The sequence below is a fragment of the Streptomyces sp. NPDC008125 genome, from assembly GCF_042957125.1.
Taxonomy (GTDB): Bacteria; Actinomycetota; Actinomycetes; order Streptomycetales; family Streptomycetaceae; genus Streptomyces.
In genome coordinates this window covers 99,864-330,549 of the sequence record NZ_JBIBHR010000004.1, presented here as the reverse complement: position 1 = coordinate 330,549, position 230,686 = coordinate 99,864, and the positions used below count along the sequence as shown (strand labels likewise).

The 230,686-nt window shown below is 72.4% G+C and carries 184 protein-coding genes, 3 tRNA genes, 2 pseudogenes, 2 CRISPR repeat arrays and 1 riboswitch; of the genes and pseudogenes, 77 read left to right on the top strand and 112 right to left on the bottom strand.

Features of this window, described 5'->3' with window-relative positions:
- Positions 1-263 precede the first annotated feature (263 nt).
- The 4 genes from ACFZAX_RS09215 (at position 264) to ACFZAX_RS09200 (ending at position 5,853) form a co-directional block, all read left to right on the top strand.
- Entirely contained in the window at positions 264-497 is a 234-nt protein-coding gene (locus tag ACFZAX_RS09215) for a hypothetical protein (RefSeq protein ID WP_390960342.1), read from the top strand.
- A gap of 297 nt (positions 498-794) precedes the next feature.
- A complete protein-coding gene (locus tag ACFZAX_RS09210; RefSeq protein WP_390960341.1) occupies positions 795-1,724 on the top strand; it encodes a RimK family alpha-L-glutamate ligase in 930 nt (309 codons plus the stop codon).
- Between the two features lie 238 nt (positions 1,725-1,962).
- Positions 1,963-4,950: a hypothetical protein gene (locus ACFZAX_RS09205; RefSeq protein WP_390960340.1), complete on the top strand. Its 2,988-nt coding sequence runs from the start codon at positions 1,963-1,965 to the stop codon at positions 4,948-4,950.
- Positions 4,951-5,139: 189 nt separating this feature from the next.
- A complete protein-coding gene (locus ACFZAX_RS09200; RefSeq protein ID WP_390960339.1) occupies positions 5,140-5,853 on the top strand; it encodes a GNAT family N-acetyltransferase in 714 nt (237 codons plus the stop codon).
- Positions 5,854-5,959: 106 nt separating this feature from the next.
- Here the strand turns inward: ACFZAX_RS09200 and ACFZAX_RS09195 are convergent, their stop codons facing one another.
- Positions 5,960-6,337, bottom strand: a complete 378-nt coding sequence (locus tag ACFZAX_RS09195; RefSeq protein WP_390960338.1) for a VOC family protein — start codon at positions 6,335-6,337, stop codon at positions 5,960-5,962.
- Positions 6,338-6,611: 274 nt separating this feature from the next.
- Between ACFZAX_RS09195 and ACFZAX_RS09190 the strand changes: the two genes are divergently transcribed.
- Positions 6,612-7,436: an alpha/beta fold hydrolase gene (locus tag ACFZAX_RS09190; RefSeq protein ID WP_390960337.1), complete on the top strand. Its 825-nt coding sequence runs from the start codon at positions 6,612-6,614 to the stop codon at positions 7,434-7,436.
- A 391-nt stretch (positions 7,437-7,827) separates the two neighbouring features.
- On the opposite strand, the gene ACFZAX_RS09185 is transcribed toward ACFZAX_RS09190, so the two are convergent.
- The 4 genes from ACFZAX_RS09185 to ACFZAX_RS09170 form a co-directional block, all read right to left on the bottom strand.
- Positions 7,828-8,037 carry a DUF397 domain-containing protein gene (locus tag ACFZAX_RS09185; protein WP_390960336.1) on the bottom strand — a complete coding sequence of 70 codons (210 nt, stop codon included), beginning with the start codon at positions 8,035-8,037 and terminating at the stop codon, positions 7,828-7,830.
- On the bottom strand, positions 8,037-8,894 hold the full coding sequence (locus tag ACFZAX_RS09180; RefSeq protein ID WP_390960335.1) for a Scr1 family TA system antitoxin-like transcriptional regulator: 858 nt from the start codon (positions 8,892-8,894) through the stop codon (positions 8,037-8,039). Before ACFZAX_RS09180 ends, ACFZAX_RS09185 begins: the two co-directional genes overlap by 1 nt.
- On the bottom strand, positions 8,891-9,442 hold the full coding sequence (locus ACFZAX_RS09175) for a hypothetical protein (RefSeq protein WP_390960334.1): 552 nt from the start codon (positions 9,440-9,442) through the stop codon (positions 8,891-8,893). Before ACFZAX_RS09175 ends, ACFZAX_RS09180 begins: the two co-directional genes overlap by 4 nt.
- A 116-nt stretch (positions 9,443-9,558) precedes the next feature.
- Complete coding sequence (locus ACFZAX_RS09170; RefSeq protein WP_390960333.1) at positions 9,559-10,959, bottom strand: aminotransferase class I/II-fold pyridoxal phosphate-dependent enzyme; 1,401 nt, start codon at positions 10,957-10,959, stop codon at positions 9,559-9,561.
- A gap of 47 nt (positions 10,960-11,006) precedes the next feature.
- Here ACFZAX_RS09170 and ACFZAX_RS09165 point away from each other — a divergent pair, with 47 nt between their 5' ends.
- Positions 11,007-11,513 (top strand): carboxymuconolactone decarboxylase family protein, encoded by a 507-nt coding sequence (locus ACFZAX_RS09165; RefSeq protein WP_390960332.1) that lies wholly within the window; start codon positions 11,007-11,009, stop codon positions 11,511-11,513.
- Positions 11,514-11,619: 106 nt separating this feature from the next.
- On the opposite strand, the gene ACFZAX_RS09160 is transcribed toward ACFZAX_RS09165, so the two are convergent.
- From ACFZAX_RS09160 to ACFZAX_RS09135, 6 genes are all read right to left on the bottom strand, one after another.
- On the bottom strand, positions 11,620-12,708 hold the full coding sequence (locus ACFZAX_RS09160) for a serine/arginine repetitive matrix protein 2 (protein ID WP_390960331.1): 1,089 nt from the start codon (positions 12,706-12,708) through the stop codon (positions 11,620-11,622).
- A gap of 3 nt (positions 12,709-12,711) precedes the next feature.
- Positions 12,712-13,092 carry a hypothetical protein gene (locus ACFZAX_RS09155; protein ID WP_390960330.1) on the bottom strand — a complete coding sequence of 127 codons (381 nt, stop codon included), beginning with the start codon at positions 13,090-13,092 and terminating at the stop codon, positions 12,712-12,714.
- A 26-nt stretch (positions 13,093-13,118) separates the two neighbouring features.
- A complete protein-coding gene (locus ACFZAX_RS09150) occupies positions 13,119-15,035 on the bottom strand; it encodes a hypothetical protein (protein WP_390960329.1) in 1,917 nt (638 codons plus the stop codon).
- A 265-nt stretch (positions 15,036-15,300) separates the two neighbouring features.
- On the bottom strand, positions 15,301-16,290 hold the full coding sequence (locus tag ACFZAX_RS09145) for a malate dehydrogenase (protein ID WP_390960328.1): 990 nt from the start codon (positions 16,288-16,290) through the stop codon (positions 15,301-15,303).
- A gap of 524 nt (positions 16,291-16,814) precedes the next feature.
- Positions 16,815-17,468: a DUF3017 domain-containing protein gene (locus ACFZAX_RS09140; RefSeq protein ID WP_390960327.1), complete on the bottom strand. Its 654-nt coding sequence runs from the start codon at positions 17,466-17,468 to the stop codon at positions 16,815-16,817.
- A gap of 36 nt (positions 17,469-17,504) precedes the next feature.
- The gene (locus tag ACFZAX_RS09135) at positions 17,505-18,383 is read right to left on the bottom strand and encodes a bifunctional methylenetetrahydrofolate dehydrogenase/methenyltetrahydrofolate cyclohydrolase (protein WP_390960326.1); all 879 of its coding nucleotides are present in this window, start codon (positions 18,381-18,383) and stop codon (positions 17,505-17,507) included.
- Between the two features lie 229 nt (positions 18,384-18,612).
- On the opposite strand from ACFZAX_RS09135, the gene ACFZAX_RS09130 reads away from it, so the two are divergent.
- Positions 18,613-19,263: an RDD family protein gene (locus ACFZAX_RS09130; RefSeq protein ID WP_390960325.1), complete on the top strand. Its 651-nt coding sequence runs from the start codon at positions 18,613-18,615 to the stop codon at positions 19,261-19,263.
- Positions 19,264-19,399: 136 nt separating this feature from the next.
- Here the strand turns inward: ACFZAX_RS09130 and ACFZAX_RS09125 are convergent, their stop codons facing one another.
- The 3 genes from ACFZAX_RS09125 to purN form a co-directional block, all read right to left on the bottom strand.
- Positions 19,400-21,070: a DUF2079 domain-containing protein gene (locus tag ACFZAX_RS09125; RefSeq protein ID WP_390960324.1), complete on the bottom strand. Its 1,671-nt coding sequence runs from the start codon at positions 21,068-21,070 to the stop codon at positions 19,400-19,402.
- A 245-nt stretch (positions 21,071-21,315) separates the two neighbouring features.
- Positions 21,316-22,869, bottom strand: a complete 1,554-nt coding sequence (purH, locus tag ACFZAX_RS09120) for a bifunctional phosphoribosylaminoimidazolecarboxamide formyltransferase/IMP cyclohydrolase (protein WP_390960323.1) — start codon at positions 22,867-22,869, stop codon at positions 21,316-21,318.
- Positions 22,856-23,527, bottom strand: a complete 672-nt coding sequence (gene purN, locus ACFZAX_RS09115) for a phosphoribosylglycinamide formyltransferase (protein WP_390960322.1) — start codon at positions 23,525-23,527, stop codon at positions 22,856-22,858. The genes purH and purN overlap by 14 nt, the downstream gene beginning before the upstream one ends.
- Positions 23,528-23,783: 256 nt before the next feature.
- Here purN and ACFZAX_RS09110 point away from each other — a divergent pair, with 256 nt between their 5' ends.
- Positions 23,784-24,932, top strand: coding sequence for a hypothetical protein (locus tag ACFZAX_RS09110; RefSeq protein WP_390960321.1), 1,149 nt, complete (start codon positions 23,784-23,786; stop codon positions 24,930-24,932).
- A 668-nt stretch (positions 24,933-25,600) separates the two neighbouring features.
- Positions 25,601-26,617 carry a glycoside hydrolase family 11 protein gene (locus ACFZAX_RS09105; protein ID WP_390960320.1) on the top strand — a complete coding sequence of 339 codons (1,017 nt, stop codon included), beginning with the start codon at positions 25,601-25,603 and terminating at the stop codon, positions 26,615-26,617.
- A gap of 172 nt (positions 26,618-26,789) precedes the next feature.
- Here the strand turns inward: ACFZAX_RS09105 and ACFZAX_RS09100 are convergent, their stop codons facing one another.
- Positions 26,790-28,775 (bottom strand): DUF6350 family protein, encoded by a 1,986-nt coding sequence (locus ACFZAX_RS09100; RefSeq protein ID WP_390960319.1) that lies wholly within the window; start codon positions 28,773-28,775, stop codon positions 26,790-26,792.
- A gap of 108 nt (positions 28,776-28,883) precedes the next feature.
- Here ACFZAX_RS09100 and ACFZAX_RS09095 point away from each other — a divergent pair, with 108 nt between their 5' ends.
- Complete coding sequence (locus ACFZAX_RS09095) at positions 28,884-30,242, top strand: helix-turn-helix domain-containing protein (protein ID WP_390960318.1); 1,359 nt, start codon at positions 28,884-28,886, stop codon at positions 30,240-30,242.
- 136 nt (positions 30,243-30,378) lie between these two features.
- Here ACFZAX_RS09095 and sucD read toward each other — a convergent pair whose 3' ends face one another.
- The 5 genes from sucD to ACFZAX_RS09070 form a co-directional block, all read right to left on the bottom strand.
- Positions 30,379-31,263: a succinate--CoA ligase subunit alpha gene (sucD, locus tag ACFZAX_RS09090; protein ID WP_266708217.1), complete on the bottom strand. Its 885-nt coding sequence runs from the start codon at positions 31,261-31,263 to the stop codon at positions 30,379-30,381.
- A 19-nt stretch (positions 31,264-31,282) separates the two neighbouring features.
- Complete coding sequence (gene sucC, locus ACFZAX_RS09085) at positions 31,283-32,464, bottom strand: ADP-forming succinate--CoA ligase subunit beta (RefSeq protein WP_390960317.1); 1,182 nt, start codon at positions 32,462-32,464, stop codon at positions 31,283-31,285.
- 418 nt (positions 32,465-32,882) lie between these two features.
- A complete protein-coding gene (locus tag ACFZAX_RS09080) occupies positions 32,883-34,217 on the bottom strand; it encodes a VWA domain-containing protein (protein ID WP_390960316.1) in 1,335 nt (444 codons plus the stop codon).
- Positions 34,214-36,724, bottom strand: coding sequence for a DUF5682 family protein (locus ACFZAX_RS09075; RefSeq protein ID WP_390960315.1), 2,511 nt, complete (start codon positions 36,722-36,724; stop codon positions 34,214-34,216). The genes ACFZAX_RS09080 and ACFZAX_RS09075 overlap by 4 nt, the downstream gene beginning before the upstream one ends.
- Positions 36,721-37,983, bottom strand: a complete 1,263-nt coding sequence (locus ACFZAX_RS09070) for an AAA family ATPase (protein ID WP_390960314.1) — start codon at positions 37,981-37,983, stop codon at positions 36,721-36,723. The genes ACFZAX_RS09075 and ACFZAX_RS09070 overlap by 4 nt, the downstream gene beginning before the upstream one ends.
- Before the next feature lie 129 nt (positions 37,984-38,112).
- On the opposite strand from ACFZAX_RS09070, the gene ACFZAX_RS09065 reads away from it, so the two are divergent.
- Together ACFZAX_RS09065 and ACFZAX_RS09060 are read left to right on the top strand one after the other, a co-directional pair.
- Positions 38,113-39,219 carry an SWIM zinc finger family protein gene (locus ACFZAX_RS09065; RefSeq protein ID WP_390960313.1) on the top strand — a complete coding sequence of 369 codons (1,107 nt, stop codon included), beginning with the start codon at positions 38,113-38,115 and terminating at the stop codon, positions 39,217-39,219.
- 103 nt (positions 39,220-39,322) lie between these two features.
- A complete protein-coding gene (locus ACFZAX_RS09060) occupies positions 39,323-41,152 on the top strand; it encodes a DUF5691 domain-containing protein (protein ID WP_390960312.1) in 1,830 nt (609 codons plus the stop codon).
- Between the two features lie 250 nt (positions 41,153-41,402).
- Here ACFZAX_RS09060 and ACFZAX_RS09055 read toward each other — a convergent pair whose 3' ends face one another.
- Entirely contained in the window at positions 41,403-41,816 is a 414-nt protein-coding gene (locus ACFZAX_RS09055) for a cobalamin-dependent protein (protein ID WP_390960311.1), read from the bottom strand.
- Positions 41,817-42,446: 630 nt separating this feature from the next.
- On the opposite strand from ACFZAX_RS09055, the gene ACFZAX_RS09050 reads away from it, so the two are divergent.
- On the top strand, positions 42,447-43,397 hold the full coding sequence (locus ACFZAX_RS09050) for an alpha/beta fold hydrolase (protein WP_390960310.1): 951 nt from the start codon (positions 42,447-42,449) through the stop codon (positions 43,395-43,397).
- A gap of 42 nt (positions 43,398-43,439) precedes the next feature.
- Here ACFZAX_RS09050 and ACFZAX_RS09045 read toward each other — a convergent pair whose 3' ends face one another.
- Complete coding sequence (locus tag ACFZAX_RS09045) at positions 43,440-44,309, bottom strand: barstar family protein (RefSeq protein ID WP_390960309.1); 870 nt, start codon at positions 44,307-44,309, stop codon at positions 43,440-43,442.
- Between the two features lie 302 nt (positions 44,310-44,611).
- On the opposite strand from ACFZAX_RS09045, the gene ACFZAX_RS09040 reads away from it, so the two are divergent.
- Entirely contained in the window at positions 44,612-46,507 is a 1,896-nt protein-coding gene (locus tag ACFZAX_RS09040; protein ID WP_390960308.1) for a peptidoglycan DD-metalloendopeptidase family protein, read from the top strand.
- A 66-nt stretch (positions 46,508-46,573) separates the two neighbouring features.
- Here ACFZAX_RS09040 and pcrA read toward each other — a convergent pair whose 3' ends face one another.
- A complete protein-coding gene (pcrA, locus tag ACFZAX_RS09035) occupies positions 46,574-49,075 on the bottom strand; it encodes a DNA helicase PcrA (RefSeq protein ID WP_390960307.1) in 2,502 nt (833 codons plus the stop codon).
- A 309-nt stretch (positions 49,076-49,384) separates the two neighbouring features.
- Between pcrA and ACFZAX_RS09030 the strand changes: the two genes are divergently transcribed.
- Entirely contained in the window at positions 49,385-50,548 is a 1,164-nt protein-coding gene (locus ACFZAX_RS09030; RefSeq protein WP_390960306.1) for an NlpC/P60 family protein, read from the top strand.
- Between the two features lie 66 nt (positions 50,549-50,614).
- Here ACFZAX_RS09030 and ACFZAX_RS09025 read toward each other — a convergent pair whose 3' ends face one another.
- A complete protein-coding gene (locus ACFZAX_RS09025; RefSeq protein WP_390960305.1) occupies positions 50,615-50,968 on the bottom strand; it encodes a hypothetical protein in 354 nt (117 codons plus the stop codon).
- Positions 50,969-51,430: 462 nt separating this feature from the next.
- Between ACFZAX_RS09025 and ACFZAX_RS09020 the strand changes: the two genes are divergently transcribed.
- Positions 51,431-52,558 carry an NlpC/P60 family protein gene (locus ACFZAX_RS09020; RefSeq protein WP_390960304.1) on the top strand — a complete coding sequence of 376 codons (1,128 nt, stop codon included), beginning with the start codon at positions 51,431-51,433 and terminating at the stop codon, positions 52,556-52,558.
- 78 nt (positions 52,559-52,636) lie between these two features.
- On the opposite strand, the gene ACFZAX_RS09015 is transcribed toward ACFZAX_RS09020, so the two are convergent.
- Positions 52,637-53,335, bottom strand: coding sequence for a LuxR C-terminal-related transcriptional regulator (locus tag ACFZAX_RS09015; RefSeq protein ID WP_390960303.1), 699 nt, complete (start codon positions 53,333-53,335; stop codon positions 52,637-52,639).
- The gene (locus ACFZAX_RS09010; RefSeq protein ID WP_390960302.1) at positions 53,332-54,618 is read right to left on the bottom strand and encodes a PspC domain-containing protein; all 1,287 of its coding nucleotides are present in this window, start codon (positions 54,616-54,618) and stop codon (positions 53,332-53,334) included. The genes ACFZAX_RS09015 and ACFZAX_RS09010 overlap by 4 nt, the downstream gene beginning before the upstream one ends.
- A gap of 121 nt (positions 54,619-54,739) precedes the next feature.
- On the opposite strand from ACFZAX_RS09010, the gene ACFZAX_RS09005 reads away from it, so the two are divergent.
- A complete protein-coding gene (locus ACFZAX_RS09005) occupies positions 54,740-56,194 on the top strand; it encodes a PspC domain-containing protein (protein ID WP_390960301.1) in 1,455 nt (484 codons plus the stop codon).
- A gap of 156 nt (positions 56,195-56,350) precedes the next feature.
- Here ACFZAX_RS09005 and ACFZAX_RS09000 read toward each other — a convergent pair whose 3' ends face one another.
- Complete coding sequence (locus ACFZAX_RS09000; RefSeq protein ID WP_390960300.1) at positions 56,351-56,869, bottom strand: DoxX family membrane protein; 519 nt, start codon at positions 56,867-56,869, stop codon at positions 56,351-56,353.
- A gap of 218 nt (positions 56,870-57,087) precedes the next feature.
- Between ACFZAX_RS09000 and ACFZAX_RS08995 the strand changes: the two genes are divergently transcribed.
- Positions 57,088-57,561: a hypothetical protein gene (locus tag ACFZAX_RS08995; RefSeq protein ID WP_390960299.1), complete on the top strand. Its 474-nt coding sequence runs from the start codon at positions 57,088-57,090 to the stop codon at positions 57,559-57,561.
- Between the two features lie 34 nt (positions 57,562-57,595).
- Here ACFZAX_RS08995 and ACFZAX_RS08990 read toward each other — a convergent pair whose 3' ends face one another.
- Positions 57,596-58,864, bottom strand: coding sequence for a hypothetical protein (locus ACFZAX_RS08990; protein WP_390960298.1), 1,269 nt, complete (start codon positions 58,862-58,864; stop codon positions 57,596-57,598).
- Between the two features lie 214 nt (positions 58,865-59,078).
- Complete coding sequence (guaA, locus tag ACFZAX_RS08985) at positions 59,079-60,674, bottom strand: glutamine-hydrolyzing GMP synthase (protein WP_390960297.1); 1,596 nt, start codon at positions 60,672-60,674, stop codon at positions 59,079-59,081.
- Positions 60,675-60,996: 322 nt separating this feature from the next.
- Here guaA and ACFZAX_RS08980 point away from each other — a divergent pair, with 322 nt between their 5' ends.
- Positions 60,997-61,323, top strand: coding sequence for a chorismate mutase (locus ACFZAX_RS08980; protein WP_390960296.1), 327 nt, complete (start codon positions 60,997-60,999; stop codon positions 61,321-61,323).
- 365 nt (positions 61,324-61,688) lie between these two features.
- Here ACFZAX_RS08980 and ACFZAX_RS08975 read toward each other — a convergent pair whose 3' ends face one another.
- From ACFZAX_RS08975 to ACFZAX_RS08950, 6 genes are all read right to left on the bottom strand, one after another.
- A complete protein-coding gene (locus tag ACFZAX_RS08975) occupies positions 61,689-63,518 on the bottom strand; it encodes a GMC oxidoreductase (protein ID WP_390960295.1) in 1,830 nt (609 codons plus the stop codon).
- Positions 63,519-63,599: 81 nt separating this feature from the next.
- Positions 63,600-65,360, bottom strand: a complete 1,761-nt coding sequence (locus tag ACFZAX_RS08970) for a succinic semialdehyde dehydrogenase (RefSeq protein ID WP_390960294.1) — start codon at positions 65,358-65,360, stop codon at positions 63,600-63,602.
- A gap of 181 nt (positions 65,361-65,541) precedes the next feature.
- The gene (locus ACFZAX_RS08965; protein WP_390960293.1) at positions 65,542-67,551 is read right to left on the bottom strand and encodes a protein kinase; all 2,010 of its coding nucleotides are present in this window, start codon (positions 67,549-67,551) and stop codon (positions 65,542-65,544) included.
- 127 nt (positions 67,552-67,678) lie between these two features.
- Positions 67,679-70,750, bottom strand: a complete 3,072-nt coding sequence (locus tag ACFZAX_RS08960; RefSeq protein ID WP_390960292.1) for a protein kinase — start codon at positions 70,748-70,750, stop codon at positions 67,679-67,681.
- A 312-nt stretch (positions 70,751-71,062) separates the two neighbouring features.
- Complete coding sequence (locus ACFZAX_RS08955; protein ID WP_390960291.1) at positions 71,063-73,111, bottom strand: protein kinase; 2,049 nt, start codon at positions 73,109-73,111, stop codon at positions 71,063-71,065.
- A 321-nt stretch (positions 73,112-73,432) separates the two neighbouring features.
- Positions 73,433-75,139 carry an FAD-dependent oxidoreductase gene (locus tag ACFZAX_RS08950; RefSeq protein WP_390960290.1) on the bottom strand — a complete coding sequence of 569 codons (1,707 nt, stop codon included), beginning with the start codon at positions 75,137-75,139 and terminating at the stop codon, positions 73,433-73,435.
- A gap of 277 nt (positions 75,140-75,416) precedes the next feature.
- On the opposite strand from ACFZAX_RS08950, the gene ACFZAX_RS08945 reads away from it, so the two are divergent.
- Both ACFZAX_RS08945 and ACFZAX_RS08940 read left to right on the top strand, forming a co-directional pair.
- Positions 75,417-76,679 (top strand): nucleotide sugar dehydrogenase, encoded by a 1,263-nt coding sequence (locus ACFZAX_RS08945; RefSeq protein WP_390960289.1) that lies wholly within the window; start codon positions 75,417-75,419, stop codon positions 76,677-76,679.
- Positions 76,680-76,826: 147 nt separating this feature from the next.
- On the top strand, positions 76,827-77,558 hold the full coding sequence (locus ACFZAX_RS08940; protein WP_390960287.1) for a hypothetical protein: 732 nt from the start codon (positions 76,827-76,829) through the stop codon (positions 77,556-77,558).
- Positions 77,559-77,681: 123 nt separating this feature from the next.
- On the opposite strand, the gene ACFZAX_RS08935 is transcribed toward ACFZAX_RS08940, so the two are convergent.
- The 4 genes from ACFZAX_RS08935 to ACFZAX_RS08920 form a co-directional block, all read right to left on the bottom strand.
- Complete coding sequence (locus ACFZAX_RS08935; RefSeq protein WP_328719853.1) at positions 77,682-78,806, bottom strand: GuaB3 family IMP dehydrogenase-related protein; 1,125 nt, start codon at positions 78,804-78,806, stop codon at positions 77,682-77,684.
- 106 nt (positions 78,807-78,912) lie between these two features.
- Positions 78,913-80,415 carry an IMP dehydrogenase gene (guaB, locus tag ACFZAX_RS08930; RefSeq protein ID WP_390960286.1) on the bottom strand — a complete coding sequence of 501 codons (1,503 nt, stop codon included), beginning with the start codon at positions 80,413-80,415 and terminating at the stop codon, positions 78,913-78,915.
- Positions 80,416-80,587: 172 nt separating this feature from the next.
- On the bottom strand, positions 80,588-81,163 hold the full coding sequence (locus ACFZAX_RS08925) for a sigma-70 family RNA polymerase sigma factor (protein ID WP_266708156.1): 576 nt from the start codon (positions 81,161-81,163) through the stop codon (positions 80,588-80,590).
- A gap of 303 nt (positions 81,164-81,466) precedes the next feature.
- The gene (locus ACFZAX_RS08920) at positions 81,467-82,078 is read right to left on the bottom strand and encodes a response regulator transcription factor (RefSeq protein ID WP_003948568.1); all 612 of its coding nucleotides are present in this window, start codon (positions 82,076-82,078) and stop codon (positions 81,467-81,469) included.
- A gap of 469 nt (positions 82,079-82,547) precedes the next feature.
- Between ACFZAX_RS08920 and ACFZAX_RS08915 the strand changes: the two genes are divergently transcribed.
- Complete coding sequence (locus ACFZAX_RS08915) at positions 82,548-82,934, top strand: WhiB family transcriptional regulator (protein ID WP_390960285.1); 387 nt, start codon at positions 82,548-82,550, stop codon at positions 82,932-82,934.
- Between the two features lie 115 nt (positions 82,935-83,049).
- On the opposite strand, the gene ACFZAX_RS08910 is transcribed toward ACFZAX_RS08915, so the two are convergent.
- Positions 83,050-83,967 (bottom strand): LysR substrate-binding domain-containing protein, encoded by a 918-nt coding sequence (locus ACFZAX_RS08910; RefSeq protein ID WP_390960284.1) that lies wholly within the window; start codon positions 83,965-83,967, stop codon positions 83,050-83,052.
- 80 nt (positions 83,968-84,047) lie between these two features.
- Here ACFZAX_RS08910 and ACFZAX_RS08905 point away from each other — a divergent pair, with 80 nt between their 5' ends.
- Together ACFZAX_RS08905 and ACFZAX_RS08900 are read left to right on the top strand one after the other, a co-directional pair.
- Positions 84,048-84,713, top strand: a complete 666-nt coding sequence (locus ACFZAX_RS08905; protein ID WP_390960283.1) for an MOSC domain-containing protein — start codon at positions 84,048-84,050, stop codon at positions 84,711-84,713.
- 98 nt (positions 84,714-84,811) lie between these two features.
- A complete protein-coding gene (locus ACFZAX_RS08900) occupies positions 84,812-85,285 on the top strand; it encodes a DUF5959 family protein (protein WP_390960282.1) in 474 nt (157 codons plus the stop codon).
- A gap of 93 nt (positions 85,286-85,378) precedes the next feature.
- Here ACFZAX_RS08900 and ACFZAX_RS08895 read toward each other — a convergent pair whose 3' ends face one another.
- Positions 85,379-86,836 (bottom strand): MFS transporter, encoded by a 1,458-nt coding sequence (locus ACFZAX_RS08895; RefSeq protein WP_390960281.1) that lies wholly within the window; start codon positions 86,834-86,836, stop codon positions 85,379-85,381.
- Between the two features lie 205 nt (positions 86,837-87,041).
- On the opposite strand from ACFZAX_RS08895, the gene ACFZAX_RS08890 reads away from it, so the two are divergent.
- Positions 87,042-87,497: a MarR family transcriptional regulator gene (locus ACFZAX_RS08890; RefSeq protein ID WP_390960280.1), complete on the top strand. Its 456-nt coding sequence runs from the start codon at positions 87,042-87,044 to the stop codon at positions 87,495-87,497.
- Positions 87,498-87,681: 184 nt separating this feature from the next.
- Here the strand turns inward: ACFZAX_RS08890 and ACFZAX_RS08885 are convergent, their stop codons facing one another.
- The 8 genes from ACFZAX_RS08885 to ACFZAX_RS08850 form a co-directional block, all read right to left on the bottom strand.
- A complete protein-coding gene (locus tag ACFZAX_RS08885; protein ID WP_390960279.1) occupies positions 87,682-87,882 on the bottom strand; it encodes a hypothetical protein in 201 nt (66 codons plus the stop codon).
- Positions 87,883-88,406: 524 nt separating this feature from the next.
- Positions 88,407-88,489, bottom strand: a tRNA-Leu gene (locus tag ACFZAX_RS08880).
- A gap of 291 nt (positions 88,490-88,780) precedes the next feature.
- Complete coding sequence (locus ACFZAX_RS08875; RefSeq protein ID WP_390960278.1) at positions 88,781-91,237, bottom strand: glycoside hydrolase family 2 TIM barrel-domain containing protein; 2,457 nt, start codon at positions 91,235-91,237, stop codon at positions 88,781-88,783.
- Complete coding sequence (locus ACFZAX_RS08870; protein ID WP_390960277.1) at positions 91,234-92,151, bottom strand: ATP-binding cassette domain-containing protein; 918 nt, start codon at positions 92,149-92,151, stop codon at positions 91,234-91,236. The genes ACFZAX_RS08875 and ACFZAX_RS08870 overlap by 4 nt, the downstream gene beginning before the upstream one ends.
- Complete coding sequence (locus ACFZAX_RS08865; protein WP_390960276.1) at positions 92,136-93,077, bottom strand: oligopeptide/dipeptide ABC transporter ATP-binding protein; 942 nt, start codon at positions 93,075-93,077, stop codon at positions 92,136-92,138. The genes ACFZAX_RS08870 and ACFZAX_RS08865 overlap by 16 nt, the downstream gene beginning before the upstream one ends.
- 4 nt (positions 93,078-93,081) lie before the next feature.
- Positions 93,082-94,002, bottom strand: a complete 921-nt coding sequence (locus tag ACFZAX_RS08860; RefSeq protein WP_390960275.1) for an ABC transporter permease subunit — start codon at positions 94,000-94,002, stop codon at positions 93,082-93,084.
- On the bottom strand, positions 93,999-94,994 hold the full coding sequence (locus ACFZAX_RS08855) for an ABC transporter permease subunit (protein ID WP_390960274.1): 996 nt from the start codon (positions 94,992-94,994) through the stop codon (positions 93,999-94,001). Before ACFZAX_RS08855 ends, ACFZAX_RS08860 begins: the two co-directional genes overlap by 4 nt.
- Positions 94,995-95,300: 306 nt before the next feature.
- Positions 95,301-97,031: an ABC transporter substrate-binding protein gene (locus ACFZAX_RS08850; protein ID WP_390960273.1), complete on the bottom strand. Its 1,731-nt coding sequence runs from the start codon at positions 97,029-97,031 to the stop codon at positions 95,301-95,303.
- A gap of 255 nt (positions 97,032-97,286) precedes the next feature.
- Between ACFZAX_RS08850 and ACFZAX_RS08845 the strand changes: the two genes are divergently transcribed.
- The 3 genes from ACFZAX_RS08845 (at position 97,287) to ACFZAX_RS08835 (ending at position 101,996) form a co-directional block, all read left to right on the top strand.
- Entirely contained in the window at positions 97,287-98,321 is a 1,035-nt protein-coding gene (locus tag ACFZAX_RS08845; RefSeq protein ID WP_390960512.1) for a substrate-binding domain-containing protein, read from the top strand.
- 221 nt (positions 98,322-98,542) lie between these two features.
- Complete coding sequence (locus ACFZAX_RS08840) at positions 98,543-99,313, top strand: ABC transporter ATP-binding protein (RefSeq protein ID WP_327177514.1); 771 nt, start codon at positions 98,543-98,545, stop codon at positions 99,311-99,313.
- 151 nt (positions 99,314-99,464) lie between these two features.
- Positions 99,465-101,996, top strand: a complete 2,532-nt coding sequence (locus ACFZAX_RS08835) for an FtsX-like permease family protein (RefSeq protein ID WP_390960272.1) — start codon at positions 99,465-99,467, stop codon at positions 101,994-101,996.
- Positions 101,997-102,089: 93 nt separating this feature from the next.
- Here the strand turns inward: ACFZAX_RS08835 and ACFZAX_RS08830 are convergent, their stop codons facing one another.
- Together ACFZAX_RS08830 and ACFZAX_RS08825 are read right to left on the bottom strand one after the other, a co-directional pair.
- Positions 102,090-103,397 (bottom strand): class I SAM-dependent methyltransferase, encoded by a 1,308-nt coding sequence (locus ACFZAX_RS08830; RefSeq protein ID WP_390960271.1) that lies wholly within the window; start codon positions 103,395-103,397, stop codon positions 102,090-102,092.
- A 388-nt stretch (positions 103,398-103,785) separates the two neighbouring features.
- Positions 103,786-105,171 carry an NAD(P)/FAD-dependent oxidoreductase gene (locus tag ACFZAX_RS08825; protein WP_266708118.1) on the bottom strand — a complete coding sequence of 462 codons (1,386 nt, stop codon included), beginning with the start codon at positions 105,169-105,171 and terminating at the stop codon, positions 103,786-103,788.
- A 563-nt stretch (positions 105,172-105,734) separates the two neighbouring features.
- Here ACFZAX_RS08825 and ACFZAX_RS08820 point away from each other — a divergent pair.
- Positions 105,735-106,049 (top strand): type II toxin-antitoxin system prevent-host-death family antitoxin, encoded by a 315-nt coding sequence (locus tag ACFZAX_RS08820; protein WP_390960270.1) that lies wholly within the window; start codon positions 105,735-105,737, stop codon positions 106,047-106,049.
- Positions 106,050-106,092: 43 nt separating this feature from the next.
- Here the strand turns inward: ACFZAX_RS08820 and ACFZAX_RS08815 are convergent, their stop codons facing one another.
- On the bottom strand, positions 106,093-107,469 hold the full coding sequence (locus ACFZAX_RS08815; protein ID WP_390960269.1) for a family 43 glycosylhydrolase: 1,377 nt from the start codon (positions 107,467-107,469) through the stop codon (positions 106,093-106,095).
- A gap of 632 nt (positions 107,470-108,101) precedes the next feature.
- Between ACFZAX_RS08815 and cutA the strand changes: the two genes are divergently transcribed.
- The 4 genes from cutA (at position 108,102) to ACFZAX_RS08795 (ending at position 109,812) form a co-directional block, all read left to right on the top strand.
- Positions 108,102-108,422, top strand: a complete 321-nt coding sequence (gene cutA, locus ACFZAX_RS08810; protein WP_390960268.1) for a divalent cation tolerance protein CutA — start codon at positions 108,102-108,104, stop codon at positions 108,420-108,422.
- A gap of 210 nt (positions 108,423-108,632) precedes the next feature.
- On the top strand, positions 108,633-109,103 hold the full coding sequence (locus ACFZAX_RS08805) for a hypothetical protein (RefSeq protein WP_390960267.1): 471 nt from the start codon (positions 108,633-108,635) through the stop codon (positions 109,101-109,103).
- Positions 109,104-109,273: 170 nt separating this feature from the next.
- On the top strand, positions 109,274-109,546 hold the full coding sequence (locus ACFZAX_RS08800) for a type II toxin-antitoxin system prevent-host-death family antitoxin (protein WP_390960266.1): 273 nt from the start codon (positions 109,274-109,276) through the stop codon (positions 109,544-109,546).
- Positions 109,543-109,812 carry a type II toxin-antitoxin system RelE/ParE family toxin gene (locus ACFZAX_RS08795; protein ID WP_390960265.1) on the top strand — a complete coding sequence of 90 codons (270 nt, stop codon included), beginning with the start codon at positions 109,543-109,545 and terminating at the stop codon, positions 109,810-109,812. The genes ACFZAX_RS08800 and ACFZAX_RS08795 overlap by 4 nt, the downstream gene beginning before the upstream one ends.
- 55 nt (positions 109,813-109,867) lie before the next feature.
- On the opposite strand, the gene ACFZAX_RS08790 is transcribed toward ACFZAX_RS08795, so the two are convergent.
- The 12 genes from ACFZAX_RS08790 to ACFZAX_RS08735 all read right to left on the bottom strand — a co-directional run bounded on the left by ACFZAX_RS08790 (position 109,868) and on the right by ACFZAX_RS08735 (position 124,314).
- Positions 109,868-110,836, bottom strand: coding sequence for an exopolyphosphatase (locus tag ACFZAX_RS08790; RefSeq protein WP_390960264.1), 969 nt, complete (start codon positions 110,834-110,836; stop codon positions 109,868-109,870).
- Complete coding sequence (locus ACFZAX_RS08785; protein ID WP_390960263.1) at positions 110,833-111,378, bottom strand: DUF501 domain-containing protein; 546 nt, start codon at positions 111,376-111,378, stop codon at positions 110,833-110,835. The genes ACFZAX_RS08790 and ACFZAX_RS08785 overlap by 4 nt, the downstream gene beginning before the upstream one ends.
- A 129-nt stretch (positions 111,379-111,507) precedes the next feature.
- On the bottom strand, positions 111,508-112,023 hold the full coding sequence (locus tag ACFZAX_RS08780; RefSeq protein ID WP_390960510.1) for a septum formation initiator family protein: 516 nt from the start codon (positions 112,021-112,023) through the stop codon (positions 111,508-111,510).
- 94 nt (positions 112,024-112,117) lie between these two features.
- On the bottom strand, positions 112,118-113,404 hold the full coding sequence (eno, locus tag ACFZAX_RS08775) for a phosphopyruvate hydratase (RefSeq protein WP_390960262.1): 1,287 nt from the start codon (positions 113,402-113,404) through the stop codon (positions 112,118-112,120).
- Between the two features lie 338 nt (positions 113,405-113,742).
- The gene (locus tag ACFZAX_RS08770) at positions 113,743-114,501 is read right to left on the bottom strand and encodes a transglycosylase family protein (protein WP_390960261.1); all 759 of its coding nucleotides are present in this window, start codon (positions 114,499-114,501) and stop codon (positions 113,743-113,745) included.
- 3 nt (positions 114,502-114,504) lie between these two features.
- A riboswitch (cyclic di-AMP (ydaO/yuaA leader) is annotated at positions 114,505-114,687 on the bottom strand.
- Positions 114,688-114,976: 289 nt separating this feature from the next.
- Positions 114,977-116,074: a transglycosylase family protein gene (locus ACFZAX_RS08765; protein WP_390960260.1), complete on the bottom strand. Its 1,098-nt coding sequence runs from the start codon at positions 116,072-116,074 to the stop codon at positions 114,977-114,979.
- Between the two features lie 106 nt (positions 116,075-116,180).
- Positions 116,181-117,695, bottom strand: a complete 1,515-nt coding sequence (locus ACFZAX_RS08760) for a cytochrome P450 (RefSeq protein WP_390960259.1) — start codon at positions 117,693-117,695, stop codon at positions 116,181-116,183.
- Complete coding sequence (locus tag ACFZAX_RS08755; protein ID WP_390960258.1) at positions 117,688-118,671, bottom strand: nucleoside triphosphate pyrophosphohydrolase; 984 nt, start codon at positions 118,669-118,671, stop codon at positions 117,688-117,690. Before ACFZAX_RS08755 ends, ACFZAX_RS08760 begins: the two co-directional genes overlap by 8 nt.
- 25 nt (positions 118,672-118,696) lie before the next feature.
- On the bottom strand, positions 118,697-119,398 hold the full coding sequence (locus ACFZAX_RS08750; protein WP_390960257.1) for a SurA N-terminal domain-containing protein: 702 nt from the start codon (positions 119,396-119,398) through the stop codon (positions 118,697-118,699).
- Between the two features lie 155 nt (positions 119,399-119,553).
- Entirely contained in the window at positions 119,554-121,116 is a 1,563-nt protein-coding gene (locus ACFZAX_RS08745; RefSeq protein WP_390960256.1) for a protein kinase, read from the bottom strand.
- Positions 121,113-121,826, bottom strand: coding sequence for a hypothetical protein (locus ACFZAX_RS08740; RefSeq protein WP_390960508.1), 714 nt, complete (start codon positions 121,824-121,826; stop codon positions 121,113-121,115). The genes ACFZAX_RS08745 and ACFZAX_RS08740 overlap by 4 nt, the downstream gene beginning before the upstream one ends.
- A gap of 97 nt (positions 121,827-121,923) precedes the next feature.
- Complete coding sequence (locus ACFZAX_RS08735) at positions 121,924-124,314, bottom strand: N-6 DNA methylase (protein ID WP_390960254.1); 2,391 nt, start codon at positions 124,312-124,314, stop codon at positions 121,924-121,926.
- A gap of 321 nt (positions 124,315-124,635) precedes the next feature.
- Between ACFZAX_RS08735 and ACFZAX_RS08730 the strand changes: the two genes are divergently transcribed.
- A complete protein-coding gene (locus ACFZAX_RS08730; protein ID WP_390960253.1) occupies positions 124,636-125,394 on the top strand; it encodes a hypothetical protein in 759 nt (252 codons plus the stop codon).
- 477 nt (positions 125,395-125,871) lie between these two features.
- A CRISPR array of direct repeats spans positions 125,872-126,755; the repeat unit is 29 nt; unit sequence GTGCTCCCCGCGCGCGCGGGGATGGTCCC.
- 371 nt (positions 126,756-127,126) lie between these two features.
- A complete protein-coding gene (locus tag ACFZAX_RS08725) occupies positions 127,127-127,771 on the top strand; it encodes a LysE family transporter (protein WP_390960252.1) in 645 nt (214 codons plus the stop codon).
- A 39-nt stretch (positions 127,772-127,810) separates the two neighbouring features.
- Here the strand turns inward: ACFZAX_RS08725 and ACFZAX_RS08720 are convergent, their stop codons facing one another.
- From ACFZAX_RS08720 to ACFZAX_RS08710, 3 genes are all read right to left on the bottom strand, one after another.
- Entirely contained in the window at positions 127,811-128,593 is a 783-nt protein-coding gene (locus ACFZAX_RS08720) for a DUF1524 domain-containing protein (RefSeq protein WP_390960251.1), read from the bottom strand.
- A 175-nt stretch (positions 128,594-128,768) separates the two neighbouring features.
- A complete protein-coding gene (locus ACFZAX_RS08715) occupies positions 128,769-129,113 on the bottom strand; it encodes a TraR/DksA C4-type zinc finger protein (protein WP_390960507.1) in 345 nt (114 codons plus the stop codon).
- Between the two features lie 261 nt (positions 129,114-129,374).
- Positions 129,375-130,373 carry a hypothetical protein gene (locus ACFZAX_RS08710; protein WP_390960250.1) on the bottom strand — a complete coding sequence of 333 codons (999 nt, stop codon included), beginning with the start codon at positions 130,371-130,373 and terminating at the stop codon, positions 129,375-129,377.
- Between the two features lie 172 nt (positions 130,374-130,545).
- On the opposite strand from ACFZAX_RS08710, the gene ACFZAX_RS08705 reads away from it, so the two are divergent.
- A complete protein-coding gene (locus tag ACFZAX_RS08705) occupies positions 130,546-131,190 on the top strand; it encodes a WHG domain-containing protein (RefSeq protein WP_390960249.1) in 645 nt (214 codons plus the stop codon).
- Between the two features lie 356 nt (positions 131,191-131,546).
- Here ACFZAX_RS08705 and ACFZAX_RS08700 read toward each other — a convergent pair whose 3' ends face one another.
- Together ACFZAX_RS08700 and ACFZAX_RS08695 are read right to left on the bottom strand one after the other, a co-directional pair.
- Positions 131,547-131,726 carry a hypothetical protein gene (locus tag ACFZAX_RS08700; RefSeq protein ID WP_390960248.1) on the bottom strand — a complete coding sequence of 60 codons (180 nt, stop codon included), beginning with the start codon at positions 131,724-131,726 and terminating at the stop codon, positions 131,547-131,549.
- On the bottom strand, positions 131,726-133,315 hold the full coding sequence (locus tag ACFZAX_RS08695; RefSeq protein WP_390960247.1) for an amidase family protein: 1,590 nt from the start codon (positions 133,313-133,315) through the stop codon (positions 131,726-131,728). The genes ACFZAX_RS08700 and ACFZAX_RS08695 overlap by 1 nt, the downstream gene beginning before the upstream one ends.
- Before the next feature lie 43 nt (positions 133,316-133,358).
- Here ACFZAX_RS08695 and ACFZAX_RS08690 point away from each other — a divergent pair, with 43 nt between their 5' ends.
- Complete coding sequence (locus ACFZAX_RS08690; protein WP_390960246.1) at positions 133,359-133,670, top strand: hypothetical protein; 312 nt, start codon at positions 133,359-133,361, stop codon at positions 133,668-133,670.
- A 169-nt stretch (positions 133,671-133,839) separates the two neighbouring features.
- Here the strand turns inward: ACFZAX_RS08690 and ACFZAX_RS08685 are convergent, their stop codons facing one another.
- On the bottom strand, positions 133,840-134,922 hold the full coding sequence (locus ACFZAX_RS08685) for a Rieske 2Fe-2S domain-containing protein (RefSeq protein WP_390960245.1): 1,083 nt from the start codon (positions 134,920-134,922) through the stop codon (positions 133,840-133,842).
- A gap of 357 nt (positions 134,923-135,279) precedes the next feature.
- Positions 135,280-138,810, bottom strand: a complete 3,531-nt coding sequence (gene mfd / locus ACFZAX_RS08680; RefSeq protein ID WP_390960244.1) for a transcription-repair coupling factor — start codon at positions 138,808-138,810, stop codon at positions 135,280-135,282.
- Between the two features lie 379 nt (positions 138,811-139,189).
- Here mfd and ACFZAX_RS08675 point away from each other — a divergent pair, with 379 nt between their 5' ends.
- On the top strand, positions 139,190-139,783 hold the full coding sequence (locus tag ACFZAX_RS08675; protein ID WP_390960243.1) for a DUF664 domain-containing protein: 594 nt from the start codon (positions 139,190-139,192) through the stop codon (positions 139,781-139,783).
- A 151-nt stretch (positions 139,784-139,934) separates the two neighbouring features.
- Here the strand turns inward: ACFZAX_RS08675 and ACFZAX_RS08670 are convergent, their stop codons facing one another.
- Complete coding sequence (locus ACFZAX_RS08670) at positions 139,935-142,517, bottom strand: FtsX-like permease family protein (RefSeq protein WP_390960242.1); 2,583 nt, start codon at positions 142,515-142,517, stop codon at positions 139,935-139,937.
- Complete coding sequence (locus ACFZAX_RS08665; RefSeq protein ID WP_390960241.1) at positions 142,514-143,302, bottom strand: ATP-binding cassette domain-containing protein; 789 nt, start codon at positions 143,300-143,302, stop codon at positions 142,514-142,516. The genes ACFZAX_RS08670 and ACFZAX_RS08665 overlap by 4 nt, the downstream gene beginning before the upstream one ends.
- Positions 143,303-143,682: 380 nt before the next feature.
- On the opposite strand from ACFZAX_RS08665, the gene ACFZAX_RS08660 reads away from it, so the two are divergent.
- From ACFZAX_RS08660 to ACFZAX_RS08650, 3 genes are all read left to right on the top strand, one after another.
- Entirely contained in the window at positions 143,683-145,302 is a 1,620-nt protein-coding gene (locus ACFZAX_RS08660; RefSeq protein WP_390960240.1) for an MFS transporter, read from the top strand.
- Positions 145,303-145,524: 222 nt separating this feature from the next.
- Entirely contained in the window at positions 145,525-146,007 is a 483-nt protein-coding gene (locus ACFZAX_RS08655; protein WP_390960239.1) for a DUF485 domain-containing protein, read from the top strand.
- Positions 146,004-147,614 (top strand): cation acetate symporter, encoded by a 1,611-nt coding sequence (locus tag ACFZAX_RS08650; protein WP_390960238.1) that lies wholly within the window; start codon positions 146,004-146,006, stop codon positions 147,612-147,614. The genes ACFZAX_RS08655 and ACFZAX_RS08650 overlap by 4 nt, the downstream gene beginning before the upstream one ends.
- A 163-nt stretch (positions 147,615-147,777) precedes the next feature.
- On the opposite strand, the gene ACFZAX_RS08645 is transcribed toward ACFZAX_RS08650, so the two are convergent.
- The 3 genes from ACFZAX_RS08645 to ACFZAX_RS08635 form a co-directional block, all read right to left on the bottom strand.
- A complete protein-coding gene (locus ACFZAX_RS08645) occupies positions 147,778-148,212 on the bottom strand; it encodes a VOC family protein (protein ID WP_390960237.1) in 435 nt (144 codons plus the stop codon).
- A gap of 89 nt (positions 148,213-148,301) precedes the next feature.
- Positions 148,302-149,381 (bottom strand): ATP-binding protein, encoded by a 1,080-nt coding sequence (locus ACFZAX_RS08640; protein WP_390960236.1) that lies wholly within the window; start codon positions 149,379-149,381, stop codon positions 148,302-148,304.
- Positions 149,374-150,261: a response regulator gene (locus ACFZAX_RS08635; protein WP_390960235.1), complete on the bottom strand. Its 888-nt coding sequence runs from the start codon at positions 150,259-150,261 to the stop codon at positions 149,374-149,376. The genes ACFZAX_RS08640 and ACFZAX_RS08635 overlap by 8 nt, the downstream gene beginning before the upstream one ends.
- 229 nt (positions 150,262-150,490) lie before the next feature.
- Between ACFZAX_RS08635 and ACFZAX_RS08630 the strand changes: the two genes are divergently transcribed.
- The gene (locus ACFZAX_RS08630) at positions 150,491-151,825 is read left to right on the top strand and encodes an MFS transporter (RefSeq protein ID WP_390960234.1); all 1,335 of its coding nucleotides are present in this window, start codon (positions 150,491-150,493) and stop codon (positions 151,823-151,825) included.
- A gap of 13 nt (positions 151,826-151,838) precedes the next feature.
- On the opposite strand, the gene ACFZAX_RS08625 is transcribed toward ACFZAX_RS08630, so the two are convergent.
- The 6 genes from ACFZAX_RS08625 to ACFZAX_RS08600 form a co-directional block, all read right to left on the bottom strand.
- The gene (locus tag ACFZAX_RS08625; protein WP_390960233.1) at positions 151,839-152,621 is read right to left on the bottom strand and encodes a VanZ family protein; all 783 of its coding nucleotides are present in this window, start codon (positions 152,619-152,621) and stop codon (positions 151,839-151,841) included.
- A 126-nt stretch (positions 152,622-152,747) separates the two neighbouring features.
- On the bottom strand, positions 152,748-153,614 hold the full coding sequence (locus ACFZAX_RS08620) for a GyrI-like domain-containing protein (RefSeq protein WP_390960232.1): 867 nt from the start codon (positions 153,612-153,614) through the stop codon (positions 152,748-152,750).
- Between the two features lie 128 nt (positions 153,615-153,742).
- A complete protein-coding gene (locus ACFZAX_RS08615; RefSeq protein WP_390960231.1) occupies positions 153,743-154,471 on the bottom strand; it encodes an SMI1/KNR4 family protein in 729 nt (242 codons plus the stop codon).
- 202 nt (positions 154,472-154,673) lie between these two features.
- Positions 154,674-154,835, bottom strand: coding sequence for a hypothetical protein (locus ACFZAX_RS08610; protein WP_390960230.1), 162 nt, complete (start codon positions 154,833-154,835; stop codon positions 154,674-154,676).
- A 316-nt stretch (positions 154,836-155,151) separates the two neighbouring features.
- A CRISPR array of direct repeats spans positions 155,152-155,851; the repeat unit is 29 nt; unit sequence GTGCTCCCCGCGCGTGCGGGGATGGTCCC.
- A gap of 1 nt (position 155,852) precedes the next feature.
- Positions 155,853-156,083, bottom strand: a complete 231-nt coding sequence (locus ACFZAX_RS08605) for a hypothetical protein (protein WP_390960229.1) — start codon at positions 156,081-156,083, stop codon at positions 155,853-155,855.
- Between the two features lie 327 nt (positions 156,084-156,410).
- Positions 156,411-157,652 (bottom strand): helix-turn-helix domain-containing protein, encoded by a 1,242-nt coding sequence (locus tag ACFZAX_RS08600; RefSeq protein ID WP_390960228.1) that lies wholly within the window; start codon positions 157,650-157,652, stop codon positions 156,411-156,413.
- A 109-nt stretch (positions 157,653-157,761) separates the two neighbouring features.
- Here ACFZAX_RS08600 and ACFZAX_RS08595 point away from each other — a divergent pair, with 109 nt between their 5' ends.
- The 3 genes from ACFZAX_RS08595 to ACFZAX_RS08585 all read left to right on the top strand — a co-directional run bounded on the left by ACFZAX_RS08595 (position 157,762) and on the right by ACFZAX_RS08585 (position 161,306).
- Positions 157,762-159,021 carry an MFS transporter gene (locus ACFZAX_RS08595; RefSeq protein WP_390960227.1) on the top strand — a complete coding sequence of 420 codons (1,260 nt, stop codon included), beginning with the start codon at positions 157,762-157,764 and terminating at the stop codon, positions 159,019-159,021.
- Positions 159,022-159,251: 230 nt separating this feature from the next.
- Complete coding sequence (locus ACFZAX_RS08590) at positions 159,252-159,575, top strand: hypothetical protein (RefSeq protein ID WP_390960226.1); 324 nt, start codon at positions 159,252-159,254, stop codon at positions 159,573-159,575.
- 390 nt (positions 159,576-159,965) lie between these two features.
- Positions 159,966-161,306 (top strand): translation initiation factor IF-2, encoded by a 1,341-nt coding sequence (locus tag ACFZAX_RS08585; RefSeq protein ID WP_390960225.1) that lies wholly within the window; start codon positions 159,966-159,968, stop codon positions 161,304-161,306.
- 233 nt (positions 161,307-161,539) lie between these two features.
- Here the strand turns inward: ACFZAX_RS08585 and ACFZAX_RS08580 are convergent, their stop codons facing one another.
- The 4 genes from ACFZAX_RS08580 to ACFZAX_RS08565 form a co-directional block, all read right to left on the bottom strand.
- The gene (locus ACFZAX_RS08580) at positions 161,540-164,170 is read right to left on the bottom strand and encodes a valine--tRNA ligase (RefSeq protein ID WP_390960224.1); all 2,631 of its coding nucleotides are present in this window, start codon (positions 164,168-164,170) and stop codon (positions 161,540-161,542) included.
- A 131-nt stretch (positions 164,171-164,301) separates the two neighbouring features.
- The gene (locus ACFZAX_RS08575; RefSeq protein WP_390960223.1) at positions 164,302-165,201 is read right to left on the bottom strand and encodes a cellulose-binding protein; all 900 of its coding nucleotides are present in this window, start codon (positions 165,199-165,201) and stop codon (positions 164,302-164,304) included.
- A gap of 301 nt (positions 165,202-165,502) precedes the next feature.
- Positions 165,503-167,809, bottom strand: coding sequence for an SUKH-4 family immunity protein (locus ACFZAX_RS08570; protein WP_390960222.1), 2,307 nt, complete (start codon positions 167,807-167,809; stop codon positions 165,503-165,505).
- Positions 167,810-167,814: 5 nt separating this feature from the next.
- Positions 167,815-168,792, bottom strand: a complete 978-nt coding sequence (locus tag ACFZAX_RS08565; protein WP_390960221.1) for an SMI1/KNR4 family protein — start codon at positions 168,790-168,792, stop codon at positions 167,815-167,817.
- Between the two features lie 236 nt (positions 168,793-169,028).
- Here ACFZAX_RS08565 and ACFZAX_RS08560 point away from each other — a divergent pair, with 236 nt between their 5' ends.
- Positions 169,029-169,553, top strand: a complete 525-nt coding sequence (locus ACFZAX_RS08560) for a YwqJ-related putative deaminase (protein ID WP_390960220.1) — start codon at positions 169,029-169,031, stop codon at positions 169,551-169,553.
- Positions 169,554-169,563: 10 nt separating this feature from the next.
- Positions 169,564-170,121 carry an SUKH-3 domain-containing protein gene (locus ACFZAX_RS08555; protein WP_390960219.1) on the top strand — a complete coding sequence of 186 codons (558 nt, stop codon included), beginning with the start codon at positions 169,564-169,566 and terminating at the stop codon, positions 170,119-170,121.
- Positions 170,122-170,442: 321 nt separating this feature from the next.
- On the opposite strand, the pseudogene ACFZAX_RS08550 reads toward ACFZAX_RS08555, so the two are convergent.
- A pseudogene (locus tag ACFZAX_RS08550) lies at positions 170,443-171,789 on the bottom strand (sensor histidine kinase); the annotation flags it as partial.
- A 323-nt stretch (positions 171,790-172,112) separates the two neighbouring features.
- On the opposite strand from ACFZAX_RS08550, the gene ACFZAX_RS08545 reads away from it, so the two are divergent.
- The 5 genes from ACFZAX_RS08545 (at position 172,113) to pth (ending at position 176,455) form a co-directional block, all read left to right on the top strand.
- Positions 172,113-172,183, top strand: a tRNA-Gln gene (locus ACFZAX_RS08545).
- Between the two features lie 109 nt (positions 172,184-172,292).
- Entirely contained in the window at positions 172,293-173,738 is a 1,446-nt protein-coding gene (gene glmU / locus ACFZAX_RS08540) for a bifunctional UDP-N-acetylglucosamine diphosphorylase/glucosamine-1-phosphate N-acetyltransferase GlmU (RefSeq protein WP_390960218.1), read from the top strand.
- 120 nt (positions 173,739-173,858) lie between these two features.
- On the top strand, positions 173,859-174,839 hold the full coding sequence (locus ACFZAX_RS08535) for a ribose-phosphate diphosphokinase (protein WP_327177466.1): 981 nt from the start codon (positions 173,859-173,861) through the stop codon (positions 174,837-174,839).
- 265 nt (positions 174,840-175,104) lie between these two features.
- A complete protein-coding gene (locus ACFZAX_RS08530) occupies positions 175,105-175,695 on the top strand; it encodes a 50S ribosomal protein L25/general stress protein Ctc (protein ID WP_390960217.1) in 591 nt (196 codons plus the stop codon).
- Positions 175,696-175,861: 166 nt separating this feature from the next.
- Positions 175,862-176,455, top strand: coding sequence for an aminoacyl-tRNA hydrolase (pth, locus tag ACFZAX_RS08525; RefSeq protein ID WP_390960216.1), 594 nt, complete (start codon positions 175,862-175,864; stop codon positions 176,453-176,455).
- A gap of 277 nt (positions 176,456-176,732) precedes the next feature.
- On the opposite strand, the gene ACFZAX_RS08520 is transcribed toward pth, so the two are convergent.
- From ACFZAX_RS08520 to ACFZAX_RS08500, 5 genes are all read right to left on the bottom strand, one after another.
- Positions 176,733-177,650, bottom strand: a complete 918-nt coding sequence (locus ACFZAX_RS08520) for a Gfo/Idh/MocA family oxidoreductase (RefSeq protein ID WP_390960215.1) — start codon at positions 177,648-177,650, stop codon at positions 176,733-176,735.
- A 55-nt stretch (positions 177,651-177,705) separates the two neighbouring features.
- Positions 177,706-178,944, bottom strand: coding sequence for an ROK family protein (locus ACFZAX_RS08515; RefSeq protein ID WP_390960214.1), 1,239 nt, complete (start codon positions 178,942-178,944; stop codon positions 177,706-177,708).
- 116 nt (positions 178,945-179,060) lie between these two features.
- Positions 179,061-179,927: an ABC transporter permease subunit gene (locus tag ACFZAX_RS08510; protein WP_390960506.1), complete on the bottom strand. Its 867-nt coding sequence runs from the start codon at positions 179,925-179,927 to the stop codon at positions 179,061-179,063.
- Positions 179,928-180,004: 77 nt separating this feature from the next.
- A complete protein-coding gene (locus ACFZAX_RS08505) occupies positions 180,005-180,985 on the bottom strand; it encodes a sugar ABC transporter permease (protein WP_327177461.1) in 981 nt (326 codons plus the stop codon).
- Positions 180,986-181,020: 35 nt separating this feature from the next.
- Entirely contained in the window at positions 181,021-182,424 is a 1,404-nt protein-coding gene (locus ACFZAX_RS08500) for an extracellular solute-binding protein (protein ID WP_390960213.1), read from the bottom strand.
- A gap of 135 nt (positions 182,425-182,559) precedes the next feature.
- On the opposite strand from ACFZAX_RS08500, the gene ACFZAX_RS08495 reads away from it, so the two are divergent.
- The 4 genes from ACFZAX_RS08495 (at position 182,560) to ACFZAX_RS08480 (ending at position 187,968) form a co-directional block, all read left to right on the top strand.
- Positions 182,560-183,606 (top strand): zinc-binding dehydrogenase, encoded by a 1,047-nt coding sequence (locus tag ACFZAX_RS08495; RefSeq protein WP_390960212.1) that lies wholly within the window; start codon positions 182,560-182,562, stop codon positions 183,604-183,606.
- Positions 183,607-183,791: 185 nt separating this feature from the next.
- Positions 183,792-184,604 carry a TIM barrel protein gene (locus ACFZAX_RS08490; protein WP_390960211.1) on the top strand — a complete coding sequence of 271 codons (813 nt, stop codon included), beginning with the start codon at positions 183,792-183,794 and terminating at the stop codon, positions 184,602-184,604.
- Positions 184,601-185,998, top strand: a complete 1,398-nt coding sequence (locus ACFZAX_RS08485; protein ID WP_390960210.1) for a trehalase family glycosidase — start codon at positions 184,601-184,603, stop codon at positions 185,996-185,998. The genes ACFZAX_RS08490 and ACFZAX_RS08485 overlap by 4 nt, the downstream gene beginning before the upstream one ends.
- The gene (locus tag ACFZAX_RS08480; RefSeq protein WP_390960209.1) at positions 185,995-187,968 is read left to right on the top strand and encodes a glycogen debranching N-terminal domain-containing protein; all 1,974 of its coding nucleotides are present in this window, start codon (positions 185,995-185,997) and stop codon (positions 187,966-187,968) included. Before ACFZAX_RS08485 ends, ACFZAX_RS08480 begins: the two co-directional genes overlap by 4 nt.
- 50 nt (positions 187,969-188,018) lie before the next feature.
- Here the strand turns inward: ACFZAX_RS08480 and ACFZAX_RS08475 are convergent, their stop codons facing one another.
- A complete protein-coding gene (locus ACFZAX_RS08475; RefSeq protein ID WP_390960208.1) occupies positions 188,019-188,387 on the bottom strand; it encodes a hypothetical protein in 369 nt (122 codons plus the stop codon).
- 34 nt (positions 188,388-188,421) lie between these two features.
- Positions 188,422-188,495 (bottom strand) — tRNA-Ala (locus tag ACFZAX_RS08470).
- Positions 188,496-188,774: 279 nt separating this feature from the next.
- Between ACFZAX_RS08470 and ACFZAX_RS08465 the strand changes: the two genes are divergently transcribed.
- A complete protein-coding gene (locus tag ACFZAX_RS08465; protein WP_390960207.1) occupies positions 188,775-189,293 on the top strand; it encodes a hypothetical protein in 519 nt (172 codons plus the stop codon).
- A 171-nt stretch (positions 189,294-189,464) separates the two neighbouring features.
- Here the strand turns inward: ACFZAX_RS08465 and ACFZAX_RS08460 are convergent, their stop codons facing one another.
- The gene (locus ACFZAX_RS08460) at positions 189,465-189,929 is read right to left on the bottom strand and encodes a winged helix-turn-helix transcriptional regulator (protein ID WP_390960206.1); all 465 of its coding nucleotides are present in this window, start codon (positions 189,927-189,929) and stop codon (positions 189,465-189,467) included.
- Positions 189,930-190,126: 197 nt separating this feature from the next.
- Between ACFZAX_RS08460 and ACFZAX_RS08455 the strand changes: the two genes are divergently transcribed.
- The 7 genes and pseudogenes from ACFZAX_RS08455 to ACFZAX_RS08425 all read left to right on the top strand — a co-directional run bounded on the left by ACFZAX_RS08455 (position 190,127) and on the right by ACFZAX_RS08425 (position 195,070).
- Entirely contained in the window at positions 190,127-191,311 is a 1,185-nt protein-coding gene (locus ACFZAX_RS08455; protein WP_390960504.1) for an MFS transporter, read from the top strand.
- Between the two features lie 131 nt (positions 191,312-191,442).
- A complete protein-coding gene (locus ACFZAX_RS08450) occupies positions 191,443-191,913 on the top strand; it encodes a hypothetical protein (protein WP_390960205.1) in 471 nt (156 codons plus the stop codon).
- Positions 191,914-191,991: 78 nt separating this feature from the next.
- A pseudogene (locus ACFZAX_RS08445) lies at positions 191,992-192,723 on the top strand (radical SAM protein); the annotation flags it as partial.
- Positions 192,724-192,844: 121 nt separating this feature from the next.
- The gene (locus ACFZAX_RS08440) at positions 192,845-193,366 is read left to right on the top strand and encodes a hypothetical protein (RefSeq protein WP_390960529.1); all 522 of its coding nucleotides are present in this window, start codon (positions 192,845-192,847) and stop codon (positions 193,364-193,366) included.
- Entirely contained in the window at positions 193,344-193,607 is a 264-nt protein-coding gene (amcA, locus tag ACFZAX_RS08435; protein ID WP_390960204.1) for a multiple cyclophane-containing RiPP AmcA, read from the top strand. The genes ACFZAX_RS08440 and amcA overlap by 23 nt, the downstream gene beginning before the upstream one ends.
- A gap of 58 nt (positions 193,608-193,665) precedes the next feature.
- Positions 193,666-194,340: a pentapeptide repeat-containing protein gene (locus ACFZAX_RS08430; protein ID WP_390960203.1), complete on the top strand. Its 675-nt coding sequence runs from the start codon at positions 193,666-193,668 to the stop codon at positions 194,338-194,340.
- A gap of 13 nt (positions 194,341-194,353) precedes the next feature.
- Positions 194,354-195,070: a hypothetical protein gene (locus ACFZAX_RS08425; RefSeq protein WP_390960202.1), complete on the top strand. Its 717-nt coding sequence runs from the start codon at positions 194,354-194,356 to the stop codon at positions 195,068-195,070.
- Positions 195,071-195,204: 134 nt separating this feature from the next.
- On the opposite strand, the gene ppc is transcribed toward ACFZAX_RS08425, so the two are convergent.
- A complete protein-coding gene (gene ppc / locus ACFZAX_RS08420; protein ID WP_390960201.1) occupies positions 195,205-197,937 on the bottom strand; it encodes a phosphoenolpyruvate carboxylase in 2,733 nt (910 codons plus the stop codon).
- Between the two features lie 355 nt (positions 197,938-198,292).
- On the opposite strand from ppc, the gene ACFZAX_RS08415 reads away from it, so the two are divergent.
- Both ACFZAX_RS08415 and ACFZAX_RS08410 read left to right on the top strand, forming a co-directional pair.
- A complete protein-coding gene (locus ACFZAX_RS08415) occupies positions 198,293-199,297 on the top strand; it encodes a fatty acid desaturase (RefSeq protein WP_390960200.1) in 1,005 nt (334 codons plus the stop codon).
- Complete coding sequence (locus ACFZAX_RS08410) at positions 199,294-199,980, top strand: TetR family transcriptional regulator (RefSeq protein WP_390960199.1); 687 nt, start codon at positions 199,294-199,296, stop codon at positions 199,978-199,980. Before ACFZAX_RS08415 ends, ACFZAX_RS08410 begins: the two co-directional genes overlap by 4 nt.
- Positions 199,981-200,178: 198 nt before the next feature.
- Here the strand turns inward: ACFZAX_RS08410 and ACFZAX_RS08405 are convergent, their stop codons facing one another.
- The 3 genes from ACFZAX_RS08405 to ACFZAX_RS08395 all read right to left on the bottom strand — a co-directional run bounded on the left by ACFZAX_RS08405 (position 200,179) and on the right by ACFZAX_RS08395 (position 202,284).
- Positions 200,179-200,913: a hypothetical protein gene (locus ACFZAX_RS08405; RefSeq protein ID WP_390960503.1), complete on the bottom strand. Its 735-nt coding sequence runs from the start codon at positions 200,911-200,913 to the stop codon at positions 200,179-200,181.
- 175 nt (positions 200,914-201,088) lie between these two features.
- Positions 201,089-201,466 carry a glyoxalase gene (locus tag ACFZAX_RS08400; protein ID WP_390960198.1) on the bottom strand — a complete coding sequence of 126 codons (378 nt, stop codon included), beginning with the start codon at positions 201,464-201,466 and terminating at the stop codon, positions 201,089-201,091.
- Positions 201,463-202,284 carry a trans-aconitate 2-methyltransferase gene (locus tag ACFZAX_RS08395; RefSeq protein WP_390960197.1) on the bottom strand — a complete coding sequence of 274 codons (822 nt, stop codon included), beginning with the start codon at positions 202,282-202,284 and terminating at the stop codon, positions 201,463-201,465. Before ACFZAX_RS08395 ends, ACFZAX_RS08400 begins: the two co-directional genes overlap by 4 nt.
- A gap of 87 nt (positions 202,285-202,371) precedes the next feature.
- Between ACFZAX_RS08395 and ACFZAX_RS08390 the strand changes: the two genes are divergently transcribed.
- Complete coding sequence (locus tag ACFZAX_RS08390) at positions 202,372-202,869, top strand: MarR family transcriptional regulator (protein ID WP_390960196.1); 498 nt, start codon at positions 202,372-202,374, stop codon at positions 202,867-202,869.
- On the opposite strand, the gene ACFZAX_RS08385 is transcribed toward ACFZAX_RS08390, so the two are convergent.
- The 4 genes from ACFZAX_RS08385 to galT form a co-directional block, all read right to left on the bottom strand.
- Positions 202,828-203,598, bottom strand: coding sequence for a LuxR C-terminal-related transcriptional regulator (locus ACFZAX_RS08385; RefSeq protein ID WP_390960195.1), 771 nt, complete (start codon positions 203,596-203,598; stop codon positions 202,828-202,830). The genes ACFZAX_RS08390 and ACFZAX_RS08385 overlap by 42 nt on opposite strands.
- Before the next feature lie 474 nt (positions 203,599-204,072).
- On the bottom strand, positions 204,073-205,290 hold the full coding sequence (gene galK / locus ACFZAX_RS08380) for a galactokinase (protein WP_390960194.1): 1,218 nt from the start codon (positions 205,288-205,290) through the stop codon (positions 204,073-204,075).
- Positions 205,287-206,270, bottom strand: a complete 984-nt coding sequence (galE, locus tag ACFZAX_RS08375; RefSeq protein WP_390960193.1) for a UDP-glucose 4-epimerase GalE — start codon at positions 206,268-206,270, stop codon at positions 205,287-205,289. Before galE ends, galK begins: the two co-directional genes overlap by 4 nt.
- A complete protein-coding gene (galT, locus tag ACFZAX_RS08370; RefSeq protein WP_390960192.1) occupies positions 206,267-207,310 on the bottom strand; it encodes a galactose-1-phosphate uridylyltransferase in 1,044 nt (347 codons plus the stop codon). Before galT ends, galE begins: the two co-directional genes overlap by 4 nt.
- Positions 207,311-207,555: 245 nt before the next feature.
- On the opposite strand from galT, the gene ACFZAX_RS08365 reads away from it, so the two are divergent.
- Positions 207,556-209,226, top strand: a complete 1,671-nt coding sequence (locus tag ACFZAX_RS08365) for a sodium/solute symporter (RefSeq protein ID WP_390960191.1) — start codon at positions 207,556-207,558, stop codon at positions 209,224-209,226.
- Between the two features lie 14 nt (positions 209,227-209,240).
- Positions 209,241-209,537: a hypothetical protein gene (locus ACFZAX_RS08360; RefSeq protein ID WP_390960190.1), complete on the top strand. Its 297-nt coding sequence runs from the start codon at positions 209,241-209,243 to the stop codon at positions 209,535-209,537.
- Positions 209,538-209,591: 54 nt separating this feature from the next.
- On the opposite strand, the gene ACFZAX_RS08355 is transcribed toward ACFZAX_RS08360, so the two are convergent.
- The 4 genes from ACFZAX_RS08355 to ACFZAX_RS08340 form a co-directional block, all read right to left on the bottom strand.
- Entirely contained in the window at positions 209,592-210,320 is a 729-nt protein-coding gene (locus ACFZAX_RS08355) for a LuxR C-terminal-related transcriptional regulator (protein ID WP_390960189.1), read from the bottom strand.
- Positions 210,321-210,596: 276 nt separating this feature from the next.
- Positions 210,597-212,570 carry a PQQ-binding-like beta-propeller repeat protein gene (locus tag ACFZAX_RS08350; RefSeq protein ID WP_390960188.1) on the bottom strand — a complete coding sequence of 658 codons (1,974 nt, stop codon included), beginning with the start codon at positions 212,568-212,570 and terminating at the stop codon, positions 210,597-210,599.
- A gap of 94 nt (positions 212,571-212,664) precedes the next feature.
- Positions 212,665-214,683, bottom strand: coding sequence for a PQQ-binding-like beta-propeller repeat protein (locus ACFZAX_RS08345; protein WP_390960187.1), 2,019 nt, complete (start codon positions 214,681-214,683; stop codon positions 212,665-212,667).
- A 478-nt stretch (positions 214,684-215,161) separates the two neighbouring features.
- Positions 215,162-216,982 (bottom strand): ATP-binding cassette domain-containing protein, encoded by a 1,821-nt coding sequence (locus tag ACFZAX_RS08340; protein ID WP_390960186.1) that lies wholly within the window; start codon positions 216,980-216,982, stop codon positions 215,162-215,164.
- Positions 216,983-217,101: 119 nt separating this feature from the next.
- Here ACFZAX_RS08340 and ACFZAX_RS08335 point away from each other — a divergent pair, with 119 nt between their 5' ends.
- Positions 217,102-217,773, top strand: a complete 672-nt coding sequence (locus ACFZAX_RS08335; RefSeq protein WP_390960185.1) for a lipoprotein — start codon at positions 217,102-217,104, stop codon at positions 217,771-217,773.
- Positions 217,774-218,000: 227 nt separating this feature from the next.
- Here the strand turns inward: ACFZAX_RS08335 and ACFZAX_RS08330 are convergent, their stop codons facing one another.
- The 4 genes from ACFZAX_RS08330 to ACFZAX_RS08315 all read right to left on the bottom strand — a co-directional run bounded on the left by ACFZAX_RS08330 (position 218,001) and on the right by ACFZAX_RS08315 (position 221,216).
- A complete protein-coding gene (locus ACFZAX_RS08330; protein ID WP_390960184.1) occupies positions 218,001-218,936 on the bottom strand; it encodes a 4-(cytidine 5'-diphospho)-2-C-methyl-D-erythritol kinase in 936 nt (311 codons plus the stop codon).
- Positions 218,933-219,805: a 16S rRNA (adenine(1518)-N(6)/adenine(1519)-N(6))-dimethyltransferase RsmA gene (rsmA, locus tag ACFZAX_RS08325; protein ID WP_390960183.1), complete on the bottom strand. Its 873-nt coding sequence runs from the start codon at positions 219,803-219,805 to the stop codon at positions 218,933-218,935. Before rsmA ends, ACFZAX_RS08330 begins: the two co-directional genes overlap by 4 nt.
- A 57-nt stretch (positions 219,806-219,862) precedes the next feature.
- Positions 219,863-220,729 (bottom strand): TatD family hydrolase, encoded by an 867-nt coding sequence (locus tag ACFZAX_RS08320; protein WP_390960182.1) that lies wholly within the window; start codon positions 220,727-220,729, stop codon positions 219,863-219,865.
- Between the two features lie 88 nt (positions 220,730-220,817).
- The gene (locus ACFZAX_RS08315; RefSeq protein ID WP_390960181.1) at positions 220,818-221,216 is read right to left on the bottom strand and encodes a hypothetical protein; all 399 of its coding nucleotides are present in this window, start codon (positions 221,214-221,216) and stop codon (positions 220,818-220,820) included.
- A gap of 480 nt (positions 221,217-221,696) precedes the next feature.
- Between ACFZAX_RS08315 and ACFZAX_RS08310 the strand changes: the two genes are divergently transcribed.
- Genes ACFZAX_RS08310 through ACFZAX_RS08290 form a run of 5 tightly spaced genes read left to right on the top strand, consistent with a single transcriptional unit; the run spans position 221,697 to position 225,681 of the window.
- A complete protein-coding gene (locus ACFZAX_RS08310) occupies positions 221,697-221,879 on the top strand; it encodes a hypothetical protein (protein WP_390960180.1) in 183 nt (60 codons plus the stop codon).
- A 10-nt stretch (positions 221,880-221,889) separates the two neighbouring features.
- Positions 221,890-222,603: a hypothetical protein gene (locus tag ACFZAX_RS08305; RefSeq protein ID WP_390960179.1), complete on the top strand. Its 714-nt coding sequence runs from the start codon at positions 221,890-221,892 to the stop codon at positions 222,601-222,603.
- Positions 222,600-223,646, top strand: coding sequence for a DUF6895 family protein (locus ACFZAX_RS08300; RefSeq protein WP_390960178.1), 1,047 nt, complete (start codon positions 222,600-222,602; stop codon positions 223,644-223,646). The genes ACFZAX_RS08305 and ACFZAX_RS08300 overlap by 4 nt, the downstream gene beginning before the upstream one ends.
- Positions 223,643-224,566 carry a DUF6895 family protein gene (locus ACFZAX_RS08295; protein ID WP_390960177.1) on the top strand — a complete coding sequence of 308 codons (924 nt, stop codon included), beginning with the start codon at positions 223,643-223,645 and terminating at the stop codon, positions 224,564-224,566. Before ACFZAX_RS08300 ends, ACFZAX_RS08295 begins: the two co-directional genes overlap by 4 nt.
- Entirely contained in the window at positions 224,563-225,681 is a 1,119-nt protein-coding gene (locus tag ACFZAX_RS08290) for a serine hydrolase (RefSeq protein WP_390960176.1), read from the top strand. The genes ACFZAX_RS08295 and ACFZAX_RS08290 overlap by 4 nt, the downstream gene beginning before the upstream one ends.
- Before the next feature lie 72 nt (positions 225,682-225,753).
- On the opposite strand, the gene rsmI is transcribed toward ACFZAX_RS08290, so the two are convergent.
- Entirely contained in the window at positions 225,754-226,656 is a 903-nt protein-coding gene (rsmI, locus tag ACFZAX_RS08285) for a 16S rRNA (cytidine(1402)-2'-O)-methyltransferase (RefSeq protein WP_390960175.1), read from the bottom strand.
- Between the two features lie 62 nt (positions 226,657-226,718).
- Between rsmI and ACFZAX_RS08280 the strand changes: the two genes are divergently transcribed.
- On the top strand, positions 226,719-228,488 hold the full coding sequence (locus tag ACFZAX_RS08280) for a phospholipid carrier-dependent glycosyltransferase (RefSeq protein WP_390960174.1): 1,770 nt from the start codon (positions 226,719-226,721) through the stop codon (positions 228,486-228,488).
- A 393-nt stretch (positions 228,489-228,881) separates the two neighbouring features.
- Entirely contained in the window at positions 228,882-230,522 is a 1,641-nt protein-coding gene (locus ACFZAX_RS08275) for a penicillin-binding transpeptidase domain-containing protein (RefSeq protein WP_390960173.1), read from the top strand.
- Positions 230,523-230,686 lie beyond the last annotated feature (164 nt).

Sequence of the window (230,686 nt, the reverse complement as noted above, 5' to 3'; positions counted from 1 at the left end):
CGCCGCGCTCGCGCGAGCCGACCGCATACCGGTCAACCTGCCTCCCGGTTTTCATCCCCCCGCTCCCGACCGGTGGTCCGGCCGTTCGGAGCGGCCCCCGCGACGACGCTGGTAGGGCCCGGACGCATGCACCCGGACGCCCCCGGTGCAGGCCGGTCCCGGTTTCCATACCAACCGGCCCGTTTCTGCCTCACTCTAGGGGTGCCGGGACGCCCACCAGGCGTCCCGAGGAGCACCACCAGGGTGCGGAGAGGACGAGAAGAGTGAACGCCAAGAGAAGCGAACCCACGGTCGGGGCGCTGGTGGTGGACGCGACGAGGCCAGGCCTGATCGGCGAGTTCCGGAGCGTCGCGGGCGCCTTCTGGCAGCTGCGGCCGGTGTCCGGAGGGGTCGAGTGGCAGGCCGATCCGGCGCAGGTCCGGTTCGCGGACCCCGCTGAACGGCTGCGCGCCGAGAACGCGCGGTGCAACGCGCGGAGCCGGGGCGAACGGCTGTGACCGCGAGGGCACGGGCCCACCCCTCATGGGCCCGCGCCCCGCGGCACATGGGTCCGCGCCCCGCGACTCAGGGGTCCTCGAACGGCGCCGGCCTGGCCGGGAACGCGCCGCTCGCCCGCGCGCACGCGCACGCGCACGCTCACGCCCACCACGGTCGCCTCCCGGGCGGAGAGGCAGAACGCTCACCGGCACGGGGTGCTCTCCTGGATGCAACATCCTCGTTCCCTCCAGGAACCCGCGCTTGCCACGCTAAGTTCCTGCCGGTCCCGATAGCGAGCCCGGAGAGGCGGACAGGCAATGGAGCGTACGGAGTTACTGCCCCCCACGGATGTGTGGCTGCTGGTACGGGAGCTTCCCGTACCGCTGCAAGGCGCGACGCAGCGGCTGTCGGACGCCCTCGCGGCGCTCCACGGACCGAAGTTCGCGGTCTGGCACACCAACGAGTTCGTGTTCGGCGTCCAGCAGGGCCGGTTGTTCCTGCGGACCCTCGGCGGCGCGGAGGTCCCCGCCCCGAAGGTCGTCCTCGTACGCCAGACCCCCGGCTCCATGCACTACGACCGCGAGGTGACCCTGCTACGGCACCTGGAACGCATGGGGGCCACCCTCGTCAACCCGCTGGCGGCGCATCTCCGCTGCCGCAACAAGGTATGGCAGATGCAGGAGTTGGCCCTGGCCGGGCTTCCGGTGCCCGACACCCTCTCGTACGGAACGGCGCCGCTGGAAGGCGTGGTCCGCACCACCGGCCTCGACACCCCGTGCGTGGTCAAGTCGGTCACCGGCCACAAGGGCAAGCAGGTGTTCCTCGCCCCCGACACCCACCTGCTGCGGGGCGTCGCGGGCGCCCTGGCGCAGGAGACCCCGCATCTCTTCCAGGAGTACGTGTCCCACTCGCACGGCCGGGACCTGCGCCTGATCGTGGTCGACGGCGAGACCGTGGGCGCCGCCGTGCGGACCTCCCGCAACGGCGGCCTCGCCTCGAACATCGGCCAGGGCGGCTCGGCCACCGCGTGCCTCGGCGCATACCCGGAGGCGGAGGCGCTGGCCGTACGGGCGGCCGGGGCGATGGGGCTCGCCATCGCCGGGGTGGACCTCCTCTTCGCCTCCGAGGACACCTTCACCGTCTGCGAGGTCAACGCCGTGCCCGGCTGGCGCCCGGAGATGACGGAGGTCGCGCCCGCCATCACCGCCTGCGTCGACCGCCACCTGAAGGCGGCCGACAAGGCCTGAGAGGGCTGAGGGAGCTGAAGGGCCTGAGGGAGCCGTGGGGGATGTGGAGGCCGGGGAGGAGCCGGAGCGAGGTGCCCGACGACGCGGCTTCGGTCGCCGCCGAGACGGAAGGGGGACCGTGTGGAGTGGCGACGAGCAACCCGCCTTCGCCCGCGCGCGAAGGAGAATGACGTGAAAACTCTCACGCCGCGCCTCTCAACACCCTATTTTCACAGGGTAGTTCGTCATGGAGGCGTAAATGTCGGAGACCAGCCCACCCCCCGTTCCCCCGGCCCCCGAGCCCGGCGGGCCACTGGAGGTATGGGGCCAGATCCTTTCGGCCGCGTCCGAAACTCTCTCCAGCATCGCCGAGGGCCTGAAGGTCGAGCCGGTGTTGCTCGCCGGATTCGCGACCACGTTCCTCATCTGGCTGTCGGGCCTCGCGTTCGGCGGGACCTTCCTCGTCGTCGTGTCCTTGCTGTTGGGTGCGTACCTGCTTTCCCTGGTGGCGCTCTTCGTGCTGCGCCGCACCGGCAACCCGCGTCCCGGACGGGCTCCGGACGACCGGCGGGTGCGCGTGCGGCGGTCGCGACGGGTGGACGTGCCCCAGTTCGGCACCTGGCGGGGGAACTCGCGGGTGGACGTGCACCGCAGCGAGGACGTGAGCATCGGCGGAGATCCGGTCCGGGCCGCCGCCCCCGCTGCGCCACCCGCGCCGCCCGCGGCAGCCGTGTCGCCCGCGTCGCAGGACGGCGCGCCGGCCGAGCCGCAGCGGGCCACCTCCCGCAAGCCGTATACGCCCACGCTCGCCCGTGCCCGGGACACCGTGCTGAGCGCCGCACGGGCCGGTGGTGTGGGAAGCGGTGTGCGCTTCGACGTCGTCGCCGACAGCGGCTGCGGCAAGACCCTGCTGTTGGAGGAGATCGCCGCCGGGCTGAAGGAGGACGGGCGCCTCGTCCTGTTCGTCACGGCCGGCGCCCCCCAGTACGGGGAGGGCGGGGCCTCGGAGTCCAACGGGCGGGAGATGGCGGAGTACGCCGCCTGCCGCCAGATCATCGACGCGGTCGCCGCCGACGTACACCGGGCGTACGCCCCGGACGGTGGCGCGGCTCCCCTTCTCGACCCCACGGAAGGGCGGGAGTTGGAGGCCGCGATCCTTGCGACACGGGACGTCTGGCACTCGGGGGAACCGTCGGCCGGGGCGAATGTCGCCATCGAGATCAGCCACTCCAGCGGCGTGAGCGTCGGCCGCATCGGGGAGGCGGTCGCGGGAGCGCTCCCCCGCGAGCCTGTGCTGTCCCGGCTCGCCGAGATGCAGCTGCGGCTGACGCGGGTGCTGGACGAGGCCGCCCGGTCCCGTCCGACGGCCCTGCTCGTGGACGATGTGCACACCTCGGCGGGAACGCCCGTCGAGCACTGGCTGATGGCCGTGCTGCGGGGGATGTCCACCGCCGTGGTCGTCCACGCGGGACGCCCTGTGTCCGGCGGACGTGAGCGTCTGTCGCAGCCCGGAGTGCGGCGACTCGGACTGGGTCTGCTGCCCCACGACGAGACCACCGCCTTCGTGAAGGACCGTCTGGCCGAGGCCGGATGGCGACGGGCCGAGTCCGCCTCGGCGGCCGACGAGATCGCCGTACTCACCCGGGGGCACCCGATCGGTGTGGCGACCTGCAGCGCCATCGTCCGCGACTCCCTGCCTCCGAACGCATCGGCGGACGAGGTCCGCTCGCTGTTGCTCGGTGGCACCGGGCACTGGGACGACGACGGCGCCTTCGAGGCGGTACGCACCTACGTCGACGACTTCGCCGCACGCGTCGTGGGGCGCGCGGTCCCGCTCTTCGACCTGCTCGTGGTGCTCCGCCGCTGCACCGCCACCATCCTCACCGCCGTCCTCCACGAGACCGAGGGAGTCACCGAGAGGCAGGCGTCCCAGCTCTACGACTGGCTGACACGCTGTACCTTCGTCACCCCCTTCGACGACGACGAGAACGAGGGATGGCGGCTGCACGACTATCTGCGCGAGAACCTCGACCGGCGGTTCCGGCGCACCCGGCCGACGGCCAACGCCGAGCTGCACGCTTCGGTGGAACGCCACTACCGGGCCAGGATGAACTTCGACGAGGAGCTCGAAGAGCAGTCGGTCATGGCGCTCGGCGCACGCTTCGAGGACGCGGAATGGCAGCGCGACTCCCAGGAGTGGCTGCACCACGCCGCCCATCTGCCCCGCGAGGCGTTCGACGGCAGCAAGCGAGCCATGATCCGGCTGTTCCTGGAAGCGTTCTTCTGGTGGGACATGGAGGTGCCTTCCAGCTACTGCGACCAGCTCGTGGCCGCGTATCAGGCACTCCCCGACGACCGCGACCTGCGCTGGGTGACGTGGCTGGACCAGTTGCGCACCAGCTACGTCGCCGGGCGCCTCAACCAGGTACCCGGCCGGGACACGGAGCGGTGGGAGCGGGCGGGAGCGGCTCTGGACGCCGTCGCGGAGTACCTGGGGCTCCGGCGCGGGCACGTCCCCGCCGATCCCGATCTGCGGCGCGTCTACATCGTCCTCTGCCTGTTGCAGGCCGAGGCGGTCTGGTACGCGGGGAACGAAACGCACGCGGACCGGGCCCGTGCGGTGGCCTGGTACCGGGCGAGCGGCGCCGCCTGCACGGACGAGAACGAGTTGTGGATGGGGAACTGGGCGGCCTACGGCGAGGGCATGGTCTGGGCCACCGCTGAACCGCCCCGCGCCCGCATGCTCCTCGACGGCCTCGAAGAGCGGATCGCGGAGGCGGAGGACCACGAACTGCCGGTCTGGCTCGCCGAACTGTTCGCCGACATCGCCTGGGCCGAGAACGATCCCCGGCGGTCCTTCGACGCTCACGCACGGGCCGCCCTGCACGGCTTCGTCTACCACGTACGCCAGGAGACGTACGGGCAGTACCCCAACCGCTACTCCGACTCGCTCTACCGCAGCGTCCTCATCGGCATGGAACGGCGCGAACACCACGCCCTGCGGGCCGGGCTCACCGAGGAGGTGGCCGCCGCGAAGGCGAGGAGCCGGACCCTCTTCGCACCGTACTGGCGGCACATCGGCGAGGACCCCGGAGACACCTTCGGTCTGCCGGTCCCACCGAGCGCCGAGGATCTCGGGACCGATCTCACTGACTTCGCCCGGACAGCGAAATGGGTGATCCGGAACATGGAGGACGAGCTGACGAAATCCGTGGAGGAGCCCCTGCCCGGGCCCACGGCGCCCTGACCCGCCCGCGGATGACACGCGCGGCCCGAAGGATCAACCCTGCCCGCCCGTGCGCCTCCGTCTGCCAGGCTGTGCCCTGGTGCCGGCGGGTATGCGTCCGGGGCGCCCGGTCAGTACTCGGTACGCCGCACCGCGGTCCCGCCCCACCGCGGGTGACGCCGCGGGCGGCGCAGGAAGGGACAGACGAACATGCAGGTGACCGACATCGGGCTGGACAGTCCGCTGCTGGACGTGGTGTACGACGAACTCCTCGTCCCCAACTTCCCGGCTCACGAACTCGTCACCCGCGAGGAGCTGCGGGCCGGTCTGAAATCGGGGACGCAGTGGATCTCGGCCGTCGTCCGCGACGGCCGCCCCGACGGTGCCGCGATCGCCGAGTGGTCACCGGCCGGCGGGGTGGTGCTGCTCTCGTACATGGCGGTGCGCCGGGACCTGAGGTCCTCGGGCATCGGCGGCGCCCTGATGGGCGAGATCCGCACCGGCTGGCAGGCCCGCGCCCACCCGCTGCTGACCCTCGCCGAGGTCGAACACCCCGCCGCACACCGTCCGGACGGGGAGCACGGCGATCAGACCGCCCGTCTGCGCTTCTACGCGCGCCACGGCGCCCGTGTGCTGGACGTGCCCTACTTCCAGCCCTCCCTGCGTCCCGGCGCCGGCCGGGTACCCGGCATGGTGCTCGCGCTGCTCGCCACCGCCCCGGAGCTCGCGGACGCGGCGGACCGTACGGCGGTCGTGCCGTCCGAGCCGGTCCGGGTGTACATGACGGAGTACTTCGAGGAGACCGAGGGCTCCGTACCCGACGACCCGGCGACCACCGCCCTGTTCGCCGCGATGCCGCCCGCCGGCATCCCCCTGCTGCCCATCGACGACATCGCGGCCCTGCCGTGCACGACGGACGTGTGACCGGAGGCTTTCGTCCAGGGACGAACCCTGCTTTCGCACGAGCGCCCCGGCTCCGTGGCGGAGCCGGGGCGGTGGGTCGTGGGTCGTCGGCCGTGGTCGCGGCCCCTCAGTCCTGGGGGCGGTTGCGGCAGAGGCAGAACGGGTGTCCGGCCGGATCGGTGTAGACCTGCCAGCCGTACCCTGATTCGCCGACGAAGCTCTTCACGAAGGTCGCGCCCAGTTCGACCACCCGCTGGTGCTCGGGCTCGAACTCGTCCACCTCGAAGTCGAGGTGGAACTGCTGCGGGTGCTCCTGGCCCGGCCAGACGGGCGGCTGGTAGGTCTCCACCCGCTGGAACGACAGCTCGATCCCGTCGTTGCGCAGGTTGACCCAGTCCTTCTGGCTTCCCTCCGTGTTGATCTCCCAGCCCAGCACCTTGGCGTAGAACTCGGCCAGCTTCCAGGGGTCGGGGCAGTCGAGGATGACGTCGGTGAACTTCAGCATCGGAGCATCATAGGCCGCACCGGCGGATACCCGTGATGAACAAATGAGCGCGTTCCGGGGGTGGTTCGGTAGTGGTTCCGTGACGTTCCGATGAGCGGTCCGGTGAGCCGTCCGGTGGCCGCTCCGGTGCCCGACCGCGCAGTCGGCCCGGAGCGGTGACCGCGCTCCACGGGAGGGTGGTGCGGGGGCGTTTCCGGGGCAGAAGCCCGTTCTCCGGGAATACCGGCCACCGGCTCGCGAATCGCGCCGGCCGTGCCAGAGAGAGAGGTCCACCGTGGAGTGGAAGCTGGACGAGGAGTTCGGGACGCCCGGCGGGACGATCCGGTGGAACCGCTTCGGCAGCGGGGACCCCGTCGTACTGGTGCACGGCACCCCGTACTCCTCGTACCTCTGGCGGGACATCGCGCCGGCGCTCGCCCGCACCCGTACGGTCTACGTCTTCGACCACCTCGGCTTCGGCCGGTCGGACCAGCGCGAGGGCCAGGACCTCGGCCTCGCGGCCCACGCGCGGAACTTCGCCGCCCTCCTCGACCACTGGGGGCTGGACGGCCCCAGCGTCGTCGCGCACGACATCGGCGGCGCCGTGGCCCTGCGGACGCTGCTGCTGGAGAAGCGGGACTACCGGGACCTGACCCTCTTCGACGCGGTGAGCGGGGGCGACTGGGAGCGGGGGCTCTTCCGGCTCATCCTGGAGCAGGCGGACGTCTTCGGCCGGCTCCCGGAGTACGCGCACGAGGCCCTGGTAGCCGCCCATCTGCGCCACGCCACGCACGTCGGCTTCCGGCCGGGCGTCCTCGACGCGCACCTCGCCCCGTGGCGGGGAGCCGAGGGGCAGGCCGCGTTCTACCGGCAGTACCGCCAGATCCGGCAGGCGGACACCGCCGCGTACGAGGGACTGCTGGGCGACATCTCGATCCCGGTACGGATCGTCTGGGGACGCGAGGACCGCATCCTTCCCCCGGAGTACGCGCGATGGCTGCACGAGCACGTCCCGCACGCCGAACTGCACTGGATCGAGGGCGCGGGCCACCTCCTCCAGGAAGACGCACCGGGGCAGCTCATGGCCCACCTCACCGCCGGGTTCCCGCAGGGGGTGTGAGGCGGGGGGTGTGAGGCGGGGGGGGTGTGAGGCCGGCGGCTCAGGCCGCCGACGGGGCTCAGCCGAGCGCGGGGTCGTTGAGGTCCAGCGTCAGCAGGCTGCGCCAGATACGCGCCCGGACCCTCCGCGTGCAGCTCCACGCCGGTGTCGTCCGGGCGGTAGAGGCCGTCGCGGGACGGCACGTTGCCCGCTCTCCAGAGCTCTTCGATCTTCCCCGACGACGCGCCGACGGCGCGCCTCCGACGAGGGCCCCGTGGGATGGAGCCTGATCAGGCTTGCCCCTCGGCACCCGGTACGGAAGTGGGGGCCCTTCGTCCGAGATCCACGGTCGACGAAGGCCCCACTCCGCGCGGTGTGGAGTCCACCCCGCCTCAGAAGGAGGGGCAGACGCTCAGAGGGAGCCGAACCCGCCGCCCTTGACGCCCGCCACGAAGGAGGCGAACGCGTCGGCGGGGACCGACAGGACGGGGCCGTGCGGGTTCTTCGAGTCGCGGACGGGGACCACGCCCGTCGCGGACGCGTGGGCCGGTGCCCACTCGACGCAGGTACCGCCGTTGCCGCTGTAGGAGGACTTGGACCAGAGGAGGCAAGCTTCGGTCATCACGCGGTGCCCTTTCGTACCTCATCGATCATGGCCACGGAGGCCGCCTGCGAGAGCGCCTCGGCCTGCAACAGATGGTAGGCCCTCACCAGCGGGAGGACAGAAGTCATCTCCCTGTCCAAGTGTCCTTGCGTTTGAGATTCAGCGTAGGACATGACCGAACGGTCCGGCATGGTCAGCAGGTTGAGCAGGTGATTGAACGGCCGGCTCTCGCCCATGGCGTACGGAGCCACCTGAAGGACGGTGTTCGCCTGCTCCGCGAAATCGGCCAGGTGCGCCAACTGACGGTCCATGACGCCGCTTCCCCCGATGGCGCGCCGGATGCAGCTCTCGTCCAGGACCGCGATCACGATGGGCGGGACGCTCCGCACCAGGGCAGCCTGCTGCTGGGCGAGGAAGTCGACTCGCTCGGCGGCCTGTTCAGCGGTGATCATGCCCCGTCTGACGGCGCTCGCCTCTATGGCCGCGGCGTACTCCTCCGTCTGGAGCAGCCCGGGGATCACTCCAACCTCGAACAACCGGATCTCCGCCGCGCGGGCTTCATGCCTCAGGTACTCGGGATAGCCCTCCAGCAGGCTGCCGTTCCGGAGCTCCCCCCATGCCCGGTCGAACGACTCGGCCGTCCCGGCGAGGCCGAACGCCAGGTCCAGGCTCCGCGAAAAGCGGAGAGTCGGCGGCTTGCGGCCGGTTTCCACGGCGGAGACGTGTCGGCCCGAATAGCCGACCCGGTCGGCGAGTTCATCCTGCGTCCAGCCACGCGCCTCGCGTGCGCTGCGTAAGCGCCCGGTCGCCCCGGCGGAGCGGCTGCCGGGTGGCCACGGGGCGCCATCGGCCCGAGACCACCCGCCGGGCCTCACTCCGAGGTCATGCCGAGGTCGTGGCGCATCCCCTCGCGGAGGGCGACCAGGCGTTCCCACAGCTCTTCGATCTGCTCGCCCAGGGCGTCGAGGCCGTCTCCCGGTTCCGGCAGGCCGGTGTCCAGGCGTACGGCGTGGCGGTGGATCTTCTGAAGGGCTCCGTTGACCCGGCCGACCAGGCCATGGACCTCGTCGGAGGCGATGATGTTCGCCTCCGCGTGCTGAGCGACGTAGGCCCGCCAGCTCTCCTGGAGTGCGTCTCGGCGCGAGGAGTCCAGCCGCCCCGCACGCCGCAGGTCGATCACGCAGGCCGCCAGGGTGTCCCTGACCGTCCGCGCCGCCGCGTTGAACCTGACGTAGGCGGCCTGGCGTTCGGCGAGGAGGCGGTCCGCCCGGGCCCGCGTGAGGTCCTCCTGACGGTGGCGCTCGAGTCGCTCCTGCTCCCGCTGGTGGACCCGCTGCGCGTGGCGCTGTGCGAGCAGGGCCGACACGAGCGAGACGGCACCACCGATCACGGCTGCCGCCAGAGTCAGCGTCGCCGCCCCCATGTGCCGCCCCCTTCCCCGTGCCCCGGCCCGCACGGTAACCGAGCCACCGCGTCCCGCACAGGGCGCACGTCACAACAGGCGCACGTCACGGCGGGCCGTCTCACGGCGGGCGCACGTCACGGCAGCACCCGGCAGAGGGCGTCCAGGGTCCCCTTCCAGGCGCTGTCGGGCGGGGAGCCGTAACTGATGACCAGTGCGTCGCGCTCCCGTTCGGCGTCGGGGTGGCGGAAGTAGGAGAGGCCTTCCAGGGCCAGTCCCTGGAAGGCGGCGGCGGAGATCACCGAGCGTTCGGTGCCTTCGGGGAGTTCGAGGACGGCGTGCAGTCCGGCCGCGATGCCGCTGATCCGGATGTCCGGGGCGCGTTCGGCGAGGGCGGCGACGAGCTGGTCGCGGCGGCGCCGGTAGCGCAGTCGCATCGCGCGCACGTGGCGGTCGTACGCGCCCGAGGCGATGAACTCCGCGAGCACGAGCTGCTCCAGCGAGCCGGTGGTCCAGTCGGAGAACCCCTTGGCGGCGGCCACCTCCTCGACCATGCCGGCGGGCGGCACCATCCAGCCCAACCGCAGCCCGGGGGCGAGGGACTTGCTCGCGGTGCCGATGTAGACGACCCGGTCGGGGTCGAGCCCCTGAAGACTGCCGACCGGCTGGCGGTCGTACCGGAACTCGCCGTCGTAGTCGTCCTCGACGATCACCCCGCCCGTCGCGCGCGCCCAGTCGACGGCCGCCGTCCGGCGGTCCGGGTCCAGCGGGACGCCGGTCGGGAACTGGTGGGCGGGTGTCATCAGTACGGCACCGACTCCACGCATGCCCGCCAGATCGTCCGTCATCGCGCCCTGTTCGTCGAGCGGGAGGCAGGGGGTGCGCAGTCCGGCGTCGGCGAGGACGCCCCGGTGGAAATCGAGTCCGTACGACTCGACGGCGATCTCGCGCACCCGCCGCCTCCTCAACACGCCGCCCATCAGACGCAGTCCGTGGATGAAGCCCGAGCAGACCACCACCCGCTCCGGGTCCGCGTACACCCCGCGCGCCCGGCCGAGGTACTCCGCGAGGGCGGTGCGCAGCTCGATGCGACCGCGCGGATCTCCGTACCCGAAGGCCTCGTTGGGGGCTCCGGTGAGCGCGCGGCGGGAGGCGCGGAGCCAGGCGGTACGCGGGAAGGAGGCCAGGTCCGGCTGGCCCGGCATCAGGCTGTACGTGGGCAGGCGGCGGGCGGGCAGGGTCCTGCGCGCGGCCGGGGTCCTGTCGCGCGGCTCCGACCGCCGGGCGACCCGGGTCCCCGAGCCCTGGCGGGCGGTGAGCCACCCCTCGGCGACCAGCTCCGCGTACGCGTCCGCCACCGTGTTCCGGGCGATCCCGAGGTCCGCGGCGAGCGCCCGGGAGGACGGCAGCCGGGCGCCGGGGTTCAGCCTCCCCGTGCGTACGGCGTCCCGCAGCGCCTCCATCAGCCCGTCGCGCAGGCCCCCGGCGTGCGGTTCGAGGTGCAGGTCGGCCCCGAAAGTGGCCCAGGAATCCGTCATGGAAATGGACCATAGCCGGGCGCCACCCGGACCGTAGCGTGGTGGGCATGACGACACCGACCCACACCCACGCCACCTCCGAGTTCGCTCCCGAGCACACCCCGCGCCTCAACTGGGCGGAGCTCGCCCCCGACGTCTACAAGGCCATGGTCCGGCTGGACGCGGCGGCCCGTAAGGGGCTCGACCCGGTCGTCGGCGAGCTGGTGAAGATCCGCTCCTCGCAGCTCAACCACTGCGCGTTCTGCCTGGACATGCACACCAAGGACGCCCTCGCCCAGGGCGAGACCGTCCAGCGGATCGTGCAGCTGAGCGCGTGGGAGGAGTCGAAGCACTTCTACACGGAGAAGGAGATCGCGGCGATCGAGCTGACCGAGGCGATCACCGTGGTGACCGACGGGTTCGTGCCGGACGAGGTCTGGGAGAAGGCCGCCGAGCACTTCGACGAGACCGAGCTGGCCCACCTGGTCGCCGCGATCAACGTGATCAACGGCTGGAACCGCTTCGCCGTGAGCACCCGCATGGTCCCGGGCCACTACACCCCGGGCGCCCACTGACCCACCCGCACACCCGCGGCACACCCGCGGCACACCCACGGCGCACCCGCCCGCGCACCCACCCGCGTGCCCGCCCGGCCGACCCGGCCCGGCGGGCACGCGGCGGTCAGAGCTCCGAGCCCTCCGGTTCGAAGCCGGCCAGCGCCTGGGCGAGGATCTCCTCGTGGAGCGGCCACGCCGTGTCGGGTGCGGCGACCAGCAGGGCGTACAGCCTGCCGTCCGACGCGGTGAACACCCGGTCGACCACCTGGCGGCGGGTGCCGGTGGCCTCGTGGTCGTACGCGTAGACCAGCTCGGCGGCGTCGCTGCCGTCCGGGGTGTCCACCGGTTCGACGCTGATCTCCTGGAATCCGGGGCTGGCGCTGCGGCTCTCGGAGGCGGCGTGCACCGCGTCCATGGCGCTGGTGACCCCGGTGACCTGCCAGACCTGGAGCAGCGAGGTGCCGTCGTCGGAGGTGTAGTAGACGCCGTGGTCGTCCTCGGTGCGGTGCTGCCACTCCTCGGGCACGAAGACGGTGAAGCCGCTCTGGTCCGAGACGGTCGCGTACCCGGGTTCGGGCGTCGGCGTGGCGGTCTCCCCGTCCGTGGGGGCCGGGCCCTCACCGGTCGGCTCGGCGGCGGACTCCTCACCGGTGCTCTGCCCGCCGGCCACGTCCACCGGGGAGACGGACTCGGAGGCCGACGCCCCCCGGGCCGTCGGCCGGTGGTCGTCGTCCTTGGCGAGGGTGAACCAGAGGGCGGCCGTGCACGCGGCGAGCACACCGACGGTGAGTCCGGCGGTCAGCGGGGTGAACCGCTGCCACACGGTGCCGACGCCTTCCTCCCGTACACCGTCCCCGGGCTCGGTCTCGCCGACGAACCCGCCGACGAAGAGACCGCCCGTCCCGCCGCCGGAGCCGTCGCGGGTCCCGCCGCCGGAGCCGGGACCGAACCCGTCCGTCCCGCCGCCCTCGCCGGGACCGGGCCCGCCCGCGAAACCGCCCCGCCCGTCCGGTCCGTGGACGTATCCGCCGGGTGCGGCGTCCGGTGTGCCGTCGGGCGGCGGCGGTACGTACGGCCCGGGCGGGGTCGCCGGGCGGGCCGGGGCCACCGGCGGGGAGGCGGGGAGCGGGGGCAGTACGGCCGGGGGTGGCTGGTCGCCCGTCTCCCACCTCTGTGTCTCGTCGTTCCAGCGCGGTGCGCCGCGGCCCGTCATCGGTCAGCCTCCCAGCAGGGCCGAGAGCTCATGGCCGACCGCGACGCCCGATGCCAGGGTGGCCACGAAGGAGCCGGCCGCGTCCATGGCTTCGCGGAGACGGGCGAGCCGTCCGGGCGCGGCGGCGCCGTCCGTCTCGATCTCCTCGGCCACCGCGGCGAGTTCGGAGTCGAGTGCCCCGGTGGCGTCGGTGGTGACGAAGCGGGCGAGGTCGGCACGCAGCTCCCGTACGGTACGCAGCAGTTCGGCGTACTCGTCGGAGACCGGCGCCGAACCCTGGTTCAGCGTGACCCTGTTGTGGTCGCCGATGGCGAGCGGGCTGCCCGTCACGGAACCGATGTACACGCCGGGCGGGGGCTTCTGCTGTCCGTCCGTGCTTCCCATGGTGATGTCCCTCCGGTGGTGCTGGGTCACTGGTCTCTCGGGGCCGTGCCGGGGCCGAAGGGCGACGACGGCGGGGACGAGGGCCCCGCGCCCGGACCCCGCTGTGGCGGAGTGCCCGAGGAGCCCCGGGGGCCCGAGGGTCCGGGAGTGCCGGAGGTGCCGCCGCCGCGCCGCTCCGCGCGCAGCCGGTTGCTGGTGACGGTGTTGTTGTCGCCGACACCGATGGCGCTGTCGGTCGCGGACTCGATGAAGACTCCGCCGGCGCCGATGTGCACGATCTTCTGCTCGAACTCGTCGGTCTGCCACCCCGCTTCGCGCAGCGCGAGGCGCACCCCTCCGGTCACCCGGTCCTCGATGCTCTTGAGGTACCGGTCGATGTCCATGTCCTGGAAGAGCGTGGCCCGGGTGTCCGAGGCCAGCTCCCGGACCGACAGGGCGGGCCCCTCGGGGAGCGCGCCGCCATGGCCTTCGGTGAGCTGCTTCCCGCTGCCCACCCCGCCCCTGCCGAGGGTGATCAACGAGTCCATCAGGGAGGCCGGCACCCGGGTGACCGCCCAGTACGCCTTGCCGAACCAGTTGTTGTTGCGGTGCTGGTGGGCGATCTGGTCCAGCTCCCGGAAGAGCGGCAGCAGCGGCTTCAGGATGTGCGGGGCGACCTCCAGCATCAGCATCCCGCCCTGGGTGTGGACCCGGACGAAGACGGTGACCACGACCTCCTCGCCCCAGCCGCCGACCCTGATCCGCAGGAAGTGCCTGCGGCTCTCGCCGCCCTCCTCCACGGCGGCCAGCCGGTGCGTCTCGAACCCCTCCGGCCCGTACGGCGCGTCCTGGCGCCTCGGCAGCCCCCGTACGGGAAGGAACACGCACTCGTCCACCTGGAGTTCGCGCAGTCGGTCGCGCACGGCGGCGGCGGCCTGCGGCGAGCCGTGCGGGGACGGCACCCGGAGCCCTTCGAGCAGGGGCACGATCCGGCGGAGGATCGCCGCGTTGTCGATGGGCTCGGCCTTGGCGTCGGTGCGCGGCCGGAGTTCGACGGAGAGGTTCCAGGCGCGGCGGGTGTCCCCGCTCCCGCAGAACGGATCGTCCTCGTTGTACATGATCAGCGGGGAGCTCTGCTCCACGCGGATGCGGTCGCGGAGCCACCGGAACCGCCCGCCCGCGTGCCGTTCGGCCGGGTCGGCGGAGAGGTCGGCGAAGCGCTGCGGGGAGAGCTCGGCGCCCATCACCCGGGAGAACTGGCCGCGTTGGAGGCCCACCAGGACGGCGAGTCCGGCGAAGGCCAGCAGGCAGAGCCAGGGCACCGAGGTGGGCATCCCGTCGGAGAGCCCGCCCACGAGGGACGGGCCCAGGGCGAACACGCCGGGGAGGCTGTCGAGGAAGCCGTCGCCCGAGTCGTAGGTGCCGTAGCCGTCGTAGGAGCCGTAGGAGTCGTACGAGTCGCCGCTGTCGAGGAATCCGACGGTGCCGCCCAGCACCGTCACGAGGACGGTGAGCACGAACAGGCCCAGGATGAAGCGGGCGTACCAGCGGATGATCAGGGCCGGTACGACCCGGTAGAAGGGCGGTTCGGCGTCGGCGCCCCGGATCAGCCGCGCGACACCGAGCCAGAAGGACGCACCGGCGAGGATCGCGAAGAAGCTCTGGGTGACGAAGACGGCCAGCACCCAGAACGCCACCATGCCCGCGGCCCACTGGAGTTGGGTCTTACGGGCCCATAGGGCATGGGCCAGCACGCGGGCCGCGTCGAAGCCCGCGGAGGGGGCGACGATCCGGTTCTCCCGGACGTACAGGTGGTCGATCACCGCGTCCCGGAAGCCCTCGTGGTGGTGGACTCCGGCGCAGAGCAGCCGGCACGCCTCGCTGCCCGCGGGATGAACGGGCGGCCTGCCACCCGGTTCGTCCCCGCCGTGCGGTTCCTGCGGCGGCACGGAGGTTACGGTCACCGGCACCCTTTCGGAAGAGCAACCCGGCTCGTTCGCACAGGAGTTGCATGGGAAAGGACGCCAATGTAGCGGGCGGCGGGGCGACAACGCGAGGCGATTGCGCGCCAGGGGCGGCGCCGCGCACGCAACCTTCACGCCGCGCGCCGCGTTCCCCTCCCTCCGGCATGCGCCGGGAGGCGCCCGCACACGCCGGAGCGCCCGCACGGCTGGTGCCGTACGGGCGCTCCGGGTGACGGACCGGTCGGGCTGCGGGCAGCCCCCGGGATCAGATCAGGCCGAGCTCGCGGACCGCGTCGCGCTCCTCGACGAGCTCCGCGACCGACGCGTCGATGCGCGCGCGGGAGAACTCGTTGATGTCCAGGCCCTGGACGATCTCGTACGAGCCGTCCTTCGTGGTGACCGGGAAGGAGGAGATGATGCCCTCGGGGACGCCGTAGGAGCCGTCCGACGGGATACCCATCGACGTCCAGTTGCCCTCGGCGGTGCCGTTGACCCAGGTGTACACGTGGTCGATGGCGGCGTTGGCGGCCGAGGCGGCGGAGGACGCGCCCCGGGCCTCGATGATCGCCGCGCCGCGCTTGGCGACGGTCGGGATGAAGGTGTCGGCCAGCCACGCCTGGTCGTCGACGACCTCGGCGGCGTTCTTGCCGGCGATCTCCGCGTGGAAGATGTCCGGGTACTGGGTGGCCGAGTGGTTGCCCCAGATCGTCAGCTTCTTGATGTCGGAGACGGCGGCACCGGTCTTGGCGGCCAGCTGCGAGATCGCGCGGTTGTGGTCGAGGCGGGTCATCGCGGTGAAGCGCTCGGCCGGGATGTCCGGGGCGGCGGCTTGCGCGATGAGCGCGTTGGTGTTGGCCGGGTTGCCGACGACGAGGACCTTGATGTCGTCCGCGGCGTTGTCGTTGATGGCCTTGCCCTGGGGCTTGAAGATGCCGCCGTTGGCGGAGAGCAGGTCACCGCGCTCCATGCCCTTGGTGCGCGGGCGGGCGCCGACGAGCAGCGCGACGTTGGCGCCGTTGAACGCGGCGTTGGCGTCGTCCGTGATCTCGATGCCGCGCAGCAGCGGGAAGGCGCAGTCGTCGAGCTCCATCGCGGTGCCCTCGGCGGCCTTGAGGCCCTGCGGGATCTCCAGGAGACGCAGGTTGACCGGCACGTCCGGGCCGAGCAGGTGGCCGGAGGCGATGCGGAAGAGCAGCGCGTAGCCGATCTGGCCGGCCGCGCCGGTCACGGTGACATTCACGGGAGTGCGGGTCATGGCGATCTCCGTTAGACAGCTGGCGGTGGGGGCTCACGGCCCCTGGAGCTGGACATCTCCTGAATCTTGATGTGAAGAGATATCCGTCGGTCAGGCTATCCGACCCGGGCCGCGCCGACCGCCCGCCCCCCTGTGTCACGGCCCACAGACTCCCCGTGCCGTCGGGCCGCCGGCCGGCTCCGCACCGCGCGGGCCGGGAGCGGGCCGGTGGCCCGTGCGAGGCGCCCGCACGGCGGTCACGGAGCGGTCGCACGGCGGTGGCAGAGCGGTCACACGGTGCCGGAATGGTCACTTCCGTGCCACAGGCCAAGGCCCTTCCTTGCCCCGTCTGGTCGTGTCCATGACTCTTGGAGCGGGCCGCGGACGACGCTCGCGCAGCCGTCCGCCGGGGCCGCACCGCCCCGCCGCGCCCGCCCCGGGTGTCCGTCCCTGTCGGGGGAAGGGACGGACACCCCACGGGCACGCTCCTGCGGCATCACGTGGGGCGGCCTCGCGGGGCGTCACGCCGGCCGGCTCACGGCCCGTCAGCGGATCGTGAAGTGGACCGCGTCCTCCAGCACCGGGATGTCCAGCCACGGCTTCGGCTGCGCCATCAGCGCGAGCAGCACGATCAGTGTGCCCATCACCCCGTACGTGACCAGGTCGGTGAACCGGGACCGTACGGCCAGCATGCCCACCGAAGGGACCATCCAGCGCAGTACGGCCCCGACGAGCAGGGCCACACCGATCAGCAGGGACCCGATCCGGAACGCCTCGGCGAACGGGTCGGTGGCCACGAGCAGCAGCCCCAGGGCCGCCGTCACGAGCACCGTGAGCAGCGGCCACTGACGGGCCGGGGCGGGGGCGTCGCCCGACGCCGCCCGGCCGCCGCCCTCGGGGCGGGCGGTGTCGCGGGTCAGCGAGAACCGCCAGGACCGCTGGGGCGCCTCCGTCCCCGTATCCGTCTCCGTCTCCGAGGAGGCGTCCCGCGGCTCCGTGGAGGCGTCCCGCGGCTCCACGGAAGCGTCCCGCGGCTCCACGGAAGCGTCCCGCGGCTCCGCGCCCTCGGCGGGCTCGGCGGGCTCGGCGGTGGACGCCGCAGCGGGCTCGGCAGCCGGTTTCCCGGTGGGTCCTCCGGCCGGTTCACCGCCTCCCGCGTCGCTGCGGGCGGGGTCGGCCGGGCTGGTAGCAGCAGCCATCGGTTTCCTTCCGGGCGCTGGTCGGTTGCGTCGGGATCAGCCGGCTGCCTGGGCGTCCGCCTCGGCGGCGTCGCGCTCGGCGGCCTCGACGACGTTGACCAGCAGCTGCGCGCGGGTCATCGGGCCTACGCCGCCCGGGTTCGGGGAGATCCAGTCGGCGACCTCGGCCACGCCCGGGTGGACGTCTCCGACGATCTTGCCGTTCTCGTCGCGGCTCACGCCGACGTCGAGCACGGCGGCACCCGGCTTCACGTCCTCGGGCTTGATGATGTGGGCCACCCCGGCGGCGGCGACGATGATGTCGGCCTCCTTGAGGTGGGAGGAGAGGTCGCGGGTACCGGTGTGGCACTGGGTGACCGTGGCGTTCTCGGACTTGCGCGTCAGCAGCAGCGGGATCGGGCGGCCGATCGTCACACCGCGGCCGACCACCACGACGTGCTTCCCGCCGATCTCCACGCCGTGGTGGCGGAGCAGCTGGACGACGCCCTGCGGGGTGCAGGGCAGCGGGCCGGCCTCGCCCAGGACGAGACGGCCGAGGTTCATGGGGTGCAGCCCGTCGGCGTCCTTGGCCGGGTCCATCAGCTCCAGCACGCGGTTGGTGTCGATGCCCTTGGGCAGCGGGAGCTGGACGATGTAACCGGTGCACTCCGGATTGGCGTTGAGCTCGCGTACGACGTCCTCGATCTCCTCCTGGGTGGCGGTGTCGGGGAGTTCGCGCTGGATCGAGCCGATGCCGACCTGCGCGCAGTCGCGGTGCTTGCCGTTGACGTACCACCGGCTGCCCGGGTCGTCCCCGACGAGCAGGGTGCCGAGGCCGGGCGTGACGCCCCGCTCCTTGAGAGCCGCCACGCGGACGGTCAGTTCGGACTTGATCGCGGCTGCGGTGGCCTTGCCATCGAGAATCTGGGCAGTCATGCCCCCATCCTCGCGGATGAACCCTCCCGCGGACCAATTCGGGTCCTGCGGTGGCCGGCACGCGTTGCACTTGCGCAACACCTGCCGTCCCGCTCTAGACAAAGTGATGATCCGCTTATAACGATGAGCAGGCAGTGCCGCGGTGGTTTGGGGGGGCGGACCGCTGATGCATGGCCTCCTTCTTCCGTCGCAGCGACGTCCCTTGCGCACAGGTTGAAGGAAACACCCCATGAGCTTCGGCGAACCGACCAACCCCTACGGGCAGCAGCCCGGCCAGAACCAGCCGGGTCAGCCCGGTCAGCCCGGCTACGGCTACCCGCAGCAGCCCCCGCAGGGTGTCCCGCCGCAGGGCGGACCGCAGGGTTACGGCTACCCGCAGCAGCCGGGCCAGCCCTACGGCGTCCCCCCGCAGCAGCCCCCGTACGGCTACGCGCCGCAGCCCGGCTACGGCCCCGGCAGCGGTGGCCCCGAACTGGCCAACTGGGGCTGGCGGTTCCTCGCCACCCTCGTCGACGGCCTGGTCATCCTGGTGCCGTACATCCTCATCATCATCGGTGGCGCGATGTCGAGCGGTGACTCGAGCGCCCTCGGCGGACTCCTGAGCATCGTCGGACTCCTCGGCGTGCTCGGCGTGATCATCTGGATGCTGATCCAGGAAGGTTCCACGGGCGCGACCATCGGCAAGCGGGCCGTCGGCATCAAGGTCCTGCGCGAGGCGGACGGCCGCCCGCTCGGCTTCGGTATGGCCTTCGTGCGGCGCATCGCCCACGCGCTCGACTCGTTCGCCTGCTACCTCGGGTGGCTGTGGCCGCTCTGGGACTCGAAGAAGCAGACGTTCGCGGACAAGGTCTGCTCGACGGTCGTCGTCAAGGCGAAGTAGTCGCGGCAGTACCGGCCCCGGCCTCTCGGCCGCGGTGATCGTCACGGTCCGGAGGCCGTGCCCGCACTCGTGGGCACGGCCTCCGCGCGTTCCCCGTGGAACGTCCGGACCACGGGACCTCGGGCAGCCCCGGGACTCAGCCGGTCGCGAGGGCAGGGGCCGGCGAGGTCCGTTCCACCACGACGATGCTCCCGGTGCGCAGCTTGAGCCGGTACTTCGCCTCCGGGTGCAGCTGTTCCGCGTACGCCGCCGGGTCCTGGATGGAGCGGGCCCAGCCGGCGTTGCCGTCGAAAGCGACGATGTCGGGGGCGGTGCCGGGGGCGCCGCCGATCCAGTAGACGGTCCGGTCGGCGGTGAGGTGCGCCATCAGGGTGATGTCGGTCTCGACGCGCACGCCCGCCGGGATCGCCGCCATCGCCTCGCGCGCCGCGTACGTCCCGGCGTCGGCGCGGTAGGTCTCCGGGCGCAGCAGCTCGCGCAGCGGCAGGTGCTGGGTCGTCGCGAAGGCGATGCCCACGGCCACCGGGACGACGACGCCCGCGAAGGAGGCGAGCCAGGGCCTCGGGGACGTACGGCTGCGGCGGATGCCGTCCGCCATGGCGAGGAAGACGATCGGCATGAGGACGGCGCTGTAGTGCCAGACCATGCCCCAGTGGTTCTCGTCCCGGGAGAGCAGCCGCCAGCCGAGCGTGGGCAGCACGAGCAGCACCAGCGGTGAACGGAGCGCCATGAAGGCGGTGATGCCGAAGAGGAAGACCAGCATCTCGATCTTCACCGGGGAGTTGAACGCGCCGAGGACCACGTCGAGCGTGGAGACGTGCTGTTGGCCGTCGGTGTCGATCTTCTTCCAGTAGTCGTACGATCCCGCGCTGCTGGCCGCCGGTATGAGGACGAAGACGGTGAGCACGAAGGCGCAGACGCCGGTGACGGCGAGCAGCGTGCCCTGGAACCGCTGCCCGAGGACGAAGAGGACGAGCCCGACGGCGGCCACCGTGATACCGAGGTCCTCCTTGACCAGGACCAGCGGCAGGGCCCAGAGGACGGCGGCCGTCCAGCGTTCGGTCAGCAGCGCCCGGCAGACGAGGGCGATCAACGGGACGGCGAGGGCGATCTCGTGGAAGTCGGACTTCACGGCCTCCTGGAGCCCCCAGGAGAGCCCGTAGGCGACCGTGACCCAGGGGCCGTAGCGCCCACCGAGGACCTGCTGGACGGTGCGTCCCACGATGACCGCGGAGAGCGCGAAGAGGGCGGCCTGCGCCAGCAGCAGGGCGACGGCGGACGGCCAGATCCAGTAGACCGGGACGAGCAGCGCCACCGCCGGGGAGAAGTGGTCCCCGAGGATCAGGTAGCCGGGGCCCTTGATGTCGACGATCGGCGCGTGGAACCCGGCGTACGCCCGTACCTCCTGCTCGAAGATGCCGAGGTCCCAGGAGGGCGAGTCGAAGCGGGCGTACTGGAGGTAGGAGTAGAGGAAGTACAGGGCGCAGAGGACCGCGCCGATGAGCAGGTACGGGCGCACCGGAACGCGGCCGGGTCGCGCCTCCCGAGCGGGTGCCTCGGCGGCGGGTGCCTGGGCGGCGGTTGCCTCGGCGGCCGGTGCGGCAGGCGTCGGCTCGTCCGGCGTGGGCTCGTCCGGCGTGGGCTCGTCCGGCGTGGGCTCGTCCGGCGTCGGCTCGCCGGGCGTGGGCTCGTCCGGCGTCGCTTCGGGATCGGCGTCCGCGCCGCGTGCCTGCTGCGCCGGGACGGCCCAGCTGCTTCCGGTACGGCCCCGCTCGTCGCCGCCCGGACCGAGCGCGGCTTTCCCCATCCGCAATGCATTCACCCACCGGTTCGCTTCGAGTCGTGCACGCGCACGCCGGGATCGCGCGGCCCGGCGCACCCCTTCGGACAAGCGATCCATTAGAACAGAGAGCCGGGTCCCCCGGGAGACCTCGCTTCCGTCCCGTCCACCGGCGGTCGCGGGCGGTACGCGTGCGGCCCGCCGGGAAGTCCCGGCGGGCCGCACGGCCGTCACGTCCAGGTGCCGGAGCGCCTGGACGTGTTACCGCGTGATCAGTGGAAGAAGTGGCGCGTACCGGTGAAGTACATGGTCACGCCGGCCTTCTTCGCGGCCTCGACCACCAGCTCGTCGCGGACGGAACCGCCGGGCTGGGCCACGGCCTTGATCCCGGCGGCGGTCAGGATCTCCAGACCGTCGGGGAAGGGGAAGAAGGCGTCGGAGGCGGCGTACGAGCCCTGGGCGCGCTCGGCGCCCGCGCGCTCGACGGCGAGCTTGGCGGAGTCGACGCGGTTGACCTGGCCCATGCCGACGCCGACCGAGGCGCCGCCCTTGGCGAGCAGGATCGCGTTGGACTTGACCGCACGGCTCGCCTTCCAGGCGAAGGCGAGGTCCTTGAGCTCGTCGGCGGAGAGCGCGTCACCAGTGGCGAGGGTCCAGTTGGCCGGGTCGTCGCCGTCGGCCTGGAGGCGGTCGGTGACCTGGAGCAGCGCGCCGCCGTCGATCGGCTTGACCTCGACCGGGGCGGTCGGGGCGCCCTCGCAGCGCAGCACGCGGATGTTCTTCTTGCGGGCGAGGACCTCGACCGCGCCGTCCTCGTACGCCGGGGCGACGATGACCTCGGTGAAGATCTCGGCGACCTGCTCGGCCATCTCGACGGTCACCGGACGGTTGACGGCGATGACGCCGCCGAACGCGGAGAGCGGGTCGCAGGCGTGCGCCTTGCGGTGCGCCTCGGCCACGTCGTCGGCGATGGCGATGCCGCACGGGTTGGCGTGCTTGATGATCGCGACGCACGGCTCGGCGTGGTCGTAGGCGGCCCGGCGCGCGGCGTCGGTGTCCGTGAAGTTGTTGTAGGACATCTCCTTGCCGTGCAGCTGCTCCGCCTCGGCGAGGCCGCCGCTGCCGGAGGTGTACAGGGCCGCGGGCTGGTGCGGGTTCTCGCCGTAGCGCAGCACGTTGGAGCGCTCGTAGGTGGCACCGAAGAAGTCGGGGAAGCCGGAGTCGTCCGCAGCGGCGTAGTCGGCGGCGAACCAGGAGGCCACGGCCACGTCGTAGGCGGCGGTGTGCTGGAAGGCCTCGGCGGCGAGCCGCTTGCGGGCGGTCAGGTCGAAGCCGCCGGCCTTCACCGCGGCGAGGACGTCGGCGTACCGCTCGGGGCTGGTGACGACGGCCACGGACGGGTGGTTCTTGGCTGCGGCGCGGACCATCGACGGGCCGCCGATGTCGATCTGCTCGACGCACTCGTCGTCGGAGGCGCCGGAGGCGACGGTCTCCTTGAACGGGTACAGGTTGACGACCACCAGGTCGAAGGGCTCCACGCCCAGCTCGGCGAGCTGCTCGCGGTGGGCGTCCAGGCGCAGGTCGGCGAGGATGCCGGCGTGCACGCGCGGGTGGAGGGTCTTCACGCGGCCGTCGAGGCACTCGGGGAAGCCGGTGAGCTCCTCGACCTTGGTGACCGGGACTCCGGCGGCGGCGATCTTTCCGGCGGTGGAGCCGGTCGAGACGAGCTCGACGCCCGCCTCGTGCAGACCGCGGGCGAGGTCTTCCAGCCCCGTCTTGTCGTAGACACTGACCAGGGCGCGGCGGATGGGCTTATTCACCGACATGACCGAGATGAACCTTTCGTCCCTCAATGCGATGGCCGTCACGGGCGATCCGCCCCACGGCCTCGACGAGCAGCTTGCGCTCGACTTCCTTGATGCGTTCGTGGAGAGCTGCTTCGCCCTCCGGGGTGTCCTCTTCGGTCACCTCGACCACGCCCTGCGCGATGATCGGACCGGTGTCGACACCGTCGTCGACGAAGTGGACGGTGCACCCCGTGACCTTCACGCCGTACGCGAGCGCGTCACGCACTCCGTGGGCGCCGGGGAAGCTGGGGAGCAGGGCGGGGTGGGTGTTGACGAACCGGCCGCCGAACGCGGCCAGGAACTCCTTGCCCACGATCTTCATGAAACCGGCCGAGACGACGAGATCCGGCCGGTGCGCGGCGGTGGCCGCGGCCAGCGCGGCGTCCCAGCCCTGGCGGGTGGCGTGGTCCTTCACCTTGCACACGAAGGTGGGGATGCCGGCACGCTCGGCACGCTCCAGACCGACGATGCCGTCGCGGTCGGCACCGACCGCGACGACGCGGGCGCCGTACCCCTCGGGGTCCGCGTCGATGGCGTCGAGCAGGGCCTGGAGGTTCGTACCGGAGCCGGAGACCAGGACGACCAGGCGGGCCGGAGCGTCGGGACGGGCCGGAACGGCGGAGGTGGGCGAGGCCACGGACGGGCCCTTTCTCGCGTGGTGACGCGCCTGCGACGTGCGGGCGGATCTCTTGGTACTGGACGAACTCTTTGTGCGGTCGTACGAAGGAAGATCGCCCTCGGGTACGGGGGACCCTACGAACGGACCGGTCGTCGGCAACGATACCGGCACACCCTGCGGCCCCCACGGGACGGGGGCGTGGCCGGGAGGTAGCGTCAGGGGACGCGAACCGTCCGACGGGCGGAAACGACGAGATGGGGAAGACGTTCACCACATGCCGGACCGACGCCGCCGCACCGACTCCCGCCCTTTCCAGCCATCGCACCTTTCGCGCCTTCCGCGCCTTTCACCGCTGACCGAGGGCGCCCCGACGGTGTCGTCGACCGCACCGCACGCACTCCTGCTGCGGGAACGGCAGCCCGGCTCCACCGGCTCCACCGGTTCCGCCGGCGGCCCGGGTACGCCGGGCGCCCCGGGCGGGGCCGATGCCTCGGGTACGTCCGGCACCTCCGGTGGGTCCGACGCCTCCGGTGAGTCCGGCGGGCCGGGCACGCCCGGCGGCGCCGCGACCACCGACGACAACCCGTTCGCGGCGCCCCCGGAGGGGCGGCCCGACCAGCCCTGGCGTCCCCGCCACCCCTCGGCCCACAGCGGCCAGGGCGGCGGCACCGGCCAGGGCAGCGGCCAGGGGCAGGGCAACGGGAACGGCCCCGGCCCCGCGGACGGCCGCCCGGTCTGGGGCAGCCAGTGGAGCGACCGGCAGCCGGGCCGGGAGAACGGCGAATTCGGCCGGCGGCCCGGCGCGGGCGGCGGACCTGAGCAGCCCGGAGGAGGCCGGGGCGGCATGCGGTGGGACCCCACCGACCCCGCCCAGCGCCGCGCCCGCTACGCGGTGCTGAGCGGCATGTGGGCCTTCTTCTTCGTGCTGTTCGGCTTCCCGGAGATCGCCCTGCTGCTCGGCGCGCTCGGCGCCTACTGGGCGATCAGCTCGCTGCGCGCGGACCCGAAGCCGCCGGCCCCGGCCGACGGTGCGGCGAGTCCCGGTCCGGCCGGAGCGACCCCCGCCGCCGGAGCCCCGACACCCGACGGCGCCGCCGCCGGGCAGCCCGGTTCCGTGCCGACGGGTTCCGTACCGACGGGTTCCGTACCGCCCGGTTCCGTGCCGCCCGGTTCCGTACCGGCGGGTGGACAGGGCGGACGGCCCGTACCGGGAGTCGGCGGCAGGCCGCAGACCACGGCGGCGGTCAGCGGACTGGTGACCGCGCTGTTGGCGCTGGTGATGGTGGCGGGGACCTTCACGGTCGAGCTGGTCTACCGCGACTACTACACCTGCGTGGACGACGCCCTGACCCGTGACAGCGCACTGGCCTGCAACGACCTCCTGCCGGACCCCCTCGAACCGGTCTTCGGCGTCAAGAACTGACCGTCGCGGAGCGGCATCCACCAACCGACCGGCCGACTGGCCGACCGGCTGACTGGCCGACCGCCCGACCGACTCCGCGTACGGACCACGGCCCGGCTCCTGCCCCAGGAGCCGGGCCGTTCGCATGGGGCGGACCAGGGGCGAATTTCGGCCACTGCCGACCGCATGGAGCCGGAGCGCACCTCCGCGACCCGCACACCGACGCCGCTCCAATACCTCCTCGGACACATATACCGATACGCCTTTGCGCAACCGAAAAACTTTCGAAATGTTTCGAATTCCTGACCCCTCCCCGGCCCTTATTCACTTTTCGGATCCGGGGATTCCCTCAACCTCGACCACGCCGTCCTGGATGACACTCGCACTGAGCTGGGAGAACATTCTGCACCCTCTCTCCCGGTGCAAAAAAGTTTTTCGCAATGCGTGCCGAAACCATTGACACCCCAGAGCGCCGAATCAACACTGACGTCGCTGACAGACCTCAAAGGCTGTCGATGTGAGGCACCCGCACGACCCGCCCCACCGGCTCCGGCCGCGTCAGGAACGCACCACCCCGCCGTGTCGGCCCCTGCTCCGACACGGCCAACCTTCTGACGCGTCCATGACAGATTCGGACCGGGGAGGTCTTCCGCCATCTGGCCTCCGGCCAGTCCGCACAAGGAGGAAGCATGTTCACGAAGGAAGGCACCACTCGTTCGAGGAGCCGCGGCCTCGGCCGCTTCCGGCTCCTCGGGCGGGCCTTCGCCCTGGCTGCGGCAGCGACCGCGCTGATCCTGCCGGGCACCGCCAACGCCGACACGACCATCACCACGAACCAGACCGGCACCAACAACGGCTATTACTACTCGTACTGGTCCGACGGTGGCGGATCGGTCTCCATGAACCTCGGTTCCGGCGGGAATTACAGCACCAACTGGAGCAACGTCGGCAACTTCGTCGCCGGCAAGGGATGGAGCACCGGCGGACGCCGCGCGGTGAACTACACCGGCACCTTCAACCCGTCGGGCAATGCCTATCTGTCCCTTTACGGGTGGACCACCAACCCGCTCGTCGAGTACTACGTCGTCGACAACTGGGGCAACTACCGGCCCACCGGGACCTTCAAGGGCACGGTGACCACCGACGGCGGCACGTACGACATCTACGAGACGACCCGGACCAACGCCCCGTCGATCGAGGGGGACAACAAGACGTTCAAGCAGTTCTGGAGCGTCCGGCAGTCCAAGAGGACCGGCGGCACCATCACCACCGGCAACCACTTCGACGCCTGGGCGAGCAAGGGCATGACCCTGGGTTCGTTCGACCACTACATGGTGCTCGCCACCGAGGGCTACCAGAGCAGCGGTAACTCCAACATCACGCTCGACGGCTCCGGCGGCAGCACGGGCGGCGGCGGTACGGGCGGCGGCGGTACGAGCAATGGCTGCACCGCGACGCTCTCCGCCGGGGACAAGTGGAGCGACCGCTACAACCTCAACGTCTCGGTCAGCGGCTCCAGCAACTGGACCGTGACGATGAACGTGCCCTCGCCGGAGAAGGTCCTCTCCACCTGGAACATCGGCGCCAGCTACCCGAGCGCCCAACAGCTCGTCGCCAAACCGAACGGCAGCGGCAACAACTGGGGCGTGACGATCCAGGCCAACGGCACCTGGACCTGGCCAACGGTCTCCTGCACGGCGAGCTGACCCGTACCGACCGCAGCACCCGTACGGACGGCGGTCCACCTGGGGACGGCGGTCCCCAGGCGGACACCGCTCGCCGCACGGACAACGGTCAGCAGGGACAGCGGGCAGCAGGGACAACGGGCAGCAGCACCGCGCACCAGCAGCACCCGACCGGCGCGACGGCGCGGCAGCCTCAGGTTGCCGCGCCGTCCGCCGTCGGCCGCGGGTCCTCGGTACGTCGCGACTCCTCCGCAGGTCGGGGAGCCTCCGCAGGTCGGGGAGCCTCCGCGGGTCGGGGAGCCTCCGCAGGTCGGGGAGGCTCCGCGGGCCGGGGAGCCGCCGCCTCGGACCTGCTCGCCGGCTCCGACCTGGGCAGAAAGTCGTACTGCTCGGCCCCCGGTTCGAAGGGGGCGGCGGGCACACCGACGGGCATACCGGCAGGCGTGGGACCGGCGGTCGCAGGACCGGCAGGCGCGGAACCGGCGGTCGCTGCCGCAGCGCGCCCCGGGCCTGCGGAAACCACCCCGTCCGTGGCCGTCTCCGCCGCCGAGCGGGCGGAATCCGGCGGAGCGGGTGTCATCCGGGCTGCGGCGGTCCCGGCGTCCGGCGCCTCGGACTTCCGCCACGGGAGGCGTGGACTCCACCAGGCGCGCGCGTCCTCCGCGCTCCCGTGCGCGGGCGGTTGGGCACACAGCGCCCCGGCGGATTCCTCGGCGCCCGGGTCCGGGGAGCCCGTCCCGGTCCGCCAGGAGCCCAGGCCGCGCGCCGACCATGACCGCCGCTCCGGCGCCGGGGCCGCCCCGGGCACCGCCCTCGCGACGCCCACCGGCTGCACCTCTTCGGCCGTCTCCCACCGCCAGCCCCAGGCCCGTTCCCGCAGCCGCCAGGTCCGCATCAGCAGCGCGAGGGGCACTCCGAACAGGACGGTCCAGAGCACGGTGGCGGCGCCGGTCAGCCACCAGACCGGGCCGAACTCCGCCAGTGCCCGGGTGCCCATCGGCCCGCCGGAGAGGGCTGAGAGGGCGGCCGTGCCCGCGCCGCAGCCGAGTGCGGCGAGCGCCGTGACCAGTGCGGTCTCCCCCGGAGTCCAGGCGTCCTCGGGGGTTCCGCAGGACGGCGCCGCTCTCCGTACGGTGAACCAGGCGACAGCGACGGCAGCCATCAGCGGGACCACTCCGGCCGCTCCGTTCACCGCCGTTCCGGGGCCCGGGTCCGGCAGGGCGGCCAGCAGCGGGAACCCGGGCAGCGCGGGGACCCCGTGGAAGCCGAGGGGGGCGACCGTGGCCGCCGTACCGAGCGAGAAACCGGGCCCGAGTCCGTACGACGCCGCCCACACCGCCGCGTTCGGCACCAGCGCCAGCGCGAGCAGGAGGACGGCGACCTGCCCGGACACCTCGTCGGAGAGCGCCAGGAACGATTCCGCTGTCGCGGTCCTGTTCCGTACGAGCCCGATCGCGACGAGCAGCGCGCCGCCGCCCAGCAGCACCGCGATCCCCGCCACCGCCGAGCGGGTCGCCGCCTCGGCCCGGTCGCGGAAGAGGGTACGGGCCACCGCTTCCTGGACCCGCAGCGGCGCCCAGGACGGGGTGGCGCCCACCGGCCGGCCGGACGCCGTCCACACCCCGGCCGCCGCCGCACCCGCCACCACGGCCACCAGCGGGAACGCCAGCGTGGCCGAATCCCCGGTGTCCACACGGAGCGGAGCCGACCGTACGAAGGCCACCGCCCCGGCCACCACCAGCAGGTAGCCGGTCACCACCGCGCAGCAGACGGCGGCGGCCGACGGCGGCCGGTCCTCCATCGCGTCCACCGGGCCCACGGGGTCCGCCGCCTCCAGCGCGTCGCGGGCGGCCCGGTGCAGCAGCCACACGGGGAGCACCGTCAACAGCAGCGGGACGGTCGCCACCGGGGCGGGGACGTGGCTGAGGGTGTCCGTCCTGACGAGTTCGGCACCGTGCGAGAGCAGCCACAGGGCCGCCGCCGTGCGGACCGCCCGGCCGGGTCCCGCGTCGGAGTACGGCGAGCTGATCCACAGCCCCATCAGCAGGACGGTGAGCGTGCCGAGACCGAGTCCGGCCGCGATCGCTCCGCGCAGGAGTGCGGAGGCCAGGGCGGCAGCCCTGCCGCGTCCGGGGGACAACATCGGGCTGCGATCGGTCACTTGGGTCACGCCCGCCATGCTGCCAACGACACGCGCTGAATCCGTGTAACGGGCGAACCGGCGCCGTGTCGCCCAATATACGTTTATGTGCTTTTTCACCCGGTGTAGTGCTACGGAGGCCCATCCGTGACGGGAAGTACGACCGGCACCGCCGACGTCCCGCTGCCCTCCCCCAAGGAGCGGCGCAGGCTGCGTGAGGCGAAGTCACTGAGCGAGGAGCAGGTGGCCTCCGCGCTCGGGGTCACCGAGGCCACCGTCCGGTCCTGGGAATCGGGGCGTACGGCCCCACAGGGACGCAAACGCGAGGCGTACGCCCAGCTCATCGGGTGCGCCGACCAGCGGCCCGCCCGCCGGGGCTCCTCCGCCCGTTCGAGGGGCCGCCGACCGAAACCGGCCGCCTCGGAAGCGGCTGCCGTCGAGGCGACCGCGACCGCCGAAGCCCCTGCCGCTGAGACGGCCTCGCCCTCGGTCTCGCCCTCGGTCCCGGCGGACGGTGCGGCCCCGGCGGACGGCGCGGCCCCGGACGAGGCCGCCGCTCCGGCTCCTGCTCCGGCACCGGCTCCGGCTCCGGCTTCGGCCACCGCTCCCGTCGAGGCCGTTCCCGTACCCGATCCGCCCGGGCAGGACGCGTCCTACGTGCCCGACACGTCCGACGTGTCTTCGGGGCCGACTCCGGAGGGGGCCTTCGACGCGCTCTACCAACGGACCGCGCCGGGACTGGTCGGCCAGGCCTTCCTGCTGACGGGGCGTCGGAACCTCTCCCAGGAGTCCGTGGAGCGCGCGTTCCACACGGCGTGGGAGCGGTGGCCGGAAGTCGCCGTGGACCGGGATCCGGCGGGCTGGGTGCGGGCCGCCGCTCACGAGTACGCGCTGTCGCCCTGGCACCGGGTGCGCCGCGCCCACCGCCATCCGGACGCGCCCCCCGCCGATCCGGAGCGGCGGGCGCTGCTGGAGGCGTTTCTCGCGCTGCCGCCGTCCTCCCGCCGCACGGTGCTGCTCTACGACGGGGTCGGACTCGATCTGCCGGAGACGGCGGCCGAGACGGAGGCGAGCACTCCGGCCGCCGCCGGGCGGCTGGTCAACGCGCGGGTCGCCCTCGCCGAGCGGCTGCCCGACCTGGCCGGGGCCCCGTCGTCCACGGAGCTCTCCGAGCGGTTGCGCGAGCGGCTCCACTCCCTGGCCGCCCTCGAACCGCCGCCCGCCCTGCCCGCCCCGAAGGCCGTACGCGCCGGGAGCGAGCGCAAGGCCCAGCTCTGGACCAGGGCGGCCATCGCCTTCGCCGCCCTGCTCATCGGCGCGACCGCCTTCACCCTGCACACCGCGCCGACCCGGTACGAGGAACCCCTCTCCCCCGCCCAGCGCGTCGGGGGCGTACCCCCGCGCGGCGGCCCGCAGCACCTGACCGAGCAGGACCTGGAACTCCAGCAGTCACTGCGCGAGCAGCTCACCCACGGCCCGGAACGTCTGGTTCCGCTGATCCACTGACGTCCGCCGGTCCACCGGCCCTTCCGGCCGTACGGAAACGGCGTGGGCCTGTACCCCTGGTGCCAGGGGTACAGGCCCACGCCGTTGTGACGCGTTCACGCGAGGTGCGGCGGCGGGGCCGCCGCGGTGCCCGTGATCAGGCGCCGAGGATCTCGCGCGCCAGCTTGGCGGTCTCGGTCGGCGTCTTGCCGACCTTCACGCCGGCGGCCTCGAGGGCCTCCTTCTTCGCGGCGGCGGTGCCGGAGGAGCCGGAGACGATGGCGCCCGCGTGGCCCATGGTCTTGCCCTCGGGCGCGGTGAAGCCCGCGACGTAGCCGACGACCGGCTTCGTGACGTTCTTCGCGATGAAGTCGGCGGCACGCTCCTCGGCGTCGCCACCGATCTCACCGATCATGACGATGAGGTCGGTCTCGGGGTCCGCCTCGAACGCCGCGAGGGCGTCGATGTGCGTCGTACCGATGACCGGGTCGCCACCGATGCCGACGGCGGAGGAGAAGCCGATGTCACGGAGCTCGTACATCATCTGGTAGGTCAGCGTGCCGGACTTGGACACGAGACCGATGCGGCCGGGCTTGGTGATGTCGCCCGGGATGATGCCGGCGTTGGACTGGCCGGGGGTGATCAGACCCGGGCAGTTCGGGCCGATGATCCGGGTCTTGTTGCCCTTCGAGCCCGCGTACGCCCAGAAGGCGGCGGAGTCGTGGACGGCGATGCCCTCGGTGATGACGACGGCGAGGGGGATCTCGGCGTCGATCGCCTCGACGACGGCGGCCTTCGCGAAGGCGGGCGGCACGAAGAGGACGGACACGTCGGCGCCCGTCTTCTCCATCGCCTCGGCGACGGAGCCGAAGACCGGGACCTCGGTGCCGTCGAAGTCGACGGTCGTGCCGGCCTTGCGCGGGTTCACGCCACCGACGATGTTGGTGCCGTCGGCCAGCATGAGCTTGGTGTGCTTCATGCCCGTGGCGCCGGTCATCCCCTGGACGATGACCTTGCTGTCCTTGGTGAGGAAGATAGCCATGGTGTGGAGTCCCTCGTCCTTACTTCGCAGCCGCGGCGAGCTCGGCGGCCTTGTCGGCCGCGCCGTCCATGGTGTCCACACGCTGGACCAGCGGGTGGTTGGCGTCGGAAAGGATCTTGCGACCCAGCTCCGCGTTGTTGCCGTCGAGACGCACGACGAGCGGCTTCTCGACCTTCTCGCCCTTGCTCTCCAGCAGCGCGAGCGCCTGGACGATGCCGTTGGCGACCTCGTCGCAGGCGGTGATGCCACCGAAGACGTTGACGAACACGGACTTGACGTCGGTGTCGCCGAGGATGATCTCCAGGCCGTTCGCCATGACCTCGGCGGAGGCGCCGCCACCGATGTCGAGGAAGTTGGCGGGCTTCACGTTGCCGTGGTTCTCACCGGCGTACGCGACGACGTCCAGGGTCGACATGACCAGACCGGCGCCGTTGCCGATGATGCCGACCTCGCCGTCGAGCTTGACGTAGTTGAGGTTCTTGGCCTTCGCGGCGGCTTCGAGGGGGTTGGCCGCGGCCTTGTCCTCGAGGGCCTCGTGCTCGGGCTGGCGGAAGTCGGCGTTCTCGTCGAGCGAGACCTTGCCGTCCAGCGCCAGGATGCGGCCGTCCTTGGTCTTCACCAGCGGGTTGACCTCGACGAGGAGCGCGTCCTCGGCGACGAAGGTCTTCCACAGGGTCACCAGTGCCTCGGCGACACCCTCGGCCACGTCGGCCGGGAACTTCGCCTGGGCCACGATCTCGCGGGCCTTGACGATGTCGACGCCGTCGACGGCGTTGACCGGGACCTTCGCGAGGGCCTCGGGGGTCTTCTCCGCGACCTCCTCGATGTCCATGCCGCCCTGCACCGAGGCCATGGCCAGGAAGGTGCGGTTGGTGCGGTCGAGGAGGTACGAGACGTAGTACTCCGCCTCGATCTCCGGAGACAGCTCGGCGATCATCACCTTGTGGACCGTGTGGCCCTTGATGTCCATGCCGAGGATGTCGGTCGCCCGGGCGACCGCCTCGTCGGGGGTGGCGGCGAGCTTGACGCCGCCGGCCTTGCCGCGGCCTCCGACCTTGACCTGCGCCTTGACGACGGACTTGCCGCCCAGCCGCTCGGTCGCCTCGCGGGCTGCCTCAGGCGTGTCGATGACTTCACCGGCCAGCACCGGTACACCGTGCTTGGCGAAGAGGTCCCTCGCCTGGTACTCGAACAGGTCCACGCGCGTCCGTCCCTTTTAGTGGTCTCGCGGTTGGTTTGATGCGTGGGCGTGCCGCGAGGGGCAAACGTGACTGCGCTGTCACCAAGGAATGCGTACACGGAGTCCAGTACGCGGCATGTCCATCCGGCAGGTTATCCCCGCGCTCCGCCCGACCCTAAATCGGAGATCCCGCACGAGCGGTGATTACGGTCACAGATGCTCCTGGTGACCGGGGTGCAGGGGACAAATCGGCACGCCGTCGCCCCTGCGGGGCGCTGGTCGGCGGGGGTTGCGGCGGAACGGGCGGGGCGGCGACCGGGCGGACGCCGGGCCAACCACCGGATCGGTGAGAGATGAACCACCCGAGGAACCATCCACCGGGCGCATGCGACGGACACAGCGACGGACGCCCGCGGCACCCCACGCGGCCGGACACCCCCTACCGCTCCGGGACCGGCAGGGGACGCTTCTCCAGGGCCGCCGCCATCACCTCGGGGAAGAGGTCCGGCGTGCAGGCGAAGGCGGGAACCCCGAGGGCCGCCAGCGCGGCCGCGTGGTCGCGGTCGTAGGCGGGCGCTCCCTCGTCCGAGAGCGCGAGCAGCGCCACGAACTCCACTCCGGACCGCTTCATCGCCGCGACCCGCTGGATCATCCCGTCGCGCATCCCGCCTTCGTAGAGGTCGCTGATCAGGACGACGACCGTCTCGGCAGGGCGGGTGAGGCGTGCCTGGCAGTAGGCGAGGGCCCGGTTGATGTCCGTACCGCCGCCGAGCCGGGTGCCGAAGAGTACGTCGACGGGGTCGTCCAACTGGTCGGTGAGGTCGACCACGGAGGTGTCGAACACGATCAGCCGGGTGTCCAGCGAACGCATCGAGGCGAGAACCGCCCCGAAGACGGCCGCGTGGACGACGGAGGAGGCCATCGAACCGGACTGGTCGACGCAGAGGACGACCTCCTTGCGGACGGCCCGGCCCGCCCGGCCGTAACCGATGAGCCGCTCCGGAACCACGGTGCCCGCGCCGATCGCACGGTCCGCGCCGATCGCATGGTCCGCGTGGTCCGAGCCGCCCGCGTCCTGCGAGCTGCCTGAGGTACCGGTGCCGCCGGAGCTGCCGGTGCCGCCGGTGCCCTCCGTGCCCGGGATCGGTACCCAGTGCTTGAGGTTGGCGCGAATGGTGCGGTTCCAGTCGATGTCGCGGTGGCGCGGGCGGCCGGTCCGCGCGGACCGGTCGAGAGCGCCGGTGAGGGCGGCCCGGGTGTGGCCGGCCAGCCTCCTCTCCAGGTCGGCGACGACCTTGCGCACCACGGCGCGGGCCGTCTCCCGGGTGGTCTCCGGCATCGCGCCGCCGAGCTGGAGGAGGGTGCCGACGAGGTGGACGTCGGCCTCGACCGCGTCGAGCATCTCGGGTTCCAGCAGCAGGGCGGCGAGGCCGAGCCGCTCGATGGCGTCCCGCTGCATGACCTGGACGACCGGAGCGGGGAAGTACGTACGGATGTCGCCGAGCCAGCGGGCGGCGGCGGGAGCGGACGCACCGAGTCCGGCTCCGCGTTCGCCGGGGCTCCGGGCGCCCGGGCTCTTCCCGCCGCCGTAGAGCGCGGTGAGGGTGCGGTCCATCGCTGCGTCCCGCCCCTCGGGTGCGTGGCCGGTGGACTCCGCGCTGTCGGAACCCAGCACCAGCCGCCACCGCCTCGCCCGCTCGTCGCCGGATGCTCGCGCGGGCCGGGGCTGTCGGTTCCTCGGGGCCCGTCCGGGTACGGGAACGTGTTCCGTCACGGCCGATCAACTCCTGTGCGCGGGATGGCTGGTCGGGTCCGGTCCGGCTTCGCCTGGGTCGGCCGGGGGCTGCCGGGCCGGTCCTGTTCGGGGTGCCCGGGGGCGTGCTCCGGGTGCTCGAAGCGCGCTGGTACACGCTCGGCGCCGAGGACGAGGCGGAGCACCGGGAGCACGGCGTCGGCGCGGGGTCCGTCCAGCTCCGGGCCGAAGCCGGGCAGCGCCGCCCCGGTGCCGGGCCCCCGGGCCCGCCCCGCTCCGGCCGGGCCCCGGCGGGCCAGCTCCCCCAGGGTGCGCCGGACTCCCGGTTCGTACGCGGAGAAGGTGCGGCGGAGCAGCGGCAGCACGTCCGTGAAGGCGTCGTCGGGCACGCCGGTCAGCCAGCCGTCCACCAGGGCGAAGAGGCGCTCGTCGTGCACGAGGAGCATCCCACCGCCGGAGGCTCCCCCGATGAAGCCGTCGATCCACGCGGCGGCGTGCGGGGGCGGGGTGCCGGCCGAGAGGGCGAGGCCCATGAGCCGTGCCGCCTCGCCGTCCCCGAGCCGGCCCTCGTCCAGCAGCAGCCGGGTGGCGCGGCCCCGTACGGCCCCGGCGACCGTGTCCCGGGCCGACAGCTTGCCGAGCACCGCCGCCCAGCGGTCCCGGAGCCCGTGCGCGGGTTCGTCCGGGGGCGCCAGGAGGGCGATCGCGCCGTGCACCTCGTCCACCGCGCGGCGCATCGCCTCCGCGCCGTCGGCGTCCAGGCCCGTGCAGGCGGCGGGCAGCCCGACGCAGATCCGCGCCGCCAGACCGGCGGCGACCTCGCCGAGAGCGGCGGTGTCCGTGGCGCGTACGTCCCCGTACCGCAGCGAGCGGGCCAAGGCGGGCAGGGCCTCGGCGAGATGGGAGACGTCCGCGTCCAGCGCGGCCCGGTCCGCCAGGGCCCGCATCACCACCGGCAGCGCGCCGGGCAGACCGGCGAGGAGGCAGTGCTCGGCGAGGGCGGTGACCTCGCCGAGGGTGGTCGCCAGACACGCCTCGGACTCGGCCTTGGCGGTGGCGGCGGAGAGCACGGTGGTGCCCCAGGTGCCCGCCTCCGCGATCCGGACCGAGAGCTCCGGCTCCCAGCGCAGCCGCCAGGTCTCCCGGAAGGTGCCGGTGCTCCCCCGGCCCGCCACCGGCTCGCCCCAGTCCACGGCGAGGAGCCGCAGCCGGTGCAGCAGCAGGCTCCGCGCCGCGTCGTTCTCCCGGCGGAGGTCGAGCTCCACCTCACGGTCGGGCGGTTCCGGCTTCAGGCGCAGGGCGCGCTGCTGCCGGGTCAGGTCCCGCTGGAGCGGCACGGCCGGTACGCCGTCGGGTACGTCGCCGAGCGCGGTGCCGACGACGAGTCCGGCGTGGACGAGCGCGAGGGGCACGTCGGACCCGTCGCACATGACGGCCCGGACCGCGTCGGTGGCCTCGGTGAGACCGGCGAGCGGGCGCCCGCGCAGGGCGGCGAGCGTCTCGGCGAGGCGTACCGCCTCGATGACATGGGCCGGGGAGACGAACCGGTCCTCCTCGCGCAGCAGCCCCGCGACCTCCGTCATCCAGCGCTCGACGGGCCGGTCCGGGGCACGGAAAAGGTGGGCGTACCAGCCGGGCGCGTCGATGCCGGCGCCGTATCCGCTGCGGCGGGCCAGCCGCCGGTGCGTCCAGGGCACCCAGGTCATGCCTGTCTTCACCTTGGGGAGACCCTTCACCAGCGCGCGGTCGGCGGTGAGAGTCGTCCGGGCGGCGAGGGCGGGCACGTGCCAGGCGCCGCAGACGACCGCGACCTCGTCGCCGAAATCCTTCCGCGCCGCCCGGAGCTGGATGCGCATGAACGCCTCGCGCACGGCGTCGCGGGGATGCCCGCCGTCGCCGTACGTCTCGCGCAGCGCCGCCATCGCCTCGGCCAGCGCCGCGAACGGGGCGACGGGGTCGGCGCCGGGTGCCGAGGACCGGTGTTCGACCACGTCCTCCCACCACCGCTCGGGGTCGTCGTAACCGGCTGCCTCGGCCAGCAGCGCGATCGGGTCGGGAGGGGCGGGCGAGGTCTCCCAGTTCGCTTCGCCCTGGGTCGCCGCCGCGAGCGCCAGCGAGTGGGCCGCGGGCAGGTCGACGAAGCGGACGGCCGCACCGTGCGCGAGCGCCCAGCGGATCGCGACCCACTCCGGTGAGAACTCCGCCATCGGCCAGAACGAGGCCAGCCCAGGATCGTCCACGGCGTGCGCCAGCAACGCCACCGGGGGCCGCATCTCCGGATCGGCGGCGAAGGCCAGCAACGCGTCGGCCTCCGGCGGCCCTTCGACCAGCACGGCACGCGGTTCCACCGCCTCCAGCGCGGCCAGCACCGCCCGCGCCGACCCGGGGCCGTGGTGCCGCACGCCCAGCAGCAGCGGCCCGGCAGCCCCGTCGGCCGGGGGCGTGCGCGCTGCGGGCGGGGCTGCGGTCGTGGCCGGGGTCGCGGTCGTGGGGGTCGCGGTCGTGGGGGTCACCCGCGTGGAGGTCATGGCGCGACCTCGCGGCAGGCGCGGTAGAAGTCCTTCCAGCCGTCCCGTTCACGGACGACCGTCTCCAGGTACTCCTGCCAGACGGCCCGGTCCGCCGCCGGGTCCCGGACGACCGCGCCGAGGATGCCGGCGGCCACGTCGCCCGGGCGCAGGGTGCCGTCGCCGAAGTGTGCGGCGAGCGCGAGGCCGTGGGTGACGACGGAGATCGCCTCGGCGGTGGAGAGTGTGCCCGAGGGGGATTTGACCCGGGTGCGGCCGTCCGTGGTGACGCCGTCGCGGAGCTCCCGGAAGACGGTGACGACGCGCCGGATCTCGGCCGTCCCCTCGGGGGCGGCCGGCAGGTCCAGGGCGCGGCCCAGCTGGCCGACGCGGCGCGAGACGATGTCCACCTCGTCCTCGGGTGTGGCCGGGAGCGGCAGCACGACGGTGTTGAAGCGGCGGCGGAGCGCGCTGGACAGCTCGTTGACGCCCCGGTCGCGGTCGTTGGCGGTGGCGATGAGGTTGAACCCCTGGACCGCCTGGACCTCCTGGCCCAGTTCGGGGACGGGCAGGGTCTTCTCCGAGAGGATCGTGATGAGCGAGTCCTGCACGTCGGCCGGGATGCGGGTCAGCTCCTCCACCCGGGCGGTACGCCCCTCCGCCATGGCGCGCATCACCGGGCCGGGCACCAGGGCGGCCCGGCTCGGGCCGTGGGTGAGCAACTGCGCGTAGTTCCAGCCGTACCGGATCGCTTCCTCGGGCGTGCCCGCGGTGCCCTGGACGAGGAGCGTCGAGTCGCCGCTGACGGCCGCCGCGAGGTGCTCGGCGACCCAGGTCTTGGCGGTTCCCGGCACCCCGAGGAGCAGCAGGGCGCGGTCGGTGGCGAGCGTGGTCACGGCGACCTCGACGAGCCGGCGCGGGCCCACGTACTTGGGGGTGATCACCGTGCCGTCCGGGAGTGTGCCGCCGAGCAGGTAGGTGGCGACGGCCCACGGCGAGAGGCGCCAACGGACGGGCCTGGGACGGTCGTCGGCGGCGGCCAGCGCCTTGAGCTCGTCGGCGAAGGCGTCTTCGGCGTGCGGCCGGAGCGCCCGCACGCCCGCGTCGGGCGGCGCACCGTCCGACAACGCACCGCCCGACGACGCACCGCCCGCAGGCACCCCCTCCGCAGGCGCCCCCGCGGACGTGTCGGCGCCCCGCTTTCCACCGTCCGGCGTGCCGCCCGACGCGGGCGCGTGCCCGGTGGCCGCGGATTCCCCGGCTCGTTCGTACACGGTCATGGTTCCCCCTCCAGATCGCGCGGTCCGATGTGTGTCACCACCGTGCACCACCCCACTGACAATCGGTCCCCCACTCACCGTCACCGCAGGTCGGGGCAGTTGTCAGTGGGGGGTCCTACCGTCGTGGCCATGTTGCTGTCCCCTGAGGGAGATTCCGCGCGGACCGCCGAACCGGCGGGACGCACCCCTGCCGCCCCGGCCGACGCCGAGGCGGGACGTACCCCTGCCGCCCCGGCCGACGCCGAGGCGGGACGTACCCCTGCCGCCCCGGCCGACGCCGAGGCGGCGCGCAGGCGTGCCGAGCGGAGGTCCGCCCGGATCACCGACGGCGCACGGGAGTTGGAGGAGCGCCTCGCCGACCTCCTGCGCACCGGTCTCGCGGTGTCCGGGCAGCCGGGTCACGACCGCTGGGAGGAGACCGCCGCCCGGATGGTCGACGCCCAGGCTCCCGGGCTGGCCGCGCGCGTACGCGGGTTGGGCGCACTGGCCTCGTCCGGTCCGGGGTGGCCGGCGCGGATGCTGGAGGAGTGCGGACTGCTCCATCTGCTCAACACCGCCTGGCTGGGACGGGATCGGCTGTCCGCGCCCCTGTCGGCGACGGTCCGCACCCGGGTGGGGCTCCCCTCGGCACCGGACGGCCCGCCGGTGCGCGACCAGTGGCAGGTGCTCGCCCGGTACGACACCTCGGACGGCAGGCTCGTCACCCGCCGTATCTGGTTGTACGGCCAGGGGTCGGGCCGCACGGCGGTGCTGCTCTCCTACGGCCCTGGGGGCCGCGCCCCGGAGCTGTCCCTCCCGGTGGGCACGGTCCTGGACGCGGAGTTGACGCAGCACCCGGGCGCGGGCCGACGGGCTGAGCTGGGGGCGGTGTCCGGCACACCGGAGCCCGCCCGCACACCCCCGCCGGCGGTGTCCCCCGCCGAGGCCCTCGTCGGATACGGCCGCGCGCTGGGCGATGACCCCTGGGCGGAGCGGCATCCGGTGGTGCTGGGGGCGGTCATACCCGTCCCCGCCGCCGGCCACTGGCAGCTCGCCGACGAAAGGACCGGGAGCGCCCTGCCGGTGGCGGGGGACCCGCGCTCCCGGCCGGGGCTCTGGCGGCTGGCCGCGCTCTCGGGCGGCGGACCGGTCACGGTCTTCGGCGAACTGGGCCCCCGCGGCTTCGCCCCGCTGACGGCCTGGTCCGTCGTCGAGGGCGACGGCGACGGCTCGGGCAGGACCGTCGCCCTGGCCTGACGCACCGGGCGCGCAGCCCGGGGCCCGCCCCCGCACCCCGTGCCGTACCCGTTACCCGTCACCCGTTACCCGTCACCCGTCACCCGTCTGCCGGAGGTGAACCATGACCGCCACGAACCCGCCCCCGTCCGGACCCCGTTGCCCGGACCGCGACCACCCGCACGCCCCGGACCACCCGCGGACCCCGGACAACGCCCACGCCTCGGCCCACCCCACCGGCACGGCCCACCCAGCCACTCCGCACCGAGACACCCCGCGCCCGCTCGAAGAGGAGTGGGACGAGCTGGTCACCCGCGCCCTGCTCGGCACGGACCGCCGACCGGCGCACTCCCCGGGCGGCGGTTCCGGCGGACCGGCCGCGCTGCTGGACGCGGCTGCGGTGCACGCCGTGCGCCGCCGGGCGGGACTGCGGCCCGCCGCGGCCGGGGCGCTCCCCGGCCGGGCCCCCGAGGATCCCCGTCCGCCGCTGCCCCGGGCGGCCCGCCGCAGACTCGTGCAGCTCCTCGCGGACCGGTCGGGCGGCCCACACGCCGGCAGGCGGGGCACGGCCCCCGATCTGACGGAGCTGATCCCGCAGTGGCTGGCCGCCGCCAACCGTCACGGCTACCGCGCCCCCGCGGCGTTGCTCCCGGCCCTGCTGGACGCCGCGCGGGCCCGTACCGATCTGCGCCCGCACGCACTGGCCTTCGCCGGTCCGCGCGGCCGCTGGCTGGCCGGTCTGAACACGGACTGGCGGTTCGCTCTGCGTGACGGCGCTCCGCAGGCCGCGCTCCGGGGCGGACCCGGCGGCGGCGCCGACGCGGACGCGGTGCGCGAGCTGTGGGAAGAGGGACTGTTCACGGAGCGGATCGCGCTGCTCAGTGCCGTACGTCTCCGCGACCCGGACGCGGCCCGGGAACTGCTCGCCGGGAGCTGGTCCGGTGAGCGCGCGGAGGACCGGCTGATGTTCCTGGACACCCTCCGCGCCAAGCTCTCCGGGGCGGACGAGGACTTCCTGGAGGAGGCGCTCGGCGACCGCAGCCGCAACGTCCGCGCCACCGCCGCCGAGCTCCTCTCCGCCCTGCCCGACACCGCGTTGGGCCGTCGGATGGCGGCCCGCGCGGTCTCGTGCGTCAGCCTGGACCGCAGGTCCGGTGGTGGGCCACCGCCCGTCTCCGGCGGTCCCGCTCCCGCGTTCGGTGGGCCCGCCTCCGCGCCGGTGGGGCCCTCCTTGTTCATAGAGGCGCCGCACGAGTGCGATGGCGGGATGCAAAGGGACGGGGTGATCCCGGTACCGCCCGCCGGGAAGGGCGAACGGTCTTGGTGGTTCGGGCAGTTGGTCGAGTCGACCCCGCTCGCCACCTGGCCCGCCAGACTCGGCGGACGTACGGCGCGTGAGCTGGTGAGGCTGCCGGTGGCCGACGACTGGGCCGCAGACCTGCACGCCGCCTGGTGCCGTGCCGCCGTACGGCAGCGGAACGAGGAGTGGGCGCGGGCTCTGCTCGGCGCCCCCACCGCGCCTCCGGGGGACACCACCGGGACCGACTCGCCGGCCGAGCGGTCCAAGCTCCTCGCGACCCTCCCCCAGGAGGAACGCGCCGTGTGGGCGGCCGGTTTCATAGCCGCTCACGGCCTCTCCGACGCGTTCCAGCTGCTGGGCGTGTGCGCCGTGCCCTGGGCGGCACCACTCGGACGCGCGGTCGTCGACGCGCTCGACATCGCCCGCGAGGCGGGCAGTTACCCCTGGAGCTTCAGCGGAGTCATGGGTCTGGCCGAGCGCTGCCTGGACCCGGGCGAGGCCGACCGCCTGGAGGTGCTCACCACCCCGGAGGACGAACGCGAGGGCGCCTCACCCGGGGCGGGCGGCTACTGGTCGGAGGCCTTCCAGCGCTTGGTCTCCACCCTCCGGCTGCGGGCCGCCATGGAGGCCGAGCTGGCCCCGGCCGGGCCCTGACGCGCCGCGTCGGCCGAACGAACCCGCAGCAGGACACCGCAGGACACCTCTCACGGCAGGGCAGCCGGTCCGGCGGGGCGGCGAGCGGGCGTGCCGGCGGCGCGACGAGGGAAACCCCGCCGGGCGGGGCCCCGGGCCCCCGGTCGGGCGCGGCCGTGCACACCAGGCACGGCCAGGCCCGGCCCTCAACGCCTCTGGAATCGCCTGGAACAGGCAGTCACCCTCCGGTGCCGCCGCACGCCCGCAGGTGTCAGGCGTCCGCGGGGTGAGGGACGTTCGCGTTGACCCAGTCGACGATCGCGGTGGTGGTCGCACCCGGGGTGAAGATCGCGGCGACCCCGAGTTCCCTGAGCGGCGGGATGTCCTCCTCCGGGATGATCCCGCCACCGAACACCTTGATGTCCTCGGCCTCCCGCTCCCGAAGCAGCTCGATCACCTTGGCGAACAGCGTGTTGTGGGCGCCCGAGAGGATCGACAGTCCGATGGCGTCGGCGTCCTCCTGGATGGCGGTGTCCACGATCTGCTCCGGGGTCTGGTGGAGACCGGTGTAGATGACCTCCATTCCGGCGTCCCTCAGTGCCCGCGCGATCACCTTGGCCCCCCGGTCGTGGCCGTCGAGCCCCGGCTTGGCCACCACCACACGAATCGGACCGGACACACCCATCACTGCCTCCATCTGGTTTCCCGCACCACCGGCCGCGTTCTCCCGCACCGTCCCGCGCTCTGTCCGAGCCCGCTCCCGTACCGGATCCCGCACTGTTCCTCGCGCCGACGCCCCGCGGATGTGAACGAACGTTATCCTCAGCATCCTTCCTCGTCGCGTCCTGTTTCGTGAAGGACGTGAGGGGGGAAATCTCCTTGTGGGACATGTTCGTCGTACGCCCGCCCCCTACACCGAGTGGCGCACACCCGCCATGTGGGGGCGGCCGTAAGGGGAGCCGCCAGAGGTCGCCGCACACCCGCGCCGTCAGCCGCACGGCGCGGAGGTGCGGCCCCCGCGAGCGTCCGGTCCCCCGGCCGTCCGACCAGGGCCGCCGGGGGGACGGACGGCAGCAGGCCGGAAATTCCGGCCGCCGGGACCCGCTCCGGACCGACACGGCCACCGGGGCGACGCGGAGAAGCGACGGAAGAGAACGGACGGCCGGACCTCCACCAGGCGGTCCGGGTACCGGAAGAGCGGTCCGACCGGCGCGAGCGTCGGCGGCCGACCGGGCCGGTCGCGACCTCGCCACGGCACCCCCTGAAGGCGCGCGGGACCGAAGCCGTTCGCGCGTGCCGGTGCAGGAGGTCGGCCATGAATCTACTGCCTTTGCTCACCCTGCTGCCGCGTCTGCCACGTCTGCCGCGTCTGCCGCGCCTGCCGTCGCCACCGGGCCTGTGCCTGCCGTCAGCGCAGGGCCTGCGCTCCTCGTCCGCGCTGCTCAGGGCCACCGCGCTGGATCTGGCGATCCTCGCCGGACACGTGCTCTTCTATCCGACCGGCCTCACTCCGGAGCGCCGTAGGGCCACCCCCGGTATCGAGCAGGACCTCGACGCGCTGCCCCCGGGGGTGGCCGCGCTGACCCCGGCCCGGGAGGACGACCGGCCGCCGGTGGTGCTGCTGCACGGGTTCATCGACAACCGCTCCGTCTTCGTACTGCTCCGCCGCTCGCTCGCCCGGCACGGCAGGCACCAGCTGGAATCGCTCAACTACTCTCCGCTGACCTGCGACATCCGTGCGGCCGCCGAGTTGCTCGGGCGGCACGTCGAAGAGATCTGCGAGCGCACCGGCCACCGGAGGGTGGACGTCGTGGGGCACAGCCTCGGCGGCCTGATCGCCCGGTATTACGTACAGCGCCTGGGCGGTGACCACCGGGTCCGCGTGCTGGTCACCCTCGGCACCCCGCACGGCGGCACCGCCGTCGCCCCGCCGGCGAGCGCTCACCCGATCGTGCGGCAGATGCGCGCCGGTTCCGACTTCATCGAGGAGCTGCGCACCCCGGCCCCCGGGTGCCGGACGCACTTCGTCGCGTTCTGGAGCGAGTTGGACCGGGTGATGGTGCCCGTACGCACCGCGTGCATCGACCACCCCGATCTCGACGCGGAGAACGTACGGGTCACGGGCATCGGGCACCTCGCGCTCCCCGTGCACCCGGCCGTCGCCGCGCGCATCCGCCAGGTGCTCGACTCCCCCGGCTCCACGGCCACAGCGGGCGACATCGCGGGGATCACGGGCCGCGCGACGGGTGGCGCCACCGTGGCCTGACGGAGCAGGTGGCGCGGCCCGGGAAGGCCGGGCCGCCCGCCTTTACCGCAGTACGACGGTGACGCCCCGCTCTTCGAAGAGCTCCAGGATCACGTCGAAGAGCGTGACCTCCCGGTCGCCCGAGTGCGCCGGTTCCGTCAACCGCGCCCGCGCGGCGCCCGAGTTCACCCAGTCGAGGGTGAACCCGGGGGCGGTGCCCCAGCCGCCGTGCAGGCAGTCCTCCAGCGCGTCGAGGTTCCAACCGAAGTACCCGCCCGGCCCGTTGACGGCCTCACCGATCGCGCACCAGAAACTGTTCCGGTCGGCGGTGTACCGGCCGTCCAGGGTGACCGTCCGCTCCTCGGGCGCGTCCGGCTTCCCCTGCCGACGCCACTCGTGGGACCACAACGCCACGGACAGCCAGGCCCATTGCTCGGCGGCGGAGAGTCCGTGCCAGAGGCCCGGCCGGTCGGGTCCGCCGGCTCGGACGAGCTCCCACACCGCTTCCGAGCCGGGCACGGCGTTGTCGCACCACAGCTCGGCCGTCAGGTCGACCAGCCCGGCGCCGTGAGCGGAGGGCCGGGTGTCCGTGACGGTCACCTGGCCGACCAAGTAGCTCCCGATGACCGCGCCGTCCGGGTCGAGGAAGGAGAGCCAGGCGTTCCCCGCCCCGGCCCGTCGGCCACCGATCCGGTCGAGGGCCCTGAGCAGGCCGCCCTCCGGACGGCAGCCGGTGAGCAGCACCCGGCGCTCCCCGGCATCGGCCTCCCACTCATCGACCTGCCCCTCATCGGCCTCCCCCGCCTCGGCCCCCTCGCCGACCGGCGTGAACAGCCCTTCGACGCCGCGCGCGAAACCCCAGAAGTCGCTCTCGTCGTCGTCGGACCTGAGAGCACAGCCCCCGCCTTCGCCGCCCCGGACTGCCTCGTCCACCGAATCCTTCCCTCCGTACCGACCGAACACCGATCGAACACCGCTCCCCCACCGCGCCGACCGCAGCGACTACGTTCCGTCACCGTGTCCGGTGGAAATCAGAACGGATTCTTCGAACGTAACGCCAACAATGGGTCTCGGCTGCGCCGAAAGGCGCTCGAATGCCCGGTTCCCCCGAGACCAAACCCTTCCGAAGATTGTGGCCGTCACACACCGCCAGGTACAGTCGCGGCCACTGCTTCCCCGGGTTTCACCCCACTGAACTCCGGGCTGGTCCTGCTGCCGAGGCGAGAGAGAAGTTGGTGAACGACCAGCACACCCACGCCGGGTACGCCGGATACGACGCGTCACAGACCGGTGGCTACCCTGCCGGTCCGCTCTACGGGACGTATCCCGGCGAGCAGGGCGTCGCACCCGGTTCCGGATACGACAGCGATTTCACGGCGGTCCCCACGCCCGCCCAGCACGGCACGTATCCCGGTCAGGACACCTCCTACGCCGCCGACTCCTCCTGGGAGAGCGGCACGCACGACGGCACGCACACCGGTGCGCACACCGGCACGTACGCCGGCTACGCGGACGAGTCCCAGGCCGCGCACCACGATCTGTACGACACCACCGGCAGCTGGCACACGAGCCCGACCGGCTCGCCCGACCGGACCGGGCAGTGGGACTCCAGCGGCTGGCAGCAGGACGCGACCCGCACCACGACCGGCGAGTGGGCCTTCACCGACACCGGGGCCTTCCCCACGACCACCTTCGAGTCGGCCCTGTACGCGACGGGGACGTACCGGGCGGCCACCGCCACCGGTACGTACGAGACCCACGGCGGCGAGCACCACGGCGGGTACGACGGAACCGGATACGCCCCCGCCCCCTCCGGCTACGGAACCGACGCCCCGCACTACGGCCCCACCGCCTACGCGACCGGCGCCTGCGACACGGGCACCTTCGACAGCCGGACCTTCGGGGCGGGCGGCTACGAGACCACCGACTACGGCACTTCGGCCCACGACACCCCCGCCTCCGGCATCCCGGTCCACGCGACCACCGCGTTCTCCACCGGCACGTACGACAGCAGCACGTACGACACTGGCACGTACGACAGCGGCACCTACGACGCGACCGCCTGGAACACCGCACCGGAGGGCCCCGACGCCACGCCCGGGGAGACCGCGTACATCCCGGAACAGATGTCCTACCCGCCCGACGGGCAACACCGGCCGGACTCCGAACACCTGACGCCCGAACACGCGGCATCCGAACACCGGGCGCCCGAACAGCACGGGTCCGCGCAGGACGACGCCCCGCAGGACGACGCGCCCGACACCGCGCAGGAGCCCGGCCCGGAGTCCGAGGACCCGGCCGTCGGCTCCCCGGACCGCCGGCCCGACCCGTACACCCCCGCCGTGCGGCCCGAGGGACGGACCGAGGGTCGTTCCGCCACCCGGACCCGGGCCCGCCGCCGTACGCCCGCCAAGCGATCGGCGCTGCTGACGATCGCGGTTCCGTCCGCGTGTGTGATGGGCGTCGCGGGGATCGCGGCGGCCTCGGTCGGGGGGCTCGGGCGCGGCGAGGAGACCAAGGAGAACCCGACGACGATGGCCGCCGCCGACACGGGCACCGTGAAGGCACTCGCGTCCAACACCAAGCTGGACACCCAGCTCGCGGGGGTCGACGCCGCCGGTGCGGACTTCAGGGACCGGGCCAGCCGTACGCAGGAGCGCATCGACCTCAAGGAGCGGCAGGCCGCCGAGAAGAAGAAGCGCGAGGAGGAGGCCGCCCGCAAGGAGGCGGCCCGCCCCAAGTACCTGCTGCCGGTGGCGCAGCACGGTCTCAGCGCGTACTTCGGTCAGGCCGGGGTCAACTGGATGTCCGTGCACACCGGCATCGACTTCCCCGTGCAGTACGGGACTCCGGTGATGGCCGCGACCGACGGCACCGTACGCACCCAGTGGAACAGCGCCTACGGCAACATGGCGATCGTGACCTCGGAGGACGGCACCGAGACCTGGTACTGCCACCTGAGCAGCACCAGGATCCGCTCCGGTTCGGTGAAGGCCGGTGACGTGATCGCCTACTCCGGCAGCTCCGGCAACTCCACGGGCCCGCACCTGCACTTCGAGGTGCGTCCCGGCGGCGGCTCCGCGATCAATCCGCTGCCCTGGCTGCAGAGCCACGGGCTCGACCCGCAGTAGTCCCCGCGGCGTTCACGAAAGGCCGGGCCGAAAGGGCCCGGCCTTTCGGCGTGTTCAGGACGGCCGCTACAGCTTCTCGACGGGGGCGTACCGCAGCAGCAGCTTCTTGGGGCGCTCGTCACCGAAGTCGACGGTGGCCTTCGCCTGGTCGCCGAAGCCCTCGACGGCGGTCACCGTGCCCAGGCCGAACTGGTCGTGCGTGACCCGGTCTCCGACCACCAGCGTGACCACCGGCTTGTCGCCGGTGCGCCGGGTCGCGAAGCCGGAGGGGCCTGAGCGGGCGCGGGAGGAGGAGAGGGACGAGGTGATCCCCGAGGTGGGCCCGGCCGGGGCGGCCATCGGCCCCTTCCGCTTCCATTCCAGGTGCTGGTCCGGGATCTCCTCCAGGAACCGCGACGGCGGGTTGTACGAGGGCTGGCCCCAGGCGCTCCGCATGGACGCGCGGGTGAGGTAGAGGCGTTCGCGGGCGCGGGTGATCCCGACGTACGCGAGGCGGCGCTCCTCCTCCAGCTCCTTGACCTGGCCCAGCGCCCGCATGTGCGGGAAGACGCCGTCCTCCATGCCGGTGAGGAAGACGACGGGGAACTCCAGTCCCTTGGCGGTGTGCAGCGTCATCAGGGTGATGACGCCGGAGCCGTCCTCGTCCTCGTCGGGGATCTGGTCGGAGTCGGCGACCAGGGCCACCTTCTCCAGGAACTCCGCGAGCGTCCCGGACGGTCCGGCCGCCTCCGCGTCGCCATCGGCATCGGCGTCGCCCGCTCCGCCACCGTCCGGCTCGGCCGCCGCGCGGGCCCGGTCCTGCTCGAACTCCAGCGCGACGGCGGCGAGTTCCTGGAGGTTCTCGATGCGGGTCTCGTCCTGCGGGTCGGTGGACGCCTGGAGTTCGGCGAGATAGCCGGTGCGTTCCATGACGGCTTCCAGCACGACCGCGGGGCCCGCGCCGGACTCGACGACGGTGCGCAGCTCCTCCATCAGCGTGTTGAACCGCTTCACGGCGTTGGTGGAGCGGGCCGCCATGCCGTACGCCTCGTCGACGCGGCGCAGCGCCTGCCCGAAGGAGATCTTCTCGCGCTGGGAGAGGGCGTCGATCATCGCCTCGGCGCGGTCGCCGATGCCGCGCTTGGGCACGTTGAGGATGCGGCGCAGCGGGACGGAGTCCTCGGGGTTGGCGAGCACCCGGAGGTAGGCCAGGATGTCCCGGACCTCCTTGCGCTCGTAGAAGCGGACCCCGCCGACGACCTTGTAGGGCAGGCCGACGCGGATGAAGATCTCTTCGAAGACACGGGACTGGGCGTTGGTGCGGTAGAAGACCGCGACGTCGCCCGCCTTGGCGTCGCCCGCGTCGGTGAGCCGGTCGATCTCGTCGGCGACGAACTGCGCCTCGTCGTGCTCGGTGTCGGCGACGTACCCGGCGATGCGGGTACCGGTCCCGGCGTTGGTCCAGAGGTTCTTGGGGCGGCGGCTCTCGTTGCGCTCGATGACGGCGTTGGCGGCCGAGAGGATCGTCTGCGTGGAGCGGTAGTTCTGCTCCAGCAGGATCGTGGTGGCGTCCGGGTAGTCCTCCTCGAACTGGAGGATGTTGCGGATCGTCGCGCCCCGGAAGGCGTAGATCGACTGGTCCGCGTCACCGACGACGCAGAGCTCGCCGGGTGCGTCCTGCTCGCCCGCCGGTCCGACCAGCTCACGCACGAGGGTGTACTGGGCGTGGTTGGTGTCCTGGTACTCGTCGACCAGGACGTGCCGGAAGCGGCGGCGGTAGTGCTCGGCGACGTCGGGGAACGCCTGGAGCAGGTGGACCGTCGTCATGATGATGTCGTCGAAGTCGAGGGCGTTGGCCTCGCGCAGCCGCGCCTGGTAGAGCGCGTACGCCTGGGCCAGGGTCTTCTCGAAACCGTCGGCGGCCTGCCCGGCGAAGGTCTCCTCGTCGATGAGCTCGTTCTTGAGGTTGGAGACCTTGGCGGTGAAGGACTTCGGCGGGTAGCGCTTGGGGTCGAGGTCCAGGTCGCGGCAGACCAGGGCCATCAGCCGCTTGGAGTCGGCCGCGTCGTAGATCGAGAACGACGAGGTGAAGCCGAGCCGCCTCGACTCGCGGCGCAGGATGCGGACGCACGCGCTGTGGAAGGTCATGACCCACATGGCGTTGGCGCGGGGGCCGACGAGCTGCTCGACCCGCTCCTTCATCTCGCCGGCGGCCTTGTTGGTGAAGGTGATCGCCAGGATCTGCCCGGGGTGCACGCCGCGCTCGGCGAGCAGGTGGGCGATGCGGTGGGTGAGCACCCGGGTCTTGCCGGAGCCGGCGCCCGCGACGATGAGCAGCGGGGACCCGGCGTGCACGACGGCGGCGCGCTGCTCGGTGTTGAGTCCGTCGAGCAGTGCGGCGGAGTCGAGGACCGGGCGCGGGGCGCCGTCGCGGTAGTACCCGTCCCTGGGCGGCGGGGGCGCGTCGAAGAGCCCTTCGAAGAGGCCCTCGGGCTCCTCCTCGGGCGCGTGGTCCTCGGGGGGCGGCGGGGGCCCCTCCTCCACGGGCTGGAGGCCGGTCAGGAAACTGTCGTCAAAGAGGCTGCTCATCGCTAGTCGAGTTTAGGGTGTCGCGCCGACACTCCGGGCGGGCTTCGGCGGACCCGGCGGCCGGCCGTCACCGGGTGTCAGGGAGCGTGCGCGGCGCGCGAGAGAAACCCCTCGCCACGGGCCCTCGGGGACCCGGTACGGACCGCTGCGACCAAGGTCACGAACATGTATCGGGCATATCGCTCATCGCCCTTCCCAGCCGTCCCACCGCTTGGCTACCGTGCTCAGCCGGACGCCCCGTCCACCACGGCAGGCCGGACGATCTCGGCCGGGCCGCCCGGTGGGCGGTCCACGGAAGGAGATGCCGTCGTGGCATCGCATCGCAAACCCCGCACCCCGGTGCGCGTCTCGTCGCAGGCCGTCGGCTTCACCACGGTGGCGCTCGCCACCGCCACCCTGCTCTCCACGCAGAGCGCGACAGCCGCCCCTTCGGCGCCCAGGCCGAGCATCGAGGACGTACGGAAGAAGGTCGACGACCTCTACCGCGAGGCGGGCTCCGCGACGCAGGAGTACAACCGCGCGAAGGACGCCACGGTCGAGCAGCAGGACAAGGTGGACGCCCTGCTGGAGGAGGCGGCCGAGCGGGCGGACAAGGTCAACGCGGCCCGTCGCGCTCTGGGGAGCTACGCGGCGGCCCAGTACCGCAGCGGCGGACTGGCGTCCACCATGACGTTCTTCCTGGCGGACGACCCGCAGTCGTACTTCGACCAGGACCATCTGATGGAGCGGCGCACCAGCCGGCAGGAGAAGGCGGTCGCCGTCTTCCGTACCGAGCAGCTGGCCGCCGCCGAGAAGCGCACCGAGGCCACCGAGAGCCTGCAGGCGCTGACCGAGTCGCAGACGGATCTGCGCACCAGCAAGCAGACCGTGCAGAACAAGCTGTCCGAGGCGCGCACGCTGCTGTCGGAGCTGACCGCCGAGGAGAAGGCGCGCCTGGCGGAGCTGGAGCGGAAGAAGGAAGCCGAGGCGAAGAAGAAGGCGGAGAGGCTCGCCGCCGAGCAGGCCGCCGCGGCGAAGGAGGCGGCCGACAAGAAGGCCGCCGACAAGGCCGCGGCGGGCTCGGACACGGCAGCCTCCGGAAGTACCGGCACCGCGACCGGCTCGACCACGTCGGCGTCGGCGTCGGCCAAGGGCGCGCAGGCGCTGGCGTTCGCCGAGTCCCAGATCGGCAAGCCGTACGTGTGGGGGGCCACCGGCCCCGCGTCGTACGACTGCTCCGGCCTGACCCAGGCGGCCTGGCGGGCGGCGGGCGTCGACCTGCCGCGTACCACCTGGGACCAGGTCGATGTGGGTACGAGGGTCGCGACGGCGGACCTCCAGCCGGGGGACCTGGTCTTCTTCTACGACGACATCAGCCACGTGGGCATCTACAAGGGCGACGGGATGATGGTCCACGCGCCGAAGCCGGGGGCGTACGTCCGCGAGGAGTCGATCTACTACATGCCCATCTACGGCAGCGTCCGGCCGGGCTGATCCGGCCCCGGGCCGGCCGACGGGGCACACGGGCGGACGCGTCCCGGAACGCCCGCCCGGGGCCGGTCAGGTCCAGAGCGTGGCGATGAAGATGTTGGCGACGGTCAGTCCGCCCACGGCGGCGAAGGCGCCCTTGGACACCTTCTCCTCGTCGCGCTTGAGATAGATGAGAGCCAGGATCACGACGAGGATCAGCAGCTTGAGGCCGATCTTGACGTTGTTGACCGGATTGTCGTCGGCCTGGTGGAAGCCGACGAGGGCGATGCCGGTGACCAGCATGGTGAGCGCGCCGTGCAGCATCGCGGGGACGAACCGGGCGGTGCCGGAACCCATCGCCTTCATCTGCGTCAGGAAGCCGCCCAGCAGGGAGGCGATGCCGATGATGTGCAGGGCGACGAAGACATGGATGAGTACAGACATGTCCGCAGCCTAACGACGGCTGTAACCCCCCTCTGCGGTGAGGTGGGGCTTACCCGGGCCGCCGGGGCGCGTCTTCGGAACTGCCGCCCGCCCGCCGGCCGGCCCGGCCTCCGGCCGAACGACGGCAGGTCGAGGACGCGCTCCGGCGCCCTTTTCCCGAAGCTGCCCGAAAGTGACCGGATCGCCCTCCGCAACCCCGGCCGTCCTCCGTCACCCTGGTCACACACCGAAGGCGAAACGTCACAGGAGGTCAATTTCGATCATGACGCCTTCTCGGCCTGCCCCGGGGTTAGCGTCCCTTCCAGGTGATCGGCCCGCCTTGCCGCCCCTGACGGGTAGCACCGGTCACCTGGCCGAACGATCCCGGTGGTGCCCGCCCTCCCCCATGAGGCGCGCGCCGCCGGGGTCCGCCGGGCCCGCCGGTACCCCGGGCGGGCAGCCGACAGGAAGGATGCAGCCCTCGTGGCCGCGCACCGGAAAGCAGCTCACCGCAAACCCAAGCAGCGCCTGTTCGCCGGCTCCGCTGCCCGCTCCGCCGCCGCCCTGGCACTCGCCGGGGCGGCCACCGCGACCGCCGCGACCGGTTCCGCCGAGGCGGAGCCCCCGCTCACCGCTTCCCAGGTCAGGGCCAAGGTGGACCGGCTCTACCGGGATGCCGAGGTCGCCACCGAGCAGTACAACGGGGCCAGGGAGAAGGCTGCCGACGCCGCCCGCTCCGTGGACGCACTGCGCGACGAGGCCGCCCGCCGCACCGGTCTCCTCAACGAGTCCCGGCACGCCCTGGGTTCGCTCGCCACCGCCCAGTACCGCTCGGGAGGTCTGGACCCCGCGCTCCAGCTGCTGCTCACCTCCGACCCCGACGAGTACCTGGAGCGCGCCTCGTACGTGGAGAAGGCGGGCGAGATCCAGGCCGGGACCATCAGCGGCATCCGGCGCCAGGTCATCGGGATCGAGCAGGTCCGGACCCGCGCCGAGGACGAGTCGGCGGTGCTCGCCACTCGCGAGACCGAACTCGCACGGCACAGGAAGAAGATCACCACCAGCCTCAGCGACGCCCGGCGGCTGCTGCACACCCTCACCGCCGCCGAACGCGCCCGCTACGAGGCCGAGAACGGCACCGGCGGCACGGCCGGCCCGAGCGGCCCGAGCGGCCCGAGCGGTACGAGCGGTACGAGGGATACGAGCGGTACGCGGGCTACGACCGGCACCGGTGCCCCCTCGGTGGCTCCCACCACCCCGGACTCCCGCGCCGCCGAGGCTGTCGCCTTCGCGTACGGGGCGCTCGGCAAGCCGTACGTCTGGGGGGCGACCGGCCCGTCCGCGTACGACTGCTCCGGCCTCACCCAGGCCGCCTGGCGGGCGGCGGGCGTCTCGCTGCCGCGCACCACCTACACCCAGATCAACGCCGGGCAACGGGTCTCCCGCTCCCAGCTCGCCCCCGGTGACCTGGTGTTCTTCTACTCCGGAATCAGCCATGTCGGCCTCTACATCGGCGACGGCAAGATGATCCACGCCCCGCGCCCGGGTGCACCGATCCGGATCGCCCCGATCGACGAGATGCCGTTCGCGGGGGCGACCCGGGTGGCGTGACGACCGGCCCGCCCCCGCCCGTCACTGCCCTGAAGGACCGGGCGGACGGACGACGGGCGGGCGACGGGCGGGCGGGCGTCAGACCAGGCGGCGCGCCGTCGCCCACCGGGTCAGCTCGTGACGGTTGGAGAGCTGGAGCTTGCGGAGCACCGCGGAGACGTGCGACTCCACCGTCTTCACCGAGATGAAGAGCTGCTTCGCGATCTCCTTGTACGCGTATCCCCGGGCGATCAGCCGGAGCACCTCGCGCTCGCGCTGGGTGAGCCGGTCCAGGTCCTCGTCGACGGGCGGGGCGTCGGTGGAGGCGAAGGCGTCGAGCACGAAGCCGGCCAGACGGGGCGAGAAGACCGCGTCGCCCTCCTGGACCCGGAAGACCGAGTTGACCAGGTCGTCGCCGGTGATCGTCTTGGTGACGTAGCCGCGGGCGCCGCCCCGGATGACTCCGATGACGTCCTCGGCCGCGTCGGAGACGGAGAGCGCGAGGAAGCGGACCGGGTTCTGGGCGGCCGACATCAGCGGCGCGCAGCGGCGCAGCACCTCGACGCCGCCGCCGCCGGGGAGGTGGACGTCGAGGAGGACGACCTCGGGGCGGGTCGCCGTGATGACGGTGACGGCCTGGTCGACGTCGGCGGCCTCGCCGACGACCTCGACCCCGGTCTCCTCGGTGCGGCCGATCTCGGCCTGGACGCCGGTGCGGAACATCCGGTGGTCGTCCACGAGGACGACCCGTACCCGGCGTTCCGGTTCCTGGGTCGTCGCTTCGCTGTTCTCGGTCATTCGCCCGCCCTCTCCATCTCCAGCTCGACTTCCGTGCCGCCGCCGGGCACCGACCGGAGCCTGGCCGTACCGCCGTTGCGCCGCATCCGGCCGACGATCGATTCTCGTACGCCCATGCGGTCCTCGGGGACCGCGTCCGGGTCGAACCCGGGCCCCCGGTCGCGTACGGAGATGAAGACCTTCCGGCCCTCGACCTCCGCGTAGACCTGGACCGCGCCGCCCTCGCCACCGTACTTGGCGGCGTTCACCATCGCCTCGCGCGCGGCCTGGAGCTGGGCGGTGGTCTTCTCGTCCAGCGGGCAGTCGCCGACCACGACGACCTCCAGCGGGACGCCGTGCTTGTCCTCGACCTCGGCGGCGGCACGCTTCACTGCCTCGGCGAGGGTGGCCGGCTCGTCGTCGGCGTCCTTGCCGGTGCCGCCGGGGTCGTACAGCCAGTTCCGCAGTTCGCGTTCCTGGGCGCGGGCCAGTCTGCGGACCTCTCCGGCGTCCTCGGCGTTGCGCTGGATCAGGGTGAGGGTGTGCAGCACCGAGTCGTGGACGTGGGCCGCGACCTCGGCGCGTTCCTGGGCACGGATGCGCATCAGGCGTTCCTCGGAGAGGTCCTGGGTCATGCGGACGAGGTAGGGGCCGGCGAGCAGCGCGATGCCGGTGAGCACGGCGATGGCCGCGGTGAGGACGTTGCCGAGCTGGGCGGCCGAGCCGCGCACCACCAGGAAGGCGGCGAGCCCGAGGCCGACGAGCGCGACCCCGGCGAGGCCGCGGGCCAGGTGCAGCATGCTCCGGCGGCGGCCCACCTCCATCCACTGAGCACGGCGGGCGTTGTCGGCCTGCCGCCAGACCAGTACGGAACCGGCTCCGATGAGGAGGATGGGCCAGATGTAGCGGTCGGCGCCGCTGCCCATGTTCACGTTGGCGAGGAAGATCAGGGCGCCCACGAACAGCCCGACGAGCGCGAAGACCTGTCCGCGGTCGGGCTTGCGGAGCCGGCGGCTGCCGTCCGGGGCGGTGATGAAGAGGGAGCGCGGGGTCTCGACGCCGCCGACGCCGAGGGGCACCACGATCCAGAACACCGCGTAGAGCACCGCGCCGAGGCCGTCCGCCAGGAAGAGGCCGAGGAAGACGAGCCGCACCCAGGCGACGGGCAGCCCGAGGTGTCCGGCGAGGCCGCGCGCGACGCCGCCCAGCATGCGCCCCTCGGCGCTGCGGTACAGCTTGCGCGCCGGTGGCTCCTCCGGGTCGGTGGCCGGTGCACCGGCGGCTCGGGTCGTGGCGGTTGGCATGGTCCGATCGTCACACGTCCGGGTGGGCCGGGACATCAGGGACGGCCCCTACTCCCATATCAGGGAACGACCAGGGTCGCCGCGGGTCCCACGGGGGCCTTCGGACCGTCACCATGGAGCCATGACCGCTTCCCCGTCCGCCGCGCCCCCCGGCGAGGCGCCCCCCGGCGCACCGAAGAGCGCACCGAAACCGCAGCTGAGGCGGAGCCCCCGGCAGAAGGTGGTGGCGGGGGTGTGCGGCGGCCTCGGCCGGTACTTCGACGTGGACCCGGTCGTCTTCCGGGTGGTCCTCGGGGTGCTCGCCGTCACGGGCGGCACCGGGCTGATCCTCTACGGCTTCGCGTGGCTGCTGGTTCCGGTGGAGGGCGAGGAGGAGAACGAGTTCCGCGAGCTGCTCTCCGGCCGGGTGGAGGGGCCGCCGCTGGTGGCGCTGCTCTTCGCGCTGGTGGGCTGCGGGCTCTTCCTCTCGATGATCAACAACGGCGGGGTGCTGGCGTTCGCCGCGATGCTGGTGCTGGCGGTCGCCGGGTTCGCGGTGTGGACGCGGCACGGCCGGCCCGCCGCCACGGACGAGGAGGCGGACCGGGACGCCCGGGACGGCCGGGCCGCCGGGGACTCCGTGCCTTCCGCGCCCCGTACCGCCCCGGCGCCGCCGCCCTCCGGCCGGGGCTCGGTGCCGCCGGAGGTCCAGGCCCCCCCGGCTCCGGCCGGGCCGTCGTGGTGGCGGGACCCGATCGTCAAGGACGGCACGACGGGGCCGGTGGGCGGGGGCTATCTGTGGGGCCCGGCGGACGCGGTCCCGGGCGCGGCGGCCGAGCCGGGGAAGGCGCGCGGGGGACACCACGGGGCGCCGCACCGCGGCGGAGCACACCACGGGGGTCGCGGGGCGCGCGCGGGGTCCGTACCGCCGGTCGCCACCGATCCGCGCGAGAGGACGCACGGGCCGCACTCGATCGGGGGCCTCGTGCGGTTCCTGGCGATCGTCGCCGGGGTGGCCGCCGCCTGGCCCGGCTGGGGCAGGCACCCGCTCGGCGAGAGCCTCCAGATCGGGGCGGTCGCGGCGCTCGCCGTTCTCGGGGTGGGAATGCTGGTCGCCTCGTTCTTCGGCCGGACCGGTTTCGGCACGCTGGTGTTCGCGCTGCTCGTCACGGGGGTGCTCGCGGCGTCGACCGTACTGCCGAGGGACATCGGGACGACGTGGGCGCGGACCGAGTGGCGTCCCGTCACCGCCGCCCAGCTGCGGCCGTCCTACGACATCGGGGCCGGTACCGCCCGGCTCGATCTGTCCGGCCTGCCGGTCCCGCTGGGGACCGCCCTCTCCACCCGGGTGGAGGCGGGGGCCGGCCGTGTGGTGGTGGTCGTCCCGCAGGACGCGACGGTCCGGGTGCGGGCGGAGGTGGGGCTCGGGGACGTGACCCTGCCCGGCGATCCGGCCGGTCAGGACGTCGACATCGCCCCGGACCGGCAGACCACCCGCACGCTCGTGCCCCCGAAGGGCGCGGACCCGGCCGGCACGATCGAGCTGCGCCTGGAAGTCGGTCTCGGACAGGTGGAGGTCATTCGTGCTGCTTCATGAGTTCCGGCCGGGCCGTGCGCTGGCCGGCCTGACCCTGCTTGCCCTTTCGGGCGGATACGCGGCCGACTGGGCCGGGGCCTGGCACGCGCCGTGGGTGTTCTTCGCCGCGGTGCTGGGCGGCGGGCTCCTCCTCGCCGCCGTGGCCGCCTGGGTCGCCTACAGGCTCCGGCGGCGGCGGCGCGGCGGCAGGAGCGTGTCCAGCGAGAAGGGTCCCGATCCGGCGAGCAGCAGCGGCAGCCAGGCCATGAGGTAGACGAGGTCGTTGCCGTAGTAGTACGGGGTCGCCTGCCAGCTCACGGTGAGCCAGAGGCTCAGCGAGATCAGCGCGCCGCCGAGTGCGGCGAGCCGGCCCCAGAGCCCGAACAGGGTGCCGATGCCGACGGCGAGTTCGCCGAGGGCGATGGCGTACCCGAAGCCGACCGGGCCGTGCAGCGCCAGGTCGACGAGCCAGGGGGCGCCGGCGGAGTCGCGGACCCCGCGCATCTGGTCGCCGATCGAACCGGCCCCGCTCGACGACAGGAAGGCGCTGTCCGTCAGCTTGTCGAGCCCGGCGTAGATGAAGGTGACGCCGAGGAAGACCCGCAGCGGCAGCAGCGCGTACGTGCGCGCCTGCTCCCTCAGCCCCTTCGACTCGCCGGGAACGCGTCCGTAACCGTTGCTTCCGTGGCCCTGCATGAACTGCTCCACCTCTCCGTTGCCCCGTCAACAGACCATACGTAAGAACACACGTACGTGGGGAAAGGGGGCGGCTTCCGGCGCACGGGGGCGGGCGCGTCGGCGCACACGCGACGGACCGGACACGTGCACCGCGTCCGTGCCGCGCGTCCGCCGCCGTCCGGTTCCGTACGCGATACGGGTGGCGGAGCACCGGACTTCTCACCGAGGATGCCCGCATGACGGATGCCCAGCACCCCCCGGAGCGCTCCCGGAACGCCGCGGAGGACGCGGCCGCCCTGGTGGACTCGGCCTACGCGACGGACGCGGTTCCCCCCGGGGACGCGGACCACTCGGACGGCACGGACCGGCCGCCCCGAAGCCGCACGCTCGTCACCCTCCTCGGGGTGAGCGCCGTGCTGCTGGTCCCGCTGTTCCTCGGGTTCTGGCACATCGCGGAAGAAGCGGTCCGGAACCAGAGCATCAGCGACTGGCAGGGCAACCACGAGACGAAGCTCCGGCTGCAGCGCGACGCGCTGGTGCTCGTCGGGGTGCCGGTCCTCTGCGCCGCGTGCGGGTGGATCGTCGCCTCGCTCCGGGACCGCCCCGCCGCCGTCCCCGTCGCGCGCACCCTGCTGACCGGTGCGGTCCTGCTCTGGCTGATCCTCGGCGCGTCCGTCTACACGACGTTCATGGCGGCGCCCTTGTTCTGACCCGGACCCAGGGGTGCCGGTACGCCCCGCGGGGTCAGTCCGTCACGTCGATCCGGCAGCTGTTGGTCTCCACCCCCGCCGCCGTGACCACCTGGACGTCCACCGAGCCGGGTTCGACCTCCACCGGGACGGGCACGGTGAGGACGGTGTCGGTCGGGTTGGCGAAGCCGCCGGGGACCGGGACCAGCGGGACGTGGACGTGGACCGTCCCTATCCGTACGACGAGCCGGGCCAGTCCGGCCGGGCCGCCCGCGCCGGGCGGCACGAAGCCGGCGCCCCGGATCTCGATGTCGTCGCCGGTACGGATCGGGGCGTCCAGATCACCGGCCTCCCGGGCCCGGACGACCGACAGGACCACCGGCCGGCCGCCCTCCGCGTACTTCCCCGCGAAGTAGGTCGCCGCCGAGACCGCCACCAGCAGCGCGAGCCCCCACGGCAGGTCCGGGAGCTGCTCGGGGCGGCGGGCGAGGCGGACCGCCGCGAAGAGCACCGCGACGCCGTTCACCAGCACGTACTGCACGTCGGTGAAGCTGCCGCGGCCGGAGTCGTCGGTCAGCAGGTCGGCGGCGCGGGGACGGTCGGCCCGGATCTTCTGGAGCCGCTGCGCCAGTACGCGCACGGAGACGACCCGGCGGACGACGACGGCGACGGCGCAGACCAGCGCCAGCACCGTCAGCACCCCCGCCGAGCGCGTCAGGTCCAGCCCCTCGATGAGCGCATCGCGCTGCGTGTGGTCGGAGGCCCCGGCGAGCTGGAGGGAGAGCACCAGGACGGCGAAGACGGCGAGCAGCACCCAGGCGGCGGCGACGGTCCGCGAAGTCGAGAGCCGGTTGTCCTCGCCGATGAGCGGGGCGAGCAGCCCACCGCGCGCCCGGTGGTACGAGGCCGCGGCGGCCAGCAGCGCGGCGGTGACGAGCCCGGCGATCAGCCCGGCGGTACGGGCGGTGGACCAGCCCGGGCCGATCGCGGTGGCGGTCTCGCCGAGGACGAGGGCGACGAGCGCGACCGCGATGACGGCGAGGGTGCGCAGCCGTACCTCGTGGAGCCAGGCGTCACCGGCTTCCCGGCCGCGGTCGGCGACCGCGCGGGCGGCACCGGTCAGCTCGTCGGAGACCCACTGCCGGGAGGCGGAGGGCGACTGCGCCACTCCGGCGGGCAGCCCCTTCCCGGCGGCGAACTCGTCCCGTCTGGCGAGGAAGGCCGCGACCGCGCGCCGGTGTCCTTCGCGTGCTCCGTGCGGGCAGTCGCCGCACGTACAGCCCCCGCCGTGCGCCCTGCTTGCCCTCGCCTCGTCCAACGCCACGACCCCTGCCGCCCTTTCCCGCCCCGGTACAGCCAACTCACTTACGTTTTTTGTGAATTGTGCCGTACCGGACGCCTTCGGGCCGCATCGGGTCGGCCCCGCCCCCCGGTTTCGCGCACCTGTGCCCCTCGGGGACGGCGGAGGGCTCCGGACACGGCGATGCCGCCGCTCCCGCAGGGGGAGCGGCGGCATCGTCAGGGGGTCGCGGGGAGGATCACTCCCACTCGATCGTCCCCGGCGGCTTGCTCGTCACGTCGAGGACGACGCGGTTGACGTCGGCGACCTCGTTGGTGATGCGGGTGGAGATCTTCGCCAGCGTCTCGTACGGCAGGCGCGACCAGTCGGCCGTCATCGCGTCCTCGGAGGACACCGGGCGCAGCACGATCGGGTGGCCGTAGGTGCGGCCGTCGCCCTGGACGCCGACCGAGCGGACGTCGGCGAGGAGGACCACGGGGCACTGCCAGATCTCGCGGTCGAGACCGGCCGCCGTCAGTTCCTCGCGGGCGATGGCGTCGGCCTCGCGGAGCAGGTCGAGGCGCTCCTTGGTGACGTCACCGACGATGCGGATGCCCAGGCCGGGGCCGGGGAACGGCTGGCGCTGGACGATCTCCTCGGGCAGGCCGAGCTCCTGGCCGACCATCCGGACCTCGTCCTTGAACAGCTGGCGCAGCGGCTCGATGAGCTCGAACTCGATGTCGTCGGGAAGGCCGCCGACGTTGTGGTGCGACTTGATGTTGGCGGTGCCGGTGCCGCCGCCGGACTCGACGACGTCCGGGTACAGGGTGCCCTGCACGAGGAAGGCGACCTGCTCGCCGTCGGCCGCGCCCTCGGCGACGATCTCGGCCTGGGCCTGCTCGAAGACGCGGATGAACTCGCGGCCGATGATCTTCCGCTTCTGCTCCGGGTCGGAGACCCCGGCGAGCGCGTCGAGGAAGCGCTTCTCGGCGTCGACGACCTTCAGCTGGACGCCGGTGGCGGCCACGAAGTCCTTCTCGACCTGCTCGGTCTCGCCCTTGCGCATCAGGCCGTGGTCGACGTAGACGCAGGTCAGCTGGGAGCCGATGGCCTTCTGCACGAGAGCCGCGGCGACCGCGGAGTCCACGCCGCCGGAGAGACCGCAGATGGCGCGCTTGGTGCCGACCTGCTCGCGGATGAGCGCGACCTGCTCCTCGACGACGTTGGTGGTCGTCCAGGTCGGCTCGATGCCCGCGCCGCGGTAGAGGAAGTGCTCCAGGATCTGCTGCCCGTGGGTCGAGTGCATGACCTCGGGGTGGTACTGGACGCCGTAGAGCTTCTTCTCGTCGTTCTCGAAGGCGGCGACCGGGACGACGTCGGTGGACGCGGTCACGGTGAAGCCCTCGGGGGCGGCGGAGCAGGCGTCGCCGTGCGACATCCAGACGGCCTGCTCGTCGGGGGTCCCCTCGAAGAGGGTGGAGCCCGACTTGGTGACCTTGAGCGGGGTGCGGCCGTACTCACGGGCCCCGTTGTCGTCGACGGTGCCGCCGAGCGTGGTCGCCATCAGCTGGAAGCCGTAGCACATGCCGAAGACCGGGACCCCGGCCTCGAACAGCGAGCGGTCGAGCGAGGGCGCCCCTTCCGCGTACACCGAGGACGGCCCGCCGGACAGGATGATCGCGCGGGGGTTCTTCGCCAGCATCTCGGCCACCGGCATGGTGGACGGGACGATCTCGCTGTAGACCCGGGCCTCGCGGACACGGCGGGCGATCAGCTGGGCGTACTGCGCGCCGAAGTCGACGACGAGAACCACGTCGGTGGTCATGTCGGGGGCGGCGGGGGGTGCTGCTGGCACGAGGCGGCCTTCCGGCGGTGAGGGGTGTCGGTCCTTCAATGTTACCGGCCGCGGCGAAGCGGCCTCCCGCGTCCCGTTTCCGCGGCCGTCCCACCATCCGGACCCCCGTCGGGTGCCGGGCCGGGACGGGTCCATACTGGCTGCCATGCGTCAGTGCACGACTTCCGTCTTTACCTATGGCATCCGGCCCGCCGGGTGTCATGGTCGTGCTGCTTGAGCAACTGACGAGCGACCTTCCAGACGCCCCGGGCCGACAGGCCCGGGGCGTCTTGGCGTGCGGGGCCTTCGGGCCGGGGCCCGTACCCCGATCGGGAGTCCGACCATGAGCATCATCACCACCCCCGCCACGGCCACCGCGAAGCCGGCGAAGACCGCGACCGAGGCGACCGGTGCGCACACCGAGGAGGCCGCCGCGCTGATCGGCGGTGCCCGGGAACGGATCGACGCGCTGGACGACCGGATCATCGGCCTGGTGCGGGAACGGATGGCGGTGTCGGCGGTCATCCAGGAGGCGAGGATCACGTCCGGGGGCCGCCGGGTGAACCTCTCCCGGGAGATGGAGGTGCTCAGCCACTTCCGGGACGCGCTCGGGAAGCCCGGCACTCCGCTCGCGATGACGCTGCTGGAGCTCTGCCGCGGCCAGGTGTGAATCCGGCGCACCCGGGCGTACGGGCGGAGTGCGGGGCGTACGGGCGGCGTCCCCTGCGCGCAGGGCTGTACGGCCGCACCCCCGTTCGGTCCCGGTCTCACCCGTACGGAGCGTGACCGGCCCGGACCGGCCTTCGTTGTCCGGGGTGTGTCCGCACCGGCCAGGGGCGGCATCGGCAGGAAGAAGCGCGTGGCTCCGCTCGGACGTGTGACGTATCTCAGGTGCGTCGTGGGACCGCGTCCCGGCGTTGTGACCGGTCGGCAGGGGACAGCAGTCCGGTCACCCGTGTGGGGGCCGGCTCCGGGGACGCCCGGGGCCGGCCCCCACTGGTTCGTCCCGGGCCGTGTTTCGCGTACGGGGGGCCCTCACGCCTTCGGCGCCGGCTTCGGCGGTACGGCCGGGATGCCCAGGAACGGCAGCTTCAGCGCGCCGAACGCCTCCGGGGGCACCGCGGGGGCGGCCGGCTCCACCGGTGCCAGCCGCTGGTACGCCTCGCCCTGGGCCGGTCGCGGGTCGGGCTGGCCCTTGTTGGGCCAGAACGACAGGGCGCGCTCGGCCTGCGCGGTGATCGTCAGCGACGGGTTGACGCCCAGGTTGGCGGAGACCGCCGAGCCGTCGACCACCGAGATGCCGGGGTGCCCGTACAGCCGGTGGTACGGGTCGATGACGCCCTCGGCCGGGCTCGCCCCGATCGGGCAGCCGCCGAGGAAGTGCGCGGTGAGCGGGGTGCCCATGAGCTCGCCGATGTTGGAACCGGCGAAGCCGTTGATCTCCTCGGCGAGCAGCGACGCGGCCTGCGTGGCCTCGGCGATCTGTGTCGGGTTGGGTGCCCCGTGCCCCTGCCGGGCGGTGAGCAGGCCCTTTCCGATGCCATGCGGCTTGCGGTAGGCGGTCAGCGAGTTGTCGAGCGACTGCATGACGAGCCCGATGATGGTCCGCTCGGACCACTTCCGGTTGGAGAGCGAGCGGGCCGCGACGGTGGGGTGCCTGACCACGTCGGCGAGCCAGGCGAGCACCCGCCGCTTCGCGTACGGCACCTGGAGGATGGTGAGGCCGCCCATGGCGTTGGAGCCCTTGCCGTAGCGGACCGGTTCGATGTGGGTGCTGGCGTCCGGGTGGATCGACGAGGTGATGGCGACGCCCTTGGTGAAGTCGGGCTTCGCGCCGTGCTTGCTGCGGTAGCGGCGGTCGCTGGTCTGCGCGCCGACCAGTCCCTCGGAGTTGGTGCGGGTCAGCTCGCCGAGCCGGTCCGAGAGCCGGGGCAGCAGCCCCTCGTCCTTCATCCGGTGCAGCAGGGTCTGGGTGCCGTACGTGCCCGCCGCCACGATCACGTGGCGGGCCCGGAGCGTGCGGGGCGCGGCCTTGCGGCGGCGGTCGGTGGGGACGGTCTCGACGCGGTGGCCGCCGGCCGGGTCCTCGGTGACGGCGAGCACGGTGGTCATCGGGTGGATCACGGCGCCGGACTTCTCGGCGAGGTGGAGGTAGTTCTCGGTGAGGGTGTTCTTCGCCCCGTGACGGCAGCCGGTCATGCACTCGCCGCATTCGGTGCAGGCTTTGCGGGCGGGTCCCGCGCCGCCGAAGTACGGGTCGGCGACCGTGCCGCCGGGCTCCGCCTTCGCCGTGCCGTCGGCGTCCCGGCCGTCGCCGAAGAACACCCCGACCGGCGCCAGGTGGAAGGTGTCACCGACGCCCATCGCCTCGGCCGTCGCCTTGAGGTGGACGTCGGAGGGGGTCGTGGTCGGGTTGAGCCGGACCCCGAGCATCCGGGTGGCCTGGTCGTAGTAGGGCCGCAGCTCGTCCTGCCAGTCGGTGATGGCGGCCCACTGGCGGTCCTCGAAGAACGCGGCGGGCGGGACGTACAGCGTGTTCGCGTAGTTCAGCGAGCCGCCGCCGACCCCGGCTCCGGCCAGCACCATGACCTTGCCGAGGAGGTGCACCCGCTGGATGCCGTAGAGGCCCAGGGCGGGGGCCCAGAGGTAGTTCTTCAGGTCCCAGGAGTTCTTGGGCAGTGTCCCCGGGGTGAAGCGGCGGCCCGCCTCCAGGACGCCGACCCGGTACCCCTTCTCGGTCAGCCGGAGCGCGGAGACCGCGCCGCCGAACCCCGAACCGACGACGAGGACGTCGTAGTCGAACTCGGGGTCCGAGGCGGTACCGGCGCTGTCGGCCTGGTTGCGGGCAGGGCTGTCCTCGGGCATGGCTCTCCTCGTCGCGAACCTCGGGTGGAACCTTCTGACCTGTCTGTACGAGCCCCGGTGCCACGGATCGTGCGGGGCGGATCAGCGCAGCCGGAACGCCTTCATCGCCTTGAGGCTGCGGCTCATGAACGCCGCGTACTTCTCGTCGTCCATCCCGAAGGCGGGGGCGAGCGGGATCAGGCGCTGCTGGGCGACGGTCTGCGCCTCGGTGTACTTGAGGATGCCCTCGGACCCGTGCCGGCGGCCGAGCCCGGAGTCCTTCATGCCGCCCATCGGGGACTGCACGCTGCCGTAGGCGGGGGCGTACCCCTCGTTGATGTTGACGGTGCCGGTGCGCAGCCGGGCGGCGACCCGGTGGCCGCGGCGGGCGTCCGTGGTCCAGACGCTGGCGTTGAGGCCGTAGGGGGTCGCGTTGGCGAGCGCGACGGCCTCCTCCTCGTCGGTGAAGCGGTAGACCGAGACGACCGGGCCGAAGGTCTCCTGGGTGCAGACCTCCATGGGCGCCTCGACGCCTTCGAGGATGGTCGGCTCGTAGAAGAGCGGGCCGATGTCGGGGCGCGCCTTCCCGCCCGCGACGAGGGTGGCGCCCTTCGCGACGGCCTCGTCCACGTGCCGGACGACGGCCTCCAGCTGGCGTTCCCCGGCGAGCGAGCCCATGTCGGCGCCGTACGCGAGGGAGCCGCCGAGCCGCATCGCCTTGGTGCGGGCGGCGAAGCGGGCCACGAAGTCGTCGGCGACGGACTCGTGGACGTACAGCCGCTCGATGGAGATGCAGAGCTGGCCGGCGGAGGAGAAGCAGGCGCGGACGGCTCCGGCGGCTGCTTTCTCCACGTCGGCGTCGGCGAGCACCAGCATGGCGTTCTTGCCGCCGAGTTCCAGCGAGACGCCGACGAGCCGGGCCGCCGCGCCCTGGGCGACCTCGCGGCCGGTGCGGGTGGAGCCGGTGAAGGAGACGTAGTCCGCGCGCTGGACGACCTCGGGGCCGACGACCGGGCCCTCGCCGAGCACCACCTGGAAGACCTCGGCGGGCAGTCCGGCCTCGATCAGCAGGTCACGGGCCCAGAGCGCGGTCAGCGCGGTCTCGGTGTCGGGCTTCATCACGACGGCGTTGCCGGAGACGAAGGCGGGCAGCGCGTCGCCGACGGAGAGTTCCAGCGGGTAGTTCCACGGGGCGATCTGGCCGACGACCCCGCGCGGCTGACGCAGCTCGGTGACCTTGGTGAGGGTCGGTACGACTCCGGTGTGCCGCTTCGGGCGCAGGTAGGCGGGGGCCTTTCGGCCGTAGTGGCGGGAGGCGACGGCGACCGCCTGGACCTCCTCGTGGGCGTGCAGCCGGGCCTTGCCCGTCTCCAGCTGGATGAGGTCGAGGACCTCGGCCTGGCGCTGGAGGACGAGGTCGTGGAAGCGGAGCAGCACGGCGGCCCGTGCGCGGACGGGCGTGGCGGCCCAGGCGGGCTGGGCGGCGCGGGCCCGTTCGAACGCGGTGGCCACGTCCTCGGGGGTGGACTCCGGCAGATCGGCCAGTTTCTCGCCGGTGACCGGGGTGTGGTTGGCGGTACGTCCGGAGCCGACGACTCCGCGGACCAGCCGGGCGACCAGGTCGGGGGTGACCACGTCGGCCGCCGTGCGTACGCCCGCGGGGGCCACCGCCACTGGGTTGGTACCCGGGGCGGCCGTCGCCGGGTTGGTACCCGGGGCGGCCGTCGCCGGGTTGGTACCCGGGGCGGCCGTCGCCGCCCGCGCGTCGAAGGCCTGCGGGGCCGCCGCTCCGGGGGCCGGTGTCACGGCGTCCGACGTCGTGGGGGCCGATGCCGTCGAGTCCGCTGCCTGCGAGTCCGTCATGAGGGCGAGGGTAAGTCCACCGGCCGACTTTGGGTACCCGCGGGTAACACCCTTTTCACACTCCCCACACTCAGCCAGTGATCACTGGCGGAATAACCGCTGATCAGGGCGGTTCCCGGTGCGGCAGCGAGAATTTTGGGCGGTGGCCCGTCTGGCACCCCGCCCCCCTGCCGGGCCGGGCTCACTCCGTCCGGGTGGGCGGGCGCCAGCTCCTGAGCATCGTCTCGAACAGCTCCCGGGTGCTCTCCCAGTCGTCCGCCGGGGCGGTCAGGTAGAGCGCGTACTCCGGCCCGCCGGTGCCGGCGAAGTACATCTGGTCGATACCGCGCCGCTCCCCCGGATGGTCCTGGGTCTCCGTCCAGGTGAACTCCCAGAGCGAGCCGGAGTGGTCGCGGAAGGTGTTCTCGTCCAGCGAGATGCGCGAGTAGCCGGGGAGCCGGTCGCTGAGGGTCTCCTCCATGGACTGCATGTGGGCGTACGCGGTGTCGAAGTCCGGCGCGTCGTCGACGCTGATGCGGAGGCGGTGCCCGCCCTCGTCCGGGGTGTAGTCGATCTGGGTGCCCTCCGTCCGGCGCACCCATCCCTCGGGTACGGCGAGACTGAAGCCCGCCGGGTCCTCCACCCGCTCCCAGCCGGCCGGTATCGAGGAGTCGACCGGACCGGCGGACGGGGAGGCGGCGGCGTCGGAGGATCCGGCGGTGGCGCCGGTGTCCGAGGTGCCGCCCGCGGCACCGGCCGAGGGCTCCGAGCCGGCGGTGGGCCGCTGCGCGGTGGCCGTGGGCGAGGGGCGCCCGTTCCCGTCGTCCGAACCGCTGCCCGCGTAGTGCATCGCGCCCAGCCCCGCCCCGGTGCCCAGCACCGCCGCGACCACCACGGCCACCACGGTGTTGCGCCGCCGCGACCCGGACTTCGTCCCCGGGGTCGCGGGGGTCGTGGTGGGGGTCGCGGCGGTGGTGTGGCCGGACGGTCCGGGCGGGGTTCCGTACGGGAACCCGACCGAAGGCGTGGGGGCACCGAACCCGGACGCGGGAGAGTCCTGCCCGCTCCGGGTGCCGTACCCCGGTGCGGGAGAGCCCTGCCCGGCCCGGGGGCCGTACCCCGGCGGGGCGGAAGCCGGTGCGGGAGAGCCCTGCCCGGCCCGGGGGCCGTACCCCGGCGGGGCGGAAGCCGGTCCGGGCGCCGAGGCCGCCGCCCGGGCGACGGTGGGGCCGGTCGCTCCCGCCCGGTCCGCCGGCGCCTCCTGGCCGTAGGGCGGCGCGGCCGTCTCGCTCCGGGTCTCGCCCGCGTAGGGGCGCGTGTCCACGTACGCCTGGGCGGTGCGGGGTTCGCGGCCGGTCAGCACGGATCGCAGCATCCGCTCGGTCTCGGCGGTCGAGGGCCGGCCGGCCGGGTCCTTGCAGAGCAGGGCGGCGATCACCGGGCCGAGGGTGCCCGCGCCCGGGGGGATCGACGGTTCGTCCGTGACGACCGCCTGCATGGTCGCGATGGGCGAGGAACGGCGGAACGGCGACCGGCCGTCGATCGCCGCATAGAGCGTGGCGCCGAGCGACCAGAGGTCGGAGGCCGGTCCGGGGTCGTGACCCTGCACCCGCTCGGGCGCCAGGTAGTCGATGGAGCCGATGAGTTCGCCGGTCCGGGTGATGGTCGAGTCGCCCTCGATGGCGGCGATGCCGAAGTCGGTGAGGAGGATCCGCCCGTCGCGGGCGAGCAGGACGTTGCCCGGCTTGACGTCCCGGTGCAGCACCCCCGCCGCGTGCGCGGCGCGCAGCGCGCCGAGGACTCCGAGCCCGATGCGGGCGGCCTCGTGCGGGGTGACCTCGCCGTTCTCCTTGGCGGAGTCGGCGAGCGACGGCCCGTCGACGTACTGCATGACGATCCACGGACGGTCGTCGTGGTCGAGTACGTCGTGGACCGTGACGACACCGGGGTGGCTGATCCGGGCGGCGGCCCGCGCCTCCTTGCGGGTACGGGCGTGCAGCACGACCCGGTCGGCCTCGGCGACGTACAGGCCGGCGGTCAGCTCCTTGACGGCGACCGTGCGGTGGAGCACCTCGTCCTGTGCCCGCCACACCTTGCCCATGCCGCCCCGGCCCAGCACGTCCACCAGCCGGTACCGGCCCGCGAGTACCAGTCCGGGCGCCGTTCCGGCGGCCTTGTCGGTGCGCCTGCCGCTGTTCGATGAGTGATCCACGTGTCGTCCCCGCCCCGTTGCTCGGGTGCCAGATTACGGAGGGGCCCGGAGGCGGGGAACCTCGCACCGCCCATGAGACCGCACTGTGATGACCCCGGACGGCGACGTAACCGAACATTCCGGACCGTCAGGGCGTGACCTCGTACGAGGAGATGACCTGCTGGTAGATGCTGGTGACCTGGTCGCGCTCGTTGACCGGGCCGATGACCTGGATGATGTGGTAGCGGCCGTCGACGACCATCGCGAGGTTGCGGACGTACACCTCACGGCCGTTGACGTCCTGCCAGGTGTACTGCCCCTCGGCCATGGCCTGTCGGCCGACGTCCACCCGGCGGAGCCCGGTCGCCGTGGACCAGGAGGAGTCGCGGAACGGCTGCAACTCGGGTTCCTTGTCGCGCTGGTAGGCGAGCGGATCGGACCCGTTGGCCTGCACGGTGTCCCGGCCCGGCACGATCAGCAGGCTGAACCCGTCGCTGCCGTAACGGATCTGGCGGTCCGCGTTGGCGGGGCTGCGCAGCCATCCCTTCAGCACGCCCACCTCGAACCCCTCCGGGTCCTTGCGGAGCGTGTACCCGGGCGGAAGAGCCACGGCGGACCCGCTCGTCTGCGGATCCTGGGTCCCGGGCGCCGACGAGGCCTTGCCGGAGGCGGACGGCGAGGGCTTCTCGGCGGGCGGCTCGGAGCCTGCGGGCGCGGCGGAGTCGGTGGCCGCCGGGGTGGGCGCCGCCCCCGTGCGCGACCCTGCGTCGTTCTTCGGCATGAACACCAGGGCGTAGACCACCGCACCGGCCAGCGCCAGCAGGACGAGCAGCAGGAGCAGCCGGCCGAGGCGGCGCGGCGGGCGGTTGCCGTTGTCCCTCAGCACCTTGGGCTCGCGCGGGCCGCGTGGCGGCCTGCGCTCCTGCGCGGCCCGGGGATCGTACGCGTACGGCTGCGCGGGCTCCTGGTACTCCCGCTCGTCGGCCTCCGGGTAGGCGCGCAGCCCCAGGGCCTCCAGCCCTGCCGCCTCCTGACCGTCCCGGTCGTCCCGGCCCGCCTGGCCGCCGCCGGCGCCCTGGCGGTGCCGGCCCTGCGCGGCGGAGCGGAACCGGCGTCGCCTGCGGACGAGTTCGCCCTTGCGCCGGACGATGGGCAGTTTGGTGGCGTCGTCGGCGGGGAGCGGCACGACGTCCGTACCGGCCTCCGGCTCCGGGGCGGACCGGATCAGGGAGCGCAGCCAGCCGCGCAGCTCCTCGAAGTCGGGCCGCTCGGCGGGGTCCTGGCGCAGCAGCGACTCCACGACGGGCCGCAGCGGACCGCACTCCTCCGCGAAGGCGGGCGGCTCCCCGCACACCATCTGGACGAGCTCGGCGGCGTTCTCCTCCGGATAGGGGGCGTGCCCCTGAACCGCGCGGTAGAGCAGCGCGCCCAGCGCCCACAGGTCGGTGGCGGGGCCGATGGGCGGGGCGAGCTGCCAGTTCTCGTGGACGGGGCCGGCCTGCTCGGGCGCCCACCGCTCGGTGACGGCCCCGACGACGGCGATACGGGCCTGCCGGGCGCGTTCGGCGGCGAGCGGGGTGGCGGGCCCCCGGTAGACGGGGCCCTGGTCGCCGGCGGCCACGACGGCGTCCCAGCTGCCGGCGGGCACGCGTTCGACGGCCGCGCCGGAACGGGCGGCAGGCAGCATCTCGCGGCGGGAGTCGGCCCGCAGGGCGTCGGCGCCGGAGCCCCCGGCGGGCACGGAACGGCCGGAGTGGCCGTCCTCCCAGGAGCCGGCGAGGTGGACGCGGCGGCCGGGAGCGGCCGGACCCGGGTCCTCCGGGTCGTCGTCCTCCTCGTCGTCCTCCTCGTCGTAGAGGTCGGGGTAGAGATCGGCGGAGGAACGGCCCCAGCCGCTGGGCAGCGGCGGCAGCGCCCCGGCCGCGGGGCGCGGCGGAGGCAGCAGCCCCGGCCCGTCGGCGGCCTCGGCGCGCCGCTGCTCCTCCGCCCTGTGCTGCTCCTCGGCCCTGTGCTGCTCCTCGGCCCTGTGCTGCTCCTCGGCCCGGTGCTGTTCGTCCGCGCGCTGCCGCTCCTCGGCCCGGTGCTGCTCCTCCGCGAGGCGCTGCTCCTCGGCGCGCTGCTGCTCGTCGGTGACGCGGGCCGAGGCCGCGAGGGCGCCCGCACGGTAGGCGGCTATCGCTCCGGCCCGGGCGGCCCGCAGCTGGGCGGCGGTCGCCGCGCCGGGATCGGCGGGCGGCAGGGCCGCGCCCGGGGGCGCCTCCTGGACCGGCGGCCGGTGCTGCGGAACGGCGGGGACCGCGGGCGCGGGCGGGACGGCCGGGGCTGCGGGTGCGGCCGGGAGCGCCACCGCGGCGGAGTCCCGGTCGGCCCGGCCCGCGTACGGCTCCCCGTCGGCGTACGGGTCGCGGGGCCCGCCCCACGGGGCGTGCGGGGCGTGGACGGGGGGCAGGGCCGGAGGGAGCGCCGCGGGCAGCTCGGGGGCGTACCCGGTGTGCTGCTCGTCGTAGCCGCCACCGTCGTCGGGGCCGCCGTCGGTGCCGTCCCCGTGCTCGTACGCGTGCTCCCGCGCGGAGTCGCTCTCCGGCTCGTCGTGGAGCCGGGGCGGGGCGTCGGGTTCGTCCAGGTCGGGGCGGGGCACGGTGACGTACCCGCAGAGCGCCTCCTCGGCTGCGCCCGCCGCGAGGCCGGTCAGCATGACCCGGCCGTCGTCGCAGACCAGCACCGTCCGCACGGTGATGTTGCGGTGGGTCCAGCCGTGCGCGTGCAGCACCCGCAGGGCGGTGAGCACGTCGGAGCCGATCTCGGCGGCGCGGTAGGGGTTGAGGGGGCGTTCGGCCAGCAGTGCGGCGAGCGGGCGGGCCGGGACCAGTTCGCTGACGATCCAGAGCGAGCCCGCCTCGGCGAACACGTCGAAGACCTGGTCGAGACGCGGGTGGTCCGGGACCTGGGCGGCGGCCTGCGCGGCCTCTATCGCCCGGCGCACCGCCGGGTCCGAGGAGCGGCGGACCGCCCGGCCGGTGGTCCGGCGCGCGGGCGACGGCCGGCCGTCGCCGTCGAGCACCTCGGCGTCGACGACCTCGGGGAGCGGCACCTGCCGGACCAGGACCTCCTGGCCGCTGTAGGTGTCGAAGGCGCGCGTCTCGACCAGTTCGTAGGCGTCGGACGGCGGCAGCGGAAGGCGGTAGCGGTCGGCAAGCACCCGACCCGCGTAGTCGTCCACGACGCCTCCCCAGAGCGCACGGTCCCCCGGTCACGAGATCCGTACGAGCCGTCACATCACGGGTTTTTCCGTACATATGACGCGCCATCACGGCTGCGAACGGTTCTCGGTCTCTTACGATACGTGGCGGGACGCGGCGGCGCGTCCGGGTCGCGCCAACCCGGGTGGACCGGTCCGCCGGAAGCGGTGGGGTGACCGCCCCGGAGGGCGGTCACCGGACAGCGCCGGCCCCTCGTCGTCCCCGCGCCGGCCCCGCGTCAGTCCTTCGTCGGCCCCGTGCCGGCCCCGCGTCAGTCCTTCGCCAGTCCTTCGTCAGTCCTTCGGCGCGAAGGTGGCGAACGCCGTCTCCCGCAGGGTGCGGCACTCGTCCTCGTTCCACTGGGCGGCCGGGCAGCTCACCATGATCGAGTAGCCGTGCGTCGAGTCGGCGCGGAAGCCGCGGTTGAGGACGTGCACCCGCTCGCCGTTCTGGTTGCGCTCGAACTCCCAGTCGGCGACGGTCGGGTAGCCGTTGTACTCGACCCTCTTGATGCCGATGTGCTTGTAGCCGTTGCTCGCGGCGCTCACCCCCGCGACCGCCGCCGACCAGGCCGCGGCGGCGTCCTTGCCGGGCGAGCTGTTGTAGTCGATCTGGACGCGAGGGAAGCTTCCCTTCGACGCGTTGTAGATGCCACCCGAGTTGGACCCCGCGATGGCGGTGCGCGTGTAGGCGGCGGGCATTGCCATGGTGAAGTGGAAACGGCTGTCGCCGACCGTCCTGTACCCCTCCGGCAGCGCGCCGTCGTCCTTGCCGCCCTTGTCGTCCTTGCCGCCGTCGCCGTCCTTGCCGGACGAGGAGGCGGAGGCCGAGGCGGTGCCGGCCGTGGACGGAGCCGCGGAGTCGCCGGACGTGCCCTGCCCGTCCGTACGGTCGTCGCCCTTGCCGGAGGCGTCGGCCCCGCCGGTGGGCCCGGCCGCGGTGCCCTGGGTGGCCGTGCCCTTGCCGTCCTGGTCGTCCCCGCCGCCGAGGCTGAGCGCGAGCACGGTGCCGATGACCGCCAGCACCACGACTCCCGCGATGACCGCGAGGGTCCGGCGCGGCACCACGTCGGTGAGTGAGGCGCGGGTGGACGCGCCGGGGGCGCGCGGCGGCACTCCGCCGGAGGCCGAGGCCGAGGCCGAGGCCGAGGCGGTGCCCGGGGCGCCGGTCTTTCCGGGCTTTCCGGGCTTTCCGGTGGTAGCGGCGGGGCGGGGGGCGGCGGTACCGCCGGCGGGCGTGGCCGCCGGGGTCGCGGCGGAGGCGCTCGGAGCCCCGGCCGCACCGGCCGCACCCGCTGCCCCGGCGGCTGCCGCGGCCTTGGAGTTCCGTACGGAGCGCAGGGCGCCGCGCAGCCGGTCCCGGGTTCCCTCGCCGGTCCCGGAGGAGACGGGCGTCCGGGCGTCGGCGGGCCCGGTCCTGCCGTCCGAGGGGGCCGGGCCCACCCCGGCGGGTACGGCCATCACCTGGGTGGCGTCGGCCTGCGGCTTCTCCGGGGCGTTGACGATCGCGGTGAGCAGCGCGCGCGCACCGGCGTCGTCGAGCCGCTGTTCGGGGTCGCGGGTGAGGAGGCCGTAGATGACGTCCGTCAGCGGGCCCGCGTTCTTCGGCGGGTCGAGCGGTTCGGTCATCACGGCCGTCAGCGTCGCGATGGCCGAGCCCTTGTCGTAGGGCGGGCTGCCTTCCACGCTCGCGTAGAGCAGACCGCCGAGCGACCAGAGGTCGGCGGGCGGTCCGGGCTTGTGGCCGCGGGCGCGCTCCGGCGAGATGTACGAGGGGGCGCCGACCAGCATGCCGGTGGAGGTCACCGACGGGTCGCCCTCGACCTGGGCGATGCCGAAGTCGGTCAGGACGACCCGGCCCTCCTGGGATATCAGCACGTTGGACGGCTTCACGTCCCGGTGCAGGATGCCCTCGCGGTGCGCGGAACGCAGCACGTCGAGGATGGCGAGGCCGACCTCGGCCGCCCGTCGGGGCGTCAGTGTGCCGTCCTCGCGGATCACTTCGGCGAGGGACTTGCCCTCGACGAGCTCCATGACGATCCACGGCCGGTCGTCCTCGTCGACGACGTCGAACACGGTGACGGCGCTGGTGTTGCGGATGCGCGCGATCGCCTTGGCCTCACGCAAGGTGCGCGTGATCAGCCGGCGCTTCTCGTCGTCGTCGATGGCCGTGGGGAACCGGAGTTCCTTCACCGCCACCGTCCGGCCCAGGGTCTCGTCCTCGGCGCGCCAGACGGTACCCATACCTCCCCGGCCGAGCACCTTCCCGAGCCGGTACCGTCCCGCGAGAAGACGTCCTTCGGTGTCCCGTTGGGGCCCGTTTGCCTGCTCCGCCTCCGACATGCGTCCCCTCTGCGATCAACCCGCCCTGGCAGAGCGACCATTGTCCCTCACCCCGGGACCGGTTCTGGTGCGGGGTCCGCGCTCGGCCCCGACGGGGCCCGGGAAAGGGCTTACGGGGCACGGGGTGCGGCTGCCCGGCTCCGGTGCCGGGCGCACCCACGGCCTAAGGGCGGGTGCCCCCTCCTCGCCCTCCCATGCCCCGGCCGCCGGGGCCGCGCGACGCCCCGTCAGTTCGGCACGGCCGGACCGGGCGGCCGGACCGGGCGGCCGGACCGGATGGCCGGACCGGCACGATCCGGGCGGCCGCCGGCTTCGGCACGGTCAGATCGGCACGATGTCCGGTGCGCCGAGCCGGGCCGCGTCGGCCGTGAGGTCGTCCGGCTGGCGCTGCGACTCCCGCTCGGCCTGGACCCGCTTCTCGTAGTGCTCCACCTCGCGGTCGACCCGGTCCGCGTCCCAGCCCAGCACCGGGGCCATCAGTTCCGCGCAGACGCGGGCGCTGAGGGTGCCCCGGTCGAAGGTCTCGATGGAGATCCGGGTCCGCCGGGTGAGGACGTCGTCGAGGTGGCGGGCGCCCTCGTGCGAGGCGGCGTAGACGATCTCGGCGGCGAGGTAGTCGTCGGCGGCGGGCAGCGGCTCGCCGAGTGCGGGGTTCTCCGCGATCAGCGCGAGGAGCTCCTCGGCGAGGGAGCCGTACCGGTTGAGCAGGTGCTCCACCCGGACGACGTGCAGGCCGGTGGCGGCGGCGATCCGGGCGCGGGCGTTCCACAGGGCGCGGTACCCCTCGGCGCCGAGCAGCGGTACGTCCTCCGTGACGCACTCGGCGACCCGCTGGTCGAGGCCGTGCACGGCCTCGTCCACGGCGTCCTTCGCCATCACCCGGTAGGTCGTGTACTTGCCGCCCGCGACCACCACGAGGCCGGGCACCGGGTGCGCGACCGTGTGCTCGCGGGAGAGTTTGCTGGTCGCGTCCGACTCGCCGGCCAGCAGCGGGCGCAGCCCGGCGTAGACGCCTTCGACGTCGTCCCTGGTCAGCGGGGTGGCCAGCACGGTGTTGACGTGTTCGAGGAGGTAGTCGATGTCGGCGCTGGAGGCGGCCGGGTGGGCCTTGTCGAGGCTCCAGTCGGTGTCGGTGGTGCCGACGATCCAGTGGCGGCCCCACGGGATGACGAAGAGGACGGATTTCTCGGTCCGCAGGATCAGCCCGGTCGAGGAGTGGATGCGGTCCTTGGGCACGACGAGGTGGATGCCCTTGGAGGCGCGGACGTGGAACTGTCCGCGTTCGGCGATCAGCGCCTGGGTGTCGTCGGTCCACACACCGGTCGCGTTGACCACCTGTCTGGCCCTGACCTCGTACCGTCCGCCGGTCTCGACGTCCTCGACCAGGGCGCCGACGACGCGTTCGCCTTCCCGGAGGAATCCGGAGACCCGCGCGCGGTTCGCCGCGTGCGCGCCGTAGCTCACGGCGGTACGCACCAGGGTGGCGACGTAGCGGGCGTCGTCCATCTGGGCGTCGTAGTACTGGAGGGCTCCGACCAGGGCGTCCTTGCGGAGCGCGGGGGCCACGCGCAGGGCGTGGCGGCGGGAGAGGTGGCGGTGGGCGGGGAGTCCCCGGCCGTGTCCGGAGGAGAGGGACATCGCGTCGTAGAGGGCGACGCCGGAGCCCGCGTACAGCCGCTCCCAGCCCTTGTGCTGCAAGGGGTAGAGGAACGGCACCGGCTTCACCAGGTGGGGGGCGAGGCGTTCCAGCAGCAGACCGCGTTCCTTGAGCGCCTCGCGGACCAGGGCGAAGTCGAGCATCTCCAGGTAGCGCAGGCCGCCGTGGATGAGCTTGCTGGACCGGCTGGAGGTGCCGGAGGCCCAGTCGCGCGCCTCCACGAGTCCGGTGGAGAGCCCTCTGGTGGCGGCGTCCAGCGCCGTCCCCGCGCCGACCACGCCCGCGCCGACGACCAGTACGTCCAGTTCGCGTTCGGCCATCGCGGCGAGCGCCTCGGCGCGCTCGGCGGGTCCCAGTGTCGATGTCCTCAACTCTGCCTCCCGGTGGATCGGTGTGGGCGGGCGCCCGGGCGGTGTGTCCGGGTTCCGTACGGCCGGAGCGGCCGTGCCCACGTTCCCGATTCTGTCCGCGCATCGCGACTTCAGCCACCGCCTGTGGACAACGCTCCCGATCACCACGGATGACAGCGATCATTCCGTGCGACATAAATGCGACATACAGGTCATATTTACGCCTAGTCTGACATCGCGCGGTCCACAGCAGTTGCGCTTTCGGTCCTCATGGTCCTATGGGAAGGACGGCCCTCGCATGCCCGCAGACCTCGCGGTCATCGGCCTCGGTCACCTCGGCCTGCCCCTCGCGCAGGCAGCGGTCGCCGCCGGCATCGACACCATCGGTTACGACACCGATCCGCGCCCGTACGCGGATCTCGGCGCGGGGCGCACCCCGGTCGAGGGCTCGCTCACCGCGTCCGAAGTCCGCAGGATGCTCTCCCGGGGATTCCGCCCCACCACCAACGCCACCGAACTCGGCCGGGTGCGCACCGCGGTGATCTGCTCCCCCACCCCCCTCGGGCCCGACCGCACCGTCGACCTCACCGCCCTCGGCGACGCCGCCCGGGCACTGGCCGCCCGGCTCCGCCCGCACACCACGGTGCTGCTGGAATCGCCCGTACCCCCCGGCACCACCGAGAACCTCCTGCGCGGGCTGCTCGAAGAGGGGTCCGGGCTGCGCGCGGGCCGCGACTTCCACCTCGCCTGCTCCCCCGGCCGCCTCGACCCCGGCAACCGCACCCACACCTACGCCAACACCCCCAAGGTCATCGGCGGCCTCACCCCCGCGTGCACCGAGTCCGCCGCCGCGTTCTACGGCCGGCTCACGGACAAGGTGGTACGCGCCAGGGGCCCGCGCGAGGCGGAGATGACGAAGGTGCTGGAGACCAACTTCCGGCACGTGAACATCGCCCTCGTCAACGAGATGGCGGTGCTCTGCCACGAGCTGGGCGTGGACCTCTGGGACGTCATCCGGTGCGCGGAGACCAAGCCCTTCGGCTTCCAGCCGTTCCGTCCCGGCCCCGGGGTCGGCGGCCACGGCGTCGCCCTGGACCCGGGCAGCGCGCCGTACGCCGGCCACGCGCCCGGACCTCCGCTGCGCCTGGTCTCCATGGCGCAGGAGATCAACGACCGCATGCCGAGCTATGTGATCCGCCGCAGCGCCACTCTGCTGAACGAGCACGGCAAGTCGGTGCGCGGCGCCCGCATCCTCCTCCTCGGCGTCACCTACAAGCCGGACAGCGCCGACCAGGAGGCGGCCCCGGCCCGGGACATCGCGAGCCGGCTGATGGACCTGGGCGCGCAGATCGGCTACCACGACCCGCACGTCCTGGACTGGCGCGTCCGCGACGTCCCGGTGCCCCGCGCCGACTCGCTGTACGAGGCGGCGGCCGCCGCCGACCTGACGCTGCTCCTGCAGCACCACCGCACATACGACCTCCAGGGCCTCGCGGTGAAGGCGCAGCTCCTGCTCGACACCCGGGGGGCCACTCCGGCGGGGGCCGCGCACCGGCTGTGAGGGGCGGGACGGCGTACGGGCGGGAACGGCCCTCGAATCCCGGTGGGCGCCGTCACAGGCGGCTGCTAGCCTGCGGCGTCACCTTCGCACAACCGTGCGCATCCGCCGCACCGTCGTGCGCGCATCCGTCCCAGGGGGATTTCCACCATGAGCCAGCCCGTGCCGCCGCCCAGCCGGCCCCAGCAGCCCGAGGACGGCCGGCCCGTCGCGGGCAACCCGTACGCGGCCGAGGCGCCCGAGGCGCCCGTCCCGGCGGCACCGCCCGTGGCACCCCCGGCCGGAGCGCCCGTGCCCCAGGCCGGTCCGCCGGTCGGGGCCCCGGTCGCCCCCGCGCCGGGCGCGCCCACCGGCAACCCCTTCGCGGGCGCGCAGCCCGGTCAGCCGGGGCCGCCCGCCCCCGGCACCCCCTGGCCCGCGCAGGCAGGGCAGCCGGGGCAGTACCCCGGGGTTCCGTTCGCGCCGGCCGCCGGTCCGGTCCGCGACAACCTGGCCCTCGGGCTGCTCGCGTCGCTCGGCACCGCAGCCGTGATCGGTGCTGTCTACGGCGCCATCATCGGTGGCACCGAGCGCGAGTTCGCCTACGCCGGGGTCGTCGTCGGCCTCCTCATCGGCTGGGTGGCCGGCAAGGTCGGCGGCAGGAACCCCGTGCTGCCGTTCGCCGCCGCGGTGTTCTCCCTCGCCTCGATCTACTTCAGCCAGCTGCTCGGCGAGGCGATCTTCGCCTCCAAGGCACTCCCGGTCTCCGTCACCGACATGTTCTTCAAGCACTTCGGCGTGCTCCAGGAGGCGTGGAAAGCCGACATCGGCTTCATCAGCGTCGTCGTCTTCGTGCTCGCCGCGTTCGCGTCGTTCTCCACCGCCAAGAAGCTCTCCGACTGATCCGCGCCGGCTGCCCCGCATACGGAGAGGGCCCGGCCCGCATACGGAGAGGGCCCCGACCACCAGGTGTGGTCGGGGCCCTCTCCGTATGCGGGGATCCCCGCGAAGCCGCGCGGAACGCGATCAGCGGCGGTGCTGCGAGTCCGCCACCGTCACCTCGACGCGCTGGAACTCCTTGAGGTCGCTGTAGCCGGTCGTGGCCATCGCGCGGCGCAGGGCGCCGAAGATGTTCATCGAGCCGTCCGGGGTGTGCGACGGGCCGGTCAGCACCTCCTCGGTCGTACCGACCGAACCGAGGTCCACCAGCTTGCCTCGCGGCACGTCCTCGTGGACGGCCTCCATGCCCCAGTGACGGCCGCGGCCCGGCGCGTCGGTGGCGCGGGCCAGCGGGGAGCCCATCATCACGGCGTCCGCGCCGCAGGCGATGGCCTTCGGCAGGTCGCCGGACCAGCCGACGCCGCCGTCCGCGATGACGTGCACGTACCGGCCGCCGGACTCGTCCATGTAGTCGCGGCGGGCACCCGCCACGTCCGCCACGGCGGTCGCCATCGGCACCTGGATGCCGAAGACGTTGCGGGTGGTGTGCGCGGCGCCGCCGCCGAAGCCGACCAGGACACCCGCCGCGCCGGTGCGCATCAGGTGCAGGGCCGCGGTGTAGGTGGCGCAGCCACCGACGATCACCGGGACGTCCAGCTCGTAGATGAACTGCTTGAGGTTGAGCGGCTCGGCGGCACCGGAGACGTGCTCGGCGGAGACGGTCGTACCGCGGATGACGAAGATGTCCACCCCGGCGTCGACGACGGCCTTGGAGAACTGGGCGGTGCGCTGCGGCGAGAGCGCGGCGGCGGTGACGACACCGGAGTCGCGCACCTCCTTGATGCGCTGCCCGATCAGCTCCTCCTGGATCGGCGCGGAGTAGATCTCCTGGAGGCGCCGGGTCGCGGACTCGACCGGCATCTCGGCGATCTCGTCGAGCAGCGGCTGCGGGTCCTCGTGGCGGGTCCACAGACCCTCCAGGTTGAGGACGCCGAGTCCGCCGAGCTCGCCGATGCGGATGGCGTGCTGCGGGGAGACCACGGAGTCCATGGGAGCGGCCAGGAACGGCAGCTCGAAGCGGTAGGCGTCGATCTGCCAGGCGATCGAGACCTCCTTCGGGTCCCGGGTCCTGCGGCTCGGTACGACAGCGATGTCGTCGAATGCGTATGCCCGGCGGCCGCGCTTGCCGCGCCCGATCTCGATCTCAGTCACGATGTGTGGCCTTTCCCTCTACGTCTGCGCTGACCAGTATCCCCGACACACACGGGAGGGGCGGCCCGGGGAACCCCGGCCCGCCCCTCCCGCACCGCGCCCGGTGCTACTTCCTGCTGTAGTTCGGTGCCTCGACCGTCATCTGGATGTCGTGCGGGTGGCTCTCCTTGAGGCCCGCCGACGTGATGCGTACGAAGCGGCCCTTGCTCTCCATCTGGTCGATGGACTCGGCGCCCACGTAACCCATGGTCTGACGCAGGCCGCCGACGAGCTGGTGGAGGACGTTGCCCAGCGGGCCGCGGTAGGGCACCTGACCCTCGATGCCCTCGGGCACGAGCTTGTCGTCCGAGGACACCTCGGCCTGGAAGTACCGGTCCTTGGAGTACGAACGGCCCTGGCCGCGGGACTGCATGGCGCCCAGCGAACCCATGCCCCGGTACGACTTGAACTGCTTGCCGTTGATGAACATCAGCTCACCCGGCGACTCCTCGCAGCCCGCGAGGAGGCTGCCCAGCATCACGCTGTCCGCGCCCGCGGCGAGCGCCTTGCCGATGTCGCCGGAGTACTGCAGGCCACCGTCGCCGATGACCGGCACACCCGCCGCGCGGGCGGCGAGAGCGGCTTCGTAGATCGCGGTGACCTGGGGGACGCCGATACCGGCGACCACACGGGTGGTGCAGATCGAGCCGGGTCCGACGCCGACCTTCACGCCGTCGACGCCGGCGTCGATCAGGGCCTGCGCGCCGTCGCGGGTGGCGACGTTGCCGCCGATGACGTCTATGCCGACGCTCGACTTGATCTTCGCCATCCAATTGAGGGCGTTGCTGTTGTGGCCGTGCGAGGTGTCGACGATGAGGAAGTCGACCCCGGCGGAGGCGAGCGCCTGGGCGCGGTCCAGCGCCTCGGGGCTGGCGCCGACGGCCGCGCCGACCAGCAGACGACCCTCGGCGTCCTTGGCGGCGTTGGGGTACTGCTCGGCCTTCTTGAAGTCCTTGACCGTGATGAGGCCCTTGAGGGTGCCCGCCTCGTCGACCAGCGGCAGCTTCTCGATCTTGTGGCGGCGGAGCAGCTCCATCGCCTCCACGCCGGAGATGCCGACCTTTCCGGTGACGAGCGGCATCGGCGTCATGACCTCACGCACCTGGCGCGAACGGTCGGACTCGAAGGCCATGTCACGGTTGGTCACGATGCCCAGGAGCTTGCCCGCGGGGTCGGTGACCGGCACGCCGCTGATGCGGAACTTCGCGCAGAGCGCGTCCGCCTCGCCGAGGGTGGCGTCGGGGTGCACGGTGATCGGGTCGGTGACCATCCCGGACTCGGACCGCTTGACCAGGTCGACCTGGTTCACCTGGTCCTCGATCGAGAGGTTGCGGTGCAGCACGCCGACGCCGCCCTGACGGGCCATCGCGATCGCCATCCGCGACTCGGTCACCTTGTCCATGGCGGCGGACAGCAGGGGGATGTTCACGCGCACGTTGCGGGAGATGAGGGTCGAGGTGTCGACCGCGTTGGGCAGGACCTCCGACGCGCCCGGCAGCAACAGCACGTCGTCGTATGTCAGCCCGAGCGTCGCGAACTTCTCAGGCACTCCGTCGACGTTTGCAGTCATGACACCTTCCCCAAATGGTCTTGATCGGTGCGGATGTCCATGCTAACGGCCTTCGGAGGTGTCTCATTCCACGACCAAGATCACCGAGCTCCCCGGTAGATTCCTACAGAAGGCCGGGACGCCCGGGAAACGGGGGCCGGACCGGGAGACGCCGACGCGGGTGCGTCCGAAGTCACTGCTCGGCGAGGGCTCGCAGCCGGCTGAGCGCCCGGTGCTGGGCGACGCGTACGGCACCGGGGGACATGCCCAGCATCTGTCCGGTCTCCTCGGCGGTCAGGCCGACCGCGACCCGCAGGACGAGCAGCTCGCGCTGGTTCTCCGGGAGGTTGGCGAGGAGCTTCTTGGCCCAGGCCGCGTCACTGCTGAGCAGCGCGCGCTCCTCCGGGCCGAGGGAGTCGTCGGGGCGCTCGGGCATCTCGTCGGACGGGACGGCCGTGGATCCGGGGTGGCGCATCGCGGCGCGCTGGAGGTCGGCGACCTTGTGCCCGGCGATGGCGAAGACGAACGCCTCGAAGGGGCGGCCCGTGTCGCGGTAGCGGGGCAGCGCCATCAGTACGGCGACGCAGACCTCCTGCGCCAGGTCCTCGACGAAGTGACGAGCGTCACCGGGCAGCCGGTTCAGTCGGGACCGGCAGTACCGCAGGGCGAGGGGGTGGACGTGGGCCAGCAGGTCATGGGTCGCCTGCGCGTCGCCGTCCACGGCCCGATGCACCAGGGCAGCGATCACCGTCGTCTCGTCGTCACGCATCGGACCATGGTGCCTCGGTGCGGACCGGTCCGCGCCATCGCGTTCCGAGTTGTGCACCGAAGCGTTACGAGCGGGTGCGCCGGATGTCATGTCCTGCGCCCTCCCCTTCCGCTGGATCCGCTGGGCCGAATCGTCGTTCCCGAGGAACTCCACAGCTCAAGGATGCGTCATCGGCCGGGAAGCGTCACCCACCACCGCCGCAACCCGGCTCGCCGTGGGCGGGCCGCCCCGCCGGCGCCCTCCGTCGCCCCGTCCGCGGGTCCGCGGACGGGGACGATTCCGGCACGTGGGGACGGCCACGCCTCAGCGCACCAGGCCCCAGCGGAATCCGAGCGCCACGGCGTGGGCACGGTCCGAGGCGCCGAGCTTCTTGAAGAGCCTGCGGGCGTGGGTCTTGACCGTGTCCTCGGAGAGGAAGAGCTCGCGCCCGATCTCCGCGTTGGACCGGCCGTGGCTCATGCCTTCGAGCACCTGGATCTCGCGTGCGGTGAGTGTGGGGGCCGCCCCCATCTCCGCGGACCGCAGCCGGCGCGGGGCGAGCCGCCACGTCGGGTCGGCCAGCGCCTGGGTCACGGTGGCCCGCAGTTCGGCGCGCGAGGCGTCCTTGTGCAGATAGCCGCGGGCACCGGCGGCGACCGCGAGCGCGACACCGTCCAGGTCCTCGGCGACCGTCAGCATGATGATCCGGGCGCCGGGGTCGGCGGAGAGCAGCCGCCGGACGGTCTCCACACCCCCCAGGCCGGGCATGCGGACGTCCATCAGAATCAAATCCGAACGGTCGGCTCCCCAGCGGCGGAGTACTTCCTCGCCGTTGGCCGCCGTCGTCACACGCTCGACGCCGGGCACGGTCGCAACCGCGCGACGGAGCGCCTCCCGGGCGAGCGGGGAGTCGTCACAGACGAGGACGGATGTCATGACCGTCCTCCGCAGCTGATGCGCGTCACCTTGAGCCTCCAGGCTGATACAAGTCGTCACCTGTGCGGTTGACCCCCTCGGACATGTGCCCGAGCCGGTTAGTCACCAACCGCCTCCGCACTCTCAACGATGGTCACTCGAAAGAGTTACGGGTCGGACCGTAGGGTTCGGCACTCTACGTGAGGCCGCACATACGGAGCGGATCGACGCGGGCGCTTCACCCTTCAACCGAAACTTCACCGGTTGGCGTGCCCTATTTGGCGGGTTTTCTTCCCTTTTCCTGGTGTCTGTGACTAGATTCGCAATCAGTCATATTTACATCTACTACGACCATAGATGTACGGTCACGCCTCAGCCCCTGAGGAACCGAGGGACTGGGGAGCTGGGGATCAGCCCACCGACGGACGACGACGGACTGCGACTGCCGGGACGACGTCCCCGGCAGAGCACGGTTTCGAGGGGACAAGCAATGGCAGATTTCTCCCGCCTTCCCGGACCCAACGCGGACCTGTGGGACTGGCAGCTGCTCGCGGCCTGCCGGGGGGTCGACAGTTCACTGTTCTTCCATCCCGAGGGCGAACGCGGAGCCGCCCGCAGCGCCCGCGAGACCTCGGCGAAGGAGGTGTGCATGCGCTGTCCGGTACGCGCCGAGTGCGCCGCCCACGCGCTGGCGGTCCGCGAGCCCTACGGAGTGTGGGGCGGCCTGACCGAGGACGAACGCGAGGAACTGATGGGCCGCGCCCGCAACCGCCTGATCACGGCGGCCCACTCCGGTACGGGTGGCGGCGCACAGCACGCCGGTACGGGTGGCGGCGCACAGCACGCCGGTGCGGGTGACGGCGCGCGGCACGACTGAGGACCGCACGCCGACCCGTCACCGCAGGAACGTTTCTGCAGTCACCGCGCGATCAGCGGATCGGCCCGGTCGGCCGAGTCGGGGGGATCGGCGGGATCGGCGGAACCGGGGGGGTTCAGCGCTCCGCAGCCAGCGACAGCTGGTCCAGGGTGGCCGCCACGGCGGGGACCCGGGCCAGGTCCGGCAGGGTCAGCGCCACGATCTCGCGCACCACGGCGGGCTTCACCGTCACGGTCACGGCCCCCTTGGGCCGTACCGACTCGATCGCCAGCGCGGGCAGTACCGCCACTCCGAGCCCGGCGCCGACCAGTCCGATCACGGCGGGGTAGTCGTCGGTGGCGAAGTCGATACGGGGGGTGAAGCCGGACTCCTCGCAGACCTCCACGAGCTGCCGTCGGCAGCGCGGGCAGCCGGCGATCCACGGGTCTCCTGCGAGTTCACCGATGTCGATCGCGTCCGTCCCGGCCAGCCGGTGGTCCTCGGGCAGCAGCCCGATCAGCCGGTCCGCGAGCAGCGGCCGGACGACCAGGTCGTTCCAGTCGCCGTCGCCGCTTTCCGCGCCGTCACCGCCGCCCGAGTTGCCGTACCGGAAGGCCAGCGCGATGTCGCAGTCCCCGTCGCGGAGCATCTCCACGGACCGGGGCGGTTCGGCCTCCACCAACGACACCTGGGTGCCGGGGTGCTCGGCGCGCAGTGCGGCGAGGGCGCCGGGGACCAGGGTGGAGCTGCCACTGGGGAAGGAGACGAGCCGGACCCGGCCCGCGCGCAGCCCCGCGATGGCGGCGACCTCCTCCTCGGCGGCGGTCAGCCCGGCGAGGATGCCGGAAGCGTGCCGGACCAGGGCCTCGCCGGCCTGGGTGAGCCGCATCTCCCGGCCCGTACGGATCAGGAGCGGCGTGCCGACCGACGATTCCAGCGCCTTCATCTGCTGGCTGATGGCCGGCTGGGTGAAGCCCATCTCGCGGGCGGCGGCGGAGAACGAGCCGGTGGTGGCGACGGCGCGCAGGACGCGGAGATGACGGGCTTCGATCACCCCTCCACCATAAGCGTCGCTTCTGAGGATTGCGCAAAACTGCCGTGCGGCTTTGATGCCGGGCGTTCTAACCTTGCTCCATGCATCTGCTGACCGTGAACGTCGGGACCGCCCGCCACTCCGAGCACACCAGCTCCCGCGACGGCCTCACCGGCATCGACAAGCGCCCGGTCGAGGGCCCGGTGCGGGTGACCGACCCGGGGCCGAAGGGCGTCGGCGGCAGCGGTCTGGCGGGGGACGCCGTCTGCGACCTGCGCCACCACGGCGGGAGCGACCAGGCGGTGTACGCGTACGCCCGCGAGGAGCTCGACGCCTGGGAGCGGAAGCTGGGCAGGCCGCTGCCGAACGGGATCTTCGGGGAGAACCTGACGACCCTGGGCCTGGCGGTCAGCGAGGCGCTGGTCGGCGAGCGGTGGCGGATCGGTCCGGACCTGGTCCTGGAGGTGACCGCAGGCCGCATCCCGTGCCGTACGTTCGCGGGCCACGTACAGGAGGAGCGCTGGGTGAAGCGCTTCAGCCAGGAGGCGGTGACCGGCGCGTACCTGCGGGTCATCACCCCCGGCTCCATCAGTGCCGGGGACCCGATCGAGATCGTCCACCGCCCGGACCACGGGGTGACCGCGGCGCTGGAGTTCCGTTCCTTCGCCGACCGCACCCTGCTGCCGAGCCTCCTCCCGGCGGGCGAGGCACTGCACCCGGAGGCGCTGGCGGCGGCGCGGGAGTACGTGGCGAAGCAGGGGGTCTGACACCCTGCGGGCCCTCGGCGGACGAGGCGCCCCGTGCGGCGGGGGCCGTGACCGGAGAAGGATGCGGGACCCACCCGCCTACGGAAGTGAGCACGCCCATGACGGAACCCGCTCCGGTGGACCTGGTCCACCTCACCGACCCGGACGGAAACCGCTGCGTCGTACGCGTCACGGGGCGGTGGATGCCGGGGGTGCTGACCGGCCATGACACTCTGTGCGCCGAGGTACTCGCCGCCATGGGCTTCGCCGATGCCAGGCTCGACTTCCACCTCATGCCGAGACACCTGGACTCCTGGGAGCAGGCGCTCGCCGGCCTGGCGCCGGGCGGGACGGCGCGCCTCGGCGACGAGGACGCCCTGAATCTCGACATCCACCCGCACGAGCACGGCGGTTGGCTGTCGATAGCGGTCGACGACCCGGACCGCCTGACGGCCCTCTGGGGGGCCCGGCCGGAGGGCGACTGGATCGCCGAGCACCGGGAGCGCCTGGAACAGGTCCGCCGGACCTGGCCCCGCGAGGTGGTCGAGACGTCCCCGGGAGCCTATGTATGGAGCCCCGACCGCAAGCGGTGAGACCGCCGGCCCCCTACGAGGAGGAGGGCCCCGCACACCCCTCGGTGTGCGGGGCCCTCCTCCTCGTAGGGGGCCGGGCGGTACGGCGACGCGTCAGGCGGCTTCGACGGCGGCCTTCGCGGCCGGGGCCTCGCCGGCCTCGTCCTTGTCGGCGGCCGGGCGGACGAGGCCCGGGATGAACGCGGCGACGGCGGCGGCGACCAGGGCGACGCCGCAGCCGACCGTCAGGCCGACGCGGAAGCCGTCCTCGGAGGCGAGGGTGTGGCCGCCGAGGTTGATGGTCATCTGGGCGAGGACCACACCGATGACGGCCGAGCCGATGGTCGTACCGAGCGAGCGCATCAGGGTGTTGAACCCGTTGGCGGCTGCGGTCTCGGAGATCGGGACCGAGCTCATGATCAGGGCGGGCATCGCGCCGTAGGCGAGGCCGACGCCGCTGTTGATGACGATTCCGACGATCATCAGGCCCCAGGCGGAGCCCATGAGGAAGAGAGAGATGCCGTAGCCGGCGGAGATGACCAGTGCGCCGAGGACCAGGGCGATCTTCGGGCCGCGGGCGTTGATCAGCTTTCCGCCGAGCGGGGAGACGATCATCATCATGACGCCGCCGGGGGCCATCCAGAGACCGCACGCCAGCATCGACTGGCCCAGGCCGTAGCCGGTGGCCTCGGGGAACTGGAGGAGCTGCGGGGCGATCAGCATGAAGGAGTACATGCCGACGCCGACCAGTATCGAGGAGATGTTGGTCATGAGGACGCGGGGGCGGGCGGTGGTCCGCAGGTCGACCAGCGGGTCGCGGGTGCGGAGCTCGTAGAAGCCCCACACGCCCAGGGCCACGACGGCCACGGCGAACAGGCCGAGCGTGGTGCCGGAGGCCCAGCCCCAGTCGGCGCCCTTGGAGATGGCGAGCAGCAGGGAGACCAGGCCGATGGCGAGCCCGACCGCTCCGGGTGCGTCGAAGCGCTGCCCCTTGGCCCCGGCGGGGACGTCGGGGACGAAGGTGTGGATCAGTACGGCGACGATCACCGCGAGCACCGCGGAGCCCCAGAACAGGACCCGCCAGCTGGTGTACTCGGCGACGGCGGCGGAGATCGGCAGGCCGAGGGCGCCGCCGATGCCCATGGAGGCGCTGACCAGGGCGATCGAGCTGCTGAGCTTCTCGGCGGGGACCACGTCACGGAGGAGCGCGATGCCGAGCGGCACCATGCCCATGCCCATGCCCTGGAGACCCCGGCCGACGATCATCGGCACGATGGAGGAGGACAGCGCGCAGACCACGGAGCCGACGATCAGCGGGACGGCGCACGCCAGGAGCATCCGGCGCTTGCCGAGGAGGTCGCCGAGGCGGCCGGTGACCGGCACACAGACGCCCGCGACGAGCAGCGTGACCGTGATCACCCAGGCCGTGTTCGAGGAGGAGGTGTGCAGGATCTGCGGGAGCTCGGCGATCAGCGGGGTGACCAGGGTCTGCATGATCGCGGCGGCGGTGCCGGCGAGGGCCAGCGTGGTGATCACGCCGCCCGTGCGGGCCGTGGGCTGGGGTGCGTCCATAACGCGATTCCTCGGTGTGGGTCGGGACGGGAGGTCCGGGACGAAAATCGGGCGGGCTGGAGCAGGGCGGGACAAGGGTGAGCATCGTGCAATCCCAATGCATTATGCATGCCGTGTGCTCGATGCACATCCTGTGTCAGGATGGAGCCGGGCCACCCGGGACCCCGACACACCGGCCCGGCAGGAAGCTGGAGGCATCCCACCCATGGACAGGGCCGTCAAGGACGTCGAGTACGAGCAGATGCTGCTCAGTCGCCACGGGCTCCTGAGCCACCGCAAGGGCCGCCGCGAGGACGGCGTCCTGGAGCGCAGCGCGTACATCCTGCTCAGCCGCATCCGCATTCAAGGCCCCATGTCCATCGGGGAGTTGAGCGAAGCATTCGACCTCGACACCTCGACGCTCAACCGTCAGACGACGGCGGCGATGCGCGCCGGACTCGTCCAGCGCATCCCCGACCCGGCGGGCGGGATGGCCCGCAAGTTCCGCATCACGGCCGAGGGCAGCCGGATCCTCGACGAGGAACGCGAGGGGACGGTCGCCGCCCTGGGCCGGGTCATGGTCGACTGGCCGGGCGAGGACGTCGCCGCCTTCGCCGGCTACCTCCGCCGGTTCAACTCGGACCTGGAACGCCTCGGCGGACGGCCCTGGCCCCGGCCCTGAGTCGGGTGGATCGCCTCAGCAGCCGTCCAGACACGCGGAATCTTCCGCATCGCACCGGCGTCCCGGTCAACGCGCCCCCACGCAGGAACCTTTCGGCGACATGGGGGCTCGTCCGCGCGGGAGGGGTCCGGCAGTGCGGGAGGGGTCGGCGCGATGACCTGGCAGGCCCTGCCGGGAAAGCCGATCACCCCGCCCCCGCGCGCCCCGGCCCCACCCCGCCGTCGATGAGACGTCGCAGCTTCGCCTTGCCGGGCGTACGGGGCACGCACTCCGGGGAGTTCGGCGGGTGGGCGTAGGCACCGGCCCGCGCCCCGGACATGCTGTCCCCCTCCGACACCAGCACGGCCGGTCCGAGAATGGCCTGATCGCAGTCCACACAGATCAACGGAACCTCCGCCATTCCTCGGCCAGACGCGACGCGGACGCGCAGCGTTCACCCGCGCGGCAGGTCGAGCAGTGGATGGTATGCCTCAGATACGCACGGTATGCGGCGTCGGGCTCCGCCGCGCGAGGTTCCTCTTGTTGTGTAGTCACGTAGGGATTCGGGCGCCGGAGGGGGCCTGGATGAGAGTCGGGACGAGATGGCCGAAACAGTCCGACGGTTGCCGGTCGGGGCGCCGCGAGGGAGTTCCTGGTCCACCGCGCGTACCGCTCGGACCCGCCGTCCGGGTGCCCGCCGCGTGGCGCCGCCCCTTCGGAGCGCACCGCGCGTGGTCCTCTCCGGCCCGGATGACGGCGGTCGGCACGGAAGCGGGCCGACCGCCGGGTAGGCGGCTGCACGGTGCCGGGCCGAAAGAGGGGAGGCGCGTCCCCGCCGCGCTCCCACCGTGTTCCCGCCGCGTCCCCGCCGCTGCGGGAACACGCGCGGAATCCGACCCCTGCCGGGGTCGGAGCCGCGATGAGAATGGGTGCCCGGAGCCGGACTCGAACCGGCACGCCCCCGAGGGGCAGCGAGGTTTAAGCTCGCCGTGTCTGCGTTCCACCACCCGGGCTGGCGCGCGGCTCCGCGTCGGGTCTTGACCCTATCCGGGGGTGCCCCCCACCAGCGGAGCAGTAGCGCGATGTTGTCTTATTTTATTGATCGCTTGATGGTGCGTCAGACCGTGCTCCGAGGTCATGACCACGGCCCGGACCCGATCATGGTCCCTCTCCCCGGAGAACGGGATTGACGGAAAGTCGCCGCACTCTTACGGACGAATCCGCCGGACCTCCACCACCGTTCGCCAGGGCCTCGCCACCCCCCTTCTCCGGCTGCCGGCCGGCCGCGTCGTCCGGGCCGTCGTTCACACCTCGTCCAGGCGGTCGCGCACCCCGTCGTTCACGCACCGCAGCACCGGCTTCCGGGTGAGGGCGTCCGGGTCGGCGAGGTGGGCTCCGGTGACGTGGAAGAGGGTGGTTTCGCCGGGCAGCAGGGTCACGAGCATCTCGTCCACCCGGGCCGCCGGGCCCAAGCGGTCGGGGAAGAGCGCGAGGTCGCGCAGGAGGGTGCGGGCGGTCACCCGTACCTCGTAGGCGGCAGGACCATCGGGGGTGACGGTCGCCGTCCAGCGGGCCGGGGGGAGGTCCACGGCGGGGTCCTCCGCGTAGAACTCCACGGTCCGCAGCTCCCCCAGCCGCACCACCAGCAGTTCGCGGGCCGGGTCCGCCGGGGCGGCGACGGACGGCGGGAGGGGTACCCGGGTGACGTCCCGGGCGGCCGTGGTGACGGGCAGCCGCTCCTCGGCGAGCACCGTGCCGTCGAGTGCCCGCCGGGCCAGGTGGAGGGTGCCGTCCCAGGGTTCGGCGGCGTCGTTGACCAGGTGGAGGGTGGCGTCGCGGAGGACGGCGAGGCGGTCGGCGTACACCGACCGCAGGGCGTACCAGAGGGGTTTGCGGCGGCCGTCGCCGTCGAGGGCGGACCAGGAGACGACCGGCCAGCAGTCGTTGAGCTGCCAGACGACGGAGCCCATGCAGTACGGGGTGTGGCTGCGGAAGTGGCGGATGCCGAAGGCGACGGCGCGGGCCTGGTTGAGCTGGGTGAGCCAGTGCCAGTCGTCGAAGGAGGCGGGGCCGTCGCCGGCGGGCTGCGGGAGGTGGTCGCCGAGGCCACGGAGCAGCTTGGCGTCGCCGTCCTCGGCCTTCTGGTGGTGGCGTACGTAGGGCGCGTCGGGCGCGAGCGGGCCGCTGATCGCGCGCCGGAGGGTGGCGTACGCGGGCGGCCCCTGGAAGCCGAACTCGGCGACGAAGCGGTGCGCGTGGTCGGCGTAGTGGCGGTAGTCCACCCGGTTCCACACGTCCCAGAGGTGAACCGTTCCCGACTCCGGTGCGTTCGGAGGGAGTTCGGGTGATCCGGAGTAGGGCGAGCCGGGCCAGTACGGGCGGGTGGGGTCGAGTTCGGCGCAGATCGCGGGGAGCAGTTCGTGGTAGTAGCCGTACCCCCAGGTGCGGCTCCCGAGCTCCTTGGCCCAGCCCCAGTCGGCGTGGCCCTCCAGGTTCTCGTTGTTGCCGCACCACAGGACGAGGGAGGGGTGCGGGGCGAGGCGGGCGACGTTCTCGCGGGCCTCGGCCGCGACCTCGTCGTACAGCGGCTGCTCCTCCGGGTAGGCGGCGCAGGCGAAGGGGAAGTCCTGCCAGACCAACAGGCCTTTTTCGTCGGCAAGTTCGTAGAAGTCGTCGCTCTCGTAGAGGCCGCCGCCCCAGACGCGTACGAGGTTGACCCCGGCGGCGACGGCTTCGTCGAGCCGGTCGGAGAGGTGCTGCCGGGTGATCCGGGACGGGAAGCAGTCGTCGGGGATCCAGTTCACGCCGCGGACGAACACCGGTTCGTCGTTGACGGCGATCCGGAACGCCTCGCGCTCCAGGGAGACCGTGCGGAAGCCGGTCCTGCCCTGCCATGCGTGCCCGCCGACCCGGACCTCGACGGCGTAGAGCGGCTGCTCCCCGTGGCTGTGCGGCCACCAGCGTCCGGCGTCCGGTACGGGCACCACGAGGGTCGCTGCCGTCCCTTTGGCGGGGACGGTGAACGTGTGCCGTTCGCCCGCGACTTCGACGTGCGCGGCGAGCGCTCCCGCGCGGTCGCCGCGCTCGCCCCGGCGGTCCACCGTCAGCGTCGCGGTCAGGCGCGGCACGCCGTCCGGGTCCACGTCGCCGAGGAGCTTCACCCCGGCGATCCGGGGGCCGGTCCAGGTCTCCAGCGCCGCGGGGCGCCAGATGCCGGAGGTGACGAGGGTCGGGCCCCAGTCCCAGCCGAAGTTGCAGGCCATCTTCCGGATGAAGGCGTACGGCTCCGCGTAGGCGCCTGGGCGGTCGCCGAGGCGGTCGCGGAGCGCTTCCGCGTAGGCGTACGGGGCGGTGAAGCGGATCTCCAGCGTGTTGGCGCCCTCGCGGAGCAGGTGCTCGGCCGGGAAGCGGTAGGAGCGGTGCTGGTTGGCGGTGCGGCCGAGCTCGGTGCCGTTCAGGGTGACGGTGGCGACGGTGTCGAGGCCGTCGAAGCAGAGGTCCGCGCTGAGGTCCGCGGAGGAGGCCTCCGCGGCGGAGCGATGGAAGGTGGTGCGGTACGTCCAGTCGGTGCGGCCGATCCAGCCGAGCCGGTTCTCGTTGTCGTCCAGGTACGGGTCGTCGATGAGCCCCGCCGCGAGCAGGTCGGTGTGGACGCAGCCGGGGACGGTGGCGGGCACGCCGCCGGCCGGGAGGGCCACCGGGACCGGCCCGTCCGGGCGCAGCGTCCAGCCGTCGGCGAGGGGCAGTCGGTGGAGCGTCACGCGGTGATCCTTCCGCAGTCGGGGAGTCCGGCGCAGGCCACGAAGTGACCGGGTCCGGCCTCGCGGAGCCCGGTGGGGTCGGCGGGTTCCGCCGCCCCCGCGTGGTACGCGCAGTGCTCCACCGGTTCCGGCGGGTCCCAGGGGGTGTTGAGCCGGGGCACGGCGGCCAGCAGCGTCCGGGTGTACGGGTGCAGGGGGTTGCCGAACACCTTCTGCGTGTCGCCTCGTTCGACGACCCGGCCCCTTCGGAGCACCACGGTCCGCTCGGCGAGGTAGGTGCCGAGGGAGAGGTCGTGGGTGATGTAGAGGACGCCGAGTCCGCGTTCCTTCAGCCCGGCGAGCAGGTTGAGCACGTCGATACGGGTGGAGGCGTCGAGCATGCTGGTGATCTCGTCGGCGACCAGGAAACTCAGGTCGAGCAGGAGCGCGCGGGCGATCAGGAGGCGCTGCAGCTGGCCGCCGCTGAGCTGGTGCGGGTAGCGGCCGAGCACCTGGCCGGGGTCGAGGCGTACGTCGCGTACCGCCTTCTCGACGCGCTCCGCCCACTCCCGGTCGCCGATTCCGGGGTGGTAGGCGCGGCGGATCATGGCGAAGACCCGGTCGGCCTTGAAGACGGGGTTGTAGCAGGAGAACGGGTCCTGGAAGACGCCCTGGACGCGGCGGTAGAAGTCCTTGCCCGGGCGGACGGGTGCGCCGTCCAGGGTGAGGCTGCCGCCGGAGATCCCGGTGAGGCCGAGGATCATGCGCCCGATGGTGGATTTGCCGCTGCCGCTCTCGCCGATGAGGGAGACGACTTCGCCGGGCGCCGCGTCGAAGGAGACCCGGTCGACGGCGGTGACGGAGCCGCCGCCGAAGGCGCCCGCGCGGTAGGTCTTGGTGACTCGGTCCAGGGTCAGCATCATGCCTTCCAGCACGCGACGGAGTGACGGGGGGCGATCTCCACGACCGGCGGTTCCTCGGCGCATCCGGCGTCGGCGAGCGGGCAGCGGTCGCGGAAGCGGCAGCCGGCCGGCGGGTCGAGGAGCGAGGGCGGGGAGCCGGCGATGCCGCTGAGCGGCCGGTCGCGGTGGCGGACGCCGACCTCGGGGAGCGAGCCGAGGAGCATCCGGGTGTACGGGTGGCGGGGCTCGGCGGTGAGGACCCGGGTCGGCGCCTTCTCGGCGAGCTTTCCCGCGTACATCACCATGATCGAGTCGGCGATGTGCGAGGTCAGGGCCAGGTCGTGGGTGATGAAGAGCATGCTGGTGACGAGGCCCGCGTCGCGCAGTCCGGTGAGCGCGGTGACGACCGCCTTCTGGGTGGAGACGTCGAGGGCGGAGGTGACCTCGTCGGCGATGAGGACGGCGGGGTCGAGCAGCGTGGAGATCACCATGACGGTCCGCTGTTTCATGCCGCCGGACAGCTCGATCGGGTACCGGTCGAGGACGTCCCGGTCCAGGCCCACCAGGTCGAGCCTGCGGTGGAGTTCGGCGGTGTCGACGCTCACCCCGCGCGAGGCGAGGAGTTCGCGGATCATGCGGCCGATGCGGCGGGTCGGGTTGAGGGCGCTCATCGAGTACTGCGGAACGAGCGAGATCCGGTGGAAGCGGAAGGCGTTCATCGCCCGGTCGTCGGCGATGGGGACGTCCTCGCCGTCGAGGGTGACGGTGCCGCCGGCGTGCCGCATCCGGCCGTCGAGCCGGATCAGGGACTTGCCGAGGGTGGTCTTGCCGCAGCCGGACTCGCCCGCGAGGCCCAGGATCTCGCCGTCGGCCACGTCGAAGCCGACGCCGTCCAGCGCCCGGACCTCGCCGCGCAGGGTGCGGTAGTGGACCCGCAGGTCGGTGACGGTCAGCGTCATGTGCTCAGGACTCCCTCAGCTTCGGGTTGAAGACCTCGTCGAGGCCGACGTTGGCGACGTACAGCGCGCCGACGATGGCGGTGATCCCGGCCCCCGGGGGAACGAACCACCACCACATGCCGAGTTGGAGCGCGCTCCACTGCTGGGCGCTCTGGAGCATCAGGCCGAGCGAGACTCCGCCGGTCGGTCCGAGGCCGATGAAGTCGAGCGACGAGGCGATGAGGACGGACCCGCCGAAGAGCAGGATGAACATCATGAAGAGGTAGGAGCTCATGTTGGGCGCGATCTCGCGGAACACGATCCGCCAGGTGCCGTTGCCGCTGAGCCGGGCCAGGTCCACGAACTCCCGGGTGCGCAGGGTGAAGGTCTGCGCGCGGATGGCACGGGCCGCCCAGGGCCAGGAGGTGAGGCCGATGAACACGCCCTGCACGGGCACCGAGCGCACGCCCAGGTACGCGTTGATGATGAGCAGCACGGCGAGCGCCGGGATGACCAGGACCACGTTGGTGACCATGGTGAGGAGTTCGTCGAGGACCCCGCCGCGGTAGCCGGCGAAGAAGCCGACGAGCATCGCGACGACGGCGGCGATGGCCCCGCCGACCGCACCGACCAGGAAGGTGGCGCGCAGCCCGTGCACGAACTGGGCGTACACGTCCTGGCCGAAGGTGGTGGTGCCCATCCAGTACGTGGAGTCGGGCGGCGCGGCCTGCGGGCCGCCGTAGGCGTTCGGGTCGGCGGTGTCGAGCAGGGGCGGGCCGAACAGCCCGAGGGCGAGCAGGACCAGGACGACGGTGAAACCGATGAGCAGCTTCGGGTTGCGCACGGCGTAGTGCAGGGTCTCGCGGGCGGGTCCGGCGGCCTTGGTCTCCGGGGCGGTCCCGACAGTCTCCGGGGTGCTCCCGGCCGGTCCGGGCGGTGCGCTCATGACTGGCCTCCTGCCATGCCGGTACGGGTCCGGGGATCCACGAGGACGTACACGACGTCGATGACGAAGTTGGCGATCAGCACGCCGATGACGATGAAGAGGAACGCCCCCTGGAGCAGGAAGAAGTCCTGGTTCTGGATGGCGGCGAGGATGAGCGAGCCGAGGCCGGGATAGGCGAAGACGATCTCGGTGACCAGTGCCCCGGCCACGAGGACGCCCAGTTGCAGGGCGAGCCCGGTGACCTGGGGCAGCACGGCGTTGCGGAAGGCGTAGCGCCGGATGAGCCGCTGGGGTGCGCCGAGGGCGGAGAGGTACGAGGAGTAGTCGGACTCCAGCTCGTAGATGATCATGTTGCGCATGCCGATGGCCCACCCGCCGAGCGCGACGAGGAAGAGCGAGAGGAACGGCAGCACCCAGTGGTGCGCCAGGTCGAGGGCGAAGTCGAGGGTCCAGCTGGGCTGGATGTCCAGGCTGTAGCCGCCGGAGATCGGGAACCATCCCGCCTTCGAGCCGAGGGCCCAGGCCAGGATCACCGCGATCCACATGTACGGCATCGCGGTGAGCAGGTAGCCCGCCGGGAGCACGGTGTTGTCGAGCACCTTGCGACGGGCTGCGAGCGCACCGGCCCAGTTGCCGACGATCCAGCTGAGCAGCACCGCCGGGATCATCAGTCCCAGGGTGTACGGGAGGGCGTCGAGCAGCACGTCGGAGACCGGGGTCGGGAACACCCAGACGGAGATCCCGAAGTCGCCCTGGAACAGGGCACCCCAGAAGTGCAGGTACTGCTGCCAGACGGGCTGGTCGAAGCCGAAGAGGTTGTTGTAGTAGGCGCGCATCGCCTCGGCCGCCTCCGGCTGGGAGACGCGGGCCCGGGAGACCATGGCGGCCACCGGGTCGCCCGGCATGAAGCGCGGGATCATCCAGTTGACGGTGACGGCGACGACGAAGGTCAGCGCGTAGACCAGGAGTTTTCGGGCGAAGTAGCGGCGCAAGGGAGCTCCCGTCGAGGTGTCCCGCCGGAGCGCGTGCGCCGTGGGGCGCGCGGCGGGGCGGGGTTCGGAGGGCCGGGGCGGCACGGGGGGGTACGCGGGTCGCGTGTGCGGGCCACGGTCGGCGGCATGGAGGAACGCGCGGGTGGGGGCGTGCCGCCGCCGGGCGGCACGGTGGGGTACGCGGGTGGCGGCGGGCCACCGGGCCGGTGCGGGTGGCGGCGGGCCACCGGGCCGGTGCGCGTGGCGGCGGACTACCGGGCCGGTGCGGGCGGCGGGGGGCCGCCCGTACCGGCCGGCCGGCGGCGGCTACTTCGCCGGTTTGAGCTGGGTCAGCATCTCGAAGCCGCCCATCTCCAGCCAGTTGCGCCAGAGCGCCGGGGCGTAGGTGGGTGCTCCCGGGGCGTCGGAGGGCCAGTTGGTCCAGGTGCCGGTGGTGGACTGCGACCAGAGGCCGTTGTACCAGAGGGGGATGAGCGGCATCTCGTCCAGCTGGATCTTCTGGAGCCTGCTCGCCACCGCCTTCATCCCTGCGGCGTCGTCGGTCGGGACCTGGCCGAGCTGCTGGACCAGCTTCCACGCCTCCTGGTTCTCGTACCGTCCGAAGTTCACCGTGTTCTGCTGCTTCTGGACGGGGAGCTGGAACATGTACTCGTAGTACGTCCACGGGGTGTTGGACAGCTGGCGGTCGTTGTTGAGGACGAGGTCGAAGTCACCCTTCGCGCGCTGCTCGCTGAGCGCGTTCTGGTCGGGGAACTCCGTCGTCACGGAGATGCCCGCGGCCTTGGCCCCGGCGGCGACGACCTTGGCGGCCTCCATCCAGTCGGTCCAGCCGGTGGGCACGGCCAGCTTGAGGGCGATCTTCGAGCCGTCCTTGTTCTCGACCAGCCCGTCGCCGTTCGTGTCGCGGTACCCGGCGTCGGCGAGGATCTTCTTCGCGCCGGCGGTGTCGTACGAGAACCCGTCCGAGGCCACCACGCCCTTGTCGATGTACTGGTCCCACTGCGGCAGCAGCCCGGTCGGGTCGGCCTTCTTGACCAGGTCGCCGTAGACGCCCTTCACGATCTTGTCGATGTCCACGGAGGCGGCGAGCGCCTTGCGGAAGGCGGCGTCGTCCAGCGGCTTGCGGGTGGTGTTGGGCACCAGCCAGGCGGTGTTGGCGGACAGCATGTAGGGCGGCTGGTCGTAGTACGAGACGACCTTCTTGGCCTTGACCAGCGAGGAGGCGCCGGGCAGGAAGTTGTTGCTCAGGTCGAGCTGGCCCTGTCCGAGCTGGCCGATGACGACCTCGTTGCTCGGGTTGGAGACGTCCACGATGTAGCGCGGCGCGGGCGTCATGCCGAGCGCCTTCGTGCCCCACCAGGTCTCGCGGCGCTGCCAGACCACCCGGTCCTGGGATTTGCTCTTGAGGGTGTAGGCCCCGGTGCCGACCGGCTTGTCGTTGACCCCGTTGAGGATCTCCTCCTCGGACCGGCCGCTCCACACGTGTTCGGGGACGACCGGCCGGCCGTAGAGGGTGAAGTCCCACTCCTGGTAGTGGGCGGACGTGAAGGTGAACCGGACGGTCGTGTCGTCGACCGCCTCGGCGGCGGAGAGCCAGCTCCACAGGGAGTGGAACGAGGAGGCCTCGATCTTGCCGAGGCCGTAGGAGTACGCGACATCCTCGGCGGTGAGCGGCTCGCCGTCGGACCAGGTGATCCCGGGCCGCAGCTTCACCTCGTAGGTCTTCGCGTCCTTCCAGGCGCCGGACTCGGCGAGCCAGGGGGTCAGCTTCCCGGCGTTCGGGTCGAAGTGGAACAGCGTCTCGTAGACCAGCCCCTTGGTGCCGGTGGCGTGGTCCCAGTCGCGCAGCGGGTTGTAGTTGGCCGGCGGCCCCCACTGCGTACCGGTGGTGTAGAGCGTCTCGTCGCGCGGTAACGACCCGCCCTGCGCGCCGCCCGGCCCCTTGCCCGTCACCGGGCTCCCTCCGGTGCACGCGGTGGCGGTGAGCGCGATCACGGCGAGTGCTGTGGCGATCCGCACCCGGATACCCGTACCCATAGCCCTTCCTCTCCCCGCCGTCCCTGCGAGCGGAGTCACTGAACCGGGTAAGTGCCGTGAAGGTATGGGTGCTCCGAGGTCGTGTCAAGGGTTCGCGGGAGCGCTCCCATCCTTTCCATGTACCGGAGTTGACGGTACGTTCGAGTCGAGCGGAGAGAACATCGGGAACGCCCGGAGACGGTCGGGACCGCACCGCACGGGGGGTGGCCAGGGGTTACGATGCCGCTGGACATGAACCGGTTAAGCGAGGTCCCGTTGCCCAAGAACCGCCCGACGATCGCCGACATCGCGCTGCGCGCGGGGGTCTCCAAGGTCGCGGTGTCCTACGCGCTCAACGACCGGCCCGGGGTGTCCCCCGCCACGCGCGCCGCCATCAAGGCCATCGCCGAGGAGATCGGCTGGCGGCCCAACAGCGCGGCCCGCGCGCTCACCCGCGCCCGCGCGGACACGGTCGGCCTGGCGCTCTCCCGCCCCGCCCGGATGCTCGGGGTGGAGCCGTTCTTCATGGAGCTGATCAGCGGCATCGAGAGCGAACTCTCCACCGGCGGCTGCGCGTTGCTGCTCCAGATGGTGAGCGGTCCGGCGCAGGAGCTGGAGGTGTACCGGCGCTGGTGGGGCGAGGGCCGGGTGGACGGGGTGTTCCTCGCCGATCTGCGCGAGCCGCGCCCGGGCGAACCCGACCCGCGCGTCACGGGCGTCGCCGGGCTCGGCCTGCCGGCCGTCGCGATCGGCCACCCGTCGGCGGCCGGTCCGCTGGTGCCGGTGTGGTCCGACGACGCGGCGGCGCTCCGCGACACCCTGGCGTACCTCCACGCGCTCGGACACCGCCGGGTGGCCCGTGTCGCGGGGCTCGCGGAACTGACGCACACCCGGCTCCGCGACCGGGAGCAGCACCGGACGTGCGCCGAACTAGGCCTGGGCGCACCGGTGGTGGTGCACACCGACTACTCCGGGGACGAGGGCGCGCACGCGACCCGCCGACTCGTCAGCGCCCCGGACCGGCCGACCGCGATCATCTACGACAACGACATCATGGCCGTCGCGGGGCTCTCGGTCGCCCAGGAGATGGGTCTCGACGTGCCCGCCGACCTGTCGCTGGTCGCCTGGGACGACTCGCAGCTCTCGCAGGTGGTCCGGCCGCCGCTGACCGCGCTGAGCCGGGACATCCCGGCGTACGGGGCGCTGGCGGCGCGCACCCTGCTGACCCTGGTCGCCGAGGGCGCGGCCGAGGGCAGCGAGGACGCCGCCGCCCGTCTCGTCCCGCGCGGCTCGACGGCGCCGCCGCGCTGACCAGGTGGTACGGCCCCGGCGGGGGCCCCGGTGTCATCCCGGAGGAGGAGGCGGGTCCCACCCCGGTGCGACTCGAGAGTGCCACCGGAACGGGCACGGGGACTGACGAACGGGCCGCCGGGAACGCGGAGAATGAGAGGGCCCCGAAGGTACCGCCGGTCCTGTCCCGGACCCGTCCCGGGGCCGCGTCACCCCACCCCCGTCCCCTCAGGAGCGTCCCTGTGACCACCGCACCCCCCGTCCCCCGTGCCACCGGCGTCGCCGCGCGCGCCACGGAGCTGTCGAAGGTCTACGGCCAGGGCGAGACCCAGGTGGTCGCCCTGGACCGGGTCTCCGTGGACTTCCCGCAGGGCGAGTTCACCGCGATCATGGGTCCGTCCGGCTCCGGCAAGTCCACGCTGATGCACTGCGTGGCCGGGCTCGACACCTTCAGCTCCGGGTCGGTGCGCATCGGCGACACCGAGCTGGGTTCGCTCAAGGACAAGCAGCTCACCCAGCTCCGCCGGGACAAGATCGGGTTCATCTTCCAGGCGTTCAACCTGCTGCCGACGCTGACCGCGCTGGAGAACATCACGCTCCCGATGGACATCGCGGGCCGCAAACCGGACGCTGCCTGGCTCCAGCAGGTCATCGACATGGTCGGCCTCTCCGACCGGCTGAAGCACCGGCCGACCCAGCTCTCCGGCGGGCAGCAGCAGCGTGTCGCGGTGGCCCGTGCGCTGGCCTCGCAGCCCGAGATCATCTTCGGCGACGAGCCGACCGGGAACCTCGACTCCCGGTCCGGCGCGGAGGTCCTGGGCTTCCTGCGCAACTCCGTGCGCGAGCTGGGCCAGACCGTCGTGATGGTGACCCACGACGCCGTCGCCGCTTCCTACGCGGACCGGGTGATCTTCCTCGCGGACGGCGCGGTCGTCGACGAGATGGCGCGGCCCACGGCGGACGGCGTGCTGGACCGGATGAAGGCGTTCGACGCCAAGGGCCGCACCAGCTGACCCGGGCGGGTCGGACGTCGGCCCCACGCCGTACCGGCCCCGGCCCCCGTCCCCGGCCCCCCGTACAGCCCCGTTCCTCCGTACAGCCCCCGTCCCCCGGGCGTGCCGCGCCCTCCCCCGGTCCTTCCGGACCTCATCCCAGGACACACACATGTTCCGTACCGCCCTGCGCAATGTGCTCGCGCACAAGGCCAGGCTGTTGATGACCGTGCTCGCGGTCATGCTCGGCGTCGCCTTCGTCTCCGGCACGCTGATCTTCACCGACACGCTCGGCAACGCCTTCCGCAACCAGTCCGCCAAGAGCTACGACGACGTCGCCGTCGCCGTGTCGACCTCGGGAGGCCACCGCGACGGCCGCACCCCCGCCGGCGTCGACGAGGCGACCCTGGAGAAGATCCGGGCGCTGGACGGAGTCGCCGGGGTCACCGGGCGGGTCTCCGGCTTCGCCGGGGCCGCCGACCGCGACGGCAAGCTCATCGGCAGCGGCTGGTCCACCAGCGGCGGCAACTTCGCCCCCGGCAAGGACGGCAAGGACCCCGCGTACACCTTCACCTCCGGCGACGGACCGGTGAAGGACGGTCAGATCGCCCTGGACCGGGCCTCCGCCGACAAGGGCGGCTACCACGTCGGCGACACGGTCCGGGTGGCGACCAACGGGCCGGTGAAGGAGTACGCCCTCACCGGTGTCTTCACCACCGAGGACGGCGCGGTCAACGCGGGCGGCAGCCTGGTCCTCTTCCAGGAGGCCACCGCGCAGAAGCTGTTCCTGCGGGCCGGTGAGTTCCAGGAGGCCACGGTCGCCGCGGCCCCCGGCGCCTCGGACACCGCGCTGCTGGCCGAGGTGAAGTCCCTGCTGCCCCGGGGCGCCGACGCCCGTACCGGGCAGGCGCTCGCCGACGAGCAGGCGAAGCAGATCGAGGACGGGCTGGGCAATCTCGACACGATCCTGCTGGTCTTCGCCGGTATCGCACTCTTCGTCGGTGTCTTCCTGATCGCCAACACCTTCAGCATGCTGATCGCCCAGCGCACCCGGGAGCTGGCGCTGATGCGCGCCGTCGGTGCCTCCCGCCGGCAGGTGAAGCGGTCGGTGCTGATGGAGGCGGCCGTGGTGGGTCTCGTCGCCTCGGCGGTGGGCTTCGCGGTGGGTACCGGTCTGGCCGCCGCGCTGCGGTCGGCGATGGGCCTGATCGGCGGGAAGATCCCGGCGGGTCCGCTGGTGATCGCCCCCGGCACGGTGCTCGCCGCGTTCGCGGTGGGCGTCCTGATCACGGTGTTCGCCGCGTGGCTGCCCGCCCGCCGGGCCGCGAAGATCGCGCCGGTGGCCGCGATGAGCAGTGTGCACGCGGTGGCGAGCACCCGTTCGCTGGTCGTACGGAACTCGATCGGCGGCGCCGTCACCCTGCTGGGCGCGGCCGGCATCGTCGGCGGCGCCGCCGCGGCGGACGCCGACGGCCGGAAGCTGATCGCGGCCGGCGCCTTCCTGGCGCTGATCGGGATCATCGTGCTGATCCCGCTGCTGTCGCGTCCGGCGATCGCGCTCGTACGCCCGCTGCTGACGCGGGTGTTCGGGGTGTCCGGGAAGCTGGCCGCGCAGAACGCGGTGCGCAACCCGCGCCGCACCGGCGCCACCGCCTCGGCCCTGGCGATCGGGCTGACCCTGGTCACCGGCATCTCGGTGCTGGGCGTCACCCTCGGCCAGGCGGTCGACCGGATGACGACGGACAACATCAAGGCCGACTACATGGTCTCGATGGCGAGCGGCGACGCGCTGGACTCGTCCGCCCTCACCGCACTGCGGAAGGCCGACGGCGTCACCGCCGTCTCGCCGCAGCAGGCGAACCGGCTGACGGTCGGTGGCAAGCACCACGCCGCGTCCGGTGTGACCCCGGGCGACGTGGAGAAGCTCTTCGCGCTCAAGACGGTCACCGGTTCGCTGGGCTCTCTCGCCGAGGGCCGGATCGCGGTCGACTCGGACACCGCCCGGAACAACCACTGGAAGACCGGTGACACCCTGCCGGCGACCTTCGAGGACGAGAAGAAGGGCGAGGTGACGATCGGCGCGGTCTACGAGGCCAACCAGTTCGTCTCCCCCGTCCTGCTCCCGGAGGACCTCGCGAACGCCCACACCGAGACCGCCGACATCCAGGAGATCTGGCTGAAGACGGACGGCGGCGCCTCCGCCGCGAACGAGCAGGCCGTCGTGGACGCGCTGGGCGACAACCCGGCGATGACCGTGATGGACCGGCAGGACATGCGGGACATGTTCGGCGGTTTCGTGAACCTGGCGCTGAACATCATGTACGGCCTGCTGGCGATGGCGCTGCTCATCGCGGTGCTCGGAGTGGTCAACACCCTGGCGATGTCGGTGTTCGAGCGCAAGCAGGAGATCGGGATGCTGCGGGCGATCGGCCTGGACCGGGCGCGCGTCAAGCGGATGATCCGGCTGGAGGCCGTGGTGATCTCGCTGTTCGGCGCGGTGGTCGGCATCCTGCTCGGAACGTTCCTGGGCTGGGCGATCGGCCGTACGATCTCCGCCGCGATCCCCGGCTACGAGCTGGTCGTCCCGTGGGGCCGCATCGGGATCTTCCTGCTGCTGGCCGCCCTGGTCGGCGTCCTCGCCTCGCTCTGGCCGGCCCGTAGCGCCGCCCGGCTGAACATGCTGACGGCGATCAAGACGGAGTGATCGGAGGCCCGTGACGGGCCTTGACGGAACCAGGGGCCGGAGACCGCCGTTCTGCGAGCGGTCTCCGGCCCCTGGCGCGTGTCGCGGGGCCGGTCAGTCGGTGGCGGAGGCCGTCCACCGGCGGGAACGGGCGGGCATGCGGGAGTGTCCGGCGTCCGTCGGCCTGACGGCGAGGATCTGGTTGACGCCGATCTTGTTGTGCTCGAAGGAGAGGGCGGACGCCGCCATGTAGAGCCGCCAGACCCGGGCCCGTCCGGGCGAGGTGGCCGCGACCGCGGCGCTCCAGTTGTCCTCCAGGTTCGCAACCCACTGACGCAGCGTCAATGCGTAGTGCTCGCGCAGCGCTTCGACGTCCCGGGCCTCGAAACCGGCCTCCTCCAAAATCCCGAGCGTCCTTCCTACCGGGGCGAGTTCGCCGTCGGGGAAGACGTAGGCGTCGATGAACTCGTCGATGTGGTAGGCCTCTTCGTCCTTCTCGGGGCGCCGGGCGATCTGGTGGTTGAGCAGCCGGCCGCCGGGCTTGAGGAGGGCGAAGAGATCGTCGGCGTATTCGCGGTAGCGGACCGAGCCGACGTGTTCGGCCATGCCGATGGAGGAGATCGCGTCGTAGGGTCCGTCGCGCACGTCCCGGTAGTCCTGCACCCGGATCTCGACGCGGTCCGTCAGTCCCTCCTCGGCGACCCGCTTGCGGGCGTAGGCGGCCTGTTCGGCGGAGAGGGTGACTCCGGTGACGACGGCGCCGTACTCGCGGGCCGCGTGGATGGCCATGGAGCCCCAGCCGCACCCGACGTCGAGCAGCCGGTCGCCCTCCTTGAGGGCGAGCTTGCGGCAGACCAGGTCGAGCTTGTCGCGCTGGGCGTCCTCCAGGGTGCCGCCGTCCTCCCAGTAGGCGCAGGAGTAGACCATGGACGGGCCGAGGACCATCTCGTAGAAGTCGTTGCCCACGTCGTAGTGGTGGCTGATGGCCTCTTTGTCCCGGCGTCGGGTGTGCAGCGGGCCGGTGCGGCGGCGGTGCATCTCCTCGGCGGGCGGGGCGGGCGGCGGGTAGGGGCCCGCGAGCTGGGCGAGGCCCTTCGCGAAGGCCCGGACCTTCGGGTCGCGCAGCGGGTGGACGGTTTCCTTGGCGTCGATGCCCCGGTCCCAGAGAAGGCCGGCGATGCTGTCCAGCGCCTCGTACAGGTTGCCCTCGACATCGATCTCGCCGGCCACCCAGCCCCGGGCCAGCCCCAGCTCGCCGGGCTTCCACAGCAGTCGGCGCAGCGCGCGGCGGTGACGGATGACGAGGGTGGGGGCACCCGGCGGTCCGGCCTCACTGCCGTCCCAGGCCCGGATACGGACCGGAAGACGTTCTCCGAGCAGATCCGAGAGAAGAGCGGTCAGCCGCGACGCGGCGTCTGCCATGGCGCACACCTCCGTGGTGGTGTTTCCCAAAATGCCCATATGAATACACATGCATCATCGCCCCGCCGGTGCGCTCCAGCGCCACGACGAGGTGACACATGCGTCAACTCTGGCCGCGGCAACCGTCATCCCGCTATTGGGCAATGCTTGGGCAAAGTACATGTAGCCAGCAAGTATCAGTCGGGGGCGCGGCCCCCTCCCCCCCGGCTCCGGGCCCGACGGAAAGCCCGCCCGGGTATGCCGAAGGGGCCGCCCGCACCACGGATGGCGGACGGCCCCTTCGGGTCGTACAGGTACAACGGGTCGTGCGAGGTCGTACGGGTCGTGCACGTGCCGGAGGCTCCTCGGCGGACGGAGCCGACGCACCCTCGCGGGAGCGCCGCCGGGGTCAGGAGGCCTTGGCCTTCTCGCCCTCGGGCTTCGCGGCGGCGGGAGCCGGAGCCGGCTTGGCCGCCTCGTAGAACTCCTCGCGCGGCGTCTCCATGGCACCGAGGGAGACGACCTCGCGCTTGAGGAACATCGCGAGGGTCCAGTCGGCGAAGACGCGGATCTTGCGGTTGAACGTCGGCATCGCCATGCCGTGGTAGCCACGGTGCATGTACCAGGCGAGACGGCCCTTGAGCTTGATCTTCACCTTGCCCATGACGATCATCGCGACGCCCTTGTGCAGGCCGAGACCGGCGACCGCACCCTTGTTGGCGTGGCTGTACTCCTTCTGCGGGAAGCCCCGCATGCCGGAGACCACGTTGTCGCCGAGGACCTTCGCCTGGCGCAGTGCGTGCTGGGCGTTCGGCGGGCACCAGGCGTTCGGGTTGCCGGCGCGGCGGCCGACCATGTCCGGAACCTGGGCGTTGTCGCCGGCGGCCCAGATGTAGTCGGTGCCCTGCACCTGGAGCTTCTCGCTGGTGTCCACGTGGCCACGCGGGCCGAGCGGCAGACCGAAGCGGGAGAGCGCCGGGTTCGGCTTCACACCGGCGGTCCACACGATGGTGCTGGAGTCGACTTCGAGGCCGTTCTTCAGCACGACGTGACCGTCGACGCAGCTGTCCATGGAGGTGGAGAGGTAGATCTCCACGCCACGGCTCTCCAGGTGCTCCTTGCCGTAGGCGCCCAGCTTCGGGCCCACCTCGGGAAGGATCTTGTCGGCGGCGTCGACGAGAACGAAGCGCATGTCCTCGCGCTTGACGTTCGTGTAGTACTTGGCCGCGTCCCGGGCCATGTCCTCGACCTCACCGACGGTCTCCGCACCGGCGAAGCCACCGCCGACGAAGACGAAGGTCAGCGCCTTGCGGCGGATCTCCTCGTCGGTCGTGGAGTCAGCCTTGTCCAGCTGCTCCAGGACGTGGTTGCGCAGACCGATGGCCTCCTCGATGCCCTTCATACCGATGCCCTGCTCGGCGAGGCCGGGGATCGGGAAGGTGCGGGAGACCGCGCCCATCGCGATGACGAGGTAGTCGAAGGGCAGCTCGTAGGCCTCGCCGACGATCGGCGCGACCGTGGCGACCTTGCGCTCCTGGTCGATGGTCGTCACACGACCGGTGAGAACCTCAGCCTTGGGCAGCACGCGTCGCAAGGGGACGACGACATGCCGAGGCGAGATGCTGCCTGCGGCAGCTTCGGGGAGGAAGGGCTGGTACGTCATGTACGAGCGCGGGTCGACGACCGTGACGGTCGCCTCTCCGTAGCGCATCTTCTTGAGAATGCGTCGAGCTGCGTACAGGCCTACGTACCCACCGCCTACAACGAGGATCCTGGGACGCTCCGTGGTGCTCATGCAATCGAGTATCCACCCCGCCCCGGGGGGTACCTCGTGAGCCCCTTCACAAGGTTGGGTGCCCCCTCTGCTACACTGCGCGACCCGCGTGACCCAGGTCATGGTCCACCAGGGGAACCACAACCTCGCGGCGAACGTTGTTCACCGCCTGTGAGCTGGCCCTTGGCCTCGGAACGACAGCTCTCGGTGCCCTTTTCGCCCCCTCCGTCCGACCCGCGCGCGCCACGCGGGGGACACCCGCGCGTAGCGCACAAAACGTACGCACGGGCCCATTCGCACCCCTGCGAGCGAAGAACTTGGCCCACGCGGACCGAATTCCTTGTGAAGAACTTCACGAAGGTCGCCGTGACGCCCTCCCGAACACCCCCCGGGAGCCCCCTCGCCACCCGCCGGGACACCCCGGTAAAGCATCAGAAGTGCAGGCCGGGCCGCATGTGAGCGCACGAATCCCGGGAGGTGAGGTTGCACGCCGGGGGCGTCCCGGGCGAGGCCACGGGCCGGGCCGACGGGCGGGTCGGCGGCCGGACGCGCGGACCCGCCCCAGGTGCGCACACACTGGACATATGACCACAAGGAGAACCGTGACGGTCCGGGAGGCCTGCGCGGACCCCGCCGCCCCCATCGACCATGCCGAGCAGGGCGAACCCACGGTGATCACGCGCGACGGCACGCCGGTGGCCGCCGTGGTGCCGATCGCGGACTTCGAGGCCCTGGAGGAGGCGGCCGACGTCCTCGACATGGAGGCGGTGCTGTCCGGTGTCGACCCCACCACGACCGTGGCCGAGCTGCTGACGGACGTGCTCGGGGACCACGCGGGGGCGGCGGAGGAGGACGGCGGGAGCAAGGAAGAGGGCGGGCCCGGGAACGGCACGTACTGAGTACGGCAACCCGCTCGGGCTGCCGTACCCGGCCGCGCCCTCCTCAGTCGCGGCGCCGGACGTACAGCCGGTTGCCCTTCGGGCCGGTCCACTCCACCCGTACGACCCCGGGCACGGCGGCATCGGCGAGACGGGAGGCGTTGGACCAGTAGCCGACGTTCGGGTTGCGGAAGAAGGTCGCCCACAGCTGCCCGCGGTGGTCCTCGAAGAAGTTGTTGTGGCCGGCGCCGACGCCCACGGTCCAGCGCTGCGAGTACGGCCCCTCGAAGGTGTCGGAGACGGCGGCGACGGCGTCGTACTGGTACTGGACGCGTCCGGCCGCGGCGGTGTCGTAGCCCTGTCGGGTGGTGCCGTCGGCGTTGACCGAGGTCCGGTCCCAGGCGGCCTGGAGGAGGTAGTACTTTCCGCCGTACGTGAACACGTACGCGCCTTCGAGGTACGGCTCGGGCGTGTAGGGCGTCTGGCGGAACGCCGGGAGGCCCGTCGAGGGGACGATGTCCTCCATGTCGTCGCGGAACTCGGCGTACAGGTTGTTGTGCAGCACCAGCCAGGCGTCGTCACCCTCGGAGTACAGACTGCCGTCGATGTGGTGGTACGCGCCGGGCGCGATGAAGGCGGGACCACCGATGAAGGAGTCCCCGAACGGCTTGTCGAGGTTGCCCTCGATCAGCCGGTAGGGGCCCTCGACGCCGCCCTCGCTGACGAGCAGGAACGAGCCGACCTTCTTGGAGTGGTCGCCCATGCACGCGACGATGTACCACCTGCCCCGGAAGCGGTGCACCTCCGGCGCCCAGGCCTCGCCGCGCTTGCCGAACTGGTTGTCGTACCAGTACTCCTGCCAGGGGGCGACGACCGTGCGGCCGGGCCGGTTCTCGTCCACGAACTCGGGCGACCACACCTTGCCCTTCTCCGCGCCGGGCCGGACACCGGTCGTGTCCGCCAGCTTCCAGGGCCCCTGGAGGTCGCGCGCCGTCCACACGAAGATGCCGTCGTTCCAGGGGGCGGCGATGTCGAGGCCCGGCACCCGCGTGGTGCCCGTGGCGACGTAGAGCGGTCGGCCGTCGACCTCGAAGCAGTTGACGTACGCGTCGCGCATCCAGACGCGCCCGAGTTCCTCGTCGCGCGGGCGCAACTCCAGTGGCAGCACGAAGGAGTTGTCCTCCCTCGGCCAGAGGTCCTCACGGGTGTCGGCGGTGCCGTAGGGGGCGGGGTCGGGCCAGTTCGCGGGGTACCGTCCCCGGCCGCCGGACGTGTCCTTCGGTACGGCGTGCGCGGCGTGTGCGGCGGGTCCGGGGGCGGTGGGGGCGTGCGGGGCGGCCTGCGCCGCCTGCGCGGGCAGGGCCGCCGCCGCCCCCAGTCCGGCGGCACCGGCCAGCAGGGCCCGGCGGCCGACGGGCGATCGGTTCTCGTGGCTGGTCATCGGTCAGCTCTCCTTCGGCGTACGAGTGTCATGCGCGGGAGCGCGGGCCCGCACGGCGGCACAGCGCCCGGTCGGGCACGGAGGCAGCAACCGTCTCCGCACTTCACGTGCGCACGGCGACCGAAACTGACTGGGCGTCGACACGCGCGCTCAACGCCCTCTGTTGCTCAGGGTTTTGAAGTGTCAGCACGAACCAGGGCAGTCGGCCCGGCTGCGGCGCGGCACGCACGATCTGCGTGCCGCGACCCGCTCACGACCAGCCTGCGGACCGACCTCGGATGGCATGAATCCAGCATGGAAACCGCGATGATCTACGTCAAGGGGTCGCCGATTTAATCCGGATGCCCCGGGCAGTGGCTTGGGCTCATGACACGCCGCGTACAGGCCGGGCGGCACTGACGGAGCTCGCGGCCCAGTCGGCAGCCTCCACCGACTGGAGCCCAAGCCGCCGACGGCATGGCCGGATGTCCACGCCACCCCTGAACGCACGGGGTCCAAAGCCCTCTGACCACCCGGAGCTCCGAGCGCAAGAACACTCATCGAGCGAGCCCGCACCTCCGGCGCCGATCGCACGTCGTGGGCTCTTCTCCTTGCGATACGGTCGCCACACACCAGAGCCCAGAGGGGGAACCGTGGCCGACTACCTCGCCGTACTCACCACGACCGACACCGAGGACAAGGCCCAGCACCTCGCTACGAAGGCGGTGGAGATGCGTCTCGCCGCATGCGCCCAGATCGACGGACCGATCAAGAGTATCTACCGCTGGGAGGGGAAGATCGAAATCGATGCCGAGTGGCGAGTGCTCTACAAAACGACGGCGGCCCATTTCGATGAACTCGCCACGCTCATTGAGGCAGTTCACGACTACCACACTCCGGAGATCATCGCCACACCCATCACTGCGGGTAGCGACGCCTACCTCGCGTGGCTGAGCGCGGAAACGACCGGCTGAGGAAGCCCGCAGTTGGGCGTACGACGCCGGACATGGCCATTCAGGCGAGCGCCACGGCCAACTCGCCGCGCAGTTGCTCAGCGACACCGTTGTGTGCGGGCAACTGTGCGACGAGAGCCTGGAGTCGCTGACGCCCCAGTGTCGCCTCGGCCTGCCGAGTCAAAGGTTTCCGCGAACATCGTGGTTCCGGACCGCAGTCACGTCGAGCGTGTGCTTCGCATCATCGAGCGGCACGGCAGTTCCATCGTGGTACGCATGCTCGTCTCGTTGGAGGACGGGGGCGCTTCGCTGGCTGCCATGCAGGAAGTGGTCGACCACCTCGGCGCGGTACCGGTGCGACGCGTCGTCACTGCCGGGACGTCGGACCAGCGAGTACGGTACCGCCTCCCGGACGGCCGAACCCTCTATGCGAAAAGTATCCGGCCGGTGCGCCTTCCGGAGACCTGCACCGGCTGTCATTTCAACAATCCCGAAGACTGCCAAGAGGGGTACTACGGCGTCCGCATGTACCGTGCCGTCGACGGGCCGTTCATGGTCGGTGTGTGCATCCAACGCATGGATCTCTGTCTGTCTCTCGGCGAATTCGTCATGAGTCAGCGCTGCCGCGAAGTCGCCACTTTCCGGGAGGATGAAGCCGCACGACTCTCGCGCCTCTACGCAGTACGTGCAGAGATGGGCTGATCGGCGCCCCACGCGCGAGCGGCTTGCTCCGGGTGCCGTACCCCGTGGTGGGCCGCTTGGTGTGTCCGTGCGCGACCGGCCACCAGCCGCCGAGAAGCGATCCCGTCGGGCATCGCTTCCAAAGCTTTCTCCCCCTGGCTCGTGTACACGCTTGCGCGTACACTTTTCTCATGACTGAGACGACCGCGACCGTGCGAGAAGCCCGCGCCCACCTTGCGGACCACATCAATCGCGCCGAGGAGGGCACGCCCACGGTGATCACACGCAACGGGGAGCCCGTTGCCGCTGTGGTACCGATCTCCGATTTCTACGCGCTGGAGGACGCGGCGGACGTCCTGCTGGCGAGGGAAGCGGAAGCGGTCCTGGCCCAGGGCGGCCCGACCGTGACCATGGCCGAGCTGTTGGCCGACCTGTTCACCGAACGCTCCGAAGGCGCGGCGTGAAGTACGCGTTCCGGTTCACCGCCACGGCGCAGCGGCAACTCCGTGCCATCGACCGGCCTGCCGCCATGCGCATCCTGGCCGCGCTGACCGCGCTCGGCGAAGACCCGTACCGCGAGGACGCCGACGTCAAGAAACTTGTCGGCTCCTCAGGTCTCTACCGCCTCCGGGTCGGGAACTACCGGGTCGCCTACCAGGTCGAGAACGAGGAACTGGTGATCCTCGTCGTCAAGGTCGGCGACCGGCGCGACGTCTACCGGAGCATCTGAGACGCCTGACGGGCCCGGGAGCACCGTGCCCCGAGCCCGTCCGCCACTCAGCAGATCATTCGCCGCCGGGCGTCGCCGCACCGAGGGCGATCCCGTCCAAAATGTCGTGCTCGCTGACCACGATCTCCCGGGCCCCCGTGCGACGCATGAGCGCCTGGAGGATCAGGGCGCCGGAGGCGATGACGTCGACCCGGCCGGGGTGCATCGCGGGGATCGCGGAGCGTTCGGCGTGGGTGGAGGCGAGCAGGCGGGTGGTGATCTCCTCCACGCGGGCGAGGGAGATCCGGGAGTGGTGGATGGCCTCGGAGTCGTACTCCTTCAGGTCCAGCGCGATGGCGGCGATCGTGGTGACCGTGCCGGCGAGGCCGACGAGAGTGGTTGCCTCGGTGAGCGGGACGGTCTCGGCGGCGAGGTCGAGGGCCGCGTCGATGTCGGCGCGGATCGCGGCGATCCGGGCCTCGGTCGGCGGGTCGATCTTCGCGCCGTCCTGGACGAGGTGGCGCTCCGTCATGCGGACGCAGCCGATGTCGACCGAGCGGGCGGCGCGGACCGTGTCGTCGCCGAGGACGAACTCGGTGGAGCCGCCGCCGATGTCCACCACGAGGTACGGGGAGGCGAAGCCGTGGCCGCTGCCGCCGTGGAGTTCCTTGGTGGCGCCGTCGAAGGAGAGCTGGGCCTCCTGGTCGCCGGTGATCACCTCGGGTTCGACGCCGAGGATCTCGTGGACGCCCCGGACGAAGTCGGCGCTGTTCTCGGCGTCGCGGGAGGCGGAGGTGGCGACGAAGCGGATCTTCTCGGCGCCCAGCTCCTCGATGGCCCCGGCGTACTCGCGGCAGGCGGCGAACGTACGCTCCAGGGCCTCGGGGGCGAGGCGGCCGGTGCGGTCGACGTCCTGGCCGAGGCGGACGATCCGCATCCGGCGGTCCAGCTCGGTGAAGCCACCGGTGGCCGGGTCGATGTCGGCGACGAGCAGCCGGATGGAGTTGGTGCCGCAGTCGACGGCCGCGACGCGGGTGGTGGTCACGCGGACTCCTCGGCCGGCTTCTCGGGCGTGCACGGCGTCACGCAGGGGCCCTTGGCCCACCACTCGGGGAGCATGGCGATGGCTTCGTCGCCGAGCGGGTTCACGCCGGGGCCCGCGGCGAGCGAGTGGCCGACGAGGACGTGCAGGCACTTCACCCGGTCCGGCATGCCGCCGGCACTGGGGAATCCCTCCAGGACCTCGATGGCGTCACGGCGGGCGATGTAGTCCTCGTGCGCGGCGCGGTAGGCGGCGGCGAGCTCCGGGTCGGTGCCCAGACGCTCGGTCATCTCCTTCATGACGCCGTTCGCCTCCAGCGTGCCGATCGCGGAGGCGGCACGCGGGCACGTCAGGTAGTACGTCGTCGGGAACGGCGTGCCGTCCTCCAGACGGGGCTGGGTCTCCACCACGTCCGGGTTGCCGCAGGGGCAGCGGTGCGCGATGGCGCGCAGCCCGCGCGGCGGCCGTCCGAGCTGCTGCTCGAACGCGGCGATGTCCGCGTCGGTGGGCGGAGTGGATTCGGTCTGCGGAGGGGGCGTGTCCATGCCTGCCTTGGTTCTGCTCGGAGGTGCTGCCGTGGGATGCGGTGCGCCGCGGGGTACGCCGGAAGGCGCGGTTCTTGCTCGGACCAGTGTGCCTGGCGGACCGGTGTGTCCGGCCGGGCGGGGCGTGGCTCAGCCGCCGTGGGCGGAGCTGTCGGAGGAATCGTCGGAGTCGCTTCCGGAGCCGTCCGCGCTGTCCACGCCGTCCCAGATGTTGGAGTGCCAGGGCCGGCCGTCGGCGCCGGGTTCGCCCCGGTCGTCGCCCGTCGCGTCGGGATCGACGACGGTGTAGCCGGTCTCGCCGGGGAGTACGTAGTGGAGGTGTTCGCGGGCGAGGCGGCGGATGTACGCGTCGTCCTGGAGGCGGGCCTTCTCGTCCCGCAGCTCCTCGGCGCGCTTCCCGGCGTCCTGGAGCGTCCGCTCCTGGTCGGCGATCTCCTCGCGCTGGGAGACGTACTGCCGCATCGGGTACGCCAGCGCCACGATCAGGGTGCAGACGATGAGCGCCAGGAACGCGGCGCGGCCGGTGAGCCGGGAGCGGTGGGCCTGGCGGCGGTTCTGGGAGCGGTAGACGCGGGCCGCCGTCTGCTCACCGAGCAGCCGCAGCCTGGTCGCGGTGGAGAACCGGTCGCGGTCCTTCACGGCCATGTTCATGCCTCCCCGTCACGCACGTCCGTCCCCGCACACGGTACGGGACCGAGTGCGGGGACGGACGGAGGCTGGTGCCCTCACGGGCAGTGGATCAGCCCTTGAAGCGGGGGAACGCCGAGCGGCCGGCGTACACCGCGGCGTCGTCGAGGATCTCCTCGATGCGCAGCAGCTGGTTGTACTTGGCGACGCGGTCCGAGCGGGCCGGGGCGCCGGTCTTGATCTGACCGCAGTTCACGGCGACGGCGAGGTCGGCGATGGTGACGTCCTCGGTCTCACCGGAACGGTGGGACATCATGCACTTGAAGCCGTTGCGCTGGGCGAGCTCGACGGCGTCCAGGGTCTCGGTCAGCGAACCGATCTGGTTGACCTTGACGAGCAGGGCGTTGGCCGAGCCCTCCTCGATGCCGCGGGCGAGGCGCTCGGGGTTGGTCACGAAGAGGTCGTCGCCGACGATCTGCACCTTGGTGCCGAGCTTGTCGGTGATGACCTTCCAGCCGGCCCAGTCGTCCTCGTACAGCGGGTCCTCGATGGAGACCAGCGGGTACGCGGAGACGAGCTCCTCGTAGTACTCGGTCATCTCGGCGGCCGAGCGGGACTTGCCCTCGAACTCGTACGTGCCGTCCTTGTAGAACTCGGACGCGGCGACGTCGAGCGCGAGCGCGATGTCGCGGCCGGGGACGAAGCCGGCCTCCTTGATGGCCTCGACGATGAGGTCGAGGGCGGCGCGGTTGGACTCGAGGTTCGGGGCGAAGCCGCCCTCGTCGCCGAGACCGGTGGAGAGGCCCTTGGTCTTCAGGACCTTCTTCAGCGTGTGGTACGTCTCGGCACCCCAGCGAAGGGCCTCGGAGAAGGACTCCGCGCCGATCGGGGCGATCATGAACTCCTGGATGTCGACGTTGGAGTCGGCGTGCGACCCACCGTTCAGGATGTTCATCATCGGAACGGGCAGCAGGTGCGCGTTCGGGCCGCCGAGGTAGCGGAAGAGCGGGAGGTCGGCAGCCTCGGAGGCGGCGTGCGCGACGGCCAGCGAGACGCCGAGGATGGCGTTGGCGCCGAGCGAGCCCTTGTTCTCCGTGGCGTCCAGGTCGCACATCGCCTGGTCGATCAGGCGCTGCTCGGTGGCGTCGTAGCCGACGAGCTCCGGGCCGATCTGCTCGATGACGGCGAGGACGGCCTTCTCGACACCCTTGCCCAGGTAACGCTTGGGGTCACCGTCGCGAAGCTCGACGGCCTCGAACGCGCCGGTGGACGCGCCGGACGGAACGGCAGCACGGCCCGTGCTGCCGTCGTCGAGACCAACTTCGACCTCGACCGTGGGGTTACCCCTCGAGTCGAGGATTTCCCGGGCTACGACGACGTCGATGGACGGCACGAGCATCTCCTTCTGGGATGTGACGCTGACTGTGCGGGGCTCTTGAGCCTTGCGACTAGAGCCTAACCGGACACAGGACATCGGCCAGCCGACCGTCCGTCCAGTGACACGGCGAGCCTACACATTGTTTCCGTACGGAACATAACGTGTGGCGATACGGCGTCCGGCGGTCTGCCGTACGCCCGGGAAAGAACGCTTCTCCTTCCCCTCCCCCGGACACGGCCCACGGCCGGGCCGTTCGGGAAAAGGCCCTGGCCCGGCGTGCGGGGGGAGTGCGCGCCGGGCCAGGGAGTGGGAAAGGGGTGCCGCCGGACACCCTCGTTCCGGGGAGGAGAGGTTCGTGATTACTTCAGGTGGAGCTGCTGCCCCGGGAAGATGAGGTCGGCGTCGTCGACGATGTCGTGGTTCAGCTTGAACAGCTTCTGCCAGCCGCCCTTGACACCCTGCTTCTGGGCGATGGTGCTGAGGGTGTCACCGGTGACGACCTTGTACTCGCCGTCGCCCTTCTCGACCTTGCCACCGGTGGGCGTGGTGACGGTCTCGGACTTCTCGGCGGCGGGGCGCTCCTCGCCGCGGGAGGCGGTCTGCGAGTCGGAGGAGCGGTCCGGCGTCGCCGTGGAGGCGCTCTCGTCGGTCGCGGTGGAGCCGGCGCTCGCGGAAGTGTCGGTGCTCGCGGAGGAGTCGGTGCTCGCGGAGGAGGAGCCCGTGCCGACGCCCGGGTCCACACCGTCGTTGGTGAGGTTGCCGGCGCCGGCGCAGGACCAGGCGCCCGGGCCCTGGAGGTCGAGGAGCACCTCGGCGGTGGCGATCTGCTGCTCCTTGGTGGCCAGGTCGGCGCGGGGAGCGTACTTCGTACCGCCGGCGGCGGCCCAGCTGGACTGCGAGAACTGGAGGCCACCGTAGTAGCCGTTGCCGGTGTTGATGGACCAGTTGCCACCGGACTCGCACTGGGCGACGGCGTCCCAGGTGGCGACGGAGGCGGCGGAGGCGTTGGTGGCGCCCATCAGCGGGAGGGCGATGGCGGCACCGGCGACGCCGGCGAGCGTGGCCACACGGACGGCCTTGGACGAGCGGCGGTGCTTACCCTTGCTGGACAGCAGCATGGAAGATCTCCTCACCGACGCCTACGAGGTGAGCTGTCGGGTTCGGGCCAATGAGTTGCCCGGCCACACGTCCTTGCGTGTGGCTTCACCCCTAGCTGGTCCCGGCCCGCCCGTCGTTTCCGACGGGCCGTCCGATTCCGGCGGCTTACCTGGGTCCCCCGCTCCTGCCTACGGCGCTTTCGCGTCTGTTCCCTTCGACCGACGGCAGGATTCGGCGTGACGGTCGACGGGGCCCGCGGTGCGAGCGGCTCTGACCGTAAACAGAGGGAACCCCCACATTCAATGATGGACATATCAGACAATCAGACCTTACTGGCCAGGCCTGAATAACCGTTTCCGCAGGTCAAAGCGGACATCCGCGAACCCTCGTGACCGCGACACGCCGAAACAGCGAAGAGACCCATGTCTCACTTTCGCAAAAGCGGACATAGGCCCCTTAACTGCCCCTCTTTTCGGGCGTTTTTCCCGAGTTTGATCAGTTGGCGGGGGCGGTCTCCGCCGTGTCGGGAACGGTCTCCGGCGTGTCGGAAGCGGCCCCGGTCGCCGTGGAAGCGGTCGGCGTCGTTCCGGTGGCCGCCTGCGCGGACAGGTCGAGCTCCTGGCCGGGCAGGATCAGGTCGGGGTTCGAGCCGATCACGTCCTCGTTGGCCTGGTAGAGCTCGGTCCAGCCGTCCGTCAGGTGCTGCGCGTCGGCGATCGCCCAGAGGTTGTCGCCGGACCGGACCGTGTACGTCCCGTCCGTCGCGAGCGCCTCGTCGTCGCGCGCGTCGCTGTCGCCGCGCGAGGCGTGCCGGCCGGTGTCGCGCGAGGCGTCGGCGGCGGCCTCGTCCGGGTCGGGCGTGCCGCGGTGCTTGCCGCTCGTCGCCGAATCGTCGGTCGCCGCGTCCGTCGTACCGGCCGACGCGCCGCCCTTCGCCCCGCTCGTGCCGGGCGTGGTGCGGCCCGGGGTGGCCGAGCCGGAGGGCGAGCGGGTGGCGGAGGCCCCGGGGCTCGGCGTGGCACTGCTCCGGGTCGAACCGGTCGAACCCGTCGACTCCTTCGAGTCCGTCGCGCCGGAGGTGCCGGTCGAGCCCGAGGTGTCCGTCGACTCCGCGGTGCCGGCCGAGGCGGGTGCGCCGCCCGCGTCCGGGATCGTGCCGGCGGAGGCCCCCGCGTCCGCGGCGGAGACGGAGCCCTGGTCCACACCGATGAGCGAGCCCGCGGGGGCGAGACCGGAGATCACCGCGCACCCGGGCCACGCCTGCGGGCCCTTGGCGTCCAGCACCTTCTCGGCCACGGCTATCTGCTGCGTGCGGCTGGCGAGGTCCGCGCGCTGCGCGTAGTCCGTACCGCCGTAGGCCGCCCAGGTCTCCTGGGAGAACTGCAGCCCGCCGTAGTAGCCGTTGCCGAAGTCGGCGCTCCAGGTGCCGCCGCTCTCGCATTCGGCGACCTTGTCCCAGGTGGTCGCATCCGCGGCGTTGGCGCCGGCCGCGGCGAGGAGCGGAATCGCCAGGGCGGAGCCTGTCACGCCGGCTGCGACGACGATGGCGGGTGCCTGGCGAGGGCGGCGGTGTCTGCCGTTCGCGGAGCCCATGGGAGTGCCTTCCGTGTGACTGACGGGTGAACTGATGCGTCGAACCGTGAACCTAGCGGGACTCGAACGTGTGTCACAAGTCGATGCCTCGCAGATCACGTGAACATCACAGTGTTGACGGAGCGTCACTTCCGCCGACCGCCGGACCCGGCGTGAACTCCACCGGAAGCGTGCGCAGTCCACGCATGATGAGCCCGCCACGCCACCGCAAATCGGCGGTTTCCCCCGCAAGACGCAGGTCAGGAAGGCGCCTCAGCAGGGTCGCGAGGGCGGTCCGGCCCTCCAGCCGGGCGAGCGGCGCTCCCACGCAGTAGTGGATGCCGTGGCCGTAGCCGAGGTGCTGATTGTCACGCCGCGCGAGGTCGAGCGTGTCGGGGTCCTCGAAGCGCGCGGGGTCGCGGTCGGCCGCCGCGAGCACCACGAGTACCGGGTCGCCTGCCGCGATCTCCTCGTCGCCGATGGTCAGCGGTTCGGTGGCGTACCGCCAGGTGGCCAGCTCCACCGGGCCGTCGAAGCGGAGCAGCTCCTCGATGCCGGTGGCGAGCAGCTCCTCCTCCCCCGCCGCCAGGGACGCTTCGAGGCGGGCGCGCTCCTCGGGGTGGCGGAGCAGGGAGTAGGTGCCGTTGCCGATGAGGTTGACGGTGGTCTCGAAACCGGCGAAGAGAAGGATGAAGGCCATCGCGGCGGCCTCGTTCTCCGTGAGGTGCTCGCCGTGGTCGCTGGTCCGGATGAGTTCGGAGATCAGGTCGTCGCCCGGGTTCTCCCGCTTGCGGTGGATGAGTTCGGCGAGGTAGGCGCGCATCCGCTTCACCGAACGCGCCACTCCCCCGCGCGGCCCGCCGCCGTGGCGGATCATCATCCCCGCCCAGTCCCGGAAGTCGTCCTGGTCCTCCTCGGGCACCCCGAGCAGGTCGCAGATGGCGTAGATGGGGAGCGGGAACGCGAAGTCATGGATGAGGTCGGCGGTGCCCTCCGCCACGAACCGGTCGATGAGCCGGTCCGTCAGCTCCTGCACGCGGGGCGCGAACTCCGCGACCCGGCGCGGCGTGAACGCCTTCGACACGAGCCGGCGCAGCCGGGTGTGGTCGGGCGGGTCGATGTTGAGCAGATGGGTCATCAGCTCGGCCTTGCGCTCCCCGGGAATTCCGGTCTTCCCCTTGGCGTGCGCCGACCCGGCGTGGTGGACCGGGTTCTTGGAGAGCCGGTTGTCGGCGAGCGCCTGCCGCGCGTCCGCGTACCGGGTGACCAGCCAGGCTTCGACCCCGCTGGGCAGCGTGGTGCGGTGCACCGGGCTGTGCTCCCGGAGCCAGGCGTATGCCGGGTACGGGTCGGTGGCGAACTCCCAGGTGAAGAGTTCGGGGCCGGTGGGGGCGCGGTGCGCGGGGCATCCGGCGGGGGCGGGGCCACCGGGCTCGCGGTCGGGCTTGGGCTTGTGCGCGGGCTCGCGGTCGGGCTTGGGCTTGTGCGCGGGCTCGCGGTCGGGCTCGGGCTTGTGCGCGGGCTCGCGGTCGGGCTCGGGCTTGTGCGCGGGCTCGCGGTCGGGCTCGGGCTTGTGCGCGGGCTCGCGGTCGGGCTCGCGCGCGGGCTCGGCGGGGCCGTCGTCCACCGGCCGGTCACTCATCGACGGTGTCCGGGGCGCCGACGCCCTCCGCCGCGAGGATGGCGTCACGGTAGGCGCGGGCCGCCGCGCGCAGGGCGGCTTCGGGGTCGACGCCCTCGGCCTCGGCGCGGACGGCGAGGGCGAGCAGTTCGTAGCCGAGGGTGTCGCCGGTGGGCGGGGCGACGTCCAGGTCCGACCCGCGGACCCGGCTGCCGAGCTTCGCCGCGAGGGCCAGCGCGGGCTGACCGAGCGGAATGCCCTCGGTGACCGAGTCACGTCGCTTCTCGACCGCTTTGGTGCGCAGCCAGTGCGCGCGGACGTCGTCGGGGGTCTCGGCGGTCGCGTCGCCGAAGATGTGCGGGTGGCGGCGGATCAGCTTCTCCACCAGCCCGCCCGCCACGTCGTCGACGGAGAAGGGAGCGTCCTCGTCCTCCTCGGCGATCCGCGCGTGGAAGACGACCTGGAGCAGGACGTCCCCGAGCTCCTCGCGGAGTTCGTCGCGGTCGCCGTCCTCGATCGCCTCGACGAGTTCGTACGTCTCCTCGATGGCGTACTTGGCGAGGCCCCGGTGCGTCATCCGCGAGGTCCACGGGCACTCCCGCCGGATCACGTCCATGACCTGGACGAGGTCGAGGAGCCGGGCGCCCGGCAGGTCGTACGAACCGGGGAGCAGCTCCAGGTCGGGCATCCGCACCCGGCCGGAGCCGCCGAGGCGGGCGAGTCCGTCGGTGAGCCGCTGGTCGCCCTCACCGCCGACCAGCACCACCACGGTCCGGTCTCCGGCGCAGGCGTCGACCAGTTCCTCGGCGGTCGGCTCGGCGTGCTCGACGGTGACGCCCGCCTCGCGCAGATACGGCAGCTGTACGTGGTCGGGGGCGCCGCACAGCACGCGGTCGGCGGTGCGCAGCGTCTGCCAGGCGGGCCAGGACAGCAGTCCGGGAGCGACTCGGTGGCTGGCGGTGAGGAGGACGACCCGGCCGGGTGCTTCAGCGTTCACCCGTCGAACCTACCCCGGCGGCGTGTCACCCCGCCGGGACGGTCTCCTGCTGCGCGGAACCGTCCGCTCCGGCACCGTCCCCGCCGGTTGCGGCGGCGTCGGTTCCGGTGGCCTTGGCGAGCCAGGGCGACTGGTAGGTGCCGAGGCGGATCTGCTGGTCGTCCCAGGCTCCGTAGCGCGGGTTGACGTCGATGTGCAGCGACTTCGACGCCTTGGTGAGGGCCGCCGTCACCTTCTGGGTGCCCTCCTGGGTCTGCAGGTCCGCGCCGAGCGACGCCGCGAGCTTCGGCAGCTGGACCTCCTGGCGCAGGTCGCCGTCGATCTGCTCCGGGGAGATCCAGCGCTCCTGGAGGAGCGTCGCGGCCAGTTCGTCCTCGCCGCCGTACTGGGCGACGGCCGCCTGGTGCACCTGCTGGAGCTCCTTGCGGCTGACGGTCACCCCGGCGTCCTCGGCCGCCCGGTCGAGGACCTGGCCGAAGATCAGCCGGTGCAGGGCGGCGCGCGGGAGCTGGCCGGACCCCTTCACCAGCTGGGCGGACTGCGGAGAACTCTGCTGGGCGGCGCGCACCTCGGCGACGTCGGCCTGGAGGGTGGAGACCTCGATCCGCTGTCCTCCGACGATCGCGGCGGCGCCGGGGTGGGCCTCGCCACCGCAGGCGGTGAGGACGGGCGCGGAGAGGAGGAGCGCGGCGGAGAGGGTGAGCGCGGTGCGACGACGGCGGTGCAAAGGAGCCTCCCGATGAGAGTTTGTGCATCAGTGCACAAAGCCTTGCGGTGATCGATGTTAGGCAGTGGTGGCCATGGGGGCCACTGGTTCGACCAACGATTCGGGAGGAGTTGGGGATGTGGTGCCGTCCGGCGGTAACGGGGCCCGGCTCGCGGTCAGCCGCCGCGTACGTCCCGCTGGTGGGTCAGCTGCCGGCGCAGCTCGGCGGGGAGCGGGTGGTGCGGGCCGTAGGAGCGCTCGGTGTCGTACAGCAGGGCCTGCAGCTGGGCGCGTCCCGCGGTGTGGTCGCCGACCGCGAGCAGCAGCAGTCCGATGCGGTGGCGGATGTCGAAGGCCCGGCCGGGGTCGCCGGCGACGGGGCCGTAGGCGTTCTCGTAATAGGGGAGGACCGCGCGGTACTCGTTGAGCGCGGCGGCCGTCTCGCCCAGCTGTTCCAGGCAGGTGGCGGCGTCGTAGCGGTACTGGAGGGTCTGCGGGTCGCCGGGTCCGGCCTCGGCGGTGCGGTCGTCGGCGAGGCGGCGGAGTTCGGGCAGGGCGCGGCGGTACTGGCCGTCGTCCATCAGCGTCGCCGCGTACTGCTTGCGGAGGATACGGACGACGGGTGAGTGTTCGCCGTGCTCGACGGCGGCGGTCGGCAGGATGGAGCCGAGGATGTCGACCGCCTGCGTGATCCGGCCCTCGCCGAGGAGCCGCTTGACGTCGTCGACGGCGCGCGCCACGTCGGCCCGGCCCGATGCCGGGCGTTCGGCGGGTACGGGCGGCGGGCCGAAGCCGGTGACCGGAGCGGGAGCCGGGGCCGTCGGCCGGTCGGGCCAGGGGGCGTGCGGGCGGAGGAACGGGCGGGTCGGGTCGAGCGGTCCGCCGGGCGTCCCGCGCGCGGGGAGCAGCGGGGCGAGGGCCTCGTACACCTCCTGCGCGGAACCGGGGCGGGCCTGGGGGTCCTTGGCGAGCAGCCGCAGGACGAGGGCCTCCAGCTGCTCGGGCACGTCGGCGCGGAGGTGACGGACCGGCAGCGGCGGCTCGTAGAGGTGGCGGTGGAGCACGCCGAGGGCGGTGGACCCGGAGAACGGCACGTCCCCGCTGAGCAGCTCGTGCAGCAGCACGCCGAGTGCGTACAGGTCGGTGTACGGCCCGACCGCGCCGCCCATCGCCTGCTCGGGCGCCATGTAGGCCGGGGAGCCGATCGGGGAGCCGGTGTGGGTGAGCCGGGTGGTGTCGTTGTCGAGTACGGAGGCGACACCGAGGTCGAGCACGGTGACGGTGCCGTCGGGCCGGACCATGACGTTGCGGGGCTTGAGGTCGCGGTGGACGATCGGCACCGCGTGCACGGCGCTGAGCACCGCGCAGAGCTGGGCGGCGACCGCGACGGCCCAGGGCCACGGGTAGGGGTCGTGCTCGGCGAGGTGGTCGGCGAGGTCGGAGCCCTCGACGTACTGCATGACGAGGAAGAGGTCGTCGCCGTCGCCCCCTGCGTCGTGGACGGTGACCAGTCCGGGGTGGTCGACCTGCGCGGTCACCCGGCACTCCCGGGCGAACCTGCGGCGCAGTTCGTGGGCCTCCTCCGGGCCGCCGGGCACGCCCATCCGGTCGGGTCGCAGCAGCTTCACCGCGACCCGGCGGTCGAGCCGCTGGTCGTACGCCGTCCAGACCTGGCCCATGCCGCCCTGGCCGAGGATCGCCGCGAGTGCGTACCGGCCGGCGACGACGCGACCGCTCACCGGCCCTCGCCCTCCTTGCGGAGGTAGTCGCTCAGCTCGTCCAGCTCGGCGCGGACCTGGTCGAGCCGCTGGGGCGGACCGGGGCGCTTCGGGGGCGGGGTGGGCTGCGGCTGTACGGGGGGTTGCTGCGGCTGCGGCTGCGGCTGCGGCTGCGGCTGCGGCTGCACGGAGAGTTGCTGTTGCGGCAGGGAGGGGCGGTAGGGCGCGGCGGGGGCGCCCTGCGGCTGGTGCTGGGCGGGCGGGGCGCCGTACGGCGTCGGGTGGGCGCCGGCGGCGTGCGGGTAGCCGTACCCGGGGACGGCACCGACCGGCGGGTAGCCGGGGCCGGTCCCCGCACGGGCCGCGACGGCGCGGGGACCGTGCGGGCCGAAGTGGCGGATGTCCTGGTAGAGGTAGTACCAGGTGACGCCGGCGATGAGGAGCAGTATCCAGGCGAGCATGGTCACCGCCTGGGCGTCCGTCACATCGGCCTCGTTCTCGGGGATGCCCGCCGTGTAGGCGACGAGCCCGACGGTGAGCGCGAGGGACAGGGCGAGCAGGGCCCAGTCGCGCGGACGCCGGGTCACGATCGCCAGCCGGAGCAGCGCGGTCCAGGCCAGGAAGCCGCAACTCAGCACGGTCAGAACCACGAAGACCACGCGCAGGACCGTCAGCGTCGCCGAGGAAGGGCGCGCCGTGGGAAGCTCCGGCGGATAGCCGTAGCCGTGCATGTGCCGCTCCCGGGAAGCGATGGGCGGATGTGTGGTGCGAGCGTATACATCCACGCGGACAGCCGTTCCCCGGTTGTGCACAACGATGTGGTTCAGCTCACTCCGGGGCGACCGTCCCGTCCGTGAGCCCGTCGTACATGCCCTGGACCAGCAGTCCGCCGAGCCGGCCCGCCGTGCGCAGTGCGTCCTCGAAGGCGGCGAGGGCGCGGAACTGCTCACCGTACCGCCGCTGTTCGTCCAACGGGAGCCGGGGCAGCCGGATGCGCCGGGCGTCGAGCCGCGAGGCGGTCGACGCGTGGCTGCTGGCACGGCGGTTGTTGGCGGTGCCGCGCAGGAAGCCGGCGAGGAACCAGGGGTCGAGGACGGCCGGATCGGGGCGCAGCAGCTGGAGGTTGCGCCCGAGCACGGCCCCGGCGGTCGCCTCGTCCACGACCCGGACGACCGAGCCACCGCCGAGCACGGGGACCACCACGTCACCGGTGCGCAGGACGACGGCGTCCTCGGCGGACCCCGTGGTCCCGGCAGTCCCGGTGGCCCTGGCAGGCCCGGTGGCCCCGGCAGGCCTGTTGGTCGCGGAGGTGGTCGCGGAAGCCGGGGGGCCGCTGGGCGGGGTGTTGGCGAGCACGTCGTGTTCGGTGAGGACGGGGCCGGGGGCGCTGCCGGAGGTGCTGGATCCGCCGGAGCTGCCGGAGCCCCCGGAGCTGAGCCGGAGGGCGCCCGCGCGGGCGAGTTCGCCCAGGGTGGTGAACGGCCGGGACGCGGGCTCGGCCAGGTCGGCGGGGGGCGGGGTCAGCCGGAGTGTGAGCCGCAGGCCGTCTGTCAACCTGTCGCGCACGTCGGCGAGTTCGGCGGCGCCACCGCCGGTGACGGGCCGGGGCAGGTGGCGGGCGGGGGTGAGGTCGACCTCGTCGTCGAGGAGATCGATGACGGGCACCGCCCGGCTCGGCCCCGGTGCGGGGGCGTGGTCGGCGCCGGGGCCGGGGTCGGGGCCGGGGTCGGGGCCGGGGTCGGCCACGGGCCCGGAGTCGGCGGCCGTGAAGGCGCGCCAGGCGTCGAGGACCGTACGCCGGACGAGCGGCCAGTCCATCCGCTCGCGGCCACTGCCCGCGAGACCCCCGCCCGGGCCACCGATGCCACCGGCCGCCCCGGTCGCCCCCGCCGCCGGGTCGGGGGATTCGGCGGTGTCGACGACGAGGAGTTCGGGCGAGGGCTGCACGCCGTGGTCAGGCTTGCGCAGGATCCACAGGTGCAGCGGGATGCCGTACGGCGGGGCGGCCCCGGCGGGCAGCGCGACGACGGCCCGCAGCGCGCCCCGGCGCAGCAGATCGGCGCGGATGCGCCGGCCGGAGCGGCGGGAGGCGGCGGCCGGGGGCATCAGCAGCACGGCGGTACCGCCGGGGCGCAGGCGGGCCAACGCGTGCTGAATCCAAGCGAGTTCGGACTCCGCGCGAGCCGGATACCCGTACTCCCACCGGGGGTCGTAGGCCAGTTCGTCGTGGCCCCAGTTGCGCTCGTTGAACGGCGGGTGGCAGAGCACCACGTCGACCGCCAGCTTCGGGAAGGCGTCCGCCCGCAGGGTGTCGCCGGTACGCACCGCGAGCTCCGGCCCCTCGGAGGCCGTACCGCCGCCCACTCCCAGGGCGAGGCGGAGAGCGGTGAGCGCCGCGAGGTCGGGGTCGGCCTCCTGCGCGTACAGGGCGGCGGGCCGGGCGACCGCGCGCAGCAGCGCACCGGTCCCGGACGCGGGGTCGAGTACGGCGGGGGCGGGCGCCTTCCGGGACGGGCGGCGGCCGGGACCTACGGCCGGGACCGCGAGGTCGGCCATGAGTGCGGCCAGATCGGGCGGGGTGAGGGTGTACTGCCGTGGGTTGGCGTCCAGTTGGCGGCCGAACAGGAACTCGAAGGCCTGCCCGGCCCCGGCCTCCGCCGCCAGCGCGGCGGCCCCCCGCAGCAGCGGCACGGACGACAGCAGCGCCTCCGACGCGGGCACCCGGACGGCCCGGACACGTGGCGGGGCGGGGGTCGGGGCGGGGGTCGGGGCGGGGGGCGCGCCGCGCGTCGATCCGGCCCCCTCGTGCCCGTCGGGGACCTCGGGCCCGAACCGGGCGTCGAGCACGGGCGCCAGGGCCTCGGGCAGCAGACGGGCGACACGCTCGTCCGAAACCGCCGCCAGCTCCAGCCAGGTGGTGGGCCGGTCGCGTACGAGCAACAGGGCGCAGCCGACGTGGATCAGGGCGGTGACCGTACCGGCCGGATGCCCGGAGAGCTGCTGCCACACGCGCTCCCGGAGCGGCACCTCGACCAGCTTCCCCTGCCCCCGGAGCCACTCCTCCACCTCGGTGAGCGCGAAGGACGGGCTGGTCTCCGTACCGCCGACCGGCCGGGGGAAGTCCGCGTGACGCCGGCGCCAGTTGCTGACGGCGGCCCGTCCGACTCCGGCCAGGCGGGCGATCCCGGCGGCGGTCACCTCAGAGGCGTTCTCCGGCACGTGTTCTCTCCCTGGTCCGCATCGTCACCGCTCGCGCCACCGTCCGCGCTGTGCAGGCGAGCATACCGACGCACGCCGCACCGATCGATTCACATCCGAGCGATTGATGTGCACAGATTTCATTGTTGACTCGGTTCACAGTCTCTGCTGTGATGGAGCTGTGCCCGCACCGGTGGATGCCGCCGGTGCTCAAGTCCCGTTACTCCGTTGCCGTTCGGGCGTCGTCCGGCCCGATCGGACGGTGCCGGGCAGTGCCGGGCACGGTTCAGCTCTGTTCCGCCTCTCCCCTTCTTCTCTTCTTCCTTCTCCTGGAGTACAGCCATGCGCCGAGTCGCGCGTACCGCCGCTGCCGCCGTCTGCACCCTCTCCGTCCTCACCCTGGCCGCCTGTGGCGCCGAGGAGGGCGGCGCGGCCTCGTCGTCATCGCCCGCGGCGAAGGCGGCCGAGCCCTTCGCGGACACGTCGGGCCCCGATGTCGTCAACGCGGCCCTCAAGAACATCCGCAAGGCGACCTCCTTGCACCTCGCCCTCGACATGAAGACGGCCGACGGCCCCATGAAGGCCCAGTTCTCCACCAGCATCGGCAGCGGCACGTGCACCGGCTCCATGGACATGGGCGACCAGGGCTCGATGTCGATCATCAAGATCGGCGAGGCCGTCTACCTGAAACTCGACGAGACGATGCTGCGCGCACAGTCCGAGGGCGAGTCCGAGGCGGACATCCAGGCCGCGGTGGACATGGTCGCCGACCACTGGATGGCCGAGAAGGCCTCGGACCCGGACACCAAGGACATGGTCGAGTTCTGCGAACTGGAGTCGCTCCTCAAGGAGTTCGAGGACGGCGACACGGAGGCGAAGAAGGTGGGCCCGACCACCCACGCGGGCGCTCCCGCCTTCCGCCTGAGCGAGAAGGACGGCAAGGAGACCTACTCGATCCTGGTCTCCACCGGCAGCGCCCCGCAGCTCCTCCAGGTCAGCTCCACGGGCGGCGACGAGCCGATGACCATGACCTTCTCCGACTTCGACAAGCCCGTCGTGGCGGAGAAGCCGGCCGCGAAGGACATGGTGGACGTGGGCTGAGGTTGCCGGGGCGGGGCGACTTGGGGGCGACTGGTGGGCGGCTGGGGCCGCTGGCGGGTCGACTGCCGAGGGCCGGGCCATCCAGGACGACCCGGGCGCGGGAGGGGGGCGTCGGAGCGGGGTGGGGGCACGGGGGCGCGAGAGGTGGGCGTCGGGGGGCGTGGGGGGCCGGAGCGCCGGGGGTGCGCCGGCGACGTCGGGGGCGTGCCGGGGACGTCGGGGGTGTGCCGGGGACGTCGGGGGTGTGCCGGGGAGCGGTGCGCCGGGGTGTCGGGCAGCGTCGGGTCGGGGGGCTCGGCGCTGTCCGGCACTTGGGCGTTGGCGCCGAGGTGGGCTGACGCGGCGTGGCGGGACGTGGTGAACTGGGGTTCCGGAAACGGGGCGCGGGCGCGGATGGCGGCAATGTCCGTAAGGTCCGAGTCGGTGAAGTTGGCCCAGAACCGCACTTCCCTCCGATAAAGCCGCAGGTCAGGAAGAGTGCTCCCCGCGCGCGCGGGGATGGTCCCGGGAACGGCTCGGACTCGAACCGCTGACGCCGGGTGCTCCCCGCGCGCGCGGGGATGGTCCCGTCCCTCCCGCGGACCTGGACACCTACACCAAGTGCTCCCCGCGCGCGCGGGGATGGTCCCTGGCCCTCGCCCGCCTCGAGCTGGAGTCCATCGTGCTCCCCGCGCGCGCGGGGATGGTCCCCCGCTCGCGGCCGTCACCGGATTGTCCAGCTCGTGCTCCCCGCGCGCGCGGGGATGGTCCCCTGGCTGGCTGGGGGCTTGATTGAGCAGTCGAGTGCTCCCCGCGCGCGCGGGGATGGTCCCGCTGTCCGAGTCGTGTCCGAGTCATCAGCCCTGTGCTCCCCGCGCGCGCGGGGATGGTCCCGTATGCGGATCGGCGTCGACCACGCGCGGGCCGTGCTCCCCGCGCGCGCGGGGATGGTCCCGGCGTTAACCGTCTCGTCGGTCTCGGTCTCTTGTGCTCCCCGCGCGCGCGGGGATGGTCCCCCGGCGATCGCGTTGTCGAGGGAGACCGGCGCGTGCTCCCCGCGCGCGCGGGGATGGTCCCCCGGCAGCGTGCACGCCGCAGCCGGCCGGATCGTGCTCCCCGCGCGCGCGGGGATGGTCCCTCATCGCCACCGCCCTCACGACCATCGCCGTCGTGCTCCCCGCGCGTGCGGGGATGGTCCCTGCCATTCGCCGGGGCGTACTTCGACTTCGGCGTGCTCCCCGCGCGTGCGGGGATGGTCCCTCCACCGTCGCCCGACTCCGGACGAAGGCTGGGTGCTCCCCGCGCGTGCGGGGATGGTCCCTGCGGCCCTCTGCTGCCCTGGTACGGGTGCGTGTGCTCCCCGCGCGTGCGGGGATGGTCCCGATGAGGGGTCGGGTGCCCGCCCGGGCGCGTGCGCTGAATCCTTCCGGGCTCCGAGTCGACTGGACGCGGAAGTGGCCTGCTTCGGACGCGGCGAGGCGATCGTGGGTTCGGCTTCGGCGGCACCGCGCGCTGCCGCAGATTCCTGAAGCGGCAGACGACCGGAGAGGCGGCCTCGGGCGAGGCTGACAGGATGGCGAATCATGTGCTTGAGCATCGCCGCTCAGAAGCGCTTCGGGCACGGTCGTGGGCCTCACGGACTGGGGCCGTCACGACCGTCCCCCGCCGGCTCGTTGCCCCTCGTCGCGACGAGCACCGGCGCACCCGGAAGCCGGACGTACCGGCGGCCGACGAACGACCAGGAGGTTGACCCATGATCACTCCGACCGCCCTCGGAGGAGTGGCCCTGATCGAGCTGGGCATGGCCCTGACTCCGGGACCGAACATGATCCACCTCGCCTCCCGCGCGATCACCCAGGGCCGCAGGGCGGGCCTGGTCAGTCTCGGTGGGACCGCCGTGGGGTTCGTCTGCTATCTGCTGGCGGCGGCTGCGGGACTGTCCGCGTTGTTCGCCGCCGTGCCGTTGGCGTTCACGGTGGTCAAGCTCGCCGGGGCCGTTTACCTGGCCCACCTCGCCTGGGGCATGCTCAAGCCCGGTGGCCGCTCGCCCTTCTCACCCGCCCAGGACCTGGCGCCGGTCTCCGACGCCCGCCTGTTCTCGATGGGGCTGTTGACCAACCTGCTCAACCCCAAGATCGCCCTCATGTACGCCGCCCTGCTGCCCCAGTTCCTGGACCCGCACTCGGGTCCGGCCTGGGCGCAGCTCCTCCAACTCGGCGGTGTGCAGATCGTCGTGGGGATATCCGTGAACGGTCTGATCATGCTGGGCGCGGCACGCGTGTCGGGATTCCTGGCCGCCCGCCCCCGGGCCATGACGGCCCAGCGGTTCTCGGCGGGCGGTCTGCTCGGGATCTTCGCGCTGCGTACGGCCCTGACGCGTACGCCCGTCCTCAACTGAGCCGGGTCCGCGTGTCCGTGGAATCCGACGGCCGAGGGATCAGGCGGCGCACTGCTTGAGCATCATCGACTTGTCGGCCGTGGTCACGGGCAGGTCGTACTTCAGCGAGACCTGGGCGAAGCGGAGCGCGTACGAGCAGCGGATCGGCTTGTACGGGGGCAGCCAGGCGGCGGGGCCGGAGTCGCTCTTGGAGCCGTTGGTGGGGCCGTCGACGGGGATGAGGTTGAGCGGGTCGTTGGCGATCTGCTGACGTTTGGCGTCGCTCCAGCGTGAGGCGCCCATCTGCCAGTCGTAGGACAGGGGCATCACATGGTCGATCTGGATCTTCGTGGCCTTCGTCTTGGTCCACGCGATCGTCGAACCGGTGTAGGGATCCTTGAGCGTCAGCGAGGCCACCACGCAGTCGGATCCACTACGGAACCGCACCTGCTGACCGTCCCGCTTGAGCAGGTCGTTGCGAGTGTCGCAGCCGTTGCGGGACAGCGCTATGCCGTTCACGGTGTCCTTCCACGCGGAGCCGAACTCGTCGCGGTCGTAACCGGTCTTGGGGCCGCGCCCCTTGGTGAGCACCTTCTCGATGACCTTCCGCGCCTCGGCCCGGTCCGCGTCGGTGGTCAGCGGGGCGAGTCCGGGCTTCGTACCGTCGGGGTTGTCCAGGGGACTCGCGCCGAAGCCCTCGGTGGACCGGCCGCCGTCGTTCGCCCCCGCGCCCGGGGTCTCCTCCGGGACGGCGAGGTCGTCGGGGTCGCAGCCGGCCAGGGCCAGTACGGCGAAGGCGCTCAGGGCGGGCAGGGCCACGCGGTACGTACGGAGAGATATCACTGGCAGCCGTCCTGACGGGGAGAGAGCCGAACCCGGGAATCCTACGGACGTCTTCCCCGTCGGCTGCCATTCATGGCGCGTGGGTCCCTGGACGGCGGTTCGGACGACAGTCCGAGCAACGCGTCGGGTGACGCGTCGGGTGACGGTCTCTCAGCCGGGTTGCGGCGCGAAGGCCTCAGCGCCGACGGCTGCTCTCCCGCGCCTCCGCGCATCCGACACAGAGGGTCGCCTCCGGGCGCACTTCCAGGCGGGCGGCCGGTATCGGTTCCCCGCAACCTCGGCACCGGCCGTAGTCGTCGCGGTCCAGTCGCTCCAGTGCGCGGTCCAGCTCCGCCAGGTGTTCGTCGGCGCGGGCGAGGAGGGCGGCGACGTGGGCCCGCTCGAACGCGGTGCTGGAGCCCTCCGGGTCGTGCTCGTCGTCGACGGCGACCAGGGCGTTGGCCTCGACGATCCCGTCGAAGTCGCGCCGGAGCGCCTCGATCTGCTCGCTCGTGGAGGCACGCTCGGCGGCGATCCGCATCCGTACGGACTCCGGCCCCGGCGGCTCCGATGCCCGGTCGCGGAGCCGTGCAGGGCCGGGCTCGGGGAGGGGGACACGGGCGGATATACTGCTCATATGTAACGGAACGCGGGGGCCCGGGTGCACATTCCAGCCCCCGCCTGCCCCGGGCCCCCGCACCGACCGGCGACGCCGCACCGGTCGGCGACGCGAGGCCGGCCACGCGAACGCCTCTTTCCGTCAACTCGTCTCCGCGCGACCTCCCCGGGCGCCCTGTCGGCTTCACACCTTCCCGATGCCGAGCGTGGTCTCGGCGGGCAGCAGTCCCGAACCGATGGCCTCCAACCACGGGGTGCCCAGCAGCTCCGCGAGTCGGGCCCGGCCCGTCTCTCCGAGCGCGCGCCAGGGTTCGGCCGCTCGTTCGTCGGTACGCCGCTCCACCTCCGTACGCAGCGCCCGGCCGGCTTCCGTCGCCGTACCGTCCTCCGCCAGCAGCCCCCGGGTCACCAGCCGCTCCCGGGCAGCCGTCCATTCCCGCTCGCTCCACCGTCGGCTCGCGAACACCGCGACCGGGGCGGCACCCACCGCCGCGAAGGAGACCAGCGCTTCGACGGGGTCGAGACCAGCCTCCCGCAGTGCGGCGAGGTGGCCGTCGCCCCGGTGCTCCCGCAGGATCGTGGCCGCCTGCCAGAGCACGAGGTGCGGGGCGTCCGGCCAGGGCAGAGCGGAGTTGGCGGCGCCGAGGGCGAGCAGAGCGCCCGGGTCGGCCGGTTCCGCAGCGGCGGCCGGTTCCACAGCGGCGGTCGGTTCCACAGCGGCGGTCGGTTCCACAGCGGCGGTCGGTTCCACGACGGCCGCCGCCTCGGCCGCGCTGCGAACCAGTGCCGCCGCTTCGGCCGCCTCGGGGCCCTCGGTCCACGCCCCGAGCAGTGTGCGGTACGTACGGTCCACGGCGCGGCTCCGCGCGGCGAGCACCGCCTCCGGGGTGGCGGTGGCCCAGATGCCGGGAACGTAAGTGCGCACCATCGCGGGGCTGAAGCTGTAGAAGGCCCCGGTGACGTACTCCGCCGTCGGTACGACGCCTGCGGCAGCCCAAGCCGGCGCGGACCGCCAGGCGAAGTAGCTCGGCCAGCGTTCCTCGATGCCGTACCCCAGTGCGGCGGCCTCCTCGAAGGCCTCCGGCGCGTAGTACAGCACGGCGTGCAGGGGCTCCAGCAGGTGCCACATCTGCCGGACGCGCCCGAGCTCCGCGGCCCTTTCCTGGACCGTTCCCTCAGTCATGATCTCCGCCTTCGTCTGAAGTCGTGAAGCGTGAAGCCGCGAAACGTGAAGCGTGAAACGTGAGGCAGCGACGCGTGAAGCGGACGCCGAGTCATCTAGTCACTGTCTAGATGCCCAGCGTGCACCCGCCCCCTTAACTTGTCAATGACTAGATGCGGCGTACGGTACGAGTATGAGCAGCGAACAGGCCGGGCGGCGGCCCCCGCACCAGCCCCCGTACCACCACGGCGATCTCCGGCGCACGATCCTGGCGGCAGCCGTGGAGGTGATCGCCACGGAGGGCCCGGCCGCCCTCAGCCTGCGCGACCTGGCCCGCCGCGCCGGGGTCTCGCACGCGGCCCCCGCCCACCACTTCACGGACCGGGCCGGCCTGCTGACGGCCGTGGCGACGGAGGCGTACACCCTGTTCGCGGACTCCCTCTCCGAGGTCACCGACCTCACGGAGAAGGGCGCCCGGTACGTACGGTTCGCCGCCGACCACCCCGCGCACTTCCAGGTGATGTTCCAGCCCGACCTCTACCGCGCCGACGACCCCGCCCTGGCCGCCGCCCGCGAACGCGCCACCCGCACCCTCCGCGAGGGCGTGGCCGGCCTGGCGCCCGACCACGCCGACGACCACCCCGGGGCATCCGAGGAGGGCCGTCGCAAGGGGGTGGCCGCCTGGTCCCTGGCCCACGGCTTCGCCTCACTGCTGCTGAGCCACAACCTGACCGATTTCCTGGGCGGCCGCGATGCGGAGGAGGCGTTCCGGTCCGTCGCGGACGGGGTGTTCGGGGGGCCGGAGGGCCGCGTACCGGCTTCTACGGAGGGGAGTTGACGAGAAAGCGCCGTCGACCGACGGCCCCGGCCCCCGCCCCGGCCCCGGCCCCGGCCCTGCAGCATCGGTCCCGACGTGGCCTGCGCCGCCCCCACCAGGAAACCCGTCTCGGAATCAGGGGCGGAGGGGTCCGGGCGGCTCGGGGCCGCCCTGGACGGAGCGCCTGAGGAGAGACGCCGAGTGCCCGGTGCGGGTCCACCGACAGGCGGAGCCGCACCGGGCGGCGGTTCGACGGGAGCCGGTTCAGCGCGGGCGGCGGTTCGACGGGAGCCGGTTCAGCGCGGGCGGCGGTTCGACGGGAGCCGGTTCAGCGCGGGCGGCGGTTCGACGGGAGCCGGTTCAGCGCGGGCGGCGGTTCAGCGGGAGCCGCGGTGCTTCTTCTTCGCTGCCGGAGCGCAGGCGGCGGCCGGGATGTCGCCGGTGGACACGGCGGCCTCGAAGGCGGGGAGTCCGGCGAGGTCGAAGCGCGGCATGATCACCGGGATGTCGAGGTCGCGCAGCCGGGCGTTGGTGGGGTCGGTCGTCGTCATCGTCATCACAGGTCCGTCGGTATGTCGAGGTGGTAGGGGTGGTGCTCCTGGTAGTCGATCGCCAGTTGCAGGATGATCGCGTCGCCGCCGTACGGGGCGGCCATGTCGATGCCGACCGGGATACCGGTGTCCGTGTCGCGGCCCACCGGGAGGTTCAGGCAGGGCCAGCCCGTGGTGTTCGGGCGGCTGGACTCGACGCCCGAGAAGCCGCCGGTGCTGTCGTCGGCCCGGGCCGGCGGTGTCTGCACCTTCTGCGGCCAGAGGCAGGCGACGATGTCGTTCTCCTCGAAGACCTTCGCCCACATCTCGGAGTACTCCCGGCGCACCCGGTGGGCGCCGAAGAGGTCCGCGGCCGTCAGTGCGGCGGCCCGCTGCTGGAGCTGCTGCTTCTGGGTCTCCATGGTGCCGAGCGACGTGCGGAACCGGGTGCGCACGGCGCCCTCGATCGCCGCGTCCTCCTCCGCCGTCACGGCGTAGGTCCCGCCGAGCGTCCAGGCGTTCTCGGCGTTGGCGTACGCGCTGCTCGCCGAGACCTTCGCGCCGGTCACCGGGTCGACGGCCGCAGCAGCCCAGTAGGCGGTGTTGCCCAGGTTGGAGACGGGCGGGGTGATCGGGACGATCTCGGCGCCCAGCTCCTCGAACTGCGCGACGGCGGCCCGCAGTCGGGCGAGTATCCCCGCCGTCCACCGGTCGCGGGCCGGTGAGGTCTCGGTCTCCACCGTGGAGCCGATCCGCAGGCCGGCGAACGGCTTGCGGCCGGGGCGCGGCGCCAGCGGGAAGCCGTGGGGGAAGCCGGGTGCCTGCTCGGAGCGCGGATCGCGGGAGTCGGGACCGGCGATCACGCCGAGCAGCATCGACACGTCCGCCATCGACCGGCCCATCGGGCCGCAGGTGTCCAGGCTGGTGCTGGAGACGGTGACACCATGCTTGGGCACCAGGCCGTAACTGGGCTTGATGGAGCCGACTCCCACGTTCTGCGCGGGATTGCGCAGGGAGTTGCCGGTGTCCGAACCGGTCGCGACGACCGCGAGCCGGGACGCGATCGCGGCGGCCGAGCCGCCGGACGAGCCGCCGACGCAGAGGTCGCGGTTCCACGGGTTGGCGGTCTGCGGGCAGGTGTCGTCGTTGGTCCACGGGCCGGTGTGGGTGAGCCCCAGGATCGGCATGTGGGCCGCACGCAGTCGCTCGGCGACCACCGAGTCGCCGGTGGCGATGTTTCCGGCCGCCAGCGGGCAGCCGATGGTCAGTTCGGTGTCCTTGACCGCGTAGATGTCCTTCAGCGCCACCGGTACACCGCAGCCGAACGGCACGGGATCGCCGCCCTCGGCCGCCGCGTCCAGCGCCTTGTCGGCGGCCTTGGCGATGGTGAGGGCCAGCGCGGAGGTGGTGCGCACGTAGGCGTTGAGCTTGCCGTTGTCGCCGAAGACGGGGATGTCGGGGTTGCGTGAGGGCACCGAGAACATGCCGTCGCCGTTGAGGGCGTCGATCCGGGCCAGGAACGCCCGGGTCACCTGGATGCTGGTGACGTCCCGGGCCAGCAGCATCGCGGCCAGCTGGGTGCCGGTGAGGAAAGGGAGGGCGGTGCCCCGCTTCACCGCCGCCAGACCGGACTCGCGCTGGGTTTCCAGGTAGTCGCGGGTGGCATCGCCGAGCTGGTCGGTGGTGCGGGTCGCGGCGGCGGCCGAGCCGGGCAGCAGCGCGGGGAGGGAAGCCCCGAAGCCGGTGACGGCAGCGGCGGTCAGAAAGCGCCTGCGGGATGCGCCGGAAACGCTGGATGTGCCGGGTGTGCCGGATGTGCCGGATGTGCTGGATGTGCTGGATGTGCTGGATGTGCTGGATGTGCTGGATGTGCTGGATGTGCTGGATGTGCTGGATGTGCTGGATGTGCTGGATGCGCTCAAGGGTGGTCCTTCACGGGAGGGGCGCCGGAACACGTCCGGCGTCCCGTGATCAACGCGGATGTTCGGTAGGGAAACACCTGAATCGATCATTCGCATGAAGGTGTCGTGTCGCGGCCGTTTCGGGGTCTCAGGCCCTCAGCCCTTCAGGCCCTCCCTCAGCCCCTCAGGCCCCCCGCCCCGGCGTGCCGCCTTCCCGCCGCGCCCGGCGGCCCACGCGGTCACCGCCGTACCGCCTCCCCCGCCCCGTTCACATCCACGTTCACGTCCACGTCCACCGGCGGGTAGAACCGGCGGGCCCAGCGCCGGAACGGGCCGATCGGGCCGTCGCCGTGCGCCAGCTTCGGGGGCTGGAGGTACTGCTTGTGGTTCCAGATCGGGAAGTCCGCGGCGGTGAACTCGCAGCTCGACCGGAAGACCGCCCGGTCGAGCAGCCGGGCGGCGGTACGGCTCACGGTCCGGGCGAGCGGGGCGGGCAGCCGGGACGGCTCGGTGAAGGCGATGCGGTTGCGCTGCCGGAACTGCATCCGGTGCGGCCCGATGGCGGTCGGCAGCACCATCGTGCACATCCGCAGCCCGAGCCGGGGCGTGTACACGTCGGCATGGAGGCAGCCGAGGCCGTACCCGTCCACCTCGATCTCGACGACGAAGTCACCGAGGAGCGGCGCCGACTCGTGGGCGCGCATGGAGACGTGGAACCCGGCGTCCTCGTACACGACCGGGCCGCCCATCTCCGCCCGCTGCCAGCCGTGCAGGGTGGCGAAGTGGCCGAGGTCCACGGAGTTCTCGATGACCTCCTGGACGTTCCCGCCGAGCTCCCACGCGGCTTCCCGGGCCGGGCGGTGGCCGATCTCGTGCCACGGCGGAATGAACCAGTCGGGCTCCCGGCCGTCGTGGTGGCGCCAGACGAAGACGGCCCCGTTGACCTCATGCACGGGCAGCCGCGTCAACGGCGACCTCGGGGGCGGGGTGTCGTATCCCGTACGGACACAGGTGCCGTCGGGTCCGAAGGCGAACTGGTGGAAGGGGCAGACGAGTTCGTCGCCGTCGACGTGCGCCAGTCCGAGGTGTGCGCCGAGGTGGGGGCAGTACGGCCGGATGGCCCGTAACGCTCCCGAGCGGAGCCGGTACAGCACCACGTCCACCCCGGCGAGCGGTCGGGTCAGCACGGTGCCGGGCTTCAGTTCGGAGGAGAAGGCGAGCGCGGCCCAGCCGCTGGGGTAGGGGAGAGCGGGCGTGCCCGCGAGGTCGGCAGGGGTCGGTCCCTCAGTGATGGCACGGGTGTACGGACGAGGCAGTCCCACGAATTACCCTCTCGGGCCGAGGATCAGCGGTCGTCTGAAGGCTGCCCACCCCGCCCGGGGAACCCCATGCCGCCCGGAAGCCCACCCGAACGTGGTACATACATGCAGATATTGACACCGGGGCGGACGGGAACCCGGGGCTTCCGCGCGTCACCGGAGCCGCGTCGGACTCTCGCCGGCGCCCTCGTGTCCCTCGCATCACAAGAACGGCGCTTCCCTCGACACCCCGGTTCAGCTCGAATTTCCCAGGGGCAGAGTCGGACAGCCTTCGTGACACGCGGGAGGGGCGGCCCACCGCATCTCGGCGGACCACCCCTCTCATCAGCTGCCGGTGCACCGCACCGGGCAGGGCGACGCCTACGACCCCAGGATCGTCGTCAGGAACTCCCCGGTCCACGCCAGCAGTTCACGCCCCACGACCGGCTTCCCGCCGATGCGGCCCGCCGTCGGGCGCGGGACCAGGATCTGGTGGGTGGCGGCCTTGATGACGGTCTTCGGGTGGAGCCGCTTGAGCCGCAGTTCCTGCGACTCGCGGAGTTCCACCGGCGCGAAGCGGATGTTGGAGCCCTGGAGGACGATCTCGCCGACCCCGCAGGCGCGGGCGAGCATGCGCAGGCCGGCGACGAGGAGGAGGTTCTCGACGGGCTCGGGGAGCTTGCCGTAGCGGTCGGTGAGTTCCTCACGGACCGCTCGGACGTCCTCCTCCGAGTTGGCGGAGGCGATGGCGCGGTACGCCTGGAGGCGCAGCCGCTCGCCGGGCGCGTAGTCGTGGGGGACGTGGGCGTCGACCGGGAGCTCGATCTTGACCTCCAGCGGCGGCTCCTCCTCGATCGTGCCGTCCATCTGGGCCCGGTAGTCGGCGACGGCCTCGCCGACCATGCGGACGTACAGGTCGAAGCCGACGCCCGCGATGTGGCCGGACTGTTCGCCGCCGAGGAGGTTGCCCGCGCCGCGGATCTCCAGGTCCTTCATGGCGACGTACATGCCGGCGCCCATCTCGGTGTGCTGGGCGATGGTGGCGAGGCGCTCGTGGGCGGTCTCGGTGAGCGGCTTCTCCGGCGGGTAGAGGAAGTAGGCGTATCCGCGGTCACGGCCCCGGCCCACCCGGCCGCGCAGCTGGTGGAGTTGGGAGAGGCCGAAGTTGTCGCCGCGTTCGACGATGAGGGTGTTGGCGTTGGAGATGTCGATGCCGGACTCGACGATGGTCGTGGAGACGAGGACGTCGAACTTCTTCTCCCAGAAGTCCACCACCACCTGTTCCAGGGCCTGTTCGGACATCTGGCCGTGTGCTGTGGCGATGCGGGCCTCGGGGACGATCTCGCGCAGCCGGGCGGCGGCGCGGTCGATGGACTCCACCCGGTTGTGGATGTAGAACACCTGCCCCTCGCGCAGGAGTTCGCGGCGTACGGCGGCACCGATCTGCTTCTCCTCGTACGGTCCGACGAAGGTCAGTACGGGGTGCCGCTCCTCGGGCGGGGTCGTGATGGTGGACATCTCGCGGATGCCGGTCACGGCCATTTCGAGGGTACGGGGGATGGGGGTGGCGGACATGGTGAGGACGTCGACGTTGGCGCGGAGCTTCTTCAGCTGCTCCTTGTGCTCGACGCCGAAGCGCTGTTCCTCGTCGACGATGACCAGGCCGAGGTCCTTGAACTTGGTCTCGGAGGAGAACAGCCGGTGGGTGCCGATGACGAGGTCCACGGCACCGTCCTTCAGCCCGGCGAGGGTGGCCTTGGAGTCCGACTCGGACTGGAAGCGACTCAACGCCCGCACGTTGACCGGGAATTGCGAGTACCGCTCGGTGAATGTGCCGTAGTGCTGCTGGACGAGGAGAGTCGTGGGCACGAGCACGGCGACCTGCTTGCCGTCCTGTACGGCCTTGAAGGCGGCGCGTACCGCGATCTCCGTCTTGCCGTAGCCGACGTCGCCGCAGATCAGGCGGTCCATCGGGACCGTCTTCTCCATGTCCTCCTTGACCTCCGCGATGGTGGAGAGCTGGTCGGGCGTCTCCGCGTACGGGAAGGCGTCCTCCAGTTCGCGCTGCCAGGGGGTGTCGGGGCCGAAGGCGTGGCCGGGGGCGGCCATGCGTGCGCTGTAGAGCTTGATGAGGTCGCCGGCGATCTCCTTGACGGCCTTCTTGGCGCGCTGCTTGGTCTTCGTCCAGTCGGCGCCGCCGAGCCGGTGCAGGGTCGGGGCCTCGCCACCCACGTACTTGGTGACCTGTTCCAGCTGGTCGGTCGGGATGTAGAGCCGGTCGCCGGGCTGGCCGCGCTTGGCGGCGGCGTACTCGACGAGCAGGTACTCGCGGGTGGCGCCCTGCACGGTGCGCTGCACCATCTCGATGTACCGGCCGACGCCGTGCTGCTCGTGGACGATGTAGTCGCCCGCCTCCAGCGTCAGCGGGTCGATGGTCTTGCGGCGGCGGGCCGGCATCCGGCCGAGTTCCTTGGTGGCGGTGCGCTGGCCGGTGAGGTCGGTCTCGGTGAGCACCGCGAGCTTCAGCCCGGCGTCGATGAACCCGTGGTCGATGGCGCCGCAGGAGACGTGGACGAGGGACGGCGAGATCTCCGTCAGGTCGGGGTCGAGCCGGGCGGCGATGCCCTCGCCGCCGAGCACCTCGACGGTGCGCGAGGCGAGCCCCTGGCCCTCGGTGACGTAGACCGTGCGCCAGCCGTCGGCGATCCAGCCCTTGGTGTCGGCGAGCGCGCGTGCGGTGTCGCCCCGGTAGGCCTCCGGGGCGCGCATCCCGAGCTTGAGGGTGTCGTCGTCCAGCTCGTCGTCGGCGGCGAACGGGGAGGTGGACCACCACATCATGCCGAGCTCGCGGGCCCGGTCGCGTACGTCCGCGATGGACCAGAGGGACGCGGCGCCCACGTCGATCGGGGCGTCGCCGCCGCCCGCCGTGGCCGCCCAGGACGCCTGGAGGAACTCCTGGCTGGTGGCGACGAGGTCGGCGGCGCGGGTACGGACCCGCTCGGGGTCGCAGACCAGTGTCATCGCGCCCTCGGGCAGGACGTCGAGCAGCAGCTCCATGTCGTCCACGAGGACCGGCGCCAGGGACTCCATGCCCTCCACCGCGATACCCTCGGCGATCTTGCCCAGCAGCTCACCCAGCTCCGGGTGGGCCTCGGCGAGTACGGCGGCGCGCTCGCGGACCTCGTCGGTGAGGAGCAGCTCGCGGCAGGGCGCGGCCCACAGCCCGTGTTCGGCGACCTCCAGGGAGCGCTGGTCGGCGACCTTGAAGTACCGGATCTCCTCGACGTCGTCGCCCCAGAACTCCACCCGCAGGGGGTGTTCCTCGGTCGGCGGGAACACGTCGAGGATGCCGCCGCGCACCGCGAACTCGCCGCGTTTCTCGACCAGTTCGACCCGGGAGTACGCGGCTGCCGCGAGCGCTTCCACGATGTCGCCCAGATCGGCGCTCTGCCCGCTCCGCAGCGCTACGGGCTCCAGGTCGCCGAGGCCCTTGACCTGCGGCTGGAGTACGGAACGTACGGGCGCCACGACCACGCTCACCGGCCCCGTCTCCGGGTCGTCGGTGCGCGGGTGCGCCAGGCGCCGCAGCACGGCCAGGCGCCGCCCCACGGTGTCCGAGCGCGGCGAGAGCCGTTCGTGCGGCAGGGTCTCCCAGGACGGGAACTCCGCGACGGAGTCCGCGGGCAGCAGGGTGCGCAGCGCGGCGGCCAGGTCCTCGGCCTCGCGGCCGGTGGCGGTGACCGCGAGGACCGTCCGCCCCGCCCCCCGGGCCAGTGAGGCCACGGCGAAGGGGCGGGCGGCGGGCGGTCCCACCAGGTCCACGTGCATCCGGTGACCGTCGGTGGCGGCCTTCACCGCTTCGGAGAGCGCGGGATCGCGTGCGACGAGATCCAGCAGACCGTGCAGGCTCATGGAGGGCTTCCGTCCGGGGTGGCTTCGGGCTTCCCGGCAGCCGGCTGCTGCCAGGAGCTGCGCGCCGCGCCGTGAGGGGACGCAACGCGAAGGGCCCGACACGTGGAACGGGCCGGGGTCTCCACCCTACGACTCACGGGAGGTGGTCGCGTGCGGGACGGGGTGGCGGAGGGGTCCCAGGGGGCTCGCGAGGCCGGTGCGGGCGCCGGTACGGGCGGGGTGGCGCCTGCGGGGGGGGAGAGGCGGGTTCCGGGAGGGGGCTCCGGCCCGCTCCCGGCGGACTGCGTGCCGCTCCCGGCGGGTGCCGGCCCGCTGCTTGCGGGCTCCCCGGCGGCAGAAACTCCGTGCGGCCGGGCGCCGAGGTGCGCAGACTGACGCGATGAGCGCACCGGACTTCACCACGGATCTCCAGCAGTACGTGCAGGACGCACGCGACGCGTTCCTGTGGAAGCTGGAGGGCCTTTCGGAGTACGACATCCGCGGCCCCCGGACTCCGACCGGCACCAATCTGCTGGGGCTCGTGAAGCATGTGACCGGCGCCGAGGTGCTGTACCTCGGCGAGACCTTCGGCCGCCCCTTCGCGGGTGCGGCGCCCCGGCTGTGGATCGCCGGTGACGCCGAGCCCAACGCGGACCTCTGGGCGACCGCCGACGAGTCCCGCGAGGAGATCGTCGAGGGGTACCGCCGGGTGTGGGCCCATTCGGACGAGACGATCCGGTCCTTGCCCCTCGACACGGTCGGGCGCATACCCGGCGGGCCGCGCACCGGGCTGACGCTGCACCGGGCCCTCGTGCACGTGATCGCCGAGACCCACCGGCACGCCGGCCACGCCGATGTCGTACGGGAGCTCGTCGACGGGGCCGTGGGGCAGCGGCAGAAGGGCGGCAACATGGCGCCCGGCGACCAGGCGTGGTGGGAGGGGCACCGGGACCGGGTGGAGCGGGCGGCGAGGGAAGCGGAACGGGGCGTGTAGCGGCCGGCCGCCCCGCGACGCGCCGGGGCCCCGGGACGTTCGAAGGAACGTCCCGGGGCCCCGGGTCCCACTCGGCGCGGTGCTCGGCCGACCGTGGCGACGACCTCGGCGCGGTGCTCGGCCGACCGTGGCCATGACCTCGGCGCGGTGCTCAGCCGTCCGTGGCGATGGCCGCGAGGACGTTCATCCGGCCCGCCCGGAAGGCCGGTACGAGGGCCGCGAACAGGCCGACGAACGCGGAGGCGACGAAGACGGTGATGATCGTCGCCCAGGGGATCTCCAGTGCGTTCAGCCCTTCCAGCGCGAGGAGTTGCTGGGCGGAGGCACCCCATCCCATGCCGAGGCCGAGGCCGAGCAGGGCTCCGAAGAGGGCGATGACCACCGACTCCAGGCGGATCAGACGGCGCAGTTGCCGGCGGGAGAGCCCGATCGCCCGCAACAGGCCGATCTCGCGGGTGCGTTCGACGACGGAGAGGGCGAGGGTATTCACCACGCCGAGCACCGCCACGACGATGGCGAGGGCGAGCAGGCCGTAGACGATGTTGAGCAACTGGCCCACCTGGTCCTGGAGCTCCTTCTTGTAGTCGGCCTGGTTGCGGGGCTGGTAGACCGGGTACGGCGCGAGGGCCTTCTTCAGCGCCGCGTAGGCGGCCTTCTCCTGGCCGTCCTCGGCCTGTGCGAACATCAGCAGGCTGTCGGGGAGGTGGTCGGCGGCGATGTGCTTGGCGGCAGTGGCGCGGCTGACGTACTTCGCCCCACCGTCGATGCTGGTGTCGTCGGAGGTGATGGCGGCGACCGTCAGTTTCGCCGTGGCGCCCGCCTTGAAGGCCACGTCGAGGGTGTCGCCGACCGTGACGCCGTGCTCGGTGGCGTAGTCCGAGCCGACCGAGACGGCGTCCTCGGCGTAGGCGGCGGCGAGGTCCCCGGAGAGGACCTCGCGGTGGACGTCCTGCTGGTAGCTGGGGTCGGCGGCGACCAGGCCCTCGTCGTCCTTGCGGCCGTCGGGGGAGGTCAGGGTGGCGTTGAGGTAGGCGTAGTGGGTGACGTGCGCCAGGCCGGGGACGCCCTCGATGGCTTTGGCGGCCTGGGGCACGATCGGCTGGCCGTCGGCGGTCTGCACGATGAAGTCGGCGCCGACCGACTTGTCCAGCTCGTCGGAGACGGAGGCGACCATCGAAGCGCCGACGACCGAGAGGCAGGCGACCAGGGCGAGGCCGATCATCAGGGCCGCGCCGGTCGCTCCGGTGCGGCGCGGGTTGCGCAGGGCGTTGCGTTCGGCCATGCGGCCGACCGGGCCGAAGAACCGGAGCAGGGCCGCGCTGAGCACCCGTACGACGACTCCGGCGAGGAGCGGGCCGATCACGATGAACCCGAGGAGGCTGAGAACCACGCCGGCACCGAGCAGGAGCGATCCACCGCTCGATCCGTCGGCCTGTGCCGTGCCCCAGAGGGCGGCGGCGCCGGCGCCGGTGAGGATGACGCCGATGACGGCGCGGACGCGTCCGGCCCGGCCGTCGGCGGGGGTTCCGGCGTCCCGCAGCGCGGCCATCGGCGACACCTTCCCGGCGCGCCGGGCGGGTACGTACGCGGCGAGCACGGTGACGACGACGCCGAGCGTGAGGCCGACGACCGGGGTCGTCCAGGCGATCGTGAGGTCGTCGGTGGAGAGCTCCATGCCGATGGCGCCCATCAGCTGCATGAGTCCGACGGCGAGTCCGACGCCGGCCACGACGCCGAGGACGGAGCCGACGATGCCGAGGAGCAGGGCTTCGACCAGCACCGAACGGTTGACCTGGCGGCGGCTGGAGCCGATGGCGCGCATCAGACCGAGTTCACGGGTGCGCTGGGCGACCAGCATGGAGAAGGTGTTGACGATGAGGAAGATGCCGACGAGGAAGGCGATTCCGGCGAAGCCGAGCATCGCGTACTTCATCACGTCGAGGAAGGACCCCATGGAGTCCTTGCCGTCCTCGGCCGCTTCGGCCCGCGTCTTCAGGGTGTAGCGGGAGGTGTCGCCGAGCGAGGCCGCGACGTCGGCCTTCAGCTCCTCGTCGGTGACGCCGGATGCGGCGGTGACGTTGATCGTGCTGTACGCGTCGGGGCGGCCGAGCAGTTTCTGCTGGGCGGTCCCGGTGTCGAAGTAGGCGACCGCCGCGCCGGGGTTGGTGACGGTGAACTCGGCGATGCCGACGATCTCCGCCCGGAGGTCGCCGGCCGAGGTGATGGTGCGCAGCTCGTCGCCGAGCTTCAGACCGTGCTTGTCGGCGGTACCGGAGTCGATCATCATCTCGGTGGGCCCGCGCGGTGCGTGACCCGAGCTGATCCTCATCGAACGCAGCTCGTTGCGCGTCCAGTTGCCCGCGATGGTCGGGGCGCCGGTCTCCGGGCTGAGGTTCTTGTCGTGGCTGTCGACGATCGTCACCTGCATCGTCGTCACCTGGCCCTCGACGTCCTTGACGCCCTCGGCCTTCTCGACCTGCGCGAGGAGGGAGGCCGGCATCGTCTCCGGCTTGCCGGAGTCCGGTACGGCGTCGGATTCCTCGGCCGACTTGAGGCCGATCGACACGTCCGGCGCGGAGACGGTGAACAGCTTGTCGAACGTGGTGCCCATGGTGTCGGTGAAAACGAGGGTGCCGCAGATGAAAGCCACCGACAGCAGGACGGCGACGGCCGAGAGGGCCATCCGCCCCTTGTGCGCGAGGAAGTTGCGCAGCGAGGTCTTCCACACGGTCATGACGTCCGCCCGCGGGTGTCGAAGTTCTTCATGCGGTCGAGGACCTGGTCGGCCGTGGGATGGCGCATCTCGTCGACGATCGTGCCGTCCGCGAGGTAGAGGACCCGGTCCGCGTAGGAGGCGGCGACCGGGTCGTGGGTGACCATGACGATGGTCTGGCCGAGCTGGTCCACCGACGTGCGGAGGAAGGACAGCACCTCCGCGCCGGCCCGCGAGTCGAGGTTCCCGGTCGGCTCGTCGCCGAAGATGATCTCGGGGCGGGCGGCGAGGGCGCGGGCGACCGCGACACGCTGCTGCTGGCCGCCGGAGAGCTGGGTCGGCCGGTGCTTCAGCCGGTCGCCGAGACCCACGGTCTCCACGACCTGCCGGAGCCAGGCGGCGTCGGGCTTGCGGCCCGCGATGTCCATCGGCAGCGTGATGTTCTCCAGCGCGTTCAGCGTCGGCAGCAGGTTGAACGCCTGGAAGATGAACCCGATGCGGTCGCGGCGGAGTTGGGTGAGCTTCTTGTCCTTGAGGCCGGTGATCATCGTCTCGTGGAGGAAGATCTCCCCGGAGGTCACCGTGTCGAGCCCGGCCAGGCAGTGCATCAGCGTCGACTTGCCGGAGCCCGAGGGGCCCATGATGGCGGTGAACTCGCCGCGTGCGATGTCGACATCGACGTGGTCGAGGGCGACGACCCGGGTTTCGCCCGTGCCGTACGCCTTCACCACCTGGCGCGCCCGTGCTGCCACGGCGGTCCGTTCTCCGGCTCCCCCGTGCGTGGAATTGGTCACAGCCGTCGTCACGATTCTTCTCCTCCGAGGATGGGCGCAGTCCGCCCGCGAACGCGGTGAACCCCCCGTTCACCGCCACCGGCCGCACTCCGCGACCTGATGAATACGCTAGGGAATGACGTGCCCCGATCACGTCGTCCACGGGGAGGACCGCCCCCCTTGGGCGCTGGGGGGAGATCCCCCTAGGGGTCGGGCGCTCCGGGCCTCGTCCTGGAGGCGGTGGGGGTGGCCCCACCCCGGGGTGGGGACAGCACCAGGGCGTGTCGTCACCGTGCGGGTCGCCGCCGGGCCGTCGGCCGTCCCGGCCCGTGCGCCCGTGCGCGCCCTGCCTGCGTACCGCACGGAATGAGACAGTGGTCCCGGGCAGATACGTGCAGGGGGAAGGAATATCTGTGGATGCCACCAGCAGCGCGGACGGCGGTACGGACGCGGGCCGCGGCCCGGTCCCGGGGTCCGCCGCACCGCCGAATCCCCCCGTACCCAGGGCCGTTGTCGCGGCACTGATGGTGGCGATGGCGCTGGCCGCCGTCGACGGCACGATCGTCTCGACGGCGGTGCCGCAGATCGTCGGCGACCTCGGCGGGTTCGCGGTGTTCTCGTGGCTGTTCTCCGGCTACCTGCTGGCGGTGACCGTCACCCTGCCGGTGTACGGGAAGCTCTCCGACACCTTCGGCCGCAAGCCGGTCCTGGTGGCCGGAATCGTGCTGTTCGCGGTGGGGTCGCTGCTCTGCGCCTCGGCGTGGAACATGACGGCGCTGATCGCGTTCCGGGTCGTCCAGGGGCTGGGCGGCGGGGCGCTCCAGGGCACCGTGCAGACCATCGCGGCCGACCTCTTCCCGCTCAAGGAGCGCCCGAAGATCCAGGCCAGGATCTCCACGGTCTGGGCGACTTCGTCGGTGGCGGGACCCGCGATCGGCGGGCTGCTCGCCACCTACGCGGACTGGCGCTGGATCTTCCTGGTGAACCTGCCGGTCGGAGCGCTGGCGCTCTGGCTGGTGGTGCGCCACTTCCACGAGCCGTCCCGCCCGCGTCCCGCCGTACCGCCCCGGATCGACTGGGCGGGCGCAGTCGGCATCTTCGCCTCCACCGCGCTGCTGCTGACCGCCCTCGTTCAGGGCGGGGTCGCCTGGGACTGGCTCTCGGTCCCCTCGCTGGCCCTGTTCGGTGCGAGCGTGGTGCTCGCCGCCCTGACGGTCGCGGCGGAGCGGCGGGCCGCCGACCCGATCGTGCCGGGGTGGGTGTGGCGGCGGCGCCCGATCGCGGCGGTCAATCTGGCGCTGGGCGCGATGGGGCTGCTGATGGTGGCACCGACCGTGTTCCTCCCCACGTACGCCCAGTCCGTGCTGGGACTCGGGGCGATACCCGCCGGATTCGTGCTCTCGGTGATGACGCTGAGCTGGCCGACGACGGCAGCGCTGTCGAACCGGGTGTACGGGCGCATCGGTTTCCGCTTCACCGCGATGATCGGCATGGGCGGCGCACTGCTGGCGCTGCTCGCGTTCCCCGCGCTCCCCTATCCGGGGGCGGTGTGGCAGCCGGTGCTGATCATGCTGGTGCTCGGCGCCTCGCTCGGGCTCTTCCAGCTCCCGCTGATCGTGGGCGTGCAGTCGACGGTGGGCTGGTCCGAGCGCGGTACGACGACGGCCTCGGTCCTCTTCTGCCGCCAGCTCGGCCAGTCGCTGGGCGCCGCCCTCTTCGGCGCCGTCGCCAACGCGACCCTGGCGTCCCGGCTCGACGCCGCCTCCGCGGCGGGTCTCCCCGGGGACCTGGACTCCGTCTCGCACGCGCTGGAGGACCCGGGCGCACTGACCGTCCGCGCCGCCGACACCCTGCGCCGCGCGGTGGACGCGGCGGTCGACCACGTGTACCTGGGTGCGGCGGCGGCTGCGGCCCTGGCGCTGCTCGTCCTCCTCGTGGTGGCCCCGAAGCGCTTCCCGGTCGCCGAGGAGCCGGCGGGGACGGCAGGGGCAGCGGGGAAGGCGGGGACGACGGGGACGACGGGCGGGCGCTGACCCGACCGTTCCCCGGCTTCGGCTTCGGCTCCGGCTTCGGCTTCGGCTCCTACCCGATGATCCGCACAAGGGCGCCAACTGGCCTACTTGCAACCACAGTTCGGCCAATTTTTGCCAATCGCTGTCTCCCTGCGATCAACGTCGCCACGATGCCACCACCAGTCCCGTTCGCGTGCCTTGCAGTCCCCCTCGTACCGGCTCATGCAAGGAGCAGCATCACCCATGTCCCACGCGCACCACGAGCCCCGCGAGCCCCACGAACTACCCCCGCCACCGCCGCCGTTCCAGCGGGACTACCTGCTCCCGTGGCAGAGCTCACCGCCTCCGGCGTCCCCGGTGGCACGTATCCCCGTGACGGCCGGCTCCCGCTCGCAGGCGCCGGGGCGCCACCGCGACCTGCGGCGGCTGCGCACCTCGTACCGGGTGCTGCGCCAGGTCTCCACGGTCACCGCGCTCGGCTACTTCACGGTGTTCCTGCTGCTCTCCGCGTACGCCCCCGGGCTGATGGGCCGGCACGCCGGCTTCGGCGGGCTCACCCTCGGGCTGCTGTTCGCGCTGGTCCAACTTCCCATCGCGCTGCTCTCCCTGGTGCTGTACGAGCGCACCGCCCGCCGCACCGTCGACCCGCTCGCCGCCGAACTGCGCCAGCGCGCCCGGCACACCGACTCCCCTGTCCGGCCGAGCAGTTGGGGAGAAGGCCGATGACCGGCTTCGACGACTCCGCGCAGGCGATGTCCCTCGTGGTGTTCATCGCCGTCGCCACGATCGTGCTGCTGCTCTGCGTGCTGGCCGGTCCCGGCCGGGACAACCTGGAGGAGTTCTACACCGGGTACGGCAATCTCGCGCCGCTCCGCCACGGTCTTGCCATCGCCGGGGATTACCTCTCCGCCGCCACCGTCCTCAGCACCACCGGCATCATCGCGCTCACCGGGCACGACGGGCTGGTCCTGGTGCTGAGCACGGTCCTCTCGCTCGTGCTGCTGATGTTCCTGCTGGCCGAACCCCTGCGCAACGCGGGCCGGTTCACCCTGGGCGACGTACTCGCCCGCCGCTCCCCCGGCCGCGCCGTACGCATCACCGCCTGCACGGTCACACTCGTCGCCCTCGTACCGTTCATGGCGGTCCAACTGGCGGGCAGCGGCGACCTCCTGGCGTTCATCCTCGGGTTCGACAGCTCCGGGTTCCGCACCGGGGCGATCGCCGCCGTCGGCACCGTGATGATCAGCTACGCGGCGATCGGCGGGATGCGCTCCACCGCCCTGATCCAGATCATGAAGACCGTGACGCTCCTCGGGGCGGGGCTGCTCATCTCCGTACTGATCCTGGACCGCTTCCACTGGGACACCGGTGCCCTGCTCGCCGCCGCCCAGCGGCGCAGTGGGGCCGGGGACGCGTATCTGCGGGCGGGGCTCCAGTTCGGGGGCGACGACCTCGACATGATCAGCTCGGAGCTGACCGTGGTGCTCGGCGCAGCCTGCCTGCCGCACATCATCATGCGGATGGCGAGCGTCAACAGCGCGCGGGCGGTGCGCCGTTCGCTCTCCTGGGCGGTGTCGGCGGTGGTCCTCGTCTGCGTGTTCCTGACCGTGATCGGGTTCGGTGCCGCCGCACTCGTCGGCCACGGCGCGATCGCGGCGGGCGGCAACCAGGGCAGCAGCGCGATCCTCCAGGTGAGCAGCGTCGTCGCGGGCGGAGGCCGCACCGGGGCGCTGATCGCCACGACGATGACCACGGCGATCTTCCTGACCCTGCTCGCCTCGGTCGCCGGGATGACCCTGGCCTGCGCCAACTCCCTCGCCCACGACCTCTTCGCGCACGGTCTGCCCGGCAGGGACCGGCCGGCTCCCGCCCCGCGTACCGAGATCATGACCGCCCAGGGCGCGGCGATCGGCGTCGGCGTCCTCGCCACGGTGCTCGCGGTCGTCGCCCGCCACTGGAACGTGCAGGCGCTGGCGATCTTCTCGTTCTGCGTCGGTGCCTCGGCGCTGGCTCCGGCGCTCCTCTACAGCCTGTTCTGGCGGCGGTTCACCCGTACCGGGCTGCTCTGCACCCTGATCGTGGGCACCACCGGGGTGGTGGTCCTGATGTCCGGCACCAACCTGGTCTCCGGGACCCCGGGGGCGGTCTTCCCGGACGTGGACGCGAACTGGTTCCCGTACACGACGACCGGTCTGGTCTCCATCCCGATCGGCTTCCTCGCGGGCTGGCTGGGTACGGTCCTCGGCCGCCGTCCCGCAGCCGAGGAGCGCCGTCGCTACGAGCAGGTCGAGCCGTGGATCCTGGCCGGGGCGCCTCCGGCGACGCGGCGGTGAACCGCGCGCCGGGGGCTGCCGGGCCGGGGGCGGGGGGCGGGCCCGGAGCCGGGGGCGGGCGTCCGCGTCGGGGACGGGTTCGGCGTCAGCGTCGGGGTCGGGGTCGGGGACGGGGACGGGGACGGGTTCAGCGTCGGGGTCGGGGTCGGGGTCGGGGTCGGGGTCAGACGTTGTCGAAGTCGGGGAGGACGAGTGAGCCGTCCTCGGCGAGCGTGAACCCCGGGTTGTGCGCGACTTCCCAGGCGTGGCCCTCGGGGTCGGTGAAAACGCCCGCGTAGCCGCCGTAGAACGTCGTCGCGGCGGGGCGGGTGACGGTGGCACCGGCGCGCTCCGCCGTGGCCAGGAGCGCGTCGACCTCCTCGGGCGACCGGAGGTTCTGGGCGAGGGCGATCCCGCCGAAGCCGCCCGGACCACGGTCTTCGACGCCGCAGTCGGCCGCGAGCTTCGCACGGGACCACAGCACGACCGCGAGGCCGCCCGCCTGGTAGAAGACCGTGTCCTGGACCGTCTGTCCCTCCCAGCCCAGGGCCTCGTAGAAGGTCCGCGCACGCGCGAGATCGGTGACGCCCAAGGTGACGATACTGATGCGCTGTTCCATGGGCGTCACGCTATCGGAGCCCTGTCGTGGTCGGATCACTGTCAACTCGGCGCGTTGCCAGGCCTTTTCGTGGGGACGCCCACGGCCGCTCACGGCGTCCCGGGCAGCCGGACCGTGACGACGAGCCCGCCGGACGGGCGCGGGGCGAGACCGAGGGTCCCGTCGTGGGCGCGGACCACGCTCGCCACGAGGGCGAGCCCGAGGCCGACGCCCGCGTGTTCGTCGGTGCGTACGCGCTCCGTCCCGCGCCGGAAGGGTTCGGTGAGAGTCGGGACCAGCTCCGGGGGGAGCGGATCGCCCGTGTTCTCCACCCGCAGCACGCTCGTACCGTTCCGCGTCCCGGTGTGGACGGTGACGGTGCCGCCGGAGGGGAGGTTGTGGACGACGGCGTTCTGGACGAGGTTGGTCACCACCCGCAGCAGCAGCGTCGCGGAGCCGGAGACCTGGGCGGGCCTGCCGGTGGCGTCGAGCGTGATCCCGCGCTGTTCGGCGAGGGGGAGCAGTGTCTCGGCGGCCTCCTCGGCGAGGAGGGAGAGGTCGACGGACTCGCGGGCGAAGTCCTTGCGGTCGCCCCGGCTGAGCAGCAGGAGGGCCTCGGTGAGGTCGATGGCCCGGGTGTTGACGGTGTGGAGGCGCTCGACGAGTTCGCGCCGGTCCCCCATCGGGTCGGTGCGCGCGACGTCGAGCAGCGCCTTGGAGATGGCCAGCGGGGTACGCAGCTCGTGCGAGGCGTTCGCGGCGAACCGCTGCTCCTCGGCGACGTGGTTCTCCAGCCGTTCGAGCATGGTGTCGAAGGCTTCGGCGAGTTCGCGGAACTCGTCCTGCCTCCCCTCCATCGCGATCCGGTGGGAGAGCGACCCCCGCGCGGCGGTCCGGGCGGCTGCCGTGATCCGGGTGAGGGGTGCGAGCATCCGCCCGGCCAGGAACCATCCCCCTGCCAGGCCGAAGACGAGGAGGAGGGCGAGAGCCGAGGCGGCGGCGGGGACGAAGACGTGCAGGACGACCGAGCGGTTCGGGTTGATCCCGAGCAGGCCCCGGTCGTTGTCGGGGAGGTAGCGCAGCACGTACCCCCACACCACGGCCAGCAGGAGGGCACCCGCGAGGAGGATGAATCCGGCGTAGCTGAGGGTGAGTTTCAGCCGGGCGCTGAGCCCCTGCCGTCTACGCACGGGTCCCGCCGGAAGCGGGAGTGTCGGGGCCCGGGGCCTGTGCACGGGGCGCGATCCGGTAGCCGACGCCGGGCACGGTGGCGATGAGCCAGGGTTCGCCGAGACGCTTGCGCAGCGCGGACACGGTGATGCGGACGGCGTTGGTGAAGGGGTCGGCGTTCTCGTCCCAGGCCCGCCCCAGCAGCTCCTCGGCGCTGATGACACCACCCCCGGCGGCGACCAGGACTTCGAGCACGGCGAACTGCTTCCGGGTGAGGGCCACGTGGCGCCCGTCCCGGAAGACCTCCCGGCGGAAGGGGTCGAGCCGGAGTCCCGCGATCTCGCTGACCGGCGGCCGGGTGTACGCGCGACGCCGGTCGAGCGCCCGCAGCCGCAGGACCAGCTCCCGCAGCTCGAACGGTTTGGTGAGGTAGTCGTCGGCGCCGAGCCCGAACCCGGAGGCCTTGTCGTCGATCCGGTCCGCCGCGGTGAGCATGAGGATCGGCATGCCGCTGCCGGAGGCGACGATGCGCCGGGCGACCTCGTCGCCGGACGGGCCGGGGATGTCGCGGTCCAGGACGGCTAGGGCGTGTGTCGAAAGTGGCGCCGTTCGCCCGGAGGGCGGGTCCGGCGACGTCCGGTGCGTGCGATCGCAAGGCGGAGGGTCGCCCCGATACTGGATGTATCGGGGTGATCCCGACAACGCGGCGAGCGTGCGTGCCGGGCGCCGTCGGACAGGCGGGACTTTCGATACACGCCCTAGGTCGTAGGAGTTGACGCTCAGCAGTTCGAGGGCCGAGTCGCCGTCCCCGGCGATGTCGGCCGCGATCGCCTCCAGCCGGAGGCCGTCCCGGACGGCTTCGGCCAGGTAGGGCTCGTCCTCCACGATCAGCACACGCATGCCCCGAAGCCTACGAGCCGCCCCTCGGCGGACGTCGGCGGACGTCGGCGGACGTCGGCGGACGTCGGCGGCGCAGGTCGGACCGGAGTTACGGGGCCGGTCGGACCGGAGTTACGGGGCCGGTCGCAGAACTGCTGGTAGGACCGCTGCCGGGGCCGGTTGTCAGTGCCGTGTGGGAGGGTCGCTCGCGTGATCAGCATCGCCGTCCAACGGATGATCGGGGGCCCGGATGTCGGCCGAGGTTGAGTCCCCCGCGCCCGCCGGCGACGCCGCGCCCGCACGGGACGGCGATCAGCGTGCCCGGGAGGGCGAAGTTCCGCGCCTGCGGGACAGCGAGGAGGGCGCGCGGCACCGTCCGCCGCTCCCGCGCGCGTACCTGTGGTGGCTCGTCGGCATCCTGACCTCGCTCGTGGGCAACTCGGTCCTCTACTTCGCGCTCGGCTGGGCCGCCGGGGCGCACGGCGGCGGGGTCGCGGGCCTCGCCCTGAGCGCGATCACCCTTCCCCGTGTCCTGCTCCTCCTGGTCGGGGGCGCGGTGGGCGACCGGGTCAGCGCGCGCCGGGTGCTGATCACGGGCGACGCGGCCATGCTGGCCTTCACCCTCGTTCTGGCGGCCCTCGCCTTCCGTCTGGGTACTCCGCCGTGGCTGCTGGTGGCGACCGGCGTCGCGATCGGTGTCGTCGACGCCTTCTACCTGCCGGCCTCGGGGTCCATGCCGCGTCGGCTGGTGGACGAGGAGGAGCTGCCGAGGGCGTTGTCGCTGCGCCAGGTCGGCGGCCAGGTGGTCGCCATGGGCGGCGGGCCGCTGGGCGGCGCGCTCGTCGGGCTCGCCGGGCTCGCCGGTGCGGCTCTGGTCGACGCCGGTACGTTCGCCCTCACCCTGGTCGTCCTGCTGGCCGTCCGCCCGCGTCACCGGGGGCCGGCGCGCGCCCCGGGGCCCTCCGCCCACATCCTCAAGGAGGCCGTGGACGGTATACGGGTCGCCTTCGCCCATCCCGTGCTGCGCCCGGCTCTCTGCCTCACCGGGTTCGCGGCGGGGTTCCTGCTGCCCGTGCTGTCGCTGCTGCTGCCCCTGCTCGCGCGTGAGCGGGGGTGGGGCGCGTCGGGCGCGGGGCTGGTGATCGGTGCGCAGGGCGTGGGCATGGTGGTGATCACCCTGGCGGTGGTGAGACGCGGTCCGCTGGGACGGCCGGGTCTGGTGTCGGCGGGCGCGCTCGTGCTGGCCGGTGCGGGGGTGCTGGCGCTGGCCCTCGCGCCCGGCGCACCGGTGGCGGTGGTGGCCGGCCTGGTCATCGGGGCCGGTAACGGCCTGTTCTCCGCCCACATCGGGCCGCTGGTCCTGGCGTCGGCTCCGGAGAGCCATCTCTCCCGCGTGCAGGCGGTTCTCGTACTCGTACAGAGCCTGGCCCTGCTCCTCATGAACAACGTGTTCGGCACCGGGGTGGACCTCGCGGGTGCCGGGGCCGTACTGGTCACCGGTGCCGTCCTGCTGATCGGCGCGGGCCTCGCGGGCCTGGCCTCCGCGCCGCTCCGCAACGACCGCACGGGGCTGCCGGCCCGCTGAGTTCCTGCCCCGGTCAGGAGGTGCCGGTGCGTACGGTGCGACGGGCAGGACCGGTACGCCACCAGCGGCGCGACGCCAGCCCGGCGAGTACGGCTCCGACGGTGTTGACCAGTACGTCGTCCACGGAGGAGACCCGGTCCAGTCGCAGGACGTACTGCGCGGTCTCGACCAACACCGAGCAGCCCGCCCCGAGCGCCAGTACGCGCGGTACGGACGCCATCGCCGTGAACCGCACCGGGGCGAAGAACCCCAGCGACGCGAAGACCAGCAGGTTTCCGGTGATCCCGAGCACGCCCATGGTGGCGAGGTCCCGCAGCGGCACCAGGCTCATCCGGCCCGGGACCACTCCCGCCCCGGCGCCCGGCATCATCGTCAGCCACAGGAACGGCACCGTCCCGTGGACCATGCCCACCTCGGCCAGCGACCTCCGCCACGCCCCCGCGACCCCGGCGGCCTTCCGGCGCCACGCCAGGGCCCACGCCACCAGCACGGCGACCGGCAGCAGGACCGGCGTCATCAGCACCACACCGTTGAAGGTGTCGAAGCAGCCGTGCCACTTCCCGGCCACGCACCTCGACGCGGACATCAGCAGCATCCTCCGCAGCGCGAACGCGCCACCGGCCAGGATGACGGCCGCCCCGCAGAGGAGAACGATCCCGCCGGTACCGGGACGAGCGCGCCGGGGCGGGGCTGCGGGCGGTTCGGCGGGCGGGGCTGCGGGCAGTTCGGCGGGCGGCTCGGCGGGCGGCTCGGCGGGCGAGGCGGAAACGGATGCGGCGGACGCAGGGTGGGTCATGCTCCCAGGGAAGACGATCGTCCGTTGCCGGGGTGTATGCGGTTTTCGATACGCCCGCGATACACCGGGACGCCCCCTCCGGTCGGCCCCGCCCCTCCGGTCGGTGCCCCCTCCGGTCAGCGGCGTTCAGCCCCGCTCGGCTTCCACCGGGAGCCAGAGTTCGGCATCGGCCTCGGTATGGTCCGGCGACATCCGGGTGCGGAGAATCTCGGGGCCGGGGCGGCTGCGGTACGGGTTCGACGGGAACCACTCGGTGTACACGTCCCGCCAGAGCTCCTGGATGGCCTGCGGTGCCGGGCCGGAGGCGGTGAAGACCGCCCAGGTGCCGGGCGGGACGGCGAGGGCGCTCGCACCCTCGGGGGTGTCCGCGGAGGTGACCACGCCCTGGTAGTAGTCGAGTTCGGTTCCCTCGGCGCGGCTGGGGTCGAGGTCGTCGCAGACCGCGACGACGCCGTGCGGCTCCTGGTCCGAGAGCTTCGCCAGGTGCTCCAGTGCCTGCGGGTCGATCCCGCGCACGAAGTCGATGATCGCCTGGTTCGGTCCCAGGTGGACCAGGGGCACCCGGGCCTTGAACCCGACGACGGTGAAGGCCGGTTTGGCCACGACGCGGTAGCGCATGCTGCTGCTTCCTTCGACGGTGAGGCGGAAGGACATCCGGGACTGGGAGTCGAGCGCCGCGCCGGTACGCCGGGCCTCGCTCGGGCCGATGCCGTGCATGGCCCGGAATGCCCGCGCGAACGCCTCGCCCGAGCCGTAGCCGTACCGCACCGCGATCTCCAGCAGCGTCTCCCGCCCCGCGAGCACCTCCGCGCCCGCGAGGGTGAGCCGGCGGCGGCGGACGTACTCCGACAGCGGCATCCCCGCCAGGGCGGAGAACATCCGGCGCAGGTGGTACTCCGAGGTGGCCGCGGTACGGGCCAGCTCCGCCACGTCGATCGCCTGGTCGAGACGGAGCTCGATGTGCTCCATGGCCTGGTTCAGCCGCTCCAGCATGTCCGGTGCCCTTCCTCTTGACGCTCACGACGCTAGGCGGAGCCCCTCGCACCGGACCCGACATCCTGTGCCCGATCGAGTCGGGTCCGGGGAGCCGGCCGGGCGCCGGGGGTACGGCCGGACCGACGTCAGCGGACCCAGGGGCCGGGGAGGTCCTCCCGCAGCCCTTCGAGGTCGGCTGCCGTACGTCCACGCGCGTGGATCCAGGACTGGTCCCGCACCCCGTCCCTCCGTACGAGCCGACCGGGCGCGGCGTACCAGCGCACGGGCGAGTCGTCCTCGCAGGCCCACATCGGATGGTCGGGCAGGTCCACGCGGGCGTAGCGCTCGTGAAGGCACGGCAGCGATGCGTCCGGCAGCTCGCACGCGTCGTAGAGACGGAGGTCGTCCGCCCCGAACAGCGACTCGCTCAGGACGAGTTCGACCCACGCGAGGGACATGCGGTCGAGGAACGGGATCCAGCCGTCGCTCGACTCCACGACGACCGGCGGGTCGTCCTGGTCGATCTCGGCCAGGGGAATGGCCCAGAGGGCGCAGCCCTGGTTCTCCTCGCGGAAGACCAGGACTCCGCCCATGGCATCGTCCACGTGGAGCCCTGGTGCCGGAAGCAGGGGATCCTGCTGCCGGGTCAGGTCGGAGCGGCGCCCGAACAGCGCGTACCCCTCACGCAGGGCGGCCGGGAGATCGAAGCCCAACTCGGCATCGACGGAGGCCAACTCGCCCTGGCTGACTCCGTCCACCGACTCCAGAGGGCGCCCCATCCACGAATCGGCGAACCAGCGCGCGAAGTCCCAGGCGTCCGCGCGCGTACGTACCCCGCCGCGCAGCGCCACCGAGACATCAGGGCCGTCCACCATCCGGGGGATGCTACCGCCCGGGTCCAGTGTCGGGGCGCCCGTCCTTGGTCGTGCGGCGTCCCGCTTCCGTGCGGTCGGATCAGCGGCACCAGCCGGACCGGTGGCGCAGGTGGGACCGGGCGGGGCTCGGAGCGCCGGGCGGGCCCCGCCGACCCGAACTACGAGGCCGGCAGGGCCCGCCCCGTCGCTGCGGGACGGCGCATCACGCGCGCCAGGCGGCCGGCAGCCCATTCAGCAACGGAGGATGCTGCCCATGCTCGGACGCGGCCACAGCCTGATGGATACGCCGCGTCAGAAGACCGGCCGCGACAAGTTCCACCTGGTCCAGCGGCACCCAACGCACGTCGGCGACCAGATCGGCCACCCAGGACAGCCGGGCGCGGGAGGGGGTGCTGGAGCGCCGGGGCGGTGCCGCCCGTGGTGTCGGGGGGTGGGCCGGGGAGTGGCGCGCCGGGGAGCGGTGCGCCGGGGGTGTCGGGCAGCGTCGGGTCGGGGGCTCGGCGCTGTCCGGCGCGTGGGCGTTCCTGCCGAGGTGGGCTGACGCGGTGGGGCGGGACATGATGAACTGGGGTTCCGGTAACGGGGCGCGGGCTCGGATGGCGGCAATGTCCGTAAGGTCCGAGTCGGTGAAGTTGGCCCAGGACCGCACTTCTCTCGGGTAAAGCCGCAGGTCAGGAAGAGTGCTCCCCGCGCGTGCGGGGATGGTCCCGCGAGTGCCTCGATCAGGTCCAACGCCTCCTTGTGCTCCCCGCGCGTGCGGGGATGGTCCCTCCTGCTGTGCCCGTCCTTGCTCTTGGAGTGAGTGCTCCCCGCGCGTGCGGGGATGGTCCCGCCGGCGGGTGGGCGGTCGTCATGGAGCGCGCGTGCTCCCCGCGCGTGCGGGGATGGTCCCGGTTCGAGTGGATACCCGAAAATGCTCGGCTAGTGCTCCCCGCGCGTGCGGGGATGGTCCCCAGGCCGGGGTGGAGCAGAAGTACCAGCGGGAGTGCTCCCCGCGCGTGCGGGGATGGTCCCGTGGTCCGGAACGCGATCAAGCGGCTGTCCGCGTGCTCCCCGCGCGTGCGGGGATGGTCCCCACCACAGCGCAGGGGCGCTCCGCATCCCGTCGTGCTCCCCGCGCGTGCGGGGATGGTCCCTCGTGGGACCTGTCGGTGTTCCAGTACGCCGGGTGCTCCCCGCGCGTGCGGGGATGGTCCCGCGGCCTCGAGCAGGGCGGCGGGGGTGTCGGCGTGCTCCCCGCGCGTGCGGGGATGGTCCCCCCGCACTGCTCGACAGCGGCCGTGAGCCCTGGTGCTCCCCGCGCGTGCGGGGATGGTCCCTGGATCACCGAGACCGGCACGGGCCATCTGCCGTGCTCCCCACACGCACGGGGAACACCGGCTCACGCATGCTCGGCCTTCTGATGCCGTCTGCGCAGAACCCGCCAGTCGGTCGCGGTGGACAGATCGCCCATCCGCTCGGCGTCCTCCTCGGCCCAGTCGAAGTCACGGCAAACGGAGCATGCGTCTGAGCGGGAAAGTCCCTGTACCCCGGCGCGGGTCTCGCCGGTCTCCTCGTCGGGCCTCTCGCTCATAGCGCCTTCGCCCCGCCCCTGGGCGCGCGGGCTCGTCATCGCCGGTTCCTTGACCAGAAGTTGCGGACAGCGACGCGGGCACTCATCGCTTCCGCAGAAGTCACGGATCTCAGATGAAGGGGATCAACTTCCCAATGACTGTCGCCGTTCAGCGCGCGCAGGCGCAACAGACCCTCCGGGGAGCGGGCAATGATGCCGACCCGCCCTGTCCGCGTGTCCCTCATGACCGAGCCGATCTCGATACGCGACTCAGCTTGCCGGTTACTCACCATGAACGCGACGCTACGATCTGCAACTGGGCTCAGCCAGTAGCGCAGCGATGCACTTGGCTCGACATGTCGTCAGAAGTGCATCAACACGGTGCAGTCAGGCGAATACGCCCAGATGGGAGCCGACCTCACGCATCTCCGTGGTGAGGGTGCGGCGCTTTTTGGTGATCTCCTCGAAGGTGATCGAGGCGGACGACTGGTGACGGAACCACTCGGGCGCGATGTCGTCCAAGTGGATCAGCTCCTCCATCGCGGCGGTGGGGTCGCCCGTCCGGACATGAGCGCGCGCCAGGTCCAACCGGTAGCGGTTGCCGTCATTGGTACTGGGCCGCCCGAGCTGGTTCCACTGCTCCTCTTGGAGGTTCGCCTCTTCGCGGGCGCGACGGATCACGGAGCGCGCGTCGCCCGCGATCATGTAGTCCTCAAGCTCCTTCATCGTGGCCGTGACCGGCCCGAACATCGACCAGTGCCGCAACAAGTTGCGATGGGTCTTCCCCACCGCCTTTGCGGCGGTGCCGGCGGCCCGGCGAAGCGCCCGAGCCTCTTTGGGGCGGTTGTTGCGCGCCGCCGCGGCGGCAGCCTCCATCGCCAGGCCACCCCACGTCGCGTACTCGTCGGGAGTCGCCCCCATGATCTTCGGCTCGACGATGTCCATCGTGGCCACGGCGATGTCCTCGGCCTCATCGAACCGCTCGGTCCGCATGAGCAGCCAGCACATCGCGCCGACCCCGGAAGCTGCCACCAGGTCGTCCCCCGCCGCCTTCGCGTCCTCGATGGCACCCCGCGCAGCCACGTGGGCGAGATCGAATTGGCGGATCTGGGTGAGGTACCGCGCGACCAGGCTCAGCGCCTGCGAGCGCGACACCAGCGCTTTCGCGCGCTCCTCGCCGGAGTCGTAGTAGGACACCGCGTCGTTCGCCGCCCTGATGAGCGTGGGCAGATCGGCGGCGATGCTCTGGTAGGTGTCCCCGTAGTAGAGAACGGAGTTGTCGTACGTCATGCGGGTCAGGCGCCGCAGGTCCGGCTCATCGCCGACGGGCGCGCCAGAGGGTGCGAGGCTGAGCGCGGGTGTCAGCGCGATGCGTAGCTCACGCAGGTTCTGGTTGTTCGGATCATCGTGCGGGACCGGACGCGGGGGGCCCGCGGCCATGAGGTCGGAGGTCTTCACCTTGAGGGTTCGAGCGAGGGCGTGAAGCGTCTCCATCCGGACGCCGTCACCGCCCTGCTCGATCCTGCGGACCGGCCCGACCGAGATCCCCGACCTGTGTGCGAGCTGCTCCTGGCTGAGCCCTGCAGCGCGGCGGTATTTCCGCAGGTTGTCTGCGAGTTCATCGGACATGCGACACCACCTCTCTCCGTCAGAGTAAGCCCCGGGGGTAAAGCGCAAGCTCTCTTCCGGACCGATCTGCGGAGTCCCAGTTTCCGTACCCGCTGTTAGCCTGCCGCCCATGATCAAGGGTCATTCGGCAGGAGGCATGGGCCGCATACGCCGCATGGCGGGGGCCAGCAGGCCCGAGCGCGTGCTGATCGCCGCCAGCTTCACCAACCGGGTCGGCAACGGCCTGTTCAACGCGGCGTCGGCGCTCTACTTCACCCGGGTCGTGGGGCTGCCGGCAGCGCAGGTGGGCGCCGCGCTCACCATCGCCGGAGTGGTCGGCCTGTGCGCGGGGATACCCGGCGGGCATCTCGCCGACCGGCGCGGGGCGCGCACGATCATGATGCTGGCCCTCGCGGCCCAGGCGGTGTCGATGGCGGCGCTCGTCCTCGTCGAGAGCTGGGCCGCGCTCACGGTCATCGCGACGGTCGACCAGATCGCCGCAGCGGTGGGCGGGGCGGCCTGGGGCGCACTCGTGGCCCGGGTCGGGGGTGAGCGCCCGGCCCTGTTCCGGGCGAAACTGCGCACCTTCGTCAACCTGGGCGTCATTCTCGGAACGGTCGGCGCGGGCCTCGCGTTGGCCGCCGACACCCGTGGCGGCTACGTCACGCTGATCCTCGGCAACGCGGCGAGCTTCGCCCTGTGCGCGGTGCTGCTGCTCCTCCTGCCTCACTATCCGGTGCTGGCGGCACCGCCCCTGCAGCGTCGCCGGCTCGCTTTCGCGGACCGCCCGTTCCTGACGTTCACCGTCCTCTACGGCGCCATGGGGCTGCAGTATCCGGTGGTCTCGCTGCTCCTGCCGATCTGGATCTCCGGACACACCGAGGCGCCGAGTTGGACGGTGGCGGCGCTCTTCGCCGTCAACGCCGCCTTCTGCGTGCTGATGCAGACCCGCATCGGCTCGCGTATCGAAACCCCGTACGACGGTGGCAGGGCGTTCCGCACGGCGGGGCTTCTCTTCCTCGTCAGCTGCCCGATGATGGCGCTGGCCGCGTTCACTCCGGTCTGGGCGGCGGCGGGGCTGGTGCTGGCCGCGATCTTCGTCCACAGCCTGGGGGAGGTCTGGGAGTCCTCGGCCGCCTTCGCCCTGGGCTTCGGTCTCGCTCCCGACCACGCCCAGGGCCAGTACCAGGGTCTCCTCGGCCTCGGCTTCAGCGCCGGTCAGGCGCTCGCCCCCGCGATCCTCACCACGGTGGTGCTCGGCCTCGGCACGACGGGGTGGCTGCTGCTGGCGTTGTTCTTCGCGGCGGTGGGCGCTGCCGGGCCCCCGCTCGCCCGCCGGGGCGTCCGGACCCGGCCGCAGCAGGGTGTTGCCACCGAGGTGGCGGGATGACCGAACCGTAGGCGGCCAGGCCTTCACGCGCATACGTGTCGGCATGCTCAGGCCGACCGCCGGGGGCGGGTCGTGGGCTGCCCGGATGGCGGAAGGCGAGCAATTCGCGGTCCTGTTGGACCGGTTGATGGAACGCAGGCGGATGGATGCCGCCGCGTTGAGCCGGTCGGCGGGACTTGACGGCGAAGGTGAGGGCGGGGGACCCGAGGTTGCGGTTCCTCAGCAGCCGCATGAGCAGCGCCCCGGGTCCGGTCGGGTGGACCGCTGCCGCCAGGACGTTCCTCGTGGCGACGGGACGCTACTGGTCGCCCGCCACCTATGGAGGGATCGGGCGCGGGACCGTCCCTCTGACGGGTGAACTCCTCGCGGATTTCTGTACCGTTCTCGATGTTCCCGCCGCCGACCTGGCAGCGCTGACCGGCCTCATGCCCGCCGAGCCCCCATCCCCCTGTCCCACGCCTTACGGAGTGAGCGGCATGGTCTGGGACGTACGGCGGCTGACCGCACACCAGTTGGAGCGGGCCACCGGGTTCGCGGAAAGCCTGGGGCGCTGAGCCCACCGCGCACCGCCGCCCGTACCGACGCCGTACGTCGCCGGTACCGACGCCGCCCGTACCGACGCCGTACGTCACCCGTACCGACGCCGCGCCCGGCACCAGTGCGCCCAACTCGCCCAGCTTCACCGGCCATCGGCCTGCCGTCGGTCGCTCCACCGGACGCCGGTACGCCGTACCCCGGTGGGGCGGCGGACTCCTGAAAGAACTGGGTGAAAGAACTGACCCCCCTCCCTCCCCTCCCTGTCATCACCCGTGCGAGTGACTTGGTTGCTCGGAGGCAGTTCGGGCGGTTACGTTCAGCGCATCGACTTCACACACAGAGCGACCCCCGTCCGGGACTGCAATCCCGACCGGGGGTCTGACCACTCAGGAAGGCAACACTTCCCCATGGCTGTAGCCGACTTTATCGCGCCCCCGCGCGCCCACTCCGGGCCCGCACACCCGACATCCGGGGTCACCCATGTCCGCACCCGGCTGACCTCCGACTTCACGATCCTGCACAACTCGCTGGCCCAACGCCGGGGCAGCGCCGCCGCAGTAGGCGTCGGCGCCTACATCCTCTCGCTGCCGGACGGTGCCCCCGTGACCGTCGACGCCCTCTGCGCCCACTTCGACGAGGGCCGGATCACCCTCTCCCGGGCCCTGCGGGAGCTGGAGCACGCGGGTTACCTGGTGCGCCGCAAGGAGCGTTGGGCCGGGGGCGTCATCCGGACCCGCACCTACTTCCGTACGGTCCCGGGCCTGCACCTTCCGGAGCGGGAGGCGCCAAACCGTACGGGCTCGGAGCTGCCGGAGCTGGACCAGCCGCGCTCGGACGGGACGGGGCCGGACGCGACGGGCCGGCAGGGATCCGCCATCCCTGCCCCGGTACTGCCCGCCCCGGTACTGCCCGCTCCGGCACTGTCCGCTCCGGCACTGCCCGCCCCCGTACTGCCCGCCCCGCGTCCGCCCGCCGACATGCCGACCGCACCGGCCCCGGACGCACCTCCCAACGCGGCGGACGAACGGCAGGCCGACACCGACAGCAACGCCGATGCCGACGCCCATGCCCATGCCCATGCCGACGCCAAGGCCGACGCCAAGGCCGATGCCGTTCCGCCCCAGTCGGACGAGACGGACACCGGCGTGAAGGAGCCCGCACCACTCGGCATCGCCGATGTCGACCCGATGGCCGTCGTGATCCTCGCCTCGCTGCGCATCGTCGACCCCAGGCTGGTCTTCACCCGCCGCGAAGTCGAGGAGATGGCACCCGGCGTGGCCGCCTGGCTGGCCCATGGGATCGACGCCGAGACGATCACCCAGACCCTCACGATCGGGCTCCCGGCAGTCTTCCTCACACGTCCGGCCCGCGTCGTCGGCTACCGGCTCCGCGACGAGCCCATGCCCCTCCCCGGGTCGTCACGCCCCGCCCCAACCGTCGCAACGGGACTACCCGGTACGTCGATCGGGGCGCCACTACCGCGTGCGGCGCCGCAACTTCAGCCCTGGCAGACCTGCGACGGCGGATGCGAGCGCGCATTCCGGGCGCCCGAGCCGGGCTCCTGCCGGGAGTGTGCCGAAGGCGACGTCGCCGCACCGGACCACACCGCCGACGCCGCCACCGGTTCGATCGCGTCCATGCGCGACGCTCTCCGCGAGAGCAAAGAAGCGAGGGCCGCCGCGCCCACCAAGCGCCGCAGGATCCCGGTCCGCAAGCAACCATGGGCGGGAGCCCCCGCACTCGCCTGAACGGCCCGGTGCGGAACCGCTGCCCGTCGCCCCGGCGGGCGTCCGGGGGCACGGCTGCGCGAGGAGCGGCCACGCCGCGCGCTGCGCCCCTCCCACTTCTTCACCGCCTCGTTCCAGAAGTACGCGCCGCTCGGCCGCTATCGGGGATCGGCGATGCTGGAGCTGACGACCAGCAACCGTGTGACGCCGTGGTGGGCCATGGCACCGGCGATGTGTCGCGGTGACGGCTCCGGCTACCGCACCGGCGGCAGGCCGCTGATCTGGTTCTTCAACCGGACGATGTCGTCCTCGGCCTTCGCCAGGCGCGCACGGATCTTCTCGACCACGTTGTCGGGGGCCTTCGCGAGGAACGCCTCGTTGCCGAGCTTGCCCTCCGCCTGGGCCTTCTCCTTCTCGGCCGCGCCGAGGTCCTTGGTCAACCGCTTGTGCTCGGCCGCGACGTCGATCGTGCCGGACAGGTCGAGCGTGACCGTGGCACCGGCGACCGGGAGCGTCGCGGTGGCGCTGAAGCCGTCGCCCTCCGGCTGGAGGCGCAGGAGCTGGCGGATGGCGGCCTCGTGGGCGGCGAGCCGCGTACCCGACAGGTCCAGGCGGGCCGGGACCTTCTGGCCGGGCTGGAGGCCCTGGTCGGAGCGGAAGCGGCGGACCTCGGTGATGACCCGCTGCAGGCTCTCGATCTCCGCCTCGGCTCCGGCGTCGCGGAATCCGCTGTCCACCGGCCAGTCGGCGATCACGACGGACTCGCGGCCGGTCAGCGTCGTCCACAGGGTGTCCGTCACGAACGGGACGACGGGGTGCAGCAGTCGGAGCGTCACGTCGAGGACCTCGCCCAGGACGCGTGCCGAGACCTTGGCCGCGTCGCCGCCCGCGAAGAACGTCGTCTTGGAGAGCTCGACGTACCAGTCGAAGACCTCGTCCCACGCGAAGTGGTAGAGGGAGTCGGCGAGTTTCGCGAACTGGTAGTCCTCGTAGTACGCGTCCACCTCGGCCACGACCGTGTTCAGGCGGGACAGGATCCAGCGGTCGGTGGCCGACAGCTGCTCCGCCGGGGGGAGTTCGCCCTCGACCGTCGCGCCGTTCATCAACGCGAAGCGGGTCGCGTTCCAGATCTTGTTGGCGAAGTTGCGGGAAGCCTGGACCCAGTCCTCGCCGATCGGCACGTCCGTACCGGGGTTGGCGCCCCGTGCCAGCGTGAAGCGCAGCGCGTCGGAGCCGTACTTGTCCATCCAGTCCAGCGGATCGACCGTGTTCCCGAAGGACTTCGACATCTTCTTGCCGAACTCGTCACGGACCATGCCGTGGAACGCGATGGTACGGAAGGGAACCTCGCCGTCCATCGCGTACAGGCCGAACATCATCATCCGGGCGACCCAGAAGAACATCAGGTCGTAGCCGGTGACCAGAACGGAGTTCGGGTAGAACCTCTCAAGGTCGGGCGTCCGCTCCGGCCAGCCCATCGTCGAGAACGGCCACAGGCCGGACGAGAACCACGTGTCGAGGACGTCGGTGTCCTGCGTCCAGCCCTCACCCGTCGGCGGCTGCTCGTCGGGGCCGACGCAGACGGTCTCGCCGTTCGGGCCGTGCCAGACGGGAATCCGGTGACCCCACCACAACTGCCGTGAGATGCACCAGTCGTTGAGGTTGTCGACCCAGTCGAAGTACCGCTGCGAGAGTTCGGCGGGGTGGATGTCCACCCGGCCGTCGCGGACCGCGTCACCGGCGGCCAGGGCGAGCGTCTCGACCTTCACCCACCACTGCAGGGACAGCCGGGGCTCCAGCGTCGTCCTGCAGCGCGAGCAGTGGCCGACCGAGTGGACGTACGGGCGCTTCTCCGCGACGATCCGGCCCTCGGCCCGCAGCGCGGCGACGATGGCCGAGCGGGCCTCGAAGCGGTCGAGCCCCTCGAACGGACCGTGGACCGTGATGACGCCGCGCTCGTCCAGGACCTCGATCGACTCCAGGTCGTGGCGCTGGCCGATGGCGAAGTCGTTCGGGTCGTGGGCGGGCGTGACCTTGACGGCTCCGGTGCCGAACTCCGGGTCGACGTGGGTGTCGGCGACCACCGGGATCGTGCGGTCGGTCAGCGGCAGCCCGATCCGCTTGCCGATCAGGTGGGTGTAGCGCTCGTCGTCGGGGTGGACGGCGACGGCGGTGTCGCCGAGCATCGTCTCGGCACGGGTCGTGGCGACGACGACGGTGTCGTCGCCCTCGCCGTACTTCATGGAGACGAGCTCACCGTCATCGTCCTGGTAGTCGACCTCGATGTCGGAGATGGCCGTCAGACAGCGCGGGCACCAGTTGATGATGCGCTCGGCGCGGTAGATCAGGCCGTCGTCGAACATCCTCTTGAAGACGGTCTGGACGGCCCGGGACAGGCCCTCGTCCATGGTGAAGCGGTCCCGGCTCCACGCCACGCCCGCACCGAGGCGCCGCATCTGTCCGGCGATCCGGCCTCCGGACTCGGCCTTCCACTCCCAGACACGCTCGACGAAGGCTTCCCGCCCCAGGTCGTGGCGGGACTTGCCCTCCTTGGCGAGCTCCCGCTCGACGACGTTCTGGGTGGCGATGCCGGCGTGGTCCATGCCGGGCTGCCACAGCGACTCGTACCCCTGCATCCGCTTGCGGCGGGTGAGGGCGTCGATCAGCGTGTGCTCGAAGGCGTGGCCGAGGTGGAGGACTCCGGTGACGTTCGGCGGCGGGATGACGATCGTGTACGGCGGCTTCTCGCTCTTCGCGTCCGCCTCGAAGTACCCGCGTTCCACCCAGCGCTCGTACAGCGGCCCCTCCACCTCGGCCGGCGCGTACTGGGTCGGCAGGTCAGGGGTGCTGTTCGGCCCGGTGGGGCGCTGAGTCTCGTCGGTCACGACGACCATCCTATGACCCGGCCCTCCGGGCGCCCTGCCCACCGAGGCCGCCCGCCGGACCCGCCCTCCGCTCACCTCTCCGGCGGCGGACCCGCCCTCCGCTCACCTCTCCGGCGGCGGACCGCCTTCGCTCACCTCTCCGGCGGCGGAGCCGTCACCCGTCCGGTGAGCGCCGCGAGCGAATTGCGTACGTGCGTCATGTGGGCCTGCAACTCCTCGCGGCCCACCTCGTGTTCGCGGATGACGCGTTCGGTCTCGCGGACCACCCGCTCCTCGCGCACCCGGGCCTCGGCGAGGAGTTCGGCGGCGCGGGCCTCCGCGTCCTCCTGGCCGTGCCGCGCGGCCTCCTCCGCCTCCGTGAGCCCGCGCCTCGCCGCCGCGAGGACGGCGTCCGCGCGCCCCATCAGCTCGTCGTGACGCTCCGTCAGCCGCGTCTCGTGCGCGAGGAGTTCGGCCTCCGAAACCTTGTGGCGTTCGGCGTGCTCCTGCTCCTGGTGGGTGAGGACGCTGGTCGTACGGGCACGGGTCTGGGCCATCAGCTCCTCGCCCTCCGCCCGGATCCGCGCCGCGTCCTCGCCGGCCTGCGCGAGGAGGTCGGCCGCCGTCCGGCGGGCCTCGGCGAGGACGTGTTCGGCGTCCTCGCCGGCCTGGGTCCGGACCTTCTCGGCGTACGCGCGGGCGGCGTCCCGCGCCTCGCGCCCGGCGGCCTCGGCCGCGTCCCGTACCGCCTGCGCGGCCTCCTGCGCGGCGGCGCCCGACTCGGCCGCCTCCTCCTCGGCGAGGGCGAGGATGGACCGGGCGCGCTCGCTCAGCTCCTGGTACGTCTGCGGGGCGAGGCCCGCGACCTGTTCGCCGAGCCGGGCCGACTCGGCCGCCAGCTCCTCCGCGAGGGCGGTCAGCCGGGAGAGCTCGTCCAGGGCCGCGTCCCGCTCCGCCGTGCGCGCGGCGAGGAAACGATCCACCTGCTCCGGGCGGTAGCCACGTCCTCGTCCCCCCACGAAGCCATGTCCGGACACCGGTGCAGCACTCATCCCTGAAGCCCTCTCTTCCGCACGCCGCCATCGATCCTGAGGTCAAGGATGCGGCAATTGGGCCGGAAGTCGGAATCGATCACCCTCTTTCCGGACGGAAGCGACCGGCGTCACAGCCCGGCGGCGTCCGCGAGCGCCCACCGCAAACACCCCAAGGGATACCCGGCCGAACCGGGCCGGACACGCGTAAACGCCCGCCCCTTCGAACGGAGAGGTCTTCCGTTCGAAGGGGCGGGCGCCCCGGGCCCGCAAGGCACCGGATCGGGCCACGACCGGATCGGGCCACGACCGGATCGAGTGATCAGATCAGGCCGTCCCACATCTGTTCCAGCAGCACCGACCACCAGCTCTCCGGCGACGCGAGCGCCGCCGGGTCGAGAGCCGCCAGGGCCGCCTGGAAGTCGACGGTCCAGCGGCCGGCCTGCTCCGGGTTCAGCCCGTACCGCAGCCGCCACATCCGCCCGAGCAGGGCCATGCACCGCACGAACTCCGGCAGCCCCGTGTTCACGAACTGCGGCAGCACCGCCTGCCCGCCCGGACCGGCCTCCACGGGCACGGCGACGATGTTCGCCGTGCCGTACTGGACGCAGATCGCCCGGCCGAAGTCCGTACCCATCACGAGGTACGCCCCCGCGTCCGGCGCGGGCCGCACCTGGCGCTGCGCGGCCAGCTCAGCGAGGGTCGGCACGACCGGCTGGCCGGGCTGGGCCCAGAAGAACGGCCCGAAATCGGCGGGCAGCCCCGCCCAGACCAGCGTCCGGCCCACCGTCTCGGGTACACCCTGCCGGGACACGGCCCGCTCGTCGAAGCGGAGCACGCCCTGCGGACCGAACGCCTGCAGCAGCTCCTCCGCCACCCCTTCCGGCCCGACCGGAGGCGCGGCCTGCACCGGCGGCAGCGGCGCCCGCACCGGGGCGGGCCGCGCCGGGCCGTCCGCCACCTGGTGCAGCTCGCCCTGGTGGGTGAGGAGGTGCCGCATGCCCTGCTGACGGCTCGCGTGGTCGGTGCCGTACGGGGCGACGCTGGTGATCCGTACCTGCGGCCACATCTCGCGGATCATCCGCGCGCAGTAGCCGCCGGGCAGCTCGCAGGACTCCAGCTCGGTGTGGAGCTCGATGACCTGCTGCGGCGGCACGTTCATGCCCCGCAGCTCGTAGAGCATCTGCCACTCCGGGTGCGGAGTGCCCGGCGCCGACCGCCGGATGAGCTGCTGCTCACTGCCGTCGGGCGCGCGGTACCGCAGCACCGCCTGGTAGCCGGGACCCACGGTCGGCGGCTGGGCGGGCTGCTGCGGATAGCCGTACGCGGGGGGCGGCGGGGGCACCGCGGAGGGCCCCGGCACACCGGCCACGGGCGGCGGCGGGCCGGGAGGCCCCACCGGGACGCCGACCGGCGGACCGACCGGCGGCGCGGCGAACACCGTCTCGGCATGGTGCACGTCACCGCGCGGACCCGGCGCGGGCGGAGCGGGCGGGCCGGGAGGGCCGGGCGTCACGGATGGGCCGGGAGGCGCGGGCGGACCAGGAGGCGCGGGCGGACCGGGCGGTGCCGGCGGCTGCGGCATGCCCGGACCGCCGACCGCGGGAGCCAGCTGCGTCGGTACGTAACCGGCGGCGGGCACCCCGGGCGCACCCGGGCCCGAGACCGGCGGCGGCGCCACGGGACGTACGCCCGGGATGCCCGGGGCGCTCGGCGGTGGGGGCACCGTACTGGGGCGCGGGGCGCGCGGCGGGACCACGGCCTTGCTGGTCGCCGCGCCCGCGATGTCCTCGGCGTCGGGCGGGACGCCCGGCCCCCGCTTGAGCGGCGGCTTCCCGCCCGACATCAGCGTGGTCGGCGCGTCGGCCGGAACGCTCGGCGCGGGCACGCCCTCGTCGTCGGTGCCCGAGAGCGGCGGGGCGAACACGGTGGCGGGCAGCGGGACAGCCGCGTCGTCCGAATTGCGGTTGGTGTCCGTACCGGCCCACGGCGTGGCACCGTCCGGCACGGGCGCGGCAGCCGGGGAACCCGTCGCGGGCACCCCGTCCGACGCGGTCGGCTCGTGGTCCTCGGGCTCCTGCGGCGCGGGCCGGGCGGAGGGCGCGGACGGCGCGGCGTCGCTCACGGCGGCAGCCCCGGCGGACCCGCCCATCCCACCGGCAGCCCCGGCGGACCCAATCGCCCCACCGACAGTCGCGTCGGGCCCGCCCGCCCCACCGGCAGTCGCGTCGGACCGCTGCTCGCGCCTACTGTCCGGAATGCCCAGCTTGTCGGCCGCTTCCTGGAGCCACTCCGGCGGCGTCAGCAGGAAGGACGTCTGGTTCAGGTCGATGCGCGCGGGCGGCTGGGGGGCGGGCGCCGCGTCCTGCGTGGAGCCGTACTCCTCCTCGTAACGCCGTACCACCTCGCCCACCGGCAGTCCCGGCCACAGAGTGGCCTCGCCGCTGTCGCGGGCGATGACCAGCCGCTGCCGGCCGCCGTCCGAGACGGGGCCCTCCGGGCGGTCCTCCGCCCACACCACGAAGCCCAGGTCGAACTCGCGGACCCGTACCTCCCGGTGCTGGTAGGCGGGCACGTCACCGTTGACCCACTCGTCGGCCCGCTCCTGCGCCTGTGCGAACGTCACCATCGCGCTCAGCCCTCCACCGGGACGGCCCGCGCGAAGCCGCCGTCCACCATCAGGTTCGCCACCGTCTCCAGCTCCTGCGGGCTGCCCGCCAGGCGCTGGAGGAACGCGTCGAAGTCCGCACCGCACGGCAGCAGCAGCCGCTCGGAACGCTCCTGCACCGACAGGTCGTTCCGGTCGCGCGCGTCGTCGTACGCGCAGAACCAGACCGAACCGATGCCGCTCCCCCTCACCTTCACCGCCAGCAGACCGCCCTGGACGAACGCGACCCCCAGGAAGTCCTTGGTGAAGTGGTCCCGCAGGCACTTGTTGACGTAGACGAGGTCGTTGACCGCCGCCTCCTCGCGCACCGTGAAGAACGGCTGGTCCACCAGGAGCCCCAGTTCGGGGTCGAGCGCGGTGCCGACCGGGGCCGAGCCGCCCGCCGCCTTCAGGAACGAGCGGTACGCGCCCGGCAGCCGGTACCCCAAGTCCTCCTCGACGCCCTGGATCTGCTGCTCGGACACCGCGACGGCGCCCTTCGGCAGCCGGAAGTGCGCGGGCCGGGTGCCCTGCAACGGCCGCGTGCCGCGCCGCTCGTGGTCCACCGGGGTCGTCGACAGACCGGCGTGGTGGCGCAGCAGCGGCTTCACGTCGACCGGTACGAGCTCCATCCGGCGGCTGCCCGACACGTGGTGCCAGGTCCAGCCGTGCGGCGTCGCGACGGACGGGATCGTGTCCCACAGCTCGTGACCGGCCGCCGCCAGCGCCGCGTTCGCCGACACGTAGTCCGTGAGCCGGAGTTCGTCGATGCCGAAACCCTCCGGCGGGTCGGCGATCTCCGCCGCCGCGCGCGCGTACGGGGAGAAGTCCGGATGACCGTTCGCGTCGATCCGCACCCCCCTCGGGTGGCGCGACGCCCGGACCGGGTCCGGGAAGTGCACGACCTGCCCGGCGTAGGCCGCGTTCGGTGGCGCGGCTTGCTGCCCGAGCCGACCTGTCGTCATGGCGGTTGCCCCCTGCTGCGTCCGGTGTTCCGCACAGCCTATGCGGTGGCGCAACAGGCCGGACCGCCCCTTTCCCGGCCGTCACCGACCGTCACGCGGAGGTGACGGAAGAGCGACGGTTGGGCGGCTTTGGGCGACACGCTGTTCCCAATACCGCCCCAGCTTCCCCACCGTCCGACACATTTGGCAGGCTGTCCCCCGCAACTCGGGGGATTGCACGGGAGGAATTCGACGCCATGCACGATGTACATACAGTCATTTCCGGGGACCCGCGCCTCAGCTGGAGCACCACCGACTCCAACCGCACCCCCCGGCTGCTCCACCGCCGCGACGGCATCCTGCCGGCCGTGGCCGCCGCGCTGTCCGTACGCGGGGAGACGCTCACCTGCACCGCGGGCAAGGGGGACCAGCCACCTGTCCTGCACCACCTCGTCCAGGACTTCCTGGACACCCTCCCCACCAGCCAGCGCGAACGTTTCACCGGCCGCTGCCCCGAGGCGATACTTCTCTCCCGGCAGCTCGCCGCAGCCGAGGTGACCCGCTCCAAGCGCGCCCAGCGCAAACCCCTCACCAGCGGCGAAGCCCGGCGCGTACTCAAGCACGGCCGCCTCACCGCCCGCCACATCCGCGAGGACGGCGACCCCAGGCACGGAAGCTACGCGGCGCCCTGCCGCTCCTGCTCGGTGATGCTCGCCCACTTCGGCGTCCGCCCCGTCGACCTCACCGCCGACGGCGCGGCCACCTCGGCCGAGAAGGGCTGACGGGGCCCCCATGCAGAACCTGAGCCAGCACGGACCGGGAAGGCGCATTCCGGGACAGCACGACCTGAGCCGGCACGACCCGGTCCGGGACCACAGCACCCGCTTCACCCCCGTCGTCGAGAAGGCCCTGCGCGCGGCGGGCTGGGAGCCCGGCCGCTGGATCATCCGGCAGGCCGAGGAGTGGGCCGACGCGCTGCGTGCCCACACCTCACCGGCGGGGCACGAGCACGCGGTGTTCCCGGCGGTGGTCGAGGCATGGGCGGAGTTCGGCAACCTGCACATCCCCGTCCCCGGACCCGGCCGGCAGATCGCCCCCGCCTCCGTGACGATCGACCCGCTCGGCGGCCTCCATCTCGCCCGCACCCTGGGCGACCTCGGCCGGGCCCTGGAGACCGAGATCAGCCCCCTGGGCCAGGAGAGCGAGGGGCAGGGGGTCCTCGCCATGGACGCCGAGGGGCGCGTCTACAGCGTCGACCACACCGGCGACTGGTTCCTCGGCGCGGACATCGACCGGGCCCTGAACACCCTCCTCACGGGCATCCAGCCGACCCGGCTGACGTCGGGCTGAGGGGTTCGCCCAGGAACCGCGTCACGCGCCGGGCAGCCCCTCGCTCTCCCCCACGCCACGGACACCGAGCCCCTGTCCCGGCAGCGCCACCTCCATCGGCACCGACTCCACCTCCGGCGCCACGACCACGGGGGCCACCGCCTCCGCATCGGCCGTGTCCACGGTCCCTGCGGTCTTCGCGGGCTCCACGGGCTCCACGGTCTTCGCGGTCCCTGCGGTCCCTGCGGTCTCCGCGGTCTCCGCGGGCTCCACGGTCCCTGCGGTCTCCACGGGCTCCACGGTCTCCGCGGTCCCTGCGGTCTCCGCCGCGTCCGCCACCGGCGCGTCGGGGAGCACCGCCGACACCCGGAAGCCGCCCGCGTCGGTCGGGCCCGAGACGAAGACGCCGCCGAGCCCGGTCACCCGCTCCCGCATCCCGACGAGCCCGTTGCCGCCGCTCGGCAGCTGGGCGTCGGCGGCAGCCGCGTCGGACGGGCCGTTCTCCACCTGCATCGCGACCTCCGCCTCGCGGTGCGCGAGCCGTACCCATGTCTTCGCGCCGGCCGCGTGCTTGTGCACGTTGGTCAGCGCCTCCTGCACCACCCGGTACGCGGTCTGCTCGACCTGCGGGGCGTACGGGCGCGGGTCGCCGTCCACCGACAGCTCCACGGTCATGCCCGCCTGGCGCGACTGGGCGACCAGCGCCTCCAGCTCGCCGAGGCGCGGCCCGTCCTCCGGCGCCGCCTCGGCGGCGGCAGCGGCAGCGGCGGCCCGGCCCACGGAGGCCAGCGGCTGCCGCCCGTCACCCGTGCCCGGTCCCGCACCGGAACCCGTACGCGGCGCGACCAGGGCGTCCCCGCTGCGCAGCACGCCCAGCATCTCGCGCAGCTCGGTCAGTGCCTGTCGTCCCATGTCCCCGACGAGCGCGGCGTTGCGGACCGCCTTCGCCGGATCCTTGGGCGCGATGGCCTGGAGCGCCGCCGCGTGCACCACCATGAGGGACACCCGGTGCGCCACCACGTCGTGCATCTCCCGGGCGATCCGGGTCCGCTCCTCCGTACGCGCCCACTCCGCGCGCTCCTCGGCCCGGTCCGCGAGCAGCGACAGCTCCCGCTCCAGCGAGTCGGCCCGTTCGCGCAGGCTCTCCATCAGCCGTCGGCGCGCGCCGATGTAGAGGCCGAAGAGGAGCGGGGGCGCGGTCAGCCCCAGCGCCATGAAGAGGGAGACGACGGGGGCGTACCAGTCCCCGGGCACGGCGGCGGAGGACGCCTGGTCGACGAGGTTCCGGCTCAGCCGCAGGAACGTGACGACGAAGCTGCCGACCAGCGACATCCCGGTCAGGACGACGGTGATCCTGCGCGGTACGTCGGAGGCGGCGAGCGAGTAGAGGCCGACGAGTCCCATGAGGAAGCCGACCTCGGCGGGTGTGGTCGCGATCGACACCAGCACCACGGCGATCGGCCACCGGCGCCGCAGCACCAGGACCGACCCGGCCAGCAGCCCGAAGAGCACGCCGACCGGCACCGGCAGCCGGGCCTCCTGGGCGAACTGGACCCCCTCCAGCCCGCACTCCAGCGCCGAGACCAGCGCCAGTCCCACGTCCAGGGCGACACCGCGCCGCCTTTCCCACCACCAGTAGCCGCGGGTGGTCATCCCCGCCGCCTCCCGGTCTGCCCCCGTTGCGGTCATGCCATCCACCCTACGGGCGGGCGCATCCCATTTTCGGGTGACCGCGAGAGCACGACACGTGTTCGAACAAGGGGGAGCCGGGGAGGACCCCAGGAACCGGCGCGGCACGAGGCGTTCCGGTCGATCACCGCCACGTGACGGATGCCACCGCCGGGCGGACGGCGGCGCCGGGAAGGGAATTCCGGCATCGAACACCGGAGACGGCTTGCGGCGCACATCCCGAAAAGTGCCCATCCGCACCGTCGCACCGAGGGGCGGAGGTACGGCATAGTAGGGGCTGCCGATCACTCGGTTCCACCGAATCGGACATAGAAGGCAATCCATCCCGGGTCGTCTAATGGCAGGACAAATGGTTTTGGTCCATTGAATGAGGGTTCGATTCCTTCCCCGGGAGCTCTTCGACGCGGGCCCCGACCTCACCGGTCGGGGCCCGCGCCCGTTTCCGGAACATGCACCCCCGGTATCCTGCGGGTGACCGCACCCGAAAGCCGAAGGGCACATCCGTGAGCGCCAGCAGCCCCGCAGCAGTCGTCGTCCTCGCAGCGGGTGGAGGCACCCGCATGAAGTCGAAGACGCCCAAGGTCCTCCACGAGGTCGCCGGGCGCTCGCTCGTCGGGCACGTCGTCGCCGCCGCCCGCGAACTCGACCCCGAGCAGCTGGTCGTGGTCGTCGGACACGCCGGCGAGCAGGTCGTCGCCCACCTCGAAGCGACCGCCGCGGGTGTGCGCACCGCCTTCCAGGCCGAGCAGAACGGCACCGGGCACGCCACCCGCATCGGGCTCCAGGAGCTCGGCGGCGTCGAGGGCACCGTGATCGTCCTCTGCGGCGACACCCCGCTGCTCTCCGGCGGGACGCTCGGCGCGCTCGCCGCCACCCACGCCGCGGACGGCAACGCCGTCACCGTGCTCACCGCCGAGGTACCGGACTCCACCGGATACGGCCGGATCGTGCGGGACCCGGTCAGCGGCTCGGTCACCGCGATCGTCGAGCACAAGGACGCGAGCCCGGCCCAGCACGCGATCCGGGAGATCAACTCCGGCGTCTTCGCCTTCGACGGCCGGCTCCTCGCGGACGCGCTCGGCACGCTGCGCTCGGACAACAGCCAGGGCGAGGAGTACCTCACCGACGTGCTCTCCCTCGTGCGCGAGGCGGGCCACCGGGTCGGCGCCTCGGTCGCCAAGGACCACCGGGAGATCCTCGGCATCAACAACCGGGTGCAGCTCGCCGAGGCCCGCCGCCTGCTGAACCAGCGGCTGCTGGAGCAGGCCATGCTGGACGGCGTGACGATCGTGGACCCGGCGTCGACGCTGGTCGACGTGACGGTCACCTTCGGGCAGGACGCCGTGGTGCACCCCGGTACGCAGCTGCTCGGCGCCACCCACGTCGCGGAGGACGCCGAGGTCGGCCCGAACTCCCGGCTGAAGGACACCGTGGTCCACGAGGGCGCCCGGGTCGACAACACGGTCTCCGACGGCGCCGAGGTCGGCCCCGGCGCCACCGTGGGCCCGTACGCCTACCTGCGGCCGGGCACGAAGCTCGGCGCGAAGGCCAAGGCCGGTACGTACGTCGAGATGAAGAACGCCACGATCGGCGAGGGGACCAAGGTTCCCCACCTGTCGTACGTGGGCGACGCGACCATCGGCGACCACAGCAACATCGGTGCCGCCAGCGTGTTCGTGAACTACGACGGGGTGAACAAGCACCACACCACCATCGGTTCACACTGCCGCACCGGCTCGGACAATATGTTTGTGGCACCGGTCACGGTCGGGGACGGGGTTTACACCGCCGCGGGCTCGGTCATCACCAAGGATGTACCGGCAGGCTCGCTGGCCGTGGCCCGGGGCCAGCAGCGGAATATCGAGGGTTGGGTCGCGCGCAAGCGGCCCGGAAGTGCCGCCGCTCAGGCCGCCTTGGCCGCCACACAGGATTCCGACGGCGAAAGCTGACCGGAAACACGTGCGCCGGAGTCGGCGTACCGTGATAGATGCTCACCCATTTCGGCTGGCACGTTGCACATCGGGACACATGCGTGCAACGGTCAGAAACACGTCTGAGGAGACTGTGCTGTGACCGGGATCAAGACGACCGGCGAGAAGAAACTGATGTTCTTCTCCGGCCGCGCCCACCCCGAGCTGGCCGAGGAGGTCGCACACCAGTTGGGTGTCGGTCTCGTGCCGACGAAGGCCTTCGATTTCGCCAACGGTGAGATCTACGTCCGCTTCCAGGAGTCCGCCCGCGGCGCCGACTGCTTCCTGATCCAGAGCCACACGGCTCCGATCAACAAGTGGATCATGGAGCAGCTGATCATGCTGGACGCGCTGAAGCGCGCCTCGGCCCGTTCGGTGACGGTGATCGTGCCGTTCTACGGCTACGCCCGCCAGGACAAGAAGCACCGCGGTCGCGAGCCGATCTCGGCGCGTCTGGTCGCGGACCTGATGAAGACGGCGGGTGCCGACCGCATCCTCACCGTCGACCTGCACACCGACCAGATCCAGGGCTTCTTCGACGGCCCGGTCGACCACCTCTTCGCGCTGCCGATCCTCGCCGACTACGTCGGTGCCAAGGTCGACCGCTCGAAGCTGACGATCGTCTCCCCGGACGCCGGCCGCGTCCGGGTCGCCGACCGCTGGTGCGACCGTCTGGACGCCCCGCTGGCGATCGTGCACAAGCGCCGCGACAAGGACGTTCCGAACCAGGTCAGCGTCCACGAGGTCGTCGGCAACGTCGAGGGCCGGGTCTGCGTCCTGGTCGACGACATGATCGACACCGGTGGCACGATCTGCGCCGCCGCCGACGCCCTGTTCGCGCACGGCGCCGAGGACGTCATAGTGACCGCCACCCACGGTGTCCTCTCCGGCCCGGCCGCCGACCGGCTGAAGAACTCCAAGGTCAGCGAGTTCGTCTTCACGGACACCCTGCCGACCCCGGGCGAGCTGGAGCTCGACAAGATCACGGTGCTCTCCATCGCCCCGACGATCGCCCGCGCGGTGCGCGAGGTCTTCGAGGACGGTTCGGTCACCAGCCTCTTCGAGAGCGACGAGCACTGATCGTCGCCGCCCGTGCAGGCGGTCCGACCGCCGCACACCGTTCCGCCGAGTTGCACGAGTAACCCGCAGGTCGAAGGGGTGCTGGTGCGGGCGGAACTGATCCACTTGGGGGACGGCCTCCCCGCCGGGTAGACTCACGGAGTTGCTCGGCGAGGGAGGCCGTACTCATGTACGGCGGTCCGTTATCGACGCGCTCTTCGTAGCAGGCCATCAAGTCGTGGCCGGGTGACCCGTTCATTTTCGTCACCTCACGAGGAGTGCAGCCATGGCCGACCAGATCAACCTCGCCGTCGAAGCCCGTTCCGAGTTCGGCAAGGGCGCCGCCCGCCGCGCCCGTCGTGCCAACCTGGTCCCCGCGGTCGTCTACGGCCACGGCGCCGAGTCCGTGCACATCAACCTGCCGGCCCACGAGCTCCAGCTCGCGCTCCGCACGCCGAACGTCCTGATCGGCCTGGAGATCGACGGCAAGAGCGCGCTGGTCATCCCGAAGGCCGTGCAGCGCAACGCCCTCAAGGGCAACATCGAGCACGTCGACCTGCTGACCGTCAAGCGCGGCGAGAAGGTCAACGTCGAGATCGCCGTCGAGACCGAGGGTGACCTGGCCCCGGGCGCCTTCCTGCTGGAGTTCGTCCAGAACACCCTCACCGTCGAGGCCGAGGCCACCCACATCCCCGAGTCCGTGACGGTCTCCGTCGCCGGCCTGACCGCGGGTGACTCGATCCTCGCCAAGGACATCTCGCTGCCGAAGGGCTCCGTGCTCGCCGGTGACGAGGACGCCATCGTGCTCCAGGTCGTCTCCGCGCAGGCCGAGGAGCCGGCTGCCGACGCCGAGGCGGCCGAGGGCACCGAGGCCTGAGCCTCGACCTCGTTCGACCTGCTTCACTGACGGGGCGGCGGACTCCCTTACCGGAGGCCGCCGCCCCGTCGGGCTGTACGGGGGCACCCGCGGCCCGTACGCCCCGCCCACGCCCCCCCTCCGGCCCCTTGGCGGCCGGGGCCGCATCCGAGGAGACAGCGCGCAGATGTCCGACGTCACCGACCCCTGGCTCATCGTGGGCCTCGGCAACCCCGGCCCGGAGTACACCGCGAACCGGCACAACGTGGGCTTCATGGTCGCCGACCTGCTGGCGGACCGGATCGGCGGGAAGTTCAAGCGGGCGCAGAAGGCGCAGGCGCAGGTGCTGGAGGGGCGCATCGGCCCGCCCGGACCGGCGAACCGGCGCGTGATCCTGGCGAAGCCGCAGTCGTACATGAACCTGTCGGGCGGCCCGGTGACGGCGCTGCGCGACTTCTACAAGGTGCCGACCGATCACGTCGTCGCGATCCACGACGAGCTGGACGTCGACTACGGCGCGCTGCGGCTCAAGCTGGGCGGCGGCGACAACGGGCACAACGGGCTGAAGTCGATGACCAAGTCGATGGGCCCGGAGTACCACCGGGTGCGCTTCGGCATCGGCCGCCCGCCGGGCCGGATGCAGGTCGCGGACTTCGTGCTGAAGGACTTCTCCTCCACCGAGCGCAAGGAGCTCGCCTACCTGGTGGACCGGGCGGCGGACGCGGTGGAGTCGCTGCTCGCGGACGGGCTGGAGCGGGCCCAGGAGACGTACAACTCCTGAGCGGACGGCGGGACGTGGCGGCCGATCGGTCGCCCCGTCGCGGTCCTCCGCCTGAGCCGACGCCTGTGTCACGGCCAGAAGCGGAACGTCGCATGAGACAGCGTGATCGTGGTTCTCCCCAAGTCGTCACGACCATAGGAAGTCGATCACCCCGAGTGCGCGGCGTCCCTCGGCAGGAATGCCAGGCCCCTCACTGCACGCCCCCGGTAACCCCTCCTCCGCTTCTCGCCGCGCCTCCGGTCGACCGACGTGCGGGAGAGCCGCCTTCGCGCGGCCGTCAGGCGGTGTCCGGCCGGGCCTGGTCGAGGAGTTGCTGGATGCGCAGCCCTCGGGCGGCGTCGATGCCGGTGCCGGTGCCGGTGCGTACGGCGTCGGCGAACTCGCGGCGGAGCACCGGCCAGCACTCCTCGTGGTCGATGCCGGCGGTGTCGTAGACCAACTCTTCGCCGGGTCCGAAGAGTTCGATACGGGTACGGGCGCGGGGCAGCCGGACGCTGCCGGAGAGGGACGCCTGGCTGACCGCGCCGTTCTCGTGCTCGCAGGTCAGCTCGATCCAGCGGCGGGGGTCGCCGGTCCCGCGCACGGAGACGATCGGGGCGACGGCGCTGTCGAGCAGGTCCAGCAGGTGCGGGCCGAGGTCGAGCAGCGCACCGTGCTCCAGGCGCCACGAGGTGGCGAACTCGCCGCCGAGGAAGGCCCCGTGGAGGTAGCAGGAGCGGGCGCCGGAGACCTCGCGGCCGGCCGCCTCGGCGAGGAAGGCGCGGGTCGCCGGGTGGTAGCGCTTGGTGAGGACGAGCTGCGAGACGACGCCGTGCTCGGCGACCGCGTCGGCGACCGTGCGGGCGGCGGCGAGGTCGGCGCCGAGCGGCTTCTCCAGCAGCAGGGCCTTGCCGGCCTTCGCGGCGCGGGGGGCGAGCTCGGCCTGCACGGCCGGCGGTACGGCGAAGGCGACCGCGTCGCAGCCGTCGAGCAGCTCCTCGAAGGATGTGGCGGCGCGGGTGCCGTAGGCGTCGGCGACCTCGGCGGCGGCCTCCGGGCGGCGGGCCCAGACGCCGGTGAGGGTGGTCTCGGGTCCGGCCGCCAGGATCCGGGCGTGCATGGTGCGGGCCCACGGCCCCGCGCCGACCAGCCCGACGCGGACCGGCGGGTACGGCCAGACGCCGGGCGGGGTGCTGGTGGCGGGGGGCTGGGACATGGCGTTCTCCATCGGGGATGCGGGGCGAGAGGCGTGCGGGCTCAGGCGTGCGGGCTCAGGCGAGCGCGGCGAGTCGGGCGTCGGCCCGGTCGGGATCGTAGAGGCGCTCGACGACCATGACGGCGGCCCCGGCGAGGGCGGCGCGGTCGCCGAGCGAGGTGGTGACCACCTGGAGGTGGGCGGTGGTGCGGGGCATCGCCCGCTGGTAGAGGAGTTCACGCACCCCGGTGAGGAACGGGGTGCTGGCCAGGTCGCCGCCGAGCATCAGGACGCCCGGGTTGAGGAGGGTGACCACGGTGACGAGCACTTCGCCGACGCGCTGTCCGGCGGCGCGGGCGAGCCGGAGGGCGTCGGGCTGTCCGGCGGCGAGGTGGCGGCGCACGTCGGATCCCGAGGCGGTGGGGACGCCGGCCGCCGTGAGCTGTTCGGCGATGGCCCGGCCGCTGGCCACGGCGGCGAGGCAGCCGTAGGAGCCGCACATGCAGAGCGCGTCGGGCCGGTCGTGCAGGCGGATGTGGCCGATGTCGCCGGCGCCGCCGTCGATGCCCCGGTACATCTCGCCGCCGACGACCATGCCCGCGCCGATGCCGGTGGACGCCTTCACCAGGACGAACGCGCCGCAGTCGGCGTAGTTCTCGCGCTGTTCGGCCAGGGCCATGAGGTTGGCGTCGTTGTCGACGTAGACGGGGAGCTGATACGCCCCCGCGTCCGCTCCCATCCCCGGGCCCGGAGCGGTCGGGCCGAAGGCGGTCGGGCCGAGGTGGGCGGCGAGCGCGGCGCGCATCCGCTCGCGCACCGGGAAGCGGTCCCAGCCGGGCATGATCGGCGGCTGGACGACCTGGGCGCTCTCCCAGTCGACGGGTCCCGGCACGGAGAGGCCGACGCCGCAGACCCGGTCCGGAGCGGTCTCCGCCTCCTCCAGGAGCGGGCCGAACCAGCGGGCGAGCCGGTCGAGCACCGCGTCGGGGCCGTCCGCGATGACCAGGCTCCCGGTCCGTTCGGCGAGGACCTTCCCGGACAGGTCGACCACGGCGGCACGGCCGTGCCGGGTCTCCAGGTCGGCGACGAGCACCACGGCGTGCGTGGGGTCGAACTCCAGCCGGGCGGAGGGGCGTCCGCCGGTGGAGGTGCCGGTCGCGCCGCGCAGCCAGCCGGCTTTGAAGAGCTGGTCGAGGCGGTGTCCGACGGTGGAGCGGGAGAGACCGGTGGCCTGTTGGAGCTCCCCGCGCGTGGTGGCCTCGCCGCTGCGGATGAGCCGCAGCAGGTGTCCCGCGCTCGCCTGGTTTCCTGCCATCGTCGCCGTCCTCGTCCCGTCTCTCGTGCCCCCGCGGGCCGGCCGTACGGCCGCGCCTCCCCCGGGCGCGGCACCCGGTGACCCGGCGTCAGCCGGATGCGCCCGGTGTCAGGTTGTCAGCCCTTGTCCGCGCCGCTGGTCAACCCCTCGGTGAGGAGCCGCTCGGAGGCGAAGAAAAGGATTACCACGGGAATGGTGAGGATGACCGAACCGGCCATCAGGACCGTCTTGGAGACCTCGATGCCGTTGGCGAGCTGCTGGAGGCCGAGGGAGACCGTCCACTTGCCCGGGTCGGCGGCGAGGAAGAGGAGCGCGAAGAGGAACTCGTTCCAGGCGATCATGAAGACGTAGAGCCCGGTCGCCATCAGGGTGGGCAGCGCGAGCGGAAGGATCACCTTGCGCACGGTCTGGAGGCGGGAGGCGCCGTCGATGGCGGCGGCTTCCTCGACGGAGAACGGGATGGTGACGAAGTAGTTCTTCATCATGTAGATCGAGACCGGGACCGTCTGCGCGATGTAGACGATGGCGAGTCCGACGAGGCTGCCGGAGAGCCCCATCTTCGCGAACATCACGAAGAGCGGGACGGCGAGCAGGGTGGCCGGGAAGAGGTAGACGGCCAGGAACAGGGCGCTGACGTGCCGGCTGCCGAAGAACTTGAGGCGGCTGACGGCGTACGCGCCGGGGACGGCGGCGGCCAGGGTCAGTGCGACGGTGGCGAGGGCCACCAGGGCGGAGTTGCCTAGCATCCCGAGGAAGCCCTGGCCGCCGTCCTCGGTGGACCTCAGGACGCTGCGGTAGGTGTCGAGGGTGAAGTCCTTCGAGGAGACCCAGAGGTTTCCGGGGTCCACGAGCAGCGAGTCGATGGGCTTCACCGACAGCAGCAGCATGTAGTAGAAGGGCGCGATCGTGATCACGGCGAGGAAGGCGATCACGACCCAGCGGGCGATCCCGAAGAACCGGTCCTCGAACTGGGCGCGGCTCATGCGCCTCCGGCGCGGGGCGGGTCCGGCGGTGGGGGCGGGCCGGGTGGGCTGCGGCCGTGTCACGGACGGGGCGTGGCTCATGCCGACTCCTCCTGGACCTTCTTGCCGAAGAACATGAAGTAGAGGCCCAGCAGGACCATGAGGACGAGGGCGAGGATCAACGCCTGGGCGGAGGCCGCGCCGACGTCGAAGCGGGAGGTGAGGAAGTCGTACACGCGGACCGCGACGACGTCCGTGCCCGAACCGCCGCCGGTGAGCAGGTAGATGTCGTCGAACTTGTTGAACGTCATGATGAAGCGCAGGACGGACAGCAGGGCGATGACGGGCATCATCTGCGGCAGCAGGATGTGGCGGAAGCGCTGCGAGATGGTGGCGCCGTCGACCGTGGCGGCCTCCTCCAGGCTGTCCGGGACCGCCTGGAGACGGGCGAGCATGAAGAGGAAGGCGAACGGGAAGTAGCGCCAGGACTCGAAGGCGATGACCGTGAGCAGCGCCAGCGGGATGTCGAAGTGGGCCCCGAGCAGGCTGACTTCGTAGGAACGGGTGGAGAGGAAGGCGATGGGGTCGTCCCATCCCAGAAGCTTGCTTCCCCACTCGTTGACGATGCCGTACTGCGGGCTGAGGGCCACCTCCCAGACGAAGGAGACGGCGACGACCGGTGCGACGTACGGCAGCAGCATGGAGGCGCGCAGGATGCCGCGGCCCCGGAACGGCTTGCGCAGGGCGAGTGCGGCGACCAGTCCGAGCACGATGGAGCCGGCGGTGGCGCCGACCGTGTAGAGCAGCGTGGTGCCGAGGCTGCTCCAGAAGCCGGGCGACCCGAAGACCTGCTGGAAGTTGTCCAGGGTCCAGTGGCCGAAGAGGCCGTTCTCCTGGATGTCGACGAGCTTGGCGTTCTGGAAGGCGAGCAGCACGGTCCACAGGATCGGCAGGATCACCACGACCAGGACGACCAGGAAGGTCGGGGTGACGAAGGCGAGGCCCGCGCGGTTCTCCCGGCTGCTGGTGGTCCGTGGGCTGCCGCGGCGCACCGTCGCGCCGCTGGTTTTCGTACTCATGGGTCGGTTACCTCGGGGGGAGAGCGGCCGTGCGGCTACTGGAGGGACTTCTGGAGGGCTGCCACTTCGTCGTTGGCTTCCTGGGCCGCCTCGTCGGGTGAGGTCTGGCCGCTGGTCATCGCTCCGATGGCCTTGGCGACGGGCAGTTCGCCGTTGGTGGCGCCGACGAGGGCGCCCTGGCCCTGGGCGAGGCCCCACCGCTTCATGTCGCCGACTCCGGAGACGAGGCGGTCGAGGAGTTCGGAGGGGTAGGCCTTCTGCATGGACTCGCGCTTGTCGACCCCCATGACGCTGGCGCGCCAGGCCTTCTGGAAGGCGCCGGGGTCGGTGGCGGTGCCGGTGCGGACCGGGATCTTGCCCTCGGGGGCCATGCCGAACCAGTCCTCGTAGCCCTTGCCCATCATGTACTCGATGAACTTGGCGGACGCGCCGGTCTCGGCGGTCTTGGTGACGGCCCAGGAGGTGATCTCGCCGAACTGGGCGGGTTCCTTGCCGTCGGGGCCCTGGAGCGAGGTGACGATGCCGGTGTTGCGGGCGAGGAACCCGGGGTCGTCCTTGCACGCGGCGCAGCTGGGCAGCGCGTCGGAGCGCAGGCCGGCCAGCTCGTCCAGGAGGAACGAGGACCAGACCATCATGGAGGACTTGCCGGAGAAGTAGGTGGCGCGGGTGGAGTCCACGGTCTGGGTGCCGGGGGCGCCGTGCTTCCCGCCCAGTTCGTCGTAGGCGGCGAAGGCGTTGCGGCAGGCGGCGGAGTCGAGCGCGGGGGTGCCGTCGTCGTCGACGAGCTGGCAGCCGTTGGCGAGGGCGAGGTCCTCGAAGCTCTGCTGGGTGAAGGCGTCCGAGGGGTCGGTGGCCAGCGAGATGCCGTCGGTGGAGCCCTTGTCGAGCGTCTTGGCCGCCTTGATCGCGCTCGCGTAGGTGTCCGGTGCGTCGAGCCCGGCCTCGGCGAAGAGGTCCTTGCGGTAGACGAGGAGCTGGAGCCAGGCGTCGGAGGGGACGGCGAGGGTGGTTCCGGCGTCCTTCGTGAGGGAGAGGGCGTTGGCGTTGAAGGTCCCGGCGTCCAGGTCGTGGACGACCTTCCCGGCGACCTCCGTGTTGAGCAGGCCACTGCCGTACATCTGCCAGACCTGGCCCATGGGGACGGCGCCGATGACGTCGGGGAGGTTCCCCGCGGCCGCGGCGGACATGATCAGCTGCGGGAGCTGGGCCTCGTCCACGCCGACCAGGTCGACCTTGATCCCCGTCTCCTTCTCGAAGCGGCCGACCACCTTCTTGGTCGCCGCCATGCGCGGCGCCAGGTTCTCCTGCGACCACACCGTGATCCGGTTGTCCGGCTTCTCGGCACCGGTGCTGCCGGAGCAGCCCGCGAGCAGGCCGGCGCCCAGGGTCGCGGCGAGTCCGAACAGGGTCGCCTTCGACCGTCGGGTCTTCATCACCATGCTGTGTCCTCACGCCACTTACGCACTTTCATAACGCATCTCAGCATCACTTTTGCTTATTGACAAGACATAACTCTGAGATATCTTCGACCTAAGTCAGCAGCAGTTCCCTTCCCAGCACCCTCGGAGACCCCCGTGGAACGCGTCGTCCAGTTCACCGGCCCCCGCCAGGTAGAAGTCGCCGAGCACGAGAGCGCCGCCCTGCCGGCGGGCCATCTCCGGGTCCGTACGCGCTACTCCGGCATCTCCGCGGGCACCGAGCTCACCGCCTACCGGGGCACCAACCCGTACCTGACGCGGACCTGGGACGCGGAGGCCCGCATCTTCCGCGACGGCGCGGCGGGCATCGAGTACCCGGTCGCCGGCTGGGGGTACTCCGAGGTCGGCGAGGTCACCGAGGTCTCGCCCGAGCTGGTCGAGGTCCCGGGCATGCCCGCCGTGGGCGAGCTGGTCTGGGGCATCTGGGGCCACCGCAGCGAGGGCATCGTGCCCGCCGAGCGGATGGTCGGCCACACCCTCCCGGTCGGTCTGGAGCCGCTGGCGGGCGCCTTCGCCCGCGTCGGCGCCATCGCCTACAACGCGGTGCTCGCCGCCGACATCCACCTCGGCGAAGAGGTCGCCGTCTTCGGGCAGGGCGTCATCGGCCTGCTCACCACCCGCCTCGCCCAGCTCAACGGTGCTCGCGTCACCGCCGTCGACGCCCTCGACGGCCGCCTCGACACCGCCCGTACCTACGGCGCCCGCCGCACCCTGAACGCCCGCACCGACAGCGTCGCCGAGCGCGTCCGCGAGGCCACCGGCGGCCAGGGCGCGGACGTCGCCATCGAGATCAGCGGCGTCTACCCGGCGCTCCACGAAGCCCTGCGCTCGGTGACCGTGGGCGGCCGTGTGGTGGCCTCCGGCTTCTACCAGGGCGACGGCGCCGGGCTGCGGCTCGGCGACGAGTTCCACCACAACCGCGTCCAGCTCATCTGCTCGCAGATCGGCGGGGTACCCCCGCAGCTGGCCGGCCGGTGGACCGTCGAGCGGCTCCAGCAGACCTTCCTCTCGCTGGTCGCCGAGGGCCTGGTCGACGTGAAGTCCCTGGTCAGCCATGTCGTCCCGGTGGCCGACGCCGCCGACGCCTACGTCCTGCTGGACGAGCGTCCGGCCGACGCCCTCCAGGTCGTCCTGGAGTTCTGAGCCGCTCCCCGGCCCACGCCCGGCACGGGGGACGGTCAGGCCGGGTTTCGACTCACGGCCTCAGCCCGTCCCGTCCACGGCCCACGCCCGGTACGGGGACGGCTCAGCCCGTCCCCGTACCGGGCCCCGCACCACCGCCTCGCCACTCCTCCGCGCGCTGCCCGGCAGCGCCGAAAGGCCCCTCCATGCTGAAGACCGCGCTGAAGACCGCCTGCCAGGAGCAGCTGCTCCCCGGTGACACGCTCCAGGAGAAATGGGCGTTCGCCCAGGACGCCGGGTTCGACGCCGTCGAGCTGCGCTCGCGGGGCGACTTCCACTTCCGCGACCGGCTGCCCGAGCTGAAGCAGGCGCTGGCCGACGGCGTCGTCATGCCGACGGTCTGCGTCGAGATGCTGCACTTCTTCGCCGCCTTCGACGAAGGTCTGCGCAAGGACGCCTTGGCGCAGATGAAGTCGCAGCTCAGCGTCGCGGCCGAGATCGGCGCGCTGGGCGTGCAGACCCCGGCGTCGTACGGGATGTTCTCGCGCCGGCTGCCCCCCTTCGAGCCGCCGCGCTCCGAGGAGGAGGACCGCGAGGTGCTCCTGGCGGGTCTGACCGAGCTCGGCGAGCACGCCCGCAAGGAGGGCGTCACCCTCTTCCTGGAGCCGCTCAACCGGTACGAGGACCACATGGTCAACCGGCTGGACCAGGCCGTGGACCTGCTGAGCACGGTGGGCCTGGACTCGGTGAAGATCGGCATCGACAGCTACCACATGAACATCGAGGAGACCGACCCGTCGGCCGCCATCCTCGCCGCGGCCCCGTACATCGGCCACGCCCAGGTCAGTGACTCCAACCGGTTCCAGCCGGGCGCCGGCCACCTGGACTGGCCGGCCTGGATCGGCGCGCTGCACACCATCGGCTTCGACGGCTACCTCGCCGCCGAGTGCCGTCTGACCGGCGACCCGGTCGAGGCCGTCCGCTCCATCCCGGCGTTCCTGCGGAGGTCGGGCGCATGACCTCCCTTCTCGTCGGCACCCCGGCGACCGCCGCCGACGACCCCGCCGAGGCCCTCGGGCGCGGCGCGGCCCGCGTCCTCCTCACCAACTGGATGGGCGCCTCGACGGTGCCGTCCCGGGGCCTCTACCCGCACCAGTGGAGCTGGGACTCCGCGTTCATCGCGATCGGTCTGCGCCACCTCTCGGTACGCCGGGCCCAGCGCGAGCTGGAGACCCTGCTGCACGCGCAGTGGGCGGACGGCCGGGTCCCGCACATCGTGTTCAACCCGGCGGTCCCGCACGACGCGTACTTCCCGAGCCCCGACTTCTGGCGCTCGTCGAGCGCGGGAGCGGCGGCCGGCGCCCCCGCGGGTACGGAGACCTCCGGGATCGTGCAGCCCCCGGTGCACGCGCTGGCCGCCTGGCTGGTGCACCTCGCCGACCCGGCGGACTCCCGCCGGCGCGGCTTCCTGCCCCGGGTGTACGGGCGCCTCGCCGCCTGGCACGACTACCTCACGGGTCCCCGGGACCTGGGCGGCGGCGGGCTCGCCGCGATGGTCCACCCGTGGGAGCCGGGCATGGACAACAGCCCCTGCTGGGACGCCCCGCTGGGACGCGTGGAACCGGCCGCCCGGGGCTCGTACCGGCGCGCCGACCTCGACCACGGCCAGCCCTCCGAGCGGCCCACGGACCTGGACTACGGGCGGTACGTGCGCCTGGCCACCGACTACCGCGACAGCGGTTACGCCGACGCGGGCGCCGAGCACGCGTTCGCCGTCGAGGACCCTTGCGTCAACGCGCTGCTGATCGTCTCGGAGCACGCGCTCGCCCGCATCGCCGCCGAGACGGGCGCCGACCCGGCCCCGCACGAACGGCGCGCGGCCCGCCTCACCGAGGCCCTGGTCGAGCGGCTCTGGTCGCCGCAGGCCGGCATGTTCCTGAACCGCGACCTGGTGGGCGACGAGCTCATCCCCGAGAGGAGCGTCGCCGGACTGATCCCGCTGATCGTCCCCGGCCTCCCGCCGGAGATCGTCGACGCGCTGGTCGGGACGGCCGAGAGCTCCGCCTTCCGGCTCGGCGAGGTCCCGATGGTCCCGTCGTACGACCTCACCGGCACCGCCTTCGACCCGTCCCGCTACTGGCGCGGACCCGCCTGGTTCAACACCAGCTGGCTGGTGGAGCGCGGGCTGCGGCAGTACGGGCGGGCGCGTGCGGCCGACCGGCTGCGCGCCGCGATGCTGGCGGCGGCCGGGGAGAGCGGCTTCGCGGAGTACGTGGACCCCTTCACCGCGCACGCCCGCGGCACCCGCGACTTCGGCTGGACCGCCGCACTCACCCTGGACCTGCTGGCGGCGGATCCGGGCGCGGACGTCTCCGGACAGCGGCTGGACACGACGGTGGGGGCGGACGCGTGAGCACGAGCAGCGAACTCACCCTGGTCCGCGCCGGCACGTTCGCCGTGCTCGGCGCGGACGGCGGGATCACCGGCCGCCGGGGCACCTCCCCGGACGGCCTCTTCCGCCGGGACGCCCGCCACCTGAGCCGCTGGACGCTGACCGTGGACGGCACGGCTCCCGGTGTGCTCGTACCGGTCGCCGGGGAGGCGGGCGCGGAGTGCGTACTGACCCCGCCCGGCACCCGCGACGAGCCGCCCGCCTACACGGTCTTCCGCGAACAGGCGCTCGGTGAAGGCTACTTGACCGAGCGCATCCGACTGATCAGCAACCGGGACACACCGGTATCCGCCGTCCTCGACCTCACCGTGGACGCCGACTTCGCCGACCAGTTCGAACTGCGCTCGGACAACCGCCGGTACGACAAGGCCGACGGGCGGCGCACCGCGACCCCCACCCCGGACGGAGTCGTCTTCGGGTACGAGCGCGGCGCGGACTGGCTGTCGCGGACGACCGTGGCCGCCGACCCCGCCCCGGCCGAAGTCGCCCCTCTGGAGGGCGAGTCGACCGCCCGGCTGCTCCGGTGGCACCTGGAGGTGCCCGCACAGGGAGCAGCCGAACTGCTGCTGACCGTGGCGGCGCAGCCGCACGGGGCCCCGGCGAATGGGCCGTGGGCGACCCCGGAGACCGCCGCATCCGAACAGACTCTGGACGCAGCCGAGTTCACCGGCCTCGCGCGTCCGCAGGCTTCACTCCCGCTGCCCGCCGGCGCTCCGGACGGGCTCGCGGCGGCCTGCGCGCGCGGGCTCCGCGACCTGGCGGCGCTGCGGGTCCCGGCGCTCGGGCCGGACGGCGAGGAGCTGCGGGTCCCGGGGGCGGGGGTGCCGTGGTTCCTGACGCTCTTCGGCCGGGACGCCCTGCTCACCTCGCACTTCGCGCTCCCCTACCGCCCGGAGCTGGCGGCGGCCACCCTCGCCGCGCTCGCGGCGACCCAGGGCACGGAGTACGACGCGTTCCGGGGCGAACAGCCGGGACGGATCGTGCACGAGATCCGGCACGGCGAACTGGCCGCGTTCCGCCAGGTGCCGTACGGCCGTTACTACGGTTCGGTGGACGCGACCCCGCTCTTCCTGACCCTGCTGGACGCCCACGCCCTCACCACCGGCGACACCGCGCTCGCCGCGCGCCTCGAACCGCAGGCGCGGGCGGCGGTGGCGTGGATGTTCCGGGACGGCGGCCTCTCCGAGAGCGGCTACCTCGTCTACACCCCGGACCCGGGCGGCCTCGTCAACCAGAACTGGAAGGACTCCGAGGGCGCGATCTGCTTCCTCGACGGTACCCAGGCCGAAGGCCCGATCGCGGTCGCGGAAGCGCAGGGATACGCGTACGACGCCCTGGTCCGTACGGCCCGGCTCGCCCGCACGGTATGGGGCGACCACGCCTGGGCCGACGAACTGGACTCATCCGCATGGGAGTTGCGGGAGCGTTTTCTGCGGGACTTCTGGATGACCGGCCCCGGTTTCCCGGCGCTCGCGCTGGACGGGAAGGGCCGGCAGGTCGACTCGCTCGCCTCCGACGCGGGCCACCTCCTCTGGTCGGGCATCCTCGACGAGGAGCACGCCCGCCGGGTCGGCCGGCGCCTGCTGGAGCCCGACTTCTTCTCGGGCTGGGCGATCCGCACCCTCGCGGCCGGACAGCCGGGCTACCACCCCCTCTCCTACCACCGCGGCACCGCCTGGCCGCACGACAACGCGGTCATCGTGCTCGGCCTCGCCCGCGCGGGTCTGGCCGACGAGGTCCGTGACGTCGCGCGCGGCCTGCTGGACGCGGCCGGCCACCACGGCGACCGGCTGCCCGAGGTGATGGCCGGCTACGGCCGCACCGACCACCCGCGCCCCGTCCCGTATCCGCACTCCTGCTCCCCGCAGGCGTGGGCGGCGGCGACCCCGCTGGCGATCCTCACGGCGCTCCGGGAGACGGCCGCGACGTAGCGGGACGCACGCGAGGGGGCGACCGGACACGGCCGCCCCCTCGCGTGCGCTCAGGCCGCCGGCCCCGGGTGGAACGTGTGGACCAGCTCGATGGGGCCGACGAGGTGCGCGTTGAAGAGGTCGAGCTCCTCCGCCGGGACCCACAGCTCCAGGATGGTCCGGCCCCCGGCCTGCTGGACGGGGTAGCGGCGGAGGAACTCGCTCTCGACCTCGAACCGCGTCACGTAACCCGCCCCGTCGAACCGGACGTTCCAGTCCCTGGCGATCTTGATCGCGTACTCCTCGTCGAGGACCGGGTAGAAGATCGGCTGCTCCGGCAGCCGGGGCGGCCAGGCCCGCCGGCCCGACGCCTCCACCAGGGCGAGCTCCTCGGGCCCGGTGGGGCGCCAGAGCGTCGTGGTCACCGGCCGGCCGGTCATGTCTTTCCTCTCCCGTTCACTCCTGAGTGCGGGACGGGGCCGGCCGGATTCGAACCGGCGTCCTCCTACATGCCGTGAAGGCGCGACAACCGCTGCGCTACGAGCCCCGTTCCGCCGGGTGATCCTATGCGGGGACCGCGTCGCCCGGCAGCCGCATTCGCGCGGCCGGGCGGCGCCGGCCCGGCGCCGGTCCGGCGCGTCGGGACCGGTGCCGCGCACCCGCCGTCAGCAGGTCGTCCACAACGGGGAGCGGAACGAGTGCGCCGGACCCCGGGCATCCGGCAGGCGTGCGTTCATCCCACCGGAGCCGTCCGGTGCGGGCACGGTTCCGCGCGCCTCGCACCCTCCCTCTTCCCTTACACAGCACGGGCGTTGGAGAATCCGCGCATGAACCGGCCTGCGATCGATCCGACCGCCGACGCGGCGGACACGTACCTCACGGCGCTCCACGACCGGCTGAAGGCCGACGGTTGCACGGTGACGTCGTCGGACTGGAAGGGCCACCGGTCGGTGACCGGCTTCCGTGCCGATCGCAAAGCCCGTTGGTTCGGGACGAAGGCCGAGCTGTTCGTCTTCGCGGCCGTCGTCCCCGAGATCGACGTGGTCACCCTGGGCGAGTTCACCGACTGGGCCATGCACTACGCGAAGAGCGTGCGCGGCGGCATCCCCGGCGCCCGCAACGTGGCACAGGTGCTCCCCGCACTGGTGAGCACCCGCGTCCGGCCCGAGGCGGCCCGGTGGGCGGCCCAGGACGCCCGGATTCTCGACACCTCGCTGATCAGCCGCCCCCTGACGGTCGAAACCACTCCTGGCGCCACCCGGACCACGCTGTACCGGGGCGGGACCGTCTGGGGCGGCATGTTCACCGGCCACGTGCTGGAGAAGGCGTCCCTGTACTTCCCGTGAGCATGCCCTCCCCGCGCCCCACCTCCCCGCGCCCCACCTCCCCGCGCTCCACCTCCCCGCGCTCCTCCTGCTGCCCGGCCCCCGAGGTCCGGCGGGGCCGAGGGGAGCCGGGCGGGCACTCCGAGCGGGGCGCCCCGCGCCGGAGCGCCCCCGGGGAGACGGAGCCGCTCCTCACTCGTCGGTGACCGCGCGGACGACCTTGCGCACGACCATGTCGTCCGGGCCCAGTCGCCGCCCGTCCGCCGCCCTGACCTCCAGCGCCCGGAGCTGCTGCCCCTGCTCACGGTCGACCATCCGCGAGTGGGGTTCGCCGGGGGCGAAGAAGTTCTGTTCGCCCCACTGCCGCAGCGCCACGACGACGGGGAAGAGCGCCTCGCCCTTGGCGGTCAGTACGTACTCGCGGTAGGCGCTGCCGTCCGAGGCGGGGACGGTCTCCAGGACCCCGCCCGCGACCAGGGCGCGCAGGCGCGCGGTGAGGATGTTCTTCGCCACCCCGAGGCTGCGCTGGAACTCCCCGAAGCGGCGACTCCCGTCGAAGGCATCGCGCACGATCAGGAGCGACCACCAGTCGCCGATCGCGTCCACGGACCGGGCGACGGGACAGTCGCTGTCGTCGAAGCGCGTTCTGGTCACCATGCCGTCCTCCACTCCCCAACCGGTTGCATAATGCTACCAAAGGACGCTACGGTCAGCTCTGGTGGCATGTTGCAACCAGATGCACGGAGGGGTGCCGAGTGCTCGACCACAGCAGGGCCGCGACACCGGCACCGCAAACCGCCGGGGCACGTCCCCGCAGCGCGGCCCGCCGGAGCGACGAAGACGCCACACCCGTCCTGCCCCGGGGCCTCGTCGCCCTGTTCGCCGTCGCCTGCGGAGCCGCGGTCGCCAACGTCTACTTCGCCCAGCCGCTCCTGGTGACCATGGGCCACGATCTCTCCATGAGCCCGGCACTGCTCGGCACCGTCGTCACCCTCACCCAAGCCGGTTACGGACTGGGCCTGTTCTTCCTCGTACCGCTGGGCGACATCACCGACCGCCGCCGCCTCGTCGTGGCCCAACTCCTGCTCATGGTACTGGCGTTGGCAGCGGTCACCACCGCCGGCACGGCGGCGGCACTCCTCGCGGGCATGGCCGGGGTGGGACTCCTCGCCGTCGTGACGCAGACGCTGGTGGCCTACGCGGCGTCACTCGCGCCGCCCGCCCGGCGCGGACGCGTCGTCGGCTCGGTGACCAGCGGCGTCGTCCTCGGCATCCTGCTCGCCCGTACCGTCTCCGGCCTCATGGCCGACGTCGCGGGCTGGCGCTCCGTCTATCTCGCCTCGGCAGCACTCACCGCACTGCTCGCCCTGGTCCTGTACCGCGTACTGCCCCACCACACCGACGACCGGCCTGACCGGCTGAGTTACGGACAACTGCTGAGCTCCACCGTCACCCTGTTCGCCCGGGAGCGATTGTTGCGGCTCCGGGCCCTGCTCGGCCTCCTGATCTTCACGGCCTTCAGCACCCTGTGGAGCAGCCTCGCGTTGCCGCTCAGCGAACCGCCGTACTCCTTCTCCCACACCGCGATCGGGGCCTGGGGGCTGGTGGGAGCCGCGGGCGCGCTGGCCGCGACGGCGGCGGGACGCCTGAACGACCGCGGGCTCTCCGGGCGGACCACCGGCATCGCCCTGGCCCTGCTCGCCGTCTCGTGGGTGCCGCTGGCCTTCACCCGCAGCTCCCTCTGGACCCTGCTCGTCGGCGTGATCCTCCTCGACCTCGCCGTACAGGCCGTCCACGTCACCAACCAGACCTTGATCCACGCGCTGCACCCGGAGGCGGGCAGCAGGCTGATCGGCGGCTACATGGTGTTCTACTCCGTCGGCAGCGCCACCGGCGCCACCGCCGCGACCTCCCTCTACGCGGCGGCCGGCTGGGGAGCGGTGTGCGCGCTGGGCGCCGCCGTCAGCGTTCTCGCGTTCGCCCTCTGGGCATGCACACGGAGCGGAGTGCCGGACCGGGCGGCGGTCGCGGTGGGCTGAGGACGCCGCTCCTCCGGACGGTGGCCCGGAACGCCCAACTCCCGACATTCCCACCGCTTCCCGACCGCTCCCTCGTCCGTTTTCGGCCGCAAGTTGACCGAGAGCATCGTCCTGCCCAAAGATCTGCCCCCATGAAGCGGACCCCCTCCCAGAACGCGGCCCTGATCGGCCGTAATGGCGCGATGGCCCTGGTCACCCTGCTGCTGCTCGTCGCGGGTGCGTGGGCCTCGTGGGAGACCGCGCACCACATCATCCTGGCCAAGGGCCGTGAGCACGGCATGCTGACGGTGACCGGCTGCGGCGAGGAAACCTGTACCGGCACCTACACCCCCGACGCCCAGTCCCCGCCGCGCTCGGGTGTGATCGTCACGCGCTCGGTCGCGGCACAGCGCGGCGACGCGTTTCCGGTGGTCCTGAAGCCGGGCAGCGCCGAGGCCGTACGGACCGGCGTCCCCGGATTCCTGCATGCCTGGCTCCCGTTGGGCGGCTCACTGATCCTGGCCTCCCTGGTCCTGGGCGGCGGCCTGCGCCTGACCCGTACGGCATGGGCGGCGGGAGTCACGGGGGCGGGACTGCTGGTGGCGACGTTCCTGGCGCTCTGAGGGGCGGCCACCGGGCCCGGGGCGCACGTACGCCCGCGGCCCTCAGGAACCCGGGGCGGAAAGGACGGCCCGGCGGGAATGCCGACGACTGCGGCGAGCTCTCCGATGCGCATGACGCCAGGAGAAGGCCTGTCACTGCGGCAAGGTCGAGCCGGTCTCCCGACGTCTGATCCCACCCGCTCCCGTTTCCAGGGTGTGCGATCAGTGGCAACTTCCGGGATCAGTCGAGCGCGGCAAGAGCGTCGAACAATACCCGCCCACCAGCGGCTCCGCGGCGCATCAGCATCCCCGCCGTCCTGTGCAGTTCCTCCCAAGCGTGGGGGCGGCCGATCTCGGATGCGTCGGTCATCACGCCCAAGGACGTTGTCAGGGCGGCCTCGGCCTCCCCTGCGCCTGCGTATGCATGGGCCAGGCAGGCCCCGTACCACGCACGGTCCCTGCGGTAGGACGAAGCACCTCATGCCGGTGGAGGTCTCCCGGGCAGTTGCCGCCGCTGTCAACGAGTGGGCGGAGAAAAATCCGTGGTTCGAAGTCGTTTGGCATGGCGGGGAGCCTCTAGCCGCCGGGCGGAAACACCTGTCCGCGCTCATGGCACCGTTCAAGGGAGTGAGGCACTCCGTGCAGACGAACGCCGCCCTGATTGATGACGCCTGGTGCGAGTTCTTGGTGGAGCATCAGGTTCACGTGGGCGTCAGCATCGACGGCCCCGAGGACATGAACGCCCACCGGGTGACCCTCGCCGGCCACCCCGGCTTCCACGTCATCATGCGGGGTATCGAGCGCTTACGCCGCCACAAAATTCCCTTCTCCGCCATCGCCGTCGTCTCCGATCCGGCCCCGGATACCGCTGTCCGCCTCTACGAGTTCTTCGCCGACCTGGGCGTCACCGCTCTCGGCGTCAACGTCGAAGAGCAAGAGGGTGCCAACCTCAGTGGAGGGCGACCCCGTGCGGGCAGCGGCGTTCTGGGCTGCGCTCGCGGACGCCTGGCGGGCGAATCCCGTCATCCGGCTGCGCGAAGTGCAACGCGTACTCAATTTCGCCTCCGCTGTCCTCGGCAGCCATGTCACCGCGCCCACGCCGACCTCTGCCCCCTGGGACCCGCTGCCCACCGTCACCCACGACGGCGGCGTGATCATGCTGTCCCCGGAATTGTCCGGGTTCTCCGACACCAGGTTCGGCGACTTCACCACTGGCAATGTCTGCCGAACCGGCCTGGACGTGCTCGTGGCCGAGGCGGAGGACCGCACTCCCTGGATCGCCGAGTTCTGGAACGGCGTGGATGCCTGCCGCAGCACCTGCCCGACGTTCTCGTTCTGCGGAGGCGCCCACGCTTCCAACCGGTATTTCGAGCACGGAGGTCGGTTCGACGGCACCAGGACCCGGTACTGCACAACGGCCAAGATCGCCCTGCTTGAAGGAGTTGCACGCCATGTCCGTGAACACCGTCCCTGATGCCACCGCAGTCGTGATGAACTCGGCTCCGGGATTCGCCTCGCTTCTGGAGGCTGCAGGCGCTACAGCCATTCCCTTCGGGGAGCGCGCCACGTCCGATGCCGAACAGAGCAGCCCCCTTGCCGCTCGGACCGCTCCCGCTCTCGCCGCCGCGGCCACGTTCGACAACCGGCCGACTTGGGACAACCCCACGCAGGTGTTCGACAACCGTCCCACCTGGGACAACTGGAAGAAGAAGTAGCCCAACGAGGCGGCCCGACGTCAACACCGGTCCGCCCCTCCCACGTCGAAGGAGCACCATGGCCAGCCGAGTCTTCGGCCGTATCACCGTGACCACCCCCGACCTCGATGAACCCGGTTTGCGGCTGTCCGATGTCGAGACACTGGACAGCCCCCACGGCGCCCTGCAGGGCTTCACGTACGGGAATGTGGACCTGCGCCTGCTCGCTGCCACCGAGGTCCGGCTGATCACTGGCAAGGTCTTCGGCGTCCGCGCGGACCAAGTGGAGTTCGAGGCACTGAATGTGCACGGCGTGGAGTTCGTCGGCAGCGATCTGGGCTCTGCCCGATGGCGCGAGAGCAAGCTCAGTCGCGTCCACTTCCGCGATTGCAAGTTGATGGGAGCCGCTCTGCGCGACGTGGTCTTGGACGACGTGCTGTTCGAGAACTGCCGTCTCGACTACGCCACCTTCGAAAGAGTCCGCGCCATCGGCCCGGTCGTGTTCATCGGCTGCGCCTTCACCGAGGCCACATTCGCCGACTGCGACCTGTCCGATGTCGTGTTCTCCGACTGCGGACTCCGGTTGACCGAGTTCGGTGGCGGACGGTACCGGGACACCGACCTCTGCGGTAACGACGTCTCTCAGCTCCGGGGCGTCACCAACCTGGCCAGAATCCGCATCGGTGCCGGCCAGCAGACAGATCTCGCGCAGGCCCTCGTGGACGAGCTCGGCATCACTGTCGGAGACGACTGACCAGGAGATCTACGTGCCCCTGCACATCGCGTTCGACGATCTGACCTACCTGCTCCAACGGTGCGAGGTGACAACCGTGCGCGCGACGAGGGAGGAACCGGAATACGAGAAAGGGTCCGTGGTCCCGTCAGGCCCATGGATGCCGATCACGGAGGCCGACGGCCTCTCCCTGGCCGCCCCGGCCTGCACACCGGCCGCGACGCTGGTGGAGATCGTCCGCCCGCCCGCCCCGCGAACGGGGGCCCTTGAGCACCTGGCAACACCACTGGGTGACGAGAACACGCAGTACCTCGGGCAGTCCCTGGCAAGGCCGAACATGATGACAACGACGCAGAACTACCAGGACGGCAAGCTGATCGGCCTGCATGTGGACAACTGGGACAAGTTGTCCCACGGGCAGAAGCCCCATGGCCGCCGTCGACTCGCGCTGAACCTGGGACCGGGGGCCCGGTACCTCATCGTCGGTGCTCTTGACGCACAGGCTGTTGGCAGGGCCGTCCATCCCGACGACTTCGCACTCCGCCACCCCTCCACCGACGATTACCGAGAGCATGTGGCAGCCGGACATCCGGTCAGCGTGTACCGCATTCGCCTCGCACCCGGAGAGGGATACATGGCGCCCACCGAGTATCTCCTGCACGACGGCTCCACCGAAGGAGAAGACCGGCCTTCGGCCGCCGCCTTCTGGCCGGGCCGCTGGACGTCAAAGATCCTGCCGTCTCTGATCTAGCGATGGACTTCGCCTGCTCTCCCACAGGGGGGGCAGCCTCTTCTGCTGAGTCAAGCCGATCCCCCGGCGCGACGGCGCCCCCGTCCGGACCCGAGGTCCGGACGGGGGCGCCCGACGCTGTACGTACCGCTGGATCAGCCGGTGTTGCGCAGGCCCGCGGCCACACCGTTGACGGTGAGGAGGAGGGCGCGGGCGAGGAGCGGGTCGGCTTCCTCGCCGGCCGCCGCGGCGTCACGCTGGCGCTTGAGCAGGGCGACCTGGAGGTAGGAGATCGGGTCCAGGTAGGCGTCGCGGATGGCGAAGGTCTGCTGGAGGACCGGGCTGGTGCCGAGGAGTTCGGTGTTGCCGGTGATCCGCAGGACTTCCTGGACGGTGAGCGCGTGCTCGGCCTCGATGACGTCGAAGACATGCCTGAGCTCGTCCGGCACGAGCGTGTCGACGTAGTGGCGGGCGATGCGCAGGTCCGTCTTGGCCAGCGTCATCTCGACGTTGGACAGGAAGTTCTGGAAGAAGTGCCACTGGCCGTGCATCTCGTCCAGGACCGTGTCCAGACCCGCCTCGCGCAGCGCCTTCAGGCCGGAGCCGACACCGAACCAGCCGGGGACGATCTGGCGGGACTGGGTCCAGCCGAACACCCAGGGGATCGCGCGCAGGCCGTCCAGGCCGAGGCCCGAGTCCGGACGGCGCGAGGGGCGCGAACCGAGGTGCAGCTCGGCGAGCTGGTCGACCGGGGTGGAGGAGAGGAAGTACGCGGGCAGGTCCGGGTCCTCGACCAGCTTGCGGTACGCGGCGTGGGCGGCGTCGGAGACGGTGTCCATCGCGGCGTCCCAGCGGGCCAGCGCCTCGTCGGACTGGCGCGGCGCGGTGTGCAGGGCGGAGGCCTGGAGGGTGGCCGCGACGGTCAGTTCCAGGTTCTCGCGGGCGAGCGCCGGGATCAGGTACTTGTCGGAGATGACCTCGCCCTGCTCGGTCACCTTGATCTCGCCCTCCAGGGTTCCCCAGGGCTGGGCGAGGATCGCGTCGTGCGAGGGGCCGCCGCCACGGCCGACGGTGCCGCCACGGCCGTGGAAGAGCCGCAGCCGCACCCCGTAGCGGTGCGCGACGTCACGCAGCCGGCGCTGGGCGCGGTGGATCTCCCACTGGGAGGTGGTGATCCCACCGAACTTCGAGGAGTCGGAGTAGCCGAGCATGACCTCCTGGACGTCACCGCGCAGCGAGACCAGACGCCGGTAGGACGGGTCGGCCAGCATCTCGTCGAGGATGACGTCGGCGGCGCGCAGCTCGTCGGTGGTCTCCAGCAGCGGCACGATGCCGATCTTCGCCCACCCGGCGTGCAGGTCGAGGAGACCCGCCTCGCGGGCGAGGACGGCCGCCGCGAACACGTCGTCGGCGCCCTGGCACATCGAGATGATGTACGACTCGATGACCTCGGGGCCGAACCGCTCGAACGCTTCCTGGATGGTGTGGAAGACGCCGAGGGTCTTCTCGCCCGCCGCGTCCAGCGGAGCCGGGGTCGGGGCGAGCGGGCGGCGGGAGCGGAGCTCCTTGGCGAGGAGCTTCTGCCGGTAGTCGCGCGGCATGTCGGTGTAGCGCCAGGACTCCTCGCCGAGCCGGTCGAAGAGCTGACCGAGGGCGTGGTGGTGGGCGTCGGCGTGCTCGCGTACGTCCATGGTGGCGAGCTGGAGGCCGAAGGCGCCCAGCGTACGGATGGTGCGGTCCATCCGGCCGTCGGCGAAGAGGCCGCCGCGGTGCTCGCGCAGCGAGGTCTGGACGAGGGTGAGGTCGGCGAGGAGCTCGGAGGTGCCGAGGTAGTCGCAGCCGGGGCGGTGCGGGGTGCCCTTGGCGAGGCGGTCGCGGGTGTTGACGAGCTTCTGGCGGATGCAGGTGGCCTTGAGCCGGTACGGCTCCTCGGCGTTCAGCCGCTTGTAGCGCGGGCTGATCTCCGGCAGGCGCTCCAGGTCGGCCTGGAGGGATTCGAGCAGCTCTTCGGTGGCGCCCGTGTAGCGGATGGAGTTGGAGAGCAGTCCGCGCAGGTGGTCGATGAGTTCGAGGGCGTCGGTGATGCCGTGCTCGTGCTGGAGGATCAGCACCTCCCAGGTGACGGCGGGCGTCACGTTGGGGTTGCCGTCGCGGTCGCCGCCGATCCAGGTACCGAAGGTCAGCGGACGGGTGCCCTCGGGCAGCGGCACGCCGACGCGCTCCAGTTCGGCGGAGAGGTCCTCCAGGACGTCGCCGACCGCGCCGGCGTGCAGCTCGTCCAGGTAGTAGATGGCGTTGCGGGCCTCGTCGGCCGGCTCCGGGCGGACGACGCGCAGCTCGTCGGTCTGCCAGATGAGGTCGATGTTCTCCGCGAGCCGCAGGTCGACACGGCGGCGGTCCGCCTCGATGACCGGGGTCTCCAGCAGGGCCGCGATGCGGCGGAGCTTGTTCAGCACCGAGCGGCGGGCGGCCTCGGTGGGGTGGGCCGTGAAGACGGGCCGCACGTTGAGGTTCTTGACCGTCTCGCGCAGGTGCTCGGGGTCGGCGTCCTTGAGGCGGTCGGCGGTACGGGCGAGGAGCCCGCCCTCCGCGGCGCGCCGGTCGCGCATCTCGTGGGCGCGGTGCACCTGCTCGGTGACGTTGGCCAGGTGGAAGTAGGTGGAGAAGGCGCGCACGAGCTGCGCCGCGGTCTCCAGGTCCGTGTCGCCGAGGAGTTCGGCCGCCGCTTCGCCGTCCGTACGGGTGAGGGCGCGAACGCGTTCGACGAGTTCGAGGAGTTCCGGGCCCTCCTGGCGTACCAGGGTCTCGCCCAGCAGGTCGCCGAGGCGGCGGATGTCGGCCCGCAGTTCGGGGCTGCTGGCGGCAGGGGTCTGGTCGGCACTGCTCACAGTGTGCGGCTCCTTGCAGTGGTAGAGCACGAATCCGGGGCCAACGGCCGCAGCGTGCTGTTGCCGCCCCCGGGACGAGCGGGGTGCGGACCGCGCTGTCCGACCCTTCCAGGATATGTGGCACCGACGTCGGCGCGTCCGGTGGCCTCACAGGGTGGGACGGGGCGGGGCATTCGACGGCGGGAGCCGTACAGGCTTTACCCGTACGGGGGCACGAGATACCACGAACGGCGTCCGGAACGTGGTCTGGTGGTGTGGGCCGCGTCACTACGGTACTTACGATCCCGTAGGTTACGGTCCCGTAGCCAAGGCCGATTCCGATTTGTTCTGTTCTCCTCACCCCCCGGGGGATCACATGACCATCAGCCCCGACCTGACCGACCAGCCGGACCCACCGGCGGGGACGGTTCCCGCTCCTGTCCCCTCCGCCACGCTGGGCGGCGACAGCAAGCGGTCGATCGAGCAGATCGCCCTGCTCCTCTTCATCGTGGTGCCGTTCGCGGCCCTGGTGGCGGCGGTGCCGCTGACCTGGGGCCACGGCGTCAGCTGGCTCGATCTGGGGCTCATGGTGGCGATGTACTACATCGGCTGCCACGGCGTCACGATCGGCTTCCACCGCTACTTCACGCACGGCTCCTTCAAGGCGAAGCGCCCGCTGCGCATCGCACTCGCCGTCGCCGGCTCCCTGGCGGTGGAGGGCCCGCTGGTGCGGTGGGTCGCCGACCACCGCAAGCACCACCGGTTCTCCGACGCGGAGGGCGACCCCCACTCGCCGTGGCGCTTCGGCGAGACGCTGCCGGCCCTGATGAAGGGGCTGTGGTGGGCGCACATCGGGTGGATGTTCAACGAGGAGCAGACCCCGCAGCAGAAGTACGCCCCCGACCTGGTCAAGGACCCGGCCATGAGGGCGGTCTCGCGCCACTTCCTGACCTTCACGATCATCTCGCTGGGCATCCCGCCGCTGGTCGGCGGGCTGGTCACCATGTCGTGGTGGGGTGCGGCGACGGCGTTCTTCTGGGGCTCGCTGGTCCGGGTGGCGCTGCTGCACCACGTCACCTGGGCGATCAACTCGATCTGCCACGCGGTCGGCAAGCGCCCCTTCAAGTCCCGCGACAAGTCGGGGAACGTGTGGTGGCTGGCCGTGCTGTCCTGCGGCGAGTCCTGGCACAACCTGCACCACGCCGACCCGACGAGCGCCCGGCACGGGGTCATGCGCGGCCAGATCGACTCCAGCGCCCGGCTGATCCGCTGGTTCGAACAGCTCGGCTGGGCGTACGACGTCCGCTGGCCGGACGCCGACCGCATCGAGTCGCGACGCAAGGAGTCCCGGCGCAAGGCCGTGCCCGCCGACGCGGCATGATGGGCACCGTGGCGACCGACGGCAGCACGAGCAGCGAGAAGAGCAGCCCTCCCCCCGCGCGCCGGACCCGGCGGGTCCGGATGACCGGGAAGGAGCGGCGCGAGCAGCTGCTGGACATCGGTCGCACCCTCTTCGCCGACAAGGGGTTCGAAGGGACCTCGGTGGAGGAGATCGCGGCACGCGCCGGGGTCTCCAAGCCGGTGGTGTACGAACACTTCGGCGGCAAGGAGGGCCTGTACGCCGTCGTGGTCGACCGGGAGATGCGCCAGCTGCTGGACATGGTGACGGGCGCTCTCACCGCGGGGCACCCGCGGGAGCTGCTGGAACAGGCGGCGTTCGCGCTGCTCGACTACATCGAGACGTACACGGACGGCTTCCGCATCCTGGTCCGGGACTCCCCGGTCGCCCAGTCCACGGGCACGTTCGCCTCGCTGATCAGCGACATCGCCACGCAGGTGGAGGACATCCTGGGCATGGAGTTCAAGGCCCGGGGCTTCGACCAGAAGCTGGCGCCGCTCTACGCACAGGCGCTGGTCGGCATGGTGGCCCTCACCGGCCAGTGGTGGCTCGACGTCCGCAAGCCCCGCAAGGCGGAGGTGGCGGCGCACCTGGTGAACCTGGCCTGGCACGGCCTGGAGAACCTGGAGCCGAAGCCCCGGCTGATAGGACACCGCAAGAGCTGACGGTCGCCACGGTGTGCGCACGTATGACGAAGGGTCCCGCCACTCGGGTGGCGGGACCCTTCGTCGTCCGGCCGTGCGGGCAGGCGGACCGGGGGGCCGGTGTTCCCCGGCCGTCACCGGGCGCCGCCTGGCCCCGGCTCCCGGCTCCCGGCTCAGGGTGGGGAAGTCCGTACGCCGGCCGTACGCCGAAGCCCCTCGTCAGCCGTGGTGCAGCCAGACGCGCAGCGGGCCCGTCGCGGTGAAGCCGTGGCGCAGAGCGGTGTCGAGGTCCTCGCCGTGTTCGTAGCCGACCACGGGCAGCCCGGGGAAGAGCCGGTGCGCCGCTTCGAGGGCCCCGGGCCAGGCCGTGTCGGCGCCGCCGTCCCGGGCGAAGACGTTGGAGAGGCCGAGGACGCTTCCCTCACCGGGCAAGAGGACGCTTCCCTCACCGGGCACTCCGCCGCCGAGAGCGTCGTCCCCGGCAACGCCGTCACCGGCGACGCCCCCGCTGCGGCTCGCCACCGCCCCGGCGGTGATCCGGCCGTCCGGGGCGTGGGCGGCGAGCAGGAAGGTGTCCGGGTCGTCGAGAAGGGCGGGCCGGAAGAGGCCCGCGTTGCCGTCGCCGTCGTCCCATGCCTCCGCCCAGGCGCGTACCGCGTCGGGGTCCCCGGCGACCTGCCAGGGGGTGCCGGTGAAGGCGGCGGGCGGGCCGGCCGGGCGGTGGATCCACGCGGCTTCGAAGAGCACCCGGAAGCCGGCCGCCGTCAGGTCGAGGTCGGCGAAGCTGTCCTTGACGGTGGCGCCCGGGGCGGTGAGGTCGACGCGCCGGACGACGTCGGCCGGATCCGTGCCGGGGGCCAGGGTCACCGCGTCGGGGTAGTAGAGCGGCGTGCGGGTCGGGGCCGTCCACGCCCGCGCCCCGAAGTCGCCCGGCACCCCGTGGCTGCGGCTCATCACCGCGCACCACTCGGCGTTGTTGCGGGCGGAGATCCGGACCAGGCGGGCCGGGGAGTGCTGCGTCGTCCGTGCTGTCCGTGCTGTCTGCGTCGTCGTCACGAGTGCGGAGCCTGCCCCGGGGCGGTGCGTCCCGTCGAGGGGTTTTACCGATCCGAGCCGATCCGGTCGCGACCTACCCGGCCTGGGGCTCCATGAACTCCAGCCGGTTGCCCACCGGGTCCTCGCTGGAGAAGCGGCGGTGGCCCGGGAGCGTGTCGTCCCAGCGGACGGGTGCGCCGTGTGCCGCCAGGCGGTCGGCGAGGGCGTCGATCCCGGTGACGCGGAGCCCGGGGTGGGCCTTGGCGGCGGGGCGGAAGTCCCGCTCCACGCCGAGATGGACGCGGACCGGGGCGGCGTCCGGGCCGGTCCGGAACCAGCAGCCGCCCCGCGCGGCGAGCACCGGGGGCTTCGGCTCCTCGGTCATGGCGAGGACGCCCCCGTAGAAGGCGCGCAGCAGGCCCTCGGAGCCGGGAGGGGCGGCGAGCTGTACGTGGTCCAGTGCGACGATCACACGTCTGCCCGCCCGACGGCACCCGCGAGCCGGGCGACGGCGAAGATCCGGCGGAACGGGAAGACCGTGCCGTGCGGGCCCTGCGGGTAGGCGGTGCGCAGCAGGTCCCGGTACTCGGTGAGGAAGGCGTCGAGGGCCTCGGGGTCGTCGGCGAGGGCGGCGAGGACCGGGCGCAGGCCGGTGCCCTTGACCCAGTCGAGCACCGGGTCGTCGCCGTGCAGGACCTGGAGGTACGTGGTCTCCCAGACGTCGACCACCGCGCACCCGGCGGCGGTGAGCCGGTCGTGGTAGGCGGCGGGCTCCAGGACGGCGTCCTCGTGGCGGAGCAGTCCGCCGAGACGCCCGTGCCAGCGGGGGGATTCGGCGAGGCCGCGCATCAGGGCGTGGCTGGGGGCGTCGAAGTTGCTGGGTACCTGGAAGGCGAGGGTGCCGCCGGGGGCGAGGCCGTCGAGCCAGGCGGGGAAGCGGTCGGCGTGGCCGGGGACCCACTGGAGCAGGGCGTTGGAGGCGATCAGGCCGTACGGCTCCGCGGGGGTCCACTCCAGGACGTCGGCCTCGGCGAAGTCGAGCGTCGGGGTGGCGCGGGTACGGGCCTGCTCCAGCATCTGCGGGGAGTTGTCGTAGCCGGTGATCCGGGCCTCCGGCCACCGCTCGGCGAGGAGGACGGTGACGTTCCCCGGGCCGCAGCCGAGGTCGGCGACGCGGGGGCGGGGACCCCCGGGGAGGTCGCCCACCCGGGCGAGGAGGTCACGGAAGGGGCGCTCGCGGTGCTCCGCGTGGCGGAGATACTGGCCGGGGTCCCAGACGGATTCACTCATGGCGTCAGCATCCACCCGGACTATCTTGACGTCAAGACACTTGAAACCAAGAGACTTCACGTCGAGGGACCCTCTACACTGATCGACATGGAGGACGAGGTCGACCGTCTGGTCGCAGCATGGCGCCGCGAGCGCCCCGACCTCGACGTGGAACCACTAGAGGTCCTCAGCCGGGTGTCGCGCCTCGCGCGCCACCTCGACCGGGCCCGCCGCATCGCCTTCTCCGAGCACAACCTGGAGCCCTGGGAGTTCGACGTCCTGACGTCGCTGCGCCGGGCCGGCGCCCCGTACCAGCTCTCCCCCGGCCAGCTGCTGACGCAGACCCTGGTCACCTCGGGCACGATGACCAACCGCATCGACCGGCTGACCAAGAAGAACCTGGTGGAACGCCTCCCCGACCCCAACGACCGGCGCGGGGTGCTCGTCCGGCTGACCGCCGAGGGACGCGACAAGGCCGACCAGTCGCTGGCCGGACTGCTCGACCAGGAACGCGCCATCCTCGGCGAGCTCTCCGCCCGCCAGCGCGGCGAACTCGCCGATCTTCTACGCCAGTTGACCGCCCCGTTCGACAACGTCCCCGGGTAGCGGCACCACTTCGGACAGCAGGTCGACCGGCCCCACACCCGCCCTGCGGGCCAGCGCCACGGCCGCCAGCGTCGAGTGCACCCCGAGCTTTCCCAGAACGTTCTGCATGTGCGTGCGGACCGTGTGCGGCGAGAGGTAGAGCCGCTCGGCCACCGCCTTGCGCCCCAGCCCAGCGACCATGCAGCGCAGCACCTCCCGCTCGCGCGGGGTGAGCGACTCCACCAGCAGCTCGCTCTCGGTACGGTGCTTGCGCGCGGCCGTCAACTCCCGCAGTACGCCCGTGAGCAGGGCCGGCGGCAGATGGGTCTCGCCGCGCAGCACCCCGCGGATGACCGCCAACAGGCGTTGCAGGGAGCAGTCCTTGGCGACCCAGCCGGAGGCACCCGCCTGGAGCGCCGCCGCCGCACGGCGCGGATCGTCCCGTTCGGCGAGGACCACCGTGCGGACGCCCGGGCGGGCCTCGCGGACCCCCGCGACGAGGGAGATCCCGTCGACCGGGCTGCCCTGCTGCGGGCTCCCGCCCGCCGCGGGCGTGCCGCCCAGTTCGGCGTCGACCAGCATGACGTCGTAGGCGCGGCCCTCGGTGGCGGCGCGGTCGAGGCAGCGCAGTGCGGCGGGGCCGCTGCCCGCGGCGGCCACGTCCACGTCCGGCTCGGCGGTGAGCGCCGCGGCGAGCGACTCGGCAAAAATTCGATGGTCGTCGACCACGAGAACCCGGATACGGGCCACGTCTACCCCCCAGTGGGACGGTCCCGGTCCGCCGTCCTGAGGCCGGACCCGGGTGGGAACACGTCGGGGTGGTCGTGGCGTCCGAGCTCCACGACGGGAGAACCGTCCGCGCGGCCCCGCCGCGCGCACCGAGCCGCCACCGTCTGCGCCCGGGCACCGCACCGCCCGTCTCGGCCCCTGAACGGCACCGGCCCCCACCGGTGCTGCCCATCAGCGTACGGGCGTACGGGTGCCCGGGAAGCCGATTCGCGGAAGTGACCGTCCCCGGCGCTCAAGGGGTACTTCCTGTTCCGTTCCGGGACGGAAGTGGACGAACGAGGCCACATTCTGTGCCACCGCACCGGGGCGGGTGCGCGACCACCGGACCGGGGCGGCGGGTGCGCGACCACCGGACACGGCGGAGCGCCGGGTCACCGGCCGTGGGGACGGCCGGGCCCGGCGCTCGTACACGCGGGGGTCCGGTGCGGGCGGTCGTCAGACCAGGCGGCGCGCGCCCTCCGAGGGGACGGCGGCGAAGATGCCCGGGGTGGCGTGGCCGGCCGCCGCGAAGGCGTCGAGCACCGACGTGGTGACCGCCTCGGCGTCGGACTCCTCGACCAGCACGATCGCCGAGCCGCCGAAGCCGCCGCCGGTCATGCGGGCGCCGAGCGCCCCGGCCGCGTTCGCGGTGGCCACGGCGAGGTCCAGCTCCTCGCAGGAGACCCGCAGGTCGTCCCGGAGCGAGATGTGGCCCTGGCTGAGCACCGGGCCCGCCGCGCGAACGTCCCCGGCGTCGAGCAGCGCGATGACCTGCTCCACCCGGGCGTTGTCGCTGACCACGTGGCGTACGTAGCGGACGACGGACTCGTCCGCGCCGGCCGCCTCCAGCCGGGCGAGGGCGTCGGGGAGGTCCTCGTACGCCAGCTCGCGCAGCTTGCCCAGCCCGAGCAGGCGGGCGCCCTCCTCGCAGCCGGCCCGGCGCTCGGCGTACGCGCCGTCGCCCAGCGCGTGCTTGACGCGGGTGTCCACGACCAGCAGGCGCAGCCCGTGCGCGGCGAGGTCGAAGGGGACCTGGCGCACGGCGAGGTCACGGGTGTCCAGGTGGAGGGCGTGGCCGTCGGTGCAGCAGGCGGACGCCATCTGGTCCATGACGCCGCAGGGCACGCCGACGAAGTCGTTCTCGGCGGCCTGGCCGAGGACGGCCAGCTCCGCGGCGGTCAGGCCGAGGCCGAAGAGGTCGTTCAGGGCGAGCGCGACGACCACTTCGAGGGCGGCGGACGAGGAGAGCCCGGCGCCGGTCGGCACGGTCGAGGTGACCTGGATGTCCGCGCCGGTGATCTCGTGCCCGGCCCGCCGCAGCGCCCAGACGACACCCGCCGGGTACGCGGCCCAGCCGTGGCCCTCGTTGGGCGTCAGGCCGTCGACGGCGAGCTGCACGATGCCGCCGGGTACGTCGGTGGAGTGCAGCCGCAGCTGGCCGTCGGTGCGCCGGGCGGCGGCGGCACGGGCGGTGTGCGGGAGAGCGAGCGGCATGACGAAGCCGTCGTTGAAGTCGGTGTACTCGCCTATGAGGTTGACGCGCCCGGGGGCGGCCCAGACCCCCTCGGGCTCGGTGCCGTACAGCGCGCGGAAGGAGGCGGTGAACTCGTCCTGGCCCAGCGGTCCGGTGGTCGCGACGGCCTCGGCGACGATGCTCTCGGGTGTCTCGGTCATGATGCGGTGGTCTCCTCTCGGCGGGCGAACGCCCAGGCGTCCGCGACGATACCGGCCAGGTCCGGGCGGCTCGGCGTCCAGCCCAGGCGCTCGCGGGCGGTGGCCGCGGAGGCGACGAGGACGGCCGGGTCGCCGGCGCGGCGAGGGGCGGCGGTCTCCGGGATCGGGTGGCCGGTGACCTCGCGGACGGTCTCGATGACCTGGCGGACCGAGAAGCCGTTGCCGTTGCCCAGGTTGCAGATGAGGTGCTCGCCGGAGGTGGCGGCGCCCAGCGCGAGGAGGTGGGCCTCGGCGAGGTCGGCGACGTGGATGTAGTCGCGGACGCAGGTGCCGTCGGGGGTGGGGTAGTCGTCGCCGTAGACGTTGATCGACTCGCGGGTGCCCGCGGCGACCTGGAGGACCAGCGGGATGAGGTGGGACTCGGGGTCGTGGCGCTCCCCGGTGTTCCCGTACGCGCCGGCCACGTTGAAGTAGCGCAGCGAGACGGCGGCCAGTCCGTGGGCGGCGGCCTCGCCGGTGATCATGTGGTCGACGGCCAGCTTGGTCGCGCCGTACGGGTTGGTGGGGGCGGTCGGGTCGGCCTCCGTGATGGGGCTGGAGACCGGCTCGCCGTAGGTGGCGGCGGTGGAGGAGAAGACGAGGGTGCGCACCCCGGCGTCACGCATCGCGGCGAGCAGCGCGGTGGTGCCGCCGACGTTGTTGAGCCAGTACTTCTCGGGGTTCACGACGGACTCGCCGACCTGGGAGAACGCGGCGAAGTGCAGGACGGCGTCGTAGGAGGCGTCGAGCCACTTCGCGGCGTCCTGGATGCGGCCCTCGATGAACTCGGCGCCCTGCGGGACGCCCTCCCGGAAGCCGGTGGAGAGGTCGTCGAGCACGGTGACGGTGTGCCCGGCCTCCAGCAGGTGCGTGGCGACCACGCTGCCCACGTAACCGGCACCGCCGGTGACCAGGTACTTCTTCGGGGTGGTGCTGCTCACTTGCTCGCTACCTCTCGCAGTCGCTCGGCCGCGGTCTCCGGCGGCACGTCGTTGATGAACGCTCCCATGCCGGACTCCGAACCGGCGAGGAACTTCAGCTTGCCGGGGGTGCGACGGATGGTGAAGAGCTCCAGGTGGAGGGCGAGCTCCTCGCGCCCGGGGGCGCGGAACGGCGCCTGGTGCCAGGCGGCGATGTACGGCGTGGGAGGCGCGTCGGGGCCGAAGATCCGGTCGAAGCGCCGCAGGAGCTCCAGGTAGATCTGCGGGAACTCCGCGCGGGCGGCGTCGTCCAGCTCGCGGAAGTCGGCGACGCGGGTGCGGGGATGGAGGTGGACCTCGTACGGCCAGTGCGCGGCGTACGGGACGAACGCGACCCAGTGCTCGCCGGCGAGGACGATCCGGTCGCCCTCGGCGATCTCGCGGGCGACGACGTCCTCGAAGAGGTTCCGTCCGGTCTCCTCGCGGTGGGCGACGGCGGAACGCAACATCAGTTCGGTTCGGGGCGTCACGAAGGGGTAACCGTAGATCTGGCCATGAGGGTGACCCAGCGTCACACCGATCTCTGCGCCGCGGTTCTCGAAGGGGAAGACCTGGGCGACCTGGTCGAGCTCGGAGAGGGCGGCGGTGCGGTCGGTCCAGGCGGCCAGGACCAGCGCGGCCTGGTCCTCGGTGAGGTCGGCGAAGGAGGAGTCGTGGTCGGAGGCGAAGCAGACGACCTCGCAGCGGCCGGAATCCCCGGCGAGCGAGGGGAAGCGGTTCTCGAAGACGACCACGTCGTAATCGTCGTCGGGGATCTCGCTGAGCCGCTCACCCCGCGAGGGGCAGAGCGGGCACTCGTCGGCCGGCGGGTGGTAGGTGCGGCCCTGGCGGTGGGAGGCGATGGCGACCGCGTCGCCCAGGACCGGGTCGCGCCGGATCTCGGACGAGGTGGCGACGGAGTCGAGCGGCCTGCGATCCACCGCATCGCGTACGACGTCGTCGGCGGAGTCGTAATAGATCAGTTCCCGACCGTCGGCGAGGGTCGTTGCCGTCTTCTTCACCAGGTTCCTCCAAACATAACTAAACATAATTAACCACAACCAAACAGGGGCGTCAATGACGTAACTCTTTGTAGGCAAGCTGTTTCTCTGTGTGCGATTAAGTGGAGACCTGGTTTCTTATATCGGGTCAATTCGCCCCTCTGCATCACGATCAAACAAAGAACACCAGCTGCTTTGTTCAGTTATTGAATGCATGGGCGTAAGTTTCATCAGGTTCAGTTCGCGCAACGAAGCGAGTACCCCCCATGAACTATCTGGCTGAAGGGCTCCGGCTCCCCACGAACGGCCTCGATTACACAATCCTGGCCATCTACTTCGTCGTGGTCCTCGGCATCGGCTTCGCGGCCCGCGCCAGTGTGAAGACCAGCCTCGACTTCTTCCTCTCCGGCCGCTCCCTGCCCGCCTGGGTCACCGGTCTGGCCTTCGTGGCCGCCAACCTCGGCGCCACGGAGATCCTCGGCATGGCGGCCACCGGCGCGCAGTACGGCGTCTCGGTCGTCCACTGGTACTGGATCGGCGCCATCCCCGCCATGGTCTTCCTCGGCCTGGTGATGATGCCGTTCTACTACCGCTCGAAGGTCCGGTCCGTCCCGGAGTTCCTGCTCCAGCGGTTCGACAAGTCGGCCCACCTGCTGAGCTCCGCCCTGTTCGCGTTCGCCGCCATCCTGATAGCCGGCGTCAACCTCTACGCGCTCTCGATCGTCGTGGAGGCGCTGCTGGGCTGGCCGCAGTGGGTCGCGATCACCGTCGCGGGCATCTTCGTCCTGCTGTACATCACCATCGGCGGACTCTCCTCGGCGATCTACAACGAGGTGCTCCAGTTCTTCGTCATCCTCGCCGCGCTCATACCGCTCACCATCCTGGGCCTCAAGCGCGTCGGCGGCTGGGACGGCCTGAGCGACTCCCTGACGAAGACCCACGGGTCCTCGTTCATGTCCGCCTGGAGCGATACGGGGATCGGTGACAGCAACGCACTCGGTGCCAACTGGCTGACGATCATCCTCGGCCTCGGCTTCGTGCTCTCCTTCGGCTACTGGACGACCAACTTCGCCGAGGTGCAGCGCGCCCTGTCCGCGAAGAACCTCTCGGCCGCGCAGCGCACCCCGCTCATCGCCGCGTTCCCGAAGATCTTCATCGTCTTCCTGGTGATGATCCCGGGCATGGTCGCCGCCGTCGTCGTCCCGAACATCGGCACCGACCGCTCGGACCTGACGTACAACGACGCCATCCCGCTGCTGATGCGCGAACTGCTCCCGAACGGTGTCCTCGGCATCGCGGTGACCGGTCTGCTCGCCGCGTTCATGGCCGGCATGGCCGCCAACGTCTCCTCGTTCAACACGGTGTTCACCACGGACATCTACGCGCGCTACATCCGCAAGGACGCGCCGGACGCGCACTACCTGCGCTTCGGCCGCGGCGTCACCGCCGTCGGCGTGCTGGCCTCGATCGGCACGGCGTTCATCGCGTCGAGCTTCTCGAACATCATGAGCTACCTGCAGACGCTCTTCTCGTTCTTCAACGTCCCGATGTTCGTCGTCTTCATCATCGGCATGTTCTGGAAGCGCGCGTCGATGAAGTCCGGCGTCTGGGGCCTGGTCGCGGGCACCACCGCCGCGATGGTCAACTACTTCGTCCTCTACAAGCAGGGGATCATCGGCATCCCGACCGACCAGGGCGCGAACTTCGTCTCCGCCATCGTCGGCTTCGTCGCCGGTGCGGTCGTCATGGTCCTGGTCACCCTGTTCACGGCCCCCAAGCCGGAAGCCGAACTGGCCGGCCTGGTCTACGGCACCGAGTCCCCGGACGCCCCCGAGGTGCCCGAGGAGTCCGACTCCGCGTGGTACCGCAAGCCGGCCCTGCTGGGCTGGGGCGCCATCGTGATCGCCGCCGCCTGCTACATCCCCTACTCGTTCTGATCGGAGGAACCACCATGTCCGAGCTGCACAAGGAAGTCTCCGACCTGGAGAGCAAGTCCGCCACGGCGGCACGCCTCTTCGACATCAGGCGGATCATCGGCGGTCTCTTCGTGGTCTACGGAGTCATCGTCACCATCGCGGGCATCAGCCCGTCCGACGCCGACCTCAAGAAGGCCCAGGGCGTCAACATCAACCTGTGGACCGGCCTCGCGATGCTCGTCCTCGGACTGCTGTTCCTGGTCTGGATGTGGCTGCGCCCGACGCAGGCCCCGGTCGAACCGATCGAGCCGGGCGGCCCCGCCGGTCACTGACCGGCCGCACCCCACCTCGTCACGGCCACCCCAGGGGCCGGACCCACCCGCGGCTCAGGGTGCGTCCGGCCCCTGCGGCATGTCCTGCCCGGGTTCCCGCGCCGCGCCCATCGCCGTGTGGACGACCGCCCGGTCGAGCAGCCCCGTACGGGCCGCGAGCGCGGCGGCCTCCAGCCGGGAACCGACGCCGAGCTTCATCAGGACCCGCTGGACGTGGGTACGGGCGGTACTCGGCGCGATCCGCATCCCGGCGGCGATCAGCCGGGTGCCCTCGCCCTCGGCGACGCGCACCAGCACCTCGGCCTCGCGGGGCGTCAGCAGCCGCAGCAGCCGCTGGCCCTCGTCGTCGGGCTTCTCCACCGGGTGCAGCAGCTCGGTGAAGGCGCCCCTGAGCAGGGCGGGCGCCACCGAGGCCTCCCCGGCCCTGGCCTTCATCATGGCCCGCTCCACGCCTTCGATGCGTTCGTCGTGCCGGACGTATCCGGCCGCCCCGGCCGCGAAGGCCGCCGCGATCCCCCGGGGACTGGGCACCGGGCCCAGCACCACCACCGCCACCTGCGGACGCTCCCGTCCGATCCGCGCGATCGGGTCGAAGGCGCCCGGCGCCGCGGGCGAGGCCGTCCCGAAGAGACAGACCTCCGGCGCCCGGGCTATGACGAGATCGGCGGCGCCCGCGGTCGGCGCCGTGGCCGCGAGCACGCGGTGCCCCCGGAGCTTGAGTGCCGAGGCGAGCGCCTCGGCCAACAGGCGGTGGTCGTCGACCACCATGAGCCGCACGCTCATCGCGCAGATACCCCCAGTACCGCCGTGAACCGCCGCGCGCAGGTCTGCCACGACCGTCGGCCCCCCGGCCTAGACCCGGCAAGCTACACGCTTGTTCGACGCCGTGGCGCCCATACGTGGCAGAAGCCCCCCAGAAGGCCGATTTCTTCTGCTGCGGATGTCACGGAGTTGACGGAAAACGATCGGCCCCGCCGGTCTTCTTCCGACCGGCGGGGCCGTCCTGCGGGTGCCCCGGGCGCGGGGCGGGTGGCGTCCCGGCATCGGCCGGGCACCGGGTCAGCCGGTGCTGAACGCCATGGCGAGGAGCCGGTCGTCCTCGTCCGCCCCGCTCGATTCGCTGAGCATGTCCGGCGACAGGAAGAGCCGGCCCTTCTCGTACAGGAACTCCCCCCGGTCGTAGCCGAAGTACGTCTCCGCGTCCCGGGTCTTCTCGGTGCTGGGGTTCTCCATCAGCACCGTCTCCTTCAGGGTCGCGCCGTCGAGCGAGACGACCTGGCCGCCCTTGTCGTACGGCGGCACCTTGTACGCGATGACGTTGGTGCCGTCCATCCGGAGCGGGATCATGCTGTACCGCTCGCCCGCGTCGGCGCGGGCGCCGAGCAGCTTGCCGGTGGTGAGGTCGAACGCGACGATCTCGTTGGTGTCGCCGTACTCGGCGGTGCCCTCGTGGGACTCGGTGGGCACGTACAGCCGGTTGTTGCCGACCGTCATGCCGACGCACCGCTCCACCTCGGTGGAACCGCACTCCCCCGCGTACCGCTCAGCGTCGGCGGAGATACGGACGATCAGCTTGCCGGTCCCGGAGTCGATGGAGAAGTAGTCCGAGATGCTGGAGCCGTCACCGGCCGTGTCGCCGATGTCGGCCGCGACGACCAGCGGCTTGGTGGAGACGACCGCCGCGTACTCGACGCCCGGCGGCATGTCGTACGAGGAGACCGGGGCGCCCGTCTTCGCGTCCAGCGTCTGGATCGAGAGCTTCGGGTCGTCGTACGAACCGCACTTGCGGACGGTGACGAGCGCCTCGCCGCCGCCGTAGCCGGTGTCGTAGCAGTCGTCGGTGGAGATCTTCGGGGCCCAGAGCTGGGCCCCGGTGGTGATGTCGAAGGCGGCGCCGCCCTGGGTGCCCGCCGCGGCGACCGTCGTCCCGCTGACCGTCACCTCGCTGAACCGAACCGGCTTGTCGCCGTTGGAGGCGGCGGTGACCGACTTCGACCAGAGCATCTTGCCGGTGTTCAGGTCGAGCGCGCCGAGCTTGTTGCAGGAGGGGTACTTGTCCGCCGAGGTCGGCTTGCCCTCTTCGAAGAGGATGGCGGTCTTGTAGTCCTTGGTCATGTGCCGGGAGGCGGCGCAGACCTGCCCGGCCGTCGGGACCGACCAGAGCTTGGTCCCCTTCTCCAGGTCGTATCCGGCGACCTCGTACACCCCGGTCTTCACATACACCTTGTCGGTGACCCAGGAGCCGTAGACGGTGGTGACGTCGGAGACCTTCGGCTTCGGGATCTGGAAGGCGACGTGCGACTTGGTGGAGGCCGGCACCTTCTCGGTGCCTCCGGCGAGACCGCCGCCGTCCCCCTTGTCCCCGTCGGCGCCGCCGTCACCGCCGCCGTCACCGGCGGTGGGTCCCGCGGTGGAGACCTCGGGGTCCCCGCCGTCGCCGGACGCCGAGTAGACGATCCCGGCTCCGATGATCAGCACCACGGCGAGCGCCGCCCCGATGATGATCTTCATCTGGGCGGAGAGCTTCTTCCCCCCGCCGGAGCCCTGGGGCGGCTGCGGCTGCGCGTACTGGGGTTGCGTCGGGTAGCCGTACCCCGGCTGCCCGGGACCGGGCTGGCCGAAGTAGCCGGGCTGGCCGGGCTGCGAGGAGGTCGGCGTCTGCGGGTAGCCGTACCCGGCCTGCGGCGGCGGCCCCTGCGGATAGCCGTACCCGGGCTGCGGCTGCGGGTACCCATAGGCGGGCCCGGCCGGACCCTGCGGCGGCTGGTTCTGCGGCTGCGGCTGGTTCTGGGGCTGGGGCTGCGGCGGCTGGGCGGCCTGGGGCTGGGGCTGGGGCTGGGGCTGGGGCTGCTGGGGAGCCTGCGGCGGCGGGGGGGCCTGGGGCTGCGGTGCCTGCGGCGGCGGGGGCTTGCCGTACGGGGAGGGCGGCGGTGCGCCGAAACCGCCGGGCGGCGGGTCCTGCGGGGCGCCGAAGCCGCCCTGCGGCGGTTCGCCGGGCTGCTGCGGGGGCGGGGGCGTGGGCGGCTGGGTCATCTCGTACGTACCTCGGGGGAAGGGTGAGAGGAAAGGTGAGGAGCAAGGCGGTCGGAGCGGGGGGCACCGGGCCGGCGGCCCGGGGACCGCGGAGTCACTTGCCGAACGCGATCATCGCCGTCTCGCGGTCGTCGCCCCTGTTGTTGGCCTCGGTGAGCTGGTCGGCGACGATGATGGAACGTCCCTCCAGCCAGAGGAACTTGCCGTCGAAGATGCCTTCCTCCACGAGCGCCGTGGACGCCGGGTGCTGGAGCAGGATCTTGGGCGTTCCGCCGGCCGGAGCGACGGAGGCGATGGCGCCGCCGTTCTCGTAGGTCGCCTCCAGATGGACGATCAGGTTGCCGCCGTCCATCCGCATCGGCTCCATGAGCCGGCCCTCCGGTGCGGCAGCCTTCCACTTGGTCTTGCCGGAGTCGAGGTCGAAGGCGACCACCGCGTTGGTGCGGTCGGTGGCGCTGGGGGCCTCGGTCGCCATGTAGAAGGTGTTCGCGTCCGCCACGACGCCCGTGCAGGTGTCCAGGGACTTGCCGAAGATCTCCAGCGTGCCGCCGCAGTTCGGGGCGAACTTGTCCGCCGCGTCACCCGACAGCGTGGAGCGGAGCGTGCCGTTGTCCTTGAGGGCGATGACGCCCCACGACTTCTTCTTCTCGTTGGTCAGCGCCACGACGAGCGGGTCGACCGAGTACACCCGGTCGACCTCCCAGCCGCGATCCGGCTGGTACGTCCAACGCGCCTTGCCGGTGGTTGGGTCGAGCTGCTGGATCTGCTGCTGCGGGTTCTCCGGGTCGCCCGTACTGCAGTTGAGGGCGGCGATGAGCTTCGGGCCGCCCGCGTACGCGACCGGCTGGCAGTTGCCGGACGGCTTGCCGAACAGCTCCTTGCCGTCGCTGACCCGGAACGCGTTGGTGCCGCCGGAACGGCCGACCGTGACGGTGTCACCGCTGATCGCCAGGCTGATCTCGGTCAGCATGTCCCAGATGCCGCTCTGTTTGATCGTCTTCTTCCAGCCCGCCTTGCCCGCGGCGAGGTCGATCTGCTGGATCTCGGCGCAGTCGGCCCGGTCGCCGGTACCGTCCATCAGCCCCAGGACGACCTTGCCGTCCGCGGTGGCGTTGACGGGCGCCGCGCAGATGTCGGTGGAGAACGTCACCGACCACTTCTCCTCGCCGGTGTCGAGCGAGTAGCCGGAGATGCCCCGGTAAGCGGCCTTGACCAGGGTGTCACCGACGATCCAGGGACCGTGGACCCGTGCGCCGCCGGCGTGCGGCAGCTTCAGGTCGTTGTCCTTCATCCAGAGGATCTTCGCCTCGCCCTTCTGGCGCCCGGCGTTGAGATCGTCGTCCGTGTCGCGGCCCTCGTCGTTCCCGTCCGCCGAGCCCGAGGCGCTGGGCCCGGTGCCACCCTTTCCGTCCGAACTCTTCTGGGCGGTCGGCTTCCCGCCGTTGTCGTCCCCGCCCACGGCGAAGCCCACGCCGACCGCGGCCACGACCACCACCGCGACGGCCGCGGCGACGATCGCCCCGGTCCGGCCGCGGAAGAACCCGCGCCCGGACGAGGGTCCGGGAGCGACGGGCGGCGGGCCGGGCGGGGCCGGGTAACCCGGGTAACCCTGCTGCCCGTACGGCCCCGGCTGCTGCGGCGCGCCGTACGGGCCCGCCTGCTGACCGTACGGACCGGGCTGCGGCTGCTCGCCGTACGGACCGGGGGGCTGCTGGCCGTACGGACCCGGCGCCTGCTGTCCGTACGGGCCGGGCTGCGGCTGACCGTACGGACCCGGCTGCGGCTGCTCGCCGTAGCCCGGGCCCGGCTGCTGCGGCGCGCCGTACGGGCCGGGGGCCTGCGGGTAGCCGTACCCGGGTGCGCCGGGGCCCGGGGGCTGCTGGCCGTACGGGCCGGGGGCCTGCGGGTAGCCGTAGGCCGGGGCGCCGGGGGCCGGGGGCTGCGCGGGGGGCGCCGGCGGGGCCGCCGGGGGCGGGGGCGGCGTACCGGGGGGCTGGGTCCCGGGCTGCTGGGTCCCGGGCTGCTGGGCGGCGGGCTGGGAAGCCCCGTGCGGAGGCTCCTGCGGAGTCCCCGAGCCCCCCTGAGGCGGTTGCTGACTGGGCGGCTGGGTCATCAGCACGTCCCCCTTCGTGCGGTTCCGGTGCCCGTTCCGGCCTCCCCCGCGATCCCTCGGGGACGGACGGCGTCGTGCGACGTACGTCCTGAACTCCCCCGGAATGGAGCGGAACGGGCATGGCTACCGCGGCGTCGCGACAGTCTGGCGGGGCTTCTTTGTACCACCTGCACCAGCACGCACACCGATTCGGTCCGCCCCCTGTTCCCAAGGGAGAACCGGTCCGTGATGCCGCCGTTACGCGCCTGCGGGGGGCCGCCCCACCGACCCGGCCAACTCTCCTACCGACGCGGCGAGTTCCTCCATATCCGAACCACGGCGACCGGAATTCCCCGCTTTGCGCGGTTGGTTCCGCCGCACAGAACGGAACGGACCCGGACGGACCGGCCGGTGAGCGGCCGGGCCCGTCCGGGTCCGTTCAGTTCCGTACGAGGAGTCCGCCCGAGCAGTCCGCCCGAGGAGTCCGTACGGTCGGCGCCTACGCGTCCTCGGCCAGCTCCAGCCAGCGCATCTCCAACTCGTCGCGCTCGGTGACCAGTTCGCGCAGCTCGGCGTCGAGCTTGGCGACCTTCCCGAAGTCCGTGGCGTTCTCCGCGATCTGGGCGTGCAGCTTGGTCTCGCGGTCGGAGAGCTTGCCGAGCTGCCGCTCGACCTTCTGCAACTCCTTCTTCGCCGCTCGCGATTCCTGCGCCGAGACCGCGTTGGCCGCCGGCGCGGACTCCTTCGTCCCGGCGGCGGGGGCGGCGGACGGGGTGGCCGTCTCCTCCATGCGCTGCCGGCGCTCGATGTACTCGTCGATACCGCGCGGCAGCATCCGCAGCGCCCGGTCGCCGAGCAGCGCCATCACCTTGTCGGTGGTGCGCTCGATGAAGAAACGGTCGTGGGAGATCACGATCATGGAGCCGGGCCAGCCGTCGAGGAGGTCCTCCAGCTGCGTGAGGGTCTCGATGTCGAGGTCGTTGGTGGGCTCGTCGAGGAAGAGGACGTTCGGCTCGTCCATCAGCAGACGCAGGATCTGGAGCCGGCGCCGCTCACCACCGGAGAGGTCGCCGACCGGCGTCCACTGCTTCTCCTTGGTGAAGCCGAACTGCTCGCACAGCTGCCCCGCCGTCATCTCGCGGCCCTTGCCGAGGTCCACCCGGTCGCGGATCTGCTGCACGGCCTCCAGCACCCGGAGGGTGGGCTTGAGCTCGTGCACCTCCTGGGAGAGGTAGGCGAGCCGGACGGTCTTGCCGACGATGATCTTCCCGCCGGCCGGCTGGACGTCGCCCTGGCTGCGGCACGCCTCCGCGAGCGAGCGCAGCAGCGAGGTCTTGCCCGCGCCGTTCACGCCGACGAGACCGATGCGGTCGCCGGGGCCGAGCTGCCAGGTGAGGTGCTCCAGCAGCGTCTTGGGACCGGCCTGGACGGTCACGTCCTCCAGGTCGAACACGGTCTTGCCGAGGCGCGCGTTGGCGAACTTCATCAGCTCGCTGGTGTCGCGCGGCGGCGGCACGTCGGCGATCAGCTCGTTGGCGGCCTCGATGCGGTAGCGCGGCTTGGAGGTACGGGCGGGGGCGCCGCGCCGCAGCCAGGCCAGCTCCTTGCGCATGAGGTTCTGCCGCTTGGACTCCTCGGTCGCGGCGATCCGCTCACGCTCGGCGCGGGCGAAGACGTAGTCGCTGTAGCCGCCCTCGTACTCGTGGACGGTGCCGCGCTGGACGTCCCACATGCGGGTGCAGACCTGGTCGAGGAACCACCGGTCGTGGGTCACGCAGACGAGCGCGGAACGGCGGGCCCGCAGGTGGCCGGCGAGCCACGAGATGCCCTCGACGTCGAGGTGGTTGGTGGGCTCGTCGAGGACGATCAGGTCCTGGTCCGCGATGAGCAGCTTGGCGAGCGCGATACGCCGGCGCTCACCGCCGGAGAGCGGGGCGATGACGGTGTCCAGGCCGTGCTCGAAGCCCGGCAGCGCGAGACCGCCGAAGAGCCCGGTCAGCACGTCGCGGATCTTGGCGCTGCCCGCCCACTCGTGGTCGGCGAGGTCACCGATGACCTCGTGGCGGATCGTCGCCTTCGGGTCGAGGGAGTCGTGCTGGGTGAGGACGCCGAGGCGCAGACCGCCGAGGTGGGTGACGCGGCCGGTGTCCGCCTCCTCCAGCTTGGCGAGCATCCGGATGAGGGTCGTCTTGCCGTCGCCGTTGCGGCCGACGACACCGATCCGGTCTCCCTCCGAGACTCCGAGAGACACACCGTCGAGCAGCGCACGGGTGCCGTACACCTTGCTGACCTGCTCGACATTGACCAGATTGACGGCCATTTCACTCCTGCCCAGGGGATGGATCGACTTCCCAGGGTAGTCGCCGCGCGGATGCGGTAGCGTGCGGCGATCTTCCGGGGCGGCCCCCCGGGCAGGAACGTCTCCGGGGTGGGAACTTCATGGCGGGCATATCGGTACGACGCAAGCTGCCGGCGGCGGCCGCGGTGACTGCGGCGCTCTGCGCCCTGACCGGCTGCGGCACCGGGGACGACGGCAGGGCCACCGCCGCCGCCTCGTCGGCCACGGCGTCCGCGTCCCCTTCTCCCACCCGGTCCGGTACGGCCCCCGAGCCCGCCACCAGGGGCGGCAGCATCGGCGCCGCCGGCTCCGCCTGCGAGCTCCCGGTCACCTTCGACCTGGCCGCGCGGTGGAAGCCCGACGCCGTGGACGTCGATCCCGACTCCGAGTTCGCCGCCCTGGCGCAGCAGGGCCCGCTGACCCTCGTCTGCGAGATCGACGCACAGCCGGCCGGGAACATCGGCTACCTGCGGGTCTGGCGGGGCGAGAAGTCCTCCGCCTCCCCGCGTGAGCTGCTGAAGGCCTTCGTGGCGGCCGAGGCGGGCGCCACCGGCGCCACCTACACGGACGTCCGGGCGGGCACGGTCACCGGAGCCGAGGCCGCCTACACCGTGAACAGCGAACTCCTGGACGAGCGGAAGAAGGAGAGCGCCTTCCTCGTCCCCACCGCGCAGGGCCCGGTCCTCGTCCACCTCGGCGGCATGGACTCCGACGAGCACGACCAGATGCTCCCCGCGTACGAGCTGGCGAAGTCGAGCCTGCGGACCGGCTGAGCTGTCGGCCGGGCTTCGACCAGGCCGGTCGGGCAGCCCCAGACGCACGCCCGCAGCGCGGGCCGGAAGCCTCTGGTAGCTCCGCCGCAAGGCTTCCGGCCGGCCTGGACCGCGTGCACCGGACGGCCCTCCTCATGGGGCGGGCGCCGGTGGCCGCGTTAGAGGTTGTCTCATGTGGTGAGTCGTCGGTGGCAGATGAGGTCCCGAAGGGCGCCGTAAGAGCCCCCTCAGCCCACCGTCGCCCCCGGCGCCGGGGACTCCGCGATCCGTGCCGTGCGGCAGGTGCCGGAGGCGGTGAGGGCGGCGGCGACCCGGTGGGCGGTCGCCTCGTCGGGGACCAGGAACGCGGTGGTCGGGCCGGAGCCGGAGACCAGGGCGGCGAGGGCCCCGGCGTCGGTGCCGGCGGCCAGGGTCGCGGCGAGCGAGGGGCGCAGCGAGAGGGCGGCGGCCTGGAGGTCGTTGCTCAGGGTCTTGGCCAGGGCGACCGGGTCGCCGGAGGCGAGGGCGTCGAGCAGGGCCGGGGCCGCGGTGGGCTCGGGGACGTCCGTACCGGCGGTGAGCCGGTCGAACTCGCCGAACACGACCGGGGTGGAGAGTCCGCCGTCGGCGACGGCGAAGACCCAGTGGAAGGTGCCACCGGTGGCGACCGGGGTGAGCAGCTCGCCGCGGCCGGTGCCGAGGGCGGCGCCGCCGATCAGGCTGAACGGGACGTCGCTGCCGAGCTCCGCGCAGATCTCCAGGAGCTCCTCGCGGGAGGCGCCGGTGGACCAGAGCGCGTCGCAGGCGAGGAGGGCGGCGGCGCCGTCGGCGCTGCCCCCGGCCATGCCGCCGGCGACGGGGATGTCCTTGGCGATGTGGAGGTGGACGGCGGGCTCGATGCCGTACCGCTCGGCCAGCGCGAGGGCGGCTCGGGCGGCGAGGTTGCTGCGGTCCAGCGGCACCTGGGCGGCGTCCGGGCCGGAGCAGGTGATCGTCAGCTCGTCGGCCGGGGTCGCGGTGACCTCGTCGTACAGGCCGACGGCGAGGAAGACGTTGGCGAGGTCGTGGAAGCCGTCGGGGCGGGCCGCGCCCACCGCGAGCTGCACGTTGACCTTGGCCGGAACGCGGACGGTGACGCTTCCGGTCGTGCTCGGGCTCCCGGTCGCGGTGGCGCTGTGGGTCATGCGGGCAGCTCCGGCTTGTTCTCGGCGATGGCGGCGAACTCCTCGACCGTGAGCGCCTCGCCCCGGGCCTGCGGGGAGATCCCGGCGGCGACCAGCGCGGCCTCGGCGGCGGGGGCGGAGCCCGCCCAGCCGGAGAGCGCGGCACGCAGCGTCTTGCGGCGCTGGGCGAAGGCGGCGTCGACGACGGCGAAGACCTCGGTGCGGCTCGCGGACGTCTTGACCGGCTCGGTGCGGCGGACGAGCGAGACGAGCCCGGAGTCGACGTTGGGGGCGGGCCAGAACACCTTGCGGCCGATGGCCCCGGCGCGCTTCACGTCGGCGTACCAGTTCGCCTTCACGGAGGGCACGCCGTAGACCTTGTTGCCGGGGCGGGCGGCGAGCCGGTCGGCGACCTCGGACTGGACCATGACCAGGGTCCGCTCGATGCTCGGGAAGCGCTCCAGCATGGTGAGCAGCACGGGCACGGCGACGTTGTACGGGAGGTTGGCGACGAGCGCCGTGGGCGCGGGGCCCGGCAGCTCGGTGACCAGCATCGCGTCGGAGTGGACCAGGGCGAACCGGTCGGCGCGGCCGGGCATCCGGGCGGCGACGGTGGCGGGCAGGGCGGCGGCGAGGACGTCGTCGATCTCCACGGCCACGACCCGGTCGGCCGCCTCCAGCAGCGCCAGGGTCAGCGAGCCGAGCCCCGGGCCGACCTCGACGACGACGTCGTCGGGCCGCACTTCGGCGGTGCGCACGATCCTGCGGACCGTGTTGGCGTCGATGACGAAGTTCTGGCCGCGCTGCTTGGTCGGGCGTACGCCCAGCGCCGCCGCCAGTTCGCGGATGTCTGCGGGGCCCAGGAGGGCGTCGGGCTCTGTGCTGCTCACCCACTAAGCGTACGGGCCCGGATCGCGCCGCAGGTGCGACCGCGTCCCCGCCCCCGCTCAGTAGTCGAAGGCCCGCGCCGTATTGGCGTCGATCGTCGCGGCGAGGGTGTCCTCGTCGACGCCCTTGACCTCGGCCATCGCCCGCAGCGTGACGGGGATGAGGTAGGGGGCGTTGGGGCGGCCGCGGTAGGGCGCCGGGGTGAGGAAGGGGGCGTCGGTCTCGACCAGGACGAGTTCGGCGGGGGCGACGGCGAGGGCGTCGCGCAGTGGCTGGGCGTTCTTGAAGGTGACGTTGCCGGCGAAGGACATGAAGTAGCCGGCCCGCGCGCAGATCCGGGCCATCTCGGCGTCGCCGGAGTAGCAGTGGAAGACCGTGCGGTCCGGGGCGCCGACCTCGGCGAGGACCCGCAGCACGTCGGCGTGGGCCTCGCGGTCGTGGATGACGAGCGCCTTGCCGTGCCGCTTGGCGATCTCGATGTGCGCCCGGAAGGACTCCTCCTGGGCGGCGCGGCCCTCGGGCTCGGTACGGAAGTGGTCGAGGCCGGTCTCGCCGACGCCGCGTACGTGGGCGAGGGCGGCGAGGGCGTCGATCTCCGCGAGCGCCTCCTCCAGCGCCGCCTTGCCGCCCGGGGCGCGGACCCCTTCGCGGGTGCGGCCCTCGGGGTCGCCGTGGACGATGCGCGGCGCCTCGTTGGGGTGGAGGGCGACCGAGGCGTGCACCTGCGGGTGGGCGGCGGCCGTCTCGGCGGCCCAGCGCGACCCGGCGAGGTCGCAGCCGACCTGGACGACGGTGGTGACGTTGACGGCGGCGGCCCGCGCGAGGGCCTCCTCCACGGTGCCGTCCTGCATGTCCAGGTGGGTGTGCGAATCGGCGACCGGAACCCGCAGGGGTTCGGGCAGCGGCGGCGCTTCGGTACGGCTCATGCCCTTGATCGTACGAGGAGGGCCGGACAGGAGGGCGCCCGCCCGGGGTCCGGGGACACGGGCGGGCGCTCCTGGTCGGCAGCCCCCGTCAGCGGCGCTGGAAGGGGTGGAACAAGTCCGACAGGTGCCAGTGGCGGGCGGCCCCGGCTCCCGCCGGTACGGCCACGGCGGCCACCCGCTCGTCGTCGTCCCGTCCGGCGGCGGTGGTGCCGGTCGGATCGCGTCGCGGGTTGCCCTGCAGCAGTTGCTGCACGAGCGAGACCCGTCCCGAACGCATGATGCGGACCACATGGCCGCCGCAGTTCGTGCAGGTCGGGGTCGACAGAGGAGAGGGGACCCGCTCCCCCTCGGCCTTGTAGACCACGAAGGTATTGCCGTCCCGGTCGACGTGGTGCTCTATCTCGTAGGCCTGTTCCCAGCCGTGTCCACATCGCATGCACGCGAAGGCATAGGCCTCATGGACCGTGGTCGCCGCGATCTCACTCATACTTGCTCCTCTTGTCCGCAGGACAAGCCGCTCCCGAGTGTTTCCACCTCCCAGTGCACACCCGCCGCATACCGATCGCACCGGCTCAGGACCAGTGTTGATGCGTTCTTGGACTCCTTGGTGAGCCCTTGGTCCGCGCATGGTGCGAGGGTGCCCCGTACGAAACCAGCCGTTGGCGGCGCGCGGGCGTGCACCGCCCGTTCACCCGCCCGAGGGGCGCGTTTCCCGGCGCCCACACCTCCGTGCGCCGGGGGCCCGCGCGCGGCCGGGGAGCGCAAAATCCCCGCAATCAAAGGGCTTCACCGGGGCGCAGTGGGGGCGCATTCACAAGGCGCGGAATGAATTGAGCATTCAATTGAATTCCGCGCCTCACCAAAACAGCATGTCCGGTTTGCGGGGTTCGCTTATCTGGTTTTCACTCGGACCGTACGCAAGTACACGCAACCCCCGGCTTTTCCACAGAACAGAACGGGAACGCTCATGCACACGGAAATCACCCCCACCACCACGACCGACCTGGAGAAGGACCTGGAGGCCGCGCTCAACCCGGGCGAGGTCGAGGGTTTCTACCGCGACTCGCGCGAGTGCGCGTACCTCGCGCTCCTCGGTGGTGGCTCGGCGCTGCTCCTCTCGCCGCCCACCCCGCGGCCGAAGAAGGGCTGACCCTTCGCCCATGAACCAGTCAAGCGCTTCGTCCCGGCTCTCGGACGCGGTGCACGACCTGGCGAACGAGGTGGTCCTCGCTCTTAGGAGCGGGGGCCACCTCGCCACGGTGTGCGGCGCGGCCGGAATCCACGAGGACGACAGAACGGGCATCGCCGCGGTACGGGTCATCGGAGCCGACCTGCTGCTGCCGAGCGTGCTGTACGGACAGAACCCGCACCCCGGCGACGTGGCGGTCTTCCACCGCGCGGTGGAGGAGTTCCCGCCGCGCCCCGACGCCTCGCCCTCCGCCGCCTGGGGCCACTGGGCGATGCTCTCCACCCTGCACCGGGTGGCCCCCTCCGTCACCACCGGACGGCCGGCGGGCACGGCCCTCCTGGACGAGCCCGGTGTCGCCGGTCTGGGCGACGCCCCCTGGCAGGCCTTCTCGCACCAGCTCTCCCTCCTCACGCCGCTCGCCGTCCCGGCGGCGGCGTCTTCCGTGGCGGAGGTCGCCCGCGGCCGGGTGACCGACCTCGCGCGCGGTTTCGTCCGCGCGGTGCGCCGCCGCGACTGGCTCCAGGCCTCGGGCACCGGCCGCTGGCTGGCCGCCCTGGGCGGGGAGCCGCCGACGCTCGGTCTCGACCGGGGACTCGACTTCGTCGAGCTGATGGGCGGCCAGGACCCCCGGGTCGCCCTGAACGTCCGCGCCGCCCGGCTGATGACCGAGGAGCGCGGCAGGTGACGGCGGACCAGGCGACTGCCGACAGGACGACGGTGGAGCGCCCCGGCGACGGCGGACCGGCGGAGCGCCGGGCCGCCGTCGCCGCGCTCACCGTCCTCGTACGCGAGGTACGCGACCGCGCGCTGGCCTGGACCGAGGACCACCTGTCCGGCTTCGTCCTTCCCGAGGACGTGCTGGAGCCGCACACCAAGGTCGACCACACCCTCAAGCCGCTCGGCGAACTGGCCCAGCTGTGCGGCACCGCCCACCGGGTCACCGCCCCCGCCGATCCGGCCCACGCCACCGCCGACCGGCTGGTGGCGTTCGCCTGGGAGCAGACCCGCGCCGGGGATCTGCTGCTGGAACTCCTGCGGTCCGAGCCCTTCGCCGCGTACCCGTTCGAGATCTACGCGGCCTTCGCCGGGCACGGGCTCCGCCACGAAGGCTTCGAGCGGCTCGCCCGCCGGGTCGCGGCCACCCGGGGCTGGGCGGTCACCGAACAGCACGCCAACCGGCAGCTGGGGCTGATCAACTCCGAGCGCCGGGTGGGCATCGCCCCGCACGCGGACGCCGAGCAGGTGCTGCGCCGCACCTGGCTGGGCGGGCTGTCCGAGCCCTGGATGCTGGAGCGTTCCTCCGGCTACTCCCTGACCCACGCGGCGTACCACGTCACCGACTGGGGCGTCGCCCCCGGGCGGATGCCGGAAGACCTGGACGTCTATCTGCGGACCTGGCTGCCCGCCTGGGCCGACGGCTGCCTGGAGAGCCACCAGTGGGACCTCACCGCCGAGCTGCTGGCGGTCGGGGCGGGCCTGCCGGGGGCACCGCCGGTGGAGTTGTTCGCCGAGGCCTGGCCCGCGCTCGCCCGGGTGCAGCACCCGAGCGGCTGCCTCCCGGAGACCGGCCCGCCCGTCGCACCCCGGGACGCGGCGGACGAGGAGCCGTACCCGTTCCTGGCCTGCTACCACTCCACGCTGGTGACGGTCTTCGCCGCCTCGCTCACCGCGGCCCGGCTGGAAGACCCCGCCCCGTCCGCCCCCTCAGAAAGGAAGCACTGCGCATGAGCGGTATCCAGCAGATCCACGCGGTGGGAGCGAAGGCTCTCCAGTGGCTGCACGCCCACCGGGAGGGGTTCCGGCTGGAGGACGACCCCTCCCCCGAGGCCGGGATGCTGGACCGGTTCAAGCCCCTCGGTGAGCTGGCGCTCATCAGCAAGGTGATCTTCCGTGAGGGGGTCGCCGGGTCCCAGCAGTCCTCCCTCGCCCGCTCCCTCCTCGACTTCGCCTGGCACGAGCTGCTGGACTCCGGCCACCGGCTGCTGGACGGACAGCGCCGCGAGCCGCTCTGCCCGGCGCCGATGGAGGTGTACGTCCCGTTCAAGGAGCTGGGCTACCGCCACCCGGACCTCGAAGCGGCCGTCCGCCTGAACCACCGCCTCACCAGCTGGGGCCGGCTGGAGGTGAACCCGGTGCGGCGCCTCGGCATCGCCACGGTCGAGCGCCGGTTCGGGCTGACCGCGAGCGTGCCGCAGGACGAGGCGTTCCGGCGCACCTGGCTCGCCGCCCGGCCGGAGCCGTGGACCGTCGAGGGGCACATCGCCTACGACATCACCCACACCGTCTTCCACCTCACCGACTGGGGCCTGTCACCCGACGGACTGCCGCCGGAGATCGCCGACTACCTCGCGCTCTGGCTGCCCGTCTGGCTGGACGACTGGACCGACCTGAAGCGCTGGGACCTCCTCGGCGAGCTGCTGGTGGTCGACGCCTGTCTGCCCGAGCCGACGCTCGACCCGGCGGCCTGGGACGCCTTCGCCGCCGCGCAGGAACCGGACGGGGCCATGCCGGTGCTGGAGGGAATGCCCGAGGGCGACCCGGAGTGGGTCTTCGACCTCGTCTACCACCCCACGCTGGTGGCCGCGTTCGCCTCGGCGCTGGCGGTCTCGCGCTCCCTGTCGGACCTCTCGTCGGCGGCCTCCGCGTGAGCACGGTCCCCACCCTCGCCCGTACCGCGTCCGACGGTCCCGGCGGCCCGGCCGCCGGGGCCGACGCGCGCCTCCTCGCCGGGGCCGCCGAGGCGATCGGCCCGGCGCCCGATCTGGTGCTCGCGCTCAGCCGCCACGGACACCGCACCCTGCACGTCACCGGCACCGCGCCGGAACCGGACGACCGGCCGCGCGACCGGCTCCGGTACGAGCTCGGCTCGGCGTCCAAGACCTTCACCGGGCTGCTGCTCGCCCGGCTCGTCGCCGCGGGCCGCCTCTCGTACGACGCCCCGGCCGCGGAACTCCTGGCGCCCGGCCACCCGGTGCACCCGTCCCTGCGGGCGATCACCCTGCGCCATCTGGTCACCCACACCTCGGGACTGCCCGGCCTGCCCGCCGGCTTCTACCCGCAGGCGGTACCGCGCTGGACCACCGCCCCGTACGCCGGTTACGACACCGACCGGGTGGTCCGCGCCTTCCTGCGGGCCCGCCCGCGCCACGCGCCGGGGACCCGCTGGCACTACTCGAACTTCGCCGTCGCGGTCCTGGCGCACACCCTCGCCGCCACGACCGGCACCCCCTGGGAGGTCCTCGTCCACCGGGAGGTGCTCGCGCCGCTCCACCTGGACGCCACCGCGCTCGGCCCGGGGCGCCCGGGCGCCGACGCGACGGGGCACGGCCGCGGCGGGGCACCGGTGCCGCTGCTCGACATCGGCGGGTTCGCCGGGGCGGGGGCCGTCCGGTCCACCCCGCACGACCTGCTCACCTTCCTGGAGGCGCACCTCGCGGCGAGCGGCGCGTACGCCGGGACCGAGGCGGCCGGAGTCACCCCGTTCGTACCGCCGCCGGACGCCCCGCTCGCCGCCGCGCTGGCGGAAATGCGGCGCCCGGTACTGCGGCGGGGCCTCCGGCACACCCACACCCACACGCTGACGTGGTTCCAGCACGCGTCCCCGCACGGCCCGGTGAACTTCCACGCCGGGGCGACCCCCGGGCAGCAGGCGTTCCTCGGTTACTGCCCGGACACCGGGACGGCCCTGGCCGCCGTCTGCACCCGGCGGGTGTCGCACGGGGACCCGTTCGTGGCGACGGTCCACGGGGTGCTCACGGAGTAGGCCGTGTCCTCACCGTGGCGTCGTACGGCCGGAGGCCGGGCGGGGGGCGTCCGGGCGGGGGGCGTCCGGGGCTCAGACGGTGGGCGTGCCCGGCGTGCGGGCGGCGTTCTTCGCGGCGACCACGGCGTCGAACACCTCGCGCTTGGGCAGCCCGGCGTCCGCGGCGACGGCGGCGATGGCCTCCTTGCGGCGCTCCCCCGCCTCCTCCCGGACCTGGACCCGGCGCACCAGCTCCGCAGCGTCGAGCTCCTCGGCGCCCTTGTCGCCCGCGCCCTCCACGACGACGGTGATCTCGCCGCGCACGCCCTCGGCCGCCCACACCGCCAGCTCGCCGAGCGGGCCGCGCTTCACTTCCTCGTACGTCTTCGTCAGCTCGCGGCAGACGGCGGCCCGGCGGTCCGCGCCGAAGACCTCGGCCATCGCGGCGAGGGTGTCGTCCAGGCGGTGCGGGGCCTCGAAGAAGACCATGGTGCGGCGCTCGTCGCCGACCTCGCGGAGGCGGCCGAGGCGCTCGCCCGCCTTGCGGGGCAGGAAACCCTCGAAGCAGAACCGGTCCACCGGCAGCCCGGAGAGCGCCAGCGCGGTGAGGACCGCCGAGGGGCCGGGCACGGCGGTGACCTTGATGTCCTTCTCGACGGCGGCGGCGACCAGGCGGTAGCCGGGATCGGAGACGGACGGCATCCCCGCGTCGGTGACGAGCAGCACCCGCGCGCCGCCGGTCAGCGCCTCGACCAGCTCCGGGGTGCGGGCCGACTCGTTCCCCTCGAAGTACGAGACGACCCGCCCCGTGGTGTGGATGCCGAGCGCCTGGGTCAGGCGCTTCAGCCGGCGGGTGTCCTCGGCCGCTACGACGTCGGCCGTCTCCAGCTCGGCGGCGAGACGCGGCGGGGCGTCCGCCACGTCGCCGATGGGGGTCCCCGCGAGAACCAGCGTTCCGGTCGTCGGCTTTCCAGGCGTTCCAGGCGTTTCAGTCACAGGAACCATCCTCCCAGCCCCGGCGGCCCCCCTCGCACAGATGCTTTCCCTACGATGGCGCGGTGACGAGTACTGCGCCCGACGCCCGGCAGGGCCACGACGCCGGGGACGAGCTCCCCGGCGAGCAGCCTTCTCCCTGGGAGCGGCGGCTGCACCGCTTCGGCCACGTGCCCCGGAAGGACATCGGGCTGCGCGAACGCCTCATCCCTCCCTACAACCGGCCGAGCCCCCGCACCTGGGGAGTCCTCGGTGTGCCACCGGTCCTCGCGGACCGGCTGACACGGTGGTCCGGGTGGGGAGGCCCGCTGCTGGTGACCCTGCTCGCCGGGGTGCTGCGCTTCTGGCGGCTGGGGCAGCCCGACGCGGTGATATTCGACGAGACGTACTACGCCAAGGACGCCTGGGCCCTGATCAACCAGGGGTACGAAGGCGCCTGGCCCAAGGACGTCGACAAGCTCATCCTGAGCGACCCGTCCCGGGTGAAGGTCCCCGTCGACCCCGGATACGTGGTGCACCCGCCGGTCGGGAAGTGGGTCATCGGGCTCGGCGAGCAGATGTTCGGCCTCACGCCGTTCGGCTGGCGGTTCATGGTGGCCCTGCTCGGCACCCTGTCCGTGCTGCTGCTCTGCCGGATCGGGCGCCGGATGTTCCGCTCGACGTTCCTGGGATGCCTGGCGGGCCTGCTGCTCGCGGTGGACGGGCTGCACTTCGTGATGAGCCGCACCGCCCTGCTCGACCTGGTGCTGATGTTCTTCGTGGTCGCGGCGTTCGGCTGCCTGGTGAACGACCGCGACTGGGCCCGCCGGAAGCTCGCCGATGCCCTTCCGGTGGACGAGGAGGGGGTGCTGCGCCCGGACGCCCGGATCGCGGCGACCCTGCGCCTGGGGTGGCGCCCCTGGCGGCTCGCGGCCGGGTTGATGCTGGGCCTCGCCTTCGGCACCAAGTGGAACGGCCTCTACATCCTGGCCGCGTTCGCCGTCATGTCGGTCCTCTGGGACGTGGGCGCCCGCCGCACCGCCGGCGCGTTCCGGCCGTACTCGGCGGTCCTCCGCCGCGACCTGCTGCCCGCCTTCGTCTCGACGGTCCCGGTCGCGCTGGCCACGTACCTCGTCTCCTGGACGGGCTGGCTCGTCACGGACAAGGGGTACGACCGCCACTGGGCGGAAACCGAGGAGGGCAGCAGCGGTGGCTGGACGTGGCTCCCCGACTGGCTGCGCAGCCTCTGGCACTACGAGCGCCAGGTCTACGACTTCCACGTGGGCCTGACCTCCGGCCACACGTACCAGTCGAACCCCTGGAGCTGGATCGTCCTCGGCCGCCCCGTCTCCTACTTCTACGAGGAGCCCGGCTGCCCCGACTCCCCGACCGGCAAGTGCGCCCGCGAGGTCCTGGCGCTCGGCACCCCCCTGCTCTGGTGGGCGGCCTGCTTCGCCCTGGTGTACGTGGTGTGGCGCTGGCTCTTCCGCCGCGACTGGCGGGCGGGCGCCATCGCCTGCGGGGTCGCGGCGGGGTGGGTGCCGTGGTTCTTCTACCAGGAACGCACGATCTTCTTCTTCTACGCCGTCGTCTTCGTGCCGTTCCTCTGTCTCGCCGTCACGATGATGATCGGCGCGATGATCGGCCCGGCGGCCGGCACCGGCACCCGCGCGGAGCTGGGCCTCCCCACCTCCGACCCCACCGGCGAACGCCGCCGCGCGATCGGCGCGGTGGCGGCGGGGCTGCTGGTGCTGCTGATCGTCTGGAACTTCATCTACTTCTGGCCCCTCTACACGGGGACGCCGATCCCGGAGCCGGACTGGCGGAACCGGATGTGGCTGGATTCCTGGGTGTAGCAGGGAAAACGGCGGGCCCGGCACCTGGTGGTGCCGGGCCCGCCGTAGTCGTTCGGTGACCGGTCGCGAGTGACCCACGGCTGTCCGTGGACGCGGCGCGGACGGCCCGGCGCCGCGCGTCGGAGGTCACGATCACTGCCCGGCCCGACCTTCACGGCCTGCCCCAAGGGCCGCCATTCGTGCCCGGCGTTCCCGCAGTCGCCGGTCAGTTCGGCCTTCATGCGGTCCGCGCTGTCCGCGGGCTGTCCGGGAGAGCGCTCCCCGCCCCCGGCCGAAACCATCGTTCCGGTCTGATAACAACCTTCGCCGCGGCCACGCATGTCCCGTACAGTCATCCCCGCAGACAAGTTCTTGAACACGTTCAAGAAGGATCTCGGGGGAGGAGCCGCACTGATGCGAGGCGGAGCCAAAGTCGCCATGGTCGGCGGGGCGTTCGTGCTGGTGGCCGGGGGGCTGAGTTACGGGGCGTACTCGGTGCTGTTCGACGACGGGGGAGGCGGCGGCCTCGGTACCAAGACCGCCGAGGTGAAGACCGGGCCGCCGGACACGGAGGAGATCGCCGAGACGTCGAAGGCGTTCTTGGCGGCCTGGTCCTCCGGGAACGGCTCTGCCGCCTCGCAGTTGACGAACCACCCGGTGGAGGCGGAGCCCGTACTGACCGGGTACTCCACCGAGGCGCACATCGACCACGTGGTGATCACGCCGGGTCCGGCCGTCGGGGCGAAGGTCCCGTACACGGTGAAAGGGACCGTCTCGTTCGAGGGACAGAGCAAGCCGCTCTCGTACTCCTCCGAGCTGACCGTGGTGCGCGGGGTGACCACCGGCAAGCCGCTCGTCGACTGGAAACCGTCCGTCGTCCACCCGCAGTTGACGGAAGGGGCGACGCTCGTGACCGGGGAGTCGTCCGCGCCGGAGATCGAGGCGGTGGACCGCAACGGCAAGGTGCTGACCAAGGAGGAGTACCCGTCGCTCGGGCCGGTCATTGCCACGCTGCGCGACCGGTACGGGGCGCAGTCGGGCGGCACCGCCGGCATCGAGACGTCGATCGAGAGCGGGAACGAGAACACCCCCGCCATCACCCTGCTGACGCTCGCCAAGGGCAAGCCGGGGACGGTGAAGACGACCATCGACGCGACCGTGCAGGCAGCGGCGGAGAAGGCCGTGAAGCAGTTCGGCGAATCCTCCGTGGTGGCGGTCCAGCCGTCGACGGGCGCGATACGGGCCATCGCCAACAACCGGGCCGACGGCTTCAACGCGGCCATGACCGGCCAGCTCGCCCCCGGCTCCACGATGAAGATCGTCACGGCGGCGATGATCATCCAGAACGGGCTGGGAACCATCGACTCCCCCGTGGAGTGCCCGTCGACCGTCTCGTGGGAGGGCGTCACCTTCCACAACCTCGACGAGTTCTCCATCCCGAACGGCACGTTGAAGAACGCCTTCGCCCGGTCCTGCAACACGGCCTTCATCAAGCCGGTCAAGGCACTGACCGAGAAGAACGTGGCCGGCACCGCTCTCGGCCAGGAGGCGCGGGACTACTTCGGTCTGGGCCAGGACAACTGGAAGACCGGCGTCGAGTCCTTCGACGGCAGCGTCCCCGAGTCGGCGGGCGCCGAGACCGCAGCCTCGTACATCGGCCAGGGCAAGACCCTCATGAGCCCCCTGAACATGGCGTCGGTCACCGCGACCGCGAAGAGCGGCTCCTTCAAGCAGCCCTACCTCGTCGCCCGCGACCTGGACGACCGGCCGTTCGCCACCGCCCAGCCGCTCCCCGGCACCGTGGGACAGCAGTTGCGGGACATGATGCGCTTCACCGCGACCGACCCCAGCGGCACCGGCACGGGAGCCATGGCCTCCGTCGGTGGCGACAAGGGTGCGAAGACCGGGTCGGCGGAGGTCGACGGGCAGGGCAAGTCCAACAGCTGGTTCACCGGATTCAGCGACGACCTGGCGGCGGCCGGGGTGGTCCAGTCCGGCGGCCACGGTGGCACCGCGGCAGGGCCGATCGTCGCGGCGGTCCTGCGCGCGGGGTGAGCGCGGGGGCGTTTCCCCTCCGGCAGTGGTGGGGGGGGGGGGGCGGGGGGGGGGGGGGGCCCCCCCCCCCCCGGGGCGCGGGGGGGGGGGGCCCCCCGGGCGGGGTGAAGACGGCCTTGTACCCCGGGTGGTTTTACCCGGTTGGGCGGACCCCGTGTTCAGAC

Bases quoted from the DNA above. Each gene is read 5' to 3' on its own strand.
- ACFZAX_RS09210 (WP_390960341.1), top strand. From the start codon at position 795: ATGGAGCGTACGGAGTTACTGCCCCCCACGGATGTGTGGCTGCTGGTA.
- ACFZAX_RS09205 (WP_390960340.1), top strand. From the start codon at position 1,963: ATGTCGGAGACCAGCCCACCCCCCGTTCCCCCGGCCCCCGAGCCCGGC.
- ACFZAX_RS09200 (WP_390960339.1), top strand. From the start codon at position 5,140: ATGCAGGTGACCGACATCGGGCTGGACAGTCCGCTGCTGGACGTGGTG.
- ACFZAX_RS09195 (WP_390960338.1), bottom strand. From the start codon at position 6,337: ATGCTGAAGTTCACCGACGTCATCCTCGACTGCCCCGACCCCTGGAAG.
- ACFZAX_RS09185 (WP_390960336.1), bottom strand. From the start codon at position 8,037: ATGACCGAAGCTTGCCTCCTCTGGTCCAAGTCCTCCTACAGCGGCAAC.
- ACFZAX_RS09175 (WP_390960334.1), bottom strand. From the start codon at position 9,442: ATGGGGGCGGCGACGCTGACTCTGGCGGCAGCCGTGATCGGTGGTGCC.
- ACFZAX_RS09170 (WP_390960333.1), bottom strand. From the start codon at position 10,959: ATGACGGATTCCTGGGCCACTTTCGGGGCCGACCTGCACCTCGAACCG.
- ACFZAX_RS09165 (WP_390960332.1), top strand. From the start codon at position 11,007: ATGACGACACCGACCCACACCCACGCCACCTCCGAGTTCGCTCCCGAG.
- ACFZAX_RS09160 (WP_390960331.1), bottom strand. From the start codon at position 12,708: ATGACGGGCCGCGGCGCACCGCGCTGGAACGACGAGACACAGAGGTGG.
- ACFZAX_RS09155 (WP_390960330.1), bottom strand. From the start codon at position 13,092: ATGGGAAGCACGGACGGACAGCAGAAGCCCCCGCCCGGCGTGTACATC.
- ACFZAX_RS09145 (WP_390960328.1), bottom strand. From the start codon at position 16,290: ATGACCCGCACTCCCGTGAATGTCACCGTGACCGGCGCGGCCGGCCAG.
- ACFZAX_RS09140 (WP_390960327.1), bottom strand. From the start codon at position 17,468: ATGGCTGCTGCTACCAGCCCGGCCGACCCCGCCCGCAGCGACGCGGGA.
- ACFZAX_RS09135 (WP_390960326.1), bottom strand. From the start codon at position 18,383: ATGACTGCCCAGATTCTCGATGGCAAGGCCACCGCAGCCGCGATCAAG.
- ACFZAX_RS09130 (WP_390960325.1), top strand. From the start codon at position 18,613: ATGAGCTTCGGCGAACCGACCAACCCCTACGGGCAGCAGCCCGGCCAG.
- ACFZAX_RS09125 (WP_390960324.1), bottom strand. From the start codon at position 21,070: ATGGGGAAAGCCGCGCTCGGTCCGGGCGGCGACGAGCGGGGCCGTACC.
- purH (WP_390960323.1), bottom strand. From the start codon at position 22,869: ATGTCGGTGAATAAGCCCATCCGCCGCGCCCTGGTCAGTGTCTACGAC.
- ACFZAX_RS09110 (WP_390960321.1), top strand. From the start codon at position 23,784: ATGCCGGACCGACGCCGCCGCACCGACTCCCGCCCTTTCCAGCCATCG.
- ACFZAX_RS09105 (WP_390960320.1), top strand. From the start codon at position 25,601: ATGTTCACGAAGGAAGGCACCACTCGTTCGAGGAGCCGCGGCCTCGGC.
- ACFZAX_RS09100 (WP_390960319.1), bottom strand. From the start codon at position 28,775: ATGGCGGGCGTGACCCAAGTGACCGATCGCAGCCCGATGTTGTCCCCC.
- sucD (WP_266708217.1), bottom strand. From the start codon at position 31,263: ATGGCTATCTTCCTCACCAAGGACAGCAAGGTCATCGTCCAGGGGATG.
- ACFZAX_RS09075 (WP_390960315.1), bottom strand. From the start codon at position 36,724: ATGACCTCCACGCGGGTGACCCCCACGACCGCGACCCCCACGACCGCG.
- ACFZAX_RS09070 (WP_390960314.1), bottom strand. From the start codon at position 37,983: ATGACCGTGTACGAACGAGCCGGGGAATCCGCGGCCACCGGGCACGCG.
- ACFZAX_RS09065 (WP_390960313.1), top strand. From the start codon at position 38,113: ATGTTGCTGTCCCCTGAGGGAGATTCCGCGCGGACCGCCGAACCGGCG.
- ACFZAX_RS09060 (WP_390960312.1), top strand. From the start codon at position 39,323: ATGACCGCCACGAACCCGCCCCCGTCCGGACCCCGTTGCCCGGACCGC.
- ACFZAX_RS09055 (WP_390960311.1), bottom strand. From the start codon at position 41,816: ATGGGTGTGTCCGGTCCGATTCGTGTGGTGGTGGCCAAGCCGGGGCTC.
- ACFZAX_RS09050 (WP_390960310.1), top strand. From the start codon at position 42,447: ATGAATCTACTGCCTTTGCTCACCCTGCTGCCGCGTCTGCCACGTCTG.
- pcrA (WP_390960307.1), bottom strand. From the start codon at position 49,075: ATGAGCAGCCTCTTTGACGACAGTTTCCTGACCGGCCTCCAGCCCGTG.
- ACFZAX_RS09025 (WP_390960305.1), bottom strand. From the start codon at position 50,968: ATGTCTGTACTCATCCATGTCTTCGTCGCCCTGCACATCATCGGCATC.
- ACFZAX_RS09015 (WP_390960303.1), bottom strand. From the start codon at position 53,335: ATGACCGAGAACAGCGAAGCGACGACCCAGGAACCGGAACGCCGGGTA.
- ACFZAX_RS09010 (WP_390960302.1), bottom strand. From the start codon at position 54,618: ATGCCAACCGCCACGACCCGAGCCGCCGGTGCACCGGCCACCGACCCG.
- ACFZAX_RS09005 (WP_390960301.1), top strand. From the start codon at position 54,740: ATGACCGCTTCCCCGTCCGCCGCGCCCCCCGGCGAGGCGCCCCCCGGC.
- ACFZAX_RS09000 (WP_390960300.1), bottom strand. From the start codon at position 56,869: ATGCAGGGCCACGGAAGCAACGGTTACGGACGCGTTCCCGGCGAGTCG.
- ACFZAX_RS08995 (WP_390960299.1), top strand. From the start codon at position 57,088: ATGACGGATGCCCAGCACCCCCCGGAGCGCTCCCGGAACGCCGCGGAG.
- ACFZAX_RS08980 (WP_390960296.1), top strand. From the start codon at position 60,997: ATGAGCATCATCACCACCCCCGCCACGGCCACCGCGAAGCCGGCGAAG.
- ACFZAX_RS08975 (WP_390960295.1), bottom strand. From the start codon at position 63,518: ATGCCCGAGGACAGCCCTGCCCGCAACCAGGCCGACAGCGCCGGTACC.
- ACFZAX_RS08970 (WP_390960294.1), bottom strand. From the start codon at position 65,360: ATGACGGACTCGCAGGCAGCGGACTCGACGGCATCGGCCCCCACGACG.
- ACFZAX_RS08955 (WP_390960291.1), bottom strand. From the start codon at position 73,111: ATGTCGGAGGCGGAGCAGGCAAACGGGCCCCAACGGGACACCGAAGGA.
- ACFZAX_RS08945 (WP_390960289.1), top strand. From the start codon at position 75,417: ATGCCCGCAGACCTCGCGGTCATCGGCCTCGGTCACCTCGGCCTGCCC.
- ACFZAX_RS08940 (WP_390960287.1), top strand. From the start codon at position 76,827: ATGAGCCAGCCCGTGCCGCCGCCCAGCCGGCCCCAGCAGCCCGAGGAC.
- guaB (WP_390960286.1), bottom strand. From the start codon at position 80,415: ATGACTGCAAACGTCGACGGAGTGCCTGAGAAGTTCGCGACGCTCGGG.
- ACFZAX_RS08925 (WP_266708156.1), bottom strand. From the start codon at position 81,163: ATGCGTGACGACGAGACGACGGTGATCGCTGCCCTGGTGCATCGGGCC.
- ACFZAX_RS08920 (WP_003948568.1), bottom strand. From the start codon at position 82,078: ATGACATCCGTCCTCGTCTGTGACGACTCCCCGCTCGCCCGGGAGGCG.
- ACFZAX_RS08915 (WP_390960285.1), top strand. From the start codon at position 82,548: ATGGCAGATTTCTCCCGCCTTCCCGGACCCAACGCGGACCTGTGGGAC.
- ACFZAX_RS08905 (WP_390960283.1), top strand. From the start codon at position 84,048: ATGCATCTGCTGACCGTGAACGTCGGGACCGCCCGCCACTCCGAGCAC.
- ACFZAX_RS08900 (WP_390960282.1), top strand. From the start codon at position 84,812: ATGACGGAACCCGCTCCGGTGGACCTGGTCCACCTCACCGACCCGGAC.
- ACFZAX_RS08895 (WP_390960281.1), bottom strand. From the start codon at position 86,836: ATGGACGCACCCCAGCCCACGGCCCGCACGGGCGGCGTGATCACCACG.
- ACFZAX_RS08890 (WP_390960280.1), top strand. From the start codon at position 87,042: ATGGACAGGGCCGTCAAGGACGTCGAGTACGAGCAGATGCTGCTCAGT.
- ACFZAX_RS08865 (WP_390960276.1), bottom strand. From the start codon at position 93,077: ATGACGCTGACCGTCACCGACCTGCGGGTCCACTACCGCACCCTGCGC.
- ACFZAX_RS08860 (WP_390960275.1), bottom strand. From the start codon at position 94,002: ATGAGCGCACCGCCCGGACCGGCCGGGAGCACCCCGGAGACTGTCGGG.
- ACFZAX_RS08850 (WP_390960273.1), bottom strand. From the start codon at position 97,031: ATGGGTACGGGTATCCGGGTGCGGATCGCCACAGCACTCGCCGTGATC.
- ACFZAX_RS08835 (WP_390960272.1), top strand. From the start codon at position 99,465: ATGTTCCGTACCGCCCTGCGCAATGTGCTCGCGCACAAGGCCAGGCTG.
- ACFZAX_RS08830 (WP_390960271.1), bottom strand. From the start codon at position 103,397: ATGGCAGACGCCGCGTCGCGGCTGACCGCTCTTCTCTCGGATCTGCTC.
- ACFZAX_RS08825 (WP_266708118.1), bottom strand. From the start codon at position 105,171: ATGAGCACCACGGAGCGTCCCAGGATCCTCGTTGTAGGCGGTGGGTAC.
- ACFZAX_RS08820 (WP_390960270.1), top strand. From the start codon at position 105,735: ATGACCACAAGGAGAACCGTGACGGTCCGGGAGGCCTGCGCGGACCCC.
- ACFZAX_RS08815 (WP_390960269.1), bottom strand. From the start codon at position 107,469: ATGACCAGCCACGAGAACCGATCGCCCGTCGGCCGCCGGGCCCTGCTG.
- ACFZAX_RS08800 (WP_390960266.1), top strand. From the start codon at position 109,274: ATGACTGAGACGACCGCGACCGTGCGAGAAGCCCGCGCCCACCTTGCG.
- ACFZAX_RS08785 (WP_390960263.1), bottom strand. From the start codon at position 111,378: ATGGACACGCCCCCTCCGCAGACCGAATCCACTCCGCCCACCGACGCG.
- ACFZAX_RS08780 (WP_390960510.1), bottom strand. From the start codon at position 112,023: ATGGCCGTGAAGGACCGCGACCGGTTCTCCACCGCGACCAGGCTGCGG.
- eno (WP_390960262.1), bottom strand. From the start codon at position 113,404: ATGCTCGTGCCGTCCATCGACGTCGTCGTAGCCCGGGAAATCCTCGAC.
- ACFZAX_RS08770 (WP_390960261.1), bottom strand. From the start codon at position 114,501: ATGCTGCTGTCCAGCAAGGGTAAGCACCGCCGCTCGTCCAAGGCCGTC.
- ACFZAX_RS08765 (WP_390960260.1), bottom strand. From the start codon at position 116,074: ATGGGCTCCGCGAACGGCAGACACCGCCGCCCTCGCCAGGCACCCGCC.
- ACFZAX_RS08760 (WP_390960259.1), bottom strand. From the start codon at position 117,695: ATGAGTGACCGGCCGGTGGACGACGGCCCCGCCGAGCCCGCGCGCGAG.
- ACFZAX_RS08740 (WP_390960508.1), bottom strand. From the start codon at position 121,826: ATGCACGGCTACGGCTATCCGCCGGAGCTTCCCACGGCGCGCCCTTCC.
- ACFZAX_RS08730 (WP_390960253.1), top strand. From the start codon at position 124,636: ATGCGCCGAGTCGCGCGTACCGCCGCTGCCGCCGTCTGCACCCTCTCC.
- ACFZAX_RS08725 (WP_390960252.1), top strand. From the start codon at position 127,127: ATGATCACTCCGACCGCCCTCGGAGGAGTGGCCCTGATCGAGCTGGGC.
- ACFZAX_RS08715 (WP_390960507.1), bottom strand. From the start codon at position 129,113: ATGCGGATCGCCGCCGAGCGTGCCTCCACGAGCGAGCAGATCGAGGCG.
- ACFZAX_RS08710 (WP_390960250.1), bottom strand. From the start codon at position 130,373: ATGACTGAGGGAACGGTCCAGGAAAGGGCCGCGGAGCTCGGGCGCGTC.
- ACFZAX_RS08705 (WP_390960249.1), top strand. From the start codon at position 130,546: ATGAGCAGCGAACAGGCCGGGCGGCGGCCCCCGCACCAGCCCCCGTAC.
- ACFZAX_RS08700 (WP_390960248.1), bottom strand. From the start codon at position 131,726: ATGACGATGACGACGACCGACCCCACCAACGCCCGGCTGCGCGACCTC.
- mfd (WP_390960244.1), bottom strand. From the start codon at position 138,810: ATGAGCCTGCACGGTCTGCTGGATCTCGTCGCACGCGATCCCGCGCTC.
- ACFZAX_RS08675 (WP_390960243.1), top strand. From the start codon at position 139,190: ATGAGCGCACCGGACTTCACCACGGATCTCCAGCAGTACGTGCAGGAC.
- ACFZAX_RS08670 (WP_390960242.1), bottom strand. From the start codon at position 142,517: ATGACCGTGTGGAAGACCTCGCTGCGCAACTTCCTCGCGCACAAGGGG.
- ACFZAX_RS08655 (WP_390960239.1), top strand. From the start codon at position 145,525: ATGTCCCACGCGCACCACGAGCCCCGCGAGCCCCACGAACTACCCCCG.
- ACFZAX_RS08650 (WP_390960238.1), top strand. From the start codon at position 146,004: ATGACCGGCTTCGACGACTCCGCGCAGGCGATGTCCCTCGTGGTGTTC.
- ACFZAX_RS08645 (WP_390960237.1), bottom strand. From the start codon at position 148,212: ATGGAACAGCGCATCAGTATCGTCACCTTGGGCGTCACCGATCTCGCG.
- ACFZAX_RS08635 (WP_390960235.1), bottom strand. From the start codon at position 150,261: ATGCGTGTGCTGATCGTGGAGGACGAGCCCTACCTGGCCGAAGCCGTC.
- ACFZAX_RS08630 (WP_390960234.1), top strand. From the start codon at position 150,491: ATGTCGGCCGAGGTTGAGTCCCCCGCGCCCGCCGGCGACGCCGCGCCC.
- ACFZAX_RS08625 (WP_390960233.1), bottom strand. From the start codon at position 152,621: ATGACCCACCCTGCGTCCGCCGCATCCGTTTCCGCCTCGCCCGCCGAG.
- ACFZAX_RS08620 (WP_390960232.1), bottom strand. From the start codon at position 153,614: ATGCTGGAGCGGCTGAACCAGGCCATGGAGCACATCGAGCTCCGTCTC.
- ACFZAX_RS08615 (WP_390960231.1), bottom strand. From the start codon at position 154,471: ATGGTGGACGGCCCTGATGTCTCGGTGGCGCTGCGCGGCGGGGTACGT.
- ACFZAX_RS08605 (WP_390960229.1), bottom strand. From the start codon at position 156,083: ATGACGAGCCCGCGCGCCCAGGGGCGGGGCGAAGGCGCTATGAGCGAG.
- ACFZAX_RS08600 (WP_390960228.1), bottom strand. From the start codon at position 157,652: ATGTCCGATGAACTCGCAGACAACCTGCGGAAATACCGCCGCGCTGCA.
- ACFZAX_RS08595 (WP_390960227.1), top strand. From the start codon at position 157,762: ATGATCAAGGGTCATTCGGCAGGAGGCATGGGCCGCATACGCCGCATG.
- ACFZAX_RS08590 (WP_390960226.1), top strand. From the start codon at position 159,252: ATGAGCAGCGCCCCGGGTCCGGTCGGGTGGACCGCTGCCGCCAGGACG.
- ACFZAX_RS08585 (WP_390960225.1), top strand. From the start codon at position 159,966: ATGGCTGTAGCCGACTTTATCGCGCCCCCGCGCGCCCACTCCGGGCCC.
- ACFZAX_RS08575 (WP_390960223.1), bottom strand. From the start codon at position 165,201: ATGAGTGCTGCACCGGTGTCCGGACATGGCTTCGTGGGGGGACGAGGA.
- ACFZAX_RS08570 (WP_390960222.1), bottom strand. From the start codon at position 167,809: ATGGTGACGTTCGCACAGGCGCAGGAGCGGGCCGACGAGTGGGTCAAC.
- ACFZAX_RS08565 (WP_390960221.1), bottom strand. From the start codon at position 168,792: ATGACGACAGGTCGGCTCGGGCAGCAAGCCGCGCCACCGAACGCGGCC.
- ACFZAX_RS08560 (WP_390960220.1), top strand. From the start codon at position 169,029: ATGCACGATGTACATACAGTCATTTCCGGGGACCCGCGCCTCAGCTGG.
- ACFZAX_RS08555 (WP_390960219.1), top strand. From the start codon at position 169,564: ATGCAGAACCTGAGCCAGCACGGACCGGGAAGGCGCATTCCGGGACAG.
- ACFZAX_RS08530 (WP_390960217.1), top strand. From the start codon at position 175,105: ATGGCCGACCAGATCAACCTCGCCGTCGAAGCCCGTTCCGAGTTCGGC.
- pth (WP_390960216.1), top strand. From the start codon at position 175,862: ATGTCCGACGTCACCGACCCCTGGCTCATCGTGGGCCTCGGCAACCCC.
- ACFZAX_RS08520 (WP_390960215.1), bottom strand. From the start codon at position 177,650: ATGTCCCAGCCCCCCGCCACCAGCACCCCGCCCGGCGTCTGGCCGTAC.
- ACFZAX_RS08515 (WP_390960214.1), bottom strand. From the start codon at position 178,944: ATGGCAGGAAACCAGGCGAGCGCGGGACACCTGCTGCGGCTCATCCGC.
- ACFZAX_RS08510 (WP_390960506.1), bottom strand. From the start codon at position 179,927: ATGAGCCGCGCCCAGTTCGAGGACCGGTTCTTCGGGATCGCCCGCTGG.
- ACFZAX_RS08505 (WP_327177461.1), bottom strand. From the start codon at position 180,985: ATGAGTACGAAAACCAGCGGCGCGACGGTGCGCCGCGGCAGCCCACGG.
- ACFZAX_RS08500 (WP_390960213.1), bottom strand. From the start codon at position 182,424: ATGGTGATGAAGACCCGACGGTCGAAGGCGACCCTGTTCGGACTCGCC.
- ACFZAX_RS08490 (WP_390960211.1), top strand. From the start codon at position 183,792: ATGCTGAAGACCGCGCTGAAGACCGCCTGCCAGGAGCAGCTGCTCCCC.
- ACFZAX_RS08485 (WP_390960210.1), top strand. From the start codon at position 184,601: ATGACCTCCCTTCTCGTCGGCACCCCGGCGACCGCCGCCGACGACCCC.
- ACFZAX_RS08475 (WP_390960208.1), bottom strand. From the start codon at position 188,387: ATGACCGGCCGGCCGGTGACCACGACGCTCTGGCGCCCCACCGGGCCC.
- ACFZAX_RS08465 (WP_390960207.1), top strand. From the start codon at position 188,775: ATGAACCGGCCTGCGATCGATCCGACCGCCGACGCGGCGGACACGTAC.
- ACFZAX_RS08460 (WP_390960206.1), bottom strand. From the start codon at position 189,929: ATGGTGACCAGAACGCGCTTCGACGACAGCGACTGTCCCGTCGCCCGG.
- ACFZAX_RS08450 (WP_390960205.1), top strand. From the start codon at position 191,443: ATGAAGCGGACCCCCTCCCAGAACGCGGCCCTGATCGGCCGTAATGGC.
- amcA (WP_390960204.1), top strand. From the start codon at position 193,344: ATGTCCGTGAACACCGTCCCTGATGCCACCGCAGTCGTGATGAACTCG.
- ACFZAX_RS08430 (WP_390960203.1), top strand. From the start codon at position 193,666: ATGGCCAGCCGAGTCTTCGGCCGTATCACCGTGACCACCCCCGACCTC.
- ACFZAX_RS08415 (WP_390960200.1), top strand. From the start codon at position 198,293: ATGACCATCAGCCCCGACCTGACCGACCAGCCGGACCCACCGGCGGGG.
- ACFZAX_RS08410 (WP_390960199.1), top strand. From the start codon at position 199,294: ATGATGGGCACCGTGGCGACCGACGGCAGCACGAGCAGCGAGAAGAGC.
- ACFZAX_RS08405 (WP_390960503.1), bottom strand. From the start codon at position 200,913: ATGAGCCGCAGCCACGGGGTGCCGGGCGACTTCGGGGCGCGGGCGTGG.
- ACFZAX_RS08395 (WP_390960197.1), bottom strand. From the start codon at position 202,284: ATGAGTGAATCCGTCTGGGACCCCGGCCAGTATCTCCGCCACGCGGAG.
- ACFZAX_RS08390 (WP_390960196.1), top strand. From the start codon at position 202,372: ATGGAGGACGAGGTCGACCGTCTGGTCGCAGCATGGCGCCGCGAGCGC.
- galK (WP_390960194.1), bottom strand. From the start codon at position 205,290: ATGACCGAGACACCCGAGAGCATCGTCGCCGAGGCCGTCGCGACCACC.
- ACFZAX_RS08365 (WP_390960191.1), top strand. From the start codon at position 207,556: ATGAACTATCTGGCTGAAGGGCTCCGGCTCCCCACGAACGGCCTCGAT.
- ACFZAX_RS08360 (WP_390960190.1), top strand. From the start codon at position 209,241: ATGTCCGAGCTGCACAAGGAAGTCTCCGACCTGGAGAGCAAGTCCGCC.
- ACFZAX_RS08355 (WP_390960189.1), bottom strand. From the start codon at position 210,320: ATGAGCGTGCGGCTCATGGTGGTCGACGACCACCGCCTGTTGGCCGAG.
- ACFZAX_RS08350 (WP_390960188.1), bottom strand. From the start codon at position 212,570: ATGACCCAGCCGCCCACGCCCCCGCCCCCGCAGCAGCCCGGCGAACCG.
- ACFZAX_RS08345 (WP_390960187.1), bottom strand. From the start codon at position 214,683: ATGACCCAGCCGCCCAGTCAGCAACCGCCTCAGGGGGGCTCGGGGACT.
- ACFZAX_RS08340 (WP_390960186.1), bottom strand. From the start codon at position 216,982: ATGGCCGTCAATCTGGTCAATGTCGAGCAGGTCAGCAAGGTGTACGGC.
- ACFZAX_RS08335 (WP_390960185.1), top strand. From the start codon at position 217,102: ATGGCGGGCATATCGGTACGACGCAAGCTGCCGGCGGCGGCCGCGGTG.
- ACFZAX_RS08330 (WP_390960184.1), bottom strand. From the start codon at position 218,936: ATGACCCACAGCGCCACCGCGACCGGGAGCCCGAGCACGACCGGAAGC.
- ACFZAX_RS08320 (WP_390960182.1), bottom strand. From the start codon at position 220,729: ATGAGCCGTACCGAAGCGCCGCCGCTGCCCGAACCCCTGCGGGTTCCG.
- ACFZAX_RS08315 (WP_390960181.1), bottom strand. From the start codon at position 221,216: ATGAGTGAGATCGCGGCGACCACGGTCCATGAGGCCTATGCCTTCGCG.
- ACFZAX_RS08310 (WP_390960180.1), top strand. From the start codon at position 221,697: ATGCACACGGAAATCACCCCCACCACCACGACCGACCTGGAGAAGGAC.
- ACFZAX_RS08305 (WP_390960179.1), top strand. From the start codon at position 221,890: ATGAACCAGTCAAGCGCTTCGTCCCGGCTCTCGGACGCGGTGCACGAC.
- ACFZAX_RS08295 (WP_390960177.1), top strand. From the start codon at position 223,643: ATGAGCGGTATCCAGCAGATCCACGCGGTGGGAGCGAAGGCTCTCCAG.
- ACFZAX_RS08275 (WP_390960173.1), top strand. From the start codon at position 228,882: ATGCGAGGCGGAGCCAAAGTCGCCATGGTCGGCGGGGCGTTCGTGCTG.